Raw genomic sequence first — 222,081 nt, forward strand, 5'->3', positions numbered from 1 at the left:
CCGGAGATCAATCGGTTGCGGCGGGGAAAATCGCGGGCGCGCGGTTCCCAGCCAAAGGGCATTTCGCTGATCGTCGCGCCGCCCTGATCGTATATCTCCTGCAAAAGCCCGAAATTTTCCTGCGGATAGGGGCGGTCGAGGCCGCCGGCCAGCATGGCGACCGTGCCGGTTGCAAGGCTTGCCCGGTGTGCGGCCGCATCGATGCCACGCGCCAGCCCCGAAGCGATGCTATAGCCGGCGCGGCCGCAATCGCGCGCCAGCATGGCGGCGAATTTCGCGCCGTTGATGGAGGCGTTGCGCGAGCCGACGATGCCGACGCTCGGTCTTGTCGCGGTCGCTGCCGATCCTTTCATGGCGATCAGCGGCGGCGCGCCATCCAGCTGCCGCAGGGCAGGCGGGTAATCCGGCTCGCCGATGCCGACGAAACGCGCGCCGAATTTCTCCGCGGTCTCGATTTCGTCTTCCGCCTCCGCCTGTGTGGCGATGCGTGGGCTGCGCGACGAGCCGCCGCGCCTTGAAAGCTCGGGCAGGGCATCGAGCGCCTTTTCGGCGCTGCCGAAATGATTGATGAGTTCGCGAAAGGTAACGGGGCCGATATTGTCGCTGCGGATCAGCCTCAGCCACGCGACCCGTTGCCGCGCGGAAAGCTCTATGCCCTGCCGTGTCGTTTCCTCATGCGGCATGGCATATCCTTAAATGGGTCTCAGCCCTTTTGCCCGATCCTGCTTTCAGTGCCCGCCAGCAGGCGCGCGATATTCTCGCGGTGCTTCCACCATGAAATCGCACTCAACAGCGTCACCAGCAACGCCGTCTTTTCAGGTCCGAGTACCCAGAGAGCCACGGGAATGACCAGCATGGCCAAAAGCGCCGACAGCGAGGAATAACGGGTGATGAAGGCGGTCGCGAGCCAGATGAGCGCAAAGGCCAGCATCATCAGCGGTGCGGCACCCAAGAGCACGCCGATATAGGTCGCCACACCCTTGCCGCCCTTGAAGCCGAGCCACACCGGAAACAGGTGGCCCAGAAAGGCGAAGAAACCGGCAACCAGCGATGCTTCGTAACCCCAGAGCGCATTGGCGACCAGTACCGCCGCCGTGCCCTTCAGCGCGTCGAGCAGCAGGGTTGCGGCGGCGAGCTTCTTGTTGCCGGTGCGCAGCACATTGGTCGCGCCGATATTGCCGGAGCCGATCTTGCGCACGTCGCCCAGCCCCGCCATGCGGGTAAGAATGAGGCCGAAAGGAATGGAACCGAACAGATAGCCGATCAGCGCTGAAAGCGCGAGAAGGGCAGGCGCCGTCTGCCAGTCAGTCAAAGCACTCATTCAAACGTCCCCTCTGTCGCGCTGGCCGCGTGATCTCTGTCGGTGATCTTATGCCAAGGAATGAACGGCTTTGCCAGCCACATAAGTGGCAACCGCGCGGCCGCTGAAACGGGCATCCTCGAACGGGGTGTTCTTGGATTTCGAGACCAGCTGTTCCTTTGCCACGAGCCACGGCTCGTCGAGGTCGATCAGCGTGATATCGGCCTTTGCGCCCGCCTTCAGCGTTCCGGCATCCAGTCCGAAAATCTTCGCAGGGCGGGTGGAGAGCGCATCGATCAGCCGCATCAGCGGAACCTCGCCGCTATGGTGCAGGCGCAGCGCCGCCGCCAGCAGGGTTTCAAGCCCGACCGCGCCGCTCGCCGCATCCGAAAACGGCAGCCGCTTGGTGTCGACATCCTGCGGGTCGTGCGAGGAGACAATAATGTCGATGGTGCCGTCCTTCAGTGCCTCCACCATGGCCTTGCGGTCGTCTTCGGCGCGCAGCGGCGGGGAGAGCTTGAAGAAGGTGCGATATTCGCCGATATCGTTCTCGTTGAGCGTCAGATGGTTAATCGAGATGCCGCAGGTGGCTTTGACGCCCCGCTGCCGCGCAACGCGGATCGCTTCCGCCGATTCGGGCACGGAAATCTTGGCGGCGTGGTAGATCGCCTGCGTCAGCCCGGCAATGCGCAGGTCGCGCTCCAGCGGAATGATCTCGGCTTCCTTCGGAACGCCCGACAGCCCGAGCCAGCTCGCGAAAAGCCCCTCGTTCATGTCACCGCCGCCGATATATTTGTCGCGCGTCTCGAGCGCGATGACAGCGCCCAGTTCGCGCGCATAGGTCATGGCGCGACGCAGCACCAGCGTGTCGGAGAGCGCCTTGCGGCCATTGGTGAAGGCCACCGCGCCGGCTTCCTTCAGCATGCCGAATTCGGTCATTTCCTCGCCGTTCAGACCCTTGGTGAGTGCTGCTGCGGGATGCACATTGACGAGCGCCTTGTCGCGCGCCGTCTTTTTCACATATTCGACGAGTGCGATGTCATCGATAACAGGATCGGTATCGGGCATGACGATGATGCTGGTGACACCGCCGGCCGCTGCCGCGCGCGAGGCGGATTCAATGGTTTCGCGGTGTTCGGCACCCGGCTCACCCACGAAAACACGGGCGTCCACCAGACCGGGAACAGCCAGCAGACCCTTGCAGTCGCGAACGGTCGCCCCTTCGGGAGCGCCCTGATTATGGGCGTCCTTGCCTGCCGCCAGAATGGTGCCGTCGGCGCCGATGATCACACTGCCGGTCTCGTCAAGATTACGGGACGGATCGACGATGCGGAGATTGTTGAGAACGGTAACGGCACTCATACGCGCTCACCCTGATTTTGCGAGACAAGCAGGGTTTCCATGACCGCCATGCGCACGGCAACCCCCATTTCAACCTGACTCTCGATCACGCTCTGCGGACCGTCGGCCACGTCGGAGGCGATTTCCACGCCGCGGTTCATCGGGCCGGGATGCATGACCAGCGCATCCTCCTTCGCCGCTTTCAGCTTTTCGGCATCGAGGCCGTAATAATGGAAATATTCGCGCACCGAAGGCACGAAGGAGCCGGACATGCGCTCGCGCTGCAGGCGCAGCATCATCACCACATCGGCGTTCTTCAGCCCTTCCTTCATGTCGTGGAAGACTTCGACGCTCATGTCGCGGATACCGGAGGGCAGCAGCGTGGCGGGGGCGACGACGCGAACGCGCGCCCCCATCTGGTTGAGCAGGATGATATTGGAGCGGGCGACGCGCGAATGCAGCACGTCGCCGCAGATCGCCACCGTAATGCCGGACAGTTCGCCCTTGGCGCGGCGGATGGTCAGCGCGTCGAGCAGCGCCTGCGTTGGGTGCTCATGCTGGCCGTCGCCGGCATTGACGACGGAGCAGGCAACCTTCTGCGCGAGAAGCGCTGCCGCACCGGCGGAGGAGTGGCGAACCACCAGCACATCCGGGCGCATGGCGTTCAGCGTCATCGCCGTATCGATCAGCGTTTCGCCCTTCTTCACCGAGGAATTGCCGACCGACATGTTCATCACGTCTGCACCAAGGCGCTTTCCGGCAAGCTCGAAGGAGGACTGCGTGCGCGTCGAGGCTTCGAAGAACAGGTTGATCTGCGTCAGGCCCCGCAGCGTCGAGGTCTTTTTCTCGCGCTGGCGGCTGATTTTCACCGCCTCGTCGGCTTTGTCGAGAAGCAGGGTAATATCCTGGTGGGAAAGCCCCTTGATGCCGAGGAGATGGCGATGGGGGAAGAAGACCATGCGGTTTGCCTCCTGACGGGCGCCGCATTTTCCCGTGAAAATGCCCGGAACGCCCGAATGCTGATCCGCGCGCTCCCATTCGCTGTGAACACGCCTCAGGAGTGCGGCGGAATTCGGTCCTGCGCTCTATAGAGACTGCATGGTCGCGGGGCAAGCGCCCGCAACTCCTGAAATGAAAACATGGCGATGTTTCCCCAACCCTCGAGGCAAACGGCCCGACGATGGAAGGCGCAGGCATCAGACGATGCCATGCTCCTTCAAAAGCGCCTGTTCGTCGCCTGACGCCCAGCCGAAAACTTTCGGCGCCCCATCCAGCCTCTGGACGAAGTAATGAACATCGAAATCGATTGCGACATCCGGTTGCCGCTTGCGATCAAAGGTCGCCGTCCAGGCAACATGGGCAAGGCAATGATGGTCGTCGATGGGCGAGATACGGATGTCGCGTATCCGCATCTCTTTCGTTCCGATCGTCCGGTAGCGCTCGTAACCCTTCATCATGACCTGCTTCAAGTGGTCATCGTTCTTTCCGGTCATCACCCCGGCGGGGGAGGCGGCGATGAAGTCGGAGGCGTAGAGGGAGGCGACCTCCTCCATATCCATGTCACCCTTGAGAGACTTGTTGAAAAATCGCTCATATCGCTCGAAGAGCTTTCTTACGCTGGCCTCCATGGTCTCCTCCCTGTGCAGCCGTTCAGCAAAGTCGCCAACCGAAAAAGCCTGCCGCAGGTTCCACATCCGGCCGCAGATTATGGAGAATGCGTTTATCCGCATGCCCGCCGGTTGTTGCTGCAACTTCTGCGCGGCTTTTTTGGGGACTGTCGTTGATCTTGCCGGAAACGTGTTTGGTATTCTGCGGGCCGGATACCTAAATCAGGATCACTCCCGAAAAATGCTGAAAGCGGCGGTTTAATCGTCTCAATCGCTTCCTGCGGGTGGAATTATGCAATATCACCCCACTATGCAACGCCAGTACAAAACAGCTAGAAGCAGCGGATGACCCAGAATTCCCGGACAGAAGAAACGCTCGCCGAACTGAACCAGCCAAGCCTCTGGTCCGGTATCAACGCCTATCGTTCCGATCCGCTGATCGTCGACCTCACTTCCGGACTGTCGCGCAATCTAAGGGATGAGTTCGACCAGCTCGGCCGCTACGTCACGTCGCATGAGGCGCAGGAGCTGGCGCGCATGGCCAATCAGGGCGTGCCGCAGCTGCATACCCACGGCCCGCGCGGCGAGCGTCTGGATCAGGTGGAATTCCATCCCGCCTGGCATGCGCTGATGCGTCGTTCCATGTCGTCAGGCCTGCATTCCAGCGTCTGGGAGAATTCTCCCGATACGCGCGGCAATGAGCACAAGGCTCGCGCCACGAAATTCTACCTGACCTCGCAGCTGGAGGCCGGGCATCTTTGCCCGCTGACCATGACCAGCGCCTCCGTTGCCGCCATCATGGCTTCGCCGCGCGTGCAGAAGGAATGGGCGCCGAAGATTCTCTCGCGCAAATATGATTCTTCGCAGAAACCGGCCCTGCAGAAAACCGCCGTCACCATTGGCATGGGCATGACGGAAAAGCAGGGCGGCACGGATGTGCGCGCCAACCGCACGACGGCCGAGCGGGTGGGCGAGGGCATCTATCGCCTGTCCGGCCACAAATGGTTCCTCTCCGCGCCGATGAGCGACGGTTTCGTCATGCTCGCCCAGATGGGCGACGGCATGGGCTGCTTCCTCGTGCCGCGTTATCTGGAGGACGGTTCGAAGAACGGCCTGCATTTCCAGCGCCTGAAGGACAAGCTCGGCAACCGCTCCAACGCATCCGCCGAAGTCGAATTCACCGATGCCTTCGGTTATCTGCTCGGCGATCCCGGCAGCGGCATCCGCACCATTCTCGACATGGTGACGCTGACGCGGCTCGATTGCGCGCTTGCCTCCGCCGGCATGATGCGCGCCTCGCTTGCCGAAGCCGTGCATTATGCCCGTGGCCGTTCGGTTTTTGGCAAGATGCTGGTCACGCAACCGATCATGACGCGCGTTCTCGCCGACATGGCGCTGGATGTGGCGGCGGCCACTGCGCTCTCCTTCCGGCTGGCGACGGCATTCGACGCTGCCCGCAACAATCCGGCCGAGGCCGCCTATGCGCGGGTGATGACGCCCATCGTGAAATACTGGTGCTGCAAGATCGCGCCGGCGCTCATCTATGAGGCCATGGAGTGCCTTGGCGGCAACGGTTACGTGGAAGAGCGGCCGATTGCCCGCCACTATCGGGAAGCGCCCGTCAACGCCATCTGGGAAGGCTCCGGCAACGTCATGGCGCTGGATGTGCTGCGGGTTCTTCAGCGCGGCAAGGATCTGTTCGATCTCGTCTTCCAGACGCTGGAGCGTGATCTCGGGGCAGCCGGTAAAAAGACCACCGACGTGCTGCGCGCCGCAATCGCCCTTGCCGAGCGTGACGAGGGAGCGGCCCGCCTGCTGGTGGAGCAGTTCGCGCTTGCGGCCGCTGCCGCCGAGCTTTGCCGTCTCGGCGCCGGCAAGATCGCCGATGCCTTCCTCGAGACCCGTCTCGCAGGCGGCTGGCGGCATACTTACGGCATGCTCGATTCCCGCTTCGATCCGAATTATATAATCGATCTTCTTTATCCGCCTGCATCTTGACCGATGCATGCGGATGAAGGTTTTGCAGTCCCGGCGGGAGGGGTCTCGGATTTGAAAAACAGCAATGGCGTAAAGCGTGTTCTGATCTGTCGTGACACTTTCGTGCATCGATGCGCGACAAGGGAAGGCGGCTGCCAATGCTGACCTTCCGTTCCGCCCGCGCCGAGGATGAAGACGCGCTCTACGCCATAAGCCTTGCCACCGGCGATGCCGGGCAGGACGCCACCGTCCTTTACAATGATGGCCGCATGGTCGGGCATATCTATTCCGTGCCCTATCTGCATCTCTGGCCCGATGCCGTTTTCGTGGCGGAAGATGAGGAAGGTGTGTGCGGTTATATCGTCGGCGCACTCGATACGGCGGTCCACGAAGAGCGGCTGGAGCGGGAATGGTGGCCGCATCTGCGCAGCCTTTATCCCGATCCCGGCGGCGACCAGCAGGCATGGGACGCCGACCAGCGCCGCGCCCAGTTCATCCACCATCCGCGCCGCACGCCCGTTTGGCTCACCGATCCGTTTCCGGCGCATATCCACATGAACCTCTTGCCGCGCACGCAGGGCAAGGGCGGCGGCACCCGGCTTCTGTCGCGCTGGCTCGATATGGCGAGACAGAACAACGTCTTCGGCATCCACCTCGGCGCCAGCGAACGCAACCATGCGGGCATGCGTTTCTGGGAAACCCGCGGGTTCAAACGCCTCGAAAGCCACGAAACGCCAGGCAGCGTGTGGTTCGGCATGGCGCTGGAGTAATTCAGGTTCTAATGACCCGCGCTGCCCCCGCCGCCAGAAACGGTGCAAAGGCAGTGCGAATGTCTTCAAGAAATGTCTCGCTGAAACGCCCGATGGGCTGTTGAAGAGCGTTGAAATGGTAGGATCGTTCGATCACGTCGTAATTACATTCGCTGACGGTGATCCAGCCGCGATCATAGCCGGTTAGTTTTGCGCGCCGAAGCTCGAGCTTCGGTATTTCGATTGCCCGCTGCTGGCTGTCCTGCGGCGGTTTCGATGAAATGGGCAGCAGCAATATATGCGACAAGCCCTGCGCGTCCGTAATCGTCAGGATCATGCAGACGGGGCGATCTTTTTCCCCATGGTCACGCGTTGGATTAGCCGTAGACTGCCATCGCCACAAATAGGGATAGGAAACGATATCACCGCGTCTGAACTTGGACATTATCTGTCCTGCTCATCGCGGGATGTCCGATGTTCTTCGGAGTCTTTCTCCAGCTGGGTGTTGAACATGGCGGCCAATTCATCGGGCATTTCGCCGGCTGCGTAAGACCTTCGCGGATCGTCGCTTCCCAGCATTTTTTCGAAAAGTTCGACCGGCACCACCACGACAGAAGGTCGCCCATGCTTCGTCAGCAAAATGGGCGATTTCTGCGCTTCGTCATGGTAGCGACCGAAATGTCGTATAAACTCCGCCGTGGAAATAGATTTTCTTTTCATGAGGAATCCTCAAATCTGTATTTCCTGAATAATACAGAAAATACAGAAAATTTAAAGCCGTCGATTTTGGTCTGGCGGCCGGCTCATCCACAAAAACCTTCTCCTCATCCGCCCCGCCACGTTGTTCTTCCCTTCATGCTTTGTTAACCCGTTGAGAGAGGCCTTTCAAAACACGGGTAGGGAATCATGCTGGCGACCGCAGAGGCGATTTCAGCCGACAGACCGGAAAAGCGCATCAAGGATCGCGCTCAGACCGAGAAGGCGATTTTTAATGCGGCGCGGTCGCTGCTTGCCGAAGAGGGATTTCAGGGTTTTGGCATCAATGCCGTTGCCCGCCGCGCCGGCTGCGACAAGCAGCTTATCTACCGTTATTTCGGCGGCCTCGATGGCCTGATCGAGGCGATCGGCGAGGACCTCGGTTCCTGGGTGAAGGATCGCATTCCGGAAGATACCGGCGGCATGTTCCTTTTGACCTATGGCGACCTCATGGAAAAGCTGGCGCTTTATTTCATGGATGCGCTGCGCAGCGATCCTCTCGTCTGCAAGATCATCGCCTGGGAAGTGTCTGACGGTTCACCGCAGGTGCGTCAGCTGGCCGAAGCCCGCGCCAAGTCGCTCGGCAAATGGCTGGAGCGGATGCGCGGTTCGCTGGCGGCGCCGAAGGGTGTGGATACAGCGGCGGTCAATGCCGTATTGTTCGCCGCCATTCAGCACCTCGTCATTTCCGCTGCCACCAGCGGTCAGTTCGCTGGCGTACCGCTCAAATCGGACCGGGACTGGGACAAGATCGCCACTGCCGTCAAAAGGCTGGTGCGCGGCGTTTACGGCTGAACCGGTTTCGCAGGCGGAATACAGTCGCGCCTGGACCTGCGCATTAAAGAAAAATCAGTCATGTTTTCACCGGGCCGGCAACAGCCCGACGCATCCGGCCGTTCACGCGATCACGTTCTTTTCCACATGCCGGCCGCCCGTCGTTAACCATAATGACAGCTTTCATTTGCCTCGTCATGGCTGCCGGTCCAGTGTAGATTAACGAAATGTTAACCATGCGCAATGACTGCGCATAAGGGAGCCGCAAGTGAGCCGCTGGACAGCTTTAGGCGTCATGATGACGTTTTTTGTGATGCTGCCGTTGGATATCGACGCGCCGGCGCTGAACCTCTGCCTTATGGCCGTGATGCGCTGGGCGGTGCTTGCCGGCGTTCCCGATATGATGTTTGTGCGGGGGCAGGCGGCATGAAGTGGTTTCTGATCCTCTGGGCCGGTCCCGTCGCGCTGTTGGGCAGCTGGTACTGGCTTTCCTATTACGACATGAGCTTCGGTTTCTACATGCTCACACGCCAGACCCATGATCTGGTGTTCGAGATTTACGGCAATATTCTCGGCCTGCCGCCGGAAAGCCTGCCGCCCCTGGTGGCGCGCGCCATTGCCGTCGACAGCCTGATCGTTTTTGCGATTCTCGCCTTCCGCAAGAGAAAGCAGATTGCCGCGTGGTGGCAGGGCCGTCAGTCGGCCGCGCGGGTGAGTGCGGAAAGCCTGTCCAGCGCGCCCTGAAGAATGAAGCACGCGGCGGCCGAATCGATGCGTTCGGCGCGCTTTGCGCGTGAGACGTCCATTTCCAGCAATGCGCGCTCGGCCGCGACCGTCGAAAGCCGCTCATCCCAGAAAATGAAGGGCAGGGCAGTTTTTTCGCCCATCGTCCGCACGAAGGCGCGCGTCGCCTGCACGCGGGGACCGGCCGAACCATCCATGTTCATCGGCAGGCCGATGATGAAGGCGAAAACTTTTTCCTTTTCGGCAAAGGCCAGCAGCACTTCCGCATCCTGCGTGAATTTCACCCGTTTGATGACGGGGCGCGGCGTTGCGAAACGCCGCGACAGGTCCGACATGGCAAGCCCGATCGTCTTCGTGCCGAGGTCGAGGCCGGCAATCGCCTGCCCCGGCTGAAGCGCCTGCGCCAGTTCCTCAATGGTGAGTGTTGCCATGTCGCATGTTGTCCTTATCGTTTGCGGACGAATTCGGTGCGCAGCACCAGACCCTTCACCGCATCATGTTTGCAATCGATCTCTTCCGGATTATCGGTCAGGCGGATCGACTTGATGACGGTACCCTGCTTGATGACCGTGCTGGTGCCCTTGACCTTCAAATCCTTGATGAGGGTGACGGAATCGCCATCCGCCAGCACATTGCCCGCCGCATCGCGTACTTCATTCGCACGCGCCGCTTCTGCAGCCAGTTCGGAGGCCGGTCGCCATTCACCGGTCGCCTCGTCATACAGGTACTCGTCATCATTTGCGGCCATGGTCGCCTCTCTTAAATATTGGTAGTGCGGTTGTTCAGGCCGTCCTATGTCATAATATACCGGTAATACAAAGGAGAACTTCCCATGAAAATCACCTGGCTCGGCCATTCCGCCTTCCGCCTTGAAAACGGTAGCGCGAAGATCCTCATCGATCCGTTCTTCACCGGTAACCCCGGTTTTGCCGGACAGGATGGAAAGTCGGCAGCCGAAGGTATCACCCATATTCTCCTGACTCACGGCCATGGCGACCATGTCGGCGATACCGTTCAGCTTGCCCGCGAAACGGGTGCCACCGTGCTGGCCAATGCCGATCTTGCCGCCTGGCTTTCCGCCAAGGGCGTCGCGAAGGTCGATATGGGCAATACCGGCGGCACGGTGCATTTCGACGATTTTTCCGTCACCTTCACCAATGCCCTGCATTCCTCCGCCCAGATCACCGAAGACGGTGTTTCCCATTCGCTCGGCAATGCCAACGGCCTGATGCTGCATTTCGAAGACGGCCCGGCCGTCTATCACATGGGTGATACCGACATCTTTTCCGACATGAAACTCATCAATGAACTGCATCAGCCGGATATCGGCCTTGTGCCGATCGGTGACCGCTTCACCATGGGCGGAGCCGTCGCCGCGCTCGCCTGCCAGCGTTTCTTCAATTTCGGCAATGTCATTCCCTGCCATTACGGTTCCTTCCCGATCATCGACCAGACGCCGGAGAAGTTCGTGGCCGGCATGGAAGGGGCGCAAGCGCGCGTCCACACGCCGAAGGCCGGCGATACGCTGTCCTTCTGACATTTTGCCCGGGCATGTCGTGAGCGTAAAACAACGTCACTCTTTTGCACGACATGCTTTCTACCGTTGCGAATGGCGGACATGGTGATTATAGCGGGTAGGAAAATTCTGACCGGAGTAGAACCATGTCCGTCGATCTCGCCACCGTAAAGCGCGTTGCGCGCCTTGCCCGTATCGCAGTCAGCGAAGAAGAAGCACAGAATATGCTTGGCCAGCTGAACGGCATACTCGGTTTCGTGGAGCAGCTTTCGGAAGTGAATGTCGACGGCGTCGAGCCGATGACCTCGGTGACCCCGGTGGAGATGAAAAAACGCGCCGACGTGGTGACCGACGGCAACAAGGCGGAAGACATTGTCGCCAATGCGCCTGCGACCGACCGGGACTTCTTCATGGTCCCGAAAGTGGTCGAATAAGCGACCGCCTCCGCCGCCCGATTTTCCAAGATTTCGAAAGCCGTTGCCGACCATGACCGACCTGACGAGCCTGACCATTGCCGAAGCCCGCGAAAAGCTGAAGGCCAAAGAATTTTCCGCCCTCGAGCTGACCGACGCCTATCTCTCCGCCATCGATGCGGCGAACGGCGCGCTGAACGCCTATGTCGCCTTGACGCCTGAAAAGGCGCGCGACATGGCGAAAGCCTCCGACGACCGCATCGCCGCCGGCAAGGCTGGCGAGCTGGAAGGCGTTCCGCTTGGCGTGAAGGACCTTTTCGCCACCCGTGACGTGCACACGCAGGCGTGTTCGCACGTTCTCGACGGCTTCAAGCCGAAATATGAATCCACCGTCACCCAGAACCTCTGGGATCAGGGCGCCGTCATGCTCGGCAAGCTCAACATGGACGAATTCGCCATGGGCTCGTCCAATGAAAACTCCTGGTACGGCCCGGCCATCAACCCGTGGCGCGCCAATGGCTCCGACCAGAAGCTGGTGCCAGGCGGCTCCTCCGGCGGTTCGGCCGCAGCCGTTGCCGCGCATCTCTGCGCCGGCGCCACCGCGACCGATACCGGCGGCTCCATCCGCCAGCCAGCCGCCTTTACCGGTACCGTCGGCATCAAGCCGACCTATGGCCGCTGCTCGCGCTTCGGCATCGTCGCTTATGCTTCCTCGCTCGATCAGGCAGGCCCGATTGCCCGTGACGTGCGTGATGCCGCGATCCTGCTGAAGACCATGGCGAGCGTCGACGCCAAGGATACGACTTCCGTCGATCTGCCGGTGCCGGACTACGAAAAGGCCATTGGCCAGTCGCTGAAGGGTCTGAAGATCGGTATTCCGAAGGAATATCGCGTCGACGGCATGCCGGAAGAAATCGAAAAGCTCTGGGCCAAGGGCGTCGAGTGGCTGCGCGATGCCGGTGCCGAGGTCGTCGATATCTCGCTGCCGCATACCAAATACGCACTGCCTGCTTACTACATCGTCGCACCGGCGGAAGCCTCGTCCAACCTTGCCCGTTATGACGGCGTCCGTTACGGCCTGCGCGTCGACGGCAAGGACATTGCCGACATGTACGAAAAGAGCCGCGCCGCCGGTTTCGGCAAGGAAGTGCAGCGCCGCATCATGGTCGGCACCTATGTGCTGTCGGCCGGTTATTACGACGCCTATTACCTGAAGGCGCAGAAGGTCCGCACCCTCATCAAGCGCGACTTCGAAAACGTCTTCCACGAAGGCGTCGACGCCATCCTCGCGCCGATCACCCCGTCTTCCGCCTTCGCAGTCGGTGACGAGGAACTCGCTTCCGATCCGGTGAAGATGTATCTTCAGGACGTCTTTACGATCACGGTCAACATGGCAGGTCTTCCCGGCCTTTCAGTTCCGGCCGGCCTTGACGGCAAGGGCCTGCCGCTCGGCCTCCAGCTTATCGGCAAGCCTTTCGAGGAAGAAACGCTGTTCAAGACGGCGCATGCCATCGAGCAGGCAGCCGGCAAGTTCACGCCCGCCAAGTGGTGGTAAGCGGATTCACCAAGCTCTCTACACGAACGGGCGGCATCAAATGCCGCCCGTTTGTTTTTCATCGATTGTCCAGCTCACCCCGCACGAGTTCCAGCCCGCGCGTCGTGATGCGGTAAGGCTTGCCGCCGGAAGAGGCGATGGCTCTCTTCCGTTTCAGTTTGCGGAAGGTGAGGAGATCGAGGCCGCTGAAAATCCAACCGTCACGCGTGTAGAGCGCGAGTTTTTCGATTTTGTGGGCGTCGTCTCGAACGAGTTCAATTCTGCCGCCCTGGGCGAGCAGGTGAAGAATGCGCTGTTCGGCGCGGGAAATGTCCATTTTTGGAAGTCCGGTCGGCGTCATATAGACGCGTGAAAGCAAATCCGGGTGCCGTTAAGGCATCCGGCTCGGTTTCAGCATGGCCCGGCGCGCAATAAACTTGCGGGCAGGGCCTTTACCGGGACTCCGATTGAGCGAACATAAAAACTCCGTTCTTGCTCCTTTTGGGTAGCGGGCAAAGCCGAGGCGGTCAAGTCCCGCCAGGTGCGAGAAAACCATGCTGGTCGAATCGCCCTGGCAATGGTTTAATTTCAACGGCCATGGAGGGCGCGGCTTGATCGTCATTCGCAATGCGCATGAGCAGGAAGCGGAGGTTCTGGCGGCCATCGGCCTCAGGGCATGGCGACAGGCTACCGCGGCTCTCGGCATCACCCCGACCCTTTATGACAATGCGGCCAGCGCCTTTTCCAATTTTACCCGCTCGTCATGGCTGGCGATCAGGGTGGCGGAGTTTGGCGGCTCGGTTGCCGGATGGGCGGCGCGGGAGCATTTTGACGAGACGATTTCCGATTTCTGGATCGATCCTGATTTTCACCGCAGAGGTGTCGGCAGTCACCTGCTGGGCGATGTCGAAAGGCTGATAGAGGACAGGGGGTTCGAGACCATTCGGCTTGAAACCCATGCCCAGAATGAGCCGGCCGTCGCCTTTTTCCGCCACCATGGCTATAGCGTCCGCTGGCTCTCCGTCTCCTATGCGCCGAAACTCGACCGCGAAGTGCAGTCGGTAGGCCTGCAGAAGCAATTGGCCGAGGTCGAGAGCGGTCTTTATGGGCCGGCTTTCTGAGACAGAGTTTGCAGAGCGTCCACCAGCCGCATCGGCCAGTCCGGCGTGATGGCGAGCGATGCGACAAGGCCAATCTGCAATATTACGATCGATATCAGGATGCTGCGGAACGGTTCCTTGCGCGTTTTATGCCGCAGCAGACGTTGTGCCAAGATTGCGCCCAGGCTGCCGCCGATGAGCGCAAGCGATAACAGCGTGCTTTCCCGGATACGCCATCCGCCATTTCTCGCCGCTTCCTTGTCCCACCAATAGACGAGAAAGACGAAAAGATTGAAGGCGATATAGGTTATGAAACAGAGAGCGACCGTCACCATGACGTGAATTGAAACCGGGAAGCGTAAAAAACGCGTATCCTGTATCGGCGAAAATCCCGGGCCTGGCGTGAGAGGGTGCAAGATGTCTTGCGCCCGCGCTCCATTTGTTCTACCCACCAAGGCCAAAGAACCCGTATATCGTGAGCTTCAGATGACCCTTGTAGACGTGCGCACCCCCGACCCGAAACGCTTCATTCCCGGCGCCACCGGCGATTGGGAAATCGTGATCGGCATGGAGGTGCATGCGCAGGTTCTCTCCAATTCCAAGCTGTTTTCCGGTGCATCGACCACCTTCGGCAATGCGCCGAATTCCAACGTGTCGCTGGTGGATGCCGCCATGCCCGGCATGCTGCCCGTCATCAACGAGGAATGCGTGAAGCAGGCGGTGCGCACCGGTCTTGGCCTGAAGGCCAAGATCAACCATCGCTCGATCTTCGACCGCAAGAACTACTTCTATCCGGACCTGCCGCAGGGTTACCAGATTTCGCAGTTCAAGGACCCGATCGTCGGTGAGGGCACCATCACCATTTCGCTCGGTCCGGACCGTCAGGGCAATTTCGAAGATATCGAAATCGGCATCGAGCGTCTGCATCTGGAGCAGGACGCCGGCAAGTCCATGCATGACCAGCACCCGACCATGTCCTTCGTGGACCTGAACCGTTCGGGCGTGGCGCTGATGGAAATCGTCTCCAAGCCGGACATGCGCTCGTCGGACGAAGCCAAGGCCTATCTCACCAAGCTGCGTTCCATCGTGCGTTACCTCGGCACCTGCGACGGCAACATGGATGAAGGCTCGATGCGCGCCGACGTCAACGTCTCCGTGCGCCGTCCGGGCGAAGGTTTCGGCACGCGCTGCGAAATCAAGAACGTCAACTCCATCCGCTTCGTCGGTCAGGCCATCGAATATGAGGCGCGCCGCCAGGTCGCCATTCTGGAAGATGGCGGCGTCATCGATCAGGAAACCCGCCTGTTCGATCCCGGCAAGGGCGAAACGCGTTCCATGCGCTCCAAGGAAGATGCGCATGATTATCGTTATTTCCCCGACCCGGACCTGCTGCCGCTCGAATTTGACGATGCCTTCGTGGAAGCGCTGAAGGTCGATCTGCCGGAACTGCCTGATGACAAAAAAGCCCGTTTCGTCGCCGATCTCGGCCTGTCGGTCTATGACGCCTCGATCCTCGTGTCGGAAAAAGCGATTGCTGACTATTACGAAGCCGTTGCCGCCGGTCGCGATGCGAAGGCTGCCGCCAACTGGGTCATCAACGACCTGCTCGGCGCGCTGAACAAATCGGGCAAGGATATCGAGACGACGCCGGTTTCGCCGGAACAGCTCGGCGGTATCATCGATCTCATCAAGGCCGAGACCATTTCCGGCAAGATCGCCAAGGACCTGTTCGAGATCGTCTGGAACGAGGGCGGCAACCCGGCTGAGATCGTTGAAGCCCGCGGCATGAAGCAGGTGACCGATACCGGCGCCATCGAAAAGGCCGTCGACGAGATCATCGCCGCCAACCCGGATCAGGTCGAGAAGGTGAAGGCAAAGCCGACGCTCGCCGGCTGGTTCGTCGGTCAGGTCATGAAAGCGACGGGCGGCAAGGCCAACCCGCAGGCGGTGCAGGCGCTGGTGAAGGCCAAGCTCGGTATCGAGGAAGAGTAAGCGGACGCTGTATCGTGCCCGAGAGAGGCAGCGAGGCAGAAAGCTCTCATCCGTCATCCTCGGGCTTGTCCCGAGGATCTAACGATCCACAAGGTCCAACGTGCTCAGATCCTCGGGACAGACCCGAGGATGACGTCGGGTACGAGGGACTGACATCACTTCTGCCGGGATCAACGCCCGGCATTTCTGTTTCAAGACGGAGCCAAATCATGTTCTTCATCCGCACGGCAAGCCTGCGTGACATCGAGCCGGTGCGCACCCTGCTCGCCACGACGTGGCACGCGACCTATGATGCGATCTATGGCGTGGACAAGGTGAATCAGTTGATTCTCGCATGGCATTCGCCGCAGGCCATGAAGGACCGCATCGAGAAAAAGGGCGGCGAGTTTCTGGTGGCTGACGACGGCAAGCGGATCGGCGGCATGGCCTATGGCTCCATGTCCACCAAGATGGCGAAGACTGCCCTGCTGCACCAGCTCTACGTGGCGCCCGACCTTCAGCGGCAAGGTGTCGGCCGCGATCTCTTCGCCGAACTGGAAACCTGTTTTCCGGATGCGGAAATCATGCGGTTGGAAGTCGAGCCTAAAAATACTGTCGCAATCGCCTTTTATGAAGGCGTCGGATTTGTCGAGGTCGACCGAATCGAGCGCATGGCGGGCATCGAGGGTCTGCCCGGCGTCGTTATGGAAAAGAGCCTGACCCGATGAATGAGACACTTCAACAACTGATCATCCGCACGGCGCGCGAAGACGATCTTCCGGCACTCGCCGCCATTTTTGCCGCCGACGAGATCGGCGGCCACGGCGATACGGCGGAAGAATCGGCACAGCCGGATTATCTCGCCGCTTTCCGCGCCATCGAAGCATCGCCGAGCGAAACGCTCTATGTGGCGGAGCTGGATGGCGAGGTGGTCGGCACCTTCCAGACGGCGATCCTGACCAAGCTCGTCGGGCGAGGGGCGAAGTCCATGGTGATCGAGGCGGTGCAGACCCGTGCCGACATGCGCGGTCGCGGCATCGGCGCGGTGATGATCAATCATTGCCTGGAAGAGGCCTGCCGTCAGGGCCTGAACGCCGCGCAGCTGACGTCCAACATGGCGCGGCTGGATGCGCATCGCTTTTATGAGCGGCTGGGTTTCGAGAAGCGGCATTTAGGCTTCAGGATGAAGCTGAAATAGCGCGGATATATCTCGAAATGCTGGACAATTGCCGTGAGGGGCGGCATAAGCATGTCTTGTGCCGTGCACGGAAAATCGCTGCGGCGCATTCAAGCCCGAGGAACGTAGAATGAAGACTCTCCTGACGCAAATCTTCACCTGGTGGAACGGCCAGACGATCGGAACGCGGTTTCATACCTGGCGTTTCGGCAAGAAGGTAGGACAGGACGAGTTGGGCAACACCTATTACGAAGGCGGCACCACCTCCTGGGGCATGCCGCGCCGCTGGGTGATCTACAACGGTTATGCCGAAGCGTCGGCCATTCCGCCCGGCTGGCATGGCTGGATGCATTACCGCACCGATGTGCCGCCGAGCCAGGAAAGCTACGTTGCGCGCGACTGGCAGAAGCCGCACCAGCCGAACCTCACCGGTTCCTCCAAGGCCTATCGCCCGCAGGGATCGCTGGCCGTGGCCGGCGAGCGCCCGCGCGTGACCGGCGACTACGACGCCTGGACCCCCGGCAACTAAGCATCTTGCGATGCGCGGTGTGTGCAAAACACCGCGCTTGCATCCGGCCTCACCGGTTTTTGCCACATTCCGCCCTTAGGCGTTGATCCGGTCGGCAGTTCGACACAGGCAAATATTTGGAGACATATCGTATGAGGAAATTCACGCGGGATCGTTCTTTGCGTGCGCTGACAGTCTCGCTGTTTGCAGCGATCTCTGCTGTCATCCTCATTTCGCCCGTTTCTGCTGCTCGTCTTGAAAACCGCGTGGCGGTGTTTTCCGGCATCGACAAGATCACCGGCCGCATCACTTCCTTCGATGTTTATATCGATGAGACCGTGCAGTTCGGCGCGCTTCAGGTGACGCCGAAAGTTTGCTATTCCCGCGACCAGACGGAAGCGCAGAAGATCGATGCCTTCATCGAGGTGGATGAAATCACCCTCGACCGCAAGATCAAGCGGATTTTCACGGGCTGGATGTTCGCCGACAGCCCCGGCCTCAACGCCGTGGAACACCCCATCTACGACGTGTGGCTGACGGGCTGCAAGCAGGACTCGGAAGTTCCCGCTCCCTCAACGGCAAGCAAGTAATTAACCCACGACCGCGCCTATTTCTGGCGTCTGAGCTTCTCGGCCAAATCGGCCAGGGCTTTGCTTTTGCTTTCCAGTTGTTCGATCATTTCCTCCCGCGTCAGTACGGGCTCGATCACGATCGGAACGGTGAACTTATTGGGCTGATCGCCGGCGGGAGGTGAGGGGAACCTGATTTCAGAAAATGCCCTCTTTACGGCCGTTCTTGTCTGATAGGTGCTATCCCTTATGTTTTTGACCTGAACAGCCTGCATCTTTCCCGCCGGGTCAACGCGGAAAGTAACAAGGAGCACCTGCTTCTTGTTCGTCCGCACGACCTTGAATTCCGGGCGGCCGGTTACGCCCGTCAAGGCTCGGGAAATTTCGCTTCGCCAGACGGCCTGCGGGTTCGGGCGCTGTTCGGCAGCGGTGACATTCGCCGCCGGCGTTAACATCAGTAACAAGGCCGCAATCCAGCGCATGACAATCCCCCGGTGAACCATATATCATGATCGGATAAGTCATGTTTTTGAGGGTTGCAAGCAAAATCTCAGGTTGTTTTCAGCGTGGATTTTCTTGCGCAGACAATTTTTCGAAGGGCACATCCGGCCTGTCGACAGCCGCTTCAAGTATCGTGGCATATTCCGACTTTGGAATATCAATTGCCCCGAATGTCTTCAGATGTTCGGTCGTAAATTGCGTGTCGAGCAGCGTAAATCCCTGCTGCCGCAAACGCTCGACCAGATGCACAAGGCAAATCTTCGATGCATTGGTGCGGCGGGAAAACATGCTCTCGCCGAAGAAAGCGGCGCCCAGCGAGACGCCGTAGAGCCCACCGACAAGCTCTTCGCCCTCCCACGCCTCGACGCTGTGTGCATGGCCGATCTGGTGCAACTCGTTATAGAGCCTGCGGATGGTGGCATTGATCCAGGTGCTTGGTCTGTCCGGCGCTTCCGCCGCACATCCGGCCATCACCGCTTCGAACGCGGTGTTGAAGCGAATCTCGAACGGTTTCCTGCGCATCGCCTTGGCGAGGCTTTTGGAAACGTGAAAACCATTGAGCGGGATGATTCCCCGAATTTCCGGCTCGACCCAGAAAAGCTCGGGATCGTCAGCCGAATCGGCCATTGGGAACAGGCCGGCTGAATAGGCGCGCAGCAGGATATCGACCGTTATGCCGTTATTTCTGCTGCGCCGCCCAACCATATCGTCTTAGTGAGACGCGTCACCGGCCAGATATTTTTCCAGCCAGTGAATGTCGTAATCGCCGTTCAGGATATCCTCGTTCTGGAGGAGGTCCTGGAAAAGCGGCAGCGTGGTCTTGATGCCGTCGACGACAAACTCATCCAGCGCCCGACGCAGACGGCGGATGCACTCGTCACGGTCGCGGCCGTGAACGATCAGCTTGCCGATCATGCTGTCGTAATAGGGCGGGATCTTGTAGCCCTGATAGGCGCCCGAATCGACGCGCACGCCAAGGCCGCCCGGCGTATGGAAATAGGTCAGCGTGCCAGGCGAGGGAACGAAGGTACGCGGGTCCTCGGCATTGATACGGCATTCGATGGCATGGCCATGGAATTCGATATCGTCCTGCGTGACCGACAGGCCCTGGCCGGAAGCAACCCGGATCTGTTCCTGCACGAGATCCATGCCGGTGATGGCTTCCGTCACCGGATGCTCCACCTGCAGACGGGTGTTCATTTCGATGAAATAGAACTCGCCGTTTTCATAAAGGAACTCGATGGTGCCCGCGCCGCGATATTTCAGCTTGCGCATGGCGCTCGCGCAGATTTCGCCGATCTTCATGCGCTGTTCGACGGTCAGAGCCGGCGAATTGGCTTCTTCCAGCACCTTCTGGTGACGGCGCTGGAGCGAGCAATCGCGTTCGCCGAGGTGAACGGCATTGCCTTCGCCATCGCCGAAAACCTGCACTTCGATATGGCGCGGCTTGCCGAGGTATTTTTCCATGTAGACGGCGTCGTTGCCGAAGGCTGCTGCCGCTTCGGAGCGGGCCGTCGCAACCGCCTCTTCCAGATCGGCTTCGGTCTTCGCCACCTTCATACCGCGACCACCGCCGCCCGCCGTCGCCTTGATGAGGACCGGGAAGCCGATCGTCCGGGCGATTTCGAGCGCGTTTTCAGGCTTCACTTCGCCATCGGAACCGGGAACCACGGGAATGCCGAGTTCCTGCGCCGTCTGCTTGGCGGTGATCTTGTCGCCCATGATGCGGATATGTTCGGCGGTCGGCCCGATGAAGGTGATGCCGTGCGCGTCGAGAATATCGGCGAACTTGGCGTTTTCCGACAGGAAGCCGTAGCCGGGGTGAACGGCGTCCGCACCGGTGATTTCGCAGGCCGCAACGATCTGGTGGATGTTGAGGTAGCTGTCACGCGAGGGCGGCGGGCCGATGCACACGCTTTCGTCGGCAAGGCGCACATGCATGGCGTCCGCGTCGGCCGTGGAATGCACGGCCACCGTCGGAATGCCAAGCTCCTTGGCGGCGCGCAGGACGCGTAGCGCAATCTCGCCGCGGTTGGCTATGAGGATCTTCGAAACCATGCTGAACCGCCTTTATTCGATGACCACGAGGGCTTCGCCATACTCCACGGGCTGAGCGTCGTTGACGACGATTTCCACGACCTTGCCGGACTTGGGAGCCGGGATCTGGTTCATGGTCTTCATGGCTTCGACGATGAGGATGGTCTGGCCTTCCTTGACGGTCGCGCCCACTTCGATGAAGGGACGTGCGCCCGGGGCAGGCGAAAGATAGACCGTGCCGACCATTGGCGAGGACACGGTGTTGGCCGGGTTGCGGGCAGGCGCTGCGGCGGCTGCGGGCGCGGCCGGTGCTGCGATTGTCGGTGCGGCAGCGGGCGCTGCCGGCGCGGGCGCATAAGCGGCGGGTGCTGCGGCATAGACCGTGGCGGGAGCGGGAGCCGCGCGGGAGACGCGGATACGCAGGTCTTCCTGCTCCACTTCGATTTCCGAAAGGTCGGTGTCGTTGAGGATATTCGCGAGTTCGCGGATCAATTCCTTGTCGATACCCTGTTTCTTTTCAGACATGACAAACCCTATTCTTTGTTTCTTTTTATGCCGTGATGTTCTTCAGCGCGTGAAGCGCCATGATGTATCCATATGGTCCGAAACCGCAGACCATGCCCTTTGCCGCGGGTGATACCATCGATTTGTGACGGAACTCTTCGCGGGCGTGGATGTTGGAAATGTGCACTTCCACGACGGGCGTGGAAATCGCGCGAATGGCGTCATGCAACGCGATGGATGTGTGGCTGTAGGCGCCGGGATTGATGACGACGCCTGCCGCCCGCTCGCCCGCCTCCTGCAACCAGTCCACCAGCACGCCTTCGTGGTTGGACTGGCGGAATTCCACTGCGAAACCGAGATCGGCACCGGCTTGAAGGCAATCATTCTCGATGTCCTTCAGCGTCTTGCCACCATAGATACCCGGTTCCCTTTTTCCCAGCATGTTGAGATTGGGGCCGTTGATGACGATGATGATGTTGCTCATTCACGTTTCCATAAGAAAATCAGCGACACCTATAGACTGCGCAGCCGTCAAGGAAAAGCCCCCGCAAGCCCTAAACCGGCCGCTTGGCAGGCATCTCACAGGGAATGCAGTGGCTTTTTTAGCAATCAGGAGCAGGTGGCTTTTCCACAGCTGCGCATATTGGCGATTTTTTCCTTCAGCGGGTCGGCGCCGACCGCACCGAAAACCGCCTCGTCGCCGACGATATAGGACGGCGTTCCGGTAATGCCGAGGCTGGTTGCCAGCTTGTAAGTCTCCTGCACCTGCTCGTCATTGGGGTTTTCCGCCATCGACTTGCGGATATCGGCTTCCTTGAGGCCGAGCGAAGTCGCGACTTCCATGGCACTGTCCTCATTCGCCCGTCCGCGGCCGCCGAGCAGGGTGCGCTGGAATTCGGGATACTTGGCCGGCGCAAGCAGCTTCACGGCATTGGAAACGCGGTGCGCGGCAACCGATTCCGGTCCGAGGATCGGGAATTCCTTGAGGACGACGCGCACCTTCTTGTCGCTCTTCAGGATATTGTCCATGTCGCCCATGGCGCGTTTGCAATAACCGCAATTGTAATCGAAGAACTCGACCAGCGTGACATCGCCATCCGGATTGCCGAGCGCCAGATCGAATTTCGATTCGAAGATGGCCTTCTTGTTGTCGGCGACGGCTTCCGCCGCCTTGGCGTTGCGCGCCGCATATTGCTTGCGCTCAAGCGCATCCTGAACCTCGAGCATGATTTCCGGGTTCTCGATCAGATATTGCTTGATGAACTCGCCCATTTCCTTCTTCTGCTGCTCGTCGAGCGCATGGGCGGGCAGGGAGGCGAATACCGTCGAAAGGGCCGTCACGCTGGCGAGAAGGGTGGAACGGAGAAAATGCGCCATATCGGTCCTCATTCTGTGCGGCCGGAGCCTCTTCAAATCTTATGAAGGCAATTACCTTACTTTAAGCCAAATGCCATACGGCAAAAATACTTGTCCGCATTATGATCGCATGATTGTGAAGATTGTGATTCTGCGGCAAGTCTCTGAAATACGGTTCAGGAAAGAGCATGCCCTTGATTACGATGTCGAAGCGGAGCGCAGTCGAACCCTTTCACGCCATGGATATTCTGGCGGAAGCGAATCGGCGCAGGCAGGCGGGCCGCCCCGTCATTTCCATGGCGGTCGGCCAGCCCTCCCATCCCGCGCCGAAAGCCTCGCTTGCGGCGGCTGAGGCGGCGCTGAAGCATGGGCGGATCGGCTATACCGACGCGCTGGGTCTGCGTGAGCTGCGGGAGGCGATCGCCGGCCATTATCGGCTGCGCCATCAGGTCGCCATCGATCCGGCCCGCATCGCCGTGACCACGGGCTCATCTGCCGCCTTCAATCTCGCTTTCCTCAGCCTTTTCGACGCGGGCGATTATGTCGCCATCGCAAGGCCCGGCTATCCGGCCTATCGCAATATTCTGAAGGCTCTCGGCCTCAATGTCGTGGAAGTGCCGGTCACCGCCGAAACCGGCTATACGCTGACGCCGGCAAGTCTGGAGCGGGCAGAGACGAAAGCCGGCTGCAAGCTGAAGGGCGTGCTTCTGGCAAGCCCGGCCAATCCAACCGGCACGGTTACCGGCCGCGAGGCGCTGAAGCGGCTTGCGAGCTATTGCGAAAGCCGCGACATGGCTTTCATTTCCGACGAGATCTATCACGGCCTTACCTTTGTCGGCGAAGAGACGAGCGCGCTCGAAATCACCGACAATGCCGTGATCATTAACTCCTTCTCCAAATATTATTGCATGACCGGCTGGCGCATCGGCTGGATGGTGCTGCCCGAAAATCTGGTCCGTCCGGTCGAGTGTCTGGCCCAGAGCCTTTATATTTCCGCGCCCGAACTGTCGCAGCTTGCGGCGACAGCGGCTTTTTCGGCAGCGGAAGAACTGGATGTTTACCGGGAAAGCTATCGCACCAACCGCGATTTCCTGATGGCGCGCCTGCCGGAGATCGGCCTGCCGCTGGCATCCCCGATGGATGGCGCTTTTTACGCCTATGTCGATACCAGCCGCTTTTCCAATGACAGCATGGATTTCGCCAAACGCATGCTGGCGGAAATCGATGTGGCGGCGACGCCCGGCATGGATTTTGATCCCGAGGAAGGCCACAGGGCGCTGCGCATTTCCTATGCGGGTTCCGTGTCGGATATAGCCGAGGCTGTGGGACGTATCGCCGGCTGGCTGAAATAAGCCGTCGGCTCTCCTGTTCAAATAAAGGATCAGGCGGGTGCGCAGCTGAAAGTGCTGCTAAACGCCTTTTCGCCCTTGGCAGTGAAGGTCAGCACACGGCCGTTTCCGCGCCGCAGCCAGTCGCGCTGCTGCATCGCTTCAAGCAGCGATGCGCCAAGCCCGCCGCCGAGGTGATGGCGGCGTTCGCTCCAGTCCAGGCAATGCAGGCAGACCGGGCGACGGGCCTTTTCGAGCGGCGAAAGGTCGATGCCGAAGTTCGAGAAGAAGTCGCGTCCGCTCTCCGTAAGGGCAGGATCATCACCTAACGTCACGAGCCCTTTTGCGGTGATGGCGGCAAGCAGCGCCACGCCGCTCTCCCCGGCCAGATGATCGTAGCAGATGCGCGCTTCCCGCAGCGCCTTGTCCTTCGGTCCCGTGCGGACGCGGACTGCGCCCGTGCGCTGGGCAAGACCCATCAACGCTTCCAGAACATGCGCCACATCCTCATCGGAAAGACGGAAATAGCGGTGACGTCCCTGTTTTTCCGCTTTCAGGAGTTGCGCCTCGGAGAGCTTCGACAGATGCCCGCTGGCGGTCTGCAACGTCACGCCGGCGGCTTCGGCAAGCTCGCTTGCGGTCAGCGCACGTCCGTCCATCAGCGCCGTAAGGATGTTGGCGCGGGCAGGGTCGCCGATCAGCGCGGCGACATTGGCGATCAGAGGTCCGTCTTTCATGCTTCGATGATAGCCGAAGCATTGATGCAAGGCAATGGCGTAGAAGGGAGAGGCAAACCACGAGGAGACAAACGATGCTGACCTGTTTCATCCGCTACGAGATCGATCCTTTCAAGGTCGACGCCTTTGAGCGATATGCCCGCACATGGGGTGAGGCGATACCGCGCTGCGGGGCCGATCTGATCGGTTATTATGCGCCGAAGGAGGGATCGAGCACCATTGCCTACGGTGTCTACAACATCGAAAATCTCGCCGCCTACGAAGCTTACAGGGCAAGGCTCGCCGTCGATCCTGCGGGGCGGGAAAATTACGAATTCGCCCGCCGCGAACAGTTCATCCGCCGAGAGGACCGGCTTTTCCTGCGTCTCGCCTCCGCTCCGCACGCCGGAGGCGGACAATGATCGCCGTCATCTTCGAGGTCTGGCCGTCTGAAGGCGAGAAGCAGCATTATCTCGACATCGCGGCAGGCCTGCGGGCTGAGCTGGAAACCATCAACGGCTTTCTGTCCGTCGAGCGGTTTCAAAGCATCGGCAATCCGGACAAGATGCTCTCTCTGTCCTTCTTCCGGGATGAGGAGGCGGTGAGGGCATGGCGCAACACCATGCCGCATCGCGCCGCACAGTCGCTGGGCCGGTCCGGTGTTTTTTCCGATTACCGGCTGCGTATCGCGCAGGTGATCCGCGACTACGGCCTGGAGGAGAGGGAGGAAGCGCCAGCCGACAGCCGGAAAGCCCATCCGGGAGAGGGAACAGCTTAGGCTGATGTTTCCAGCATCAGTTTTTCTGCATGCCGTTGCAAGGTTTTCTGGTTCGAACTCGCCTTTGAAACCCGTTATAGATGGGCCAATGTGGTGCGGGACACCCTTAAGGTTAGGACAAGGAGAAAAGCGATGTCGGCAGAAAAAGTAGCGATTGTAACGGCAGGCGGCAGCGGCATGGGGGCAGCCGTGGCGAAACGTCTGGCCGCGGATGGCTACAAACTCGCGATCCTGTCCTCTTCCGGCAAGGGAGAAGCGCTGGCGCAGGAGCTGGGCGGCATCGGCGTCACCGGCTCCAACCAGTCCAATGACGATCTCCAGCGGCTCACGGATCTGACGCTCGAAAAATTCGGCCGCATCGATGTGCTGGTCAACAGCGCCGGCCATGGCCCGCGCGCCTCCATTCTCGATATTACCGATGAGCAATGGCACACCGGCCTCGATGTCTACCTCATGAACGTCATCCGCCCGACGCGGATCGTCGCCCCCGTCATGGTGAAACAGAAGGCGGGCGCCATCGTCAACATCTCGACCGCCTGGGCTTTCGAACCGAGCAGCATGTTCCCGACATCCGCCGTGTTCCGTGCCGGCCTTGCCTCCTACACCAAGATTTTTGCCGATACCTATGCGGCCGACAATGTGCGCATGAACAATGTTCTGCCCGGCTGGATCGACAGTCTGCCGGCGACGGAGGAACGCCGCGAGAGCGTGCCGATGCAGCGTTACGGCAAGAGCGAGGAAATCGCCGCCACCGTGGCATTCCTTGCCTCTGATGGGGCCGGATATATTACCGGTCAGAATATCCGCGTTGATGGCGGGCTGACGCGGTCTGTTTGACGGGTTGGCATTTCCCACTCTTCATTCCCGTGACAAGCACAGGAATGAGGAAATGTCAGCGGCTCGAAAAAAAACGCCATTTCTTTGCGCCGATAAAAGAAAACGCCCGCAACATCGTTGCGGGCGTCTTTTATTCAGGATGTGGCTTCTCTCAGAAGAAGCCCTTGCGCTGCCACCAGCCGCCCTTGCGGGGCTTCGGCTCGTCGCCATCGGCGGGCGTGGAGGAACCGGAAGAGGTGACCACCGGCTCCGAGCTCGAGACATTGCTGCCCCGGTTCGCGCGGACCTTTTCTTCCGTGGCCGGTGCTTCCGCTTCCGAAGCCAGATCGGCCGAAGCCTCACCCACTTCTTCAATCGCGACGTCCACGACGGTTTCCTCGACGATCACCGGCTCCACCGTTTCAACGGCTTCGGCCTTCGGCGCTTCCTCGGTTTCAGTCTTGGCCTTTGCCTTGCGGGTGCGGCGCGGCTTTTTCGGCACGTCCTCTTCCGCGACCTCGGCAACCGCACCTTCCACCACCTCGGCGGCGGTCGGCTCTTCGGTTACGGATGCTTCGGCGGAAGCCTCTTCGCTTTCACCTTCGGCTTCCGAGCCGGCGGCATCGAGAGCCTCGTCTTCCGCACGGTTGCGACGTCCGCCGCGCTTGCCGCGACGGCGGCGCTTGCGCTTGCCGTCCTCTTCGGAGGTTAGCGCTTCGGCTGCACCGTTTTCGGTTTCAGCATCGGCTTCATCGGTTTCGACGCCATCGTCATCACCTTCGGCATCATCGCCTTCCGCATCGCCGGACTGGGCGTCGAGCGCGCCGTTCTGCTCGCCCTGACCGCCCTTGCCGCGACGGCGGCGGCGACGCTTGCGCTTGCGCTTGCCTTCCTCGCCATTGTCGCCCTGCTGCTGCTGGCGTGGCTCGGAGGTCTGCGCCTTTACGATTTCTTCCTCGTCTTCGTCCTCTTCTACCTCGGCGACGAAATCGTCTTCCTCTTCCACGAAGTTCGGCAGCATCTGGATGAGGCTTTCGATCTTCACCGGATTTTCGACGGCTTCCCCGCGATCGATGGCGAAATGCTGCGCACCGACGCCGGAATCGGCGGCGATGATGATCGACACGCCGAAGCGGCCTTCATAATCGACAATCGTGCCGCGCTTGTGGTTGAGCAGGTAGAGCGCCGTTTCCGGCGTGCTGCGCACCGTAATGTTATGCGTGGTGTTCCGCAGCAGATATTCCTCGATGCCGCGCAGAACATGCAGGGCGATGGAGGATTCAGAACGAACATGGCCCGTGCCGCCGCAATGCTGGCAGACCTGCGTGGTCGATTCCAGCACCGAGGCGCGGATGCGCTGGCGCGACATTTCCAGGAGGCCGAAATGCGAGATACGGCCTACCTGAATGCGGGCGCGGTCGTTCTTCAGGCAATCCTTGAGCTTCTTCTCGACAGCGCGGTTGTTGCGCTTTTCTTCCATGTCGATGAAGTCGATGACGACAAGGCCGGCAAGGTCGCGCAGGCGAAGCTGGCGTGCCACTTCTTCCGCCGCCTCGAGGTTCGTCGTCAGCGCAGTTTCCTCGATGGAATGCTCGCGCGTCGAACGGCCGGAGTTGACGTCGATGGAAACCAGCGCTTCCGTCTGGTTGATGATGAGGTAACCGCCCGACTTCAGCGTAACCTGCGGCTGCAGCATCCGGTCAAGCTGCGCTTCGATACCGGAGCGCGAGAAGATCGGGTGAATGTCGCGGTAAGGCTGAACCACCTTGGCGTGGCTCGGCATCAGCATCTTCATGAAGTCTTTGGCTTCACGATAGCCGTCTTCGCCCGAAACGATGATCTCGCCGATATCCTTGTTATAGAGATCGCGGATCGAACGCTTGATGAGCGAGCCCTCCTCGTAAACGAGGCAGGGGGCGGTGGAATTCAGCGTCAGCGTGCGGACATTTTCCCACAGGCGCATCAGATATTCGAAGTCGCGCTTGATTTCGACGCGGGTGCGGTTGGCGCCGGCGGTGCGCAGAATAACGCCCATGCCCTGCGGCACTTCCAGATCGCGCGCGATTTCCTTCAGGCGCTTGCGGTCGGCCGGCTGGGTGATCTTGCGGGAAATACCGCCGCCACGCGCCGTATTCGGCATCAGAACGGAATAACGGCCGGCGAGCGACAGGTAAGTGGTCAGCGCCGCACCCTTGTTGCCGCGCTCTTCCTTGGCCACCTGCACCAGAAGGATCTGACGGCGCTTGATGACTTCCTGAATGCGATACTGCTTGCGCGGCTTGCGGGCGACGCGGTCCGGAACCTCTTCCATCGCGTCTTCCGCGCCGACGGATTCGATCACTTCCTTTTCGTGGTGATCGTCATCGTCGTCGTCATCATCGTCATTGCCGCGGCGAAGACCCTCGACTTCCTCGGAAATCGTGTCGGTATCGACCATGGCGGCCATTTCACCGCCGGCGCTGCCGTCGTCTTCGGAGGAAGCTTCGGCGGCCTCGGCCGCTGCGGCTTCTTCTTCGGCCGTCTTCTTCTTGGCGCGGGGGCGGCGGGTGCGCTTCTTCGGCTTTTCTTCTTCGGCGGGCGCTTCTTCGGCTACGGCCTCGACGGCCGCTTCTCCGGAAACCTCTTCCGCGGCAGGCGCAGTCTCTTCGACGACAACTGTTTCAGTGGTTTCGCTGGCGGAAACAATGCCGACATCCGGCTGATCCACCTGCGAAAGGTCGATCATGGGGGCGCCGGGCTCGGGTGCGTCAGCGGATTCGAAATCGTCGCTACGGCGATGATCCTCGGCTTCCGCTTTCAGGAGGGCCTGACGGTCGGCGAGCGGAATCTGGTAATAGTCCGGATGGATTTCCGCAAAAGCGAGAAAGCCGTGGCGATTTCCACCGTAATCGACGAAGGCCGCCTGAAGCGAGGGTTCAACCCGCGTGACCTTGGCAAGGTAGATATTGCCGCGGATCTGTTTCTTGTGCTCCGATTCGAAATCGAATTCTTCGATCCGGTTCCCACGGACAACGACTACGCGTGTCTCCTCTTCGTGGGAGGCGTCGATAAGCATTTTGTCTGCCATGTAAGCTGTGCTCCTCGGCGCAGCCTTGTTTTATACGAGAACAGGCCCGCCACACGGACGAGCCTTTCATATGAGTGCAAGGATGTGCCGGAAATGAAGTCTCCTGCCGGGCGTCTGTAAACTGGCAGCATCCGGACCGACGGCGAGGCGCTTGGCCTGCTCCTGGTATCCGGTTCATGTGAAAACTGCTGCGACATCATTGGCCAGGCGGAACGACAATAATATATAGACCCCTTGGGATCCGATGAATTTGCTCTCCTCAGAGCGGCGGTGGCAGCGCCACCGGGTAGGTCTCCGGCCACGGCCGGAATTGATCGAGTTTCAGGATAAATGTAACGACGGCAGATGATTGCCCGATTTGCAGCGCCAGCGTCTTTTTCGATTGGCAGCCGGCGGGCATCTATCCCGTCAACACTTTTAACCCTCATCCGTGTTGTATGTTTTCTCTGTCATAATAGCAATAGGCTGGCTAAATATGCCATATTATTGGTGGAATTTCCGGGTTAACAATTGGTTCACCAAGGCCTGCGATTGTGGGGCGCAAACGCGCAAACTATCGTACGGCGTGGTCGAAACGGCACTGTTGCCGGCGTTTTTCCTCGCCGTTTATCGAAAATGACTGAAATACGGAATTTCTTGAAGACCATGAATTTCACGCGCAACGCAGCGATATTCGGTGGGAGAGGGCGGCTTGGCGCGCGAATCGCGCGGCTTGCGGCGGCTCTGGCATTTTCCGTCGTCGCCTCTGTTTCCGCCGCGCCTGCAGCCCATGCGGTGGAGCCGCTCGTCGTTCATCAGGCGCGGATCATCGGCGATGAGGCGCGCACGCGCATCGTTCTCGACTTCGCCGAAGAGCCGGAATTCGACGTTCACTATCTCGATTCGCCCGCCCGCATCGTTGTGGACTTTCCGGCGGTGAATTTCAGCTTCCCCGCATCCGACCTGAAGCCGACCGGTCTTTTTTCGGATATCCGTTTCGGCAGCATGGGGCAGAACAGCGCCCGCATCGTGCTGACGGCGAAAAAGCCGGTTCAGGTGGCGGTTGCCGAAACCAAAAAGACCGATAACGGTCAATCTTTCCATTTCGTGCTCGATACGGAAATCACCACCAAGGGCAAGTTCGCGGAACTGGTGAAGGATCAGCAGTGGCAGGCGCCGGCCCCGGTGACGACTGCCGCGATCACGCCGGATGACAAGACATCACGTCCTGCGGAATTCGTCATCGCTGTCGATGCCGGCCATGGCGGCATCGATGCCGGCGCCACCGGCGGCAATACCGGCACCGAGGAAAAGGTCATTACGCTGACTTTCGCCAAGGAACTTGCCGAGCGGCTGAACCGCGAACCTGGCATCAAGGCTTTCCTGACGCGCGATTCCGATACCTTTCTCGCCTTGTCGGAACGGGTGACCGTCGCCCGCCAGAACAATGCCAACCTCTTTATTTCTCTTCATGCGGATACGTTGAAGCAAAAGGGCATCCGGGGCGCGACCGTCTATACCTTGTCGGACCGGGCATCGGACCGGCAGGCGCAGGAACTGGCGGAGCGCGAAAACAAGTCCGATCAGATCGCGGGCGTTGCCGCCTCCAGCGAGCCGCCGGAAGTCGCCGATATTCTTCTCGATTTCACCCGCCGTGAAACGCAGGCCTTTTCGGTGACGCTGGCTGAAAACATCGTCTCCTCCTTCGAGGGGCAGGTGGGACTCATCAACAATCCGCACCGTTACGCAGGTTTCATGGTGCTGCGCGCCCATGATGTGCCGTCGGTGTTGCTGGAACTTGGTTTCCTCTCCAATCCGGAAGACGAAAAGCTGCTTCTCGATGGGGAATGGCGCAAGAAGGTGGCCGATACGCTGGCAACCGCCGTTGGGCGATACCGCGCCAAGGCCATGGCAAATGGCGGCTGAGAGGCCAGCCGGCGGAGCGGCAATGCCGTTGCCGCCCTGCCATTGACCGCCAAAAAGCTGTTCAATTCTTGGGTCTTGCAGACGATTACGAAGGCGAAGCCCTATTTTACTCACATTCGCCGCGTTACTCGGAAAGCGGATTCGGTGGCGATCCGCAAAGCGTCCGCAGCGCGATTGCGGGCCTGCCGCCCGGTAACATATCAGCGAATGCTGCCGTATCCGGCTTGTCATCGAAGGTATGGTGTGCAAAACGGCACGCGATATGCAAGGATGCGCCCGTATATCGTCGGGCGTTGATGGTTACGATTCGAATTATCGGTAGCTTGGTATGATCAGACTGATTGGATATTTTTTCGGCTTGGCCAGCGTGCTCTTCCTGTGCGCCGCCGCCGCCGGTGCGATTTATTTGCACGGCGTGACGAAGGACCTGCCGGATTACGCAGTTTTGAGCACCTATGAGCCGCCGGTGACGACCCGCGTGCATGCCGGCAACGGCGCGTTGATGGCGGAATATGCGCATGAAAAACGCCTGTTCCTGCCGATCCAGGCCATTCCCGACCGGGTGAAGGCGGCCTTCCTTTCGGCGGAAGACAAGAATTTCTACAACCATCCGGGTGTGGATGTCTTCGGCCTCGGCCGCGCCATTCTCGTCAATATCCAGAATCTCGGCTCTGGCCGCCGTCCGGTCGGCGCCTCCACCATCACCCAGCAGGTGGCGAAGAACTTCCTTCTGACCAACGACCAGACCATCGACCGCAAGCTCAAGGAAGCCATTCTCTCCTTCCGCATCGAGCAGACCTATTCCAAGGACAAGATTCTCGAGCTTTATCTCAACGAGATTTTCTTCGGCCTGAATTCCTACGGCATTGCCGGCGCGGCGCTCACCTATTTCAACAAATCGGTGACGGAACTGACGATTGCCGAGACCGCCTATCTCGCATCGCTGCCGAAGGGGCCGGCCAATTACCATCCGATCCGTCGCGAAAAGGCAGCTCTCGAGCGCCGCGACTGGGTAATCGACCGCATGGCCGAAAACGGCTACATCACGGTCGCCGACGCCACGGACGCCAAAAAACAGCCGCTTGGCGTCAATCTGCGTCGCGGTGGCGCGCATATTTTCGCGTCCGATTATTTCGCCGAAGAAGTCCGCCGCCAGATCGTCGAGAAATACGGCGAGGAAGCGCTTCTCGAAGGCGGACTCTCGGTCCGCACATCTTTCGATCCGCAGATCCAGATGGAAGCACGCAAGGCGCTTCAGGACGGTCTGGTGCAATATGATGAGCGTCGCGGTTTCCGCGGACCCGTCGAAAAGATCGAGACTGCGGGTGACTGGACGGCGGCGCTAGCCAAGGTCAAGGGCCTGCGCGACGTTCCGGAATGGAAAGTCGCTGTGGTGCTTGCCGTCGCTGCCGATGGCGTCGATATCGGCGTGCAGCCGGACACGGAAACGGAAGATGGCGACAAGCGCACGCGCGGCCATATCTCCGCTGAAAACATGCGCTGGGCTTTCCGCGATGCTACCGGCAAGAAGGCGACCGCCAAGTCGCCGGTTGGCGTCCTCTCGGCCGGCGACGTCGTTTATGCACAGCCGCTTTCCAACTCTGGTAACGAATATCGTCTGCGCCAGCCGCCGAAAGTGCAGGGCGGCATGGTGGTGATGGACCCGCATACCGGCCGTGTTCTGGCCATGGTCGGCGGTTTCTCCTATGCGCAGTCGGAATTCAACCGCTCGACACAGGCGATGCGCCAGCCGGGCTCCTCCTTCAAGCCGTTCATCTACGCGGCCGCGCTCGATAACGGCTATACGCCGGCGTCGGTCATTCTCGATGCGCCGATCGAGGTTGTTTCCGGCAATCAGGTGTGGAAGCCGCAGAATTACGGCGGCGGTTCCGCCGGCCCGTCGACCCTGCGTCTCGGTATCGAGAAATCCCGTAACCTCATGACGGTGCGTCTGGCGCAGGATATGGGCATGAATCTGGTCGCGGAATATGCCGAACGCTTCGGCATCTACGACAAGATGCCGCCGCTTCTGTCCATGTCGCTCGGTTCGGGTGAAACGACCGTGATGCGTATGGTCTCGGCCTATTCGGTCATCGCCAATGGCGGCAAGCAGATCAAGCCGACGCTGATCGACCGCATTCAGGACCGTTACGGCAAGACGATCTTCCGGCATGAGGAGCGCGCCTGCGAAGGCTGCAACGCGACAAGCTGGCAGAACCAGGACGAGCCTGTCATCGTCGACAATCGCGAACAGGTTCTCGACCCGATGACCGCCTATCAGACGACCTCGATGCTGGAAGGCGTCGTGCAGCGCGGCACGGCGGCGGGCAAGATCAAGGTCGATCTGCCGGTTGCCGGCAAGACGGGCACGACAAACGATGAAAAGGATGCCTGGTTCGTCGGTTACACGCCGGACATGGTCGCCGGCCTCTATATCGGTTTCGATTCGCCGGCGCCTCTCGGCCGTGGCGGCACGGGTGGCTCGCTGTCCGCGCCGATATTCGGTGAGTTCATCTCCGATGCGGCCAAGCACATGGAGCCGAGCAAGTTCATCGTACCTGCCGGCATGAATTTCGTCGCCGTCAACCGCAAGACCGGCATGGCGGCGGTCGAGGGCGAGCCCGACACCATCATGGAAGCCTTCAAGCCCGGCACGGGTCCTGCTTCCACCTTCTCTGTCATCGGCGATGACGGATACATGTCGCAGGAAGACATTCTGAAGACCTCACCGCAGGCGCAGCAGGCCATCACCGGCGGTGGCGGCGGTCTTTATTGATATCACTCCTGACGTTTGGCGGGGGCGTGGGTCTTTACATCCGCGCCCCCCGCATTTATTTGAGCAACGAGTTTCAATGAAGGTGAAGAACCAGCGAAATGCGCAATGAAATCGTGAACGTAGTCGACGAAATCAAGCAGGCCATAAGCCTGCTGAGGAGGCATCTTTGACTGGGACCAGGCGATAAGACGACTGGACTGGTTGAATAACAAGGCAGAGGACCCGACCCTCTGGAACGATGCCACCGAAGCCCAGAAGCTGATGCGCGAACGCCAGCAGCTGGATGACAGCATCAATGGCGTCAAGGCGCTCGAGCAGCAGATCAAGGACAATATCGAGCTGATCGAACTCGGCGAGATGGAAGGTGATGACGAGATAGTCAAGGACGCCGAAGACGCATTGAAAGCGTTGAAGAGCGAGGCGAATCGCCGTCAGGTGGAAGCCATGCTGTCAGGCGAAGCCGATACCAACGATACCTATCTCGAAGTGCATTCGGGTGCCGGCGGCACCGAAAGCCAGGACTGGGCGAACATGCTTCTGCGCATGTATACCCGCTGGGCCGACCGCGAAGGTTTCAAGGTCGAGGTGCTCGAAGTTCACGACGGCGAAGAAGCCGGTATCAAGTCCGCGACGATCCTCGTCAAGGGCCACAATGCCTTCGGCTGGCTGAAGACGGAATCGGGCGTGCATCGCCTCGTTCGTATTTCGCCCTATGACAGCAATGCGCGTCGCCACACATCGTTCTCTTCCGTCTGGGTTTACCCCGTCGTCGACGATTCGATCCAGATCGACATCAACGAGAGCGATTGCCGCATCGATACCTATCGTTCGTCCGGCGCGGGCGGCCAGCACGTCAACACCACCGACTCGGCCGTGCGTATCACGCATATTCCGACCGGTATTGCCGTTGCCTGCCAGCAGGAGCGTTCCCAGCACAAAAACCGCGCCAAGGCGTGGGACATGCTGCGCGCCCGCCTTTACGAGGTAGAGCTGCAGAAGCGGGAAGAGGCGGCCAATGCACAGGCCGCATCCAAGACCGATATCGGCTGGGGCCACCAGATCCGTTCCTATGTTCTGCAGCCTTACCAGCTGGTCAAGGATCTGCGCACCGGCGTGGAAAGCACCGCACCCGGCAACGTGCTGGACGGCGATCTGAACGAGTTCATGGAAGCGGCCCTCGCGCATCGCATCAGCGGCGGCGCGGATGTGGAAGTCGCGGATATCGACTGACGCGCCAAGTGCGTCGATTGAAAAAGATTACCCCTCGCAAACCCATTGCGAGGGGTTTTTCGTTGGAGGACAAGCATGAAACAGGCGCTTTATATCGTCGACGTCCAGCCAAGCTTCAATCCGCCGGCTGCGCTGGTGGCGGAAATATCCGCTCTCGCCCTGACAATGCCCAGCATCGCCACCGTCGAGCGCCATGACGAAAGCGTAACACCCTTTGAGGGGCAACTCGGCTGGAAACCGGGCAGGGACGACGAGTCGCTTGTTGCGGCAGATCGCGTTTTCATCAAACACGGTTATGCGCCACCCCGGGAGGTCATCGACCATCTTCTGTCGCTGAAACTCGACAGGGTGCTGGTCTGCGGCATTCAGGCCGATACCTGCGTGCTGGCCGCCGGTTTTGCCCTCTTCGATGCGGGGCTGCATCCCACGCTATTGCCGTGGCTTACGGTGGGCTCCAGTCTCGACCGCAGCGGTGAACTCGGTGCGAGATTGTGGAAACATCATTTCGGTGCGGTTCTTGCCGGGCCGGAGGCACTGCAAGCGTAACCTTGTCCGGCCCGCGCATCGGGCCGATCAGTTGGACGCTTTCTCGATCTTCATCTCGCCCAGCTCGTCGATCAGGATCGTCCAGCTTTCCGCTTCCTTGGCTATCGGGTCCGTCTTCAGATAAACGGTCACGAACAGGCCGGGCGAGGCGGGCGCGCCATTCGAGCTTTCAGGACGAATATCCGTGACATAGGATTTCATCTGGCTGAATTCTTCCAGCTCGATATTTTCGAGGAGATTAGGCCCATCGGCGGTAAAGACGATGCGCTGCAGGTAGATCTTCGCCGTGCCGTCGCCCTGGCGGATGGCGATGACCTTGTAATAGCCGCGTGTGGGCGAGGCAGGCGGCGGCCGCAGCTGTCCGTCTGGGCCTTTCACCGGTTCAAGATTGCGATCTTCCCACATGCCGCTGCTGACGACGAAGATTGCCGAAACCGGCAGCGCGTCAATCGCTTCCGTCTGCGCCCGCGCGGGAAGCGCGGCGGCGGCGAAAAGAAAGGCAGCGAGGATAGGTCTTGTCAGTTGCATGGCCATTGTCGATTGTGGGCGTCAATTGTTGAACTGTTCGGCGAGAACCCGGTCCGACCATGAACGATCCGGATCCGAGAGAATTCTGGCCGTCCTGTCCTGCGATTGTGCGATCCGAACGTGACGAACGGATTTCACCTCGGTGTGGTCGGCCACCGCATTCACAGGGCGCTTGTCGCGTTCGAGAACATGAATATCGACCGTTACCTTATTCGGCAAAAGCGCGCCGCGCCAGCGCCGCGGCCGGAAAGCACTGACCGGGGTGAGCGCAAGCAGCGGCGATTCCAGCGGCAGGATGGGGCCATGGGCGGAGAAATTGTAGGCTGTCGACCCTGCCGGCGTCGCCACCATCATGCCGTCGCAGATCAATTCTTCCAGCCGCACCTTGCCGTCCACCTCCACACGAAGCTTGGCGGCCTGATGCGACTGGCGAAACAGGCTGACCTCGTTCATGGCAAGTGCCGTAAACTCGTCGCCGTCGGAATCCGTCGTCGTCATGCGCAGGGGATGGAAATCATTGCCGCTCGCCACCGCGATGCGCTCCAGCAGGCCGTCCACCCGGTAGTCATTCATCAGGAAGCCGACGGATCCCCGGTTCATGCCATAGACACGCTTGCCGGAATTCATCGTCTCGTTGAGAATCTGCAGCATGAAGCCATCGCCGCCGAGCGCGACGATCACCTCCGCCTCTTCGAACGGCGTATCGCCGTACATGCCTTTCAGCTCTTTCAGCGCCGTCTGCGCCTCCTCGGTTGCGGAGGCGACGAAGGACAGTGAATAGGTAGAATGCGACATCCGCTTCCCTCGACAACGGCGCAGACCGGAACCCGTCCACGCAAGGCGCTGTAACCCGTTGAAGCGGCTCGAAATCTTTAAACCTCGACAGGAAGGTCGATAACAAGCCGCCAGACGCACCCTTGGTACATGAAGACGGCGGCTGGCGACAAGGCCTTTCGGAGACGCAGGCGTTCCCCGGCGGCGGACCGCACCGCTCCGGTCCACAGCTTCTTGATTTGCGCCCGCCGACAAGGGTTGCGATGCGGGACGGCCTGATGCAGTTTGCCAGGGCAGTCGGAATGACGAGTGGCAGGAGACGGATGTGGCGCTGAACTACGATATCTACGATGTCTTTACCGAGACGAAAATGGCGGGAAACCCGCTGGCGGTCATGTATGACGCCGATGATCTTCCCCAGGCCACGATGCAGGCGATCGCGCGGGAAATGAACCTCTCCGAGACGGTTTTCGTCAACCGGTCCAGCAATCCGGCCCATGCGGCTTCGCTGCGCATCTTCACGCCATCGGGTGAATTGCCCTTCGCAGGCCATCCGACAGTCGGCGCGGCGGTGGCCATCGCCGAGCGAAATCGCGGCGATGGCGATGACGATATCGATATGGTCTGCGTGCTGGAAGAGCAGGTGGGTCCGGTGCGTTGCGCGGTGAAGATGCGCGCCGGCGCGGTCAGCTTCGCGGAATTCGACCTGCCGCGCAAATCGTCCCGCGTGGAGCTGCCGCTCGATCACACCGCGCTTGCCGATGCATTGGGCGTCAGCGAGGCGCATCTCGGCTTTGAAAACCATGTGCCGTCGATCTGGACGGCCGGGGTGCCGTTCCTCATCGTACCGCTGCACAATATCGCCGCCATCAGGGACATGGATTTCGATGCCAATCTGTGGCTGCGCACGGCGCCGCTGGTCGAAGGACGCCTGACGGCGGCCTATATCTACTGTCGCGGCGGCGTCAATCACGCGGCGAAGTTCCACGCCCGCATGTTCTCTCCGGATATGGGCATTTCGGAAGACCCCGCCACCGGTTCCGCCGCCGCTGCCCTTTCCGGCGCCATCCACCATTTCGATGGCCTGACTGATGGCCATTATCCGCTGCTGATCGAGCAGGGCGTGGAGATGGAACGACCGTCCCATATCCACCTGCGCATGGACATCAAGGACGGCGAAATCGCCCGCGCCCGCATCGGCGGCCACGCGGTGCGCGTTGCTTCGGGCACGTTCGAGATTTGATTTCAGCATCACCCGCTCAGTTCGATGTCTTCGAGGAGCGATGAAACAGCGAGCAGAGCCAAAAGAAAAACCCCGGTCTTGACCGGGGTTTTGTCATTTCAGCGTCAATCGGCTCAGTTGAACCGGCCCGCCGCATGGGCAAGCATCGTATAGACCTTGCCGGTATCGGAGGTGAGGTAGGACTGTGTCACGGTCCGGTCGCGGTCGGTGCGGGCCACGTCGGCAAGCAGCTTCTCAAAATCGGTGATGTAACGGTCCACGGCGGTGCGGAATTCCGCTTCCCGCTCATATTTGCGCTTGATTTCGTCGAAGGTCGTCTGACCCTTCAGCGTATAGAGGCGACGGGTGAAGACGTCGCGCTCGCCGCGCTGGTAGCGCCGCCACAGCTCCACGGAGGCGTCGTGATCGATGGCGCGGGCGATGTCGACCGAGAGCGAGTTCAGCGATTCCACCATGTGGCGCGGATTGCGGGTGTCGGCCGCACGGGTCGGCTGCTGTTCCGCGCCGGCGCGTGGTGCGGACGCCGCTGGCGTTTCCTGTGACGCGCCGCGCAGCAAATCGCTGATCCAGCCGCCGCCTTCTTCGCGGCGTCCGGCCGGAGCACCCGGCTGGGCCGGGGCAGGCGCCTGACGGTTCTCGACCTGACGGTTTTCAAGCGGCAGGGCGCCGCGCAATGCGGCCGGTGCGGGAGCAGGCTGCGGCTGGGCCGGGCGCTGCTGCTGAACCGGAGCCGGGGCTGCCGGCTGCGGACGCGTCTCGACACGGCGCTCGGCCGCCGGTTGAGTTGCGGCGATGGCGCGGGCAACCGGCTCGGAGACTTCCATCTGGTGGGTCGAACGACCGACGAGCTGGGAAATATCCTGCAGGGCCTTGATCTGTTCGGAAACGGCGCGACGCATGGCGGCAGCGCTTTCCTTGGCTTCTTCCGGCAGATCGAAGGCGCCGCGCTTCAGTTCCGCACGGGTCGCATCCAGTTCGCGGCGGATATCGTGGCTGGAGCGGCGGATTTCGTCCGTCGCGCCGGCGAAGCGGCTGACCGCTTCTTCCACGGCCTGACGCAGCGTCTCCTTGAGGCTGGCTGCGGCGGCATTCGATTTTTCCGAGGCGCTGCCGAGAAGATTGTCGACTTCCGAAAGCGAGGATTCGACACCGCCGCGCAGGCGGTTGACCAGCTCGTCGGAATATTTCTGCGCGTTGGACAGCGTGCTTTCAATCGAGCGGCTGGCATCCTGACCGGCCGACAGCAGGGCGCCCCGCATGGTCTGTGCCGCCGAGCGGGCGCGCTGTTCGGTCTCATCGAGCGAACGGCCGATATCGGAGAAGGAGGCCTGCAGATTGTCGCGCAGATTGCCGGCGACGTTCTGCGAACGCTCCTCGGCCTCGTTGAGCGTGGTTTCCACCACGCCGATGACATTGCGCATGGCGCTTTCGATTTCCTCGGAGCGCTTGACGAGGCCGACGGACAGGCTGCGCAGCGCGTCCTGGCGCTCCTCCAGCGTGCCGACGAGGCTCGACTGTGCGGCATTGAGGAGCTCGGAAGCCTGGCTCAGCACCTTCGAATGTTCCTCGAAACGGCCGACGATGCCGGCAACCTGCGCCAGCGTCTGGCCGGAAATATTCGACAGGCGGTCGATCTTTCCTTCGAGCAGACGGCTGGAGCTGGACACCATGTCGGCGGCCTGCGAGGCGGATTCGGAGAAGCGGGTCGCCGAGGCGTTCAATGCCTCGTCTGCCGCGCCGAAGCCCTGTGTGGCGCGCTCGACAGCGGAGTTGAAGTTGGTTGCCGACTGTTCGACGATTTCCGCCATGCTGTTATGGGTCTGCGACAGCATATCGGTGCTCTGGCGGGTGGCGGCCACCAGCTTGTTGGCCGCATCGCTGCCGGCGCGGGCATATTTGTCGATGCCCTGTTCGACGGCGTCCGCCATGGCCGTATGCGTCTCCGACAGCATGTCGGTGCTCTGGCGGGTGGCTGCGACGAGCTTGCTTGCCGCATCCGTACCGGCAGCGGCATAATCGCTGATCGCCTGTTCCACCATCCCGACCATGCCGCTGTTGCTCTGCGACAGAAGGTCTGCGCTCTGCTGGGCTGCGGAAACGATCTTCTCGGCGGCTTCGCGGCCGATGGTGGCATATTCGTCGACGACAGGCTTGGCTTTCTCCTCGATCAGGCGCGAAAGCTCGGCGGAGCGGCTGGCCAGCATCGAGTTGAGTTCGCGGGTGCGGTTGTCCAGCGCCGAGCGGATGGATTCGCCGCGGGCGTCGAGGGCGGATTCGACACCCGTGAGCGTCTCGGAAATGACGCCGACCTGAGAGCGGACGACGGCTTCAGCCTCGGCAACCTTGTTGACGATGATGTTGCCTGCCTCGGAGAAGGTCTGAGCCACGGCGGCGGCCTGACCGGAAAGGCGGGTCTGGGCATCCGAAATGCGGTTGACGATCTCGCCGGAGCGTTCCTCGATGGCCTTGGTGAAGGCCTCGTTCTGCGCCTGCACCTGTTCTGCGAATTCCGAACCGGACTTGGCGAGAAGGGAGGTGGAGCGCACGGCTTCTTCGCCGATGCTCTGGGTGGCAGAGGTGACCGCGCCGCGCAGGCTGACGGCGAGATCGCTCGCCTTACCTTCAATGGTGCGGTTGACGTTTTCAAGACCGATGGTCAACGCCCGGTCCATGGTGCCGAGGCGTTCATCGATACGGGCAGTGCCGGTATCAAAGGTCTCTGCCAGGCGGCTGGTCCGGTTTTCGAACGTGTCTGCGACACGCGTGGTCTGTTCGTCCAGAATGCCCGTGATACGCTCGGCCGCCTCGTCGCTGGCGCGGGCGAAGACGGCAGTCTTGTCTTCCAGCGCTTCGGCAAAGCGGCGGCCGGCATCCTCGATAGAGGTGTTTACATTGGCGAGATCGCCGCCGACGCGTGCCTGCAGCGTATCGAGCGAGGTCTCGATACGGGCACCGGTCTCGTCGAGACGGGTGGTGACGTTGCCGATGGAGGTCTCGATTTTCGAGGACAGGGCATCCGTCGCGCCGCCGATTTCGCGGGCAGCCTCGCCGATCTTGACGGCGATGTCACCGGCGCTGTTGCGCAGGCGCTCTTCCAGCGTCTGCGCGCTGCCGTCGATCGCCTTCTGCAGCGTTTCCTGCTGGGTTTCGAGCGACAGTTCGAGCATGCTGGCGCTGGACGCGACCGTGGTGCCGATCATCATCGCCTGTTCGGAGAGCATGTCGCCCATCTGGGTCGTGGCGGAGCTGAGCGTCGCGGCGAGATCCGCCTGGCGCTGATCGAGCGCGGTGCGAATATCCTCATGCGATTGCAACAGATTGCTTTCGAGGCGGGACACACCTTCTTCCACCGTCTGGGCAAAACGGGTGCTGCCGTCTTCAACGACGCTTTCGATGCGGTTGGCCGCACCCGAGACGCTCTGCTCGATCAGGCCGCTATTGCGCTCCAGCGATCCGGCAATGCGTTCAGCCTGCGAACCGAGCATGGTTTCGAGCCGCTCGTGACCGCTGGAAAGGGCATTTTCAAGCGTAAAGGCTGTTGCTTCTAGGCGCTGGCCGACGCCGGCGGCGGCAAGCGAAAGCGACGACGCCCGCGCATCCATGGCTTCGGCGATACGTTCCTCGACACCCGAAATCGTCATGTCGAGCGCGATTGTTCGGCTGTCCAGCGCATCCGCGATGCGTTCTTCCGCGCCTGCCACGATGCCGGAAAGGGCAGCTGTGCGGCTGTCGAGCGCGCCGGCAATGCGATCTTCGACGCCGGAAACGGCATTCTGCAGGGCTGTGGTGCGACCATCGAGAATATCGGCGATTTTTTCTTCGACACCGGAGAAGCTCATATCGAGCGCCATGGTGCGGCTGTCGAGCACATCGGTGATCCGCTCTTCCGCGCCGGAAACGACGGTCTTAAGTGACTCGGTTCGACTGTCGAGCGCCCCGGCAATACGGGTCTCGGCGCCGGCCACCAGTTCGCCAAGGGCTGCGGTACGGGTGTCGAGCGCTTCGGTGATTTTTTCTTCCGCGCCGGAGAATGCCATGTCGAGCGCCATGGTACGGCTGTCGAGCGCATCGGCGATGCGTTCTTCGGCACCGGAGACCACGGCGTTGAGGGCTGCGGTGCGGCCATCCAGCGTTTCCGCGATACGGGTTTCAGCACCGGCGACCACGTCTCCGAAGGTGGCCGTGCGGCTGTCGAGCGCGCCGGCAATCTTTTCCTCAGCACTTGCGACAATGCCGGTAAGGGCAGAGGTGCGGTTGTCAAGCGTTTCGGAAAGTCTTTCCTCGACATTGGCAAAGGTCATGTCGAGCGACAGCGTGCGGCTGTCCATCGTGTCGGCAATACGTTCCTCGACGCCGGAAATGGCGCTGGAAAGCGCGGCAGTGCGGCCATCAAGCGTATCGGCGATACGGCTCTCCGCGCCGGAGACGACGTCATGCAGGGCAGCCGTGCGGCTTTCCAGCGTGTCGGAAATGCGGTCCTCGATGCCGGAAACCGCGCCGGTGATGGCCGCCGCCCGGGTTTCGAGCGTTTCGGCAAGACGGCGCTCGACATCGGCGACGACGTTGTTAATCGCGGCGGCACGTTCGTCGAGCATGGCGGCGAGACGTTCGGCCGTGCCGGAGACGGAGCCGGTAATTGCCATCGAACGGCTGGCGAGCGCTTCATCGAAACGGTTCTGGCTGGCCGAAAGCGCGCCGAACAGGGCATTGCTGCGCTCCGCGAGCACGGCATCGATCTTCTCGTGCGAACTGGTGAAGGCATCGGTGATTTCGGCGGTACGCTGGCCGATTGCGTCGCTGAAGGCCTGCGTCCGGCTTTCAAGGGCGCTTTCCAGCATTTCCTGACCCGTGCCGAGCGCGGTTGCGAGCGCCAGCGATTGATCGGTCATGGTGGTGCCGATGCGCTCCAGACCGGCGCTCAGCATGGTGTCGAGCGCTTCGGAGCCGCCGGCAACGGTTTCGTTGATGCGGGCGAGGCTTTCCATCAGCTTGCTGTCGAGGCTGCCGGCGCGCTGGTCGAAGGCGCTGGCGAACTGCGCGACATGCTCGTCGAAGGCAGAGTTGACCTGGCCGACCGTCGCCTGCATCCGCTCTTCGTAGAGGCCGGAGCGAAGATCGAGATCCATGATCGCATCGTCCGCCGTGCTCTGCAGGCTCTGGCGGAAGGAGAGACCCTTTTCTTCAAGCGTCGTGGACAGCTTGTCGAGCACGGTATCCAGCGAACCGCCGATGATCTGCTGGCCGCGGTCGATATTGCGGTTGAGTTCGAGCGTGCGCGTGGACAGCGTGTCGTTGAGCTGGCGGGTGCGCTCTTCAAGCGCGCTGTTGAGGCTTTCCGCACCGCTATCCAGCGTCGAGGCATGGATCGCGAAACGCTCGAGCAGGACTTCACCGCGCTCATCCAGCGTCGAAGTGAGGTTGTGCAGGCGCATGTCGAATTCGTTGGACAGCGTCGCGCCGGAGGAATTCAGCGCCTGAAGCAGATTTTCGGTCTTGGCGGCGATCAGGCTGCCCATCGCTTCGGTCGAGGCGCGCGATTTTTCCAAAAGCGCGGCCGAGCGGGTGTCGATCATCGAGGCGAAAGCCTCGCCGGTCGTGGCGATCCGCATCGAAAGCTCTTCACCGACGATGGAAAGCTCTTCCTTGATCTGTTCCTGGGCGCCGACGATGGAAGAGCGGATACGCTCGGCGTGATTGACGATGGCGTCACGCTCGGCGGTCAGTTCCTGCACGAGGCTGCGCACGCGCAATTCGTTGTCGGCATAGCTACGCTCAAGCGCGTTGACCTCGGAATGCACGAGGGTTTCGAGTTCCGTCGCGCGGGCGATTGTGCGCTCGATACCGTCATTCATGGCCGAGACTTCACGGCGAACCGCCTGGCCGACGGACATGATGCGGTCGGACGCGACCGTTTCCGGCTCGGCAAGGCGAAGGGCGACTTCGGCCATGGAGCGGGCGGCGTTGCGCAGATCGCGGGCACGCGCCATCATGATCGCAAAGGCGAAGAACAGCATGATGGGAACGAGGATGCCGACGACTATCGCCATCAGGCCGGGGATCGCGGTGAGATCGGCCAGCGAGGCGATGTTCCACAGCGCGTTGCCATAAAGAAGATGTGCGATGCCAAGACCGCCGAGCGCCCAGATGACCGACATGATCGTGGCGTTACGCAGCGCGCCGCCGATGGAGCCGCCTTCCAGCGATTTCAGGATCATGGCCGGGCTGCGCTTGGAGCCGTCATTGGCCGCTTCGAGATTGGGCGATCTGGGCGTCTGTTCGGCGGGCGCGCGGGCGGCCTCGGGAGCAGGGGTCTGTCTGCTTGCTTCCTTCAATCTGGCCTCCGGCTGCTTCGGCGCTGCAGTTTTCCGCGTCTCCGGCTTTTCTTCGAAAGCACCAAGCTGCAGGGCGTTTTCCAACGCCTGAAATGCAGTCTCGTCGACAGAGTCGCTGATCTTGTTATTCGCCATGCGGTTACGCCTCGTTACACATACGCCCGGCTTCATGCCGTTGACCACTTGCGTTCCGCAAGTGGACTGCCGCCATCATGCCAGCGGAACATTATCCCTTGAAGAGAGAACAATTCCGCCATTTACCAAATCCCGAATTGCTGGTGGTCCAGCTTTCGGGCGAAATTACATCACTGTGCCGCAATAACAAAGCTTGAGCTTAAGCCTCGTGGGAACGGCAGTACCGTAGTGACACATTTAGGTGTTCGAAACAATTAATGCGGATTTGCGGCGGTGGCGAAGTGTCGGCTTTTTAACAGTTTTTAAACCTGAGTTTCACGCTGAACGCCTTGTTTCGCATAAGTTTAACATAAATTAACCATAGCAGAAGATTTTCGCCCGCGTCACGCCGTAATTTAAGCCGATAGCAGCGGCCCGGATGCGTGAATACGACACAGATGTGACACGAAACAGGAAACGGCGAGACAGGAATTTCAGCCATGGCAGCGGTCAGTATTGCTTTCGAAGCTCCCGACAATTGCGGCGGTGCGCCCGCCGCCGGTAAAAAACCGATCGATTTCGATCATCTCGCCCGGCAGACGATGGGCGACAAGGATCTGGAGATCGACGTGCTGCAACTCTTCAGCCGCAACGCCCGCGCCGCCCTGCATGAAATGGCGGGCGCCGACGACAAGGCGGTCATAGCGACGGCCCATCGTTTGAAGGGGTCTGCGCAGGCCGTCGGCGCCTCGGCCGTTTCTGCGGCCGCAGCCGTGGTGGAGGATAAGGGCAATGACAGCGCGGCGATCGCAAAACTCGCGGCGACCATTGTCGAGGCCGAAAATTTCATCCTCAAGCTCTGCCGCTGAGGCGTAACACATCAAATTTGTCATTTTGCAAGGCCGGTTGCGTCTGCGCGCCCTTGAAGCGGGTTGCCAAGGCGGACCGGCCTTTCTATGTGTTTAGAACAGTTCTTAGATCACATTTTGGATTTCCGGCATGACAAAACTGACCATCGTTGCCTTTGACGGCACGCCCCATGAACTCGACGTGAGCAATGGCTCCACCGTCATGGAGAATGCGGTGCGCAACTCCATTCCCGGCATCGATGCGGAATGCGGCGGCGCCTGTGCCTGTGCGACCTGTCATGTCTATGTCGACGACGCCTGGGCGGAGCGTGTCGGCGGACCGGAGCCGATGGAAGAGGACATGCTGGACTTCGCTTTCGACGTGCGCCCCACCTCGCGCCTTTCCTGTCAGATCAAGATGAACGACGAGCTCGATGGTCTCGTCGTTCATGTTCCCGAACGTCAGGGCTGAAATCTTTCGTCATTGCTAAACGCAGAAAAAGCCCCGCTCACCTGGTAGCGGGGAGCGGGGCGAGGCGGGTACGCAGCATGCAGGCGAGGGAGGAAACACCTGCGAGCCCTCAAGTGCGCACCGGGAGAACCGGAGACGGTTGCAACCGTCGGACCCGCCGTGGGCCGCAACCATTTCAAACCGTATGAACAAGCTACAATGAGTCTTGCCGGCGGCACCACGGCGAGAATTCACGGGTGATATAGGACATGACGTTACGTCATGTCCGTGATTTTCCCCGGGATTCTGGAAGATATGGCTAACGGCCGTCAGCGGCGATTCTGGCCCTGCTCGAGCCGGTTTTTCAAAAGTCGGGTCATGCGGGCGTCGAAATTTTTCGATTCCACGACGTCGAAGCGCATCTGGTCCTTGTCATGCTCATCCATCACCGTCTGGGTGATCTTGCCGACCATTTCCTGCAGCGTCTCGCAGCTTTTCTGCGGGCGAAGCGACGTCAGCTGTCTTTCAAGCGAGCGGGCGTGGGTGCGGGCGATTTCCGCGTGGCGCTCCTCGTGGCGCTTGATATCGGCAAGCAGCGTATCCCAGATGAAGGCCAGTTCCGCCGTGGTGCGGCGGCGATTTTTCCATTGCGGCAGGAGAATTCGGGTATTCAGCACCACTTTGGCCGTTCCGACACTGCAAAGGCCGTTTTTCTCGACATAGGTGAGTTCGCCGCCGAATTTGATTTCGGTAGCGCCGGGATGGCGCGCGCCGGTATTGCGTGTCAGCGGGCCGTGCCTGGAAAGCTGCTGGTCGAGGTCGGCGGCGGTTTTGCCGCTGATCGAAAAATAGGAATAGGTCTTGCGGACGATGGTTTCGGAAAAAGCCGATCCGGGTAGGGAAAGTGCCACTGCGGCCGCTAAAGCGGCGCAAAGAGCACGCGATGATTTGGTCATGACCCGGCCTTCCGGTTGAACTTGAAAAAGGTTTGCTGCATAGGCGGAGCGGAACTTATAAGAATTGGCATAACACTCCGTTATTCCCGAAAGGCGCGTGTTACGTGATAACAGCCGGCAGCAACGCGTGGCAAGCGGCCCATGGCCGCTCCCTGAAACTTGATGGGCGTGGCCGTATTATGGCCATCGTCAATGCTACGCCCGATTCCTTTTCCGATGGCGGCCGTTATCTCGCCGTCGATGCGGCTTTTTCCCATGCGCTGACCTGTGTGGAGGAGGGCGCTGACATCATCGATATCGGCGGCGAATCCACCCGGCCGGGTGCGGTCGCAGTAACGGAAGCCGAGGAACAGGACCGGGTGCTTCCCGTCATCGAAAAATTGCGCCGCGAGACGGATGTGCTGATTTCCGTCGATACCTATCGCGCCTCGACAGCGCGGCTGGCGGTCGGGGCGGGCGCCCATATCGTCAATGATGTCTGCGGCCTGCAGAAAGACGCGGAGATGGCCGGTGTGGTCGCCGCCACCCGCGCCGGCGTGTGCATCATGCATACCGGCCGCGACCGGCAGAAGCTTGCCGATGTCATCGCCGACCAGTTCGAATTTCTCAATCGTTCGCTTGAGATCGCCGAGGATGCGGGTATTGCCCGTGACGCCGTCGTGCTCGATCCCGGTTTCGGTTTCGCAAAGGACGAGAGCGAAAATGTCGCGCTGATGGCGCGTTTCGGCGAACTTGCCGCTTTCGACCTGCCGGTTCTGGCCGGTACGTCGCGCAAGCGTTTCATCGGGTCGCTGACGGGCCGGGATGCGGCCCATGAACGGGATATCGGAACGGCTGCGACCACCGCGATCCTGCGGCTTGCCGGCGCTTCGATTTTTCGCGTGCATAACGTTGCCGCAACCCGCGATGCGCTGGCAATCGCCGATGCGGTTCTTGCCAAAACGTCGGCAAAGGCCGATGCGTAGATCAACGAGTGCCCGAATGCCGTGTCCTGAAGGTGGCGCGGCTTTCTGGCGAAACAGTCCTGCCATGGAGGCGACGCGATGAGCCGCTATACCATCATTCTGAAAAACTGTTCCTTTTTCGCCCGTCATGGCCTTCTCGAGCAGGAGGAGGTGCTGGGCCAGCGCTTTTTCGTCGATGCCGAGATGGAAGTTGAGGCGGGTGATGCGCTGGAAACCGACGATATCGAAAACACCGTCGATTATGGCGTAGCTTTCGCCGTCATCGAAAAAATCGTCGTCGGCCAGCGCCGTTATCTCATCGAGGCGCTGGCGAACGACATCGCCAAGGCGCTTCGCGCCCGTTATCCGCAGATCGTCTGGCTCAGGATCACGGTACGCAAACCCTCGGCGCCGGTTCCTGGTATTCTCGATTATGCGCAGGTGAGCGTTGAACACCGTGCCTGAAAAATTGACCGTCGCCGCATTGGGGCTCGGCGGCAATATCGGCGATCCCGCCGCAGCCATGGCAAGGGCTCTGCGCGAACTCGATGCGCGTGACGATTGCCGACTGCTGGTCGTGTCCGGCCTTTACCGCACGCCGCCCTGGGGCAGGACGGATCAGGCGGATTTCTTCAATTGCTGCGCCTTGGTCGAAACCTCGCTTTCAGCGCCCGCGCTGCTGCAAACATGCCTCGAGATCGAAAAGAGCATGAAGCGGGTGCGCACGGAGCGTTGGGGCCCACGCACCATCGATATCGATGTGCTCACCTATGGGAATGATTCTCTCGTAACGGAAACCATTGAAGTACCGCATCCGCGCATGACGGAGCGCGCTTTCGTGCTGATGCCGCTCGCCGATATCGCGCCTGACCTTGAAGTAAAAGGCAAGCCCGTGCGGCAATGGCTTCAGCAGACGGACAAGACGGGCATTGTCAGCGCAAACGAAAAACGGGAGTGGTGGACACTCCCGCTTGGTGATGGCTGAAAAGATTGTAATCGTTACGGCTTGATCGAACCGACGGCCAGCTGGTCGATATCGCGCGCCAGCGTCACACCGATGACCGGGATCATCTGGTCGGCGACCTTGACCGAAATGGTGATGTTCATCGAATTGTCGTTCGAGACGCGGGCGACCATCGCACCGTTGAGCTTGGCGCGGTTGATGCCGACGACGACCTTGTCGCCGCTGACCTGTCCGGAGGTGATGTCCAGTCCCTTGCCTTCGGCGCCGTCGAGGAATTTGCCCTCGTAAGAGTTGCCCTTCTGGCTGATGACGGCCGACATGGGTTGGCTGAAGACGCCGACGCGGCAGGTGCCGCCGAGCTTGATGCCGGTCTGCTTGTCATCGAGCGGCTCGCCCGTCAGATCGCAGGTGAACTTCGTGCCCTTGTATTTGCCGGCGACGATTTCGCCCGGGCCTTTCCAGACACCGGCCACGGAGCGGAAGAACACGTCGTCGCGATCGCGCGATGCCGCATGGACGTCAGACATGCCAAAACCGCCGCTGACGGACAATATGGCGGCAAGCCCGCCCACAAGCGAAAAGAAGCGCGAATACATGATACTTTCCCCGGCGAAGATGCCTGTTCGATAGGCTGCAATCTACCGGCGGAATGGTTAATGCTTGGTTTATTTCGCTCTCATTTGCGGCGTCGTTCGTAACCTTTTGAACCGCTCAAGCCCGAGCAATCAGGCTTTTTCACCGGTTTTTCCACCGCTTAAATCGGGTGTGAGGTCGGACATGAAATCGCCGATCCCCGGCCGCTTCACCGCCCTGAACGGCAGCGGACGGCACAGATCCATCGCGGCAATGCCGATTCGCGCCGTCATCAGGCCGTTGATGACGCCTTCGCCGAGTCGCGCCGAGAGTTTCGAGGCAAGACCGTGGCCAAGAACCTGCTGGGCGAGCCCGTCGCCAACGGCGATCGAGCCCGTGACGGCAAGATGGGCGACGACATCGCGCAGGAGCTTCAGCATGCCGAGCGTACCGGGACGGCCGCCATAAAGCTCCGCCATGGCGCGCACCAGACGCGTCACTTCAAACAGCACATAAGCGAGATCGACCACCGCGCGCGGGCTGACGGCGGTGACGACGGAGACGCGCTTGGACGAATTGAGAATGAGGGCGCGGGCCTGCCTGTCGAGCGGAACGAGCAACTCGCGTTCGGCAAGCTCGATCAGATGCGGGCCGTCGATCACATCGTTTTCCGTTTCCTTCAGCGCCGCACGCCCCTTGGCCGTTTCGGCCCGGTGGGAGAGAACGGCATTCAGGCGGGTGACGATGGCGCGTGCGGGTTTCGGGCTCTTGTCGAGGCTCGCCGTCTCGGCATCGGCCTTCAAGGATTGCACGGCGTTAAGCCGCATGATGCCGAAGACTTCCCGGCCGACGAGAACGAGAACGGCGAAAAGCGCCACAATAAGAGCGGTAGTGGCCGTGTAACCCAGCCAGTCGGAACGGGAGAACAGGTTGCGGATGAGCTGATCCGCCCAGAGCCCGAAGGCGAGCGAGAACAAGACGCCAAGCGCGCCGAGCGCAAGCTTGCCGAAGGAGAAGCGGCTTTTCTTCGGAGACGTCACCGGCAAGGCGGCGGCATCGATCTCCTCAGGCGCCAGAAACGGATCGTCCTCGTCGGGCGTCAGCGAAATCTCGGCGTCGAAGCTGCGCGGCGCGCGTTTCTGTGCGGCGGACGGTCGCGCCGTCTCTTCGGTTTCGAGCGTGAAAGCGGCCGGACGGCGCGCCTGCGGATCGTTTTGTGTGGGAAGCTTCATGCGAGCTTGTCTCCGAACAGGAACTGCATGGCGCGGTCGAGCCTGATATGGGGAACGGAAAGCCTGATGCCGCCGCTGCCCGGCTCATCGATATTCGGCGGGCGGAAGCGCACGACATTGAGGTCCGGCAGCGACGCCTTGTCGCCATCCCTGTCGATGCTGCGGAAAAGCGGCTCGGGATCTTCAGGTAGATCGCCGGGAAAGATCGCGGTCTTGCGATTGCCGTCGAAGGTCTCGCCATTGATGGTTTCACCGGCCATGGGCGTGCCGACGATAACGGGCAGCTCGTGGCCATCCTGTCGCACGCTTGCCTCTCTGGTAGCGCGCACGGAAGCGAGCGCCATGACCTCTATGCCGGCGCCATTCATGCCGATGGTAGTGATGGCGCGGTCCACCAGACGGCGGGTCAGGCGCTCCAGCCGGTCGTGGCTTTCGTGATGCAGATGATCGGCCTTGGTGGCGGCGATCAGCACCTTGTCTATGCGCCGGCCGATCAGCGACGACAGCAGGCTGTTGGTGCCGGGGCGGAAACAGGCAAGCACGTCGCCCAGCGCCCGCTCCAGATCCTGCACGGCTTCCGGGCCGCGATTGACCGCCTGCAACGTGTCGATCAGAACGATCTGCCGGTCGAGGCGGGCGAAATGCTCGCGGAAGAAGGGTTTGACCACAATCGACTTGTAGGCGTCATAGCGCCGTTCCATCATGGCGCGCAGCGAGCCCTTGGGCGCTTTCTCATCCGTCAGGCCGGGAAGCGGTGCGAAGGTGAGCGCGGGCGATCCTTCCAGATCGCCGGGCATCAGGAAACGGCCGGGCGGCAGGGTCGAGAGTGATCTTTCGTCGGATTTGCAGGCCTTCAGATAGGCCGCGAAACTTTCGGCCAGACGGCGGGCCGTCATTTCGTCGGCCGGTGCGTTGATATCGAGCGAAGAGGCGATCGCCAGCCATTCCTGCGCCAGTTCGGCGCGGATGCCGCTTCCGGCAAGGGCGACGGTCGCGTCGCTGAATTGTTTATAGTCCTGCGACAGAAGCGGTAGGTCGAGCAGCCATTCGCCGGGATAATCGACAATATCGATGGAAAGCTTGCCGGCCGAAAACCATCGGCCCCATCCGCTGGCGCTCTGATAATCCAGTGTTATCCTGAGTTCCGAGATCGCCCGTGTCGAATCCGGCCACAGCCGGTCGCGCACCAGCGCCTGAATATGATCCTCATATTGAAAACGGGGAATGGCGTCATCCGGCTGCGGCTCCAGCCGCACATTCGAGACTCGCCCGGAGCGCATGGCCTCGAACAGCGGCAGCCGGCCGCCATTCAGAAGATTGTGGACGAGGGAAGAGATGAAAACCGTCTTGCCCGCCCGCGAAAGGCCGGTGACGCCAAGCCGCAATGTCGGGTGGGTGAGGTTGCTCGCACGGTCGGCCAGATTATCGAATGCGATAAGCGCGCTGTCTGTCAGGGACGTAAGAGAAGGCGGCAATGGCAGTTTCCTGGCTGTGTTTAACGGTCACGGCTGCAATATAGGAAGGTATGGCTGCCCAAAAAAGAAGCGCTCCAGCGGATTTTCAGCAGGGCGGCTTTGCAAAATTCTTACGAAGGGCCGTAGCGATTATTTGCCCGGCGCGAGAAAATCGACCAGCCGCCAGCTATTTTTACCGTTTGCGGCGCTGTCATCATGGTCGAGTACGGCAAGACCAGAGGTGGGAAAACCCGAGGGCAGGGCGGCATGCAGCAAATCTTCGCCGATCATCGCTTCCAGCGTCGCCTCCATGGTGGGGTTGTGGCCCACCAGCATTACCGATTGCGCCTGCGCCTGCGCGGCGATGAGGGAGAGGTAGGTTTCGCTGCGCGCATTATACATCTCATCGACGTAGAAGATGTCTATGCCTTCGTTGAAGGCACGCTGCCAGGCCTGCGTGGTCTGCCGGCAACGCGCAGCCGTGGATGACAGAAGCAGATCGGGGCGGTAATGCCGGTCGGCGGCAAGGTCGGCGATGACCTCCGCCTCGGCGAAACCCGCTTCGTTCAATCCCCGGTCGAAATCCCGTTCTCCCGGCGCCGCCCAGGCGGCCTTGGCGTGGCGCAGAAGATAAACTCGGCTCGGGGAAGATGCTGTCAAGGGCGGGGACCGGCGTTCGAATGTCAGGGCACGGGTTGAATGCTACAGGATAGGGTTGCAGGACCGCAAGTCCTCTTTCCTGTTGGTAAGTCGCGTTGAAGTGATTGAAGAAGAGTTCGCTTCAATACGAATAAAGGATAAAAATTAGTCATTTAGATGATTTTTGTGTCAGTTTTAAAAATGCCTGAAAACTGATCTGCAGACTTGAATCGGCCACTATCATTGGAGTATACACCGCCGCATTGAGATGTTCTTCGAGGAGAATCGCGTTGAGTGAGAAGATCGATCTTAGCAAATATGTGCTCTCGGAAGACGATGAGTTCATGAATGCCAGCCAGCGGGCTTACTTCCGCGCGAAGCTGGTCGCCTGGAAAAATGACATCCTGAGAGAAGCGCGCGAGACCCTCGGACATCTCGCCGAAGAAAGCGCCAACCACCCCGATCTCGCCGATCGGGCTTCTTCCGAAACGGACCGGGCGATCGAACTTCGCGCCCGCGACCGTCAGCGCAAGCTGATTTCCAAGATCGATGCGGCTCTTCAGCGGATCGAAGACGGCACTTACGGTTACTGTGAGGAAACGGGCGAGCCTATCGGCCTCAAGCGTCTGGACGCCCGCCCGATTGCAACGCTTTCCATCGAGGCGCAGGAGCGTCACGAGCGTCGCGAAAAAGTCTATCGCGACGAATAAGGCGCTGCGGCCGAGAGGCAGGCAAATCGCATGACAAATAATGAGGGCACGGAAATCGCTTCCGTGCCCTTTTTCAATTTCGAATTTCTGGTCGGAAGACCCGCGCCCGTCAGCGGTCGCGGGTCACGGAAAGCTCTCCGAAGATACGCGCCATTTCCTTCTGCATGTCTCCATCCGGTGAAGCGCCGGTGACAGGCGGGGAAGCTGGCTGCGGCTTGATCTGCTTTTCCGCGACAGGGGCGATGGACGGTTCGTTATCCGCCTCCTTGCTCTTGGCGATCTCCGCCTCAAGGAAGCTTTCGAAATCGCTGGCGAGCTCATCGGAAAATTTCGGCTCGGCGTCGTTCGAAGCCACAGCCGGATTTTCGGGCTTGGGCGGGAAAGGTGCGGGCGGCGTTGTCTGTCCCGGCTTCAGGTCGGGAAGGACGCGCTCCCGTGCGGCGTCGAGAAAATCGGCGGCGATGGACTGGTCGATCACCGGTTCGCGCGCGGCAAAGATCGGCGGGGCGAATTCCGCAGTCCGTTCTTCCGCCTTTGCCTCGACGGGCGTCTGTGCAGCGATCGGCGGTGCGACCGGTGCCGGAGCCGGCACAACGGGCTCGGCACGCCTGGGTTCCGTTCGGGCCGCAGCCATGTCGAGCGACGCAGCCGCCATCGGCAAGACGGCAGCGACCGGAGCCGTTGCAACCGGTATTGGCGGCGGCGTGGGGCGTGCTGTCTCCCGCTCGGGTGCCGCCTGTCTTGTCGGCGGCGCGGTTTCGCGCGCCGTTACAGGCGTGGGTACGGGTTGCGGCGGGGTCGATGGGCGTGGCGGAACCTGAGCGGCGGCTGTCGCAACGGGTGCTGGACGCGGGGACGGCACAGGTGCCGGCGGCTCCGGCCGCTGTGCTTGCTTCACGGGTTCTTCAGGCACGGAAACGGGAGCCGCAGCTGCAACGGGCTGCTGTTGCGGCAGGGCGGGGCGACGTTCCTGCTGGATCGCCGGCTCGGCTCTCTTCTGCTCGCTTTCCTGGCGCGGCAGCGCCTTCAATTCCGGCTCCTGCACGTCCCTGACAATGGGGATCGCGCCTATACCGCTTTCGATGACGATATCCGTCGGGCCGCCGATCATGACGAGATGCTCGACATTGTCACGGCGCACCAGCACCAGACGGCGGCGTGCGTCCACGGCCGTCGCATCGAGGACCTGCAGGCGCGGCTGCCGGTTGCGCCCGCCCCGGATGAAAGGGGCAGAACCGCTGCGCCTGCGCAGAAGCCACAGCGCAATCGCCAGAACAAGCAGGGCCACACCCACACCGACGACCGCGACGATGAGACGGTTTCCATAAGCGCCGATAAAATCTTCCATCATGGAGATCATCCCTTCAGATTTTTTGGCTTTTTCGTTTCTTGGGCAATTAATATTGCCGTGGTTCTTATAAAGTGAACGTCAAGCAGGAAAAGACGATTTTTTTGGGCGCGATACAAGGTTTATTCCTTTCGCCCCACAGGATTGCCGCCTCAACCGTAACGACGCCACCAAAGCGCCATATCTCGTCCTTCAATGCTGAAAGACGGTGAAAGTTGCAATTCTTTTGCCGAAGGAGCGTTCCGGAATGTCCCAGTCATTGCGCATTGACGGCTTCCTCGCACGGCATGTGATGCGTGTTGTTTTGCTGTTGCCACCGTTTTTCGCGCTTCCACATTCACTCGCGTGGGCCGAAGACAAGGTGCCGGATAACGCGGCGACCATGGCGGAATTCGTGCGCGACCGTCCTTCCTGCATCGACTTCACGGACGGATGCTCGGTTTGTACCGTGGCTGACGGCAAGATCGTCTGTTCCGCGCCGCGCATTCAATGTCAGGTGAAGAAGCTGACTTGTACCAGGCCATAGTCTTTTAAGGCTTTTATACACCTTTCAGGCCGTTTTCGCTGTGCGTTTTTAAGCCTTTGTGTCCTGGCGGAGCTTTTTGCCGGTCAAGCGAGTTGCTACAAGAAATTTTACTGCCCGATTCCGTCAGGGAAATGGGGCTGACCGAATGACGACCTGCACGACTGCGAGGCCAAGATGACACGGGTGCGCGAGACAAGCGACAACGACCTTCCGCTGGTGGACAGGCGCGCCCGTTCCGGCACGGTCCTGCGCATTCTGCTTCTGGCGCTGGTGCTGATCGCGGCGGCGGCCGCCTTCGTCTATTTCAAGGATTCGCTCGAAAACGAAATCGTGCTCGGCATTCTCGGCGTGCTGGCCATGATGGGCATCTTCTTTCTGGTCTCGTCGATCATCGGTTTCATCGAGGTCATGCCGCAGTCGCAATCCGACGGGCTTGCCCGCCGGTTTCTCTCTGCTCACCCTGAAGGCACGCTGATCACCGACGCCAAGGGGCATATGGTCTATGCCAATGCCACCTATTGCCGGATGAGCGGCACCACCAAGGCGAGCGATATCCAGAGTCTCGAAACGCTCCTGTCGCGCAGCCGGGAATCGACCGAAGCGCTTTACCGGCTCATCAACGTGTTGCGCGAAGGCCGCGACGGTTACGAAGAGTTCCGGCTGCTGAAGCCGCTGGGTGAGGATTCCAATGCAGGCCCGCACTGGTACAGGCTGAAGGGCCGGGTGCTGAAAGATGCGGGCGGCGAGGGGCTGCACGTCTTCCAGATCGCCGACATCACGCCGGAGCGCGAGGATCAGGAGCGCTTCTTCCGCGAATTGCAGAATGCCATCGATTACCTCGATCACGCCCCGGCCGGTTTCTTTTCAGCCGGGCGCAAGGGCGAGATCGTTTATCTGAACGCTACCCTGTCCGAATGGCTCGGCATCGATCTGGCGCAGTTCTCACCCGGTTCTATGACCGTTTCCGATATCGTCGCCGGCGAGGGCATGGCGCTGATCGAATCGGTGCATCCGCAGGGCACGGCAAAGCGCACTGAAATCCTCGATCTCGACATGCGACGGGTGAACGGCCAGAGCATGCCGGCCCGCCTCGTGCATCAGGTCACTTCGAAAGATGGCGCGCCCGGCGAGAGCCGCACCATCGTCCTGATGCGCCCAAAGGGGCAGGAGGATACGGAATCCTCTTCCGCCATGCGTTTCACCCGCTTTTTCAACAACACGCCGATGGCGATTGCCTCGCTTGATGGCGAAGGCCGCATCCTGCGGATCAACGCGCCCTTCCTGAAATTGTTCTCCGGCGTCGTCGGACGCGACGATATCGATCGCGGCGTGCCGCTTGAAACCGTGATCCATGACAATGAGAAGCCGCGGCTCGAGCAGGCGCTGGCCGAGGCTAAGGACCGTCAGGGCGATATCGCGCCTTTCGATTCCCGCCACCCGAGCGACGAGGGCCGGCATTTCCGTTTCTACGTCAATGCCGTCATCGATCAGGATGATGAAGCCCCGGAAGAGGTGGCTATCGTCTATGCCATAGAGGTGACCGAGCAGAAGGCGCTCGAGACCCAGATGGCGCAGACGCAGAAGATGAATGCCGTTGGTACGCTTGCAGGCGGCATCGCCCACGATTTCAACAACGTGTTGACCGCCATCCTGCTGTCGTCGGACCATCTTCTGCTACAGGCGCGGCCTGCCGATCCGAGCTTCGCCGATCTCATGGAGATCAAGCGCAACGCCAACCGCGCGGCGGTGCTGGTGCGCCAGCTTCTGGCGTTCTCGCGCAAGCAGACCATGCGTCCGGCCATCCTCAACCTGACGGATGTGATCGGCGATCTGCGCATGCTGGTGGACAGGCTTATTTCCGGCACCAATGTCAAGCTGGAGGTCGATTATGGCCGCGATCTGTGGCCGGTGAAGACGGATCTGTCGCAATTCGAGCAGGTGCTCATCAATCTCTGCGTCAATGCACGCGACGCCATGCCCGACGGCGGCAAGATCACCATCAGGACGCGCAATGTCGACGCGAAGGAAATCGCAGCGCTTGGCCGTCCGGAATTCCCGGCCGAGGACATGGTGATGGTGGAAGTTGCCGATAACGGCACGGGTATTCCGCCGGAGATCATGGACAAGATTTTCGAGCCCTTCTTCACCACCAAGGAAGTCGGCAAGGGCACCGGCCTTGGCCTGTCGATGGTCTATGGCATCGTCAAACAGTCGGGCGGTTATATCTATCCCGAATCGGAAGTGGGCAAGGGAACCGCCTTCCGCATCTACCTGCCGCGCCATGTGGTGGAGGCCCCTCAGAGCAACGGGCAGCCCGGCGAGGCGGCGCTTGCTCCGGTCATCGCAGCCGAGCCGGTGAAGGAAGAGCCGCTGGACCTGACCGGCAAATCCGCCGTCGTGCTTCTGGTGGAGGACGAGGAAGCGGTGCGGCGCGGCGGTAAGCGCATGCTGGAAACCCGAGGCTACACCGTGCACGAGGCCGGCTCCGGCACCGAAGCCCTGGAGGTGATGGAGGAACTGGAAGGCAAGGTCGACATCGTCGTTTCCGACGTCGTGATGCCGGAAATGGACGGTCCGTCGCTGCTGAGAGAACTGCGAAAGTCCTATCCGGACCTGAAATTCATCTTCGTTTCGGGTTATGCCGAGGATGCTTTCGCAAAGAACCTGCCGGCGGATGCCAAGTTCGGTTTCCTGCCCAAACCCTTCTCGCTGAAGCAGCTCGCCATCGCCGTTCGCGAAATGCTCGACGACAAGGAATAAGGCCGGCGGCGGCGAACCGGATTCGGCTGCGCCGCGACCTGTCGCATCCATTGCATCCGGCCTGAAAAATGCGCCGCTACTGCGGGTCCCTGTCTTCCTGCGCCCCGGTTGCCCCCATATCCGCACTTTTCCCGAGGTTTGCCTCTTCGCAAACGCAATAGTGATTGCACCGTTTCGCAAGGGGCTTAAAATCGCGTCTTAACGACCTAGATATGAAGAGGCGAAGTTCTCCCTCCTGGCAAAGAACTGTCGGTTTGAGAACGGTTTGGAGAATGATGAAAGATGATCGCTAGGCCGATCTACATGCAGGGCGAGGGCGAAGGGGAAGACGGCGGCGGCACCAACCGCGGAACGTCTGTTATCACCCGCGTCAAGCCAAAAACAAAAAGACCGAATTTGTACCGTGTTCTTTTACTGAATGACGACTACACTCCCATGGAATTCGTCATCCACATTCTGGAGCGTTTTTTCCAGAAGGATCGCGAAGCGGCAACTCGCATCATGCTGCACGTGCACCAGCACGGCGTGGGCGAATGCGGGGTGTTTACATATGAGGTCGCAGAGACGAAAGTAAGCCAGGTCATGGATTTCGCCCGACAGCACCAGCATCCGCTGCAATGCGTCATGGAAAAGAAATGAGGATCGCAACGTGCCAACTTTTTCCCCAAGTCTCGAGAAGGCGCTGCACCAGGCACTGACCTTTGCAAATGAGCGTCACCACGAATATGCGACGCTGGAACATCTCCTTCTGGCGCTGATCGACGACGCGGATGCCGCAGCCGTGATGGGCGCCTGCAATGTCGATCTCGATGCGCTTCGCAAGACTGTCAGCGATTACGTCGACAATGAACTGACGAACCTCGTCACGGGTTACGACGAGGATTCCAAACCCACATCCGGCTTCCAGCGGGTCATCCAGCGCGCCGTCATCCATGTTCAATCGTCCGGCCGCGAGGAAGTGACCGGCGCGAACGTGCTTGTGGCCATTTTCGCCGAGCGCGAAAGCCACGCTGCCTATTTCCTGCAGGAGCAGGAGATGACCCGTTACGACGCGGTCAACTACATCTCCCACGGCATCGGTAAGCGCCCGGGCACGTCGCAGACGCGCACGCCGCGCGGTGCCGATGAACCGGAAAGCGAAAACAAGGCGAGCCGCAGCAATCCCGAGGAAGACGGATCCTCCGCCAAGAAGCAGCAGGATGCGCTGAAGGCCTATTGCATCAACCTCAATGAAAAGGCGAAAAACGGCAAGATCGATCCGCTGATCGGCCGCCACGACGAGGTCAACCGCACGATCCAGATCCTCTGCCGCCGCTCCAAGAACAACCCGCTTTATGTGGGCGATCCGGGCGTGGGTAAGACGGCGATTGCTGAAGGTCTCGCCAAGCGCATCGTCGAAGGCAAGGTGCCGGAAGCGCTCGCCAATGACACCATCTTCTCGCTCGACATGGGCACGCTGCTGGCGGGAACCCGCTATCGCGGCGATTTCGAAGAGCGGCTGAAGCAGGTCGTCAAGGAGCTTGAGGAATATCCGGGCGCGGTTCTGTTCATCGATGAAATCCACACCGTCATCGGTGCGGGCGCGACCTCCGGCGGCGCGATGGATGCATCGAACCTCTTGAAGCCTGCCCTGTCTTCGGGTGCGATCCGCTGCATCGGCTCAACGACCTATAAGGAATATCGGCAATTCTTCGAAAAGGATCGCGCGCTCGTCCGCCGTTTCCAGAAGATCGACGTCAACGAGCCGTCCATCGATGACGCCATCGCGATCATGAAGGGCCTGAAGCCTTATTTCGAGGATTATCATCACCTCAGATATTCCAATGAGGCGATCAAGGCTGCCGTGGAGCTGTCGGCCCGCTACATTTCCGACCGCAAGCTGCCGGATAAGGCGATCGATGTGATCGACGAGACCGGTGCGGCGCAGATGCTGCTGCCGGCCTCCAAGCGCCGCAAGCTGATCACCGAGCGGGAAATCGAGGCCACCATCGCGACCATGGCCCGCATTCCGCCGAAGACGGTCTCCAAGGATGACGAGATGGTTCTCGCCAACCTTGAAAAGGAACTGCGTTCCGTCGTTTACGGTCAGGATATCGCCATCGAAGCGCTTGCCACGGCCATCAAGCTGGCACGCGCCGGCCTGCGTGAACCGAACAAGCCGATCGGCTCCTATGTCTTCTCCGGCCCGACGGGCGTGGGCAAGACGGAAGTGGCCAAGCAGCTTGCCGCCTCGCTCGGCGTGGAGATGCTGCGCTTCGACATGTCGGAATACATGGAACGTCATACCGTGTCGCGCCTGCTTGGTGCACCTCCCGGCTATGTCGGCTTCGACCAGGGCGGTCTCCTGACCGACGGCGTCGATCAGCATCCGCATTCCGTGGTGCTGCTGGACGAAATCGAAAAGGCGCATCCTGACATCTACAACATCCTGTTGCAGGTGATGGACCACGGCTCGCTGACTGACCATAATGGCAAGAAAATCGACTTCCGCAACGTCATCCTCATCATGACGACCAATGCGGGCGCATCCGAAATGGCGAAATCCGCCATCGGTTTCGGTTCTTCGCGGCGCACGGGCGAGGATGAAGAGGCGATCAACCGTCTGTTCACCCCGGAATTCCGCAACCGTCTGGATGCGATCATTCCGTTCTCGCCGCTGCCGACCGCTGTCATCCACAAGGTCGTGCAGAAGTTCGTCATGCAGCTGGAAACCCAGCTCTCCGAACGCAACGTCACCTTCGATCTGCATGAAGATGCGATCTCCTGGCTGGCGGAGAAGGGTTACGACGAGAAGATGGGCGCCCGCCCGCTGTCGCGCGTGATCCAGGAAAACATCAAGAAGCCGCTCGCCAACGAAATCCTCTTCGGCAAGCTCAAGAAGGGCGGCGTCGTCAGCGTCACCGTCGGCAAGAAGGATGACGGCTCCGATGGTCTCATGCTCGAGGTCCTGCCGGAGACAGCGCCCGTGAAGCCGCAGCCGGAGGCCGAACTGAAGGCGGCCAAATCGCCCGGCAAGGCAAAGGCCAAGACGAAACCCGCTTCCAAGGCGGCGAAGGCCAATGAAGAGGCGGATGTCCTTGTTGCCGAGGCCGACAAGTCGGACGAGGACAGCAAGCCACGGCGCAAGACCAATGCGGTGCCGAAAGTGCCGAAGAAGAAATGATCAAGGTCTTCGACCGATAAACCGATGCCGGGCGAAAGCCCGGCATTTTCATGTATGAAGCGTGTCGCGTTTTCCCTGATACCTCCGGCGCGTTTCATTTTTTGTTTTATGCATGACGTTACCCCGAAGCTGCGGCACAGTTTCGGGTGACATGCACAAGTGGGTCAGCAATGCAGACTGCCGACAGCGATACCATCCCCCTGAGCGGCTGGTTTTTCCGGGGAATGCGGGGCATATTTTCGCTGCCCTCGCTCATTCTGATGACATCTTTCGTCGGTTTCAGCGCTTTCGCGCTGGAATCCGGTGTCGCGCGCGGTGAAGCCGTGTTCATGACGCTGATGATCTGGGCCCTGCCGGCCAAGATGATCCTGATCGGCTCGATGGTCGGCGGCGCCAATCTTGCCGCCTGCTTTCTGGCGGTGACGCTGTCCTCGGTCCGGATGATGCCGATGGTCGCCTCCATCGTTCCGGAAATGCGCGGCGCGAAGACGCCGACATGGATTTTGCTGTTTCTCTCGCATTTCGTTGCAATCACGGCCTGGGTCTTTGCCACACAGAATCTTTCCAGGGTACCGCGCGAAGCACGCGCCGCCTGGTTCGCCGGTTTCGGCATGACGCTCACCGTGGTCAATGCCATCATCGTCGGCCTGTGTTACGGCGTCGTCGCCGCCTTTCCGCCACTCGTCGCCGGCGTGCTGTTTTTTCTGACGCCGGTCTATTTCGTGGCATCGATCTGGGCTTCGGCCCGCCATTCCGTCGTCAAGGTCGCCTTCGTCATCGGCGTCATCGCCGGGCCTGCCTTCGCGGTCATCGCCCCCGAATTCGACATTCTCTATGCCGGGATCGGCGGGGGCACTCTAGCATATGTGATTGACCGCCTCGTGTTCCGCCGCCGGATAAAACCCGTTTCACCGGAGAGCGAACCATGATGACCGAAAACTGGTGGGCGCCCTATCTCTTCATAGCGATTGCCGGCTGGCTGGCGACCGATCTCTGGCGCTGGCTCGGCGTTCTCGCCGGTAACCGCCTGAAGGAGGATTCCGAAGCGCTGCACTGGGTAAGGGCAGTCGCCACTGCACTCGTCATGGCCGTCACCGCCAAGCTGATCGTCTTTCCAACCGGAACGCTGGAAGCATCCCCCCTGTGGCTGCGAATCGGCGCTGCCGCACTCGGTTTCATCGCTTTTCTGATGGCAGGTCAGCGGGTCATCGTCGGTGTGGCGGTGCCGATCCTGCTTCTGGCGGGTGGTTTGTTCGCGCTCGGTTTCTGAGACTGGTATATTCGACCTCAGAGACCGTTCTCTCGGGCTTCCGCAACAAGCCAATCCGCAAGAAGTCTAGCCGGTGCGGTCATCTCTTCGGCTTCCGTCAGCCAGTAATATTTCTCCGTATCGGCCGCCCGGTCGAAGAGCACGGTCAGTTGACCAGCGGCGATCTCGTCGTGAAAAAGCGCCGTCGGGCAGAGGCCGATGCCTTGACTGGCTTTGAGAGCGGTTACGAGCAAATTGAAATCCGCGAAAACCGGACCGGCGTTATCGGGCAGGGATATTCCCCCGGCTGCAAACCAGTTCTGCCAGGCCGCCTCGGTGTCGTCATGCAGCAATTCCGCTCGTAACAGGCTGTCAACATTGTCGAAAGGACCGAATTTAGCGACATAGACCGGCGCGCATGTCGGCCGCGTCTCCGCGCTGAAAAGCGCGACCGCATTTTCCCCGGAGGCGATGCCATGTCCTATTGTGAGATCGGCCGGTATTGCGTGATGCGCGCCGGAATAGCTGATGGATACCTGTATATCAGGGTAAAGCGCCCGAAAGCGGGGCAGGCGCGGCGTCAGAAAATGCGCCACGACAGAGGGCAGGCTGGCAAGGCGGACGGCCATGCGGTCATGGCCCTGACGAATCCGGGCGGCACCTGAGGCAATCTGCCGTAAGGCAGTCGAAACCGTCGTGCCGAATTCCTTTCCGGCCGGGGTAAGCCTCACACCCCTCGCATGCCGCTCGAACAGGGCAACGCCAAGCCAGGCCTCCAGATTGCGCACATGCTGGCTGACGGCAGTTGCCGTCATGCCGAGTTCCTGCGCAGCCAGAGAAAAACTCGTTCTTCTGGCTGCGGCTTCGAATGCGCGGAGGGTGGTGAGCGGCGGTAATTTCATGGTGTCTCAAGGGTAAGTAAGACTTGGCCTGAGCGCAAGAAAAACCCGTCTTGTCAGGCGAGCAAGCATGGCGCAATTTCGCCTCGAGATTTTGATTGCCCGAGGATTTCATGACCGCCATGCCCGCCGCCGAACCCGTCGACGCCGCTGAACGCCGCGCCATCCGTCCTGTTGTCGTTTATCCGAACGGGACGCTTGAAATGCCAGACCTCGCGCGTCTGGAAGAAGCCAAACGAAGCATGGAAAAGATCGATGAGGTCATCGTGCCGCCGCGTGACGGCCGCACCTTTCATGTGCCGAAGGGGCATTTCTTTCGCATCGTAAGCGTTGAAGGTCCGCAGGTCGGAGACCTGAACCTCTGGAACGCCCATGATCTGACCGAGCGGTTTTTTAGCGGCAAGACCCGCGCCCTGCACGCCACCCATGTTTCGGTCGGCAACCGACTGTGGAGCAACCTGCCGTCCCTGCGGCCGATGGCGACGATCACGCATGATACGCTATCATGGTATGGCTTCGACGAAGACGGCGGCGGTGTGCATGACGTGATCGGCACACGCTGCGATCCCTATACCAACAAATTGTTGAGCGGCGGCGACTACCACCATTGCTGCCATTCCAATCTGACCAATGCGCTGGCCTCCGCCAAGGGCCTGTCATTCCGGCAGGCGGAGCCGCATGTGCATGACGTCCTCAACGTCTTTATGTGCACGGGTTTCACCCGCGACACACACCAATATTTCATGAAAGCGAGCCCGGTGCGGCCGGGTGATTATCTGGAGCTTTTTGCCGAGATCGATCTTGTCGGCGCGCTTTCCGCCTGCCCGGGCGGCGATTGCAGCGCCACGCATTCGAGCGATACGGCGGCGTGTTATCCGCTGAAGGTGGAAATATTCCGGCCGGATATGGCGGTGCTTGAAGGCTGGCCTTGGCCGGAACGGAATGCCTATCGGCCTGTGGAGTGAGAAAAAACACCACTGTCGCCATGCCGGATTAAATCCAACATCCAGCCACGGCGCGTCTGCGCCGTGAGAACGAGGCTTTCACGATCAAGGACTTGATCGTACTGGACCCCGGACCAAGTCCGGGGTGACGGCGCGGAGATGTGCTGCGGCTTTGCAGGATACTCACCTGCTAGGCAACCATCACGAAGCAAGCGCAGCCTTTATCTTCTCCGCATGGGCCTTCAATACGTCGCCATCGGCCATCACGCCGGAATGCGGCTTCAGCGGCTCACCTTCCTTGCGCGGAATGACGTGGAAATGCAGGTGGAAAACGGTCTGGCCAGCCGCCGGTTCGTTGAACTGCGCGATGAATACGCCATCGGCATCGAAGGCTTCCTTGGCCGCCACGGCGAGTTTCTGCACGACGGGAATGGTCCTCGCCAGCACTTCCGGGTCGGCATCGAGCAGGTTGCGGGAGCCGGTCTTTGGAACCACGAGCAGATGGCCGGGGGCCTGCGGCATCACATCCATGAAAGCAAGCGTATGCTCGTCTTCATAAAGCTTGTGGCTCGGAATCTCGCCGCGCAGGATTTTTGCGAAGATATTGTTGTCGTCATAGGCGCTGGCCGTCATCGTGATCTCTCCTCATGGCGGACTATACGTCCGGTTCCTGTCTCTCGCCCTTGCGGAAGGGCGTGTGTTCATCAAGATAATCGCCGATATGCTCGACTTCCTCGCGCTCGCGCTGAAGATAGTCGGCAATGGCGCGGCGCAGGCCCGGATGGACAATGAAATGCGCCGAGTGGGTGGTGACGGGCATGTAACCACGCGCCAGCTTGTGTTCGCCCTGAGCGCCGGCTTCCACCCGTTTCAGTCCCCTGGAAAGCGCGAAATCGATCGCCTGATGGTAACAGACCTCGAAATGCAGAAAGGGATGATCCTCGATGCAGCCCCAGTGGCGGCCATAAAGCGCATCCGAGCCGATGAAATTGATCGCTCCGGCAATATAGCGCCCCTCGCGTTTCGCCATCACCAGCAGCACATCATCGGCCATACGCTCGCCGATCAGCGAATAAAATTCACGCGTCAGATAGGGCCGGCCCCATTTGCGGCCGCCGGTATCCATATAGAAGGCGAAAAACTGGTCCCAGATATCCTCGGTCAGGTCGCTTCCGGTCAGCCAGTCGATCTCGATGCCGTTTTCCAGCGCCGCGCGCCGTTCCTTTTTCAGGACCTTGCGCTTGCGCGAGGAAAGGGCGTCGAGAAAATCACCGTGGTCGCGATAACCGTCATTGATGAAGTGGAACTGCTGGTCGGTCCTGTGCAGGAAATCGCGGGGCAGAAGGGCGGAGAGATCGTTCTCTTCCAGAAATGTGACATGTGCCGAGGAGACGCCGATCTTTGCTGTCACCTGCGCAAGACCGGAGGCCAGGAGCGCTTTGAAACGTGTCTCGTCCTCGTTTTCGCAGACGAGTAACCGTGGTCCGGTTGCCGGCGTGAAAGGGACCGAGCATTGCAGTTTCGGATAATAATGACCGCCGGCCCGTTCGAAAGCATCCGCCCAGCCGTGGTCGAAGACATATTCGCCCTTGCTGTGGTTCTTCAGATAGGCCGGCACCGCGCCGATGAGAGCACCGGAGGCGTTTTCGAGAAGCAGATGGTGCCCGAGCCACCCGGTTTTGGCTGTCGCCGACCCCGATTCTTCCATTGATGATAAAAATTCATGGGAAATAAAGGGGTTGTAGGTTTTTCCTGACGTATTGCGCGAGGTTCCGGAAAGCCGTTTCCAGCTTTCCGGATCGATATCCCTGAAGGATTGCGCAATGCTGATGGAATAGTCTTCTGTCATGCCGTGGCGGATGGGTTCTCTCTCGGGTCGAAACCTTCGAATGTCATCTGGTCCGCATATTTATAGGTAGTCTCGCGCGCATTTTCATCCCTGACTGTCCAGGTAATCACCGGAAGGCCAAGTTTTCTTTGCGCCTCGATGAAGCTGTTGGGCAGATGACCCCAATGATAGGAGATAAAATCGAGCCCGAGCTGCATCGCTTCGTCATGTTTGAAGAAGTCTTCCGGCTTGTCGCCTTCGGCCGTCAGACCCAGCGGCCAGGGCGAGCCGGCCGCCTTCAGATCCTTCAGCAGATGGTGGTCGAAGCTCATCAGCGCCACATGGCCCTTATAGCCCTCGAGGTCTTCCAGCACCGCCTCGGCAAAACCGTCGTCGACGCCTTCACCGGCGCGGCCTTTCAGCTCGATGACCAGCGGCACCTTGCCGGCGCAGAGCGTGAGAAGCTGTTTGAGGGTAGGGACCCGGTCCCCGGTCTGGCCAACGGCAAGAAGCGACAGCTCGGCCGATGTGCGTTCGCGCACATCGCCCTTGATGCCGGTCAGGCGGGCCATGTCGTCGTCGTGAAAAATCATCGGCACACTGTCGGCCGCCAGCTGCACGTCGCATTCGATGGCGAAACCGGCTTCGATGGCGCGGGAAAAGGCGGAAAGCGTGTTTTCCCAGACCGCTTTATTGAGATCATGATAACCGCGATGGGCGACGGGCTGAGCCGTCAGCCAGGAGAGTTTCAGCGTCATACGTCGATTTCCACTATGGCGTCTATTTCGACGGCGGCATTGAAGGGCAGGCAGGCCATGCCGACGGCAGCGCGGGCATGTTTGCCGGGCTCACCGAGAACATTGGCAATGAGATTGGAAGCACCGTTGATGACGAGGTGCTGTTCCACGAACTCTGGAACCGACGCAACAAAGCCATTCAGCTTGATGACACGGCGGATTTTCGAGAGATCGCCATTCAAAGCGGCCTTGACCTGTGCGAGAATGTTGACGGCGCAAAGTTCCGCCGCGCGCTGGGCGCCTGGCACGTCGACATCGCGGCCAACGAGGCCCGTCACCGCAATCTTGCCCGATTCCATCGGCAGTTGACCCGATACATAAAGCAGATTGCCGCTGATGGTGAATGGAACGTAGTTTGCGGCTGGTGCTGCAGCTACGGGGAGCGTAAAGCCAAGTTCCTTGAGGCGGCCTTCGATGACGTCCGACATTTTCGTCTCCGGTTTTGTTGTAAATCCTTCAAGAATCCGGCATTCAGAAGATGTTGATCCAAAAGCCGGGCGGTTGCTTGTACAATATGAGCGGCGAGTCCAACAGGAGATATTGCATGTTTGTCAGGACGCTTGGTTTCGTTGCCGCAACAGGGCTTATGACCGGCCTGTCAAACGCCGCCAATGCCTTGCCGGTCACGGTTCCCGATCTCGTCGCCCACCGCGCCGTCTATGATCTCGAACTCAAGGATGCGTCCGATCGATCCGGCATCGAGGGCATGACGGGCCGCATGGTCTATGAGTTCACCGGCTCGGCCTGTCAGGGCTACAAGACGGATTTCCGTTTCGTAACGCAGATCAACACCGGCGATGCCGTGCGCATGACCGACCAGCAGACCACGACCTTCGAGGATCTCACGGCCAAGAAATTCATCTTCGAAACCAAGTCCTACACCGACGACAAGCTGGACAAGGAAGTGCAGGGCGCTGCGACCGACGGCACCGATGGCGTGAAGGTCGATCTGACCCGCCCGGATGCCCGCCAGGTCAGTCTCGTCGCCAGCGAATTCCCGACGCAGCATATGTTTCAGGTCATAGAACATGCCAAACAGGGAAAGCGCATCTTCGAATCCCGGATATTCGACGGTTCTGATGACGGCGATGAAAGCCTGATCACCTCCACCCTCGTCGGCAAGTCGCAGATGCCGAAGGATGGCGATGCCGACGCCGGCAAGGCGGGTGATTTCGCCAAGGCAGCATTCTGGCCGGTAACGATCGCCTATTACAACGACAAGACCGGCACGGACGCGCTGCCGATCTACCGCATGTCGTTCAAGCTTTACGAAAACGGAATCACCCGCGATCTGACGATGGATTACGGCGATTTCGTTCTGACGGGAAAGCTTGCGAAGCTCGATATTCTCAAGCCCGAAACCTGCGAAAACAAGCCGGTTCGCTGAAACGCGGCTGTTTCTGCGGTTTTTTCGCATAAATGCTTGCATTTTCATGCAGGCGACTGTATGCGGCTCACCATTCCACACGCGAAGCTTGGGATGTTCCGGGAGAAATCCGGTCCGTTCCGCCCGGTGGTATCGATGAAAATCGGTGCTGTTCGCTTCGCGGGGGTTAAACCGGAAAAGGAGTAACAAGGCATGGCATTGCCCGATTTTTCTATGCGCCAGCTTCTGGAAGCTGGTGTTCACTTCGGCCACCAGACGCACCGCTGGAACCCGAAGATGAAGCCGTACATCTTCGGCGACCGTAACAACATCCACATCATCGACCTGGCCCAGACCGTTCCGATGCTGTCGCGCGCCCTTCAGGTCGTGTCCGACACCGTTGCTCGCGGCGGCCGCGTTCTGTTCGTCGGCACCAAGCGCCAGGCGTCCGAAATCATCGCCGACAGCGCAAAGCGTTCGGCCCAGTACTACGTCAACTCCCGCTGGCTCGGCGGCATGATGACCAACTGGAAGACCATCTCCAACTCGATCCAGCGCCTGCGCAAGGTCGATGAGATTCTGAACTCGGAAGCTTCCGGCTACTCCAAGAAGGAACGCCTGAATCTCGAGCGCGAGCGCGAAAAGCTTGAAAAGGCTCTCGGCGGTATCCGCGATATGGGCGGCGTTCCGGATCTGATGTTCATCATCGACACCAACAAGGAAAAGATCGCGATCGAAGAAGCCAAGCGTCTTGGCATTCCGGTCGTTGCGATCATCGACAGCAACTGCGACCCGGATCACATCGACTACCCGATCCCGGGTAACGACGATGCTTCGCGCGCCATCTCGCTCTATTGCGACCTGATCGCCCGCGCTGCCATCGACGGTATTGCCCGTCAGCAGGGCGCTTCCGGCCGCGACATCGGCGCTTCGGAAGAAGCTCCGATCGAGCCCGCTCTCGAAGACGAGGCTGGCGCCTGATATAGGCCCTGTCTGGCGGCGATTTCTTGTCGCCGTCTCCTCGACCAGGATATGACAAGGCCGTCAAAGACCTTCAATGGGTTGACGGCCTTGTTCGTTTCAAGCGCTCCGCCACGTTTTTATGAAATCGCTGGCGTCCGATGCGGTTGAAACGGAAGGCAGTCTTCATAACGCTGTCATACTTCAGCGGCACCCATCATCTCGATGCATGGAGACGCCGCAGCACTTGGGAATGCGCATGCCCCTTTCCTGAAATCCTCTCCGGTTTCAAAGGGTGTGCGGCCGGGTACAGTCATCACCCAGAACTTCGGCACGGCAAATTCCGCCGGCTGACCGATCGAACCGATAAGAGGCAAACAATGACCGAAATCACAGCCGCAATGGTGAAGGAACTGCGCGAAAAGTCTGGCGCAGGCATGATGGACTGCAAGAAGGCTCTTGCTGAGACCAATGGCGACATGGAAGCGGCGATCGACTGGCTGCGCGCCAAGGGCATCGCAAAGGCCGACAAGAAGTCCGGCCGTACGGCTGCCGAAGGTCTGGTCGGCGTTGCCACCATGGGTCACAAGGCTGTCGTCGTTGAGCTGAACTCCGAAACCGACTTCGTTGCCCGTAACGATGCGTTCCAGGACCTCATCCGCGGTATCGCCCAGGTTGCCCTCACCACCAACGGCACCGTTGACGCTGTTTCCGCTGCCACCTATCCGGCAACCGGCAAGTCCGTTGCCGACAGCATCAAGGACGCGATTGCCACCATCGGTGAGAACATGACGCTGCGCCGCTCGGCAGCGCTCGAAGTTCCGCACGGTGTTGTTGCGACCTACATCCACAATGCTGCCGGCGACGGCATCGGCAAGCTCGGCGTTCTCGTTGCCCTGAAGTCGGAAGGCGACAAGGCCGTTCTGAACTCCATCGGCCGCCAGGTTGCGATGCACATCGCTGCGACCAACCCGCTCGCCATCCGCGCTGAAGAAGTCGACGCCGCCGTTGCCGAGCGCGAGCGCAACGTCTTCATCGAACAGGCCCGCGAATCCGGCAAGCCGGAAGCCATCATCGAAAAGATGGTCGATGGCCGTATGCGCAAGTTCTTCGAAGAAGTCGCCCTTCTGTCGCAGGCTTTCGTCATCAACCCGGACCTGACCGTCGGCGCTGCCGTCAAGGAAGCCGAAAAGGAAGCCGGCGCTTCCATCGAAGTGACGGGCATGGTTCGCCTGCTGCTCGGCGATGGCGTCGAGAAGGAAGAAAGCGATTTCGCAGCCGAAGTCGCAGCCGTCGCCAAGGGCTGATTATATTTACCCAATCTTGGGAAAACGGGAGGGCATCGCGTGACAACGCGGTGCCCTTCGTGTATCCGCGTTTCGGTTACATTTCCGAGGAGTCATGATGTCTTCCAAGCCGATCTACAAACGCGTTCTTCTCAAGGCTTCCGGCGAAGCCCTCATGGGCGATCAGGGTTTCGGTATCGATGTGGCGGTGGCCGACCGGATCGCCTCCGATATCGCCGAGGCGAGGGCGATGGGCGTCGAAGTCGGCGTTGTCGTCGGCGGCGGCAATATTTTCCGCGGCGTTGCCGTGGCCTCCAAGGGCGGCGACCGCGTGACCGGCGACCATATGGGCATGCTGGCGACCGTCATCAACGCGCTGGCGCTCGCAACCTCGCTGCGCAAGCTCAGCATCGATACCGTCGTTCTCTCCGCAATCGCCATGCCTGAAATCTGTGAGAGCTTCTCGCAGCGTGCGGCGCTCCATCATCTCGCGCAGGGGCGTGTGGTTATTTTCGCTGGCGGTACGGGCAACCCATTCTTCACCACTGATTCTGCCGCGGCCTTGCGCGCTGCGGAAATGGGCGCAGAAGCGATCTTCAAGGGCACGCAGGTGGACGGTATCTATTCCGCCGACCCGAAGAAAGACCCGACGGCGACCCGTTTCGACGAATTGACCCATAGCGAAGTGCTCGGCAAGGGACTGGCGGTCATGGATATCGCCGCCGTTGCGCTTGCCCGCGAAAACCACATTCCGATCATTGTTTTCTCGATCCATGAGAAGGGCGGTTTCGCGCAGATATTGACCGGCGGCGGCCGCAAGACCATCGTGCACGACAAATAATCAAAACGATGCCGCCTCAAGGGGCGATTACGGCCGGCTTGGCCGACAAGATGGAGTATCAAGATGAGTGGTGTTGACCTCAACGATATCAAGCGCCGTATGGACGGCGCCATCAATGCATTCAAGAGCGATATCGCATCGCTTCGTACCGGCCGAGCTTCGGCCAATATTCTCGATCCGGTCACCATCGAGGCCTACGGCTCGCGCGTACCGCTCAATCAGGTTGCAAACATCACCGTTCCGGAGCCGCGCATGCTCGGCGTCAACATCTGGGACAAGTCGATGGTCAACGCCGTCGACCGTGCGATCCGCGAATCCAATCTCGGCCTCAACCCCATCGTCGACGGCCAGAACCTGCGTATCCCGCTGCCTGAACTCAACGAGGAGCGCCGCAAATCGCTCGTCAAGGTCGCCCATGATTATGCCGAAAAGTCCAAGGTGGCGATTCGCCATGTGCGTCGCGATGGCATGGATGGTCTGAAAAAAGCCGAAAAGGACGGTGACATCGGTCAGGACGAAAGCCGTGGACAGTCGGAAAAGGTTCAGAAAATGACCGACGACACGATTTCGGAAATTGACCGCTTGCTTGCCGAGAAGGAAAAGGAAATCATGCAGGTCTGATATCGTTCGCGATAGACCTGTATTTTATTCGTTTTAATTCCGCGCTGCCCTGTTACTGGATCGATATGCCGACGACGACACGTTCCTCCATACCCGAGCACGTCGCCATCATCATGGATGGCAATGGACGCTGGGCAAAGCAGCGCAGTCTTCCGCGCGTGATGGGGCATCGCCGCGGTGTGGAGGCCGTGCGCGAGACCGTGCGCGCGGCCGGCGATTGCGGAATACGCTATCTCACGCTGTTTGCCTTCTCGTCGGAAAACTGGCGCAGGCCCGAATCCGAGGTGAGCGATCTGATGGGGCTTTTGAAAGCCTTCATCCGGCGTGACCTTGCGGAACTGCACCGCGAAAATGTCCGCGTGCGGATCATCGGCGACCGGCAGGGGCTGAAGCACGACATCCGTTCTCTCCTCGAAGAGGCGGAACAGATGACAGCGGACAATACCAAGCTGACGCTGGTGATCGCCTTCAACTACGGAAGCCGCGACGAGATTGCGCGTGCGACGGCGGCGATTGCGCGCGATGTCGCCGAAGGCCGGCTTAATGCCGAATCCATTACGCCGGAGATGATTTCGGCCAGACTCGACACGTCGGGTATGCCCGATCCGGATCTCATCATCCGCACCAGCGGCGAAGAGCGCCTGTCGAACTTCCTGCTCTGGCAGGCCGCTTATTCCGAGTTCCTGTTCGTTCCCGAATATTGGCCGGACTTCGACCGCCAGCGATTCTTCTCCGCAATCGAGCAATATGCAACGCGTGACCGCCGCTTCGGTGCACTCACCGAGCAGGTTGCCGTGGCAGGCGCCTGATGAGCCGTGAACTCAGACTGCGGATCGTGTCCGCAATCGTCATGGCGGCGGTCATTCTGGCCGCCACCTGGTATGGCGGCATTCTGTTCCGCATCGTCGCGGGCCTTCTGGCGATCCTCATCTATTATGAATGGTCGACGATTACCCGGCTGTCTGAGACCAATTCGACCGGCAATGCCTGGGGCTGGTTCGCGGTCGCCGTCATCGCCGGCAATACGATATTCGGCGAATCCTCGCTCGATCTGCCGCTCTTATCCGGCTTCACGCTGACGGCGGCGCTGTTTCCAATTTTGCGCGGCAAAAACTGGTGGCTGGTAGGCGGCATTTTTTATGCGGGTCTGAGCGGCATATCGCTGGCAGCCATCCGTGGTGACGAGCTGGCCGGCTTCGTGTCCATCCTGTTTATCTTCGCCGTTGTCTGGTCGACGGATATTCTCGCCTATTTCGTCGGACGCGCCATTGGCGGGCCGAAGCTTGCGCCTTCGATGTCGCCCGGCAAGACCTGGTCCGGCGCGATCGGCGGGGCGGTGGCGGCCGTGATCGGCGGCGGTGTGGTGTCCATGGCCTATCACGGCAGGATCAGCGTGCTGGTGCTTGGGCTCGCCCTTATCCTCTCGGTGTTCAGCCAGATCGGCGATCTCTTCGAATCCTTCGTGAAACGGCGTTTCCAGGTCAAGGATTCCAGTCATCTCATTCCGGGCCATGGCGGCTTCATGGACCGTGTCGACGGTCTTGTTTTCGCCTGCTTTACGGTATTCCTCATTGCTTTCGTGCATGCGGCGGCAACCGGCGACGTGCCCGGATCGGGCGGCGGTCTGTTGCCGGGTTTCTGAGCGGCGCGAAAGGTCACGACACAAAGGGCAGATTGTCATGAACACAGTAATGGCGGCGACCGGCTTTCTGACCGGCTATATCGTGCCCTTCATCCTGGTGCTGTCGCTGCTCGTTTTTGTCCATGAAATGGGCCATTATCTGGTCGGTCGCTGGTGCGGCATCCGTTCCACGGCATTCTCCATCGGTTTCGGCCCGGAGCTGATCGGCTTCACTGACAAGCGCGGCACGCGATGGAAGATTTCGGCGATTCCGCTCGGCGGTTACGTCAAGTTCTTCGGCGATGAGGATGCGGCGAGCAAGCCGGATAGTTCCGGCCTGTCGCATATGTCGCTGGAGGAGAGGGCGCAGACGCTTTCCGGCGCAAAGCTGTGGAAAAGAGCGGCCACGGTTGCCGCGGGCCCGATCGCCAATTTCATTCTCGCCATTCTCATCTTCGCGCTGCTCTTCGGCATCTACGGCCGGATGATCGCCGATCCGGTCGTGGCGGAAGTCCGTGAGAACAGTGCAGCTGCCGCCGCGGGCGTGCAGCCCGGCGACCGGCTGGTGGCGATCGATGGCGAAAAAGTGATGACCTTCGAGGATGTCCGCCGTTACGTCGGCATCCGGCCGGGCACCCCGATCACGGTGACGGTCGAAAGGGCGGGCGAGGAGCTGAAGCTGCCGATGGTCCCGACCCGCACCGAAACCACCGACCAGTTCGGCAACAAGCTGGAAATGGGCATTATCGGCATCGTCACCGACCAGACCAGCGGCAATTTCCGCCATATCGAATATTCGCCGTCCGAGGCGCTGGTCGAAGGCGTTCGCGAAACGGGTCATGTCATCACCGGTACATTCAACTATATCGGCAATCTCGTGACAGGGCGCATGAATGCCGATCAGCTTGGCGGTCCGGTGCGTGTGGCGCAGGCCTCCGGCCAGATGGCGACGCTCGGCATTTCTGCCGTTATCCAGCTTGCCGCCGTTCTTTCCGTCTCCATCGGTCTTTTGAACCTGATGCCTGTGCCGGTTCTGGACGGCGGGCATCTGGTGTTCTACGCCATCGAGGCCATTCGCGGCAGGCCGCTCGGCGCGGGCGCGCAGGAAGTCGCGTTCCGTATCGGGATGATGATGATTTTGGGTCTTATGGTTTTTGCAACATGGAATGATATCAGCAGCTTGATCGGCTGAGGATTGTGTTTTAACTGTTTTGTTAGTTATTTGTTTACCTTGTTTTTATGCCGAAGTGGCGAATGAGCCACTCTGGAGCACGAAGTAAACAGAATTTAACGTTCGCGCTTGCTTGTAGGGGAAAAGCAGGTAAAACGACGCACATGGCCGGAGTCGGGTTCCGCCCGCTGAGGGACAACGTAAAAAGGTAAGAATTGAAATGAAGGCTGGTTCAAGATTTTTGAACGCTGTGTCGGCGGTTGCTCTGTCTGCCGGTGTTGCTTCGGTTGCGGGCCTTGGCGTGCTTGCCTCTGCTGGCGCTGCAAATGCGGCCGTCATCAGCAGGATCGATGTTCGCGGGGCCGACCGGTCCGGTGCGGACTCCGTGCGTTCCAACATCACCATTGCGCCGGGTAAGAACTTTTCCAATTCGGACATCGATGAATCGGTGAAGCGTCTTTACGCCACCGGTTACTTCTCGAATGTTTCCATGCGTGTTTCCGGCAGCACGCTGGTCGTGACCGTCAATGAGAACCAGCTCGTCAACCAGGTGGTCTTCAACGGTAACCGCAAGATCAAGGACGACAAGCTCGCCGGCGTTGTGCAGACCCAGTCCCTCGGCCCGTTCAATCAGGCCATCGTGACGGCGGATATTGCCCGCATCAAGGAAGCCTACGCCGCCATCGGCCGTAGCGACGTCGAAGTCACCACGCAGACCGTTTCCGTCGGTCAGGGCCGTGTGAACATTGCTTTCGTCATCAATGAAGGCGAGCGCACGAAGATCGGCCGCATCGATTTCGTCGGCAACAATGCCTATAGCGATGGCCGTCTGGCCGCCGTCATCAATACCAAGAAGTCCAACATGCTGTCGTTCCTGACGCGTAAGGACGTCTATAACGAGGACAAGCTGCGCGCCGACGAAGAGGCGCTGCGCCAGTTCTACTACAACCGCGGTTATGCCGACTTCCGTGTCGTGTCCTCCGAGGCTGTGCTGGACGAGTCCAAGAACGAATACACGATCTCCATCACGGTCGATGAAGGTCAGCGTTACAACTTCGGCAACGTCGCGGTCGAATCGACCGTTCCGGGCGTCGACGGTTCGGAGCTTCAGGGCCTCGTGGAAACCCACCAGGGCGGAAGCTACAGCGCCAAGGAAGTTCAGCAGAGCATGGAAGCGATTTCCAAGCGCGTGGCCGGCGAAGGTTATCCCTTTGCCCGCGTAACGCCGCGCGGCGACCGCGACATGGCTGGCAACACCATCGGTGTGACCTATATCGTCGACCAGGGCGAGCGCGCCTATGTCGAGCGTATCGAAATCCGCGGCAACACCCGTACGCGTGACTATGTCATTCGTCGCGAGTTCGATATTTCCGAAGGCGATGCGTTCAACCAGACGGTGATCACGGCAGCAAAGCGCCGTCTCGAAGCGCTCGGCTATTTCTCGAAGGTCAATATTTCGACCGCCGGCGGCAGCGCGCCTGACCGCGTCGTCATCGTTGTCGACGTAGAAGATCAGTCGACGGGTTCGTTCGGTATCGGCGCCGGCTATTCGCAGAACGACGGTGTGCTGCTCGAAGCATCCATCGAAGAAAAGAACTTCCTCGGTCGCGGCCAGTACATCCGTCTCGCCGCCGGTGCGGGTGAAGACGATGCGCGCAGCTATACGCTGTCCTTCACGGAACCCTATTTCCTCGGCTACCGTCTTGCCGCGGGTTTCGACCTGTTCAAGAGCCAGAGCCGCAGCGAAGACTATTATGATTACGACGAGCAGGGCTTCTCGCTGCGCGTGACCGCGCCGATCACCGAAGACCTCTCGACGACGTTCAAGTACACCTACAAGCAGATCAATTATGACGGTGAGGGCGACTGGGAAACCGGCAGCAACCTTGCCGAGCCCTACAAGGACTTGATCCGTGGCGGTGACTGGACACAGTCCATCATTTCGAACACGCTGAACTACAATACGCTCGACGACCGCAACATGCCGCGCGAAGGCTGGCAGGCTGCTCTGACGAACGAATTTGCAGGTCTCGGCGGCGATTCCGAATATTACAAGATTTACGCCAAGGCTCGCTTCTTCTACACGCTGTCTGACGAGTACGATGTCATTGGTTCGATCACGGGTCAGGCGGGCCACGTCATGCCGACGGGTGACAACCTGCTGGTATTCGATCAGTTCAAGTTTGGCGGTCGTCAGGTTCGCGGATTCAAGAATGATGGTATCGGTCCGCGCATCGGTTCCGACTCCATCGGCGGCACGACCTATTTCGCCGCTTCTGCTGAAGTCACGGCTCCGATGCCTGGCGTTCCGGAAGATTTCGGCCTGCGTCTCGCTGGTTTCGTGGATGCCGGCACGCTGTATGGCAACAAGGTCGCCAACAGTGCAGGTGTGAAGGACGACAACTCCATCCGTGCATCCGCCGGTGTCGGTGTGATGTGGGCGTCGCCCTTCGGTCCGATCCGCGTCGACTACGCCGTGCCGATTGCCAAGGAAGACTACGACGAGGAACAGCGTTTCCGGTTTGGCATGTCCAACACTTTCTGATATCGGCAGTCCAGAACTGCAACTTTGAACGTTCTGGAGTTTCCGGCTGATGGAATACAACGCCTTTTTTCCGCCCCACGAGGGACTGCGATTGAAAGATATCGCGGACCGTTTTGGGGCGGAACTGTCTGATGACGCGGCGGGAGAGCGGATCATTCGGTCCGTTGCGCCGGTCTACCGGGCAAAACCCGATCAGCTCTGCTATATTCTTTCGCGCAAGAACCGCGATGAGCTGCAGACCTGCGACGCTGGCGCCGTCATTTGTGACGCCGCCCTTGTAGACATGCTTCCGTCTCACACCCCTGCGCTGATATCGAAAAACCCGCACACGCTTTTTGCGCAGGTGGGTGCCTTGCTGCATCCCTCCGCCATGCGTCCGGGTCCGATCGCGCGGATGGAAGCTGAAATTTCCCATGCTGCGCATGTCGATCCATCCGCGAAGCTGGAGGCGGGCGTTATCGTCGAGTCTCTCGCAGTGATTGGCGCCGGCGCCCATATCGGCGCGGGCACGCGCATCGGTCCCGGCGTCATCATCGGGCAGGATGTGCAGATCGGGCGCGATTGCACCATTGCCGGCGGCGCAAGCGTTCTTGCGGCCCTCATCGGTAATAATGTGATTATCCATAACGGCGCGCGCATCGGTCAGGACGGTTTCGGTTATGCTCCCGGTCCGCGCGGCATGTTGAAGATCGTGCAGATTGGCCGGGTCATCATTCAGGACAATGTCGAGATTGGCGCGAACACCACGATCGATCGCGGCACCATGGATGACACGGTCATCGGCGAAGGCACCAAGATCGACAATCAGGTCCAGATCGGCCACAACGTGCGCATCGGCCGCCATTGCGGCATCGTCAGCAAGGTCGGGATTGCGGGCAGCACCCGCATCGGCGACGGTGTGATGATTGGCGGCGCGGCCGGCATCAATGGCCATATCAACATTGGCGACGGCGTACAGATCGCGGCGATGAGCGGTGTTGTGGCGGACGTGCCGGCAGGCGCCCGTTATGGCGGCACGCCCGCGCGTCCAATGAAATATTTCCTGCGCGACATGGCCGAAATTCTGGCGCGCGCTGAAGGGCGTGAAAAAAAAACAGGAGAGAAAAACAATGACTGAAGAAACGAAGACGGCGCTCGGCGCGGCTGACATTCTGGAAGTCATGAAGCTTCTGCCGCATCGTTACCCATTCCTGCTGATCGACAAGATCATCGAGATCGACGGTAACAACTCGGCGATTGGCATCAAGAACGTGACGGTCAATGAACCGCATTTCACCGGTCACTTCCCGGACCGGCCGATCATGCCGGGCGTTCTGATCGTCGAAGCCATGGCCCAGACGGCAGGTGCGATCTGCGCTCGCAGCCAGGGTGAGGGCGGTCACCTGGTCTACTTCATGACAATCGACAATGCGCGTTTCCGCAAACCCGTGATCCCTGGCGATCGTCTGGAAATCCATGTCGTCAAGCAGCGCCAGCGCGGCAATGTCTTCAAATTCCATTGCGAAGCGAAGGTGGACGGCGCGCTGGTGGCGGAGGCCGATGTCGGCGCCATGATGATCCCCGAGGATCAGCAATGAGCACGATTGCCGCCTCGGCCAGAATTCACCCGAGCGCCGTGATCGAAGACGGTGCGGTGATCGGTGAAAATGTCGTCATCGGTGCGCTGAGTTATGTCGGCGCGAAAGTCACGCTGCATGACGATGTTCAGCTGCACAATCACGCCGTTGTTTCCGGCCTGACCGTGATCGGCCGTGGTTCGGTTGTACATCCCATGGCGGTCATCGGCGGGACGCCGCAGGCAATTCGCCACGACGGTTCGGAAACGACCCTCGAGATCGGTGAGCGCTGCATCATGCGTGAAGGCGTGACGATGAACGCCGGCAGTTCCGATGGCAGCAGCAAGACCATTATCGGTGACGATAATCTCTTCCTCGCCAATTCGCATGTGGCGCATGATTGCCGCCTCGGCAGCCACATCGTGCTTTCCAACAATGTCATGCTGGCGGGCCATGTCACCATTGAGGACCGCGCTATTCTCGGCGGTGGCTGTGCCGTGCACCAGTTCACCCGCATCGGCCGCCAGGCCTTCATCGGTGGACTTTCGGCGGTCAATTACGATGTCATTCCCTATGGCATGCTGAATGGCAATCCCGGCATCCTCGGTGGACTGAACGTCGTCGGGATGACCCGTGCCGGCATCGAGCGTGCCGATATCCATAAGGTCAGACGCGTCTACAAGGCGATTTTCGAGGCCGAAGGCACGATCCGCGGCAATGCGGCGGCCATCGACCGTAACGACTATCTGGATTGCCCGCAGGCGCTTGAAGTCATCGATTTCATCGGTGCGGACAGCGACCGCGCGATCTCTTCGCCCAACCGGGGCAAGTGAGCCGTGACAGGCGGCGGGCGTCTCGCCATTGTGGCCGGCAGCGGTCAGCTGCCGCTTTATGTGGCGGCCGCAGCCCGTGAGATGGGCGAGAACCCTTTCATCGTGCGCCTGCGCGATGATTCCCGTTTCGACTGGAGCGGTTTCGACAATGCCGTCATCAGTGTCGGCGATGTCGCCGGGCTTGGCCGTCTGCTGCGCGAAAACCGGGTAGACCGTGTCGTGCTGTCCGGCGCCGTGGCGCGGCGGCCGGAATGGCGCGAGATCCGCCCCACAGTCGGCATCCTGCTCAAACTGCCGTCCATTGTGAGGACGCTGCTGTCGAGCGGCGATGACGCCGTTCTGCAGATGGTCATCAAAATCATCGGCACGCTCGGCGCAAAAGTCATCGGCGCTCACGAGATCGCGCCCGGCCTGCTGGCCGCGATAGGTCCTTTCGGTGCGCAAAAACCTGCCGAGGATGATCTGCGCGATATACGCAAGGCGGCTGAGGCCGCGCTTGCACTCGGCAAGCTCGATGTGGGGCAGGGCGCGGTCGCCGTCGGCGGCCGCATCGTCGCGCTGGAAGGCGTTGAGGGCACGGATGCCATGCTGGCGCGCGTTGCGGCATTGCGCGCGGAAGGACGGATATCCCCGCGCCGCAGGGGGGTGCTCGTAAAGCTGTGCAAGCCGCAGCAGGATGTGCGCGCCGACCTGCCGACAATCGGTGTGGAAACGGTGGAGAATGCGCGAAGGGCCGGGCTGGCGGGCATCGCCGTCGAAGCCGGGCGGGCGCTGGTGCTCGATCGCGAGGCGATGTTGAAAGCGGCCGATGAGGCGGGCATATTCGTCTGCGGCATCGATACGTCACTTGGCGGAGATATGATCGGATGACGGCGGCATTAAAAGTGGCGGTCATAGCCGGGGAAGTATCCGGCGATCTTTTAGGCGCGGATCTGATCCGCTCGCTCAAGGCCCAATATACGGGACCTGTAGAACTGGTGGGTGTCGGAGGCGAAGCGCTGGAAGCGCAGGGACTGGTTTCCCTGTTCGACTATTCCGAACTCTCCATCATGGGCTTCACGCAGGTTCTGAAAAAACTGCCGAAGCTCATTGCGCGGATCAACCAGACCGTTCAGGCAATCGCCGCCGCAAAGCCCGATATTCTGCTGATTATCGACAGCCCGGATTTCACCCATCGCGTTGCGAAAAAAGTCCGCAAACAATTGCCGCGTCTGCCGGTCGTCAATTACGTCTGCCCCAGCGTCTGGGCCTGGAAGGAATATCGCGCCACCGCGATGCTCTCCTATGTCGATCACGTGCTGGCTCTGCTGCCCTTCGAGCCGGAAGCCATGCGCCGTCTCGGCGGTCCGCCGACAACTTTTGTCGGTCATCGCCTCAGCGTCGATCCCGATGTGCTGGCAGTGCGCCAGAAGCGGGCGGAACGTTCTCTGCCGGCGAATGGCGAACCGAAGACCATTCTTCTCCTGCCAGGGTCGCGTTCCACTGAAACGACGCGGCTGATGGAGCCTTTTCAGGCGGCGGCGAAAGCTTTTGTCGAGCGCAACGGTCCGACGCGGTTTCTGTTGCCCACCGTGCCGCGTCAGGAAAAACGCATCCGCGAACTGGCGGCCTCGTGGCCGGAGGATATCAGGCCCGAAATCGGTATCGATTCCGCTTTCAAATGGAACGCGTTTGCTGAAGCCGATGCGGCGATTGCCGCTTCCGGCACGGTCATTCTGGAACTCGCACTCGCGGGCGTGCCGACGATCTCGGTCTACAAGACGGACTGGATTTTCACCATGCTGAGCAAGCGGGTGAAGACCTGGACAGGGGCTCTGCCGAACCTGATTGCCGATTACGCCGTCGTGCCGGAATATTTCAACGAGGTGGTAAGGGCAGGTTCGATGCTGCGCTGGGCAGAGCGTCTGTCTTCCGACACCACTGAACGGCAGGCGATGCTCGAAGGTTATGCACTCGTGCAGCAGCGTTTGCATACGGATGTGCCTCCGGGCGAAACCGGTGCGCGCATTCTTCTGGATGTCCTGAAGAGCAAAGCTCGTCCCTCACAATAATCAAATAAGCACTCTCTCCCACGGGCTGCCGTCCTGCTGCCGATGCAGGCAGGCGAGGGCGCGATTTTACTGCATTTGATCGTTAGTGCGGCAAACGGCTGACCATCGGATGGCTCCCGGCCCATAAATTTCCGTCTGGCACACCTCTTGCCTTCAATCTTGTATGCAAGATAGCCATACATCAGAAAGCGCTCAGAGCGCGGTAGAAGACGCCATCATCTCCGGCATTCTTTCCGCGCGCATCCGTCCGGGCACCCGCCTCAGCGAGAACCAGCTCGCCAGCCTCTTCAGCGTGTCGCGCACGCGCATCCGTGAGGCCATGATGCGGCTGGAGACGCGCGGCATCGTCACCGTCAGCCCGCGCCGGGGCTGGTTCGTGGTGGAGCCTTCCGCCGAAGAATCCATCAAGGTCTATGAGGCGCGGCGCATTATCGAATATGGGCTCTTGCGCAATCTTTCCGGCGTCAGCGCCGAAGGCATCGCCATCCTCGCCGATCATCTCGATGAGGAGAAGGCGGCGATTGCCAAAGGCGACCGCCAGCGCCTGACCTGCCTGATGGGCGATTTCCACATTCGCATCGCTGAAATCGCCGGCAACGACATCATCGTCGAAACGCTGCGCGACCTGACGGCGAGAACCATCCTCATCTCCATGCTCTATCAGTCCGATTTCCATGCACAGCAGTCGCATGACGGACATTGCCGTATCTTCGAAGCGATCAAGGCTGCCGATTTTCATGGCGCCGCAGAACTCGCCATCCGCCATCTCGACGAAGTCGAAACCGGTCTCGATCTCACCCGCAGGCCGGACCCGCTCTACGAGCTTCGCAATTCCCTTTCACTTCAGCCTCTTTCCTCAAGCCCCAAGGAGTAATTCCCAATGATTTCCAGACGTTCATTGCTTGCCATTGCCGCGATTTCCGCAACGCTCGGCTTTTCGCCCGCAGCCTTTGCCGATGCGCTCGGTGATATCACCTCCCGCGGCACGATCCGCGTTGCCGTCCCGCAGGATTTCCCGCCCTTCGGCAGTGTCGGCACGGATATGGCCCCGCAGGGTTATGATATCGACGTCGCCAATCTGATCGGCGAGAAGCTGGGCGTGAAGGTCGAACTGGTGCCGGTAACCAGCGCCAACCGCGTTCCCTATCTGCAGACCAACAAGGTCGATCTCGTCATCTCGAGCCTCGGCAAGAACCCGGACCGTGAAAAGGTCATCGACTTCTCCACCGCCTATGCGCCCTTCTTCAATGGCGTGTTCGCTCCGGATTCGGTTGCCGTCACCAAGGCGGAAGATTTGTCCGGCAAAACCATTGGCGTCACCCGTGGCGCGGTCGAGGATCTGGAACTGACGAAGGTGGCGCCTGCCGATACGACCATCAAGCGTTATGAGGACAATAACGGCACGATCTCCGCCTTCCTCGCCGGCCAGGTGGAAGCCGTGGCCACGGGCAACGTGGTAGCCGCCGCCATTCTCGCCAAGAACCCGCCGAAGCGCCCCGAGCTGAAGTTCCTGATCAAGAATTCGCCCTGCTATATCGGCCTGAACAAGGAACAGCCGGCGCTGCTTGAAAAGGTCAACGCCATCATCGCCACCGCAAAGACCGATGGTTCGCTGAAAACGATCGCGCAGAAGTGGCTGAAAACCGACCTGCCCAAGGATCTCTGAGCAACCCGGCAAAATGCATGCGCCGGCCTTGCCTTAAGGCGGGACCGGCGCGTGGTTTGTCCTCGCCGAAAGGAAGCATCGGGTGAAATACACATTCGATTTTGGATGGCTTCTCGACTATTATCCGCAGATCGCCAAGGGCATCGCCGTTACGCTGGAATTGATTGCCATCGGCGGCGTTCTCGGCATCGCACTCGGCATTGTCTGCGCCTGGGTGCGCGCGCTGGGGCCCAAATGGCTGCGGCCGCCGGTCGCGACCTATGTGGAGCTCATTCGCAACACGCCATTCCTCATACAGTTGTTTTTTATCTTTTTCGGCCTGCCATCGCTTGGCCTGCAATTGTCGGAACTGACCGCCGCCAATATCGCCATGGTGGTCAATCTCGGGGCCTATAGCTGCGAAATCATCCGCGCCGGCATTCAGGCGACGCCAAAGGGGCAGTTTGAGGCAGGGGCAAGCCTTGCCATGACCCGCTTCGAAACCTTCCGGCATGTGGTTCTGGTTCCCTCACTGCAACGCATCTGGCCCGCTCTTTCATCGCAGGTGGTGATCGTCATGCTCGGCTCGTCGGTCGTCTCGCAGATCGCCGCCGAGGATTTGACCTTCGCCGCCAATTTCATCCAGTCGCGCACCTTCCGCGCCTTCGAAGCCTATATGGTCTCCACCGTCATTTATCTCGTGCTGGCCATCCTTCTCCGGCAGGTGCTTGTCATGGGCGGCAACCTCATCTTTCCGCGCAGGAGTGTCCGATGATCGAATTCTCCACCTGGGATATTCTCAGAAACCTGCTGCTCGCCACGCGCTGGACGGTGTTGCTCTCGCTCGTTTCCTTCGTCGGCGGCGGCATGGTGGCGCTGCTTCTGCTGTTCATGCGCATTTCCCGAAAAAAATCGATGCGGGTTTTCGCACGCTATTATGTCGAGCTTTTTCAGGGCACGCCGCTTTTGATGCAGCTCTTCATCGCCTTTTTCGGCCTCGGCCTGTTCGGCATCGATGTGCCGGCCTGGCTGGCGGCAGGCCTGACGCTGATCCTGTGGGCAGCAGCCTTCCTCACCGAAATCTGGCGCGGCTGCGTTGAATCCGTCGCCAAGGGCCAATGGGAGGCATCGGCAAGCCTTGCCATGGGACGCCTGCAGCAGATGCGTTATGTCATCCTGCCGCAGGCCATGCGGGTCGCCATTCCGCCAACCGTCGGTTTCTTCGTGCAGGTCATCAAGGGAACGGCCGTGACCTCGATCATCGGTTTCGTGGAACTGTCCAAGGCTGGCACTGTCGTCACCAACGCCACCTTCCAGCCCTTCACCGTTTATGGCCTCGTCGCCCTCATCTATTTCGCGCTGTGCTGGCCTCTGTCGAAGAGCAGCCAGATCCTCGAAAGGAAGCTCAATGTCGCTCATCGAAATCACTGAAGTCCGCAAAAGCTATGGCAGCAACGAGGTTCTGAAGGGCATCAACCTCGATGTGGAGCCGGGCGAGGTCATCGCCATCATCGGCAAGAGCGGATCGGGAAAATCGACCCTGCTTCGCTGCATCAACGGGCTGGAGACGATTTCGGCCGGTTCCATATCGGTCGCCGGCGCGCAGCTTCTCGAAGACGATCTGCATCTGAAAGCCCTGCGGCTGAAGGTCGGCATGATCTTCCAGCAGTTCAATCTCTTCCCGCACCAGACCGTCGGCGGCAACGTCATGCTGTCGCAGACCGTGGTGAAGAAGACGCCGAAACCGGAAGCGGAAGCCGTTGCCCGCAAGATGCTGGAACGGGTCGGGCTGGCGCATAAATTCGAGGCCTATCCCGATGAATTGTCCGGCGGCCAGCAGCAGCGCGTCGCCATTGCCCGCGCGCTCGCCATGCAGCCAATAGCTCTGCTGTGCGATGAAATCACCTCGGCGCTCGATCCCGAACTGGTGGCTGAAGTGCTGGCCGTCGTGCGCGAACTTGCTGCTGAAGGCATGACGCTCCTGATGGTGACGCATGAAATGAAATTTGCGCGCGACGTCTGCTCCCGCGTCGTTTTCATGCATGAGGGCCGGGTTCATGAAATTGGCCCGCCGGAAGAAGTGTTTTCCAATCCCGCAACACCCGAACTCAAGCAGTTCCTGGGCGTTGCGGCACGCCACTGAGAACTATTCCGACGCCCAACAAAAAAGGCCGGCGGGTGAAAACCTGCCGGCCTTTGATTTATGGGGTTTCGCGGCTTAGCGCTTGGAAACCGGAACGTAGTCGCGCTTGCCGGCGCCCGTGTAGAGCTGGCGCGGACGACCGATGCGCTGCTGCGGATCTTCGATCATTTCGTTCCACTGTGCGATCCAGCCGACGGTACGGGCAAGAGCGAAGAGAACGGTGAACATGGTCGTGGGGAAGCCGAGCGCCTTCAGCGTGATGCCGGAATAGAAGTCGACATTCGGGTAGAGCTTCTTTTCGACGAAGTAGGGGTCGGAAAGGGCGATCTTTTCCAGTTCCAGCGCGACCTGCATGATCGGATCGTCCGAGTTGCCGGTGGCTTCCAGCACTTCGTACATCGTCTTCTGCATGATCTTGGCGCGCGGGTCGTAGTTCTTGTAAACGCGGTGACCGAAGCCCATCAGGCGGAACGGATCGTTCTTGTCCTTGGCGCGGGCGATATATTCCGGAATGCGGTCAACCGTGCCGATTTCGTTGAGCATGTTGAGCGCCGCTTCGTTGGCGCCGCCGTGAGCCGGGCCCCAGAGGCAGGCGATGCCAGCCGCGATACAGGCGAACGGGTTCGCACCCGACGAACCGGCAAGACGCACCGTGGAGGTGGAGGCGTTCTGCTCGTGATCGGCATGCAGGATGAAGATGCGATCCATGGCCCGGGCCAGAACCGGATCGACCTTGTAATCCTCGCAGGGCACGGCAAAGCACATGTGCAGGAAATTGGAGGCGTAATCCAGATCGTTCTTCGGGTAAACGAAGGGCTGGCCGATATGGTACTTGTAAGCCATGGCGGCGATCGTCGGCATCTTGGCGATCATGCGCAGCGAAGCGACCATGCGCTGGTGCGGATCGGTGATGTCGGTCGAGTCATGGTAGAAGGCAGAGAGCGCGCCGACCGTGCCGCACATGACGGCCATTGGATGCGCATCGCGGCGGTAGCCGGTGAAGAAGCGGCTCATCTGCTCATGCACCATGGTGTGGCGCGTGACGCGGGTGTCGAAATCCTTCTTCTGAGCCGCGGTCGGCAGTTCGCCGTAAAGCAGAAGGTAGCAGGTTTCCAGGAAGTCACCCTGTTCGGCGAGCTGCTCGATGGGGAAGCCACGATGCAGTAGAACGCCCTCGTCACCGTCAATATAGGTGATCTTGGATTCGCAGGAGGCCGTCGACGTGAAACCCGGGTCGTAGGTGAAAGAGCCCGTGTGCTTGTACAGCGTGGCGATATCGACGACGCTTGGTCCGATCGTGCCTTCCCTGACCGGGAGTTCGACCTGCTTTTCGCCAAGTGTCACTGTAGCGCTTTTTTCCGTCATACTGATCCTCCGAAAACATGCGGGTGGGGGCGTTGAGACACGCCCCGCGGTTAAGCGTCTACCGATTAGCTATATGATCCTTGCGCAGATGCCAAGCTATCCAAAGGTCAAATTGTGCATTGCGGCAAACGCAATTGCCTTGCTTTCGTCTTTCCCGGCGATGGCAATTCAATCTCAGTCAACGCAGGGTTAAAGGAAAGGATTGCAATCCCTCGCATCCGCCTGCAAACCTGTTTCCGGTGCGGCAGGGGCGCGGCGCGGATTGCTCGGTCAAGGGGAAAAACAGCATTTCAGATATGCCGGAACGATGCAGGGCGATTTGCCCGGCACGGCGGAAATCCTTTATCCGCTTCGCAGAACCGGCGATGTCGCGACATATGATACGCCCGCCCTTGCCGGCAAGCCGAACCTGCGGACTGTCGCCTCTCAAAAAATCGCCGCATACGTCGCCGAGGAGCGCGCATTCGGCCACGATTTTCTTTTCGTTCCGGTTCTCATCGGGGGCGGTGCGATCCTTTGGTTTTCCCTCGACACCTCGCCTTCATTCTCCGTTCTGGCGATCACATGTCTCATCGCCGCCGGTCTGGCTTTATTCGCGAAATATCGCTCGGGCTTCGCAGCGACGGCCTGCGGCCTTTTCGCGCTGCTTTTGCTGGGCATGCTTTTCGCCGGGGTCGAAACATGGCGTGCGGGAACGGTGGTGCTGGATACGCCCGTTACCACCACCATTACCGGCACGGTGACCCGAAGGGAGGTGGATGCGCGCGGGGACTGGCGATATGTGGTGCAACTCACCGCAACGGAGGCGCCGGCATTGTCACGCCCGCCGGGCAAGATCTCGCTCCTGTCACGCGGGGGAGGCGAGCCCGCCGCACTCGGCGCGACCATTCGTGGCAAGGCGCGGCTCTCGCCGCCATCCGGCCCGGCCTTGCCGGGGCTCAATGATTTCGCCTTCGCCTCCTATTTCAGGGGCATAGGCGCGACCGGATTCTTCTACAAGCCGCCACAGACGCTCACTTCACCCGGCATCGACGCGAAGACGGGCTGGCAGGAATGGGCCGACATGCGGCTCTATGGCCTTCGCACCGCCATTGCCGAACGCATCCGCAACACCATCGGTGGCGATGCGGGAGCCTTCGCCGCCTCCATCGTCACCGATGAGAGACAGGCCATATCCGCCGAAACGATGGAAGCGTTACGGCTCTCCGGCCTTGCCCATATCGTCGCCATATCCGGGCTCAACATGGCGCTGGCGTCGGGCATATTCTTCGTAGGACTCAGGCTTGCCTTCAGCCTTTTTCCGGCATTCGCGCAGCGCTGGCCCGTGAAGAAGATTTCGGCTTTCGCCGCGCTCTTGATGACGCTTGCCTATTACCTGATTTCAGGTTTCGCCGTTTCCGCCGAACGCGCCTGGCTGATGATGTCGGTGATGCTGATCGCTGTGCTGTTCGATCAACCCTCGCTCAGCCTCAGGAATGTTGCGCTTTCCGCTTTGGTCATTCTCGCTTTTTCGCCCTCGGAAATCATGGGTCCGAGCTTCCAGATGTCTTTTGCCGCGACCATCGCGCTCGTCGCGTCCTATGCCGCCTGGAGCCGCTGGCGTATTGATCGCGAGCGTCTGTTCATCGGGCGCAAACCGGCATGGATGACGGTGGCGCAAACGGCGGGCGCCATCGTTGGCGGTGTCATCACGACGTCGCTGATCGGCGGTCTTTCGACGGCAATCTATTCGGTCGAGCATTTTCAGCGTGTCACCACCTATGGACTTTTCGCCAATCTGGCCGCCATGCCGCTGATGTCGCTGATTGTCATGCCTTTCGGCCTCGTCGCCATGCTGTTGATGCCTTTCGGGCTCGACGCTCCATTTCTGAAGGTCATGGGTTACGGCATGGCCCTCGTCATCGAGGTTGCACAGGAAGTGGCGTCCTGGGGCGGAAGCGCTGCGACGGGCCGGCCTCACGGGTGGTTTCTGGGACTTGCCTCGGCTGGTTTTCTGCTGCTGACATTGCTGCGCAGCCGGCTTGCGCTTCTGGGCATGCCGCTTCTGCTCCTCGCCTTCGGCCTGTCATCCGCCATGGCCTATCGCGATCTGCCCGACCTGCTTGTTCATGAGGATGGCGAGCTGGTGGCGCTGCTGGAGGACGGCAAAGCCTACACGACGAAGGCTCAGCCGCAGGGTTTCGTTTATGGCCAATGGCAAAGGGCGCTGCTTTTACCGGAACAGCCTGTGCCGCCGGTCTTTCTAAAGACCGAGGCCACGGCAAACACCGTGGCTTTGGCCCCGAAGGCGAAGCTTGATCCGCAAGAGATGAGCGCGGTTGCACGGCAGATGACGGCGGCCCTGAGAGACGCCGAGCCCGGTGTTTTCACCTGCAGCAAAGGCACATGGTGCGTTGCGCGCGCGGGAAGCGGCGAATGGATCATCGTTCTGGAAGATGGCCGCTTTGCCGGAAAGGCTTGCGATATCGCCGATATCGTTATCGTCTCCCGCAGAACGTCCTTCTCGCAATGCCGCTCGGGCGCACTTCTGCTGAACCGCGATATCCTGCGGCGGATCGGTTCGCTGGAAATGGACTTCGCCGGCAGCGATCAGGCAGGGGTAGTCGGCAGGCTGCGCGCCGCAATCGCCGGCATGGACAGGCCCTGGAGCGAACATCGCTATTACGACTGGAAAAGCGGCCGGTTCGATCGCGACGTGCCCGATGCCGTCATGCGGTTGCTGGCGGCATCGCAATAGAGCGCCGCCAGCATGGGTCGTCAGGCCTTGATGCGCAGATCCGCGGTCAATTCGCCGATCCCGCTAATTTCCTCTTCATGCGCCACATCGCGCCAGACTTCCTTCAGCCCGGCCTCGTACCATTCGCGCATGGCGGGAAGGGCGAGCAGCCGGTCGCAATAGGCTTTCGCTGCGGGGGAAAGTTCCGCGCCATAAGTCTGGAAACGAAATGCCACCGGGCAGAAGAAGGCATCGACCGCCGTGAATTTCTGGCCGGCAAGAAAGGGCCCGCCGAATTTCGCGAGTCCTTCGCTCCACAGCGTATCGATGCGCTTTATATCGGCCGCAAGCCCGGTATCGCCACCCTTCGGTTTTACGCGAATGCCGACCGACATGGGGTAGAGATTGCGCAGCGAGGAAAAGCCCGCATGCATTTCGCTCGCCGCCGACCGTGACCAGGCCCTTGCCTGCTTGTCGCTCGCCCAGACGCCCTGATGTCTTTCCGCCAGATATTCGGCGATCGACAGCGTTTCCCAAATTGTCACGCCCTCATCGACAAGGCAGGGCACCTTGCCGGTCGGCGAGAAGGTGGAGAAGGAAACGCCTTCGCCGAAGGGAACGAGTTTTTCATCGAAGGCGATGCCGAGCGTGCGCATCAACACCCACGGCCGCAGCGACCATGAGGAATAGTTCTTGTTGGCGATATAAAGATCATACATGACGTGTTTCCCCGATATGACGCGCATTTCTATACCGGCGGATGGCCCTTGGAATATTGCAAATAATCCATGGCTCCCATAAGCCGCGTTGATGAATGGCAAGGTGAGGGCAGGGAGAAGGAGGCATATCTACGTCACCGCCCGGAGATGAGGGCGAAAAACCCCCTCTCTTTACTTCCGCAGAGCCGCTCTGTTCCAGAGAACAAGCCAAGATGCCTCAAAGGGAGCGCCATCGTCTCGATGACGCCCTTAGCGAAAAAAGCGGGCTGCCAATTAATGGTAGCGCCGGATCAGCCCAACCAGCTTGCCCTGGATTTTCACCCGATCCGGCCCGAAAATACGGGTCTCATAGGCGGGGTTGGCGGCTTCCAGTGCGATGGAGGCTCCCTTGCGACGGAAACGCTTCAGGGTCGCTTCTTCATCATCCACCAGTGCTACGACGATATCGCCAGGATTGGCCGTGTTGCCGTTGCGGATGATGACGGTATCGCCATCAAAAATGCCGGCTTCGATCATCGAGTCGCCCTTGACCTCAAGAGCGTAATGTTCGCCCGAGCCGAGCATGTCGACCGGCACGGCCACATCATGGGTGTTGTTCTGGATGGCGGAAATCGGCACACCGGCGGCGATACGGCCCATGACCGGCACGGTGACGGCGCCACCGAGATCATTGGCCGGCGCCTTGGGGGCAGGGGCCGGCTCCGGCGTCTTTGGCTTGCCGAGGCTGCCTTCGATGACGCTCGGCGAGAAGCCGCGCTGCGGCCTTGCACCCGGAGCATAGGCCTCAGGCAATTTGATCACTTCCAGCGCCCGCGCCCTGTTAGGTAGCCGGCGAATAAAGCCGCGCTCCTCGAGTGCGGTGATCAGCCGGTGGATGCCGGATTTGGATGCAAGATCGAGAGCGTCCTTCATTTCATCGAAGGAGGGCGGCACGCCGGACTCTTTCATTCTTTCATGAATGAAGAGAAGCAATTCCTGCTGTTTGCGCGTGAGCATGAGGAAAACACCCTTGAGAATCGTCGTTGAAGTCGCGAAACAAATACAGAACGAACACTATATGTTCCATATGTGTTCCGCAATCCCCTAAAATTTCGTGAAGGGTGCATCGCAGATCGTGATTTGATCGTCGAAACCATGAACAAAGCAGATTTAACGACGTAGGCGGCACGTCTTGAATACTAAAACCACCGACCGTGGAGACCGACCGGTGGTTTCTGGCTGCCGATTTGCTACGGGCCGAACGTCAGTAGATCGTGAGCGCAGGAATGAAGCTGACTGCGATGAGAAGCAGCATCGCCATGGTGAAGAACGGCCACAATTCCCTCGTCGTCGCGCCGAGCGGCGCTCTGGCTATGGAGGACGAGATGAAGAGCGTGGTGCCGATCGGTGGCGTATAGAGCCCGATACCGAGATTGATCACCATCATCATGCCGAGCTGCACCCGGTCGAGCCCGATCATATCCGCAAGCGGCACGAAGATCGGTCCGAGCAGCAGGATCGACGGCGGCAGATCGAGCGGCATGCCGATGATCAGCATCAGGACGTTCATCATCAGAATGATCAGGATCGGGTTGGAGATATTCTCCGCCACCCAGGTGGCGAAATGCTGGGGCGCCTGATCGAAGGTGAGCACCCAGCCCACCGCCGCACTGCCCATGATGACCAGCATGACGACGCCGGTTGCAGAGCCTGCCTCGACGAAATTGTCGCAGAAACGCTTCCACGTCAGATCGCGATAAAAGAAGATGCTGAGCACGAGCGAATAGACGACGGAAAGAACGGCCACTTCGGTCGGCGTTGCAAAGCCGAAGCGCAGGCCGAGGATGATCAGGATCGGCAGGAGGATCGCCGGCAGGCTGCGGAATGCAAGTAGCGCCAGATCGCGCTTGCGGATGCTTTCGTCACGCACCGCATAGCCCCGCCGCACGGCAATGGCCCAGCAGACGAAGATGAAACCGACCGCCATGAGCAGGCCCGGCAGAATGCCGGCGATGAACAGATTGGCGATGCTGACGCCGCTGACCAGCGAATAGAGGATCATCGGGATCGACGGCGGAATGAGCACATCGATGACGGCCGAGGTGGCATTGTTGGCCGCACAGAGGGGAGCGGGGTAGCCCTGGCGCTTTTGCCATGGAATGAGCACCGAGCCGAGTGCGCTCGCATTGGCGACCGCCGAGCCGGAAACGCCGCCGAACACGACCGAGGAAATGACGGTGGTGGAAAGCGGGCCGCCGCGCCAGCGCTGCATGGCCTTGGAGGCCAGCTCCAGAAGCTGGGTTCCAAGTTTGCCGCCGAGCATCAGCGTGCCCGCAAGCATGAAGAACGGCAGCGCCAGCATCGGGAAAGACTGCGTCTGGTCGTAAACCTGCTGCGCCACGATCGAGAGCGGCACATAACCGTTCCACAGCACGGCGACGCCCGCAGAGATGATCAGCGCATAACCGACCGGAACCGCAATCATCATGAGAATACAAAATGCGATGATCATCACGATGGTCATAGCGGCATCTCCTCGGTTGCACCGTGCGGGCGGGCATGCCAGCCGCCGGAGAGAATGCGTAGACTTGCCGTTGCGGTGGTGATCGAGACCAGTGCCGCGCCGAAGGCGATGGAATAATATCCGATGCTGTTGGGCAGTTGCAGCACAGGGCTGATTTCCGCGCCGGCGATCTCGGCGACGACAAGCGCCTGCTGCGCGAGAATGACGAAGCTTGCGACCGTCACGAGATTGGCGAACAGCAGAACCGCCACCTTGCCGCGTTCGTCGAACTTGTCATAGATCCATTCAACCGCCATATGCGCGCCGCTCTGCGCGGCAAGGGTAATGCCGGCAACGATGAACCATGGAAACAGCATGGTCGGCAGTTCTTCCGCAAAATCCAGCCCGCCGGATGTCGATAGATAGCGGACGATGACGTTTGCCGTCATGATGACCGTGAGCAGAATGCCGGTTGCCACGATGACGATGCGGCAGAGGATGGCGATGAAACTGTCAACGCGATTGGCGGCGGACAAGGCTCCTTCGAGCATTGGCGCATCTCCTGAAAACTGAAACCGTATGAATGTCGGCGTGAGCGAGGCTCCCGCCGATCCTGTCGGTGGACATGAAGGCGACGCCGGGCGGCATGAACCGGCCCGGCATCCTGATCGTCAGCCCTTGGCGGCCTTTTCCAGCTCAGCGACGAAATCGCCGAAGGGCTTCTGCTTCCATGTCTCCAGCACCTGCGCGGTCGCTTTCGCGAAAGCGGCGTGGTCGATGTCTTCCACCACCTCGATGGCGGCATTGGCCTTGAAGGCGGCCAGAGACGCGCTTGCCTTTTCCGCCGAGAGTTTGCGCTGAAGCGCGCCTGCCTCCTTCGCAGCCGCCTTGACCGCCTCGAAATCCTTGCCCAGCCGCCCCTCGGCGAATTTGGACATCAGGAACGGGGTGGACTCCCACTTATGGGCGGTGAGGCTGATATGCTTGTTGACCTCGTAAAGCTTGGAGCTTTCGATATTCACCAGCGGATTTTCCTGCCCGTCGACGACGCCCTGCTGAAGCGCGATGTAGAGTTCGCCAAACGCGATCTGAACCGTCGCCGCATCCAGCGCCTTGAAAATATCCATGGTCATCGGGTCGGCCGGCGTGCGGATTTTCAGGCCCGCGACGTCCTGCGGCTTGGTGATGGCGTGTTTGGAGTTGGAGACATGGCGGATGCCGTTGTCCCACCAGTCGAGCGGCACGATGCCGACCTTCTGGAAACGCGCATCGAGCGATGCGCCGACATCGCCCTCGAGCACCTTGATAGCCTGATCGGCGTTGCTGAACAGAAAGGGTAGGCCGAGCGCCGCAAGTTCTGGAACAACGCTCGAAACCGGACCCTGGCTGTTGGCGGTGAAATCCAGCGCCCCGGTGCGCAGGCTGGTCAGCATGGCGGCGTCGCTGCCAAGCGTTTCCGAACCGGCGACATTGATCGCCACGCGGCCTTCGGTTTTCTGGGCAACAAGTTCCGCGAATTTCGCGGCCGCCAGCGTGCGCGGATTGCCCGGCGCAGCCCCATGGCCGAGCGTCAGCGTCGTGGCGGCCCGGGCGTTGCGGGCCGTCGTCAGAATGGCCGGCGCAGCCAGCGCCAGTCCGGTACCGGTCAGGAACATACGCCTGTTGATGGAAATACTCATTTTTCTCCTCCCTGGATTTAAACACCCTCGGCGTTGTCCGACCACGCGGATAACGCGCTCCACTCCCTTGAAACCGCCGGCTCCCCCCGGCTGATTCCGCACCATGTTTCAGCTTCAGCCTTTAGACCGAACCGTGCGGTACTTCAAAACTTTCATTCTCCAGCCACGCCCTTGCGCGCGCCACGATCATCGCCGTCGAGATGCCGTAGCGGTCATGCAGGGTGGGCAGAGCGCCTGCATCCAGAAAGGCATCGGGCAGGGCGATGTGTTGCAGGCGCGGCGCCCGGCCGCTTTTCATCAGCGCCATCGCCACGGCCTCTCCAAGCCCGCCGATTTCGCTGTGGTTTTCCGCCACGATGACCAGACGATCCGCCCGGTCCACTTCCGCGAAGATCGAGGCGGTATCGAGCGGCTTGATTGTGGGGGAATGCAACACGGCGCAGCCGACACCCTCTTTTTCAAGCAGGGCAGCCGCTTCGAGAACCCGCATCGTCAATATGCCGGACGATATGAAAAGGACCTGCGCACCATCGCGGATAAGCTTCGCCTTGCCGAGTTCGAACCGATAGCCATATTCTTCGAGCACCACCGGCACCTGGCCGCGCAGCAGGCGCATATAAACGGGGCCGTTGTAATCCGTAATGGCCGGCACCGCGCCTTCTATGTCGGTCGCATCGCACGGGTCGATGATCGTCATGTTCGGCAGCGCGCGAAAGATCGCCAGATCGTCGGTCGCCTGATGGCTGGGGCCGTAACCCGTCGTCAGGCCGGGCAGGGCGCAGACGATCTTCACCGGCAGGTTTTCCTCGGCAATCGCCATCGCGATGAAATCATAGGCGCGGCGGGCGGCGAAGACCGCATAGGTGGTCGCGAAGGGCACGAAGCCTTCGCGCGCCAGACCGGCGGCGGCGCTCATCAGCAATTGTTCGGCCATGCCCATCTGATAAAAGCGCTCGGGAAAGGCTTTGGCGAAAATATGCAGGTCGGTATATTGGCCGAGATCGGCGGTGAGGCCGACAATATCCTCGCGTTCCTTCGCCAGCTGAACAAGGGCGCGACCGAAGGGAGCAGGCCGTGTCGGCTGGCCTTCGGCGGCGATGGAGGCGATCATCGCCGATGTGGTCAGGCGCTTCTGCGGGGCTGCTGCACTCATTGCGGCCGTCCTTCCTCAAGGGCGTTAAGCGCCAGCTTCCATTCATGCGCCTCCACGCGAATGAAATGGGTGATTTCGCGGTTTTCGAGAAAAGGCACGCCGCGGCCCATCCGGGTATCGAAAATGATGGCGCGCGGCCTGTCATCGGAAAGTGACATGGCGATATCGAAGGCCTCGCGAACCTTGTCGATATCGTTACCGTCCACGCGCTGCACGTGCCAGCCGAAGGCCGCGAATTTGGCGTCCACAGGTTCAGAGGACAGCATCTCGCGGGAAGGGCCGTCCGCCTGTTGATTGTTGAAATCCACGAGATTGATGAGATTGCCGAGCCTGTGATGGGATGCGCCCATGGCGGCCTCCCAGGTCGAACCTTCGCCCAACTCGCCATCCGACATCAGGTTGATGATGAACCGGTCGGAATTCTTGCGCTTGAGGCCGAGAGCCATGCCCACCGCAATGCCAAGCCCATGGCCGAGCGATCCGCCGGTGATTTCCATGCCCGGCGTATAGGAGGCCATGCCGGACATGGGCAGGCGCGAGCCGTCGCAGCCATAGGTCTCCAGCTCGTCTTCCGGGATGACGCCCGCCTCGATGAGCGCTGCGTAAAGCGCAATCGCATAATGGCCGATGGAAAGCAGAAACCGGTCGCGGCCTTCCCAGTGCGGATCGTTCGCCTGGTAACGCATGGTGTGAAACCAGGCCACCGCCAGAACATCGGCAATGCCGAGCGCCTGGCCGACATAACCCTGTCCTTGCACCTCACCCATCAAAAGGGCGTTGCGCCGGATGCGCCAGGCGCGTTCCGCCAGCGATACATTCGCCAGAGCCGCTTCCTTCGTTGCATCTGTGTCCGAATACGCCTGAGCCATGGTTTCCTCCTCCCGGTCAGAAAAATCGAAGCCGGTTTCTCGGCTTCGAAAGGGCTTTGTCAGTGAATGAGCATTCCGCCATTCACGTCGATCACCGCGCCGGTGACGTACGAGGAGAGGTCCGAGGCGAGGAAAAGATAGATATTGGCGACATCGATGGCGTCGCCGAGACGGTTGAGCGGAATGCCCTTGAGAATGTCGCGGCGCATGTCGTCGGTCAGCTTGCCGCCGGTAATGTCGGTCTGGATCAGGCCGGGAGTGACGGAGTTGACGCGAATGCCGTCAGGTCCGAATTCACGCGCCATGGCCTTTGCGAGACCGAGAACGCCGGCCTTTGCCGCCGAATAATGCGGTCCGCCGAAAATGCCGCCGCCACGCTGTGCGGAGACCGACGACATGCAGGCAATCGAGCCGCCGCCATTGTCGCGCATATTGGGAATGAAGGCCTGGCTGAAATTCAGCACTCCGGTCATGTTGACATCGACGATGCGCTGCCAGTCTGCGCCGGTAATGTCGAGCGTCTTCACCGGCTGGGTAATGCCGGCATTATTGATGAGGATATCGATCTTGCCGAAGGCGGCGATGACTTTTTGCGCGGCCGCCTCGCAGGAGGCGCGGTCCGCCACATTGCCGCCGACGCCGAGATGCTCGCCGCCATCCACTTTCTCAAGCGAGGCCGCGGCTTCGATGCTGCCGGCTTCATCCAGATCCACGATGGCGACGCGGGCGCCGTGGCGGGCGAAAAGTTCCGCCGTGGCGCGGCCGATGCCGCGTTTGCTGGCGGCGCCTGAAATAACCGCGGTCTTTCCATTCAACAACATAAGCAATCCTCCCAAGCCGGGCGGGCCGGCTCCATACGCTTGACGGCGGTGCTCCCGACCTGCCGCCGCATCCCGTCCTGCGACGAATGCAGCCTCGATATTGCAGATGGGCAGAGGGCGCTTCAAACGCGAAGTTTACATCATCTCATGAATCTGCTTCAGTAATCGAATGTTGAACGGCATTTCACTCACCTCCATCCGCGCCTTCGAATCCGCCGCCCGGCTCGGCTCTTTCCGCGCCGCTGCCGATGAGCTCAACCTTTCGGCGAGCGCCGTCAGCCATGCCATCGTCAAGCTCGAAAGGGTGCTCGGTACGCCGCTTTTCGAGCGCACCACACGAACCGTGCGCCTGACGGCGGCGGGGCAGACGCTTTTGGCACATGCATCGAACGCCTTCGAGGAGTTGCGGCAGGGCATTGAGGTGGTGTCCTCCAACCGCTCCCATCTTCTGCGCCTGCATTGCGCGCCGAGCTATGCGGCGCAGGTATTGTCTCCGCGCCTGCCGCAATTCTTGAACGCCAATCCGGGGATCGAGGTGCGGCTGGCGGCCAGCACGGCCTACGTGCGTTTCGTCGATGGTGAATTCGATGCCGATATCATCTATGGCGAACCGCAGGGGGACGATCTCATCATCATTCCGCTGGGCAGCGAGCGTGTCACGCCGCTGTGCTCGCCGGCGCTCGCGGACGAGATCAGGACACCCCGGGATTTGAACCGGCAATTGCTTATTCGAAGCGACAACAAACGTCTGCAATGGCCGGACTGGTTCGAGGCCAATGGGCTCGGCAAGCCGCCCATTCAGGCCATGAGTTTCGACCGCAGTTTCCTGGCGATCGATGCCGCCGCCAATGGCGTCGGCGTGGCGCTGGAATCCACACGCCTTGCCCATCGCGAGATAAAATCCGGGCGGCTGGTCGCGCCCCTGAGCGGCGCGACGCAGGACCTTCACTATGTCGGCCATTATCTCGCCTATCCCAAATCCGGCAGCCAGCGCAGGCTGGCGAGACGGTTTGCCGACTGGCTGATCGAAGATCTTCAGGATCCCGCATTTGAATAGGAATGTGGTTGTTACGTGAATTGAATTCACTGGCGCGTTAATTTTTTCCGCTTGCTCACGAGCGGACCTCTCCGTCATTTTCCGGTCGGAATAATGAGGTTGCAGCGTGATCGGCATCGTCCCTTCGGCTGCGGCTCAAGGGGAGGATTGCATGAAAGATCGCATCATATCGGCGTCCGGCGCGCCATATGACGGCTATGGGCGCGAGGAGATGCTGGAGAGCATCGCCAGGATCGGTTTTCGCCATGTGGAGCCTGCCTTTATCGTCGGTTACACCGAACCATTCGACGAAAGCGCGTTCCTGCCGGCTGAAATGGCCTCATGGCGCCGCTCGCTTGATGATGCCGGGCTCGGCTGCCATGCCATGTCGTCGCATATCGATCTTGGACTGGACGATTCCGTTGAAATTTTCACCGGTAGAATGGCTTTTGCGGCGGGAATCGGCGCGAGGGTTATCGCCACCAATGCATCGGCCCGGCAGCGCGAAGACCGGTTCCTGCGCAATATCGAGGTGCTTCTGCGCCGTGCCGAGGCCTTCGGCATCGTGATCGGGCTGGAAAATCCCGGCGATGGCAGCGACAACCTTTTTAACATCGCGCAGGAGGGCATCGCGCTCACGCGGCGTTTCGGCTCCCCATGGCTGGGGCTGAATTATGACGCGGCCAATACCGCGTCCCATCGTCCGCAACTCAACGATTTTGCCGATGACGCGGTGGCGGCGCTGCCCGCCTCGGTCCACGCGCATATCAAGGACGTGAAACGGACGCCGGAAGGCTGGTTTTTCGTGCCGGTGGGCGAGGGCGATATCGATTGCCGCAAGCTGCTCGGTGAGATTGCCAAAAAGCCGGAGATGCCGATCAGCATCGAGTTTCCAGCGCGCCTTCACCGTCGCGCGGATGCCCAGCCGGTAAGGCGTATCAGCCCCGCATCGCTTCGGGAAATAGAGCAGGCGCTAGCGGCCTCGCTTGACGCGGTCAAAAGAGGATTGGCCGGGGGTGGAGCGGCAAGCTCGGCCGCTGTCGCCTGAGAGGCGGCCTGAGAAGCGGCCCGAGAAGCGATAGGGACTGACGCGTAGACGGCATAAAGGAGGAAAGTAATGCAGAGATTTGTGAATAACCCCGACGAGGTGGTCGAGGATACGGTGAAGGGCTTCATCAAGGCCCATCGCGACATCGCGCGCCTTGCGGAAAATCCGCGTGTCGTCGTTGCCAGAGGCGCGCCGGTCGCCGGCAAGGTCGGTGTGGTCACGGGCGGCGGCTCCGGGCATGAGCCGGCCTTTATCGGTTACACCGGCCGCAACATGCTCGATGCCGTCGCCGTCGGCGAATTGTTTTCATCGCCCACGGCCAAGAGCTTTCACGACGCGATCCGCGAAGCCAATGGCGGCAGGGGCGTGATCGTGCTCTACGGCAATTATGCCGGCGACAATATGAATGTGAAGATGGCGACAAAGCTCGCCGCCAAAGACGGAATCGAGATCGCCACCGTCGTCGCCAATGACGATGTGTGTTCCGCAGCCCCGGAGGAGCGTGAGAAACGCCGTGGCGTCGCTGGCGAAATATTCATGTGGAAGATCGGCGGCGCCAAGGCGGCAAGCGGCGCTTCGCTGGAGGAGGTGCGGGCCACCGCCCAGAAGGCCATCGACAATTGCCGTTCGATCGGCGTCGGTCTCGGCCCCTGCACCCTGCCGGCGGTCGGCCATCCCAACTTCCAGATCGAACCGGGCGCGATGGAAGTGGGAATAGGCCACCATGGCGAACCCGGCGTCCGCGTCGAGAAGCTGAAATCCGCTGCTGAGGTGGCGAAGGACATGTGCAAGATCGTGCTCGACGATCACAACCTGCCGGCCGGCAGCGAGGTGGCGGTGCTGGTCTCCGGCCTTGGCGCGACGCCCGTCAACGAACTCTACATCCTCAACGACACGATAGAATCCGAGATTTCGGCGCGTGGCCTGAAAATCCACAAGACCTATATCGGCAACTATTTCACGTCGCTTGAGATGGTGGGCGCGACTTTGACCGTGATGGCGCTGGATGACGAACTGAAACCGCTGCTCGATGCCGAAGCGCTTTGCACCGTTATGCTGTGAGGAGAAAATTCATGCAGTCTTTTCAGAACGCCAGGGCCGGCGACATCGTTCTTTCCATGGCCGAAAGGATCATCGAAAACCGCGCCTATCTCAGCGAGATCGACGGTAAAATCGGCGATGGCGACCATGGCGTGAACATGGCCAAGGGATTCGGCGTGGCCGCAGACCGGCTGAGAGGGCAGGACGCCTCGCTTGCCAAGGCGCTCGATACGCTCGGCACGATCCTGATGACGGAAATCGGCGGCTCCATGGGGCCTCTTTATGGGGTGATGTTTACGGAATTCGCCGAGAAAATCGAAAATGCCGAGGTTATCGATGCGCCGTCCTTCAGCAGAATGCTGCATGCCGGCCTCGAAGGTGTCAGTTCCATCGGCTCGGCCAAGGTGGGCGACAAGACGCTGCTGGATACGCTGGTGCCGGCCGTTACGGCATTCGACACCGCCACCGCCTCGGGCGCGTCATTCCACGATGCCGCCGCAGCCCTTGTGGCCGCCGCCGAAACCGGCAGGGATTCGACCATCAATCTCGTGGCGAAGATCGGCCGCGCCAGCCGTCTCGGCGCTCGCTCGCTCGGTGTTCTCGATGCCGGCGCCACCTCCTGCGCGCTCATCCTGCGCAGTCTTGCCGAAGGCGCACAGGCCAGATTGCAATCGTGAAAACAGAAGATAGCGGCTGCAGCCCGTCGGGGCTCGCGCGCGACTAACGGGAGACATCGAAATGAGAATTGTCGCAGGCGCCGACAGTGCCGGAAAACCCCTGCTGGATGCGGTGCTCGCCCATCTTTCCGGCAGGCAAGGGCTGACGGTCGTGGATCGAAGCCAGGACGGATTTTATGCCGATCTGGCCGAGGCCGTGGCCGGCAGCATCATCGCCGGCGAATTCGATCGCGGCCTCTTGTTTTGCGGAACCGGCATCGGCGTCTGCATTTCCGCCAATAAGGTGCCCGGCATCCGCGCCGCCTTGACCCACGACACCTATTCCGCCGAACGGGCGGCGAAATCCAACAACGCCCAGATCATCACCATGGGCGCCCGCGTGATCGGACCGGAGCTGGCGAAAGCCATCGTCGACACCTGGCTGGCATCGGATTTCGATCCGAAAGGATCTTCGGCGAAAAACGTGGAGGCGATCAACCGTCTCGACGCCTGCCGGTGAGCCATAGGTGCTTGACCGGGCCGGCCCGGCGAAGCTGATCGTTTGCATTGCTGGCGTCATCTGTGCTTTTGTCACGCACAAACCCGCAGCACAGGGGCTCGAAAATGGCGAACCGAAATAGTGTCGATCATCTCGTTTTGCCGGTACAGTCTCTTGCCGTGGCGAAAGACCGCCTTGAGCTTCTCGGCTTCACCGTCGCGCCGGAGGCCCTCCATCCCTTCGGTACGCAGAATGCCTGCGTTTTCTTCACGGACGGCACCTATCTGGAACCGCTCGCGATTGCTAACCCGGCTAAATATAATGAATCGGTGAACAGGGGCGACGTGTTCACCGGTAGGGATCGGGCCTTTCGGCAGCGTCATGGCGAGGACGGTTTTTCGGCCCTGGTGGCAAGAAGCGAAAGCGCCGTTGCCGATCATGACAGGTTTTCCGCATCCGGCTTCTCGGCAGGCGATATATTTGAATTTTCACGGCCCGTGCGGATGCCGGACGGCTCACAGAGTGAGGCGGCATTCCGGCTGGCTTTCGCAGCGAGCGGCGCGGCTTCGGATTTCTTTCTGTTCAGCTGCCAGCGATTGCAGGCTTTGCCGAACGACCGGGCGGTGCTGGAGCGCCACGCCAATGGTGCTTCCGGCCTCAGCGAGATCGTTCTGTTTTCCGGCGGCGATCCCAACGCGGTCCGTCTGATCGAAACGGTATTTGCCTGTGAGGAGGAGATGTCTCCAGATGGAGATATTATTTTTGCGACAGGCAATGTGCGCATCAGGCTGAACCAAAAACCGGCCTTCAGCGAAAGCCTGCCCAATTCTCCGAATGGCCTGCACGGCGCAGGCATCGTTTTTTCCGTTGACGATCTTGCCGTGACAGAAGCGGTGCTTGCTGCTAATGGCGTCTCCAGCGCAGAAGCGGGCGGCCGTCTGGTGGTGTCCGCCGCGCCCGGTCAGGGCGTTGCATTCGCCTTCGAGGAAAAATGATGAGCGTTACGAACAATCTCAAAGTCACCGCCGGCGACGGCGCCAATTCGGTTTCCTTTTCCAATAGCGAGCGATTTTCCCTGATCGCCGGCCCCTGCCAGATGGAAAGCCGGGAACATGCTTTCATGATCGCTGGCGTCCTGAAGGAGCTTTGCGACAAGCTGGGGATCGGGCTCGTTTATAAGTCGTCCTTCGACAAGGCGAACCGCACCTCGCTTTCCGGCAAGCGCGGCATCGGCCTTGAGAGCGCCATGCAGGTTTTCGCCGATCTCAAGAAGGAATTCGGCTTTCCTGTTCTGACCGACATTCACACCGAAGAACAATGCGCCATCGTGTCCGAAGTGGTGGATGTGCTGCAAATCCCGGCCTTTCTCAGCCGCCAGACCGATCTTCTCGTCGCCGCCGCGAAAACCGGTCGCGTCATCAACGTCAAGAAGGGCCAGTTCCTCGCCCCCTGGGACATGAAGAACGTGCTGGCCAAGCTGAATGAGAGCGGCAATCCGAATGTGCTTCTGTGCGAGCGCGGCGCCTCCTTCGGTTACAACACGCTTGTTTCCGACATGCGCTCGCTGCCGATCATGGCATCGCTTGGCGCGCCCGTTGTCTTTGACGCCACCCATTCGGTTCAGCAGCCGGGCGGGCAGGGCGGCTCCACGGGCGGCCAGCGTGAATTCGTCGAGACTCTGGCGCGGGCGGCGGTTGCTGTCGGCGTCGCCGGGCTTTTCATCGAGACCCATGAGGACCCGGACAATGCACCGTCCGACGGCCCCAACATGGTTCATCTGAAGGACATGCCGAAACTGCTGGAAAAGCTGCTCGCCTTCGACGCCATTACCAAAGCCTGAGGGGCGGGGCGGGCACTGTCTGTGCCAATCGATTTTAATGGCGGGCGGGCCGTTTCTGCCGTCCGTCGTCATTGTAATTTCTTCGCCATCGTCTAAGACAGGCGACGGAAAATATCTGTTCCATTCCCAAGGGAGAGACCATGACTGCCATTACCGATATCATCGCGCGCGAAATCCTCGACAGCCGCGGCAACCCGACCGTTGAAGTCGATGTTTACCTGGAAGACGGCTCCATGGGCCGTGCCGCCGTCCCTTCGGGCGCCTCCACCGGCGCGCATGAGGCGGTTGAGCTGCGCGATGGCGGCAAGCGTTATCTCGGCAAGGGCGTGGAAAAGGCGGTCGAAGCCGTCAATACCGAAATCTTCGACGCCATCGGCGGTTTCGACGCTGAAAACCAGATCCAGATCGACCAGACGATGATCGTGCTCGATGGCACGCCGAACAAGTCGCGCATCGGCGCCAACGCCATCCTCGGCGTATCGCTTGCCGTCGCCAAGGCTGCCGCTGAAGCCTCCGGCCTGCCCCTTTACCGTTATGTCGGCGGCCCGAACGCGCATCTGCTGCCGGTTCCGATGATGAACATCATCAATGGCGGCGCGCATGCCGATAATCCCATCGACTTCCAGGAATTCATGATCCTGCCGGTCGGCGCGGAAAACATCCGCGAAGCCGTGCGCATGGGTTCTGAAGTGTTCCATACGCTGAAGAAAGAACTGGCGGCACAGGGTCACAACACCAATGTCGGCGACGAGGGCGGTTTCGCACCGGGGCTCGAAAGCGCACCGGCCGCGCTCGATTTCATCATGAAGTCGATTGAAAAGGCCGGCTACCGTCCGGGTGACGACATGTTCGTCGGTCTTGACTGTGCATCGACCGAATTCTTCAAGGACGGAAAATACGTTCTCGAAGGCGAAGGCCGCACGCTGGAATCGGGCGCAATGGCGGAATATCTGGCGGAACTCGTTGCCAAGTACCCGATCATTTCCATCGAAGACGGCATGGCCGAAGACGACTGGGAAGGCTGGAAGACGCTGACCGATCTCATCGGCAACAAGTGCCAGCTCGTCGGCGACGATCTCTTCGTCACCAACTCCGCGCGTCTTCGCGACGGCATCAAGATGGGCGTTGCAAACTCCATCCTCGTCAAGGTCAACCAGATCGGTTCGCTCTCCGAGACGCTGGATGCGGTTGAGACCGCACACAAGGCCGGTTACACCGCCGTCATGTCGCACCGCTCGGGTGAGACGGAAGACTCCACCATCGCCGATCTCGCTGTTGCGACGAACTGCGGTCAGATCAAGACCGGCTCGCTTGCCCGCTCCGACCGGCTCGCAAAGTACAACCAGCTGATCCGCATCGAAGAAATGCTCGGCCCACAGGCGGCTTACGCCGGCCGTTCGATCCTGCGCGGGTAACGTGTGTTCGCGGGGCGGTAGAGCCCCGCTGACCGGCTGACCGAAGTTGACAACAGGTCTGGCAACACATTCGACGTCATCCTCGGCCTTGTGCCGAGGATCTGCCAATGTCCCACCAACTTGAGACGTTGCAGATGCTCGGGACAGGCCCGAGCATGACGGAGGAGAGATTGAAGGACTTCGTCAGCAGTTTGAGCCCGCCCTCCGGCGGGCTTTTTTGCGTCCATCTGCCGATTGGAATTTAAGGTCAACGGATAGTTAAACAATCCGCCTTAGTCTCGAGACTCACGTTATGCGTTTTAAGGCTTCTCTCCGGCATGTGGACCAGACATCATAAAAAGAGACGATTCGGCCGTTTGATCGTTCCGGCCATCACGATCGCTTTTCTTTCCTATTTCGGGTATCATTCGATCCATGGCGACTTCGGCCTTCAGGCAACGGAGCGGCTGGAGCGGCAGCGTATCACCCGTACTGCGGAGCTTGCAAAGCTGACGCAGGCGCGTGTGGCGCTGGAACGGCAGGTGGAATTGATGAGCGATGGCTCGCTGGAGCGGGACATGATCGACGAGATTTCCCGTTACCAGCTGAATATGTCCCGCACGGACGAAATCGTCATCATGAACACATATTTCTAATTAACCGAAATCGAGTTAATTTAACATTTCTGATTTATTCACAGCATCTTAGCGTGAATATGTGCCATGCGTTTAAAGCATTGCTGCATGGCATTTTCTTGCATATGGTACGCGCCACTCTATCCATTCAAACGGCAACTCAGGGAGGGATGAATGGCGCCGCGAAAACCAGCGACCGTATCCGGCCGCAAGACCACGGCAAAGGCCGCAACCGAATTCACCGGCAAGAACAGCCCGGACTTCTCGAAGGAAGAAGAGCTTCACGCTTATCGTGAAATGCTGCTTATCCGCCGTTTCGAGGAAAAGGCTGGCCAGCTCTATGGCATGGGCTTCATCGGTGGTTTCTGTCACCTCTACATCGGTCAGGAAGCTGTCGTCGTCGGCATGCAGATGTCGCAGAAGGAAGGCGATCAGGTCATCACCGCTTACCGCGACCACGGCCACATGCTGGCGCTCGGTATGAGCGCGCGTGGCGTCATGGCCGAGCTGACCGGCCGCAGGGGCGGCCTGTCGAAGGGCAAGGGCGGCTCGATGCACATGTTCTCCAAGGAGAAACATTTCTACGGCGGCCACGGCATCGTCGGTGCGCAGGTTTCGCTCGGAACCGGTCTCGCTTTCGCCAACCGCTATCGCGGCAACGACAATGTCTCCGTAACCTATTTCGGTGACGGCGCCGCCAACCAGGGCCAGGTCTATGAGAGCTTCAACATGGCTGCTCTCTGGAAACTGCCGATCATCTATATCGTTGAAAACAACCGTTACGCCATGGGCACCTCGACCGCCCGCGCCACCGCCCAGTCGAACTATTCGCTGCGCGGCCAGTCCTTCGGCATCCCCGGTGTTCAGGTGGACGGCATGGACGTGCGCGCCGTCAAGGCCGCCGCCGATCAGGCGCTGGAACATTGCCGTTCGGGCAAGGGTCCGATCATTCTGGAAATGCTGACCTACCGTTACCGTGGTCACTCCATGTCCGACCCGGCGAAATACCGTTCGAAAGACGAAGTGCAGAAGATGCGCTCCGAACATGACCCGATCGAGCAGGTCAAGGCACGGCTTCTGGAGCAGGGCTGGGCAAGCGAAGACGAACTCAAGGCCATCGACAAGGATGTCCGTGATATCGTCGCCGACAGCGCCGACTTCGCCCAGAACGACCCAGAGCCGGATGTCTCCGAGCTCTACACCGACATTCTGCTCTGATCGGGAAAGGGAAACCCATGCCAGTAGAAATTCTTATGCCCGCCCTTTCCCCGACCATGGAGGAAGGCACGCTTTCCAAATGGCTTAAAAAGGAAGGCGACAAGGTCACCTCCGGCGACGTGATCGCCGAGATCGAGACCGACAAGGCAACCATGGAAGTGGAAGCCGTCGATGAAGGCGTGATCGGCAAGCTGCTGATCGAGGCCGGCACTGAAGGCGTCAAGGTCAACACGGCAATCGCCGTTCTCCTTCAGGATGGCGAAAGCGCCGACGCCATTTCTTCATCCGCCAAGAAAGAAGAGCCGAAGGCGGAAGCTGCCAATTCCGGTTCTGACGCCGCTGGCGGCAAGACCCGCGAAGCTGCCGAAGAGCCGAGCGTTGCCAAGGAAGCCGCCAAGGTTCCGGCGGCCCCGAAGATCGAAGCTGCAGCCGATCCGGACATTCCGGAAGGCACGGAAATGGTGATGACGACGGTGCGTGAAGCACTGCGCGACGCCATGGCCGAAGAAATGCGCGCCGACGAAAAAGTCTTCGTCATGGGTGAAGAAGTCGCCGAATATCAGGGCGCCTACAAGATCACCCAAGGCCTGTTGCAGGAATTCGGCGAGCGCCGCGTCATCGACACCCCGATCACCGAGCATGGCTTTGCCGGTATCGGCGTCGGCGCTGCGATGACGGGCCTGCGACCCATCGTCGAATTCATGACCTTCAACTTCGCCATGCAGGCGATCGACCAGATCGTCAACTCGGCGGCCAAGACGCTTTATATGTCGGGTGGCCAGATGGGCGCACCGATGGTGTTCCGCGGTCCTTCGGGTGCTGCCGCCCGCGTTGGCGCTCAGCATTCGCAATGTTATGCCGCCTGGTACAGCCATATTCCGGGTCTCAAGGTCGTCATGCCTTACACGGCTGCCGACGCCAAGGGTCTGCTCAAGGCCGCCATCCGCGATCCGAACCCGGTCATCTTCCTTGAGAACGAAATTCTCTACGGCCAGAGCTTCGAAGTACCGAAGCTCGATGATTTCGTGCTGCCGATCGGCAAGGCGCGCATTCACCGCAAGGGCAAGGATGCGACCATCGTTTCCTTCGGTATTGGCATGACCTATGCCATCAAGGCGGTAGCGGAACTCGAAAAGCTCGGCATCGACGTCGAACTGATCGATCTGCGCACCATCCGTCCGATGGATCTGCCCACCGTCATCGAATCGGTCAAGAAGACCGGTCGTCTGGTCACGGTCGAGGAAGGATTCCCGCAGTCATCGGTTGGTGACTTCATTGCCAACCAGGTCATGCGCGCCGCTTTCGATTATCTCGATGCGCCGATCCTGACGATTGCCGGCAAGGACGTTCCGATGCCTTATGCGGCTAACCTCGAAAAGCTGGCTCTGCCCAACGTCGATGAAGTCGTCCAGGCCGTCAAAACCGTCTGCTACAAGTAAGGGGAGGCGTTTCGATGCCGATAAACATCACCATGCCTGCCCTTTCTCCGACGATGGAAGAGGGCAATCTGGCCAAGTGGCTGGTCAAGGAAGGCGACAAGGTCGCTCCCGGTGACGTGATCGCCGAGATCGAGACCGACAAGGCGACCATGGAAGTGGAAGCCGTCGACGAAGGCACGGTTGCCAAGCTGGTCGTTCCGGCAGGCACTGAAGCCGTCAAGGTCAATGCCCTCATCGCAATCCTCGCTGCCGATGGCGAGGATGTGGCCGAGGCGGCAAAGGGCGGCGATGCCGCTCCTGCCAAGGCGGAAGCCCCGAAGCAGGAAGCCGCAAAGGCTGAAGCGCCGAAGGAAGAAAAATCCGAAGCTGCTCCTGGCAAGGATGAAAAGCCGGCCGCCGATCAGGCACCTGCTTCTTCCACACCGGCCCCGGTTGCAAAGTCCGGCGAGCGCATCTTCGCTTCGCCGTTGGCTCGTCGTCTCGCCAAGGAAGCTGGTCTTGACCTGTCGGCCGTTTCCGGTTCCGGCCCGCATGGCCGCATCGTGAAGACAGACGTCGAAAAGGCTGCCGCTTCCGGCGGTGCAAAGGCTGCGCCTAGCGCGGCTGCTGCATCCGCAGGGGCACCGGCCCCCGCACTCGCCAAGGGTCAGTCGGACGAAGCGGTTCTCAAGCTGTTCGAAGAAGGCTCCTACGAGCTCGTGCCGCATGATGGCATGCGCAAGGTCATTGCCAAGCGTCTGGTGGAATCCAAGCAGACCGTTCCGCATTTCTACGTTTCGGTCGATTGCGAACTGGATACGCTTCTGGCGCTGCGCGCCCAGCTTAACGCCGCTGCCCCTGAAAAGGACGGCAAGCCGGCCTACAAGCTGTCGGTCAACGATATGGTCATCAAGGCGCTGGCGCTGGCGCTTCGTGACGTGCCTGACGCCAACGTCTCCTGGACGGAAAGCGCCATGGTCAAGCACAAGCATTCGGATGTCGGCGTCGCCGTTTCCATTCCGGGTGGCCTGATCACGCCGATCATCCGCAAGGCCGAGCAGAAGTCGCTCTCCACAATCTCCAACGAGATGAAGGACTACGGTAAGCGCGCGAAAGAGCGCAAGCTGAAGCCCGAGGAGTATCAGGGCGGAACGACCGCCGTGTCCAACATGGGCATGATGGGCGTGAAAAGCTTCTCCGCCGTCATCAACCCGCCGCATGCCACCATTCTGGCGGTCGGCGCGGGTGAAGAACGCGCTGTCGTGAAGAATGGCGAGATCAAGATCGCCAACGTCATGACGGTGACGCTCTCCACCGACCACCGCTGCGTCGATGGCGCGCTCGGAGCCGAACTGATCGGCGCCTTCAAGCGCTACATCGAAAACCCGATGGGCATGCTGGTTTGATCGGAGCGTGACATGGTGAAATCGGTCCTCTGCTTTGGCGATTCCCTGACCTGGGGATCAAATGCGGAAACGGGTGGCCGTCACAGCCATGACGATCTTTGGCCGAGCGTCTTGCAAAAGGCGCTCGGTACCGACGTGCACGTGATCCACGAAGGGTTGGGCGGCCGCACCACCGCCTATGACGATTTGACGGCCGATTGCGACCGCAATGGCGCGCGGCTTCTGCCGACGCTGCTGCACAGCCATGCGCCGCTTGATCTCGTCATCATCATGCTCGGCACCAACGACATGAAACCGTCGATCCACGGATCGGCCATTGTCGCCATGAAGGGTATCGAGCGATTGGTGAAACTCACGCGCAATCACGTCTGGCAAGTGGCTGACTGGGAAGCGCCGGATGTTCTGATCGTCGCGCCGCCGCAGCTTTGCGAAACGGCAAACCCCGTAATGGGGGCGATCTATCGCGATGCGATCGATGAATCGGCCATGCTGGCTTCGGTTTACCGGGACCTTGCCGACGACCTTGATTGCGGTTTTTTCGATGCCGGCTCCGTTGCCCGCACGACGCCGGTGGACGGCGTTCATCTCGATGCTGAAAACACGCGGGCCATCGGCCGCGGGCTGGAGCCCGTCGTCCGCATGATGCTCGGACTTTGACACTCATTCTCGTTTCGGGGCGGTTTGCCGTTTTCCGAATAAGACAAGGCAGGATTTCCAATGGCTCAATCTTATGACGTCATCATCATCGGTTCGGGACCGGGCGGTTATATTGCCGCGATCCGCGCAGCCCAGCTCGGCATGAAGGTTGCCGTCGTGGAGCGCGAGCATCTGGCTGGCATCTGCTCCAACTGGGGTTGCATTCCCACCAAGGCGCTGCTGCGCACTGCCGATGTCATGCACACCGCCACCCATGCCAAGGATTACGGCCTGACGCTGGAAGGCTCGATCAAGCCGGACGTCAAGGCAATCGTCGCGCGTTCGCGCGGCATTGCCGCGCGCATGAACAATGGCGTCGGTTTCCTGTTCAAGAAGAACAAGGTCGATATCATCTGGGGTGAAGCAAAAATCACCAAGCCGGGTGAAATCGTCGTCGGCAAATCCACCAAGCCGGTGGTTCAGCCGCAGGGTCCCGTGCCGAAGAACACGCTGGGTGAGGGCACCTATACCGCCAAGCACATCATCGTCGCCACAGGCGCCCGCCCGCGCGCGCTGCCCGGCATTGAGCCCGATGGCAAGCTGATCTGGACCTATTTCGAGGCGATGAAGCCGGAAGAACTGCCCAAGTCGCTGCTCGTCATGGGTTCGGGCGCCATCGGCATCGAATTCGCCAGCTTCTACCGCACCATGGGCGTCGACGTCACCGTCGTCGAGATCATGAGCCAGGTCATGCCGGTCGAGGATGCGGAAATCTCCACCTTCGCCAAGAAGCAGCTCGAAAAGCAAGGCATGAAAATTCACCTTGAAACCAAGGTTTCCAAGGTTGAGAAGGGCGCGAACTCCATCACCGCGACGCTGGAGAAGAAGGACGGTTCTTCCGAGAAGATCACCGCCGATCGGATGATTTCGGCCGTCGGCGTCGTCGCCAATATCGAAGGCATCGGGCTTGAGGCTGCCGGCGTGAAGACGGATCGCGGCTTCATCGTCATCGACGGTTACGGCAAGACCAATGTGCCTGGCATCTACGCCATCGGCGATGTCGCCGGCCCGCCGCTGCTCGCCCACAAGGCCGAGCATGAGGCCGTCATCTGCGTGGAAAAGATCGCCGGTCTGCCGAATGTCCATCCGATGGACAAGCTCAAGATTCCGGGCTGCACCTATTGCAATCCGCAGGTCGCCTCTGTGGGTCTCACCGAAGCCAAGGCCAAGGAGCAGGGCCGCGACATCCGCGTCGGCCGCTTCTCCTTTGCGGCGAACGGCAAGGCCGTGGCGCTCGGCGAAGATCAGGGCATGGTCAAGACCATCTTCGACAAGAAGACGGGTGAGCTGCTTGGCGCGCATATGGTCGGTGCGGAAGTCACCGAACTCATTCAGGGCTTCGTTGTTGCGATGAACCTCGAGACCACTGAAGAAGACCTGATGCACACGATCTTCCCGCATCCGACCATTTCGGAATCGATGAAGGAAAGCGTGCTCGACGCCTATGGGCGTGTGCTGAACGCATAAGTGCTCCGTGATACCCGGCATTGTCTAACCATGCCGGGTGTCCCATATGTCTCGATGCAGGCTCCTTAAAAGGGGCTGGTTCTTTCAGGGAGCGTGGGAATGGAAAGTGTAGGCTGGATTGCAGCAATCATCATCGGCGGTCTCGCCGGCTGGCTTGCGGGCAAGCTCATGGATATGCGCTTCGGCATTTTCATGAACATCGTTCTTGGCATTGTCGGTTCGGTGGTTGCGGTTGCGGTGCTTCGAACCTTCGATGTTTTCGTGCAGGACAGCAGGCTCGGCTATTTCGTCACGTCGTTCATCGGCGCCAGCCTTTTGCTGTTTCTGGCGAAGCTGGTACGGCGCTGAAAGTCTTCATGACCGGAAGGGGCTTACGCTTTTTCTGGAATTGTTCTAAAGCATCGGGCCAACAGATGTTTAGGTCGCCAGGGGCGATGGAAGCAGGTTTTTAATGGTCACTATTCTCGACAGGACGTCGTCCGACGAAAAGCGCATTCGCCACCCGGAAAAGGCGCATAAGCCCGATACCGAGGTCATGCGCAAGCCGGAATGGATCCGCGTCAAGGCGCCGACATCCAAGGGCTATCACGAGACGCGTGAACTGGTGCGTTCGCACAAGCTGGTGACGGTGTGCGAGGAAGCCGGCTGTCCGAATATCGGCGAATGCTGGGACAAGAAACACGCGACCTTCATGATCATGGGTGAAATCTGCACCCGCGCCTGCGCTTTCTGCAATGTCGCGACCGGCAAGCCTAACCCGCTGGATATGGCCGAGCCCGAGAACGTCGCCAAGGCCGTCAAGCAGATGGGCCTTTCCCACGTCGTCATCACTTCGGTCGACCGAGACGATCTCGCCGATGGCGGTGCTGAACATTTCGAGAAGGTCATCTGGGCGATCCGTGCTGCGTCTCCGACGACGACCATCGAAATCCTCACCCCCGACTTCCTGAAGAAGCCCGGCGCGCTGGAGCGTGTCGTCGCCGCCAAGCCCGATGTCTTCAACCACAATATGGAAACCGTTCCGGGCAATTACCTCACGGTTCGCCCCGGTGCGCGCTATTTCCACTCCGTGCGCCTTCTGCAGCGGGTGAAGGAACTCGATCCCACCATGTTCACCAAGTCGGGCATCATGGTCGGCCTCGGCGAAGAACGCAACGAAGTGCTTCAGCTGATGGACGACCTGCGCAGCGCCGATGTGGACTTCCTGACCATCGGCCAATATCTGCAGCCGACCCGCAAGCACCACAAGGTCGAGGCCTTCGTGACGCCGGAAGAGTTCAAGTCCTACGAGACCGTAGCTTATACCAAGGGCTTCCTGATGGTCTCTTCCAGCCCGCTGACCCGCTCCTCGCACCATGCCGGCGACGATTTCGAACGCCTGCGTGCGGCGCGCGAAAAGAAGTTGCTGGCGGCGGCTGAGTAAGGAACGGAAAGGGTCAGTAATATAGGCGCTGGATCTGGCGATGTGCGCTCTTTCCACGTCATGCTCGGGCTTGTCCCGAGCATCTACGACCTATCGATTGTACGATCTGTGATTGGATCCTCGGGACAGGCCCGAGGATGACGGGGAGTGGGAGGCGAGGCTTGTGAAATGGTTCAGCCGCCAGTAACGCCCCTCAATCCAATCATGCCGTGATTCTCTCCGGCCGGTGCGCCCGCATGCACAGCACGACGCTCAGCACCACCGAACATATTGCCACGACCTCAATCAGTGTCGGGCCACGCCCTTCCCAGAGAAAACCGTAAAGCAGCGCAAACAGCGTTTCGAACAGGATCATCTGCCCGACCATGGTGAGCGGCAGAAGGCGGCTCATGCGGTTCCATAAGGCATTGCCGAGAATGGAGGCGGTGAAACCCAGCCCGGCTGCAACAGCCACAAAGTGCAGCCAGTCGCCCGAACTATGGCTTTCGCCGCCAAAGCCAAAGGCCGGAATGGCGAGCGCGAGCGCAAGCCCACCGGTCACCACACCCGTCATCATGTTCCAGTCATCGGCGCTGACATCGTGAAGACGGGAGAGCCAGCGGGCATTGCCGACCGCAAAGGCCGTCCATGACGCCAGCGCACCGAGCGCACAGGCAAGCCCGATGACCCGAGAGACATCGAGCCCCGCATCGTTTTCCGTTAGTGACTGCCATGAAATGCCGATAATCCCCATCGCGCCGAAGGCGAGCGACGGCCATAGCTTCTTCAGCGACACCGCGCCGTGATCGCGGCTGCCGATGATGGTGACGGCGACCGGCAAGAAGCCGATGATGATGGAGGTGAAGGCGACGCCGCTCAGCTTCACCGCCGTCGATATGAAGACATAATAGGCGATGTTGCCGATCATGCTCAGCCAGCCGAGTGCTATCCACTCCCGCGCGCCAAAATGGGCCGACACGCGTTTCAGGCGCGGCCCGATGATGATGAGGGAAATCAGCCCATAGGTGAGATAACGCGCCGTCGACAGTTGCAGGGCGGAAAAATCCGGCACGAGTTTGGGGGCGAGAAAAATCCCACCCCAGAGCGCACCCGCCAGCATGCCGTAAAAAACACCGAGACCTGTTCTGTTCATGTCATGTCACATCCGCATTCGTATTTGCCTGCGATGTGCCACAGCCCTCTGCGGCTGTCTTGACAAAAACTCCTGACCGGATGTGCTGGCGGTTTTAATGAATCCCGTAGGTCCGACGGTAGGCTGCGGGCGTTTCACCCACTGCACTGCGCATGGCCCGCGTCAGTGCAGTCTGGTCTGAAAAACCGGCCCGCAAGGCGATCTCGGCAATCGGCAGGGTGGAATTGCTGAGCAATGCGCAGACCTTGTCCATGCGCAGCCCGGCCAGCCAGCGGTGAGGCGGGAGGCCGAATTCTTCGAGAAACAGCGCATGCAGGCGGCTGTCGCTGATCGTCACGCAGGAGGCGAGCATCTCGATGGTCCAGGGGAAGAACGGCTCCGCCCTGACAAGTGCAACGAGCCTGTGCAGGCGGCGGCGGATATCGGCTTTCTCATTGGCAAGGCTGTCGACCAGGAGTGGCGCCCACAGGCCGGCAATATCGTCGCGTCGTCCCTCTGTTCCGATGACGCCGCGCATATAGGCGATCAATTGCCGCGTATCCTGCGCTATGTCGAGAAACGGCGAGCGGACGAATCTCTCGAGCGTTTGCTCGGGAAGGGCGCTTTCATCGATATCGACCACCAGCGAGTGGTTGCTTGCCGTCGCTTCCTGGGTGTGCGGCGCATCGCGATGGATGAACACGCCGCGTCCGGTCGACAATTCGTCCTGCCGTCCGGCCACATCGATCAGAAGACGCCCGGAGACAGGAAGAACGATCTGGACGAAGCCATGCCGTTCCTTTGGTCTTTCTTCCCTGTAGGTTCTGATATCGGCGGATGCGGCTGTCATGACGCTGTCGTTTCCATTCTGCAAAGAAATGGCCGCCTCGAAAAAAGCGGCCAGTTTCATCGTTTGATTATGACATCGTCTTGAAGATTGGGCCAGTCGGCTTTATCGGTCGGCTCTGCGCGCCGGCAATTAACAGTCTTCCTTGGCGGTCGATTCGCCGCGTTTGCGCTTGCGCAGAACCGGCTTGTTCTCTCTCGCCTCGCATTTCGCGACGTCGATCAGATAGGCAAGCACCGGCATGCCATTCATCGATGCGAGTTGCTTGGCGGATTCGAGAAGGTTGATGATGTTGGAAAAATCGTCCATCGGCTCACTCAGTGGCTCAAAGCGGTTATATGTCGGGTCTGAACCCAAGGATGAATACGCTGGGTGAAATCGGGAGCTTCCAGCGCCGTTGCATCCAATGGGTGTAATATTAGTCGCAAATAAATAGCAATCCCTGCGACGGAGTTACAATAGTCAATTTTCCGTAACTGTCATGCGCGGCGAAGATATCGCTGCGGGGCGATGGCAGAAAAATCCAGCAGTCAGATGAGGTTTCTGAAATGCCAAACTATCTTCACAGGGTGGAAGATGCTGCTGCGATCATCGCCGGGGCGCAGCGAATCATGGTCGTGGGCTGCTCCGGCGGCGGCAAGTCGACGCTTTCGCAGAAGCTCGCGCGCAATTTCGGGCTTCGCTACATCTCCATGGATCGAGATGTTTTCTGGCTGCCTGGCTGGCAGGTGCGCCCGCGCGACGAACAGCGAGAGAGTATAGCCACCATCATTACCGAGGAGCGCTGGCTGATGGACGGCAGCAATCCGTCGTCTTTCGATATACGGCTGCCGCGATCCCACATCGTTTTGTGGGTGCGCATGCCGCGCTGGCTCTGCCTGTGGGGCGCCGTCAGCCGGGCGATCAAGGGTTATGGCAAGGCCCGCCCGGAAATGGCGGAGGGGTGCCCCGAAAGAATAGACATCGAATTCCTGCGCTATATCTGGAATTTCGAGCGCCGCCATACGCCGATCTTCGAGCAGAATTTCGCGCTTTATGGTCCTGACGTGCCGGTATTCCAGCTGAAAAGCCGAAAACAGTTTCGCCGCCTTCTTGATCTTCTGCGTATCGAGGATTAACTGCCGCTCATGCCACAGTTCGAAACGCATCGCCACGTCAAACACTCGCCCGACCGCATGTACGACCTTGTCGCCGATGTGGAGAAATATCCGCAGTTTCTGCCCCTTTGCGAGGCGCTCACCGTCCGTTCGCGCAAGGAGCGCGATGGCAAGGTGCTGCTGGTGGCGGATATGACGGTGGGCTACAAGGCCATTCGCGAAACCTTCACCACGCAGGTGCTGCTGAATCCGGCTGAACGTGCCATCGACGTGAAATATATCGACGGCCCGTTCAAATATCTCGACAATCGCTGGCGTTTCGAGGCCTCGGACGAGGGCGGATCGGCCATCCATTTCTTCATCGACTATGAATTCAAGAACCGTCTGCTCGGAGCGGTGATGGGGTCGATGTTCGACCGGGCCTTCCGCATGTTCGCGGAAGCCTTCGAAACGCGTGCCGATAAAATTTATACGGACCCGGCCTGATTGAGGGCTATCAGCATCTCGAGCGACGTCCTCATCGTCGCAAGCCGGATTTCTGTGCGGCCGATCTCGCCATAACGCATTTCCCGATGCAGGATTTTACCGCTGCGCGCTTTCGCTGCCAGATGCACCAGCCCAACCGGCTTGTCCGCGGAACCACCGCCCGGACCGGCAATACCGGTTACCGCCACGGCGAAATCGGCGCGGGAACGGAAGAGGGCGCCATGCGCCATCTGCAGCGCCGTCTGCCGGGAGACCGCGCCGAAATTCGCCAGCGTCTCGGCGCCAACGCCCAGCATGTCCATTTTGGCTTCATTGGTATAGGTGACAAAACCACGATCAACGACAGCGGAGGAGCCGGCAATCTCCGTCAGAGCACCGGCGATCAGGCCGCCTGTGCAGCTTTCCGCGGTCGAGACCATGAAACCATGCGCGGTGAAATCGGCAATGATCCGCCGCGCCAGCTCTTCTATGTCAGCGGGAAAAAGGCTCATAAAGGTCTGCCCCTGTAGACGACGGTAGCGGTGGCGATTGCAGCGATGCCTTCCCGGCGGCCGACGAAACCGATGGTCTCATTGGTCGTCGCCTTCACCGAGCAGCGCTCCAACGCGATGCCCAGCATGTCTGAGAGCGCTTCGCGCATGGCCTGGCGGTGCGGGCCGATGCGCGGAGCTTCCGCAATCAGCGAGACATCGGCATTCATGATCGTGCCGCCATTGTCGCGCACCACTTTGGCCGCATGTTCGAGGAAGATGCGCGAGGCGGCACCCTTCCATTGCGGATCGGAAGGCGGAAAGTGATCGCCGATATCGCCAGCACCGCAGGTGGCGAGCAGCGCATCCGTCAGCGCATGCAAAGCCACATCCGCATCCGAATGACCTTTGAGTTTCTGGTCGTGTTCGATGAAGACGCCACACAACGTCACGCCGTCGCCGGCCTCCAGCTGATGCACGTCGTAACCATTGCCGGTGCGCACGTCCGGCAATCCGTGGGAGAGCTTTTCATCGGCCATGGCGATATCCCGCTTGAGAGTGAGTTTTACATTGTCGACCGAACCTTCGGTCAGCGTCACCGTCAGTCCCGCCCATTCGGCAATCGAAGCATCATCGGTAAAATCGGACTTTCCGGAGGCGGCAGCGGCGCGGTGCGCGGCGAGAATATCGCCGTAGCCGAAACTCTGCGGTGTCTGCGCGGCATAAAGCCCCTGCCGGGAAACCGTCTCCACGACGCGACCTTCCGAACCGCGTTTCAGGGTGTCGGTGACGGAGAGGGCAGGCAGAACGCCGCTGGCGCCGGCCCGGTGCAGGGCGACAATGCGTTCCAGCATGTCCACGGGAACGAAAGGCCGCACGGCATCATGGATCATCACATGCGTCAGCTCTTCCGAGGCGAGCGCTTCCAGCCCGGCAAGCACCGATTGCTGGCGTGTTGCGCCGCCCGTGACGGTAACGATCCGCTCGCCGGCATCAAGCCGCTGGAGGATTGGCGACAGCAGTGCCGCATCGTCTGCATGGCTGACGATCACGATGGGGGAGGCATGATCCCAGTCGAGGAAGGTCGACAATGTATGCTCGATCACGGCCCTGCCGCCGATAGGGCGATATTGTTTCGGCCCTTCCTCGGGAGAGCCCGCTCTTTCTCCGCGTCCGGCGGCGACGATGACGATGCCGAGTTTCATAGTACTTTCCTGCATTGGTCTTATGCTTTGCGCGCAACCCTTAGCGGTTGACAGTCCTGCTCTAGCGTTTCAAAACCCGGATGGCCAGCCCGATAAGACGCGCATTCGCCCCTGCATGCCGCAGGATCAGCCACCATTGCGTGTTCGAACCTGCACAAATTGCTGCCGACAGCAAAACAGGCAGGCAGTCGCCCAGCAAATAAAAGGTGCAACCCTCTAAAAGTGCTTGGCAACTGCGCAAACACTGTCTAAAAATAATGCAAATAACCCTTCTGCATGAAAGATCATCAATTGCATCTTCCGGAGTTGTCAGAACCGTTCCGCATCGGCTCAGTCACGATCCGTAATCGTGCCGTGCTGGCGCCCATGTCGGGCGTGACGGATCTGCCGTTCCGGCAGCTTGCCTGGCGTTATGGCGCGGGCCTTGTTGTCACGGAAATGGTGGCAAGCCGTGAGCTCGTCGCCAACCGAGGCGAATCCTGGGCGCGGCTGAAAAATGCCGGCATGGTTCCGCATATGGTGCAGCTCGCAGGACGCGAGGCGCATTTCATGGCCGAGGCGGCCAAGATCGCGGCCGATAATGGCGCCGGCGTCATCGATATCAATATGGGCTGTCCAGCCAAGAAGGTGACGGGTGGTTATTCCGGCTCGGCTTTGATGCGCGATCCCGATCATGCACTCTCGCTCATCGAGGCGACGGTCGGCGCGGTTGATGTGCCCGTGACGCTGAAGATGCGGCTCGGCTGGGATGAAAACACCATCAATGCGCCGGAGATCGCCCGCCGTGCCGAAGCCGCAGGCGTTCAGCTCATCACCATTCACGGCCGCACCCGCATGCAGTTTTACGAGGGACGGGCGGACTGGGATGCCATCCGCGCCGTGCGCGAGGTGATTTCCGTGCCGCTGATCGCCAATGGCGATGTGGAAACAGCCGGGGATGCGCGCGAAATCCTGCGCCGTTCGGGTGCGGATGCCGTCATGGTCGGTCGCGGCGCGCAGGGGCAGCCCTGGCTGCCGGCGGTGCTTGCCGGACATTCAGCGCCGCACCGCGACGATATTCCCGCCATCGCCATCGAACATTACGAGATGATGCTGGAATTTTACGGAAGGGAAGCCGGTCTCCGGCATGCCCGCAAACATCTCGGCTGGTATCTCGACCGTTTCGCGCCGGAGATCGCCACGACCGACAAGGCTGAAATCATGACATCGCGTGACACGGCGGAAGTGGCGGATCTGCTGCGCTCCGCCCTTAGCGAAAATGCGGGCGAAGACGCCGCAAGGAAGGCCGCATGAGCGCTGACAAACACAGCCCGGCAGATGGAAACCCGCTTGCCATGGCGGTTCTGAATGCGGTGCAGAACCCCGTCATCCTGGTGGATGCCGAAGGTTTCATCGCCTTTGCCAACTGGGAAGCCGAAGCCTTTTTCGGGGCGAGCGCCTCCCATCTCGCGCGCTACCGCGTTTCCACCTTCATCCCCTTCGGCAGCCCGTTGCTGGCACTGATCGATCAGGTACGGGAGCGCCGCGCGCCGGTCAACGAATATCGCGTCGATCTGAGTTCGCCGCGTCTTGGTCAGGACAAGCTGGTCGATCTTTATGTCGCGCCCGTTGTCAGCGAACCGGGATCGGTGGTCGTCGTCTTCCAGGAAAGGTCGATGGCCGACAAGATCGACCGGCAACTGACGCATCGCGCTGCGGCGCGCTCTGTCACAGGCCTTGCCTCCATGCTCGCGCATGAGATCAAGAATCCGCTGTCCGGCATTCGCGGCGCTGCCCAGTTGCTGGAGACCTCGGTTGCCGATGAAGACCGGGCACTGACGCGACTGATCTGCGACGAGACCGACCGCATCGTCTCGCTGGTCGACCGTATGGAGGTATTTTCCGACGAGCGGCCGGTGGATCGCGTGCCGGTCAACATCCATTCCGTGCTCGATCATGTGAAGGCCATCGCCAAGGCCGGCTTTGCCCGCAATATCAAGATTTCGGAGAATTACGACCCGTCGCTGCCGCCGGTTTATGCCAATCGCGACCAGCTGGTGCAGGTCTTCCTCAATCTGGTGAAGAATGCGGCGGAAGCCGTGGGCAACCAGCCGGATGGCGAGATCATCCTCACCACCGCCTATCGCCCCGGCATGCGGCTTTCGGTCGCCGGCAGCCGCGAGCGCATCTCTCTGCCGCTTGAATTCTGCGTGCATGACAATGGCCCGGGCGTTCCGGCCGATCTGCTGCCGCATCTTTTCGATCCCTTCATCACCACCAAGACGAATGGTTCGGGCCTAGGGCTGGCGCTTGTCGCCAAGCTGATCGGCGCCCATGGCGGCATTGTCGAATGCGACAGCCAGAACCACCGCACGACTTTCCGCGTATTGATGCCCGTCTCGCCGGAAGTGGCGCTCGACGATCGCTCTTTGCCGAACACGACAGGAAATGACCAATGACAGCTACGATCCTCGTCGCCGATGATGATGCCGCAATCCGCACGGTGCTGAACCAGGCGCTGAGCCGCGCCGGTTACGACGTGCGCATCACCTCCAATGCCGCCACGCTCTGGCGCTGGGTTTCGGCGGGTGAGGGCGATCTTGTCGTGACCGATGTCGTGATGCCCGATGAAAACGCCTTTGACCTGCTGCCGCGCATCAAGAAGGCCCGCCCGGACCTGCCGGTTCTGGTCATGAGTGCGCAGAACACCTTCATGACGGCTATCAAGGCCTCGGAAAAAGGCGCTTACGATTACCTGCCGAAGCCCTTCGACCTGACGGAGCTGATCGCCATTATCGGCCGCGCTTTGTCTGAGCCGAAGCGCAAGCCGGCGAAGCTCGATGACGACATGCAGGACGGCATGCCGCTCGTCGGCCGCTCGGCGGCGATGCAGGAAATCTACCGCGTTCTCGCCCGCCTGATGCAGACCGACCTGACGCTGATGATCACCGGTGAATCCGGCACCGGCAAGGAGCTGGTGGCGCGCGCGCTGCATGATTACGGCAAGCGTCGCAACGGTCCCTTCGTTGCCATCAACATGGCCGCAATCCCGCGCGACCTGATCGAATCCGAACTCTTCGGCCATGAGAAGGGCGCCTTCACCGGCGCACAGAACCGCTCCACCGGCCGTTTCGAACAGGCCGAGGGCGGCACGCTGTTCCTCGATGAAATCGGTGACATGCCGATGGATGCTCAGACACGGCTGCTGCGCGTGTTGCAGCAGGGCGAATATACGACGGTGGGCGGTCGCACGCCGATCCGCACCGATGTCCGCATCGTCGCCGCCACCAACAAGGACCTGAAGCAGTCGATCAATCAGGGCCTTTTCCGCGAAGACCTTTATTACCGCCTGAACGTCGTGCCGCTGCGGCTGCCGCCGCTACGTGACCGCGCCGAGGATATTCCCGATCTGGTTCGCCATTTCATCCAGCAGGGTGAAAAGGAAGGTCTGGAAGGCAAGCGTTTCGAGAGCGAGGCGCTGGAGGTCATGAAGGCCTATGCCTGGCCCGGCAACGTGCGCGAGCTGGAAAACCTGATCCGCCGCCTGATGGCGCTTTACCCGCAGGAAGTCATCACCCGCGAGATCATCGAGCAGGAACTGCAATCGGATGTTCCCGACAGCCCGCTCGACAAGATGGCGGTTCGCACCGGTTCGCTCACGATTTCGCAGGCGGTCGAGGAAAATATGCGGGATTATTTCGCCAGTTTCGGCGATGGCCTGCCGCCGCCCGGCCTTTACGACCGCGTTCTGCGCGAACTCGAATATCCGCTGATTCTCGCGGCTTTGACGGCGACGCGCGGCAACCAGATCAAGGCCGCCGATCTTCTCGGCCTGAACCGCAATACGCTGCGCAAGAAAATCCGTGAGCTTGGTGTTTCCGTTTATCGCAGCTCCCGCCCAACCTGAGAATGTTGACAAGGTCGCATTTGTCGTTGCACTTTCGCCACATTGTGTTGCTTGAAAAACACTAGGAAGGAAAGAGATTCGCCGGTCTGATGCGCGTCTCGCCTGACTTCAGAAATGTGGTGCTGGCTGGCCAGCGATTGGGAGTAGTGCATGCGGAAACCCGCCGCCGAAAACGCCGTTGCCGATGAAGCAGCGGGCATGGTGGTTGCCGATCGCAGGATGTCTTTCGCTTTGCCGGGGCTGGTGCTCGCCGGCGTCGCTCTCGTTTGCGCCATCCTCACCCTGTTCGTACTTCTGGGCGTCACGCCAATCGCGCCGACATCGAACGTCGTCATCGCCTCCGTCGTCATCAATTCGATCTTCGTGATCGGCCTGATCTTCCTCATCGGGCGCGAAATCAACCGGCTGCTGAAAGCGCGTAAAAAGGGCAGGGCGGCGGCGCGTCTGCACGTGCGCATCGTCGTGCTTTTCTCCATCGTGGCGATTACGCCCGCGGTGCTCGTCGCCATCTTCGCCAGTCTGACGCTGAATGTAGGCCTCGACCGCTGGTTTTCGCTGCGCACGCAGTCGATCGTCGATTCATCGAGCAATATCGCCCAGGCCTATATGATGGAGAATGCCGGTTATCTTCAGGGTCAGACCCTGTCGATGGCAACCGACCTCGACCGCAACCGTGCGCTTTTTTATCTGGATCGCACCGGCTTCGTTGACCTGATGACCCGTCAGGCCAAGGGACGCGGCCTTCTCGGCGCGTTTCTGGTGCAGGAGGACGGCGACGCCGTTGCTCAGGCCGACATCAAGACCGAAAAACCGCTTCCCGCCATACCGCATGACGCGCTTGAAAAGGCGGCCGCCGGCCAGCCGACGCTGATACCGCCCGGTATCACCAACCTCGTCGGCGCCATTATCAAGCTCGAAGGCATCAGCGGCACCTTCCTCTACACGGTGCGCGCCGTCGATCCCAAGGTGATGAGCGCGATGCGGCTGATGGAAGAGAACCGCGCCGAATACAAGGCGATGGAGGCGGGCCGCGCGCCGCTGCAGATCGCCTTTGCGATCCTCTATCTCGGTTTCGCGCTGATCGTGCTTCTCGCCGCCATCTGGACGGCGATTGCGGTGGCCGACCGTATCGTGCGGCCGATCCGTCTCCTCATCAGTGCGGCAGACAGTGTTGCCACCGGCAACATGCATGTGCTGGTTCCCGTCCGCGCGGTCGATGGCGACGTCGGGCGACTGTCGCGCACCTTCAACAAGATGGTCTCGGAACTGCGCAGCCAGCAGGAACAGATCATCGAGGCCAAGGACGATATCGACGACCGCCGCCGCTTCATCGAGGCCGTGCTGTCAGGCGTTACCGCCGCCGTCATCGGTGTCGATGAGAACCGTAGGATCACCATCGTCAATCCGTCGGGCGAAGAATTCCTGGCGCAGACATCCGAGCAGCTTATCGGCGCGCAACTGTCGGAGATCGCGCCCGAAATCGAACAGGTGGTCAACGAGGCCAATACCTGGTCACGCGGCAATTTCCGCAAGCAGATCAACATCATGCGGCGCGGCAAGGAACGGACGCTGAATGTGCAGGTGACCCGTGAGGACGCCCGCGACAGCCGTGACAGCTACGTCATCACCCTCGACGACATCACCGATCTCGTCATCGCCCAGCGTTCGACCGCATGGTCGGATGTGGCGCGCCGCATCGCGCATGAAATCAAGAACCCGCTGACGCCGATCCAGCTTTCCGCTGAGCGCATCAAGCGCCGTTTCGGCAAGCAGATCGACGAGAGCGACCGCGCCGTCTTCGACCAGTGTACGGACACCATCGTCCGGCAGGTCGGCGATATCGGCCGGATGGTGGATGAATTCTCCGCTTTTGCGCGCATGCCGAAGCCGACGAAGGAAAAGTCGGATCTGCGGGCGATCCTTAAGGATGCGGCGTTCCTGAGGGAAATCAGCGCCGCCGATACGAAGTTTGCGACGGAGCTGGGCGATATCCCGCTCGAGGGCATGTTCGATGCCCGCATGCTGGGTCAGGCCTTCGGCAATCTCATCAAGAATGCGACGGAAGCCATCGAGGCGGTGGAAGGCGAAAAGCGGCCGGGCAAAATCCTGGTGCGTGCCTCCTTCGACGAAGCCAATTCGCGTTTCGTGGCTGACATCATCGACAATGGCCGCGGCCTGCCCGTCGAGAACCGTCACCGCATTCTCGAACCCTATATGACGATGCGGGACAAGGGCACGGGCCTCGGTCTCGCCATCGTCAAGAAAATCATTGAAGAGCATGGCGGGTATCTGGAACTCCACGATGCCCCGCCGGAGTTCGATCACGGCCACGGCGCCATGATCAGAGTGCTGCTGCCCTATATCGAGGCGGTCGGCGGCGAAAATAACAAGGAATCAGCATATGGCGTCTGATATTCTGGTCGTGGATGACGAGGCGGACATTCGCGAAATCGTAGCGGGCATTCTTTCCGACGAGGGCCACGAGACCCGCATGGCGTTCGACAGCGACAGCGCGCTGGCCGCCATTTCGGAGCGCGTGCCGCGTCTGATCTTTCTCGACATCTGGATGCAAGGCTCGAAGCTCGACGGTCTGGCGCTGCTGGATGAGATCAAGAGCCGTCACCCAGAAATCCCGGTGGTCATGATTTCCGGTCACGGCAATATCGAAACCGCCGTCAACGCCATCAAACGCGGCGCTTTCGACTTTATCGAGAAGCCGTTCAAGGCCGACCGCCTCATTCTGATCGCTGAGCGGGCGCTGGAAAACTCCAAGCTGAAGCGCGAGGTTCAGGAACTCAAGAAGCGTACCGGTGACGCGGTAGAACTCGTTGGCGCATCGCTTGCGGTGTCGCAGCTTCGCCAGACCATCGACCGGGTTGCGCCCACCAACAGCCGCATCATGATCCTCGGCCCCTCCGGTTCCGGCAAGGAACTTGTGGCGCGCATGGTGCACAAGAAGTCCTCGCGTGCGAGCGGGCCCTTCGTGGCGCTGAATGCCGCGACGATCACACCTGACCGCATGGAAATCGCACTTTTCGGCACAGAGGGCCTTCCCGGGCAGCCGCGCAAGGTGGGCGCTCTGGAAGAAGCCCATCGCGGCGTGCTTTATCTCGATGAAGTCGGCGAAATGCCGCGCGAGACGCAGAACAAGATCCTGCGCGTGCTGGTCGATCAGCAGTTCGAGCGCGTCGGCGGCGGCAAGCGGGTGAAGGTGGATGTGCGCATCATTTCCTCGACCGCCCATCACCTCGAAAGCCTGATCGCCGAAGGCCAGTTCCGCGAAGACCTCTATCATCGCCTCGCCGTGGTGCCGGTGAAGGTGCCGGCGCTCTCCGAACGGCGCGAGGATATTCCTTTCCTCGTCGATATGTTCATGCGCCAGATTTCCGAGCAGGCCGGCATCCGTCCGCGCAAGATCGGCGACGACGCCATGGCCGTTCTCCAGACACATGACTGGCCGGGCAATATCCGCCAGCTGCGCAACAATATCGAGCGGCTGATGATTCTCGCCCGTCCCGAGGGCGGCGAAGCGCCGATCTCGGCCGACATGCTGCCGTCGGATATTGGCGACATGCTGCCGAAGATTTCGGCGCAGGGCGATCAGCACATCATGACCCTGCCGCTGCGCGAAGCCCGCGAAATGTTCGAGCGCGACTATCTCATGGCGCAGATCAACCGTTTCGGCGGCAATATTTCGCGAACGGCGGAATTTGTCGGCATGGAACGGTCTGCACTGCATCGCAAACTGAAATCTCTCGGCGTATAAGGAAAGAAGGCGCTTCGCCGTAACCGATTATTCCGTCAGAGAGACAGCATGAAAGTCATCATTTGCGGCGCAGGGCAGGTGGGTTACGGCATCGCCGAACAATTGTCGCGGGAAGATAATGAAGTATCGGTGATCGATACGGCCGCGCCGCTCATCACCGCCATTACCGAGACGCTGGATGTGCGCGGTTATGTCGGCCATGGCGCCCATCCCGACATGCTGGCCAAGGCCGGCGCCGACCAGGCCGACATGATCATCGCCGTGACCTTGCATGACGAGATCAATATCGTCGCCTGTGAGGTGGCGCATGCGCTCTTCAGCGTGCCGACCAAGATTGCCCGCATTCGCGACCAGAGCTATCTGAAGCCGGAATATGCCGATCTCTTCAGCCGCGAGAACATGTCCATCGACGTGACGATTTCGCCTGAAGTCGAAGTCGGCAAGATGGTGCTCCGGCGCATCGCCTTTCCGGGCGCAACGGATGTGGTGCGTTTCGCCGACGACACGATCTATATGCTGGCGATCGAATGCATGGAGGATTGCCCGGTCATCAACACGCCGCTGCAGCAGCTCTCCAGCCTCTTTCCAGACCTCATCGCCACGGTGGTGGGTGTGTATCGGGAAGGTATCCTCAAGGTGGCGCATTCTTCGGAACAGTTGCGGGTGGGCGACCTCGCCTATGTTATCTGCCAGCGTCAGCACGCCCGTCGCACCTTAAGCCTTTTCGGCCATGAGGAGCAGGAAGCGCAGCGCATCGTGATTGCCGGCGCCGGCAATATCGGCCACTTCGTCGCCCGCAAGATCGAGGAACTGCAGCCGAAAACGCGGGTGAAGATCATCGAGGCGGACCGCGACAGGGCGGTCGCCGCATCCGAACAGCTCAGCAATACCATCGTCATGCACGGCTCGGCGCTCGACCAGAAAATCCTGATGCAGGCCGATATTCAGGATGCCGATCTTATCGTGACGCTCACCAATAACGATCAGACCAATATTCTGGCGGCGGTCATTGCCAAGCAGCTCGGCTGCAAATCGAATCTGGCGCTTTTGAACAGTACGTCGTTTCACGACGTCGCCCGCTCTCTGGGGCTCGATGCCTATATCAACCCGCGGGCCGTGACGATCTCCCGCGTGCTTCAGCATGTGCGCAAGGGCCGCATCCGCTCAGTCTATGCCGTCCAGCGCGGCTCGGCTGAGGTGATCGAGGCGGAAGCGCTGGAGACGTCGCCGCTGGTCGGCCAGTCCTTCCGCGACATCGATATGCCGGAGGGTGTGCGCATCGGGGCGATCTATCGCGACGGCGTGGTGATCCGCCCGGATGGCAGCACGAAAATCAAGGCGAAGGACCGGGTCGTTCTGTTTGCATCCGCCGATGCCGTGCGCGACGTGGAACAACTTTTCCGTGTTTCGATACAATATTTTTGACTGTCCCGAATTGAAAATGTGGGTCAATACTCGTACTCATTCGGCTGTTTTGACCGTTGCGGAACGGAACACGATTTGATACCAGAGTTTGAGGTCGGCCAAGCGGGGGACAAGACTCGGCCGGCTTATTATTGATTGATTATTTTCCGGTATCCCTGCCGGCAAAAAAGAAAGAAGCGGCGCCATGGCGGAACGTTCTCAAAACCTTCAGGATCTCTTCCTCAATACCGTTCGTAAGCAAAAGATTTCGCTCACGATTTTTCTGATCAACGGCGTCAAGCTGACGGGCGTTGTCACCTCCTTCGACAATTTCTGCGTGCTTCTGCGCCGTGACGGTCATTCGCAGCTAGTCTACAAGCATGCGATCTCCACCATCATGCCCGGCCAGCCGATGCAGATGTTCGAAAGCGAAGAAGGCGCTGCCTGATCGGGCTCCCTCGACGGATATTCGATATAGACTGACCCGGACCGGGAACATTTCCCGTGCCGTCAGGTTAATCCCCATGGCCGCCCGCGCGGATGCGGTCGGCCGCAATCCTCTTTCTGGACAAGGCTGAACCCATTTCAACGCGCGACACCTCGAACGAATCGATTATTCCGGAGCAGGAAAAGCGCCGCGACGACATGCGTGCGGTCGTCCTCGTGCCGGTCCTCAAGCAGCGCGAAACCCGCGACGCGGCTGCCGGCCCGGCTGCTCCCGGTCGTTCGGTGGAAGCCAAGCTTGAGGAAGCAAAGGGACTGGCGCTCGCCATCGATCTGGAAGTGACGCAGGGTCTCATCGTTTCGGTGAACCAGCCGCGCCCGGCCACGCTGTTCGGAACCGGCAAGATCGAAGAAATCGGCCATCTTCTCGACGAGACCGATTCCGGCCTGGTGATCGTCGATCATCCGCTGACCCCGGTGCAGCAGCGCAATCTCGAAAAGCAGTGGAATTGCAAGGTCATCGATCGCACGGGCCTGATCCTTGAAATCTTCGGCCGCCGCGCCTCCACAAAGGAAGGCACGCTGCAGGTCGATCTTGCGCATCTGAACTACCAGAAGGGCCGCCTCGTCCGAAGCTGGACCCACCTTGAACGCCAGCGCGGCGGTGCGGGCTTCATGGGTGGTCCGGGTGAAACCCAGATCGAAGCCGACCGCCGGCTTTTGCAGGAACGCATCGTGAAGCTGGAGCGCGAGCTGGAGCAGGTGGTGCGCACGCGCCAGCTTCACCGCGCCAAGCGCCGCAAGGTGCCGCATCCGATCGTCGCTCTCGTCGGTTACACCAATGCCGGCAAATCCACACTGTTCAATCGCATCACCGGCGCCGGCGTTCTGGCGGAGGATATGCTGTTCGCCACGCTCGACCCGACCTTGCGCCGCATGAAGTTGCCGCATGGCCGCACCGTGATCCTGTCCGATACGGTCGGTTTCATTTCCGATCTTCCGACGCATCTGGTCGCCGCTTTCCGTGCCACTCTGGAAGAGGTGCTGGAAGCCGATCTCGTTCTGCATGTGCGCGATATGTCCGATCCGGACAATGCCGCCCAGTCTGCGGATGTGCTCCGTATTCTCGGCGACCTCGGCATTGACGAGAAGGAAGCGGAAAAGCGCATCATCGAGGTCTGGAACAAGGTCGACCGTCTCGAGCCGGAAGCGCATGACGCCATCATGCAGCGCGCCGAAGGTCGTTCGGATATCCGCGCTGTTTCGGCCATTACGGGCGAGGGCGTCGATGCCCTGATGGACGAGATTTCAAAGCGCCTTTCCGGTGTGTTGACGGAGACGACCGTGTTGCTTTCCGTCGAACAATTGCCGTTGATTTCGTGGGTCTATAGCAATTCCATTGTCGACGGTCGTGAAGACCATGAGGATGGATCGGTTGCGCTCGATGTGCGCCTGTCGGAAGCACAGGCGGCCGAACTGGAACGGAAGCTTGGTAAAGCGACTGTCCGCGAACGCGAGGACTGGGAGCGCTAAGCGCTCCGAAAAGGGTGACAAACTCCGAAAATCTCTCTTTCGTCATGCCGGACTTGATCCGGCATCCGGCCACGACGCGTCTGCGTCGTGAAAAACGAGTCTTTTGCGATCAAGGACTTGATCGCACTGGACCCGGACTAAATCCGGGGTGACGGTGGGCTAAGACGAAACCGTATCAAGCGAACGTTCGATGCGTTTCGCCGCCTGCCAGAGATCTTCCATTCTCTCGAGGCTCGCTTCTTCCAGCGTTTCGCCATTTTGGGTGAGCGACGTTTCGATGTGATTGAAACGCCTGCGGAATTTCGTATTCGTACCGCGCAGCGCATCTTCCGGATCGGCTTTGACATGCCGGCCGATATTGACGAGGGCAAAAATGAGATCGCCGAGTTCGTCCGACACCTTCTCCGGTTTTCCCTCCGCCAGCGCCTCACGCAATTCAGCGATTTCCTCCTCAATCTTGTCGAGAATGGGAGCGGGGTTCGACCAGTCGAAACCGGCACGTGCTGCCTGTTCCTGCAGCTTCAGGGCCTCGGTCAGCGCCGGCTGGCTGCGCTGTACGCCGCCCAGAAAGCCGGCCTTGAAATCCTCGGTGATACCACGTCGCGCGCGTCGCTCTGCACGCTCGCGTTTTTCTTCCGCCTTGATACGATCCCATTGCAGTTTGACGCCGTCCGGCGTGTCGGCGTCGGATACGGCGAAGACATGGGGATGACGACGGATCATCTTCGAGGTCACGGCGTGCACCACGTCGCCGAAGGTGAATTCGCCCATCTCTTCGGCAATGCGGGCATGGAAAACCACCTGCAGCAGAAGGTCGCCCAGCTCCTCGCAAAGATCGTCCATATCCTTGCGCTCGATAGCGTCGGCGACTTCATAAGCCTCTTCAATGGTATAGGGCTTGATCGTCTCGAAGGTCTGCACGACATCCCAAGGGCAACCGGTTTCCGGCTGCCGCAGAGCTTCCATGATCTCGATCAGGCGGGAAATATCCTTCGAGGCTTCCATAGTGTCTCAAACCTTCGTTATCTGTTTCTGCGCATCGCCCGGACGGAAAACCGCTACGCACGTCCTCCGGAAATGCTCTAGTTCAATGGAATATCGTTGCCGCTCTTGGACGACTGGTAGCTGGTGGAAAGATCGTCATAGGCGGCCTTGATGCGGGCCGTCTGCGCCTTCAACGTGGTCTTCAGCGGGTCTTCTTCACCCTCCACCAGATCGGCGATGAAATATGAATTCCAGAAGGCATTGTTGCGGCGATAGCCGCCCGGTTCCAGTCCGAAAACTTCCTTGAGGATTTTCAGGTCGTGAGGAATCGCGAAAGCGTCGCGGGAATCCTCGTGGCTGAAGAAGGAGTAGAAATTATCGAAGCCGGCCCAGGTGATGGCGGACATGCACATGGTGCAGGGTTCGTGGGTGGAGAGAAAAATCAGCTCCTTCGTGTTCGGCTTTTCGCCCAGCTCGTAAAACCGCTTCAGCGTGTGCACTTCGCCATGCCAGAGCGGATTTTCCAGCTCGTTATTGGTCTCGGCAATTACCAGCGACAGGTCCGATTTGCGCAGGATCGCCGCACCGAAAACCTTGTTGCCAAGGCTGACACCACGTGCCGTCAAGGGCAGAATATCGTGTTCGATGACATCGAGAAGGCGGGCGGCGAGGGTGGAGCTGGTCAAGGGTCTGGTCCTTCGTGCCGCTTTAAGAAAAAGCGGTCTTCGCATGGGGAAATCGACAGTCGATGGTCGCTCCTTGTTCGGCGCGAGGACCCGCTTTGTCAAGGGATTGCAAGGGGATTCTCAGGGCTTGCGCGGGTGTGGAAAAGCATCGCCGGTTTGTTTTCCTCCAAAACCGGGGTCTTCGAGAAATAAAAATCCAGGTGCCGGAAAGGCTTGAATTTCTGTTTCTTCAATCTTGCACCGCAATGCGGGATATATGTCCGATGCACAACGAACACGATTTTTCTGCTGCTGGCGACCGCCTTTCAACCTTCCCCGCTTTCTTCCGGGTTGAGGGGCGGCGGGTCGCTGTTTTCGGAAATGGCGATGAAGCTTTCGCGAAGGTAAGGCTTCTCGCCAACACCAACGCGCATATCATCGCCTATGCCGACCAGCCGGAAGCCGATTTTGCCCGTTATATCAGCGAAAACGGCATTGATCATCGGGCTTTGGCTTTCGCCGGCGAATTGATCGAAGGCGCCACGCTGGTCTTCGCCGCTACCGGCGATGAGGCGCTGGACCGTGAGATCGTCACCGTCGCGCGCGCCGCGAAAATTCCCGCCAATGCGGTGGATCAGCCGGAATTCTGCGATTTCTTTACCCCCGCACTCGTCGCCCGCGCGCCCGTCGCCGTGGCTATCGGCACGGAAGGGGCAGGGCCGGTTCTTGCCCAGATGATCCGCGCCCGCATCGATCAGATGCTGTCGCCGTCGCTTGGCAAGCTTGCGCGCCTTGCCGTGCAGTATCGTGACGCAGCCGAAGAGAACGTGCCGAAGGGCGCCTTGCGGCGCAATTTCTGGCGACGGTTCTTTTCAGGTGTAGTGGCGGATGCCGTCGCCGTTGGCGACACGCTCTCCGCCCGTCAGGCCGTCGACCGCCTGCTGCAATCGCCCGAACGCAGCGAAGGCCGTATCTGGCTCGTCGGCGCAGGGCCGGGCGCTGAAGATCTGCTGACACTGCGCGCGCAGCGCGTGCTGATGGAAGCCGATGTGATCGTTTACGACGCGCTTGTGCCGCAGGCGATTGTCGATATGGGCCGCCGCGATGCAGAGCGGCTCTCCGTCGGCAAGCGCAAGGGCTGCCACAGCAAATCGCAGGACGAGATTAACCGCCTGCTGGTGCGCCTCGGCAAAGATGGCAAGCGCGTCGTGCGCCTCAAATCCGGCGATCCGCTGGTCTATGGCCGGGCGGGCGAAGAAATGGCGGCGCTGCGCGAGGCCGGTATTGCCTATGAGATCGTGCCCGGCATCACGTCGGCCTTCGCCGCGGCTGCGGATTTCGAATTGCCGCTGACGCTGCGCGGTGTCGCTTCATCGCTGATTTTCACCACCGGCCACGATCTGGCCGGCGATGTCCTGCCCGATTGGGCCCGGCTTGCAGTTTCCGGCGCCACCATCGCCGTCTATATGGGCCGCAGTGTTGCTGCTTCGGTCGCGAAGCGGCTGATCGACGCGGGATTGGGTGTGGAAACCACCGTCGCCGTCATCGAAAACGCCAGCCGCGCGGATCGCCGCCTGCTGCATGGCACACTGAACGATCTGCCCGAGCTCGGACATCGCGACGAACTGACCGGCCCGGTCATGGTCATCATCGGCGATGCGGTGGCGGGCGCCAATTTTGACAGGTCCGAGGCCCTTGCATCGTCAGTGCGGCCGGCGGATTTCAAACGGGAGTATGTAAATGGCTGACAAGGTTTTGACCGCCAACCGCCTGAGCGATGGCATCGCCGTCTGGCTCGATGCCAACGGGGAGTGGACGGAGAACCTGCAGGGCGCAATCGTTGCCCGCCATGCGGAGGCCGTCGCCTCGTTCGAGGAAATCGGCAAGCGGGATTTTTCCGCCAACAAGGTCGTCGATGTGGCCGTCATCGATGTCATCGAGGAGAACGGCAAGCTTTGGCCGACGCGTCTTCGCGAACGCATTCGCGCCGCTGGCCCCACCGTGCACTATGCCACCGGCTTCAAGCCGGCCGATGCAGCATTTATCGCAGTCTGAGGAAGAATATGTACCGTTACGACGAGTTCGATCACGCATTTGTTGAAGGCCGCGTGGCGCAGTTTCGCGATCAGGTCGAGCGCCGCCTTTCCGGCGAACTGGCCGAGGATGCGTTCAAGCCGCTGCGCCTGATGAACGGCGTCTATCTTCAGCTGCATGCCTATATGTTGCGCGTCGCCATTCCTTACGGCACGCTGAATTCGAAGCAGATGCGGATGCTGGCCCACATCGCCCGCAAATATGACCGGGGTTACGGCCACTTCACCACCCGCCAGAACATCCAGTACAACTGGCCGCGCCTTTCCGATACGCCGGATATCTTGTCCGAACTGGCGAGCGTGGAAATGCACGCGCTTCAGACCTCGGGTAACTGCATTCGCAACGTCACCGCCGATCATTTCGCTGGCGCGGCCGCCGATGAGGTCGCCGATCCGCGTCCCTATGCGGAAATCCTGCGTCAGTGGTCTTCAGTACACCCGGAATTCTCCTTCTTGCCGCGCAAGTTCAAGATCGCCGTCACCGGCGCCGAGCGCGACCGTGCCGCCATTCAGGTGCACGATATCGGCCTGCATCTGAAAAAGAACGACAAGGGTGAAATCGGGTTCGCCGTCTATGTCGGCGGCGGACAGGGCCGCACGCCGATGATTGCCAAGAAAATCCGCGACTTCCTGCCGGAAGAGGACTTGCTTTCCTACACCACGGCGATCATGCGCGTTTATAACCTGCACGGCCGTCGCGACAATAAATACAAGGCGCGCATCAAGATTCTCGTACACGAGACCGGTGCGGAAGAACTGGCCCGCCAGGTCGAGGTCGAATTCGCTGAACTCAAGAACACCGAGTTGAAGCTTCCGGATGCCGATATTGCGGCAATCACCGCTTACTTCGCGCCGCCGGCGCTGAAGGACCGTCCGGAAGGCTGGGAAAGCCTGGCGCGCTGGAAGCGGGCCGATGAAGGCTTTGCCCGTTTTGTCGAGCAGAACGTCGCACCGCACAAGCATCCCGACTACGGCATGGTGACGATTTCGCTAAAGCCCATCGGCGGCATTCCGGGCGATGCGACGGACGAGCAGATGGAACTCGTCGCCGATATCGCCGCGGAATACGCCTTCGACGAAATCCGTATCAGCCATGAGCAGAACATCATCCTGCCTCATGTGGCCCTGGCCGATCTCGAACCGGTTTATCGCGCGCTGGTAGGCGCTGGCCTCGCGACCGCCAATGCCGGGCTGATCACCGATATCATTGCCTGTCCCGGGCTGGACTATTGCGCGCTCGCCAATGCGCGCTCCATTCCGGTGGCGCAGGAAATTTCCACCCGCTTCGGTTCGCCGGAGCGTCAGGCGGAAATCGGTGAGTTGAAGATCAAGATTTCCGGCTGCATCAATGCCTGCGGCCACCACCATGTCGGCCATATCGGCCTGCTGGGTGTGGAAAAGAAGGGCGCGGAACTCTACCAGATCACGCTTGGCGGATCGGGCGATGAGAACACCTCGATCGGTGAAATCATCGGCCGTGGCTTCGAGCCGGAAAAAGTCACCGACGCCATCGAAACCATCGTCGACACCTATCTCGGGCTTCGCCTTTCGAAGGAAGAAATTTTCCTCGAAGCCTATCGCCGCGTTGGACCGCAGCCATTCAAGGATGCGCTCTACGGTTCCGCTGCAGAAGCCGCCTGAGGAGAATGCCATGACGAAAATCTGGAACCGCGACGGCTTCGTGGAAAACGATCCCTGGCTGATCGAAACGGAAGAAGTGAAAGCGACGGCGGAGCAGAAGCCGGTGCTGCCGCTTGCCGATTTTCTGGTTCGTGCCGCCGAAAGCAACGATATCGGCCTCGGCGTTCTGATCACGCCCGCCGACGATGTGACGCGGCTCGGACCCTATCTCGACCGTATCGACCTTGTCGCCGTAAGCTTCCCCGCCTTCAATGACGGTCGCGGGTTCAGCCACGCCTCGCTGCTGCGCAGCCGTCTCGGTTTTGCGGGCGAGGTGAGGGCGGTTGGCGACGTGCTGATCGACCAGGTGCCGCTGATGATTCGTACCGGCTTCACCAGCTTTGCAGTGACGAACGGCACGGCCATCCGCCGCCTGTCCGAAAATCGCCTGCCGGAAATTCCGGTTTATTACCAGCCGACAGCCAAGCCGGCGAGCGGCGGTGAGGCCTATAGCTGGCGTCGCCGTGCGTCTCTATGACACGTTGCGTGGAAATATGAGTTTTTGATACATATTTCCTACGCACATGGCAGTATTGACATTCTCATGCCTTCAAACCGGAGCAAAAATGGTATAATTGCCCGGTCGGAGAATGTCGCATCGAATAAGAATGGACGGAACCTGAAATGAACGCGCCAGCCAAGACGGAAGATTTCGCGATCAAGATACCTGACGGTGTTTACGCCGAGACGGTTTTATCGGTGGAGCACTATACCGACCACCTGTTCCGTTTCCGCATGACGCGCCCGGCCGGCTTCCGTTTCCGTTCCGGCGAATTCGCCATGATCGGCCTGATGGTCGGCGACAAGCCGATCTACCGCGCTTATTCCATCGCCAGCCCCGCCTGGGACGAGGAACTGGAATTCTTCTCGATCAAGGTTCCGAACGGCCCGCTGACATCGCATCTTCAGGCGATCAAGCCCGGCGATACCGTCCTGATGCGCAAGAAGCCGACAGGCACGCTGGTTCTGGATGCGCTGACGCCCGGCAGACGGCTTTACATGTTCTCCACCGGCACCGGCATCGCGCCTTTCGCGAGCCTTATCCGTGACCCGGAAACCTATGAGAAGTTCGAGGAAGTCATCCTCACCCATACCTGCCGCGACGTGGCCGAGCTGAAATATGGCTTCGATCTGGTCGAGGAAATCCGTAACCACGAATTCCTCAACGAGATTGTCGGCGACAAGCTGAAGCATTATGCGACCGTCACCCGCGAAGATTACCCCTTCAAGGGCCGTATCACCACGCTGATCGAAAACGGCAAGCTGTTTGCGGATCTCGGCGTTCCAGCGCTCGATCCCGAAATGGATCGCGGCATGATCTGCGGCTCCTCGGCAATGCTGAAGGACACCAAGGAGCTTCTGGAAAAGGCAGGCCTCAACGAAGGCGCCAACAACAAGCCTGCCGAATTCGTGATCGAACGCGCTTTCGTCGGCTGACGCCGAATCTCCGATGCAACCGAACAGGACAGGAGGCCGCAAGGCCTCCTTTTTGTTTTTAAGACGGGTTGAGCACTCCGGAACGGCAGAGCTGGAACATCCGGAGGCGATGGTGCGTTAGCGTTCGAACGAAACCAAATCGGCGAAATCGTCCAATGGAAAACAGAGAAACAATTCGCATGGCAATGATCGCCGTCACGGCAGGTTTTTTCGCGGCGATGCCCGCAGCAGCCGACGAAAGCATCTTTCTGTCGTCGCTGGAAGGTACGTGGACCGGTAAAGGAACGGTCATCACCCGGATCGGCATGCCGCCGATCAACGTGAATTGCACGCTCAACTCCGATGCGCAGGCGACGGCCTTACGCATGTCCGGCACATGCCGCGGACTTGTCGTGGTAAAACGCGCTATCGCCGCCGATCTCGCCGCCAGCGGCGCGCGGTACAGCGGCACCTATACCGGCCCTTCCGGCCGCCCTTCGGCGCTGGCGGGGAATCGCCGGGGAAACGCGATCAACCTCACGGTCCGTTGGAACCGTGAAATCAATGGTGACCGCGTCGCCGCGATGACCATTGAAAAAGTCGGCGATAACGGCTTGCGGCTGCGCACCACCGACAAGGACGGCAAAACCGGCAAGACGGTGGTGACGAGCGATATCCGGCTGGTGCGCTGACGGGTGGCGATCATACGGCGGCGGCGCTTCAGCTGAATTCAAGCAGCAATGGGCAATGATCCGAGACTTCTGGCTGTCTCACGACGTCGAAGCGATCGACCTTCACAGCCGGATTGACCAGCAGGTAATCCGCATATCTGTTAGGTTTGGCATAATGCGACGTCCGGGTATCAGTGAAACCGCGAGACGTGACGAGCTCAGCAAGATTGAGCTCCTTCAACACGGCGAAAGTCCTGCTGTCAGGCAGAACATTGAAATCGCCGCAGACGATGACCCGGTCGCCATCCTCCGCAATGTTTTTGACCAGTTGCACAAGACGTTTTGCCTGTTCCAGCCGGGCAGGCGTATCATGCTTGCCGTCGAGGTCGCGCAGCCCATGCATATGGGCAATGACGACAGGCTGACCGGCCGTGAAGTCGAAAACCCTGATGGCGTGGCCCGTGCGTGATCGCGGATGGTCGCCATATCCGTCAGCCGAAAAGACGCCGTGTACGAAACCCTGCGCCTGCGCAATGACGGGAATGGATTTGCGAACGAAGGTGGCGAGCCCAAATTGGGAAGAATGTCGTGTCTCGCCCTGCCAGAGGTCGCCCCGCGCCGCGGGGCAAAATATCGCCACATGATCCGGCAAGGCCTCCGTGACATCGCGGAAAAAGTTCGCCCGCTGCGGCAGCTCTATGCCGTGATCGCGATAGCTCAGCCAATCCTGCGTGGCGGCCGGTGTGTGCACCACCTCCTGAAGGCATAAAATATCGGGGTCGGATGAGGCAATATAAGGAACGAGCTCGTCATGAAGCTTTCCGCCCCAACCATTCAGGCAAATCAGACGCATTCCCACTCCACCCTCTTAACCGCCTCACCCTGTTTAGCATGGAGCGTGTGCGGATCAATCCTGTGGTGGAGGCGACCGCTCGGTTGCAAAGCTGACCGTAACGAAAAAGGCCCGGATCGCTCCGGGCCTTCGTATGTCGGTTTGCGCCGATGTCTTACTCCGCCGCTTCGGCGTAAGCCTCCATCGGCGGGCAGGTGCAGATGAGGTTGCGGTCACCATAGACATTGTCGATGCGGTTGACCGGCGACCAATATTTGTCGATGCGGAAGGCGCCGGGCGGGAAGCAGCCCTTTTCGCGGCTATAGGGACGATCCCATTCGCCGACGAGGTCTTCCACCGTGTGCGGCGCGTTCTTCAACGGATTGTTGGTCTTGTCCGCGCGGCCTTCCTCGATGTCGCGGGCTTCCTCGCGGATCGCCAGCATGGCATCGCAGAAACGGTCGATTTCCGCCTTGGTTTCGGATTCCGTCGGCTCGATCATCAGCGTGCCGGCCACCGGCCAGCTCATGGTCGGCGCGTGGAAACCGCAATCGACGAGGCGCTTCGCCACATCGTCCACCGTCACACCGCAGCTGTCTGCAAGCGGGCGGGTGTCGATGATGCATTCATGCGCCACGCGACCGGTCTCGGACTTGTAGAGCACGTCGTAGGCACCCTTCAGCCGTTCGGCGATATAGTTGGCGTTGAGGATCGCCACCTTGGTCGCCTGCGTCAGCCCTTCACCGCCCATCATCAGGCAGTAGCTCCAGGAAATCGGCAGGATCGACGGCGAACCGAAAGGAGCCGCCGAAACGGCACCTTCACGACCGTCCGTTGCCGGATGGCCAGGCAGGTGAGGCGCAAGATGCGCCTTGACGCCGATCGGGCCCATGCCCGGACCGCCGCCGCCATGTGGAATGCAGAAGGTTTTGTGCAGGTTGAGGTGCGAAACGTCAGAGCCGATATCGCCCGGACGGGCGAGACCGACCATGGCGTTCATGTTGGCGCCGTCGAGATAAACCTGACCACCATGCTTGTGGGTGATCTCGCAGATATCACGAACCGTCTCCTCGAACACGCCATGGGTGGACGGATAGGTGATCATGCAGCACGAGAGGTTTTCTGCATACTGCTCTGCTTTTGTACGGAAATCATCGATATCGACGTCGCCGTTGTCGCGTGCCTTCACCGGCACTACCTTCATGCCTGCCATCTGCGCCGAGGCCGGGTTGGTGCCATGCGCAGACGTCGGAATGAGGCAGATATCGCGATGCGTATCGCCATTGGCGAGGTGGTAGTTGCGGATGGTCAGAAGGCCTGCATATTCCCCCTGCGCACCGGAATTCGGCTGCATGGAAAACGCGTCGTAACCGGTGACCGAGCACAGCTTTTCAGAAAGATCGTCGATCATTTCCTTGTAGCCAAGTGCCTGATTGGCCGGTACGAAGGGGTGGATGTCGGAAAATTCCGGCCAGGTGATCGGCAGCATTTCCGCCGTGGCGTTCAGTTTCATGGTGCAGGAACCGAGCGGGATCATCGAGCGGTCGAGCGCCAGATCGCGGTCCGAAAGACGGCGGATGTAACGGGTCATCTCGCTTTCGGCACGGTTCATGTGGAAGATCGGATGCGTCATGTACTGGCTGGTGCGCAGCAGTTCTTTCGGCAGACGATATTCCGGCTTGAAATCCGAGATGGAGAAATTGCCGCCGAAGGCGCGCCACACAGCTTCCAGCGTTGCCGGGCGCGTGCGCTCGTCAAGGCTCATGCCGATTTTGGTGGCGCCTACCTTGCGCAGGTTCACGCCTTCCGCCACGGCCGAGCGCAGGATAACACCCTGCATATGGCCGACTTCGACGGTGATGGTGTCGAAGAAGGTCTCCGGCTCGATGGTGTAGCCGAGTTTCTCCAGACCCTTGGCCATCAGCACGGCCTTCTGGTGGGTCTGCTGGGCAATCGCCTTGATGCCCTGCGGGCCGTGGAAGACGCCATACATCGAAGCCATGACGGCAAGTAGCACCTGCGCGGTGCAGATGTTCGACGTCGCCTTTTCGCGGCGGATATGCTGTTCGCGGGTCTGCAGCGACAGGCGATAGGCGCGGTTGCCGCGCGCATCGACCGATACGCCCACCAGACGGCCGGGCATGGAACGCTTATGCGCATCCTTGACGGCCATGTAGGCCGCATGCGGGCCACCATAACCGACCGGAACGCCGAAGCGCTGCGAGGTACCGATGGCGATATCCGCACCCATTTCACCGGGCGACTTCAGAAGCGTCAGCGCCAGAAGATCGGCGGCGACGGCGGCAATCGCGCCCGTCTGGTGCAGGCGGGAAATCAGGCCGGAGAAATCGCTAACGTGGCCGTGGGTGCCGGGATACTGGAAGATCGCGCCGAACACGTCGACCGGATCGAGATCGGTGAAGGGATTGCCGATGATCACCTTCCAGCCGAGCGGGGCTGCACGGGTCTCGATCAGCGCGATGGTCTGCGGGTGGCAATTGGCATCAACGAAGAAGGCGGTGGCCTTGGACTTGGCGACGCGCTGGCACATGGCCATGGCTTCGGCCGCTGCAGTCGCTTCATCGAGCAGCGAGGCGTTGGCGACGTCGAGGCCGGTCAGATCGCACACCATGGTCTGGTAGTTCAGCAGCGCCTCGAGGCGGCCCTGGCTGATTTCCGGCTGATAGGGCGTATAGGCCGTGTACCAGGCCGGGTTTTCCAGAATATTGCGCTGGATGACCGGCGGCGTGATGGTGCCGTAATAGCCCTGACCTATCAGCGAGGTCAGAACCTGGTTCTTGTTGGCCGTCTCGCGAAGACGGTCGAGCGCCTCGCGTTCGGTCAAGGCTGCGCCCCAGGTCAGCGGCACCTTCTGGCGGATGGAAGAGGGAACGGTGGCGTCGATGAGCGCGTCGAGGCTCTTATAGCCAACGACCTTCAGCATCTCGGCCATTTCCGACGGCGACGGCCCGATGTGACGCCGGTTGGCGAAATCATAGGGCTGATAGTCGGTGAAATGGAATTCGGTGGGCGTCGTCATTACGCGATCAGCTCCTTGTAGGCTGCTTCATCGAGCAGTGTATCGGCATCTGCGGCGTTGGAAAGCTTGAGCTTGAAGAACCAGCCGGCGCCCTGCGGGTCGGAATTGACCAGCGAAGGGTCGTCGACGATGGCCTGGTTGATTTCCACCACTTCGCCGTCCAGCGGACAATAGACGTCCGAAGCCGCCTTGACGGATTCAACGGTCGCCGCGTCGCCATCCTTGGAGAAGGTGGCGCCCACTTCCGGCAATTCGACGAAAACGAGATCGCCAAGCTGTTCAGCGGCGTGGCTGGTGATGCCAACGGTGGCGATATCGCCTTCGAACTTCAGCCATTCGTGTTCTGCGGTAAATTTCAGCATCGTATTCTCTCCGGAGATGGGATGAAGATTATCGTTTATAGGTGGGCTTGATGAAGGGCAGGGCGGCGACGGTGACGGGCAGATATTTGCCGCGCACTTCCGCGAAGATCGCCGTGCCGGGAGCGGCGTGGGAAACAGGCACGTAACCCATGGCGACGGGACCTTCGACCGAGGGACCGAAACCGCCCGAGGTCACTTCACCGATCTCCGTCTTGCCTTCGGCATCCGCAAACAGCTTCGAATGGCCGCGCACCGGCGCCTTGCCCTCGGGCTTCAGGCCGACGCGGCGGCGCGAGGTACCGTCTTTCAGTTCGCCGAGAATACGCTCTGCGCCGGGAAAACCGCCCTCTCGGTCGCCGCCAGCGCGGCGCGCTTTCTGGATCGCCCATTCGAGCGAGGCTTCGATGGGGGAGGTCGTGGTGTCGATATCGTTGCCGTAGAGACAAAGGCCGGCTTCGAGGCGCAGGCTGTCGCGCGCACCAAGTCCGATCGGATCGCAATCGGGATGTTCGAGCAGGGCTTTGGCAATTTCTTCGGCCTTGTCGGCCGGCACGGAGATTTCAAAGCCGTCTTCACCGGAATAACCGGAGCGGGAGACGATGCAGGGCACGTCATGCAGCGGCACTTCCTGCACATCCATGAATTTCATTTCCGAGACGCCGGCCCAGAGTTCAGCCAGAACGGCCTCCGCGCGCGGTCCCTGAAGCGCGATGAGCGCCCGGTCATCGAGAAGCGTTATCTCGCAGCTGTCTGAAAGATGCGCCTTCATATGGGCGACGTCGGCATCCTTGCAGGCGGCGTTGACGACGACAAAAAGATGATCGCCGCGATTGGTGATCATCAGGTCGTCGAGAATGCCGCCGTTTTCGTCGGTGAAGAAACCGTAACGCTGGCGGCCTTCCTTCAGGCCGAGAATATCCACCGGCACCAGCTTTTCCAGAGCGATCGCGGCATCTTCATTGTTGCCGGACTTCGCCTTCACGATCACCTGACCCATATGGGACACGTCGAAGAGGCCGGCGGAGGTGCGGGTCTGGAGATGTTCCTTCAGAACGCCGGCGGGATATTGCACCGGCATGTCGTAACCGGCAAAGGGCACCATGCGGGCGCCAAGCGAAATGTGCAGGGAATTGAGCGGCGTGATTTGAAGCTCGGCGGTATCGTCCAAGGACGCCTCCAGGGTTGCGCGAAATATCGCGCGGGCTCAGGTCATGACGCAAAAAAAAGCGCCGGGTTCAAGAGCCCCCTCTGTCCTTGTCGCCTGAGATTGTTATCCCTTCGGCGAGCCGTCCTAATGAAAGGTGGCTTCTCTCCAGAGTTCCGTCGTCACCGCTGGTCCTTTTGCCTGAGAGTTTCCGGGGCGGTTGCTCCTTCGGCACCGCAATGAAGCGGTTTCTCCCAACGATGATGCGACGCTCATTATCTTCGAAGACCCGTTATTGGCAAGGACCAAATGACGCATCTGAACAGATTCTTGCTCCATCTGCGCCATCGGCTTAGCGATCCGGGGCGACAGATGGCCTCAGCAGCTTTCCTCAGTCGGATTTTTTCTCTGGCAGGCCCTTGCGTTTTGTCGATGCGAAATCCTCAAGTTCCTTTTCCGTCATGGACTTATCCATGCTTTTTGAAGCACCTTTTAAACTGGATTTTTTCATTTCTCCGCGTTTGGCCGCCAGTGCGGCGCCCGCCGCTTTCTGCTGGGCCTTCGATTTGGCTGGCATTATCGTGCCTCCCTTGAACGATGGTTGCGGCAGGAAAATGCCCCCTCGCATCTATTGTTCCCTTGCGACGGTCTGGCCTGCGGCAAAATTCCCCTTTGAAATCGGAGAGAAACAGGGATATCGCCTAGAACATGGATGCAAATCGAAAAAGACGGCCGATGGGGATGGAGAAAATGCTTCGCATTTTCTGCGCGACCCTGATGTTGTCCCTCGGTTTCGCCCACAAGCCGGCGCTTGCCGCAGCCCCCGCCGTTGCGCTGGATGAGAGTTACCGGCTGCCGGACGGCAGCTTCGCAGAAATCTGCCTTGGCCATGGCAACGGCGTCAATGCTTCCCATACCAAGGAAGGTCCCGCCCATTCCGGCGACGCCATCCTGTTTTGCGAGGCCTGCCTCCTCGCCTCGTCAATTCTTCTGCCGATGCCCGATACGGCTGGCTGGCTGAAGACTGAATTTGCCTGGCTCGACAATCGCCTGTCTGCGGAATGGAGCTTCCGCTCCGTGCTGACGATCCAGAAGCCCGCCGCGCGCGGCCCGCCATCCCTGTCCGCCTGATTTTTCGTTTTACGGGATCATCGCCGCCTTTGGCGGCACGGAGCGGCTGCGCGGACCCAGAGGGATAGCAGTCGCAGGGACAAGCAAATGAAAACCACCAAGATCATCGCCTGCAGCCTTTTCGTCGCCTCGGTTTCGACCGCGCAGGCTTTCGCCCACGCCACATTCGTTGACGGTTCCGCCGAACAGGAAAGCACCGTCGTTGCCGCCCTCCAGGTGCCGCATGGCTGCGAAGGCGGGCTCGCCACCACCGAAGTTCAGATCAAGCTGCCGGAAGGATTCATTTCCGCCAAGCCCCAGCCCAAGGTTGGCTGGGAGCTGGAGGTCATCAAGGGAGACTACCAGAAGGCCTACAAGAACCACGGCAAGGAGATTAAAAGCGGACCGGTCGAAATCCGCTGGAAGGGCGGCAACCTGCCGGATGAATTCTACGACACCTTCGCCGTGCAGGGAAAAATCTCCGGTATAGAGGCGGGGCAGGACCTGCCATTCAAGGTAACGCAGCTCTGCGGCGACAAGGGCAAGGTTTCCTGGGACGAAGTGGCAGCGGCCGGCGTCGATCCGCATTCCCTGAAAAGTCCCGCTCCCACCATTCGCGTTGCCACAAAGTCCGCACATGCCGGCGGCCATGATCACTCGGCCATGGATATGGATGTCGTAAAAGCCGGCAGCCTCGAAGTGTCGGACGGAACGACAAAGGCCATGCTGCCGGGCCAGCCCGTGGGCGGTGGATACGTGACGATCAAGAATGCCGGCGATAGCGACGACAAGCTGATCGGCGTTGAATCGTCATCCGCCGGACGTGCTGAAATCCATGAGATGGCCATGGTCAACGACGTCATGAAAATGCGCAAGCTGGATGACGGCATCGTCATTCCCGCCGGCCAGACGGTGGAGCTGAAGCCCGGCGGCCTGCATATGATGTTCTTCGATGTGAAGAAGCCCTTTGCCGAAGGCGACAAGGTGCCGGTAACGCTCATCTTCGAAAAGGCCGGCAAGGTGGAGATCGTGCTGTCCGCAGGCGCAGCCAAGGGCGGCGGCGACCACCAGCATAATTGACCGATGAAAAACGGCTACCGGAACGCGTGACAGGTCCGGTAGCCGCAAATTTTCATCTATCGTGTTGTTCTTCAGCGCCGTGGCGGAAAAGCAGGATGGCATTCGCCCACGTGATTTTCCGGAACTCGGTCGCAAATCTCTAGACGATCAGTCTGACACCAGGCTGAATGCGGGGATTCCGCCTATATGGCGAGAAACTGAAGAACGACATTAAAATATCTATATATCCACCTGATCTATAAATTACTTTCAGATTTTGATGTGAAGCTGTTTTCCTCGTAAGCCTCCACGGCCTGCTCCAGTGTCGCCTGTGGCTCCTGGCGCTGGCTGCTTGCTATCAGGAAATAGAGGGTGAGGGCCGGCGGCTTGATCGTCGTCATCAGGCCCCTGAGCTGGAAGTCATCCCCGTGTTCGGCCTTGCGCGCCAGTTCGTGAATGGCCTCTTCAACCTCGCTCTTGCGCGGCACGCGTTGCGGCGGCTTCATGGCCTCCAGCGCATAGGCCGCTGTATTCGCGGAAACGGAAAGAACCTGTGTCATCGAACCTCCGGCCATCTTCGCCGACCCTGAAAAACCGGAGATTAACAGCTGCCCATTGTTGGAAGGCTAAATCGCACAGCTGCAATTTAATCGTATTTTAACAGCCGAAAGCGCCGGGCAAAGGGGTTTCGCCGGCGGTTCCCATGGTCTAAAAATGTCCTGGACCGTCCGGTCCGACGATTTCTTCCGGAGACACATTCCCCATGATCAATATCGCCCTTGTCGCTGCAGGCGGCGCAATCGGTTCCGTGTTCCGTTATCTGGTCGGGGTCTGGAGCATGCGGTTGGCCGGACCGAATTTTCCCTGGGGAACCCTTGCCGTCAATGTGGTCGGATCTTTCCTGATCGGTCTGCTGGTCGAGCTTGTGGCGCGGAGGCTGAACGCCTCGATGGAAATGCGCCTGTTTCTCGTCACCGGCGTGCTCGGCGGGTTCACCACATTCTCGTCCTTCTCGCTCGACGCGGTCGCGCTGTTCGAACGCGGCGCGCTCGGGCTATCGGCCGTTTACGTGCTTGCAAGCCTTGCGGTTTCCATTGCCGCGGTTTTCGCCGGGCTGGCCTTGGGCCGCAGTTTGTTCTAAAGGCTTGGTCCAAACGGCGCGCCGACGAGTAGGGCGCGCGATCAGGACAGAAAGACTGGAAATTTCATGGCAGGTATCGAGCATATCAAGGTCGGGGCCGACGAGGCCGGTATGCGCCTCGATCGCTGGTTCAAGATTCATTATCCGGGACTTGGTTTCGGGCAGTTGCAGAAGCTTCTGCGCTCCGGCCAGGTGCGTGTGGATGGCGGCCGGGTGAAGACGGATGCACGCGTGCAGCCGGGACAGATGGTGCGCGTTCCGCCGGTCGATTCCGATCTCAAGGTCAAGAGCGGCCCGATCGGATCGAAAGACCTCAAACATTCCGAAGACGGCGAGCTTCTGGCGCGCATGCTCCTGCATGAAGACGACAAGGTCTTCGTTTTCAACAAGCCGGCCGGCATTGCCGTGCAGGGCGGCTCCGGCGTCACCCGTCATATTGACGGCCTGCTGGAAGCCTGGACCAATCAGAAAGGCGAAAAGCCGCGTCTGGTGCACCGCCTCGACCGCGATACGTCGGGCGTACTTGTGGTTGCCCGCACCCGCGGCGCTGCGCAGAAGCTGACCGCCGCCTTCCGCGAACGCGATACCAAGAAGACCTATTGGGCGCTGGTCAAGGGCGTGCCGCGCAAGCATCAGGACAAGATTTCCACCTGGCTGGTCAAGGAACAGACCATGGATGGCGATCGCATGCGTATCGCCAAGCATGGCGAGGAGGGGGCCGATCACGCCGTTTCCTATTACCGCGTCATCGATACCGCCGCGCAGAACCTCGCCTGGCTGGAGATGGAACCCTATACCGGCCGCACCCATCAGCTTCGCGTTCACGCGCTGCATATGGGCCACCCGATCATCGGCGATCCGAAATATTATATCGACGATCCGAACTGGGATTTCCCGGGCGGCATCCAGAAGCGCCTGCATCTCCACGCACGCCATATCGACATTCCGCATCCGAATGGCGGCCGGCTTCGGGTCAGCGCACCCCTGCCGCCGCATATGGTGCAGACCTGGAACCTGCTCGGTCTCGACGTGGCCGATGGCGATAGGGAAGACTGAGAGCCCATGAAACTGGTTCTTTTCGATTGCGACGGCACGCTGGTGGATAGCGCCGGCCTGATCCATGCCGTCATGTCCGATACCTTCGCTGATTTCGGCAAACCGCGCCCCGATATCTCCGAAACCAAGGCGATCATCGGTCTGACGCTGGATATCGCCATCGCCCGCATGCTGGGCAAGGCGCATGTGGATGATGAAGCGAAGGCGATGACGGAACGTTACAGGGAAATCTATCATCCCCTGCGGGAGCGGCCGGAAATGACCGTGCCGCTTTTCGACGGTATCGCCACGCTGATCGATACGCTTTCGAAACGCGACGATGTGCTGATCGGCGCAGTGACAGGCAAGGGCCGGCGCGGGCTTATCCATATCCTGCAGACCCACGGCCTTGCCGATCACTTCATCGTTTCGCGCACGGCGGATGATTGCCCCTCCAAGCCGCATCCGGCCATGGTGATGGAATGCTGCCATGAAACCGGCATGGTTCCGGCCGATACTGCCGTTATCGGCGATGCGATCTACGACATGCAGATGGCCAAGGCTGCGGGCGCGAAAGCAATCGGCGTCGCCTGGGGTTATGCCTCGGTCGACGATCTCTGGAAGGCGGGCGCGGATGCGGTTGTCAGCCACCCGCGCGAAATTCCGGCCTATGTTCCGGCCGATATTCTTGAATAACCTTTTCTATCGACTGACGAGGACGTGCCATGCGTGATCTCCTGAACGACCTTTCGGAGGGTCTGAGCCATCCCGACCCGATCCTGCGCGCGCAGATCCAGATGCAGAAACCCCTGCCGAAGCGGTTCTACAAGGATGTCAACGTCGGCGAGGCGGAAGAGGGCGGTTTCACCATCCTTCTCGATGGCAAGCCGCTGCGCACCCCCGCCAAGAAGCCGCTGACCGTCCCGACGCGCGCGCTCGCGGAACTGCTTCGCGACGAGTGGGATGCCCAGAAAGAAGTGGTCAATCCGGTGGTCATGCCCGTTTCCCGGCATGTGAACACGGCCATTGATGGCGTCGCCAACGACACTCAGGCGGTTTTCGAAGACATACTGCGTTTTTCCTCTTCCGATCTCCTCTGCTATCGCGCCGGCGATCCGGAAGCGCTGGTTGCGCGGCAGACGGACCATTGGGATCCGGTTCTGGACTGGGCGGCCAATGTGCTCGGAGCGCGCTTCATTCTCGTCGAAGGCGTGATGCATCAGGACCAGCCGCGCGAAGCCATCGCGGCTTTTGCGGTAACGCTGAAGAAATACGATACACCGATTGCGCTTGCCGCTCTTCACACCATGACGTCGCTGACCGGCTCCGCCATTTTGGCGCTGGCGCTGGCGGAAGGGGAGCTGACGCTGGAGGAAGCCTGGGCGCTTGCCCATCTGGACGAGGACTGGACCGCCGAGCAATGGGGCGAGGACGAGGAGGCGCTGGAGCGCCGCGCCGTCAGGCTTGTCGACATGCGCGCGGCACTCAATGTTCTGGAGTCCCTGAAGAGCGCGCCTTAACGCTTTTCTAACCCTGATGATCGAATATGCGGTTACCTCACGTTAGGGGAGCCGCTGATCATGACCACCTCGTTGAAACGCCTTGGCATTCTTGTGCTGGCGTGTTTCACGCTGATGTCTTTCAGGCTGGAACCGGAAGCGACCAATACCGACCGCCTGCTTTACGATGTGCGCGGCGCATTCGTCGCCGCACGCCCGGATGTCGCTCCGGCGCTGATGCAGTCCATTCATGCGCAGGTGCAGAATGCGATCAAGACCACGGCGCGTGGAGAAACCCGGCCGCGCGTGGTACTGACCATTCGCCTCGCATCCGTTACACGCGGCCCGTTCCTGTTCGGGGAAAGGGCGTCGGCCAAAGTCATCGTCCGCGCCGCAGCCGTCGCGACGGGAGAGGTGATCGCGGAAGCCAAATTCACCGCCACCGTCGTCAGCTTCGATAATCAGTCGATAGAGCAGGAACTTGCCTATGGTGTCGCCGAACGCGTGATCCGCGAATTCAGGCTGAACCGGCCCGGCCCGACGACGCTGGCGACGGCTCTGTTTCCATAAGCAGGACACAAAAGGCGACGCGTGACGCCTATTTGTCCGCATTTCAGGCGCATCCTCGGTGCTCTAAAATTCACATACGTTGCGTATATGTAATTGAAATGCGGCGCGTATGTAACTATCTGGCATACGTAACGTATGTAAATGGGCGTCCGAAGCCTTCTTTTAGAAAGAGCAACGCTTCTCGCGTCCATGACCACTCAGCCAAAAGAGAGATGCACAATGACCGCACGCGAAGCAATTTTCCCCGCTAACAGGCATGCCCTTTACGAGGAGCATGGCTATTCCGCAGCTATCCGATCCGGTGACCTTCTTTTCGTTTCCGGCCAGGTCGGCAGCCGTGCCGATGGAACGCCTGAACCTGATTTTGAACGTCAGGTCCGGCTGGCCTTTGAAAACCTCAAGGCCACACTTGCGGCGGCGCGCTGCACCTTCGACGATATCGTGGATATAACGACGTTCCATACGGATCCGGAAAACCAGTTCGGAACGATTATGGCAGTGAAACAGGAGATTTTCAGCCAAAAGCCTTACCCGAACTGGACCGCTGTCGGCGTCAACTGGCTTGCCGGTTTCGATTTCGAGATCAAGGTCATTGCCCGCATCCCGTAATGTCAGGTTAAATCCGAAACGGCGGCGCTTACAGGGCGCCGCCAGCCTGCTTCTCCATCCTTATCCCAGCCGCTCCGCATGCCACTTCAAATGGTCATCCATGAAGGTGGAAATGAAATAATAGGAGTGGTCGTAGCGCTCATGCATGCGCAGCGTCAGGCCGATATCCGTGCCCTTGATCGCTTCTTCGAACAACCAGGGGCGCAGGCCCTTTTCAAGGAAACTATCGGCTTTGCCCTGATCGATCAGGAACTCGGGAAAACGCGCGCCGTCCTCGACCAGCGCACAGGCGTCGCATTGACGCCATGCGGCCTTATCCGTACCGAGGTATTTTTCCAGCGCCTGCTCGGACCAGTCGGCCGAAGAGGGAGCTACTATCGGCGCAAAGGCGGAGCAGCTCTTGAAACGCTCGGGGTTCTTCAGCGCAATGGTCATCGCGCCATGGCCGCCCATCGAATGGCCGAAAATGCCCTGGCGGCTCATATCCGCACGGAAATGCTGGCCGATGAGGGCGGGCAGTTCTTCCGTCACATAGCTGTACATCCGATAGTGCTCGGACCAGGGCTCCTCCGTGGCATCGAGATAAAATCCGGCGCCCTTGCCCATCTGCCAGTTGGTCAGCTCATCCGGCACATCATTGCCGCGCGGACTGGTATCCGGGCAGACGATGATCAGCCCGAGTTCGGAGGCCATGCGGCGATACTCGCCCTTCTCCATGACATTGGCATGGGTGCAGGTAAGGCCGGAAAGATACCACAGGACGGGGCAGGGCTCATGGATCGCCTTCGGCGGCACATAAACCGCAAAGCTCATCTCAGATTTCAGGGTTTCGGATGTGTGCGAAAATACGCCCTGCATGCCGCCAAAGGCCGTATTTTGCGAAATAATGTTCATGAAGCCATTCCTTGTGAAATTTCCCGGTTCAGCCCGCAAGCGAGACGGCTGCATTGACTGCCGCCGCCACCAGAACCGTATTGAAGAAGAAAGAAACGATGGAGTGCAGCAGCGTGACCTTGCGCATGGCGGTCGTGGTTATCCCCACATCCGACGTCTGCGCCGTCATGCCGATCACTACGGCGAAATAGAGAAAGTCGTAACCGCAGGGTTCCTTCGTGCCCGGAAAATCCATGCCGCCGCGATGCTGGCGTTTGCCGTCCACCATGGCCGGCCGCCAGTAAAGATGGGCGTAATGCAGGGCGGTCATGGTGTGGATGGTGAGCCAGCCGAAGATCACCGAGGCGAAGGCGATGAGCAGCGCCCAGACCGTCTCGCCCGTATGGTTGAGGGCCTGAAATAGCGATACCACCGCGACGGCAACGGCAAGCAGCGTAACGGCGATGATGGCGACCGCAGGCAGATCGTCGCTATCGGCATGGGCCTTAAGGTGCTGCGCCGTCAGGCCCGACAGGCGAAAGGCAATCAGGGTGAGATAGGTCAGGAAGAACAGAACGGCCGCGATCTCTATCGCCAGCGGCGGCGCAAAAACCAGCGCCAGGCCAAGGCTCACGGCGCCGACCAAAAAAGCAATGACGAAAGGTTGGTGGCGGCGATAGCTGTTGCTTTTCATATTGGCCGGGGTCATGGGCGGCACCTTTCCGTTGGCGCCGTCATTTTTTGACACGGCGGCAGAAACGGTCAAGCGTCTCCAGAAAAGCCGAGCGGTCACGCGGTGAAAAAGCCGCATTATATCCCTTGCTTTCACCGGTTTCGCGCAGATGCGCGCCAAGATCGCGCATTGCTGTCGCCATCCCGATATTCGACTGGTCGAAAACGCGGCCCGTCGGCCCGGTCACCAGCGCACCCTTGGCGACGCAGCGGCCGGCCAACGGCACGTCGGCGGTGATGACGATATCGTTCTCACCGGCATGATCGGCGATCCAGTCGTCCGCCGCGTCGAAACCGGCCGATACGATGACGTTTTTCACCATGGGATCGCGCGATGGCCGCAGACCGGAATTGGCAACGAAGGTCACTTCCAGCCCATGCCGCTCCGCCACCTTGAGAATCTCCGGCTTCACGGGGCAGGCATCGGCATCGACATAGATTTGCGGGTTTTGCGGCATGGGCACTCTTTTTGAGATAATTCCTGTCACGCTTCTAAGCGCAAACGCCGCGATTACCAAGCCCGCCATTGCTGAAATGCGGGGTCGATGCCGGGTAGGGGCGGCACTTGCGACCACCCTGAAAATCGCCTATGTTCACTTTATGTTCTTATCCCGAAAGGTTTCCCATGCTGGAAGAGTTCATCGTGCAGGCGAAGTCCGCCACCTATGTCGGCGGCGGCAACAAATCCGCGACGCCCACCCGCAAGGGATCGCACGATCTCGGTTATCAGAGCGGCGACTGGCACTATATCGACAGCTATTTCGGGGGAACCGATTTCATCGGCCAGGAGGTCGTCTGGCATCAGGGAACGGCGGTGTGGGCGATGAGTTATTACGGCCGCATCCTCCGGCCCGACATGATCGACGGCGCCACGGCCGGCATGGTCATTCAGCGGTCGCTTTCCACGCTCTATCGTCAGGGCCGGTTCCTTGGCGGCTTCACCCACCCGGTGGAAAATCTGGTCTATGTCGATACGAATGAAGGTGAATTCCGGTCCTTCACCGGGATCGAGCGCATTTACCGGGGCCATGTCGAGACGTACCGGCTTGACTATCATGGCGGGATCATAAAGCCATGAGAGATGCGGCTGGATGGGACGATGATGTTTCACCGCCCCATCACAGGCTTCAAATCAGCCGGGCTGCTTGGTCTTGCGCAGATAGGGAAGAACCGTGTCGTAGGAGCCGAAACGGGCGATCGCATCTTCGTTGGAGACGGCCGCGGTGATGATGACATCCTCGCCCTGCTTCCAGTTGGCCGGGGTCGCCACCTGATGTTTGGATGTGAGCTGGATGGAATCGATCGCGCGAAGAATTTCCTCGAAGTTGCGGCCGGTGGTCATGGGGTAGGTGAGAACCAGCTTGATCTTCTTGTCGGGACCGATGACGAAGACGGAGCGCACGGTGGCGTTGTCGGCAGGCGTGCGGCCTTCAGAACTGTCGCCAGCGCCAGCGGGCAGCATGTCATAGAGCTTGGCGACCTTCAGGTCCTTGTCGCCGATCAGCGGATAATCGACGTTGAAACCGGTCGCGGTGCGAATATCGTTCTTCCATTTTTCATGGCTTTCGACCGGATCGACGGAAATACCGATGATCTTGACGCCACGCTTTTCGAACTCCGGCTGCAGGCCGCCCATCGCGCCGAGTTCCGTCGTGCAGACCGGCGTGAAGTTCTTCGGATGCGAAAACAGGACCGCCCAGCCGTCGCCGATCCAGTCGTGGAAGCTCACCGGACCATGGGTGGTCTCGGCGGTGAAGTCGGGTGCTATGTCGTTGATACGCAGGCTCATCTGATGTTTTCTCCCTAATGATTTGAACTGAAAACTGATGGTTCTCGGCAATCCGTGTCCGGCGCTGGAGCTTAGAGTTTTTGCATGAAATGGCCAGCCCTTTCATCGGGCTTCGGCGGTATTTGCTTCAGCCCCACAGAGATTTGATTGCCCTGATTTTCCCTGTTTGTCGCGGTTGCACGATATCCGCACGGTTGATTGTTTCAGGGGGACATGATTATTCCAGAGACGATCGGGGGGCATCATGACGACTTCTTCTGCGCCTGTTTCCGCGACGGTTCGGGCACGCATTCCAGCGACGGTCTGGGTGCTCGGCATCGTTAGCCTTCTGATGGATATTTCTTCGGAAATGGTGCAGACGCTGCTGCCCTATTATCTCGTTTCCGGTCTCGGCGCTTCCGCGGTCACTGTCGGTTTCATCGAGGGCATGTCGGTTGCCATCGCCACCACGACCAAGCTGTTTTCCGGGATTATCGCGGACTGGACGAGGCGGCGGAAAATGCTCGCCGTGCTTGGATACGGTCTCGGCGCAATCTCGAAACTCGCCTTTCCCTTCGCCACCTCGCTTGGCTGGATCGTCGCTGCCAAGGCGGTGGACCGGGTCGGAAAGGGCATTCGTGGAACGCCGCGCGACGCCCTTATTGCCGATGTGACGCCGCCTGAAATTCGTGGCGCCGCATTCGGGCTCAGAAAGTCGCTCGATACGGTCGGCGGCTTCATCGGGCCGCTGGCGGCCATCGGGCTGATGTTCGCGCTCAGCGAAAATGTGCTCGCCATTTTCTGGATCGCGGTCATTCCCGCTTTCCTTGCGGTGTTCATCCTCATCGCCGGTGTGAAGGAGCCGGATGCGCCCGCAAGACCGAAAGCCGAAAAGCCATTCCGGCTTGCCGATTTTGCGAAACTCAATCGGGCGGTCTGGATCGTCATCATCGCGGCGTCGCTCCTGACCTTCGCGCGTTTCAGCGAAGCATTCCTGTTGCTGAAATCCGAAGAGGCAGGATTCCGGCCGGCATGGATACCGATCACGATGGTCATCATGCATGCCGTCTATGGCCTGACAGCCTATCCCGCCGGCCGGCTTTCGGACAGGATCGGCCGCTCAGGGATTATCGCGGCGAGCGTGGCCGTGCTGGTGGCCTCTTATCTGGCGCTCGCTTTTGCCAATTCCATTCCGCTGTTCCTGTTCGGCATTCTTCTGTGGGGCCTGCATATGGGCCTGTCGCAGGGTCTGCTCGCAGCCCTGATTGCGGAAACGGCGCCGCCACATCTCAAGGGAACGGCCTTCGGCATCTTCAATCTGATGACAGGTCTGGCGGTACTGGTCGGCAACGTCATCGCCGGCTTGCTGTGGGACCTCCATGGTTCCTTCGGCACCTTCCTGGCGGGCGCCGCACTGTCTTTTACCGCATTACCGGTGTTGATCTGGGTGTCCCGTCGAAAGCGCGCCGCCGCCTGAGCCTGTGCCGAAAACACGACGACGTTGTTTTCGCTCATCCCAGCGCATAGTGTGACGCAACGTCAGGCGACAGCATTCCGGGGTGGGGAGTGATGGAGAACAGCAATGACAATCACCATTACCGCTTTTGAACGCTCGCCCGATGGCGGCAAGGGTCTCGCCCGCGACATGCGCGTCCGCTGGGCACTCGAAGAAGTGGGCCAGCCCTATGACGTCCGCCTTCTTTCCTTCAAGGCGATGCGGGAACCGGCGCATCTGGCGCTTCAACCCTTCGGGCAGATCCCGACCTATGAGGAGGGCGATCTCGTCCTCTTCGAATCCGGTGCGATCATATTCCATATAGCCGAACACCATGCCGGCCTGTTACCACAGGATGCGGATGCGCGGGCGCGCGCAATCATGTGGATGTTCGCCGCGCTCAGCACCATGGAACCGCCCATCGTCGAGCATTTTGTCACCGGTTTTCTCGAAAGGGACAAAAGCTGGCACGGAGAGCGCCTGCAGATCGTCGATGAACGTATCCGCAAGCGGCTTGGCGAATTGTCCAGCCGACTGGGGAAGGCCGAGTGGCTCGACGGCGCATTCAGCGCCGGCGATCTGTTGATGATATCGGTGCTGCAACGGATAAAGAGTTCGGGAATTCTCGATGAATACGCAAATCTCGCGGCCTATGTCGCCCGCGGCGAGGCGCGTCCCGCCTATAAACGCGCCTTTGCCGATCAGTTGGCGATTTTCAAAGCTGCATCGAACGGCTGAACCGCATCGACCGGAGGGACCCTCGCTGCGGACTGCCTGCGATCAAGCCGAGGTGCTGACGCGATAGGCCATTCCGAGCGACCTCGGCGCGGTCTCCTTGAAACCGAATTTTTCGTATAGCCTGTTTGCCGGCACATCGGCGATCAGGCTGACATAGGCCGAAGCGGGAAGCTCGCTCTTCACATGGCTCATCAGCGCATCCATGACCGCCTTGCCCAAGCCCCGGCCCTGATGGGCGGGATCGACGGCAATGTCCACGACCTGAAAAAAGCAGCCGCCATCACCGATCAGCCGGCCCATGCCGATGGCGGAACCCGCATGCAGAACCAGCACGGAGAAGACCGTGCCCTGCAAACCCTTCTCCGCCGCCTCTCGTGAGAAGGGGCTTAGCCCGGCCACGGCGCGAAGGCGCAGATAGTCCTCGACAGACGGGATTTGCGCAACGACGGAATATTCGGGGGAATAATCGGGGTGGTTCATTCAACTCTCCTCTTGGCCGCGCTCTGAAAGCGCCGCCCAATATGTGGAGAAGAGTTCTACAGGAGCTTTACCGATTCTGAGGCGCAATTTTCAGCACCTGAAGACCGTGCTGCGCGCCGACGCCCATGAAGGCGACCGTTTCTGCCTGTTAGCGGCGGCCTTCCACGGCGGAACGGATATGTGAGCGGCTGACGCCGATATCGGAAAGGCTTCTGTCATCGAGCGCGCTCAGTTCGGCCACGGCGCGACGGTTGCGGAAATAGTTTCGAACGGTTTCGTGAAGTTTCATTTTCATGGTTTCCAGTGATGAAGTTGCATAAAATATGCCCATTCTGACGCGAAAAATACAGGCATTTGCCTGCATGGAAGACATGCAAAAATCGAAACCCGACGTCTGGATAGGGGGAAACAACTGCCGGCATAAGGAAACGCTATAGCGGCAGAAAGGACTTGTGTTGGCAAAATATCCGGCGATGAACCTACTCTGCCTGAAAGATTAGCATGAAAAGCTCGCCCGGCCAAAGCCGGAACAGATAAATCCGAAAAGGAGTGGGAACATGAAAAACGGTATTACTCGCAGACTTCTACTGGTTTCCGCAGCGGTCGCTCCGATCCTGAGCCTGTCGCCGGCGCTCTCCGCCGCAGCTTATGCGGCCGACACGATAAGGCTCGGCCTCGTCGCGCCGATGAGCGGCCCGAATGCGCGCTACGGCGCCTTCTCCATGCATGGCGCAGAACTCGCGGTAAAGGACATCAACGCGGCCGGCGGTATCAACGGCCAGCAGATCGAACTTTTCAACGCCGACAGCCAGGGCACGCCGGTCGAAGGTGTTTCGGCCACCCGCCGCCTGATCGATCAGGACGAGGTGGATTTCGTCATCGGCGATGTCTCCAGCTCCGTGACGCTCGCCATGCAGCCTGTCGCCGAAGATGCCGAGGTTCTGCTGCTGAACGCCGCGTCCTCCAACCCGAAGATCACCTATCAGGCGGGTGTGGGCGGTTTCAAATGGACATTCCGCAACTATCCGACGGATGAGAACCGTGCGCTTGTCGTGGCGAAATACGCCGCCGAACAGCGTGGTTTCACGAAGTTCGCCGTCCTGTCGGTCGATAGCGACTACGGCCGCTCCGCCATCACCTTCACCAAGAAATACCTGCCGGACTTCAAGGGCGAAATTCTGAGCGAGGATTATTACAAGGAGGGCGAGGTCGACTTCCGCAGCGTGCTGGCAAAGATCCGCGATAACGGCGCGCAGGCGATCATCATGTATGGTCTCGCCGATACCACGCCGATCGTTGCCCGCCAGATGCTGGAACTCGGCCTTGCCGGCAAGGTCGTGCTGATCGGCAACGGTGAATTCAACACCGAAAAGACGATCAAATCCGCGCCGAAAGCCATGGAAGGCGCCGTGGAAGCCGCCGCCTGGCTGCCGCAGTTCGATAGTCCGGCCAGCAAGGCCTTCGTCGAGAAATTCACCGCCACCTACAAGGAAGCGCCGAACAATCACGCCTATGTGCATTGGGATACCGTCAACCTGCTCGCCCAGGCGATCAAGGAAGCCGGAAGCGCTGATCGCAATGCGGTGCGCGAGGCGCTCTCCAGGATCAAGTACAAGAGCCCGGTCGGCGAAGTGACCTTCGACGATCACAATCAGGCGCGCCTTCCGATGATCCTTCTCCAGATCGAGAACGGCAAGCCCAGCATTAAGGGCGCTTATACGGCGGAAATCCAGTACCCTGTGAACTGACAGACCGGGAGGGGTACAGCCATGTTCTCGACAATTCTCGAGCAAGTCGTAAACGGGATCGTCACCGGTTCCGTCTACGCGATCGTCGCCGTCGGCATGACCATGATTTTCGGGGTGCTGAGAGCCATCAACTTCGCTCATGGCGAATATTACATGCTCGGAACCTTCGGGGCGTGGTTCGCCATCGATTATCTCGGCCTTTCCTATGAGGCTTCGATCGTCGTCGGCGTGCTTTCCACCGTGGTCGTGGCCTATGTGGTCGGCCAGCTGGTGATGCGCAGAATGGTGGGAGCGCCGGCGGAGTCCGGCGTTCTCGCCACCCTCGGCATCGCGCTGATCCTGCAAAACACGATCATTTTCGTCTTCGGCGGCGGCTACAAGTTTTTCGCCGGCGGTTATATCGAGCCGATTTCCATTCTCGGCTTCACGCTGGCGCAGCAGCGCGTGCTCATCCTCGTCGTCTGCCTCATCGTCTTCGTCGGTCTGGAACTCATGGTCACCTATAGCCGTCTCGGCATGGCGATGCGGGCGGTCTCGCAGAATGTCGAATGCTGCGGCGTGGTCGGCATCGATGTGTCGCAGGTCGTGTTGCGCACCTTCATCCTGGGCGCCGCGCTCGCCGCACTTTCGGGCGTTCTGACCGCGCCGGTCAATGTCAGCGTCTATGGCGGCATGGGGGAACTCATCACCTTCAAGACCCTGCCGATCATCATCATGGGCGGGCTTGGAAATGTGCGGGGAACCTTCTTCGCGGCCATGATCCTCGGCATCGCCGAAAGCCTCGTCGCCACATATGTCGGGCTGCAATTCCGCGACACGGTGGGTTTCGCAACGCTGATCCTGATGCTGATGTGGCGTCCGCACGGCCTGTTTTCGACGCAGGCGCGCTTTTAGAAGCCGCGCTAGCCGAATTTTCTCGAATTTTGAGGACTAGACATGTCTCTCACAGACACCGTTCCCCAGGCACGCCGCCGCGATCTGCGCATTCCGCTCGCCGCCGTCCTGATTATCGTTGCACTTGCCGCGCCCTTCATCGGCACGCGTTACGTAACCCATTCGCTGATCATCGCACTCATCTTCATGCTGCCGGCGCATGGGCTCAATCTGCTCGTCGGCTATACCGGCCTGCTCTCGCTGGCGCAGGCTGCTTTCTTCGGCATCGGCGCCTATACGGCCGGCCTGCTGGCGGTTCACTATGAAACGCCGTTTTATGTGAACCTTATTGCCGCCGGCCTCGTCTCCGGCGCGCTTGCCCTGCCGCTCGGCATTCCGGCGTTGCGACTTCGCTCGACATCCTTCGTCATGTGTACGCTCGGTTTCGTCATCATCGGCCAGGCAATCGCCAAGAACTGGATTTCACTGACCCGCGGTGACATGGGCCTTTCCGGCATCCCGAAACCCTATTTCGAGCTTGGCCCGCTCTCCTTCACGGTCAGCGGAACCACCAGTTTCTATTATCTGGCTCTGGCCATCTGCGTGCTGGGAACGCTTGCCGCATGGGCAATCGTCCGCTCGCCGGCCGGCCGCAACATGGTGGCCATTCGCGAAAACGAGACGCTGGCGGAGTCTCTCGGCGTTCCGACCTGGCGCTACAAGCTGATCGTTTTCATGCTGAGCGCCGTCTTTGCCGGGGTGGGGGGCAGCCTCTATGCCCATTATCTCACGGTGGTCAGCCCGCTGACCTTCCAGATGTATTATTCGACGACGATGCTGATCATCGTTCTTGGCGGTGGTGCTGGCATGATTTCGGGAACCGTGTTCGGTAGCCTGCTTTTCGTCGGTCTGACCGAGGCGCTGCGCGTCGCGCCAGAAGTGCGGATGATCGCCTATGGTTTCTGCCTTCTCGTTCTCGTCTTCTGGTTCAAAAAGGGCTTTGCTCCCCTGATCAATCGCTTCTGGAACGCGATCGGAGGTTCGAAATGACGGCTCATCTTCCCATCCTCGAGATAAAGAACCTCAGCAAGTCCTACGGTGCGGTGAAGGCGGTCAACGATGTCAGCATGCACATCAATCGCGGCGAAATCGCCGGGTTGATCGGGCCTAACGGCTCCGGAAAGTCCACCTTCTTCGATTGCAGCACCGGGCTTGCCCGGCCGGACACCGGCAAGGTGATCCTTGACGGGCAGGACATCACCGGCTGGTCGCTCAACCGCATCGCCCGCGAAGGCCGCATGCTGCGGTCTTTCCAGAAGACAGTCACCTTCAAGGCGCTCGATGTGGAGGAAAACCTTGTCATCGCCGGCCAGATGTTCACCTTTCCCTCGCTATTGTCGACCTTCGGTCTCGGCGGCATGTCGCGCCGCCGCGTGGGCGGGTTGAGAGAGCGGGCGCGCGAGTTGATCAAGATGGCGGGGCTGTGGGACGTTCGCCATCAGCCCGCCGGCAACCTCTCCGGCGGTCAGCAGAAACTCATCCAGTTCGCTTCCATGCTGATGCCGGAGCCGAAGCTCATCCTGCTCGACGAGCCGATGGCGGGCATCAATCCGAAGATCATCGAGCGTGTGGTGGAGACGATCCAATATGCGAATAAATCGCTTGGCGTGAGCTTCCTCGTCATCGAACACAACATCGATGTCGTCACCAGCATCTGCCAGCGCGTCGTCGTGCTGGATCAGGGAACGAAACTGGTCGAGGGACTGCCGCATGACATCATTCAGGACCAGCGTGTGAGGGAGGCCTATCTTGGCGGCTGACAGCAATCTTTCCATCAAGGGCCTGCGCGCGGGTTACGGCAATCTCGATATCCTGAACGGCGTCGATCTGGATGTGCCGGCCGGGCAATTCGTGGCCCTCATGGGGCCGAACGGTGCGGGCAAATCCACCCTGCTCAAAACGCTCTATGGCATGACAACCATCAAGGAAGGCGGCATCGACTGGCGTGGCAAAAATATCGCCGGATTGTCGTCGCGCGCCATTCTGGGCGAGGGCATATCCTTCGTGCCGCAGGGCCGTTGCAACTTCCCGGTGATGACGGTCGATGAAAACCTGCAAATGGCCGCCTATACCATTCGCGATGCAAAGGTGAAGGCGGACCGGGATTATGTCTACGATCTTTTCCCGATCCTGAAGACACGGCGTTCGACGCTCGCAGGCAATATGTCGGGCGGCGAGCAGCAATTGCTCGAAGTGGCGATGGCGGTTCTGCAGCGGCCGAAGGTGCTGCTGGTGGATGAGCCCTCGGTCGGCCTGTCGCCGGCCGCAATCGGCATCGTATTCGATGAACTCCTGCGCCTGCATGCGAATGGCATGACCATCCTGCTTGTTGAGCAGAACACCAAAAAGGCCATGGAGGTGGCGCAGCGCGCCGTCATTCTCCGTCTCGGCAAGGTGATCTGGGATGGCACGCCGGCGGAGATCACCCATGATGAACTTGGCGAATTGTTCCTGACCGGAAAGATGCGCGGCGAACTCGAAGCCGCGCACTGACTGGTCCAAAGCTTTATATCAGACGAGGAAAGACCATGAGCACTTTCGTGCCAGCATCACGCGTGTCGAAAATTAGGGTTTCGCCAAGCACGGCGGCGGCGGCCCGCGCCCGCGAATTGAAAGCCGCAGGCCGCGATATCGCCGACCTGACGGTGGGCGAGCCGGATTTCGATACGCCGCAAGCCGTCAAGGCTGCGGCGCATGCCGCCATCGACCGGGGAGAGACCAAATATACCGCTGTCAACGGCACGCCGGCGCTTCGCAAGGCGATCATCGGCGACTTCCAGAAACGTCTTGGCATCGCCTATGGCGATAGCGAAATCTGCGTCGGCGGCGGCGCCAAGCAGATCCTGTTCCTGGCGCTGATGGCCAGCGTGGAAAACGGTGCGGAAGTCATCATTCCGGCTCCTTACTGGGTGTCTTATCCTGATATGGTCATCGCCAATGACGGCACGCCCGTCATCGTCGCGTGCCCGGAGGAAACGGGGTTCAAACTGACGGCCGAAGCGCTGGAAGCGGCGATCACCCCGAAGACGCTGTGGCTGATCCTCAACGCCCCCTCGAACCCGACGGGTGCTGCCTATAGCGAAGCGGAACTGAAGGCGCTGGGCGACGTATTGCTGCGCCATCCGCACGTCATGGTCCTATCCGATGATATTTACGATCAGGTCTGGTTCAGGGACGAGCCGATGAAAACCCTCGTTGCCGTCGTTCCGGAACTGAAAAACCGCGTGCTTCTGACCAACGGCGTTTCAAAATCCTATGCCATGACGGGATGGCGGATCGGTTACGGGGCAGGGCCGGCAGCACTCGTCGCCGCCATCAACAAGTTGCAATCGCAAATGTCATCCTGCCCGTCCTCGGTCAGCCAGGCCGCCGCCGCCCATGCGCTTTCCGGCGACCAGACATTCGTGACGGAAAGCGTCGCAGTCTATAAACAGCGGCGCGACTACGCTTGCGCACGTCTGAACGCGATCCCCGGCCTCTCCTGCATGGTTCCGGATGGGGCTTTCTACCTCTATCCGAGCTGCGCCGGGGTGATCGGCAAAACGACGGCGGATGGCAAGGTGATCGAAAACGATCTCGATTTCGTCCTCTATCTCCTCGACAGCGTCGGCGTGGCGGCTCTTCAGGGTGCGGCCTACGGGCTTTCGCCCTATTTCCGCATTTCCTTCGCCACCTCCATGGAGGTGCTGGAGGATGCATGCGACCGCATCGAACGGGCGGTGGCTGCGCTGCGGTAAGACAGACCGCTTGGCCCAAAGGAGGCTTTTTTTGTGGTCCGCTCACCGTCCCTCATCCCTATGCTTGTCACAGGGATCCAGCCAGCCCAAGTCCTTGGGCTGAAAGGACTGTTCCGGCCGCGCGAGAGCCGCGTCGGCTGGATTCCTGTGACGGGCACAGGAATGAGGGTGAGGAAATGTCCGATTACATAAAGCACTTGTGTCGTCTACCGCGTGCGGGCGTGTAAAACTCTCTATCCCATTGAAATTACGCATCGTCCTTGCAGAAATCCATTCCTGTTTCCGCATCGATGCGCTAGGATTTCCCCAAAAAAGTGGGGACCGATGAGCGTCGATTTCAAAAAACTCAAGAGCTTCGTCAAGATCGTCGATACCGGCAGCGTTTCGCGTGCCGCCGGCATTCTTCGTGTGGCGCAGCCGGCGCTGTCGCAGCAGATCGCGTCGCTGGAACAGCATTTCAAACACCAGCTCCTGCTACGCAGCAATGTCGGTATCACGCCAACCGAAGCGGGGTTGATCCTCTATCGCCATGCGCAGATCATGCTGAAGCAGATCGAGCAGGCGCAGACCGATATCGACCGCTCGGCCCGCTCGGTCTCCGGCCGCGTCTCCATCGGGCTTGCGACCTATTCATCGTCCAGCGCACTGTCGCTGCCGCTTATCAAGGAGATGAGGGCGCGGTTTCCCGCCATTACGGTCCATATCAACGACAGTTTCGGCCATATCCTCAGCGAGCTGATCATGACCGGCAAGATGGACATGGCGCTGATCTACACCTCCGATCCGATCAAGGGCGTAACGCTGGAACCTTTGTTCCGCGAAGAAATGTTCCTTGTCTCGCCCGCCGATATGAAGTTGCCGGCCGACCCCGGTCAGCCGCTTCCGCTCTCGGCGCTGGATGGCCACGCGATGTTGCTACCGAGCAAGGCGCATTTCCTTCGCCGGCTCATCGATGAAGGGCTGGCGCGGGCGCGCGCAAAGCCGGAGGTCATTTCCGAACTGGAATCCGTGCCTGCTTTGGGCGCTGCGGTGCTGGACGGTCTCGGCTCGACTATCCTTCCAGCCTCCGTTGTTCTGGAAACCCCGAGCTTCAGCGGCGCGCAGCTGCACCCGCTGACAACCCCCGTCATAGACGCCACGGTTTCGCTCTGCGTTTCCGATCATATGCCGCTTTCCGAGCCGGCTCTGGCGGCGCGTTCCGTGCTTCTCGAGATCGTCACCAAGCTCAAGAGCGGCCACCACCCCGGCATTCGCGCCATCTGAATTCGCTATAAGCAAACCCTATGGCGGCAGACCGAGGTTGTGTTGGTAAAGGCCGGCTGAAGGCTTCAATTTTCCATCAGTGAACGGATTCAAATTTGGGTCCACAAGGCAGCCAAAGAGGCTGCATGGTCGCTCGAGGGAAACAATGGCAAAACTGGCTTTCGATACTGGCGGTACCTTTACCGATTTCGCGCTTCTGGATGACAGCGGCGAACTTCACCTCCATAAAGTCCTGAGCACGCCGAAAAATCCGGCGGAAGCTGTTGTCCAGGGCGTATCGGAACTGCTCGAAAAACATGGCGATGCGATTGCCATCGAGAACCTGCAGGTGCTTGGCGCAACCACCGTCGTCACCAATGCCGTTCTGGAGCGCAAGGGCGTGGAAACCGGCTTCGTCACCACCGACGGTTTTCAGGACATGCTGCGGATCCGCAACGAGGGGCGTTACGATCTCTACGATCTGAACATCAAATATCCCGATCCGCTGGTCACCCGCGCCAACAGCTTTGGCGCAGAGGAACGCATCGCCGCCGATGGTGAGGTGATGACGGAGCTCAAGGAAGAAACCGTCCGCGAGATTGCCGGACGGCTGAAGGAAAAGGGCATCCGCTCGGTGGCGGTCTGCCTGCTGCACGCTTACAAATATCCGCAGCATGAGCAGCGCGTCGCCGCACTTCTGCGTGAGGAAGACCCGGATATCTTCGTGTCCTTGTCTTCCGAGGTCTGCCCGGAAATGCGCGAATTCGACCGCGCCTCGACGACGGTGGTCAATGCCTATACCCGCCCGCAAATGTCCGGCCACGTCGCCCATCTGCAGCGGGAGTTTGCTGAGAAGGGAATCGACCGGCAGGTGCTGTGGATGACCTCTTCGGGCGGTCTTGTGCCGAGCCGCCGTGCCGCCGAACTTCCCGTGCGCCTTATCGAATCCGGCCCCGCCGCAGGTGCTGTCGCCGCCGCCGAATTCGGCCGCACGGCGGGTGAGGCGAGCGTGCTTTCCTTCGACATGGGCGGCACCACCGCCAAGCTCTGCCTCATTCCCGATGGCGAGCCGAATGTCGGGACCGATCTCGAAGTCGCGCATTACCAGCGTTTCCGCAAGGGATCCGGTTTTCCGCTGAAAATTCAGTCGATCCAGATGATCGAGATCGGCGCCGGCGGTGGTTCCATCGCCGCGAAGAACCCTCTCGGCCTGCTCGATGTCGGCCCGCATTCCGCCGGCGCCATGCCGGGACCGGCCGCCTACCAGCGCGGCGGAACAGAACCGACGGTAACCGATGCCGATATTCTGCTCGGTTACATGGGAACGGAATCCTTCGTCGGCGGCTCGTTCAAGGTGTCGAAGGACGCCGCCCACGGGGCGATGTCGAAATTGGCCACTTCTCTCGATGTGTCCGTCGAGCGCTGCGCCTGGGGCATCCACGATCTCGTCAATGAATCCATGAGCAAGGCAGCGGCCATGCATGCGACCGATCTCGGCGTCGATCCGCGTTCGCTGCCGATGGTGGCCTTCGGAGGGGCAGGCCCGGTCCATGCCTACGGCATCGCCCGCAAGCTAGGCATTTCACGCATCATCTGCCCGACCGGCGCGGGCGTCAGCTCCGCCATCGGCCTGTTGATCGCGCCGGTCGCCGTCGATCTCTCCGCAAGCCATCCGATGGCGCTCGACGCCTGGGATATCAATGCCATGAACCGCCTGCTCGATGATCTTTCCGCTCAAGGGGCGGAAGTCGTTTCGGCCGCCGGCGTTCCGAAGGAGACGATCAGCAATCGCTATACCGTGGATATGCGCCATGTGGGTCAGGGACACGAGATCACGGTGGTACTGCCCGACCGCAACCTGCCGAAAGACCTTTTCCTTGAAGAATTGCGCAGCAGTTTCTTCAAGCTCTATCGCGAATTGTTCGGCCGCACGGTGGCCGCACCGCTGGAAGTCATCACCTGGCGTCTCCGCGCCAGCGGCGAGAAGGATCAGGTCACCCGGCCGCATGAAACCGTCGTTGCCGAAGCCCGCAAGGGCAGCCGGCAGGTCTATTTCCTTGAGGCGGGCGGTTATGTCGAAACCTCGGTTTACGACCACTACAAGCTGCCGGTCGGCCACGAGGTGAAGGGGCCTGCCATTGTGGAACAGCGGGAATCGACGGCCGTTGTCGGGCCGAGCGGCACCTTCCATGTCGATGCCCACGGCAATCTCGTGATCAACATTCTCTAAGGGGGCAGTCAGATGTCGAAACCCGCAACCGATTTCAACGATCCGATCAACCTTCAGGTCATGTGGAACCGCCTGATCTTCATCGCGGATCAGGCCGATAACGTGCTCGGCAAGACGGCGTTTTCGCCGATCGTGCGAGAGAACCATGATTACGTTACGGTTCTTCTCGACAGTAAGGGCAGGGCGCTGGCGCAATGCACCTGGTCGATCCCGGTTTTCATCACCTCGCTGCCCGCAGCGGCGCAGAAATATTTCCTGCCGAAGTTTCCGGTCGAGATGCTGGAAGAGGGCGATGTTTTGGCCACCAACGATCCGGAAATCGGAACCGGCCATCTGCCTGACGTGACGATGATCACGCCGATCTTCAAGAATGGCAAGGTCGTCGCCTATGCGGGGTCCATCGCCCATCTTCCCGATATCGGCGGCGCGCCGCTGCATTCGGAAGCCAGCGACATTTTCGCGGAGGGCATCCGTTTTCCCATCGTCAAGCTGCTCAAGGCCGGCGTGCCGAACGAGGACGTATTCGATATCATCGCAGCCTCCGTGCGCCTTCCCACGGAAGTGCGCGGCGATCTGGAATCGATGATAGCCGCCAACAATGTCATGGGCCGCGAACTGGTGAAATTCCTCGACGAATACGGGCTGGACGATGTCGATGGACTGGCGGACGCCATCCATACCCGTTCCGAAGCGCAGACGCGCAAGGCAATCCGCGAATGGCCGAACGGCACCTATTCCGCCGAAGTCCTGCTGGACGGGTACGATGTCGACGTCAAGCTGAAAGCCTCGGTGATCGTCAGGGACGATTCCATTCATGTGGATTATACCGGCACGTCGGATCAGGTCCTGCACTCGATCAACTGCCGCACCAATTATCGTTACGCCCATTCGGTATACGCGCTGAAATGCCTGCTCGATGCCGAAACACCCAATAATGAGGGCTGCATCGTCCCGATCACCGACGAGGCGCCGCTCGGCTGCATTCTCAATCCGCAGGAGTGGACGGCGGGCAATTCACGCAACCTGATCGGCCACGTCATTCCTTCGCTCATCTTCAAGGCGCTGGAAGGCATCGTGCCGGAAAAGGTTCTGGGCGATAGCGGCGGCGCGCCGATCTGGGCGGCCAATTGCGTCGGCCAGCGTAACGATGGCACGCAATACGGTTCCGTGCAGAATTTCCATGGCGGGCAGGGCGCACGCGCTGAATTCGACGGGTTGGATACGCTGAGCTTCCCATCCAACTGCAAGGTCACGGCCATCGAAATGTTCGAGGTCGCCGTTCCGGTGCTGACGGAACGCAAGGAACTCATCGCCGATTCCGGTGGCGCCGGCAAACATCGTGGCGGCCTTGGCCAGCGTGTCGTTCTGCGCAATCTCGGCAAGAACCCGATGAATATCTATCTGGCATCGGAACGTGTCCGCCATCCCTGCTTCGGCGTGGTAGAAGGCCAGAGCGGGTCCGCCGGCAAGGTAATGAAGCAGGGCAAGTCGCATTTCCCCAAGGGCAAGGTCGTTCTTCAGACCGGCGAACGTCTGGAAGTTCAGACACCCGGCGGTGGCGGCTGGGGCAGGGCCAGCGAGCGTTCGCACGCGCTGATCGAACAGGATATTTCCGAAGGTCTGGTAACCGCGAAGGCGGCGAAAGAAATCTTCGGCTATTCTGGCGCCATTGCTGCCGCAGCCGAATAGGAGATGAGAATGGGACTGCTGAACGGAAAAATTGCGCTGGTAACCGGCGCCGGTTCAGGCATCGGCCGCGAAACCGCAATTCTGCTGGCGAAAGAAGGGGCGACGGTCGTTCTGACCGGACGCCGTCTGGATCCGCTGCGCGAGGTTGCGGAACTGATCGAGAAGAAAAAGGGCAAGGCCATTGCCCGCACGCTCGATATCGCTTCGCGCGAGGCGATCTTCGACACGGTCAAGTCTATCGGCGAGGCCGTCGGTCCCATCGATATTCTGGTGAACAATGCCGGTTCCGCCAGCAAGGTGCTCAACGCCCGCTTCATCGGCGAGGAGGAGTGGAACGCCACCATCAACGTCAATTTGACGGCCGTGTTCAATCTGACACAGGCGGTGCTGCCAGAGATGATCGAAAAAGGTGAGGGCACAATCATTACCGTCTCCTCGCTCGCCGCCCTCAATCCCAATCTTCTGGGCGGCGTGGCCTATGGTGCGGCGAAGGCGGGCGTGAAGAATTTCATGACCTTCCTGCACAATACCTATCGCAACCAGGGTATCCGCGCGACGACCATCCTGCCGGGCGAGACGGATACGCCGATCATGAACAACCGCGCGCGTCCGCCTCTCAAGGAAGAACGCGCCGTGATGATGGATCCGCATGACGTGGCCCGCGCCATTCTGCTTTGCGCCAGCCTGAACAAAAGCGCTGTCATTCCGGAACTGCACATCTGCCCGACCCATATGCGTGACACATCGAAGGATATCGAAGTCGCGCGCTGGGTGGGCGCGCCGGACGACACGCCGGATATGCCGAAAAAGAACTAGGGAGAGACGTCCATGAATGGAGCAAAGCTGCGCGCCCGTCTTGCGGCGGGTGAGGCTATCAGCATGTTCACCCCGCACCATACGTCGTCGGGCCTTTCCGCCCGGCTGGTGGAACTGGGCGCGGACGCGGTCTTCCTCGATTGCGAGCACGGCACATGGAGCTTCGAGGATGTGCGGGCGACCGGGCAGGTGGTGCGCTCCGTCGGTGGCGCTGCCATCGTGCGCCCGCATTCGCACGAGCGGCCGCTCATCATTCGCTATCTAAATGCCGGTGCGGACGGTATCATGGTGCCCATGGTCGGCAATGCCGCCGAGGCCCGCGCGATTGTCGATGCGGTGCGTTACGCCCTGCCGTCGGATTATGAAAAGCGGCTGGTCATCGCCATGATCGAGACCGTCGATGCGATCGATGTTCTGAATGAGATGTTGAAGGTCGAGGGCATCGACGTCTTCTTCATCGGTCCCGGCGATCTTTCGCAGGATATGGGCTATCCGCCCGCGCCGCCATTCGGTGAGCCGCGCCCGGATGTGGTGATGGAAAAAGTCGCCATCGCTGTCGACAAGATACGCGCAGCCGGAAAGATCGCGGGAACGCTCGCGACATTGGAAGAAGTGCCGCACTGGCGGGAGCGCGGCGTGCAATTCTTCTACGTCCATTCCGATCCGTTCCTGCGCCGCGGTCTCGCCGCGGTGAAGAAGGCACTCGCCTGAGGCGAAGCAGGGGGTCTTCGGTTGAACGATGCCGCAAGCGAGGGCCTGAACCTTCAGGCCCTCGCCATGCCGTTAGAAATCCGCCGTCACGGGTTTCCATAAATGCTCCGGATCGAAGCCGTCGCAGCGCGCGATCACGATCCGGGTGCCGTTTTTAACCCGCCGCCGCAAAAGATCGGAACGGTCGGACTGCGCCCGAAGCGAACCGTCATCCTGAAGCTTCTGCAGCATCGACCGCGAAAGCCCGAGTTCAGACGCTAGCAGTCGGTCAAGGCGTATGCCGGCCTGAAACGGAACCATGAGATCGATCTCCGCCATGGCCCAGTCGGGAGGTTCATCCCGGATCTGTTTCGCGATATCGAATTCGGGAAACTCGTCGACGCGCTGCGATTTACGTCTCAAGGCTTCGAGGTTGAAGGTCTCCGCCCTTATCCATTGCGGATCGTTGGACTGCAGCGCTTCGAGAACCGCAGGGCTGATGTCCCGGACATTCTGGCGCTCGAAAATCGGCCTGTTCCAGCTCTTGTCGCAGATTATGCATCTATAGATAAGCCAGGCATCCAGCTTGCGGCCATTGGCATTGAGCCGGATCTTGCCACTGGCCTGAAACGCCCTCAGGCCGCCGCATCCGCTGCATGCAAGCCAGGGCTGGGGCGCCGTTCGTGGCGTAATGGTCCATTGGACCCGAAGTAAATTGCACATAGTCTCTTGGTCTTCCATTTGGAAGTCCACCGAGATGGTGCAGGAGAAAACCCTTACGGGAACGGCATGGCGGTGTTCTGGGGCGGTGAAGAGCTGAGACAGCGGCGCTGCGCAGGGCACATTGTAACAATGCCAGACCGGTCTCTTGCCACCACCCGATGAACATGATCATTCGCCGACAGCCTGCGGCTATCCGGCAATACGGGTGAAACTGGATTGAGACCGGTATTTACTTAGGCAAAGTCTACCTCGATGCGCCAATGCTCTTCGGCGGCGACAATAACAAACGATCGTTCCGAAGCAGAGTCATCCAGTGCGGAGAAAAGGCCGAAAGCCGTTGCGATGCGACTTTTATGCAACGTCAGGTGACCCGCCCATTCTTCCCAGACCGAACGACGTCACCGGTCGGATTTTATTTCTCACAAAAAAATAATGTAAAAACATATACTTAAATAAAAACGGCTTGTGCGTTTATTTCCGGGAGGAGGAGGTTTTACCCCTGCTATCTGCGGCTGTCGGAAACAGAAGCATACGTCGGAGAGTCGCGTCCTTGCGGATGAAATGGTGCCACAACGCCGCCGCTACATGAAGAAATACGATGGCCGCAGCAAGGTAGGCGAGGGTGGCGTGAACCTCGCTCCAGAAGGCCTCCGCCTTGTCGGAAATCACCAGAGGCAATCCCGGCACGACCACGAGGTCGAAGACGTAACTGGGGATTTGCAGAGGCGAGGTCGACGCGACTGCCCAGCCGGCGAGGGGAACGGCGAGCGTCAGGAACAGCAATGCGGCGTGAGCGGCCCGCGCGGCAAACCTCAATGCCAGCCCTTCGCCTTCAGGAGCCTGCGGCTTTCTGCTGAAAACCGACCACAGGAAACGCGGCGCGGCGAGGGCCAGCACCAGAAATCCTATCGACTTGTGATATTGGAACAGGTCGAACTGAAGAACCGGGTCGATATTGTCGCGGCTCATCAGATATCCCAGCGCAAGCTGCGCCAGGAAAAGCACCGCGATTGTCCAGTGGAACGCGATTGCCACCAATCCGTAGGATATGGGCGTATTACGCCACAGCCGTTCCCGCATCGATGCGCTATCGGAATGATCCTCGAAATATCTCATCGGCTAGCTCAATTGTTGATAGGTGTCTTTCGCGATGGCGTCCATGCGGTCGGAAGGCAGGTTGCCGACCAAAGCACAGCGGATGGTTTCGTCGTCCCAGGAGATGGCCTCCAGTGAACCGACGCTGGAGCGCCGCATGGCGGTGTCGCTCGAGTCGACCGCAGCCACAATATAAAGAGTGACGCGCTGCCCGCTTTTATCCTCATACATCAGCTGGGCGGCGGCGCCTTCGGAACTGGGGAGCAACCGGCCGCCGACAAGGGACAGACCGTGGCGGGTGAGGTCGGGAATGTTCAGTTTGCGGTCCAGCCGTTTCGAAAGCCATTTCGGCAGGCTGGAAGCATTCTCCGCATCGGCCCGAATTTCGACGGGATGCAGAACCTCGCTCGCAAACAGCTTATGCGCCTGTGCTGCATCCGCCACGATGGAATGGGCCGGTTCCATGACCTGAGACACCAGCCCGCGCCCGAACCAGCCGCCTGTCAAGCCAACGGCCAGAATGAGGACGGATGCCGCCGCCATGTTACGCCAATCGGCGCGCTGTGACCGCAGACGCCGCTCGATGCGGTAAACATCGAGGCGCTCGGGCAGGACGTCGGTATCAAGCGGGCCGTAGAGAGCCGTAAGCGTCGCATTCTGCTGTTGCCACATCGCAACCTTGCGTGCATCGGCCGGATTGGAGGCGAGGTGGGCACGAACGGCGTCCCGCCGCCGGTCTTCGAGTTGCCCGTCGACATAAGAGATCAGATCGGCTTCGGTTATCTGCTGTTCGCTGCCGGTCATTTTATCACCTTGAGATTTGGTTGGTCTTCCTGGGTCATCCGGGCGAGGGCCGTTCGGGCCCGCCCCAGACGGGACATCAGCGTGCCCAGCGGAATTTCAAGAACATCTGCCGCCTCCGCATAACTGAGGCCCTCGACGACGACGAGGAGCAGGGCCTCGCGATGTTCGCTGGACAGTTTTTCAATGGCGTGGGCCATTTCGGCAAGCGCAATCCGGCCCGTCTGCGCCGCCGGCACAAACAGTTGCTCCGCAACATCGTCGATCGGCACTTGCGAGGGCCGGCGATTGCGTCCGCGCAGATTGTTGCGGTAGACGTTGACGAGCACCCGGTACAACCATGGACGCAACGGTCCCTGCGGTTTCCACAGCGCCTTTTTACGGATGGCTCTTTCCAGACAGTCCTGGACGAGATCGTCAGCCGTGTCACGGTCATGCGTGAGCGCATTCGCGTAGCGGCGAAGCGCTGGTATGCAACTCGTCATCTCGTCCAGAAAATCCGGCATGGACACTATTCCTTGGCAATGTGCCAGACGCCGCCGACACCATCGCCCGTGACATCGCCGGGCTTGCTGTCCATCTGCCAGCGATAGAGCGGCTTCCCGTCATGCGACCATTGCATCGTACCATCTTTGCGGGAGATTGGTTTATAGTCGCCATCCGCCTTGTCGGTTTTCGAGGCGGCGAGGGGCGGCCATTTCTTTGCGCAGCCGTCGTAGCAGACCGATGCGCCATGGGTATCATTGTCGAATGTATAGAGGGTCATGCCCTTGGCGTCGGTCAGGATCGTGCCTTTGGCCGTTGCCTTTTCAACCACGGCGCCACCGGCATATGGTTCGGCAAGGGCAGCCGTGGCGGCAAGCGTTACTATGCCGGCCAGAACGAAATGATGTGCACGCATGAAGATTGTCCTCTGAAGGGTAATGGATCGGACGATATGCCCGATATTAGAAAAACACCCGCCAGCGGCACTTAATCCCACCGCCGCTCGATTTTTTTCTGCCCCAGCGCCTTTATCTGACGCCCTTCAAATCGATGTCGAATGCGACCGTATTCGAATAGAGCGGCACTCCGACACCCATGCCATAGGGCAGGCGTGCGACATTGCCGGTGACGTGGAAGGTGACGGATCCCTTCTGTTGTTCAACGAATGTCGCGTGAAACGTTTCGGGTCTGGATATGCCTCTGGCTGTCAATGTGCCTTCAACCACGGCGCTGCGCGGTCCGTCCTGCGTAACGCGGCTGGAGCGAAACACGATCTGCGGATAAACGGCGATATTAAAAACCGCGCTGGATCGCAGGAAGTTTTCCACCCGTTCTTGCCCGGTCTGGACACTGGAAGGGTTGAGACTGATTTCCACGTAAGATCTGGCCGGCTGGTCCGGGTCGATATCAAAGCGGCCGGAAATATCAGGAATTGTGCCCTTGATCCCGGGGCCGGCAACCTGTGCAATTGAAAAGCGGATGTGAGAGGCAGGATCGATACGATAGCGCCCGGCCGCAGACGAGAATGGATTGGCAGAGACCGGCGTGCAAACCAATGTCGCGATAAGGAGAGTGATGGGGTGGAAATATTTCACGACGCAAGCTCCTTCATGAGTAGTCGCACTCAGGAGAACACCACAGGAAGAGGTTTAATCCACACCACGCCGGCAGATCATCAAAATCCCGCCCATAGGGGAAGACCAACTTTGACTGTGTATCGGAAAACACCCGTCAGGGAGATGGCTTCAATGGGAGAAGCTACTCCAAGTGCAACGTGCCGGTTTTCAGGGTAGGGGATCAGGCCTCCTCATGCAAATGGGCCATGAACGCTTCGGCCGGCGTCCTGTAGCCCAGGCACTTTCTCGGCTGGTTGTTGAGGATACGTGCGACCTGGTTCAACGTTGCCTGCGACATCTGGCTGAGGTCCGTGTTCGACGGCAGGAAGCGGCGGATGCGCTTGTTGGCGTTTTCCACCGCACCTTTTTGCCAGGGCGCGCTTGGATCACAGAACCAGCTTCGTGCGCCGATACCATCTTCCAAAGCCCGGAATGCCGCAAACTCTGTGCCGCGATCGAACGTAAAGCTTTGACGTGCGCAGGCGGGCAGGCTGGAGAATGCACGCACGATCTTGTCCATGATCGGTCGCGAATGTCGGCTCGGGTTCTTGATCAGAACAGTATAGCGGCTTTTGCGTTCGACAAGTGACGTCACATTGGCATGGCCAAACGGACGCTCGAATATGATGAGGTCACCCTCCCAGTGCCCGAACCGCGATCTGTCTCCAATAAAATCAGGCCTTTGCGATATGCGATGGCTTGCTGGAAAAGCACCATCGCGCGGTTTTCTGGAGCGGAGAGGACGACGCTTGCGGCGCGCTTCCGGCAGGTATTGATAGAGGCCGAGCGCATAATCTTCCTTGCTGTAAATGAACCGGTAGATCGTTTCGGCGGACACGCGAACAGGGCTTATTCCCTCCGACAGCAGACGCCCGGCGATCTGCTCGGGAGACCATCGAGCCTTGAGTTGACGGATGACGTCGGCTCGCAGATCCGGATGGCGTCGCAGCTTGCGCAAGCGTCTTCGTCGCTCGCGGGTCAGTTGATCAGCGATCATCCCGAAGTAACCGGTGTACTGGGGAAGCTCACGGTCATGGAAGGTGTTGCGACGGATTTCGCGATAGATGGTTGACCTATGGCGTCCGAGCCGGCGGGCCATCTCGTTGATAGTGACTTTCTGATCAACGAGACGATGAAGAAGGCGACGATCGGCGAGGGTCAATTGCGAATAGCATCCGGACATGCGAAAATCTCCAAAGTGAAGCCATTGAAATCACTGGCATGTCGCACTTGGAAATAGAATGTACCAATCCACAAACAATGTGGCAGCAAGGTTGGAATGTCGCGCATTGCGCAAAGTTAAAATGTCCCCTGTCGCTCTTTCAGCCCGTGAGAAGTGCGACACTGGCTCAAACAATCAGCCCCCGACCGGACCGGCTGGGCCGGGTTGCAAGGGTAGGGAGGGGGCGGGTGATGGAACTCCCCCTTCGGCTTTAGCTTCCTTCGATCGTCACCCCAGAGGGAGACGATCGAGGAAGTAACCACGCTGCCGTATAAGGCATAGACTTGCGCGATCTTTTTGACAAACCGTGCTTTTCTATCTGAGAACCCGCACCGCCATTTAACGGTCCACGACCGCTCGGAACGTGATCTCAACGAGCTGTTGGGGAAAGGCGAGGCGCGTCACACCAATGATGTTGCTAGCCAGCTGAGGGAGATCGGAACCGTAGACTTTTTTCCGGATTTCCGAGGCGGGGCCGAAGGCTGCATCGACGTCCAGTGCGTAAAGTGTCTCTTCAACCACGTCATCGAAGGTTGCGCCGAATTGTTGTAGGAGGACGCGGGCGTTCTCATAAGTTTGGCGAATCTGAGCTTCCATGGTGTCGAACGAAACTGGCTTTCCAGCGGCATCGATTTCGGCAGGTGCGACCAAATTCCCTTGGCTATCGTGGCTCAGCTGACCGGAAACATAGATCGTATCCTTAACCTTGACCGCTTGTGCGTAGCCAAATGCTTTTTCCCAGGCAACGCCGTGGTTTGCAGATTCAACGCGGGGTCTGTTTGCTTTGTTCGTCATCGTTGGCTCCTTCGAGAAATGTTTAGAACCCGAAACTGAACGAGTTTGACTGTCTCGTAAATTGCAATAAATCTGACGAGTGTATTGCGTTTGACGCAATGAACGGAGTCTTCTTTGTTGACCACGCGATATGGTGGGCGATGCGCTATTTCTGCGGATTGCTCGTCCGGCCAGATATGATGGTCTCTCCAACAATCTTGATTACGACGTCTTATGACAGCAATGGGCCAGCTGCAGTCTTCCGCTTTTGGCCGGAAGTGGATCATTCAGCCGCATCTATTTGAGCAAGAGCCTTTTGCCGTCTCGCAATGACGTCCGGATCATTCATGAAATCCGTGCGCGGACCGGGTTTGCGGCCTCTCGGCTTGTAGCCGATCTTCTCACTGTTGGTCTTTGGCGCAGGTGCGTGGTCTCGATCTTGCTGCTCTTTGATGTAGGCCAGCACTTCGCCGAGACGCTTGTTCTCGACCACAGCCGCATGGGTCACGCGCTGGTCCTTGTCGAAAATCTTGTAAGGCAACGAGTGACCTTTCCATCGAATATCCAGTCGTCCATCAGCGTATGCGTATGTCTCGACATACTTTCCAACTAGGCCGCGCGTGACGTTGTTCTCTTCAAGCATGATGCGTTTGCGCTCATAGGAGAATGAAAGCTGTGCGCCGACGTGTCTTTGCTCGCGTTTGCAAAGCACGTCATTCAGCCTGCTTGGCGCCAGATTGACAGGCCGATGGAGGTTGTCGGGGCGGGTAGGGGTCACCGCAAAGCGGTCATTGTATCGCTCGATGAAGGCTGGCAGAAACGCATTGCCGGTCTCCATGTCACTGATATTGGCAAGCCTCAATTCCTTGACCAGCCGATCCTGCAATGTCCTGTTCATACGCTCGACGCGTCCCTTGGCCTGGCTGGAATTGGCGCAAAGGATCTCGATGTGCAGTTCCGATAGCGCGCGACCAAACTGCGTCATGCCTTGCCCGCCCTTGGCGTCTTTCCGGGCGACACGAAAAACGGAATGTTTGTCGGAGTAAAAGGCGATAGGTGCGCCATGCTCTTCAAGGTAAAGCGAAAGCGCCTCGAAATAGGTGAAAGCGCTCTCCGACCGAACAAACCGCAGCTGCATCAGCTTTCCGGTCGCATCGTCGACGAAGACCAATAGCGAGCAGGCGGGCCCACGATCCTCAAACCAACGATGCTCGGAGCCGTCTATCTGGACCAGTTCACCATAGGCCTCTCGTCGCAACCGCGGCTGATGAAACGTCCGCCGCTGCTTCCTCGAAAGCCATAGACCGGCATCCTGCATCCACTTGCGCAAGGTCTCGCGTGAAACCGTCACGCCGTGCTCTTCCTGGAGCTTCTCGGCCGCCAGCGTTGGCCCGAAATCAAGGTAGCGTTCTCGCACCAGCATCAAAACATAATCACGGACGCCGGTGGCTATTTTATTGTTTGACGGCCGACCGATCGCTTTATGCCTTATCGAGGCAGCGCCGGCAGCCTCAATACGACCAATCAATCTCTGAATATGCCGGACGCTGATTGCCAGTACATGCGCCGCTGCGACAATGGTCATGCGGCCTTCAACGACTTTCGACAAAACCTCGATCCGCTGCAAATCGCGCTCGCTCATGGTGATCAATCCCATCTGCATCTCCCAGACGTCAATCAGATCCGGGGAGTGTGACATTCCAACTTTGCAGAAACAGGACATTCTAACTTTGCGGGGGAGAAGCTACTCCAAGTGCAACGTGCCGGTTTTCAGGGTAGGGGATCAGGCCTCCTCATGCAAATGGGCCATGAACGCTTCGGCCGGCGTCCTGTAGCCCAGGCACTTTCTCGGCTGGTTGTTGAGGATACGTGCGACCTGGTTCAACGTTGCCTGCGACATCTGGCTGAGGTCCGTGTTCGACGGCAGGAAGCGGCGGATGCGCTTGTTGGCGTTTTCCACCGCACCTTTTTGCCAGGGCGCGCTTGGATCACAGAACCAGCTTCGTGCGCCGATACCATCTTCCAAAGCCCGGAATGCCGCAAACTCTGTGCCGCGATCGAACGTAAAGCTTTGACGTGCGCAGGCGGGCAGGCTGGAGAATGCACGCACGATCTTGTCCATGATCGGTCGCGAATGTCGGCTCGGGTTCTTGATCAGAACAGTATAGCGGCTTTTGCGTTCGACAAGTGACGTCACATTGGCATGGCCAAACGGACGCTCGAATATGATGAGGTCACCCTCCCAGTGCCCGAACCGCGATCTGTCTCCAATAAAATCAGGCCTTTGCGATATGCGATGGCTTGCTGGAAAAGCACCATCGCGCGGTTTTCTGGAGCGGAGAGGACGACGCTTGCGGCGCGCTTCCGGCAGGTATTGATAGAGGCCGAGCGCATAATCTTCCTTGCTGTAAATGAACCGGTAGATCGTTTCGGCGGACACGCGAACAGGGCTTATTCCCTCCGACAGCAGACGCCCGGCGATCTGCTCGGGAGACCATCGAGCCTTGAGTTGACGGATGACGTCGGCTCGCAGATCCGGATGGCGTCGCAGCTTGCGCAAGCGTCTTCGTCGCTCGCGGGTCAGTTGATCAGCGATCATCCCGAAGTAACCGGTGTACTGGGGAAGCTCACGGTCATGGAAGGTGTTGCGACGGATTTCGCGATAGATGGTTGACCTATGGCGTCCGAGCCGGCGGGCCATCTCGTTGATAGTGACTTTCTGATCAACGAGACGATGAAGAAGGCGACGATCGGCGAGGGTCAATTGCGAATAGCATCCGGACATGCGAAAATCTCCAAAGTGAAGCCATTGAAATCACTGGCATGTCGCACTTGGAAATAGAATGTACCCGGCTACAAACAATAATCGCATAAGATAGATTATGGAACTTATTCGATGATGTGATTCCAGATTTATGCGGCTATTGCTCGTGAAAATGTCGCCGAAAGATCGAGCCATGGCTGGTGCAACGCCTCGAAAGCCCGTGAATATCTTCTCCCGCCGCAGCAGATGTGATCATATGGTTCCGAGATTGAAAAGCACGAAGCGTTGAACAGAACTCACCCTGTCAGATTGATTTTAGCGAAACACGTTTCTCAAGTTCATCTGCCAACTCTTTGCGTTCGCTATATCGATCTGTGAGATAGCTGGAAGCGTCACGCGTCAGCAGCGTGAATTTCACCAGTTCTTCGCAGACATCCACGACCCGGTCATAATAGGATGACGGCTTCATCCGGCCTTCCGCGTCGAATTCCTGATACGCCCTTGCCACCGAGGACTGGTTGGGAATGGTGATCATCCGCATCCATCGGCCGAGAATTCGCATCTGGTTCACGGCGTTGAAGGACTGGCTGCCGCCGGACACTTCCATGACGGCGAGCGTCTTGCCCTGTGTCGGCCGTAAAGAACCGATAGCAAGAGGAATCCAGTCGATCTGCGACTTCATGATGCCGGTCATTGCGCCATGACGTTCCGGGCTTACCCAGACCTGTCCTTCCGACCATTCGGAAAGTTCACGCAGTTCCTGCACCTTGGCATGGCTGGCCGGCGCTTCATCGGGCAAAGGCAGGCCCTTCGGATCGAATATCAGAACCTCGCAACCGAGCCGTTCGAGCAGCCGCCCAGCCTCGAATGCCAGCAGACGGCTATAGGACACCTCGCGCAGCGAGCCGTAAAGGATCAGAATGCGCGGTTTGTGGGTCGAAAACGCTGGACGCAGAGCCTCCGGGTCAATGCCGTGCAGGTGATGCGCCTGCAACGCGGGAAACGTATCAGACAACGCGCTTTCCTTCACTATCGAGGACCCGCTCGCCGTCCTCCTTGAAGAACGGTCCTTTGAAAGCGTCCGGCAGAATATCCAGCACGACCTCTGAAGGACGGGCGAGCCTGGTGCCGAGCGGTGTCACGACGAAGGGGCGATTGATGAGGATCGGCGTTTCCATCATCGCATCGAGCAACTGGTCGTCAGTCAGGTCCGGATTGTCGAGACCGAGCTCGGCATAGGGCGCCCCCTTCTCGCGCATGGCCTCGCGCACCGTCAGGCCCGCATCCGCAATCATTCTTGCGAGATTCTCGCGTGTCGGCGGTTCCCGCAGATATTCGATCACGGTCGGCTCGATCCCTGCCGCGCGGATCAGCGCCAGCGTGTTGCGCGACGTCCCGCAGGACGGGTTGTGATAGATGGTGGCGTCCATGGTCACTGCCTTTCGGTCATTGTGGTTCGGGAAACGGCGGGCGCAGCCTCATACCAGCCCTTCGAGCGGTTCACGATCCAGACGACCGAAAGCATGACCGGAACTTCGATGAGGACGCCGACAACGGTTGCCAGCGCAGCACCTGACTGAAAGCCAAACAGGCTGATGGCGGCCGCGACCGCAAGTTCGAAGAAGTTGCTGGCGCCAATGAGTGCAGAAGGCCCGGCGACGCTATGGCGCTCCCCCATCATGCGGTTCAGGAGGTAGGCAAGCCCCGAATTCAGATAGACCTGAATGAGGATGGGAATGGCGAGCAGGCCGATGATGGCGGGCTGGGCGATGATTTGCTCGCCCTGAAAGGCAAAGAGAAGAATGAGTGTCGCGAGCAGCGCCGCCAGAGAAACCGGCTGCAGCTTTGCGAGAACGCAATCCAGCATCCGTGAGGTTCCGTCAGTCATGAGCCGATGCCTGATCAGCTGCGCAAGGATGACCGGAACGACAATATAGAGCGCAACGGAGAGAACAAGCGTATCCCAGGGCACGGTAATGGCGGAAAGGCCAAGCAGCAGGCCGACCACGGGAGCAAAGGCCACGACCATGATCGCATCGTTGAGCGCGACCTGCGACAGCGTAAACAGCGGCTCACCCCATGTAAGGTTGCTCCAGACGAAGACCATGGCGGTGCATGGAGCAGCGGCGAGGATGATCAACCCGGCGACATAGGAATCGATCTCACCAGCCGGAAGATAAGGCCGGAACAGCCAGCCGATGAAAAACCAGCCGAGCAGCGCCATCGAGAACGGCTTGACGGCCCAGTTGATGAACAACGTCACGCCAATGCCGCGCCAGAACATGCCGACCTGCGAAAGAGACCGGAAATCGATCTTGAGCAGCATCGGAATGATCATCAGCCAGATCAGGATCGCGACCGGAATGTTCACTTTGGCGATCTCGGCCGCAGCGATGAGCTGAAAGACGCCGGGCATCAAATGGCCGAGCGCAACACCGGCGACGATGCACAGAAACACCCAGACAGTCAGATATCGTTCGAAGGCAGACATCAGGCCGACTTTTCTTCAGGATTGGTGGTTCCATCCAATGCACCGATCTGCCGAAGCTGCGTTTCCAGCGCCATTCGATCGATGGATTGCAGGGGCAGGCTGACGAAAGCCGCGATCCTGTTCTTGAGAAAACGCGCGGCCTGCGCGAAGGCGCGCTGAACCTCGATCTCCGAGCCGACCGCAGCGGCGGGATCCTCTATCCCCCAATGGGCCGTCATCGGATGGCCGATCCAGACCGGGCAGGCTTCGCCGGCGGCGCTGTCGCACACAGTGAAGATGAAATCCATCCGTGGCGCATCCGGCCCGGCAAACACGTCCCAGCTTTTCGAGGTGAAGCCGCTGGTAGGATACCCCAGTACCGCCAGTTCCTTCAGGGCGTGAGGATTTACCTCTCCCTTCGGCTGGCTGCCGGCCGAATAGGCATTGAACCTCCCCTCACCTTCCTTGGCGAGAATGGATTCGGCAAGAATGGAGCGGGCGGAATTGCCCGTGCACAGAAAGAGCACGTTATAGATCTTGTCGGTCATGGTTTCGGTCCGTGGTTAGATCGGTGGTCTCGCAAGCCCCGCGATCGAAGCAGAAGAAATGGTGGACACCAGCCCGGCGGCGTTCATGACGGCTTTACCTGCGGGCTGCAGCAGGGTGTCAGCTCGGCAATCAACGGCGCGCAAAGCTCGGTCGAGCCACCGCAGCAATCCTTCAGCAGAAACAGGGTCAGCAGGCGCAACCCGTCAAGATCGGCGCGATAGATGATAGACCGGCTCTGCCGTTCACTCTTGACCAGACCGGCCCGGGAAAGCGTGGCGAGATGCGCCGACATCGTGTTCTGGGGAACGTCGACAAGACGCGCAAGCTCACCGGCCGGAATGCCATCCGGCTCGTGGCGCACGAGAAGCCGGAAGGTCTCCAGTCGGGTAGATTGGGCGAGCGCGCCGAGCGCGGTTATTGCACTACTGTTATCCATACATCCAGAATAATGGATATATTGGGCGTGTCAAGCGCCGGATATCGTCATGGTCGGCTGGGCATAGGTCGGATCGGTCGCAAGCTCCAGCGAGGCGTCGACGAAACACAAAATCGCACCGAACTGATCGTTCGCTGCGCCGAGTTCGGCGAAACAGTCGGCTGTTTCCCGCCGCTCTTCGGCAACGATCGTTTCGATGAACGCTTGCTTGCTATCGAAATATGGAGGAGATTGCCGGAACGCCTGCCCACCGCCGCGCAAATCTGCGCCGTCGTGGTCTGGTGAAAGCCGTTTTGCGCGAAGCGGGTGATGGCGGCTTCTTTTATGAGGAATTGGAGCGACAATAAATTTAATAATGTAGTTATATCAATAATTAAAATCGAAAATCTAATGTAATTTCAAAACTCACCTGACGCCTCCCGGCGTCTCAAATCCAGTTCTTCGCTATAGCGTCTCAGCGTATGGCTTTCAGTCAGCAATCCGACAGGACGATTTTCGATCTTGTCATTGACCACAACCAGCGCTTCGCTCTCCGCCGCATCGAAGGCTGCCGCCGCCTGGCGGGCATTCATGGTCGGCAGCAACACATCGTTCTTGTATTGCAGATAGGTTTCGAGGCTGATCTTGCTGGGGTCGCGATCCATCGGGTCGGCGTAGATTTCGGGCACGAGGACGATGCCGGCATAACGTCCGTCATCATGGGTCATGATTACCCGTTGCGTCGAACCGAGCGGGAACTTCTCCTTGAAGGCTGGAAGACCCATGCTGACATTGGCCTTGCGGATATCGGCGCGCATCATCCTGCCGACCGTCAGATCGCGGATCCAGCCGATATCATGGGCGCTGCGAATGCTCTCGCCACGCAGGTGAAAACGCCAGGTGGCGAAGGAGTAACCGAAGGTCGTGCGCACCACGAGCGAAGTGGTGATGACGGCGGCAAGCACCAGCGCCGTGATCTGGAAGTCGCCGGTCAGTTCCAGCGCCAGAAACGTCATCGTCAGTGGGCCGCCGATGATGGCAGCGGCAAAGGCGCTCATGCCGATCACGGCATAGACGATAGGCGCCGTCGAGCCATAACCGATATAGGGTGCGCAGAGCGCGAAAATCTTGCCGAGCAGCGAGCCCATGAACAGCGACGCGAAAAACAGGCCGCCGCGGAAATTCGAGCCGATGGAAATGGCGCTGGCCGCCGCCTTCAGCAGGAACAGCCCGGCCACCCCGTATATCGTCAGTTCGGCATCGATATTGAGATGCAGCGCGCCATGGCCGCTCGACAGCACCTGCGGTGAAATCAGCGCGAGCCCGCCCACCGCCACGCCGCCGATGGCAGGACGCAGCCAGCCCGGAATGGCGCTTTTGCGTGCGGTTTCTTCGATGAAGGACACCGCCTGCATCAACACGATGCCGATGGCCGCACATACGACGCCGAGAAAGATGGCGGGCACATAATCCGCCGGTGTTACACGGCTGGCATCGACAATATCGATCGAGATGCCATGGCCGCCGATAATCCCCATGACCGTCGTCGCCACCAGCGCCGAGACGATGAGCGGCGCAAGCGTCACCACTGTATAGGTGCCGATGATGAGTTCGATGGCGTAGAATGCCCCGGTCAGAGGCGCGTTGAAGGCGGCCGCAATCGCGCCCGCCGCACCACAGCCGACGAGGATACGCATATCCCCTCGCCGCAGTTTCAGCTTGATGCCGATCTTCGAGGCGACGCCGCTGGCGATCTGGGTGTAACCGGCCTCCAGCCCAACGGACGCGCCAAAACCGTTGGAGACGATATTTTGCACGCAAACGATGATGCTGTCCGTCAACGACAGCCGGCCGCCATGCAGCGCATTCGCCTCGATGGGGTCGACCATGGGTTTCTTGCGGGTCTTCGAAAGGATGAAGATGATCAGCCCGAGCACGATGCCGCCGATGATCGGGCCGGCAAGCACGATCCGTCCGGAAAGATCGCTGCTGCTCAGCCGCTCGACGCCGAAAACCAGCAGATGCAACGCCGTGCTCAAGGCGCCGATCAGCGCCACCAGAAGGCCTGCCGCAATGCCGATGAAGACGGCAAGGAGCACCAGTCCCAGTTCGCCGCGCCGGAACATCGCCCGCAGCCGACTGGCGCGCAGATTGTCGAAAAAGCTCGCCATACTGGGTGCACGGAAAGGCTTGGTCGACATGCTGTTCCTTTTCAGGCGGCGTCAGGCTGCTTCGATCTCGATCTCGAAACGCATCTGGTCATAGGCCGGTTCGACATGATCAGGCGTTTCCCGCATCACCGTTTCATAATCGAGCGGAATATGCATGTGGGTCAAGATCGCCCTTTTGGGTGCGAATCTTTCGATCCAGCCAAGCGCCTGTTCCAGCGAAAGGTGGCTGGGGTGATAACGGTGCTGCAGCGCGTCGATGACGAGGACATCGAGACCGGCAAGCTTCAGCAGGCTTTCTGCCGGAAAATCGCTGACATCGGTGCAATAGGCGACGTCACCGATGCGGAATCCCAGCGAATGCACATCGCCATGCTGCTGCATATGCACGTTGAACGGGATCGGCCCGCCTGCCCCATCGATAATCAGCGCCGCGTCGATATCGGCGATGATCCGCGGTTCGACGATGGGCGGATAGCTGCTGCCCGGCGGGGTCTCCAGGCAATAGGCGAAACCGTCCTTTATGCGCGCCATGGTAATGGGATCGGCATAGATCGGAATGCGGTTTTGCTGAAGGGCGAAATAGATGCGCAGATCGTCGATACCGTGCAGATGGTCGGCATGGGCGTGGGTGTAAAGCACCGCATCGACCGCCTCCACCTTCGCCGCGATCATCTGTTCGCGAAAATCCGGACCGGTGTCGATGACAACAGTCGTCCTGCCGCCATCCGGGCCGATCTGCTCCACCATGAAGGCCGTTCGCGTGCGCCGGTTCTTCGGGTTTTCGGGATCGCACGCGCCCCAGTCGCCGTTGATGCGCGGCACGCCGGGCGACGACGCGCATCCGAGAACCGTGAAGCGACGACGGTAGATTGCCACACCTACACCCTTGTCATCTTGGAAAAGCAGCGGAAGGCGTTTTCGGTGGTGATTTCGGCCATGCGCTCATAGGAAACACCATGCACCTCGGCCAGAACCTCAGCGGTATTGACCACGTAGGACGGCTCGTTGCGCTTTCCCCGCCAGCGCTTCGGCGCAAGATAGGGCGCATCCGTCTCCACCAGCAGCCGGTCCAGCGGCACGGTGGCGGCGATATCGCGGATATCCTGCGATTTAGGGAAGGTCAGAATGCCGGAAAAGGACACATAACCGCCAAGCTCGACACCGGTTTTCGCCAGCTCGGGACCAGCGGAAAAGCAGTGCAGAATGAAGGGGAATGGACCCTTCCCGCTTTCGGCGCGCAAAATAGCGGCCATGTCGTCATCGGCGTTTCGGCTATGAATAACGAGCGGCAGCTTCGTTCGTCTTGCGGCCTCGATGTGGCGAATGAGGCCGGTCTTCTGGTCTTCCGGCTTCTGCGTATCGTAGAAATAATCCAGACCCGCCTCGCCGATCGCCACGATCTTGTCATGGCTCTCGGCCAGCCGCACCAGTTCGTCGGCGGTGATATCCAGTTCCTCGTCGGCATTGTTCGGATGCGTACCGACCGAACAGAAGACTGACGGGTATTTTTCCGTGATCTTCAAAAGTTCCGGCAGACGACGCACCCGGGTAGAGATCGTCACCATCTGGCTGACGCCCGAAGCATGGGCGCGGGCGATGATATCGTCGCGCTCAGCCTCGAAATCGGGAAAATCCAGATGGCAATGGGTATCGATCAGCATGGGTCTCGCCTTCACGCTTCCGGTGCGACGTAACGCGGGAAAACCGGCTTCGGTGCTTCCAGCGGCGTGCCCGGAACCAGACGACCCGCCTCGCCCAAAGTCGCAAAATCACGTTTGTCGGCAGGCGCCGCGACGAGATCCAGCAGCTTTTCACAGGAACCCGGCATGATCGGCTGCAAGAGAATGCCGATCTGGCGCACCACCTCCGCCGTAACGTAAAGCACGGTGCCCATGCGCTCGGGATCGGTCTTCTTCAGCGCCCACGGCTCCTGCGACGCGAAATAGCGGTCGGTTTCCGAGACGACGGCGATGATGGCCGCAAGCGCGCGGTGGATGAGCTGCTTGCCCATTTCCTCGCGGCAAAGCGCCAGCAGCCCGTCGGCGGAAGCCAGCATCGCCTTGTCTTCTTCGGTGAACTCACCGGGCGTCGGGATCTGGCCTTCGCAATTCTTGACGATCATCGACAGCGAACGGCTGGCGAGATTGCCGATGCCATTGGCGAGATCGGCATTGATCCGGGTGGCGATGCCCTCTTCGCTATAGCTGCCGTCCTGGCCGAAGGAGACTTCGCGCAGGAAGAAGTAACGGACCTGATCGAGACCGAAATGGTTCACCAGATTGGCCGGATCGACGACATTGCCGAGCGACTTCGACATCTTCTCGCCCTTGTTGAGCAGGAAGCCATGCGCATAGACCCGCTTGGGCAGCGGCAGCTTCGCGCTCATCAGGAAAGCGGGCCAATAGACCGCGTGGAAGCGGATGATGTCCTTGCCGATGATATGCACGTCGGCAGGCCAATATTTGGCGCGCGGGCCGTTCTTGTCTTCGATGTATCCGGTGGCGGTAATGTAGTTCGTCAGCGCATCGACCCATACATACATGACATGCTTCGGATCGTTTGGAACCTTGATGCCCCAGTCGAAGGTGGTGCGGGAAATCGACAGGTCCTTGAGGCCGGATTTGACGAAGGAGATGATTTCGTTGCGACGTTCTGCCGGGCCGATGAACTCCGGGTTCTCCTCATAGAGCTTCAGCAGCTTGTCCTGATACTCGGAGAGCTTGAAGAAATAGCTTTCCTCCTCCACCCATTCCACTGGCGTGCCCTGCGGCCCGTAACGAACGCCGTCAGCGCGCACTTCCGTTTCGTCCTCGGCGTAATAGGCCTCGTCGCGCACGGAATACCAGCCGGCATAGCTGTCCTTGTAGATGTCGCCGCTGTCAGCCATCAGGTTCCAGATATTGCGCGAGGTCTCGTGGTGACGTTCTTCCGTGGTGCGGATGAAATCGTCGTTCGAGGCGTTGAGCAGCTTGCCCATCGCGCGGAACTGGTCGGAATTGCGCTCAGCCAGTTCTTCCGGCGAAATGCCTTCCGCCCGCGCCGTCTGCTGCATCTTCTGGCCGTGTTCGTCGGTGCCTGTCAGGAAGAACACATCCATTCCATCCAGGCGCTGAAAGCGTGCCATGGCGTCCGTCGCAATCAACTCATAGGCATGGCCGATATGCGGCTTGCCGTTAGGATAGGAGATCGCGGTGGTGATGTAGAATGGTGTCTTGTCTGTCATGACGGTCTATCGACTTTACAGGCTGTTTTTTGGATAGACCGCTCTTAAACCATTGTTCGCAGCAGCGAAACAACAACTTCCCCATTTCGGGTATGATTCCTGATCCCCGCACCTAAACCGAGCGGATATCTTCCAGAATGGAAAGCACCATCTGCTTCTTGTCGAGATTATAGGCCTGCGCCACGGTGATGCGTTCCGAGAGCGTCGAGGAAAGCCGTGCATGTTTCTCCGCCGCCGCGATATCGCCCGCCATCGCCGCCGCCCTTGCGCGCTCCATCAGTTCTTCCGTCACATGCTCCATGAAGAAGCCGAGAACGATGTCGCCATCCTTCTGTGCCAGAACCTCGGCAAGCTTGTGCATCTGCTTGCGCACACCAGGTCCCTCAGCCGCCATGACCTGCGCAAAGGCTTCGACAATGTCGGAGCCGCCGTAATTCATCAGCTTCAACGCCTGCGCCACACTGCCCTTGGAGGCGGCAAGCAGGGCGTCGCGCTTTTCGCCTTCCGGGCTGATGCCGAGATGATCGAGAGATTGCACCATGGCCGTATCGGAAAGCGGCAGGAGCCTCAACGGCATGCAGCGCGAACGGATGGTCGGCAGCAATTTTCCCGGCGCATGGGAGAGAACGAGGAACATCGCCCGTTTCGGTGGCTCCTCCAGTATTTTGAGGATCGCATTCGCGGCGTTGCGGTTGAGATCGTCGGCGGGATCGATGATGACGATGCGCCAGTTGCCGGTGCCGGAGGTCTGCGAAAAGAAGTGCCCTGCCCGCCGCACCTCGTCCACCGTAATGGCGGATTTCAAACGGCCGGTCTTTTCATCCACCGGACGGGTCAGATGCAGCAGATTATGCGAGGCGCCTGCGGTGATCTGCCGGCTGACCAGCGATTGCGGATCGGGATCGGCGAGAAAATCCGGCGCCAGCGACGGATCGGGATGGCTGAGCACATGATTGGCGAAACGGAACGCAAGTGTCGCCTTGCCGATCCCCTCCGGCCCTTCGATCAGAATGGCATGATGGCCCTTGCCGGAGCGATAGGACTGCGCGAGGAAGGCTTCCACTTCCTCATGTCCGAAAAGCTTCGTGTTCTGCTGCGGCGCAATCGCACCGTCGAGAACGCCCTGGACCTCACTCATGCGCCGCGCCCGCTGCTGTTTTCAGCTGTTCGAGCAAAGGCTCGACGAAGGACATGACATCCTCCGCCACTTTTTCTTCCGGCTGGTCGGCGTTGACGATCCGGCAACGGCGCGGCTCGGCGAGCGCAATATCCAGATAGGCCTCACGCCGCTTCTCGTGGGTCTCGATTTCCTCTTTTTCGAAGCGGTCCGGCGCAGCGCCTTCATCCGCGCGCTTCCTGGCCCGGGCGAGGCCCTTTTCGGCGGCAATATCGAAAATCAGCGTCAGTTCCGGCACGACACCGTCGATCGCGATGCGTTGCAACGTCTCGATGAAATCCGGCTCCAGATTGCCGGTCGTGCCCTGATAGACGCGGGACGAATCGAGGAACCGGTCACAGAGCACGATCTGACCGCGCGCAAGCGCCGGGCGAATGACCTCTTCGACATGGTCGTTGCGCGCCGCCGCAAACAGGATCGCTTCCATGCGCACCCCGAAGGATTCGGCCGCACCCGAGAGGAGAACATGCCGAACGGCCTCCGCACCCGGCGAGCCGCCCGGCTCACGCGTCACGACCACCTCGAAACCACGGCCGCGAAGCGCCCCGGCAAGCGTGCGAATCTGCGTCGACTTGCCGGCGCCTTCGCCGCCTTCGAAGCTGATGAACAATCCGGTCTTTTCGGCCAATGTCACGTCCTGCACGGGTTTCCTCGAATTCGAAATGCCTGTTTACAGCATCGAACCGAAATCTGTGAAGCGCTTTTCAGAAAATCCGATGCCTGAACAAAAGCATAGGAACAAGGCCGCCCGTGGAACAGGCTTTCAGAGCCAGAACAGCAGCAGTTCCTTCAGCGCGCCTGTCGCATTCTGGGTGAGCGACCCCTTGCCGACCGCCGCCTTCGTATAAAGCGGCACTTCCCGCAACAGGCGCTCGCCCGAAAAAATCTTAAGCGTTCCGGCATTTGCCCCGACGTCCAGCGGCGCATTCAGGGGCCAGCGATAGACGATACGGCCGGAAATACGATCCGGATTATTGACCGGCACAAGCACGCTGACATCTTCCTTCGACGAAAGATCGATATGCGAAACATCGCCGCCATAAACGCTGACAGACCCGACCGCTTCATCCTTGCTGAAGAGATGGCGTTTTTCAAAGGCGGTCAGGCCCCAGTCCACCACCCGGCGGGCCTCTTCCTGCCGCGTCTTGTCGTCCACGATGCCGGCAAGCGCCAGATAGACCCGGCGGCCTTCCCGCTCGGCCGAGACGACGGCCGCAAAACCGCTACCTTCCGCAAAACCGAGACCGAGACCGTCGATACCGCTGCCGGGCATCAGGAGCGTATTCTTGTTGCGCTGGAAAATCCGGTTCCATTCGAAATCCGGTTTAGTGAAAAGCCCGTAACGCTCGGGATAGGTGTCACGCAGATGTTGCGCAAGACGCACCATGTCCCTCGCGGTCGTGCGGTTGCCGGGGTCGGGAAGCCCGGTCGAATTGGTGAAGGTGCTGCTGCTCATGCCCAGTTCGCTCGCACGCACCGTCATGCGCTTGGCGAAGGCGGAATCGGAACCCGCCATGCCTTCGGCAACGACGATGCAGCCGTCATTGGCGTTCTGCACGATGATGCCGGTCAAAAGATCGTTGATGCTGACGGAGGATTTCAGCGCCGCGAACATGGTCGAGGTGCGCGAGGGCGCGCCGCCCGTGCGCCAGGCATATTCGGAGACGGGGTAAGCCGTCTCTGACGTCACCTGCCCCTTTGACAGCGCATCCAGCACCACCTCAATCGTCATCAGCTTGGCAAGCGACGCGGGCGGAAAGGGCTGATTCTCGTTTTGCGAAAGAAGCACCGTGCCTGTTTCGGCATCGATCATATAGGCCTGTTCGGCCTTTGCAATGAAGGGGCCGGTCTGCGATTGCACCGGACCTGCACTGAAAAACGCAAACGCTGCCGCTGCGACGACCGAACGATAGGAGCGATGAATGGCCTTGCGCATGAAACCGCCCAGTCCTGCCTGCCGTAACCGGCTGCCCGCGTCAAAGGCGAGAGGCCGGCCGTATCCTTCAATCCGTCAGCGCGACTTCGCCTGCTGACGCTTCACATGGGCGAGTATCGATTGCTCGTTGAGTGCCCCACGGTCGACGAGAACGCTATCGAAGGCGCTCGCGGTCCTGGAGACCGTAGCCGATTCTTCGGAATAGGCCGCCGCAAATTTGGAGGAAGGCGTCGGCACGCGCAGATAATTGCCGCCAGGCGCCGCCGGCTCACGCATGAAATTGCCTTCCGGACGCTCCGCCAGGATAGGACCGATTTCCGGCAGTATCGCGAACTGCTCGAAAGCCGGCGCCGGGCCGTTCACCAGCGGCATGGCCTGAAGCGCCGCATTCTTCTTGGAACCGACGAGCGCCGTCTGTGCGGAGCCGCCATAATTCGGGTTGGATACGGGAGCCGGAACGAAATTCGGCGAGGCCGAAGCCACCATCACGCCCGTCGCGATCTGCCCTTCGGGTGCTACACCCGGCGAACGCGAACCCTTCGGAATATAGGATGCCATCAGATAAGGCATGTCGTGACCATCGAGCGGTGCGCGGCCGGCATATTGTACCCGCACATTGGCCGTGCCGGTGGCCTTCATGTCGAGAAGATCGGCCGTCTTGCTTGAAACGTCGATCAGGCGGCCTTCGTGGAACGGTCCACGATCGTTGACGCGCACCAGAACCGAAGCGCCATTTTCCATATTGGTGATGCGCGCGTAGCTCGGCAGGGGAAATGTCGGATGTGCGGCAGAAAGATGTTCTTTGTCGTAGACTTCGCCATTGGCGGTCAGGCGGCCATGGAAGGCGGAACCGTACCAGGAAGCAAGGCCGGTCTTGTTGTAACCCGGCTCTTCCTTCGGGAAATAACGGCGGCCCTTGACGGTATAGGCGTTGCCGATCAGCTCGCGCCCGCCGCCCTTGGGAATGGCTTTGCCATCTGCCACGCGCGGGCTGGCTTTGACGCCATATTCGGATTCGGAAAAATATTCCTTGCTGCGCTTGGGCTTAGGCTTGGTCTCGGATGTCGTGGAACACGATGCGGTTGCGGCGCAAAGCACGGAAATTGCAAGCCACTTCACGCCAGACCTGGCGTTGATGCCGAGTTTCTTGACCGTAGAATTCAAATCGTCTGCCCCACGCTGCTATTGGCTCGGAGAACCGCACCCTCACTTGCCTCGATAATTGCCCCTGCCATCGAAGCACCTAACAGTCGCTTAATCTTGTGCATAACGTGGCGAAAATGCGAACGACTTCTGCAAATTCGATAAAATTGTAACGAACGTGGTTAATGATTTCTATCTTTTGAGCCCGCCCATCGGGCCGGATTTACCCGCCTCACCATCTTCCGTTCACCGCATCCGCAAGGAACAAACGGACGGCAACCGCGTTCTCTCCCCGCAAACAAACGAGCTTTCCGCCGGTTTCGGCTGAGGGAGGAAACATGATCAAGCTTATGAAAACCACAGCTCTGGCGATGGGCATCGCCCTGGTATCCTTCGCCGCGCCGATCCCCGCAGGTGCGCAGGACATGGAACTCAGAATCGGCCCCGACGGCGTTCGCCCCGTCATCCGCGATCGTGATCGGGACGTAGACCGCCGCGGCCCGCCCCGCATGCGCGGCTGCAGCGAACGCGAAGCCCGCGCCGCCGCCCGTGAAGCAGGCCTGCGCGATCCCGAGGTCGTGCGCGTCACCCCTGGCCGTGTCGTCGTCGAAGGCTTCACGCGCCGGGGACCGGATCGCATCACCTTCGCCAATGAACGGGGCTGCCCGGAAATTTGATTGGATAAACAGCATGGAACCCGCCGCAAGGCGGGTTTCTCATTCGCGCTGAATTCGAGCCATTCCAAAGCTGATTAACGCGATCGAGGCATCCCTCGTCGCAGCGTTGTTCGAATGATTTTTGCGCTTTATGGCAGATGGGGTGGGATTCGAACCCACGGTACGCTCTCACGCACGCCGGTTTTCAAGACCGGTTCCTTAAACCACTCGGACACCCATCCATCGGTGGTGAGGCTTTATAGCGGTTTGAAAAAGGCCGTCAATCCCGCCCGGGCGAGCTGTGTCGCCCTTCTCTTATGGTTGGCAGATCATTGCCCCGGGGTCGTTGCCGGCGGCAGCAGGGATCCGTCACCTGAAGGTATCGAGGGCACCTGCTGAGCCGTATCGAACAGCGTCAGGCTTAAAACGATTGCGACAAGCACCAGCAAAAGCGCCACGAAGAGGATTCCCGATTTATCCATGCGTCTGCTCATGTCGCGTTATGTTAAAGGCGAATATGTGCAATTCGAGGCAATGCGAAGAATAAAGCGAAAGTCTGTCAAGTTGTCTTACAGATTTTCCGAACTCATCGTTTAAAAATCTGCTGATTGAGCGAAATTTATGCATAGGCGTACTGTTTGGGACGGAAATGGCCTATCGCGTCAGCACTATTGTCACTTATATCAACCCATCGCTCCCGGGCATTGCCCAACTTTCCCCGAGCGATCAACCTGCCCCGCCTCTTTGCGGGGCTTTTTTCTTTTATGGCCCAGAAGACGAAGCGCGGCCAAAAAGGCCAGCGTTTCTCCATACCGCCCTCGCCTCAGACGCCGATGCTCGGCCCGCCATTGCCATGCCGGCCGTCACCCCGGAGAATATCTTCGAACAGGTTCAGCAGCGCCGGCGGCAAGGTATCGGAAAATTCCGCGATGATTTCGTTGGCGCGATTATAGGAATAAATGGCTGAAAGCGTGAGCACCAGCAGCACGATCCACGGCCAGATCGGCTTGCGCCTTTGCGGCACTCCGTTCGGTTGTTGCGGTAAAGTCATGCCGATACCTTCCCTTCAGGCCTTCACGCGCGGCTCGCCTCCGGGCGCATAGGCGGTTTTCTGCAGGAAACGGAATATGTTGCCGCACTGGGCACAGCGGATCATGAAATCCGTTGGATCGCCCGAGGCGCGCTCCGCGCGAAATCCACGCGGCATTTCATCGATGCGAAAATCGACGTCCCGGCGGCTCTTGTCATCCGATTCCGATGCTTCGGCAAACCCCTGATGACCACATCTGGAACATTCGAGCTTCCGGGAATATCTGTCGCGCGCTGCCATATGCCGTCCTTTGCTTGGTCGTTATCAGGTAGCAGCGGCAAAACATCATTTCAATGCCGATCGCCTCGGGTTAAAGCTTTGCACGGCTATTTCCCGGACGGAAACCCATCCGGCGGCCGGAACGAATATGGAAGCCCATGAACGACCAGAAACCCCTGCTTTCATCGTCACTCATGCTCCGGGCCGCTCTCATCGCCGGAATTCTTCTCGTCTTTCTCGGCACCCTCAATGTCGGCATCAAATGGTATGGTGAGCGGATTCTCCGGGCGGGCCATACGACGGCCACCGAGGAGGTAGAGATCGTCATCGGCAACGACCGCCTGAAGCTTGCCAAAAACACCCTGCGAGCGCCTTCCGAGCGCCTTGGCGGAGAACGCGAGCGCGTCGACCTTTATCTGAGCTGGCCTGATCTCAAGGGTTATGAGGAAGCGAATCGCGCCGTCTTCGACGATCCGGCGCAGGCGGCAGGGCTGATCTTCATCCAGCTTTCGCAAAGCACCATGTCCGAGGACATGTCCGGTCGTTTCGGGCCGATCTATTCACGGCTGACGGAAGGAGAGCCCGTGCCGCTGAAGCACGGCCTGCTGCTGCACCGCCTGCGCGCTGATTCCGGTTACGGCAAAGAAGTCATATTGACCGGCGAGCGCGAGGACGAGAACGCCTATGTGGTGCGCTGCCTGCTGCCGCAAACGCCGCAGGCGGCCACTGGCAGCGATTGTCAGAGGGATATTCACGCCGGACAGGACCTCAGCCTGTTCTACCGTTTCTCCTCCGCCCTGCTGCCGCAATGGCAAAAGCTGGACGCGGATGTGAAAAACTATATCGAGCGCCGCCTCGTAAAAGACGGAAATCGGTGAAACAGCACGGCACAGATTGCGTGCGAAAAGTCGCATTTTATGGAAGGCAGATACCTTTCATAAACCACTTGGTAACGCCATCCCGATAAAGTTTCTTCCCGGAGCATCGGGCGGGGCGTGTCCGAGCGGAACAGAAATATGCGATTGAAGAGTTCAGCAGTGTTGAAAAGTCTATCTGGGGCACATTCGCGCAAAGCGGGTGCGACGTCTTTCGTAAGGTTTATTGCGTTAACCCTTGCTGCGGCGTTCATAACCGCAACATCCGTTCAAACCGCAAAGGCCGATCCGAAATATGCGGGCATCGTCATCGATGCCAAGACCGGCAAGGTCCTCTATGGCGAGGATCCGGACGGGCTGCGTTATCCGGCTTCGCTGACGAAGATGATGACGCTTTATCTGACATTCGAGGCGCTCAATACCGGACGTATATCGCTCGATTCCAAGGTGCCGGTGTCAGCCAACGCCGCCAAGGAGCCGCCATCCAAGCTCGGCGTGCGCGCTGGCGGCAGCATCACCGTGGAACAGGCTATCCTTGCACTCGTCACCCGGTCCGCAAATGACATGGCAACCGCGCTCGGCGAATATCTCGGCGGCTCGGAAGACCGTTTCGCAAGAATGATGACCGCCAAGGCCCGCGCACTCGGCATGACCCGCACGACCTATCGCAACGCCAACGGCCTGCCCAACACGGCGCAGATGACGACGGCACGCGACCAGGCCCGTCTCGGCGTCGCGCTTCGCCAGCATTTCCCGCAATATTACGGCTATTTCTCCACCCGCACTTTCAATTTCGGCAAGCAGGTTATCGGCAACCATAACCGCCTCGTCGGAACCGTGAAGGGCGTGGATGGCATCAAGACCGGTTACACCCGCGCAGCCGGCAGCAACCTTGCCACATCGGCGCAGCTCGATGGCCGCTCCATCGTCGCGGTCGTTCTCGGCGGCCGTTCGAGTGCCGCCCGTGACGCCACCATGCGCAAGCTTGTCGCCACTTACCTGCCGCAGGCATCGCGCGGCGGCAACAGCAACCTGATTGCACAGACACGCTCTGCTCCGGTCGAAGAACCCGTCGCCGTGGCTGCTGCGGTTCCGTCCGTTGCTGTCGCCGCGACCGATTCCGGCCTGCCGCATGCCGGTCCCGTACCGCAGACCCGGTACGAGGAAGCACCTGTCACCGCCTTTGCTGGCTCCTCTTCCAATGCCGCCGTCAAGGCCATGGAAGCCGCAACCTGGCAGAAGGGCAAAGACCCCATCAATCAGGCGCCCACTACACCGGACCGTAAATTGATCACCAACTCCACCAAGGTGGACAATATCGTCACCGCGTCCACCACGGCACCTGTTGTCTCCGCCCCTTCGGTTTCGGCCAGGTCAGAAGCTCCGCAGGGTGGCTGGGTAATCCAGATCGGCGCATCGCCGGACGAAAATTCCGCTCGCGGCCTGCTGCAGAACGCGCAGGAAAAAGGCGGCGCGGCACTTCGCTCCGCAAAACCCTTCACCGTCGCCTTCAGCAAGGACGGCTCCCAGATCTATCGCGCCCGTTTCGGCGGCTTTGATGGCCAGAACGCCGCGGTAAATGCATGCAATGCATTGAAAAAGAAAGGCGTCAGCTGCTGGGCGTCACTCCAGTGACAGACGTTTCCGCAGGCGGTGCTTCATTGTCGAAACATCGCCTGTCTCCTCGAATTGTGTAATGAGTAGCGAGGCTTTCCAAGATGGCAGTCAACGAGAATTATTCGGACATTGCGTCTGGCAGCGGGCATGGCAGCCTGTCGGTTCTGCATCCCATTCACGAAGCGGCGATGCGTATCGCCGATCTCGGTCTTAATCGTTCCAAGGCGAAGACACGCGATCTCGTAGCGCTGCTTCTGTCGCACGGCGCCCGCGCCTGGCGCTCCAATCAGCCGGAAGCGAAGATCCACCTTCATGTCGCGAGCCGCTCGGGTCGCGCTCCGATCCATATTCGGATCCGCTGAAAATCAAACGCAGTCGATAAGACACAAACAAAAACCCCGCGGAGCCTGAGCGCCGCGGGGTTTTTGTTGATTGGTAACCGCAGATAACGAGGCGGCTTACGCCTCGCTCTCCGGCGTATCCGGCAGATCGGCGGCGGCGACATCTTCGCCATTGCCGTTCTCTGCCTCGTCGTCGCCTTCCGGCTCGTTGATGCGCTCTACGGAAACCACCTTCTCATCTTTCGCGGTCGAGAAGATCGTCACACCCTTGGTGGCGCGGCTGGCAATGCGGATGCCGTTGACCGGGACGCGGATGAGCTGACCGCCATCGGAAACCAGCATGATCTGGTCGCCTTCGTCCACGGGGAAGGCCGCAACCAGCTCGCCGATCTCGTTGGTCTTTGCGGTATCGGTGGCGCGGATGCCCTTGCCGCCGCGACCAGAGGTGCGGAAGTCGTAAGACGAGGAACGCTTGCCGAAGCCCTTCACGGAAACCGTCAGCACGAATTCTTCGCGTGCCTTCAGCTCCTGATAACGCTCTTCGCTCAGTTCACCCTCCTCCGTCACTTCCTCGCCAACGAGAGCAATATCCTCTTCATCGACACCGGCAGCACGCCGCTCGGCGGCTGAACGCTTGAGGTAAGCCGCACGCTCCCACGGTTCAGCTTCCACATGGCCGACAATGGTCATGGAGATGATACGGTCACCTTCGGCCATGTTGATGCCACGCACGCCGACGGAGTTGCGGCCGGCAAAGACGCGGACGTCATCCACGGGGAAGCGGATGCACTGGCCGAGCGCGGTCGTCAGCAGCACGTCGTCGCGGTCCGTACAGGTTTCGACGGAGAGGATTTCATCGCCCTCCTCGTCCAGCTTCATGGCGATCTTGCCATTGCGGTTGACCTGCACGAAATCGCCGAGCTTGTTGCGGCGCACCGTACCGCGCGTCGTCGAGAACATCACGTCCAGCGTTTCCCAGGTCGTTTCGTCCTCGGGCAACGGCATGATGGTGGTGATGCGCTCGCCGGGCTCCAGCGGCAGCATGTTGATAAGGGCCTTGCCCTTGGACTGCGGCGTGCCGATCGGCAGACGCCAGACCTTTTCCTTGTAGACGATGCCACGCGAGGAGAAGAACAGCACCGGCGTATGGGTATTGGCAACGAAGAGACGGTTGACGAAATCCTCGTCACGCGTCGCCATACCGGAACGACCCTTGCCGCCGCGACGCTGCGCCCGGTACGTGGTCAGCGGCACGCGCTTGATGTAACCGAGATGCGAAACGGTGACGACCATGTCCTCGCGGGCGATGAGATCTTCATCGTCCATGTCAGGGCCGCCCTCGACAATCTCGGACCGGCGCGGCGTGCCAAACTCGTCACGGACGGCGGTGAGCTCATCCTTGACGATCTGCATGATGCGCAGGCGCGATGACAGGATTTCAAGATATTCGCTGATCTCCGCGCCGATCTTGTTCAGCTCGTCGCCAATTTCATCGCGGCCGAGCGCCGTCAGGCGGGCGAGACGCAATTCAAGAATGGCGCGTGCCTGTTCCTCGGAGAGGTTGTAAGTCCCGTCTTCGTTGATGCGGTGGCGCGGATCATCGATGAGACGGATCAGGCTTTCCACATCCTGTGCAGGCCAGCGCCGGGTCATCAGTTCCTCTCGGGCCGAAGCCGGATCGGGAGCATGGCGGATGACGCGGATGACCTCGTCGATATTGGCGACGGAAATCGCCAGACCGACCAACACATGCGCACGCTCGCGCGCCTTGCGCAGCAGGTATTTCGTGCGACGGCTGACGACATCCTCGCGGAAGGAGACGAAAGCACGCAACATGTCGAGTAGCGTCATCTGCTCGGGTTTGCCGCCGTTCAGCGCCACCATGTTGCAGCCAAACGAGGTCTGCAGTGGCGTGTAGCGGTAAAGCTGGTTCAGGATGACGTCTGCATTGGCGTCGCGCTTTAATTCGATGACGACGCGGTAACCCTGGCGGTCGGATTCGTCGCGCAGGTCGGAAATGCCCTCGATGCGCTTTTCCTTGACGAGCTCCGCCATTTTTTCGATCATCGACGCCTTGTTCACCTGGTAGGGAACTTCGGTGATGATGATCTGCTCACGGTCGCCACGCATCGGCTCGATCGTCGCGCGGCCACGCATGATAACCGATCCACGGCCAGTTTCATAAGCCGAGCGGATGCCGGAGCGGCCCATGATCAAGGCGCCGGTCGGGAAGTCGGGACCCGGAATGATCTGCATCAGTTCCGGCAGCTCGATCGCCGGATTGTCGATCATGGCGATACAGCCGTCGATCACCTCGGAGAGATTGTGCGGCGGAATATTGGTGGCCATGCCAACGGCGATGCCGCCTGCGCCGTTGACCAGAAGGTTCGGGAACTTGGCCGGAATGACGACTGGCTCCTGCAAGGTGCCGTCATAATTGTCGCGGAAGTCGACCGTTTCCTTGTCGAGATCGTCAAGCAGCGAATGCGCAGCTTTATCCAGACGGCATTCGGTATAACGTTCTGCCGCCGGCGGATCGCCGTCGATCGAGCCGAAATTGCCCTGCCCGTCGATCAGCGGCAGGCGGAGCGACCAGTCCTGCGCCATACGCGCCAGCGCGTCATAGATTGCCGAGTTGCCGTGCGGATGGAATTTACCCATCACGTCACCGGTAACGCGGGCGCATTTGACGTATTTCTTGTTCCAGTCGATGCCGAGTTCGGACATGCCGTAAAGAATACGGCGATGAACCGGCTTCAGGCCGTCTCGCACATCGGGAAGCGCGCGGGATACGATGACGCTCATGGCGTAATCGAGATACGACCGCTGCATTTCCTCCATGATGGAAATCGGTTCAATGCCTGGCGGAAGTTTTCCGCCGCCGGGGGGGCTCTGGTCAGTCAAAACGGATCACATTCTCTGTTAAGAATCGGATGGATTTTTATAGCGGAAACAGCCACGTTAAGCCAATTTCCCGGCGAGTTTTGAACAGGCTTTTGCGTCATTTGCAAGACGAACGCCGCTTTTCACGATTTAGCCTAGCAAAAGCGCCGCCGCTCCCTTTCAAAGTGCCGGCGACTTGCGTAGGCTCCGCCCTAAAACAGATGAGACGGGGAAAGAATGGCCAGCAGCGAAACGCTCATCAACGCGCTTACCACACTTCTGGTCACGCTCGATCCGCCGGGCCTCGCCCCCGTCTTTCTGGCGCTGACCGCCGGCATGACGCGCGACCAGCGCAGCCAGGTGGCGCTGCGCGGCTCCATCATCGCCTTCGGCATTCTCGCCGTCTTCGCGCTATTCGGCCTTGCCATCCTCAATCTTCTCGGCATCTCGCTCGGTGCTTTCCGCATCGCCGGCGGCCTGTTGCTGTTCTGGATTTCCTTCGAGATGATTTTCGAAAAACGCCAGGAGCGCAAGGAAAAGACCTCCGAGATCGCCATCACCAAGGACCACCTTCACAATCTGGCGGTCTTTCCGCTGGCGCTGCCCCTGATCGCCGGGCCGGGCGCCATTTCCGCAACCGTACTTCTCGCCGGCTCGATGAAAACCACCGTCGAGATGCTGGTGCTCATCCTGATCCTCGCTTTCGCCATGGCCCTCGTTTATGCGGCCCTGATCGTCTCGGAGCGGATGGACCGTTTTCTCGGCAATACCGGCCGCGCGATCCTCACCCGACTGCTCGGCGTGCTGCTTGCCGCCCTTTCCGTGCAATTCGTGGTCGACGGCATAAAATCGGCCTTCGCTTTTTGAAAAGCCGCCCCTAGGCGGTGCCCGCGCAATAAATTCCCGCCAACCGCTAAAACGCCGGAAAATCCTCCCTTTAAATCCGACCGCAGCTTCGGCTAAAAGACGCATGTTTTTTCGGATTCGAAAGTTATCTCCATGCGTTCCACGCTGCGTCGCCTCATCCCGGATGCCGCACCCGTCAGCAACAGGGAAAGGCTGCGCTCGGCAACCGGCGCCTTTGTCGGCATTCTGCTGACCGGCCTTCTGGGAAGTCTCGCTCTCAGTTTCGATCCCACCCTGCCCACCATGATCGCGCCGATGGGCGCTTCGGCCGTGCTTCTGTTCGCCGTGCCCTCCAGCCCGCTGGCGCAGCCCTGGTCGATCCTCTGCGGCAACCTCGTTTCGGCCTTCGTGGGCGTAACAGTCGCGCTGCTGATACCGGATCTATTCCTTGCCAGCGCGCTCGCCATCAGCCTCGCCATTGCCGCAATGATGGCTTTGCGCTGCCTGCACCCGCCAAGCGGAGCGGTGGCGCTCACCGCCGTTCTCGGCGGCCCAGCCGTGCACAGCCTCGGTTATGGTTTCCTGCTCTGGCCCGTCGCCGGAAATTCGCTGATCCTTCTTGCCCTGGCCCTCGCGTATAACAATGCCACCGGCCGCGCCTACCCACACGGCCTGAAGCTCGGCAAGGCCGCCCATGGCACCACCGATCCGACCCCCATCCAGAAAATCGGCTTTTCCTCCAACGACCTCGACGAGGTGCTGAAGGAATATGACCAGGTCCTCGATATCGACCGCGACGAGCTCGAAACCATTTTACGCAAGACCGAACTGCGCTCCTGGCGTCGCCGTGCGCTGCATCTCGATTGCGCCAGCGTCATGTCGCGCGATGTCGTCGGTGTTGCGCCTGATGACAGTCTGCGCCATGCCCATGCGCTGATGCACAGCCACCATTTCAAGGCATTGCCGGTCACCAACGATAAGGCGGAGATCGTCGGCATCGTCACCCAGACGGATTTTCTGGAAAAGGCGAGTTGGAGAAACGGCCGTCCCTCCATCGGTTTCCTGCAGCGGCTGCGCCTCATCCTCTCCGGCGCAAGCGCCCCCAACGATACCGTCAAGGACATCATGACATCGCCGGTCAGAACCGTACGGCCGGAAACGGCAATCGAGGAAGCCATCATCCGCTTTGCCGAAGAAGGACTGCACTACCTGCCGGTGATCGACGCCAGAGGCAAGATGGTGGGCATCGTGTCGCAATCCGATGTCATGGTCGCGATGCTGGCGGACAAGGTCGCGGCATAGTCTGCCGCGACGCCGAAATAGCTTCTCCCCTATCGGAGAGCCGGCAAAGCCGGATGTTAGCGCCTCGCCTTCAGGAGACGCTGCCATAACGTGCCGCCAAAGAACCGGCCGAGCACGACAAAATATGCGATGATAAGCGCAAAGGCGATAAAGGCAGGCACACCGTTCAAGGCAAAACCCTGTGGTGTGTGCCCGCCTGCAACCGCCGCCACGAGAAATCCGGCGGCGAAAAACGCCGTCCAGAAATCGAGGAAGAAGGCAAGAACGATGCGCCAGGTCGCCGGCTGTTTCGGTGCGGGCGCATCACTCATGCCTGTCTCCCGTTACGCTTTCCCGAATTCGCCATCCGCTCAGAACGGAATATCGTCATCCATATCGTTGGAGAAGCCGCCGGAAGGCTGGCCGCCGCCACGGGAAGAGCCGCCGCGCGACGAGGACTGCTGGTCGTAACCGCCGCCATAGCTGGAGCCGCCGCCGCTGCCATAATCATTGCCGCCGCCGAAATCGCCGCCGCTACGGCCACCGCCCTCACCGCGACCATCGAGCATCGTCAGCGTGGAGTTGAAGCCCTGCAGCACGATTTCAGTGGAATAACGGTCGTTGCCGGTCTGGTCCTGCCATTTGCGCGTCTGCAGCTGGCCTTCAATATAGAGCTTGGCGCCCTTCTTGACATATTGCTCGACGACCTTGCACAGGCCTTCGTTGAAGACGACGACGGTGTGCCATTCGGTCTTTTCCTTGCGCTCGCCGCTGTTGCGGTCCCGCCAGGTCTCAGAGGTGGCGATACGCAGGTTGGCGATGGGGCGTCCATCCTGCGTCCGGCGGATTTCGGGATCTGCACCCACGTTCCCGATCAGAATTACCTTGTTTACGCTACCAGCCATCTCGTCATCCTGTCCGCCAGCCTTCATGACCGGCAATTGCATTTCAAAAAATTCGCCACACAATAGCTGCCGCTGCCGGCAAAGGGCACCGCAAGCAGGGAACTATCCACAAAGAATAATCTTAAGCTTTGAGAGCCGACATTCGCGCTTGCAATTCGTTCCTTTTTTGTTCTATTGAATCGCAGATTTCGAGTCAAGCATTCCGAAAAGCTGCGACCGATAGGAAATAGACCTCGACACCTCCGGCTGCGTCACTACATAAGGACGCGCTGCCATCAAGTGTGTTATTTTTGTCCGAGCCTTGTCATGAGTGAACTGAAGACGATTTCCATCCGCGGCGCCCGCGAGCACAACCTCAAGGGCATCGATCTGGACCTGCCGCGCAACAAGCTGATCGTCATGACCGGCCTTTCCGGTTCGGGCAAGTCCTCGCTTGCCTTCGATACGATCTATGCCGAGGGCCAGCGCCGTTATGTCGAAAGCCTCTCGGCCTATGCGCGCCAGTTCCTGGAAATGATGCAGAAGCCGGATGTCGACCAGATCGACGGCCTGTCGCCGGCAATCTCCATCGAACAGAAGACCACATCGCGCAATCCGCGTTCCACGGTCGGCACGGTCACCGAAATCTACGACTATATGCGCCTGCTGTTCGCGCGTGTCGGCGTGCCCTATTCGCCGGCCACGGGCCTGCCGATCGAAAGCCAGACGGTGAGCCAGATGGTCGACCGCATCCTCGCTTTCGAGGAAGGCACACGTCTTTATATTCTCGCGCCGATGGTGCGCGGCCGCAAAGGCGAATATAAAAAGGAACTCGCCGATCTGATGAAGAAGGGCTTCCAGCGCGTCAAGGTGGATGGCCAGTTCTACGAAATCGCCGACGTGCCCGCCCTCGACAAGAAATACAAGCACGATATCGACGTGGTGGTCGACCGTGCGGTGGTGCGCCCGGATATGGCCGCGCGCCTTGCCGACAGTCTCGAGACCTGCCTCAAGCTTGCCGACGGGTTGGCGGTCGCGGAATTCGCCGACAAGCCCCTGCCGCCGGAAGAAACCGCCGCCGGCGGTTCCGCAAACAAGTCGCTTAATGAAACCCATGAGCGTGTGCTGTTTTCGGAAAAATTCGCCTGCCCCGTTTCCGGCTTCACCATTCCGGAAATCGAGCCACGGCTGTTCTCCTTCAACAACCCCTTCGGCGCTTGCCCCAGCTGCGATGGCCTTGGCTCGCAGCAGAAGGTGGATGAAAACCTGATCGTACCGGAGCCAGCCCGCACCCTGCGCGACGGCGCCATTGCTCCCTGGGCAAAGTCTTCCTCGCCCTATTACAACCAGACGCTGGAAGCACTCGGCAAAGCTTTCGGTTTCAAGCTTTCAAGCAAATGGTCCGATCTTTCGAAGGAGGCGCAGCACGCCATCCTTCAGGGCACGGATGACAAGATCGAGTTCAACTATCAGGACGGCGCCCGCTCCTACAAGACGGTGAAGAACTTCGAAGGCATTGTGCCCAATCTGGAGCGTCGCTGGAAAGAGACCGACAGTGCCTGGGCGCGCGAGGAAATCGAGCGTTACATGTCGGCAGCCCCCTGCCCGGCCTGCGCTGGTTATCGCCTGAAGCCGGAAGCGCTCGCCGTCAAGATCAACAAGCTGCATATCGGTGAAGTCACCGAAATGTCGATCCGCACCGCGCGTGACTGGTTCGAGGTGCTGCCGGAAAGCCTAAACGCCAAGCAGAACGAAATCGCTGTCCGTATCCTCAAGGAAATCCGCGAAAGGCTGCGCTTCCTCAACGATGTCGGGCTGGATTATCTCAGCTTGTCGCGCAATTCCGGCACGCTTTCCGGCGGTGAAAGCCAGCGTATCCGTCTGGCCTCGCAGATCGGTTCGGGCCTGACAGGCGTTCTCTATGTTCTCGATGAGCCCTCCATCGGTCTGCACCAGCGCGACAATGCCCGGCTGCTCGATACGCTGAAACATCTGCGCGATATCGGTAATACCGTCATCGTGGTCGAACACGACGAAGATGCCATTCTGACGGCAGATTACGTCGTCGATATCGGCCCGGCGGCCGGCATTCACGGCGGTCAGGTGATTGCCGAAGGCTCGCCGCAGGAGGTGATGGCCAATCCAAAATCGCTGACCGGCAAATATCTCTCTGGCGAACTCGGCGTTGCCGTGCCGGCTGAGCGCCGCAAGCCCAAGAAGGGCCGCGAGATCAAGGTGTTCGGTGCACGCGGCAACAATCTGAAGAATGTCACCGCGGCTGTGCCGCTTGGCGTTTTCACCGCCGTAACCGGCGTATCGGGTGGCGGCAAGTCCACCTTCCTGATCGAGACTCTATACAAATCGGCGGCCCGCCGGGTGATGGGAGCGCGCGAAATCCCGGCCGAGCACGATCGCATCGATGGTTTCGAATTCATCGACAAGGTGATTGATATCGACCAGTCGCCGATCGGCCGAACGCCGCGCTCCAATCCGGCCACCTATACCGGCGCCTTTACGCCGATCCGTGACTGGTTCGCCGGCCTGCCGGAAGCCAAGGCGCGCGGTTATGCACCGGGCCGTTTCTCTTTCAACGTCAAGGGTGGCCGCTGTGAGGCCTGCCAGGGCGACGGTGTCATCAAGATCGAGATGCACTTCCTGCCTGACGTCTATGTCACCTGCGATGTCTGCCACGGCAAGCGTTACAATCGCGAGACGCTCGATGTCACCTTCAAGGGCAAATCCATTGCCGATGTGCTGGATATGACGGTGGAGGAAGGCGTGGAGTTCTTCGCCGCCGTCCCGGCCGTGCGCGACAAGCTGCAATCGCTTTTCGATGTCGGCCTCGGTTATATCAAGGTCGGCCAGCAGGCGAATACACTCTCCGGCGGCGAGGCGCAGCGCGTCAAGCTCGCCAAGGAACTGTCGAAACGCTCGACGGGCCGCACGCTCTATATTCTCGACGAGCCGACGACCGGCCTGCATTTCCACGATGTCAACAAGCTCCTGGAAATGCTGCATGCGCTGGTCGAACAGGGCAATTCCGTCGTGGTGATCGAGCATAATCTCGAAGTCATCAAGACGGCTGACTGGATCATCGATATCGGGCCTGAAGGCGGCACGGGCGGCGGCGAAGTGGTGGCGACCGGCACACCGGAGGACATCGTGAAGGTCGAGCGTTCCTATACCGGTCACTTCCTGAAGGAGCTTCTGGAGCGCCGACCGGCCGGAAAACGGGAGGCTGCGGAGTAATCCGCAGCTTTCGTCGCAAGGGTTCGATAGGCCGAAGGCCGGAGGAGGAACAGCATATGTCGACATCAGGCACGATCCGCACCGGTATCGGCGGCTGGACCTTCGAGCCATGGGAAGGCACGTTTTATCCCGAAAAATTGCCGAAGAAGCGCCAGCTGGAGCACGCCAGCCGGCAGCTCACGGCAATCGAGGTGAACGGCACCTATTATAGCAGCCAGAAGCCGGAAACTTTTGCAAAATGGGCTTCCGAAGTGCCCGAGGATTTCATCTTCTCGCTAAAGGCAAGCCGCTTCGTCACCAACCGCAGGGTTCTGGCCGAGGCCGGTGAATCGATGACGAAGTTCCTGACACAGGGGCTGACGGAACTCGGGTCCCACCTCGGCCCGATCCTCTGGCAATTCGCGCCGACGAAAAAATTCGACGCGGAGGATTTCGGCGCATTTCTGTCCCTGTTACCGGAGAAGCAGGACGGCATCCGTCTTCGCCATGTCGTCGAGGTACGCAACGAGACATTTCAGGTTCCGGAATTCATCGATCTTCTCGCCAAGCACAAGGTCGCCGTCGTCTGCGCCGACCATCATGACTATCCGATGCTGCCGGATGTGACGGCCGATTTCGTCTATTGCCGCCTGCAGAAGGGCGAGGACGATATCAAGACCTGTTACCCGAAAAAAGACATCGACCATTGGGCCGAGCGGGTAAAGACCTATGCGAAGGGCGCCGTGCCGGACGATCTGCCGCTGATAGCGCCGGATCGGAAGGTCGAAAAGACACCGCGCGATGTCTTCGCCTTCTTCATCACCGGCGGCAAGGTCAATGCGCCTGTTGGTGCGCAGGAACTGCAAAAGGCGGTCTGAACTCTTTCAGCCCGCCATTTCTTTCGTCGGGCTGAAATCGATGGTCGCGAAAGCGGCCTCGATCACCTCTGGTCCCGCGCCCGGCCGGGTCGCGTCGCTGGAGAGGATTTGCCGGAAACGGCGCGCGCCGGGCATGCCCTGAAACAGACCGACCATGTGGCGGGTGACGTGGTTGAGACGTCCGCCCGCGGCGATATAGTCGGCGGCATAGGCCATCATCGCGTCACGCAGCGCTATCCAGTCCGGCTGGCGAGCCTCTTCGCCATAGATGCGATGGTCGACATCGGCAAGAATGGACGTGTTGTGATAAGCGGCACGGCCGAGCATCACACCATCCATATGCTGGAGATGTTCGCTCGCCTGATCGAGATCGGCGATACCGCCATTGATGCCGATAAAGACATCAGGGTTTTCCCGCTTCATGCGATAGACGAGATCATAATCGAGCGGCGGCACTTCGCGGTTTTCCTTCGGCGAAAGCCCCTGCAGCCAGGCTTTTCGCGCATGAACCCAGACCGCGTCCGCGCCCGCCGCAACAACCCGCTTCAGAAAATCCGGCAGGACCGCTTCCGGCTGCTGATCGTCCACCCCGATCCGGCACTTCACCGTAACCGGCACGCGGGCGACAGCCTTCATTGCCGCGACACATTGCGCCACCACCTCCGGCTCGCGCATCAGGCAGGCGCCGAATGTGCCGGACTGCACCCGATCCGAGGGACAGCCGACATTGAGGTTGATCTCGTCATATCCGTAATCGCCGGCGATCCGCACCGCCTCGGCAAGCTTGGCCGGATCAGACCCGCCAAGCTGCAGCGCAACGGGATGTTCCTCAGCGTGGTAACCGAGCAGCCTGTCGCGCTGGCCATGGATGATGGCATCGGCGACGATCATTTCGGTATAAAGCAGCGCGCGCTTCGACAATTGCCGGTGCAGAAACCTGCAGCGGGTATCGGTCCAGTCGATCATGGGGGCCACGGCGAAGATTTTTTCGCCGCTTGCAAGCGCTTGTCTGTACATGGATTAACCTCTTTGCGCTGGCTTCTACAGCAAAGGACCGTAAAAAGCCAGTTTTGCAGGCAGGGTCATTTTGAACTGGAAATCGCCCTGGAATCGCGGGACAAGAATTGCACCGAAAAAGACGACAGGAAATCCACATGGCCGCCACCGTCATCCCCGCTCCGAAACCCGTTCTCCTGCCCGTGGAAGGCACGGACGATCTGTTCCCCGTACGGCGGGTCTATTGCGTCGGCCGCAATTATGCCGATCACGCTATTGAGATGGGCCACGATCCCTCGCGCGAGCCGCCCTTTTATTTCCAGAAAAACCCGGACAATCTGCTGCCCGCCGGTCAGGACTTCCCCTACCCGCCGCTGTCATCGAATGTGCACTACGAAGTCGAATGTGTCGTGGTTCTGAAAAGCGGCGGTGCCGATATCCCGGCGTCCGAGGCGCTGGGCCATGTCTGGGGTTACGCCGTCGGCATAGACATGACCCGTCGCGACCTTCAGGACGGCCTGAAGAAGATGGGCCGCTCCTGGGAAGGCGCGAAGGCCTTCGAATATTCCGCACCGGTGTCCCCCATCGTCCCGGCAGACAGGATCGGCCATCCCGCTACCGGCGCGATCTGGCTTGACGTCAATGGCGAACGCAAGCAGACGGGTGATCTTGCCCAGATGATCTGGAAGGTGCCGGAAGTGATTGCCGAGCTTTCCAAGCTGTTCACGCTTGCCGCCGGTGACGTCATCATGACCGGCACGCCGGCCGGCGTCGGCCCAATCGTGCGTGGCGACCGCATTGAATGCGGCGTCGAAGGTGTCGGCACGCTAAGCGTGACGGTTGCCTGAAAGCCATCGCCAAGACTAAAGGGAGGACACCACCATGCCGCTTTACCGCCTCGCCGACCGTGTGCCGCAGACCCCTGCGCCTGATCGCTACTGGGTGGCGCCCGACGCCAATGTCATCGGCTCGGTGACGCTCGGTGAGGATGTCGGCATCTGGTTCGGCGCAACGCTGCGCGGCGATAACGAGCCGATCAGCATCGGGCGCGGCACCAATATTCAGGAAGGCGTGATGGTGCATAGCGATCCCGGTTTTCCCGCCGTCATCGGCGAAATGTGCACCATCGGCCACCATGCCATCGTGCATGGCTGCACCATTGGCGACAATTCGCTTGTCGGCATGGGCGCGACGATCCTGAATGGCGCAAAGATCGGTCGCAACTGCCTCGTCGGCGCCAATGCGCTGGTGACGGAGGGCAAGGAATTTCCGGACAATTCCCTGATTGTCGGCTCGCCGGCGCGCGCCATCCGCACGCTGGATGATGAGGCCGCCGCGGGGCTTCGCCGCTCGGCCGAAAAATACATCGAAAACTGGAAGCGTTTTTCGAAAGATCTGGCGATCATCGAGGGATAGGAAACGGCGGGCATCCACGCCCGCCCTGCCATGAGATTAAGCCGAGCAGGCGGCGCAGAGGCCGCGAATTTCAATGGTGGTCTTTTCCGCCTTGAACTTGCTGTCCTTCACCCAGCGCTCCAGGCGGTGGTCGATTTCATGATCGTGGAATTCCGTCACCTGCCCGCAGGATTCGCAGATAGCGAAAGCCACCGTGCCATGGTGGTGAGAGCAGCACTCAGCCTGCGTGTGGGTGCAGGCGACAAAGGCGTTAAGGCTCTCGAGCCGGTGCACGAGACCAAACTCCACCAGTTTTTCCAGCGCCCGGTAAACCTGCAGCGGCGCACGAAAACCCTCATCCCGCAGCTTGTCGAGGATCATATAGGCGCTGAGCGGTTGATGCGCGTTTGAGAGGGCATTCATGACCAGCGACTGGTTCTTGGTGAGGTTCTGCTGGGTCTGCGCATTCATGATTTGCCTCCTTCATCCGCGGCGCGGGAAAAACCCGGCGCCGGTAACAGGCTTATAACGAAGAGGATCACCGCGGCAACCACGATGGATGGGCCGGACGGCGTATCGTAACTGAGCGAGCCGAACAGGCCGCCGACAACGGCGACCGCGCCGATCAACGAAGCCACCACCGCCATCACCTCAGGCGTGGCGGAAAAGCGTCTGGCAGTCGCCGCCGGTATGATGAGCAACGATGTGATGAGCATGATGCCGACCACCTTCATGGCAATGGCGATCACCAGCGCCATCAACAGCGTGAAGATCAGCTTTGCACGCTCCGGGTTCAACCCCTCGGCCTCGGCCAGCTCTGTATTGACGGTGGAGGCAAGCAGCGACCGCCACAGGAACACCATGGAGACGATGACCACCAGCCCACCGCCCCAGATCAGGGCGATATCGCTGCGGGTAACGGCGAGAATATCGCCGAACAGGAACGAGACGAGATCGATGCGCACCCAGCTCATGAAAGCGACGATGACGAGACCGATCGCCAGCGCCGAATGGGACAAGATGCCAAGCAATGCATCAGCGGAAAGCGCCTGACGCCGTTGCAAAAAGAGCAGCAGGATCGACACGGCCGACGCCACCAGAAAGACGCTGACGATGAGGTTGAGCTGCAACAGCAGCGACAGCGCGACGCCAAGCAGCGCCGAATGGGCCATCGTATCGCCGAAATAGGCCATGCGACGCCAGACGACGAAACAGCCGAGAGGACCGGCAGTGAGCGCAACGCCGATACCGGCGACCATGGCGCGAACGAAGAAATCGTCAAACATGGCGTTCTCCCTGTCCGTGGCTGGATGGCGTATGGCCCTCATGCTCATGGCCGCAGCCGCATTCGTCATGGCTGTCGTGATGGTGGCCGTGGTCATGCATATGATGGTGCCCATCCTCCGGGTGGCAATGATCGGTCACCGAACCATCCGCGTGCTGCACCCGGCCATCGGGCAGATGGGTATGATCGTGATGGTGGCTATAGACGGCAAGCGCCTTGGCAGCCGAGCCGCCGAACAGCCGCATATATTCCGGGCTCTGGCTCACCGCCTGCGGCGTGCCCCGGCAGCAAACATGGCCGTTCAGGCATATGACGGTGTCGGTTTCGGCCATCACCACATGCAGGTCATGCGAGATTAACAGAATTCCGCAATTATTTGAATTTCTGATATTTTTTATCAGATCATAGAGCGTGATCTCGCCGGAGAAATCGACACCCTGCACGGGCTCGTCAAGAACCAGCAGATCGGGTTTGCGGGCGATGGCGCGGGCCAGAAGCGCGCGCTGGAACTCGCCACCGGAAAGGTGCTGCACTTCCGCATTGGCGAGATGCGCAATGCCCGTCGCATTCAGCGCCGCGTCGATTTCACGGGCTGGCAGCGGCCCGGTCAGCGTCATCAGCCGGCGCACCGAAAGCGGCATGGTCCAGTCCACGGAAAGCTTCTGCGGCACATAACCGACCTTCAGACCGGCAATGCGCGAAACCTCGCCCTCGGTCGGCTTCACCACGCCGATTGCCATTTTCGCGCTGGTGGATTTGCCGGAACCGTTCGGCCCGATCAGCGTGACGATCTCGCCTTTGCTGACGGAAAACTCCACGCCGCGCACCAGCCAGCGGCCGTTGCGCTGCACGCCGGCATTGGCAAGGGAAACCAGTATCTCTTTGCCCCGATGGGCGGAATGAAGCATGGGATTGTCCGTTCGGCGATGTTGCTTACCGCTATTGCATACGTTATAGAGTTACGCAATAAATGTAATAACATAACTATACTTCTTCAAGTGGAGTGCATTTCATGAAATCGTTCCTGATCCCGCTCATGGCATCGGTGGCAATAGCGGCCGCCGCTTCCGGCGCCACCGCCGCGCCCGATGTCGTGGTCTCGATCAAGCCCGTCCATTCCCTCGTCGCCGCCATCATGCGGGGCGTCGGCGAACCGCAGCTCATCGTCGACGGCGCGGCTTCGCCGCATACCTATAATCTCAGACCGTCCAATGCCCGCAAACTGGAAAAGGCCGATGTGGTCTTCTGGGTTGGGCCGGGACTGGAAGCATTCCTGGAAAAGCCGCTCGAAGCGCTTGCCAGCAAGGCAACAGTGGTCGAACTGGAAGACGCAAAGGGTCTGGAAAAGCTGCCCTTCCGCGAAGGCGGCCCGTTTGAAGCACATGACCATGGCGATGAAGGCCAAGAGGCGCATGACGGCCACGCCGAAGAGGAAGGCGCGCACGATCATGGACACGACCATGCGGAGGGTCACGAAGGCCATGACCACGGCGCATACGATACCCATCTCTGGCTCGATCCCGCCAATGCCAAGGCCATGGCGCAGACGATAGAAACCGCGCTGATCGCCGCCGATGCCGGCAATGCCGCAACCTATCAGGCCAATACCAAAAAACTGATCGACGACCTCGATGCGCTCGATGCCGAACTCAAGGAAACGGTCAAGCCGGTGAAGGACAAGCCCTTCATCGTCTTCCACGATGCCTATCAATATTTCGAGCATCGTTACGGCGTGAAGACGGCGGGATCGATCACCGTCAGCCCCGAAACCCTGCCCGGTGCGGACCGCGTCAAGCAGATGCAGGAAAAGGTTCGCCAGCTCGGCGCAACCTGCGTTTTCGCTGAACCGCAATTCGAGCCGAAGCTGATTTCGGTCATCACCGAAGGCACCGCCGCAAAGTCGGCGACGCTCGATCCAGAGGCAGCGACACTGGAACCCGGCCCGGACCTCTATTTCAAGCTGATGCGCGGTATCGCAGGCTCGCTGAAGGATTGCCTGTCCTGATGCACATTGCCGCCCCTAACGCCACGGTTCCGTCATTCCGGTTTTGAACCGGAATGCGGCCGAAGCGCGAATGATCGGAATAATACATATTTCAAACCAGTTACTTGCGCTTGAAATATAAAGCACTGCATAAGGAACGGAGGCGCGACAATCGCTGGGTAGAGACGTCGCGCCATCAATCGCAAATCGGCTCGTTACGGCTTCGGCGCCATCGAAGACCAGACAGGGCTGCTGATGCTCTGCAGGGTTTCCGGCGGCGCGCCGTTGATGCGCGCCAGAAGGGCCTTTGCAAGCTCCCTGCCCGCCAGCTTGATATCCTCATTGACGGTGTGGATCTGCGGTTTGATCCAGTTCAGGAACTCGGCGGACTGTTTCGAGACGATATCGATATCTTCGCCGATCCTCACACCTGCCGCTTCGAAACCCGCCACCAGCGCAATGGTGCTGCTGCCGCTGATCGAAACGATGCCGTCGGGACGGTCATCGGATTGCATCAGTCGCTGGCCGAAATCGCGGATTTTCTCGAGCGGCGTTTCGATGGTGATGGCATCCAGCGGAAATTCGCTAAGGCCGAAATCCCTGATTGCCCTCAAGAACCCCTTACGGGCGTGATCGTGGAATGAAAACCGCGATGGCGGCACGACGACGGCGATCCTTTTACGCCCGCATTGCGCCAGCCGCTCGACCGCCTCATAGGCATAGGATTCGTTATCGAAATCATGAAAGGCATGGTCGATGCCCATATCGGACCGCCCATGGGTGACGAAGGGCATGTTGCGCTCGGTCATGAAACGAACGCGCGGATCGTTGGGCTCGATCTTCGAAATAATGACCCCATCCGCCGAACCGGTATCGAGAATATAGCGGATCGGCACCATCGAATCCTTGGCATGGATGTGGGGCGTCACGACCAGATGATATTGTGTCGTGGAAAGAACCTCGGTGATGCCGAATACCATCTGGCTGGTGAAACCCATCAGTTCTTCATCGACACTCAGCACAAGGGCAATCACATTGGTCTTGCCGGTGCGAAGGCGCACCCCGGCCCGGTTTGGCTGGTAACCGATCTGCCTTGCGATCAGCCGCACGCGCTCCTTGGTTTCAGCGCCGATATCGGGCGCATCCTTCAGCGCGCGCGAGACGGTGGTGATGCCGAGACCCGTCATATAGGCGATTGTCTTCAAGGTCGGACGCTCGCCCGTGGTCGCGGGTATGTCGTTCCTGCCGGATTTGCCAGTATCGTTCATGTCATTTCGCCACGCTTTACCGAACGGTAATCATAGATAGCTTTTGCTCCGTTGCAAAGGCAAAGGTCTGCGGTCAAAAGCCGGTCTTGTCCGGCTATCGGCCAATTCAGCTAAAACGATATAGGTCCGGAAAATATTTCCCGACTGCGATCCTTTTCTTCCAGCGCTAAGAGTCCGGATATAAATGAACTAAACTTCTTATTAGAAACATTAAAAAACATACATAAAACACCGATATTAAATGATAAAATTTACAAATTACTGATGGAGGCAACGTCATTGTCAAGACCCGGCGTTCCCCGGCATTTTTCGTGTGATTGATTCCCACTCAAAGGAATGACGGAACGATTGTTTTACGGTAACGTTGCCGAAGGGAGGAAATCGTAAAGCCGGATAAATGTGAGGCAGCGCTTTGCGGGCATCCATTCCCCCCAGATTCTGACACAAGCCTGCACCATGATGCAGGCCAGTCTTCTTCGAATTCATACTATGCAGGGTCCGATTATGATTTCTTCTTCCTCGCCCGAAACCGTCATCGATCTGGCCGGGTCCTGGCGCCTGACCTCGGTGGAAGGAGACCACGCCACCCAGCTTTCCGTACCGGGCGATATTCATACCGCGCTCAAAAATGCGGGCATCATTCCAGATCCCTATCACGGCGCCAATGAGAAGGCGGTGCAATGGGTCGCGCAGCAGGACTGGATCCTCGAGCGAACCTTCATTCTCGATGAGGCGGATGCCAGCTGGTATCTCGATATCGACTACCTCGACACCGTCGCCATCGTCTTCGTCAACGACATCCCGGTCCTGAGCGCCGACAATTGTTTCCGCCGTTACCGCCCGGATGTTTCGCGCGCTGTGCGGCCGGGTGAAAACACCATCCGCATCCATTTCCATTCCAACATCGCGGCCGGTGCGGAACGGCAGGCACGGCAGCCTTTCTATATTCCCTATCACCCCGGCAATTCGCCGATTGCCAATGGCAACATGCTGCGCAAGCCGCAATGCCATTTCGGCTGGGACTGGAATATCGCGATTGCGCCGCTCGGCCTCTACGGCAAAATCCTGCTGAAGCGCCTCGATACAGCCCGCATCGAACATGTCGTCACCTCGCAGCACCATGTCGAAGGCGGCGTGGAACTGCATGTGGCCGTCACGTTGTTTGCCGAAGGCCCGGCCAGCCTGCCGGTCTATCTGTCTCTCAACGATGAAAGGCTCAGGCTCGATTGCGGCGTCGGAGCCGGTGAAACGGTGGTGCGCCACGTCTTCTTCGTGGAAAATCCGGAGCTCTGGTGGCCAGCCGGCAGTGGCGAACAGACACTCTACGGGCTGACGGTGGAATTGCCCGATGAGACCGTCACCCGCCAGATCGGCTTCAGGACCATCGAGCTTCTGACGGACAAGGACGAGGCAGGCAGCCGCTTCGCTTTCCGCATCAACGGCCGGGAAATCTTCTGCCGCGGCGCCAACTGGATCCCCGCCGATGCGCTCTATTCGCTGACCAGCCGGGAAAAGACCGAAGACCTTCTCTGCTCCGCGGTCGAGGCCAATATGAACATGATCCGCGTCTGGGGCGGCGGCTTTTATGAGGAAGACTGGTTCTACGATCTCTGCGACCGCCTCGGCCTGCTGGTGTGGCAAGATTTCATGTTCGCCTGCAATCTCTATCCCTGCAGCGAGGACTTCCTCGACAATGTCGAACACGAGGTCGACTATCAGGTGAAACGCCTCTCCTCCCATCCGTCCATCGCGCTTTGGTGCGGCGATAACGAGCTGGTGGGTGCGCTGACCTGGTTCGATGAATCCCGCAACAATCGCGACCGTTATCTCGTGGCCTATGACCGCCTGAACCGCACCATCGAAAAAGCCCTGAAAAAAACGGCTCCCGAAGCGCACTGGTGGCCATCGAGCCCCGCGTCGGGTTATCTCGATTATGGCGATGCCTGGCACGCGGATGGTTCCGGCGACATGCATTACTGGTCCGTCTGGCACGAGAACAAGTCGTTCGACAATTATCGTTCGGTGAAACCGCGCTTCTGCTCCGAATTCGGTTTCCAGTCCTATACATCCATGCCCGTCATCCGCACCTACGCGGAAGACCGGGACATGAACATTGCCTCCCCGGTCATTGAGCTGCACCAGAAGAATGTCGGCGGCAATGAGCGGATTGCGGGCACCATGTTCCGTTACTTCCGCTTCCCGAAGGATTTCGAGAATTTCGTTTATCTCAGTCAGGTCCAGCAGGCGCTGGCGATCCGCACGGCCGTCGATTACTGGCGCTCGCTCAAGCCCCATTGCATGGGCACGCTTTATTGGCAGATCAACGATACATGGCCGGTCGCCTCTTGGTCGAGCCTTGATTATGGCGGCGGCTGGAAAGCGCTGCATTATGCCGCTCGCCGTTTCTTCCAGCCGGTTACAGTCTCGGCCATCCCGTCAGAAGATGGAGGCCGGGTGAGCTTCTCCATGGTCAACGACACGGCGGAGGATGTGGAAATCGACATGAACATCGTCGCCCTGACCATGGACGGCAACCGCGTGCCGCTGAAATCCGCCAACGGCACCTGCGCGACCGACAGGGCCGCCATGCTGACCGATATCGACATGGACAGCCTGCCTGATGGTGCCGTCCTTGCCTGGAGCTTCATCGCCTCGAACGGCATGACCGGCGAAGGCCATCATGTGCGCGACACTTACAAGGCGCTGGAACTTCAGCCTGCCGGCCTGACATTCACAACCAGCACATTGAAAAACGGCCAGCTCGAAATCGATGTCACGGCCACGGGTCTCGCCCTCTTCGTCATGCTGGAGGCAGATCAGCCCGGACGTTATTCCGACAATCTCTTCGATCTTGCCGCCGGCGAAACGCGCCGTATCATCTTCACCCCGAAGGCGGACGGCCCCCAGCCGCATTTCCGCACCTTCGATCTTCATACCTGCCAATCCTCGCCCAATCCCGGCATTGAAACCATGCGGAGAAAGGCATAACCATCCCTCTCGGGAATGACAGGTGAACCCACGCCTGTCTTCATCAGTTCAAAAGGTTGCCGGGTTCTCCGGCAGCCAGTCATCAGCAAGCGGAGGAAGACCCATGGTTTGGCAACCGGCCGAAAACCGATATGCATCCATGAAATATAATCACTGCGGCAAGACCGGCCTGAAGCTGCCGGCAATCTCGCTCGGGCTCTGGCACAATTTCGGCAACGACACGCCGCACCAGACGAAACAAGCTATCTGCCGCCGCGCTTTCGATCTCGGCATCACCCATTTCGATCTCGCCAACAATTACGGCCCGCCGCCCGGCAGCGCCGAAACCGCCTTCGGTGAAATCCTGAAAACGGATTTCAGGGGTTATCGCGACGAGATGATCATCTCCTCCAAGGCCGGTTACAACATGTGGCCCGGCCCCTATGGCGAATGGGGCAGCCGCAAATACGTAATCGCCTCCTGCGACCAGAGCCTGAAGCGCATGGGGCTGGATTACGTCGATATCTTCTATTCGCACCGTTTCGACCCCAATACGCCGCTTGAGGAAACCTGCGGTGCGCTGGACCAGATCGTGCGCTCGGGCAAGGCGCTTTATGTCGGCATCTCGTCCTACAATTCGAAGCGCACCCGCGAGGCCGCCGCGATCCTGAAGAACCTCGGCACGCCCTGCATCATCCATCAGCCGAGCTATTCGATGATCAACCGCTGGATCGAGGAAGACGGTCTCGTCGATACGCTGGAAGAACTGGGCATCGGCTCCATCGTCTTCTCGCCGCTGGCGCAGGGCATGTTGACGACGAAATATCTCGGCGGCGTGCCGCAGGGTAGCCGCGCATCGCAGAGCAAGTCGCTCAACCCGGCTTTCCTCAACGAACGCAATGTCGAGAACATCCGTGCACTCAACAGCATTGCCGAGCGGCGCGGCCAGACGCTGGCGCAGATGGCGATTGCCTGGGTTCTGCGCGGCGGCCGCATCACCTCGGCGCTGATCGGCGCAAGCCGTGTCGAACAGGTCGAGGATTGCGTGAAGGCGCTCGACAAGCCGGATTTCACGGCCGAAGAGCTTGCCGAAATCGACCGTTACGCCAAGGAAGCGGATATCAACCTCTGGGCAAAATCCGCCGAACGCGTCTGACTTAGGAGAGACCGCCTGGTTTCGCCGGGCGGTCTGCACACTGCAAAAGCCGGGCCAAAAACCTCAAAACAAAAGATTAACTCCCGCCCCTAACCGTTAATAACCATTACATAAATGTAATTTTAAATTCAGTTTCCGTTCATTCGTTTATTCGTAAGTTCTCCTCATCGAAACACGAGAGGAAACTTCCATGAAAAAGTTCGTCACCATTCTTCTGGCCGCTACCGTTCTCGCCGCTCCGATGGCTCAGGCCCAAAGCCGCCACGACGATCGCCATCGCGGCGTTACCGTCGAGCGTCAGGTCACCACCAAGAAGGTCATCGTCAAGAAGCACCGCTGGGATCGCGGCCAGCGCCTTTCGGCCCGTGAGCGCCGCAACATGGTAGACCGTCGTGACTACCGCCGTTACCACCTCGCAGAACCGCGCCGCGACCAGCGCTGGGTCCGCGTCGACAACCAGTTCCTGCTCATCAACGCCGTCAGCGGCCTGATCGTCGGCCTCGCCGCCGCCCGCTAATCCAGGCATCGATGAAATGAAAAAGGCCCGCTCGCGCGGGCCTTTTGTCGTTTGTCGTTTCAGCCGATCAAAAAATGTCGGCGCCGCTGCCCCACGGGCCGTGTGGCTTGTCCACACCGTCGGTGCGTTCGAAACCATGGGCGCCGAAGAAGTCGCGCTGCGCCTGAATGAGGTTGGCGCTGCCGCGGCCACGGCGATAGGCGTCGAAATAACCGAGCGCCGAAGCCAGCGCCGAAACCGGCAGGCCGGAGAGAACGGCATAGGAAACAACACGGCGCAGCGGTGCGTCGGTATCCTTGACGATGCCGGCAAAGGCAGGCGTCACGATGAGGTTGGCCACATGCGGGTCCTTGGTGAAGGCCGAAGTGATCTCATCGAGGAATTCCGAGCGGATGATGCAACCGGCGCGCCAGATGCGGGCAATCGTCGGCATCGGCAGGTTCCAGTTGAACTCCTTGGAAGCGGCCGACATGATGGCGAAGCCCTGCGCATAAGCACCGACCTTGGCAGCCAGAAGCGCGTTTTCCAGATCGGCGATGAAGGCCTTCTTGTCAGCAGGTGCCGCTGCGAGCGTCGGCAGGCCGAAGATTTTCTCGGCAGCTTCACGCTCGTCCTTCTGCGAAGAGAGAATACGGGCAGCCACGGCGGCTTCGATGGCGGTAGCGGCGACGCCCATGTTCTGCGCCTCGATGACCGACCACTTGCCGGTGCCCTTCTGGCCGGCCTTGTCGAGGATCAGATCGACCATCGGCTTGCCGGTGATCGGATCGGCGGCGCGCAGAACCTTCTCGGTGATTTCGATCAGGTAGGAATTCAGGCGGCCCTTGTTCCATTCTGCGAAAACATCGGCGATTTCGACGGCGCTCATCTTCAGGCCGTCCCGCAGGATGCCGTAGATTTCGGCGATCATCTGCATGTCGGCATATTCGATGCCGTTATGGATGGTCTTGACGAAATGGCCGGCGCCGTCATTGCCGAGCCATGCCACGCACGGATCGTTGTTGTACTTGGCGGAAATGGAAGTCAGCACCTTCTCGACGCGCTTCCAGCTGTCCTCGGTGCCACCGACCATGATCGACGGTCCATGGCGCGCACCTTCTTCACCGCCGGAAACGCCCATGCCGATAAAGGTCAGGCCGCTATCCTTCAGATTGTCGAAACGGCGGATCGTATCGCGGAAATTCGCATTGCCGGCATCGATCATGATGTCGCCGTTGGCGAGATGCGGTTTCAGGATTTCCATCTGCTGGTCGACCGGATCGCCGGCCTTGATCATGATGATGATCGGGCGCGGAGGGCGAATGGCGGCGACGAATTCCTCGATGGTTTCGCAGGGGATCAACTGTCCCTGCAAGTCCCCAGCCTCGGCGTAGAATTTTTTCGTCGCTTCAGGGGTTCGGTTGAATACGGCAATCTTGTTGCCCTTTTCCGCGATGTTCAACGCCAGGTTCGAGCCCATGACGCCGAGACCGATCAAACCGATTTCTGCCTGTTCCACGGATGTGCCTCCATCTTGCTTTTAGGTGGTCGTGTTGTGGCACTGTAATGAACAAACGGCAAGGCTGGGGGCGACTGAAACGATTAAATTTTGATGACGCAAATCAGCTTTGCATATTTGCGACAGGTCGAGGCCGGCTCAAAACGGCAAGCCCGCCTCGCCTTTTATGATCGTCGGGGCCGGTCGTCACCATCATCCAGCGCCCGCCAGGCGGCCCCGTCCATATCCTCATATTGGCCCGAGCGCACTGACCAGAGGAAGGCGAAAAGGCCAAGCGCGCCTAAAAACAGCGCGACGGGAATGAGATAGATCAGCATGTTCATGCCAGTTGCGCCCCCTCGCCTGCAAATCCGGTCTTCGCTTCATTCTGAGGACGGACGGTTTCAGCCGTACCGGCAAGCCGCAACGCATTGGCGACGACGATCAGCGAGGACGTCGACATGGCGATGGCCGCGATCATCGGCGTCGCATAACCGGCAATCGCAATCGGCACGGCGATGATATTATAGCCGATGGCAAGCGCGAAGTTCTGCCGGATCAGCCTTCCTGCCCGCTGCGATGTCTCGATTGCGAAGGGCACGGCATCGAGATCCTCCTGCATGAACACGAAATCGGCGGCCTGCCGGCCGATATCGGCGGCGGTGGCGGGTGCCATGGATACATGCGCGGCGGCAAGCGCCGGCGCGTCGTTGATACCGTCTCCCACCATCAGCACCCTGCGCCCCTCGCCTGCAAGCTCGGCGCAGCGCGCCGCCTTGTCCTTCGGCGACAGATCGGCACGCCAGTTGCCGATCCCCAGCCGCTGCGCCATGGCGCTGACGGCGGCGGCCCGGTCACCCGAAACGATTTCCTGTGTCAGGCCCCGCACCGACAGGCTGCGCAATGCCGCAACCGCACCCGCGCGCGCATTGTCCTCGAAACCGAAGCTCGCCAGATGCCGGCCATCGAGGGACAGCACAACTTCCGACCGCGCATCGCCATTATCGACGCTCACCTCATCCGGGCATGCGAAACGGCGATTGCCCAGCCGGTAGGTTCCGGCTTCCGTCTCCGCCTCGACGCCGGAGCCCGGAATTTCCCGCACCGCCTCATAGGCCGGCACAGCGCCGCTATAAGCCGCATGCAGGGCCTTCGACAGGGGGTGACGCGAATGGGCGGCAAGCCCGGCCGCAATCGCCATGGTGGCAGGCTTCATATCGCCGGTCTCAACCAATCTCGGTTTTCCGACGGTCAGGGTGCCGGTCTTGTCGAACAGCACGGTGTCGATTTCGGCCAGCCGCTCCATCGCCGAGCCTTCCTTGACCATGATGCCGTGCCGGAACAGCCTTCCGGCGGCCACCACCTGCACGACGGGAACGGCAAGGCCGAGCGCACAGGGGCAGGTGATGATGAGAACCGCGATGGCAATCAACATCGCCTGTTTCCAGTCGCCGCCGAAAATGCCCCAGCCGAGAAACGTGACCAGCGCCAGAAGATGCACCACGGGCGAATAATAGCTCGCGGCGCGGTCGGCAATGCGCCGGTAACGCGCCCGCCCGCCTTCGGCCGCCTCCATCAACCCGATCACTTCCGAAAGGAAGGAATCCTTCGCCGATGCCGTCACCCGCGCAGTGAGCGAACCGGTGAGATTGAGCGTGCCGGCCTGAAGGCTGTCGCCTGCCGTAACGCGGCGCGGCGCGCTTTCACCGTTGACGATGGACATGTCGAGATCGCTGCTGCCGGAGACGACCAGGGCGTCCACCGCCACCCGGTCCCCGGCCGCAATCGTGATCGACATTCCCGGCTGGATATCGGCAAGAGGCCGATACTCCCGCGTTCCATCCTCACCGATCACCGTTGCCCCGCGCGGTGATAGCCGGGCAAGCCCGGCAATGGCCGAGCGCGCTTTGTCGCGCATGATATGGTCAAGCGTCCGGCCGATCAGCAGGAAGAACAGCAGCGAGACGGTCGCATCGAACCAGGCATGTTCACCGTGATGGATCGTCTCCCACAGGGAAACGGCATAGGAAAGCGTGATGGCGAGCGCGATCGGCACATCCATATTGGTGCGGCCGTGTTTCAGCACGTTCCAGGCCGATTGATAGAAGAAACGCCCGCCATAAATCAGCGCCGGCGCGGCGATCATCGCCGAAATCCAGTGGAACATGTCGCGCGTCGCAGCATCCGCCCCCGACCAGACGGAGACGGACAGAAGCATGATATTGGCAGAAGCAAAGCCGCACAGCGCCACCGCCCTGATCAGCTGCGAACGCAAGGCGTCCGAGGCATCCTGCCCGCTGGCGAAAAGATGTGTGCGATATCCCGTCGCAAGAATGGCGCGGGCAATCTCGGCGGGATCGGTCCTGACGCCATCGACTTCTTCTTTCCAGACGACCGCCACGCGTTTGGACGACAGGTTCACACGCGCCCGCTCCACTTGGCGCAGACGGCCGAGCGCGGTCTCGATGGTGGCGATGCAGGCGCCGCAATACACATCCGGCACACTGAGATCGGTCTGGCGCAATCCCTGCCCCAGATCGCGGCTCGCCAGCAGCAACTCCTCCGACGATGGCGGATTGACCGGCTCGCCAAGCTGTAGCGAACCTTCCGTTCCCGGTGCGCAGCAGCTCATTTGCGCCCCCTGATGACGGCAATCCGCGTGCCCTCATGCACGATGATCCTGCCATCCTTGGCGGCAGTGACCTCGACTATCCATTGGCCCGGCAACATGTCATGCGGTCCGGTGAAGACGCCGGTGGAAACCGGGGTCAGTTCCATGTCGAAATTCTGGCGTTCCCCGACAGGCCGGCGAAAATGCGCCGTCACCTTATCGGTGTCGACCGGGCCGGTGTTGGGATGAAACACCTCGTAACGCACCGTCTTTTCATCCACGATAAGCTTGCCCTTGATACCGGTCGCAGCCCTTGCCTTGGCGGCTTCCGCCTTGGCGTTGAACTGCTGGCTGGCCACATAGGTATTGGGCACGACAAGCCCGCTCCAGCTGTTGACCGCGTTCCAGGCCATCACCATGTTGACGGTGATGACGGTGCCGAAAAACAGCAGCATGACACCCAGCATGTGCCAGCCGGTGAACGTGAAACCGGACGTCTGGCGATTGTTCACGGTCATTTTTTCACTCCCGGAGCGTTGAAGACAGCATCGTAGCGGGCCGTCTCATGGCCGCCCGTATCGCTGACGATGAATTCGAAATTTTCCGCCGCCCGCGCGACATCTTTGCCCGGCAGGGTGACGAAGACCTTCAGCGTCGTCGCCTCGTCCGGCTCCACCGTCACCTCGAAGGTGCGCGCGGCCGTATCCGCCATGCCATTGATCTTCATCACCGCATTCGGAATGCCCTCGATGGTCAGGCTCATTATGCGCGGTTGCGGCACCATGTTCAGAATGCGCACCGTATAGCCGTTGCGAATGGAGCCGTTCGATTCCAGCACATATTGCGGATTGCGGTCATGCAGGACATTGAGCGCCAGCCGCTCCCGCGTCACCAGCGCAAACAGCATGCCGATGCCGACCGCCGACCAGATGGCCGTGTAAAGCAGCGTGCGCGGCCGGAAGACGATGCGCCAGTTGAAGTGGCGGATGCTCTTCCTGAAGCTGCCGTCCTCCTCGCGCACATTGGCAGGGCGGATGGCATGCTCACCATTGCCGGTCGCCAGCGCCATGTTGGACTGGTATTCGGAAAGCGTCGCATAGGCGATCAGCCCGCGCGGCTTGCCGATCTTGTCCATCACCCC

At 59.9% G+C, this 222,081-nt stretch carries 225 protein-coding genes, 1 tRNA gene and 1 riboswitch (2 of these 227 cut by a window edge); of the genes, 124 read left to right on the top strand and 102 right to left on the bottom strand.

Going from position 1 to position 222,081, the window contains the following annotated elements; all coding sequences use genetic code 11:
- The 5 genes from dprA to ACQZ5K_RS06020 form a co-directional block, all read right to left on the bottom strand.
- Positions 1-683, bottom strand: the 5' portion of a protein-coding gene (gene dprA, locus ACQZ5K_RS06000; protein ID WP_448739875.1) for a DNA-processing protein DprA. 460 nt of this gene lie to the left of the window's left edge; 683 of the gene's 1,143 nt are visible here — the first part of the coding sequence; its start codon is at positions 681-683; the stop codon falls past the left edge of the window.
- A gap of 20 nt (positions 684-703) precedes the next feature.
- On the bottom strand, positions 704-1,321 hold the full coding sequence (gene plsY / locus ACQZ5K_RS06005; RefSeq protein WP_020808929.1) for a glycerol-3-phosphate 1-O-acyltransferase PlsY: 618 nt from the start codon (positions 1,319-1,321) through the stop codon (positions 704-706).
- Between the two features lie 48 nt (positions 1,322-1,369).
- Entirely contained in the window at positions 1,370-2,662 is a 1,293-nt protein-coding gene (locus ACQZ5K_RS06010) for a dihydroorotase (protein ID WP_003521488.1), read from the bottom strand.
- Positions 2,659-3,600, bottom strand: coding sequence for an aspartate carbamoyltransferase catalytic subunit (locus ACQZ5K_RS06015; RefSeq protein WP_003521487.1), 942 nt, complete (start codon positions 3,598-3,600; stop codon positions 2,659-2,661). The genes ACQZ5K_RS06010 and ACQZ5K_RS06015 overlap by 4 nt, the downstream gene beginning before the upstream one ends.
- 237 nt (positions 3,601-3,837) lie before the next feature.
- A complete protein-coding gene (locus tag ACQZ5K_RS06020; RefSeq protein ID WP_080853180.1) occupies positions 3,838-4,269 on the bottom strand; it encodes a hypothetical protein in 432 nt (143 codons plus the stop codon).
- Between the two features lie 324 nt (positions 4,270-4,593).
- Here ACQZ5K_RS06020 and ACQZ5K_RS06025 point away from each other — a divergent pair, with 324 nt between their 5' ends.
- On the top strand, positions 4,594-6,246 hold the full coding sequence (locus ACQZ5K_RS06025) for an acyl-CoA dehydrogenase family protein (RefSeq protein ID WP_020808932.1): 1,653 nt from the start codon (positions 4,594-4,596) through the stop codon (positions 6,244-6,246).
- 137 nt (positions 6,247-6,383) lie between these two features.
- Complete coding sequence (locus ACQZ5K_RS06030; protein ID WP_448739876.1) at positions 6,384-6,995, top strand: GNAT family N-acetyltransferase; 612 nt, start codon at positions 6,384-6,386, stop codon at positions 6,993-6,995.
- Between the two features lies 1 nt (position 6,996).
- Here the strand turns inward: ACQZ5K_RS06030 and ACQZ5K_RS06035 are convergent, their stop codons facing one another.
- Together ACQZ5K_RS06035 and ACQZ5K_RS06040 are read right to left on the bottom strand one after the other, a co-directional pair.
- The gene (locus ACQZ5K_RS06035) at positions 6,997-7,419 is read right to left on the bottom strand and encodes a hypothetical protein (protein WP_448739877.1); all 423 of its coding nucleotides are present in this window, start codon (positions 7,417-7,419) and stop codon (positions 6,997-6,999) included.
- Positions 7,419-7,694: a type II toxin-antitoxin system Phd/YefM family antitoxin gene (locus tag ACQZ5K_RS06040; RefSeq protein WP_448739878.1), complete on the bottom strand. Its 276-nt coding sequence runs from the start codon at positions 7,692-7,694 to the stop codon at positions 7,419-7,421. Before ACQZ5K_RS06040 ends, ACQZ5K_RS06035 begins: the two co-directional genes overlap by 1 nt.
- Positions 7,695-7,880: 186 nt before the next feature.
- Between ACQZ5K_RS06040 and ACQZ5K_RS06045 the strand changes: the two genes are divergently transcribed.
- The 3 genes from ACQZ5K_RS06045 (at position 7,881) to ACQZ5K_RS06055 (ending at position 9,248) form a co-directional block, all read left to right on the top strand.
- A complete protein-coding gene (locus tag ACQZ5K_RS06045) occupies positions 7,881-8,525 on the top strand; it encodes a TetR/AcrR family transcriptional regulator (protein WP_003521480.1) in 645 nt (214 codons plus the stop codon).
- A gap of 274 nt (positions 8,526-8,799) precedes the next feature.
- Positions 8,800-8,934, top strand: coding sequence for a hypothetical protein (locus ACQZ5K_RS06050; RefSeq protein WP_448739879.1), 135 nt, complete (start codon positions 8,800-8,802; stop codon positions 8,932-8,934).
- The gene (locus tag ACQZ5K_RS06055; RefSeq protein WP_003521478.1) at positions 8,931-9,248 is read left to right on the top strand and encodes a DUF6105 family protein; all 318 of its coding nucleotides are present in this window, start codon (positions 8,931-8,933) and stop codon (positions 9,246-9,248) included. Before ACQZ5K_RS06050 ends, ACQZ5K_RS06055 begins: the two co-directional genes overlap by 4 nt.
- On the opposite strand, the gene ruvX is transcribed toward ACQZ5K_RS06055, so the two are convergent.
- Together ruvX and ACQZ5K_RS06065 are read right to left on the bottom strand one after the other, a co-directional pair.
- Positions 9,200-9,679 (bottom strand): Holliday junction resolvase RuvX, encoded by a 480-nt coding sequence (ruvX, locus tag ACQZ5K_RS06060; protein ID WP_448739880.1) that lies wholly within the window; start codon positions 9,677-9,679, stop codon positions 9,200-9,202. The two genes, ACQZ5K_RS06055 and ruvX, sit on opposite strands and share 49 nt — an antisense overlap.
- A 14-nt stretch (positions 9,680-9,693) precedes the next feature.
- A complete protein-coding gene (locus ACQZ5K_RS06065) occupies positions 9,694-9,996 on the bottom strand; it encodes an alkylphosphonate utilization protein (protein WP_448739881.1) in 303 nt (100 codons plus the stop codon).
- An 84-nt stretch (positions 9,997-10,080) separates the two neighbouring features.
- On the opposite strand from ACQZ5K_RS06065, the gene ACQZ5K_RS06070 reads away from it, so the two are divergent.
- The 3 genes from ACQZ5K_RS06070 to gatA all read left to right on the top strand — a co-directional run bounded on the left by ACQZ5K_RS06070 (position 10,081) and on the right by gatA (position 12,732).
- Entirely contained in the window at positions 10,081-10,785 is a 705-nt protein-coding gene (locus tag ACQZ5K_RS06070) for a metal-dependent hydrolase (protein ID WP_003521473.1), read from the top strand.
- A gap of 125 nt (positions 10,786-10,910) precedes the next feature.
- On the top strand, positions 10,911-11,198 hold the full coding sequence (gatC, locus tag ACQZ5K_RS06075; protein WP_003496362.1) for an Asp-tRNA(Asn)/Glu-tRNA(Gln) amidotransferase subunit GatC: 288 nt from the start codon (positions 10,911-10,913) through the stop codon (positions 11,196-11,198).
- A 52-nt stretch (positions 11,199-11,250) separates the two neighbouring features.
- Positions 11,251-12,732, top strand: a complete 1,482-nt coding sequence (gatA, locus tag ACQZ5K_RS06080) for an Asp-tRNA(Asn)/Glu-tRNA(Gln) amidotransferase subunit GatA (RefSeq protein WP_448739882.1) — start codon at positions 11,251-11,253, stop codon at positions 12,730-12,732.
- A gap of 58 nt (positions 12,733-12,790) precedes the next feature.
- On the opposite strand, the gene ACQZ5K_RS06085 is transcribed toward gatA, so the two are convergent.
- Entirely contained in the window at positions 12,791-13,048 is a 258-nt protein-coding gene (locus ACQZ5K_RS06085) for a YjhX family toxin (protein WP_003521470.1), read from the bottom strand.
- 274 nt (positions 13,049-13,322) lie between these two features.
- Here ACQZ5K_RS06085 and ACQZ5K_RS06090 point away from each other — a divergent pair, with 274 nt between their 5' ends.
- The gene (locus ACQZ5K_RS06090) at positions 13,323-13,832 is read left to right on the top strand and encodes a GNAT family N-acetyltransferase (protein ID WP_035217587.1); all 510 of its coding nucleotides are present in this window, start codon (positions 13,323-13,325) and stop codon (positions 13,830-13,832) included.
- Here the strand turns inward: ACQZ5K_RS06090 and ACQZ5K_RS06095 are convergent.
- Positions 13,814-14,146, bottom strand: a complete 333-nt coding sequence (locus ACQZ5K_RS06095) for a DUF1294 domain-containing protein (protein WP_448739883.1) — start codon at positions 14,144-14,146, stop codon at positions 13,814-13,816. The genes ACQZ5K_RS06090 and ACQZ5K_RS06095 overlap by 19 nt on opposite strands.
- A 151-nt stretch (positions 14,147-14,297) precedes the next feature.
- On the opposite strand from ACQZ5K_RS06095, the gene gatB reads away from it, so the two are divergent.
- From gatB to ACQZ5K_RS06120, 5 genes are all read left to right on the top strand, one after another.
- Positions 14,298-15,803, top strand: a complete 1,506-nt coding sequence (gene gatB, locus ACQZ5K_RS06100) for an Asp-tRNA(Asn)/Glu-tRNA(Gln) amidotransferase subunit GatB (protein ID WP_003521466.1) — start codon at positions 14,298-14,300, stop codon at positions 15,801-15,803.
- 209 nt (positions 15,804-16,012) lie between these two features.
- A complete protein-coding gene (locus tag ACQZ5K_RS06105; RefSeq protein WP_065653959.1) occupies positions 16,013-16,510 on the top strand; it encodes a GNAT family N-acetyltransferase in 498 nt (165 codons plus the stop codon).
- A complete protein-coding gene (locus tag ACQZ5K_RS06110) occupies positions 16,507-16,980 on the top strand; it encodes an N-acetyltransferase family protein (protein WP_448739884.1) in 474 nt (157 codons plus the stop codon). The genes ACQZ5K_RS06105 and ACQZ5K_RS06110 overlap by 4 nt, the downstream gene beginning before the upstream one ends.
- Positions 16,981-17,089: 109 nt before the next feature.
- The gene (locus tag ACQZ5K_RS06115) at positions 17,090-17,488 is read left to right on the top strand and encodes an NADH:ubiquinone oxidoreductase subunit NDUFA12 (RefSeq protein ID WP_003521463.1); all 399 of its coding nucleotides are present in this window, start codon (positions 17,090-17,092) and stop codon (positions 17,486-17,488) included.
- A gap of 131 nt (positions 17,489-17,619) precedes the next feature.
- On the top strand, positions 17,620-18,057 hold the full coding sequence (locus tag ACQZ5K_RS06120) for a DUF2155 domain-containing protein (protein WP_448739885.1): 438 nt from the start codon (positions 17,620-17,622) through the stop codon (positions 18,055-18,057).
- A 17-nt stretch (positions 18,058-18,074) separates the two neighbouring features.
- On the opposite strand, the gene ACQZ5K_RS06125 is transcribed toward ACQZ5K_RS06120, so the two are convergent.
- From ACQZ5K_RS06125 to ACQZ5K_RS06150, 6 genes are all read right to left on the bottom strand, one after another.
- Positions 18,075-18,518 carry a hypothetical protein gene (locus ACQZ5K_RS06125; protein ID WP_142779093.1) on the bottom strand — a complete coding sequence of 148 codons (444 nt, stop codon included), beginning with the start codon at positions 18,516-18,518 and terminating at the stop codon, positions 18,075-18,077.
- A 79-nt stretch (positions 18,519-18,597) separates the two neighbouring features.
- Positions 18,598-19,242, bottom strand: a complete 645-nt coding sequence (aat, locus tag ACQZ5K_RS06130) for a leucyl/phenylalanyl-tRNA--protein transferase (protein ID WP_448736980.1) — start codon at positions 19,240-19,242, stop codon at positions 18,598-18,600.
- A 6-nt stretch (positions 19,243-19,248) separates the two neighbouring features.
- Positions 19,249-20,595, bottom strand: a complete 1,347-nt coding sequence (gene accC, locus ACQZ5K_RS06135; protein ID WP_003521459.1) for an acetyl-CoA carboxylase biotin carboxylase subunit — start codon at positions 20,593-20,595, stop codon at positions 19,249-19,251.
- Between the two features lie 12 nt (positions 20,596-20,607).
- Positions 20,608-21,099, bottom strand: a complete 492-nt coding sequence (accB, locus tag ACQZ5K_RS06140) for an acetyl-CoA carboxylase biotin carboxyl carrier protein (protein ID WP_448739886.1) — start codon at positions 21,097-21,099, stop codon at positions 20,608-20,610.
- Positions 21,100-21,124: 25 nt separating this feature from the next.
- Complete coding sequence (gene aroQ, locus ACQZ5K_RS06145; protein ID WP_077982408.1) at positions 21,125-21,562, bottom strand: type II 3-dehydroquinate dehydratase; 438 nt, start codon at positions 21,560-21,562, stop codon at positions 21,125-21,127.
- Between the two features lie 125 nt (positions 21,563-21,687).
- Positions 21,688-22,455 (bottom strand): DsbA family protein, encoded by a 768-nt coding sequence (locus ACQZ5K_RS06150; RefSeq protein ID WP_003521455.1) that lies wholly within the window; start codon positions 22,453-22,455, stop codon positions 21,688-21,690.
- Between the two features lie 173 nt (positions 22,456-22,628).
- Between ACQZ5K_RS06150 and ACQZ5K_RS06155 the strand changes: the two genes are divergently transcribed.
- Positions 22,629-23,786, top strand: coding sequence for a pyridoxal phosphate-dependent aminotransferase (locus ACQZ5K_RS06155; protein ID WP_003521454.1), 1,158 nt, complete (start codon positions 22,629-22,631; stop codon positions 23,784-23,786).
- Between the two features lie 29 nt (positions 23,787-23,815).
- On the opposite strand, the gene ACQZ5K_RS06160 is transcribed toward ACQZ5K_RS06155, so the two are convergent.
- On the bottom strand, positions 23,816-24,499 hold the full coding sequence (locus tag ACQZ5K_RS06160; RefSeq protein ID WP_448739887.1) for an ArsR/SmtB family transcription factor: 684 nt from the start codon (positions 24,497-24,499) through the stop codon (positions 23,816-23,818).
- Between the two features lie 74 nt (positions 24,500-24,573).
- Here ACQZ5K_RS06160 and ACQZ5K_RS06165 point away from each other — a divergent pair, with 74 nt between their 5' ends.
- The 3 genes from ACQZ5K_RS06165 (at position 24,574) to ACQZ5K_RS06175 (ending at position 26,093) form a co-directional block, all read left to right on the top strand.
- A complete protein-coding gene (locus ACQZ5K_RS06165; protein WP_142172018.1) occupies positions 24,574-24,900 on the top strand; it encodes an NIPSNAP family protein in 327 nt (108 codons plus the stop codon).
- A complete protein-coding gene (locus ACQZ5K_RS06170; RefSeq protein WP_448739888.1) occupies positions 24,897-25,256 on the top strand; it encodes an antibiotic biosynthesis monooxygenase family protein in 360 nt (119 codons plus the stop codon). Before ACQZ5K_RS06165 ends, ACQZ5K_RS06170 begins: the two co-directional genes overlap by 4 nt.
- A 132-nt stretch (positions 25,257-25,388) precedes the next feature.
- On the top strand, positions 25,389-26,093 hold the full coding sequence (locus ACQZ5K_RS06175; protein WP_078053990.1) for an SDR family oxidoreductase: 705 nt from the start codon (positions 25,389-25,391) through the stop codon (positions 26,091-26,093).
- 151 nt (positions 26,094-26,244) lie between these two features.
- Here ACQZ5K_RS06175 and ACQZ5K_RS06180 read toward each other — a convergent pair whose 3' ends face one another.
- Positions 26,245-29,139, bottom strand: a complete 2,895-nt coding sequence (locus tag ACQZ5K_RS06180) for an Rne/Rng family ribonuclease (RefSeq protein ID WP_448739889.1) — start codon at positions 29,137-29,139, stop codon at positions 26,245-26,247.
- A gap of 645 nt (positions 29,140-29,784) precedes the next feature.
- Here ACQZ5K_RS06180 and ACQZ5K_RS06185 point away from each other — a divergent pair.
- From ACQZ5K_RS06185 to ACQZ5K_RS06200, 4 genes are all read left to right on the top strand, one after another.
- Positions 29,785-31,044: an N-acetylmuramoyl-L-alanine amidase gene (locus ACQZ5K_RS06185; protein WP_448740079.1), complete on the top strand. Its 1,260-nt coding sequence runs from the start codon at positions 29,785-29,787 to the stop codon at positions 31,042-31,044.
- A gap of 328 nt (positions 31,045-31,372) precedes the next feature.
- On the top strand, positions 31,373-33,820 hold the full coding sequence (locus tag ACQZ5K_RS06190; RefSeq protein WP_448739890.1) for a penicillin-binding protein 1A: 2,448 nt from the start codon (positions 31,373-31,375) through the stop codon (positions 33,818-33,820).
- A gap of 98 nt (positions 33,821-33,918) precedes the next feature.
- Positions 33,919-35,050 (top strand): peptide chain release factor 2 gene (gene prfB / locus ACQZ5K_RS06195; RefSeq protein WP_448739891.1). Its coding sequence is split into 2 segments (ribosomal slippage): positions 33,919-33,987 and positions 33,989-35,050, totalling 1,131 coding nucleotides; the frame shifts between segments, so codons are not numbered across the junction.
- A gap of 75 nt (positions 35,051-35,125) precedes the next feature.
- Complete coding sequence (locus ACQZ5K_RS06200) at positions 35,126-35,596, top strand: hydrolase (protein WP_448739892.1); 471 nt, start codon at positions 35,126-35,128, stop codon at positions 35,594-35,596.
- Positions 35,597-35,623: 27 nt separating this feature from the next.
- Here ACQZ5K_RS06200 and ACQZ5K_RS06205 read toward each other — a convergent pair whose 3' ends face one another.
- Positions 35,624-36,124 (bottom strand): hypothetical protein, encoded by a 501-nt coding sequence (locus ACQZ5K_RS06205; protein ID WP_269830853.1) that lies wholly within the window; start codon positions 36,122-36,124, stop codon positions 35,624-35,626.
- A gap of 21 nt (positions 36,125-36,145) precedes the next feature.
- Positions 36,146-36,919, bottom strand: coding sequence for an NAD kinase (locus ACQZ5K_RS06210; RefSeq protein WP_003521437.1), 774 nt, complete (start codon positions 36,917-36,919; stop codon positions 36,146-36,148).
- Between the two features lie 304 nt (positions 36,920-37,223).
- Between ACQZ5K_RS06210 and ACQZ5K_RS06215 the strand changes: the two genes are divergently transcribed.
- Complete coding sequence (locus ACQZ5K_RS06215) at positions 37,224-38,141, top strand: PhzF family phenazine biosynthesis protein (RefSeq protein ID WP_448739893.1); 918 nt, start codon at positions 37,224-37,226, stop codon at positions 38,139-38,141.
- A 113-nt stretch (positions 38,142-38,254) separates the two neighbouring features.
- Here ACQZ5K_RS06215 and ACQZ5K_RS06220 read toward each other — a convergent pair whose 3' ends face one another.
- Positions 38,255-44,608 carry an apolipoprotein A-IV repeat region-like domain-containing protein gene (locus ACQZ5K_RS06220; RefSeq protein ID WP_448739894.1) on the bottom strand — a complete coding sequence of 2,118 codons (6,354 nt, stop codon included), beginning with the start codon at positions 44,606-44,608 and terminating at the stop codon, positions 38,255-38,257.
- Positions 44,609-45,087: 479 nt separating this feature from the next.
- On the opposite strand from ACQZ5K_RS06220, the gene ACQZ5K_RS06225 reads away from it, so the two are divergent.
- Both ACQZ5K_RS06225 and ACQZ5K_RS06230 read left to right on the top strand, forming a co-directional pair.
- Entirely contained in the window at positions 45,088-45,456 is a 369-nt protein-coding gene (locus tag ACQZ5K_RS06225; protein WP_448739895.1) for an Hpt domain-containing protein, read from the top strand.
- 130 nt (positions 45,457-45,586) lie between these two features.
- Entirely contained in the window at positions 45,587-45,907 is a 321-nt protein-coding gene (locus ACQZ5K_RS06230; RefSeq protein WP_003502527.1) for a 2Fe-2S iron-sulfur cluster-binding protein, read from the top strand.
- A gap of 308 nt (positions 45,908-46,215) precedes the next feature.
- On the opposite strand, the gene ACQZ5K_RS06235 is transcribed toward ACQZ5K_RS06230, so the two are convergent.
- Positions 46,216-46,842 carry a DUF922 domain-containing Zn-dependent protease gene (locus tag ACQZ5K_RS06235; protein WP_003521431.1) on the bottom strand — a complete coding sequence of 209 codons (627 nt, stop codon included), beginning with the start codon at positions 46,840-46,842 and terminating at the stop codon, positions 46,216-46,218.
- A 179-nt stretch (positions 46,843-47,021) separates the two neighbouring features.
- Here ACQZ5K_RS06235 and folP point away from each other — a divergent pair, with 179 nt between their 5' ends.
- The 3 genes from folP (at position 47,022) to folK (ending at position 48,771) form a co-directional block, all read left to right on the top strand.
- Positions 47,022-47,807 (top strand): dihydropteroate synthase, encoded by a 786-nt coding sequence (gene folP / locus ACQZ5K_RS06240; protein WP_448739896.1) that lies wholly within the window; start codon positions 47,022-47,024, stop codon positions 47,805-47,807.
- Positions 47,808-47,885: 78 nt separating this feature from the next.
- Entirely contained in the window at positions 47,886-48,251 is a 366-nt protein-coding gene (folB, locus tag ACQZ5K_RS06245) for a dihydroneopterin aldolase (protein ID WP_003502532.1), read from the top strand.
- A complete protein-coding gene (folK, locus tag ACQZ5K_RS06250; protein ID WP_448739897.1) occupies positions 48,235-48,771 on the top strand; it encodes a 2-amino-4-hydroxy-6-hydroxymethyldihydropteridine diphosphokinase in 537 nt (178 codons plus the stop codon). The genes folB and folK overlap by 17 nt, the downstream gene beginning before the upstream one ends.
- Positions 48,772-48,785: 14 nt before the next feature.
- On the opposite strand, the gene ACQZ5K_RS06255 is transcribed toward folK, so the two are convergent.
- The 4 genes from ACQZ5K_RS06255 to ACQZ5K_RS06270 form a co-directional block, all read right to left on the bottom strand.
- Positions 48,786-49,346 carry a hypothetical protein gene (locus ACQZ5K_RS06255; protein ID WP_003521427.1) on the bottom strand — a complete coding sequence of 187 codons (561 nt, stop codon included), beginning with the start codon at positions 49,344-49,346 and terminating at the stop codon, positions 48,786-48,788.
- A 129-nt stretch (positions 49,347-49,475) separates the two neighbouring features.
- Entirely contained in the window at positions 49,476-50,555 is a 1,080-nt protein-coding gene (locus ACQZ5K_RS06260; protein WP_448739898.1) for a TIGR01620 family protein, read from the bottom strand.
- Positions 50,552-52,030: a YcjX family protein gene (locus tag ACQZ5K_RS06265; RefSeq protein ID WP_448739899.1), complete on the bottom strand. Its 1,479-nt coding sequence runs from the start codon at positions 52,028-52,030 to the stop codon at positions 50,552-50,554. The genes ACQZ5K_RS06260 and ACQZ5K_RS06265 overlap by 4 nt, the downstream gene beginning before the upstream one ends.
- Before the next feature lie 129 nt (positions 52,031-52,159).
- The gene (locus tag ACQZ5K_RS06270; RefSeq protein ID WP_059753198.1) at positions 52,160-52,636 is read right to left on the bottom strand and encodes a SixA phosphatase family protein; all 477 of its coding nucleotides are present in this window, start codon (positions 52,634-52,636) and stop codon (positions 52,160-52,162) included.
- 302 nt (positions 52,637-52,938) lie between these two features.
- Here ACQZ5K_RS06270 and dksA point away from each other — a divergent pair, with 302 nt between their 5' ends.
- The gene (gene dksA / locus ACQZ5K_RS06275; protein WP_003496274.1) at positions 52,939-53,358 is read left to right on the top strand and encodes an RNA polymerase-binding protein DksA; all 420 of its coding nucleotides are present in this window, start codon (positions 52,939-52,941) and stop codon (positions 53,356-53,358) included.
- Between the two features lie 109 nt (positions 53,359-53,467).
- On the opposite strand, the gene ACQZ5K_RS06280 is transcribed toward dksA, so the two are convergent.
- Positions 53,468-54,718 carry a flagellar biosynthetic protein FliO gene (locus ACQZ5K_RS06280; protein WP_448739900.1) on the bottom strand — a complete coding sequence of 417 codons (1,251 nt, stop codon included), beginning with the start codon at positions 54,716-54,718 and terminating at the stop codon, positions 53,468-53,470.
- Between the two features lie 235 nt (positions 54,719-54,953).
- On the opposite strand from ACQZ5K_RS06280, the gene ACQZ5K_RS06285 reads away from it, so the two are divergent.
- The 6 genes from ACQZ5K_RS06285 to ACQZ5K_RS06310 all read left to right on the top strand — a co-directional run bounded on the left by ACQZ5K_RS06285 (position 54,954) and on the right by ACQZ5K_RS06310 (position 62,425).
- Positions 54,954-55,232, top strand: a complete 279-nt coding sequence (locus ACQZ5K_RS06285) for a hypothetical protein (RefSeq protein WP_448739901.1) — start codon at positions 54,954-54,956, stop codon at positions 55,230-55,232.
- A 174-nt stretch (positions 55,233-55,406) separates the two neighbouring features.
- Complete coding sequence (gene cckA, locus ACQZ5K_RS06290; protein ID WP_448739902.1) at positions 55,407-57,992, top strand: cell cycle histidine kinase CckA; 2,586 nt, start codon at positions 55,407-55,409, stop codon at positions 57,990-57,992.
- Between the two features lie 282 nt (positions 57,993-58,274).
- Positions 58,275-58,631 carry an ATP-dependent Clp protease adapter ClpS gene (gene clpS, locus ACQZ5K_RS06295; RefSeq protein WP_003521420.1) on the top strand — a complete coding sequence of 119 codons (357 nt, stop codon included), beginning with the start codon at positions 58,275-58,277 and terminating at the stop codon, positions 58,629-58,631.
- Between the two features lie 10 nt (positions 58,632-58,641).
- Complete coding sequence (clpA, locus tag ACQZ5K_RS06300; RefSeq protein WP_448736966.1) at positions 58,642-61,155, top strand: ATP-dependent Clp protease ATP-binding subunit ClpA; 2,514 nt, start codon at positions 58,642-58,644, stop codon at positions 61,153-61,155.
- A gap of 170 nt (positions 61,156-61,325) precedes the next feature.
- A complete protein-coding gene (locus ACQZ5K_RS06305; protein WP_003521418.1) occupies positions 61,326-62,084 on the top strand; it encodes an AzlC family ABC transporter permease in 759 nt (252 codons plus the stop codon).
- Positions 62,081-62,425 (top strand): AzlD domain-containing protein, encoded by a 345-nt coding sequence (locus tag ACQZ5K_RS06310; RefSeq protein WP_164865316.1) that lies wholly within the window; start codon positions 62,081-62,083, stop codon positions 62,423-62,425. Before ACQZ5K_RS06305 ends, ACQZ5K_RS06310 begins: the two co-directional genes overlap by 4 nt.
- A 17-nt stretch (positions 62,426-62,442) precedes the next feature.
- Here the strand turns inward: ACQZ5K_RS06310 and ACQZ5K_RS06315 are convergent, their stop codons facing one another.
- Positions 62,443-63,306 carry a LysR family transcriptional regulator gene (locus tag ACQZ5K_RS06315; protein ID WP_448739903.1) on the bottom strand — a complete coding sequence of 288 codons (864 nt, stop codon included), beginning with the start codon at positions 63,304-63,306 and terminating at the stop codon, positions 62,443-62,445.
- A gap of 110 nt (positions 63,307-63,416) precedes the next feature.
- Between ACQZ5K_RS06315 and ACQZ5K_RS06320 the strand changes: the two genes are divergently transcribed.
- Positions 63,417-64,268, top strand: a complete 852-nt coding sequence (locus ACQZ5K_RS06320; RefSeq protein ID WP_448739904.1) for an urea carboxylase-associated family protein — start codon at positions 63,417-63,419, stop codon at positions 64,266-64,268.
- Between the two features lie 180 nt (positions 64,269-64,448).
- Here ACQZ5K_RS06320 and ACQZ5K_RS06325 read toward each other — a convergent pair whose 3' ends face one another.
- From ACQZ5K_RS06325 to ACQZ5K_RS06340, 4 genes are read right to left on the bottom strand one after another with little or no spacing between them, the layout of a single operon-like run.
- The gene (locus tag ACQZ5K_RS06325) at positions 64,449-64,880 is read right to left on the bottom strand and encodes an HIT family protein (RefSeq protein ID WP_003521413.1); all 432 of its coding nucleotides are present in this window, start codon (positions 64,878-64,880) and stop codon (positions 64,449-64,451) included.
- 22 nt (positions 64,881-64,902) lie between these two features.
- Positions 64,903-66,096, bottom strand: a complete 1,194-nt coding sequence (locus ACQZ5K_RS06330; protein WP_448739905.1) for a GNAT family N-acetyltransferase — start codon at positions 66,094-66,096, stop codon at positions 64,903-64,905.
- Positions 66,093-66,833, bottom strand: a complete 741-nt coding sequence (locus tag ACQZ5K_RS06335) for a glycerophosphodiester phosphodiesterase (protein WP_448739906.1) — start codon at positions 66,831-66,833, stop codon at positions 66,093-66,095. The genes ACQZ5K_RS06330 and ACQZ5K_RS06335 overlap by 4 nt, the downstream gene beginning before the upstream one ends.
- Positions 66,830-67,300 (bottom strand): RidA family protein, encoded by a 471-nt coding sequence (locus ACQZ5K_RS06340; protein ID WP_003521410.1) that lies wholly within the window; start codon positions 67,298-67,300, stop codon positions 66,830-66,832. The genes ACQZ5K_RS06335 and ACQZ5K_RS06340 overlap by 4 nt, the downstream gene beginning before the upstream one ends.
- A gap of 116 nt (positions 67,301-67,416) precedes the next feature.
- Here ACQZ5K_RS06340 and ACQZ5K_RS06345 point away from each other — a divergent pair, with 116 nt between their 5' ends.
- The 19 genes from ACQZ5K_RS06345 to ACQZ5K_RS06435 all read left to right on the top strand — a co-directional run bounded on the left by ACQZ5K_RS06345 (position 67,417) and on the right by ACQZ5K_RS06435 (position 85,511).
- A complete protein-coding gene (locus ACQZ5K_RS06345) occupies positions 67,417-68,259 on the top strand; it encodes a cell envelope integrity EipB family protein (RefSeq protein WP_448739907.1) in 843 nt (280 codons plus the stop codon).
- Between the two features lie 192 nt (positions 68,260-68,451).
- On the top strand, positions 68,452-69,219 hold the full coding sequence (gene rpsB, locus ACQZ5K_RS06350; RefSeq protein WP_003496241.1) for a 30S ribosomal protein S2: 768 nt from the start codon (positions 68,452-68,454) through the stop codon (positions 69,217-69,219).
- Positions 69,220-69,578: 359 nt separating this feature from the next.
- Complete coding sequence (tsf, locus tag ACQZ5K_RS06355) at positions 69,579-70,505, top strand: translation elongation factor Ts (protein WP_003521408.1); 927 nt, start codon at positions 69,579-69,581, stop codon at positions 70,503-70,505.
- A gap of 97 nt (positions 70,506-70,602) precedes the next feature.
- On the top strand, positions 70,603-71,325 hold the full coding sequence (gene pyrH, locus ACQZ5K_RS06360; RefSeq protein WP_003502561.1) for a UMP kinase: 723 nt from the start codon (positions 70,603-70,605) through the stop codon (positions 71,323-71,325).
- Positions 71,326-71,388: 63 nt separating this feature from the next.
- Entirely contained in the window at positions 71,389-71,946 is a 558-nt protein-coding gene (frr, locus tag ACQZ5K_RS06365) for a ribosome recycling factor (protein WP_003521407.1), read from the top strand.
- 65 nt (positions 71,947-72,011) lie between these two features.
- Positions 72,012-72,755 (top strand): isoprenyl transferase, encoded by a 744-nt coding sequence (locus tag ACQZ5K_RS06370; protein ID WP_448739908.1) that lies wholly within the window; start codon positions 72,012-72,014, stop codon positions 72,753-72,755.
- A complete protein-coding gene (locus tag ACQZ5K_RS06375) occupies positions 72,755-73,588 on the top strand; it encodes a phosphatidate cytidylyltransferase (RefSeq protein ID WP_448739909.1) in 834 nt (277 codons plus the stop codon). The genes ACQZ5K_RS06370 and ACQZ5K_RS06375 overlap by 1 nt, the downstream gene beginning before the upstream one ends.
- Positions 73,589-73,637: 49 nt before the next feature.
- Entirely contained in the window at positions 73,638-74,759 is a 1,122-nt protein-coding gene (rseP, locus tag ACQZ5K_RS06380) for an RIP metalloprotease RseP (protein WP_448740080.1), read from the top strand.
- A 199-nt stretch (positions 74,760-74,958) separates the two neighbouring features.
- Positions 74,959-77,283: an outer membrane protein assembly factor BamA gene (bamA, locus tag ACQZ5K_RS06385; protein WP_003521403.1), complete on the top strand. Its 2,325-nt coding sequence runs from the start codon at positions 74,959-74,961 to the stop codon at positions 77,281-77,283.
- 49 nt (positions 77,284-77,332) lie between these two features.
- The gene (lpxD, locus tag ACQZ5K_RS06390) at positions 77,333-78,400 is read left to right on the top strand and encodes a UDP-3-O-(3-hydroxymyristoyl)glucosamine N-acyltransferase (RefSeq protein ID WP_448739910.1); all 1,068 of its coding nucleotides are present in this window, start codon (positions 77,333-77,335) and stop codon (positions 78,398-78,400) included.
- The gene (gene fabZ, locus ACQZ5K_RS06395) at positions 78,393-78,860 is read left to right on the top strand and encodes a 3-hydroxyacyl-ACP dehydratase FabZ (protein WP_003521400.1); all 468 of its coding nucleotides are present in this window, start codon (positions 78,393-78,395) and stop codon (positions 78,858-78,860) included. The genes lpxD and fabZ overlap by 8 nt, the downstream gene beginning before the upstream one ends.
- Positions 78,857-79,672: an acyl-ACP--UDP-N-acetylglucosamine O-acyltransferase gene (lpxA, locus tag ACQZ5K_RS06400; RefSeq protein WP_003521399.1), complete on the top strand. Its 816-nt coding sequence runs from the start codon at positions 78,857-78,859 to the stop codon at positions 79,670-79,672. The genes fabZ and lpxA overlap by 4 nt, the downstream gene beginning before the upstream one ends.
- Before the next feature lie 3 nt (positions 79,673-79,675).
- Positions 79,676-80,542 (top strand): LpxI family protein, encoded by an 867-nt coding sequence (locus tag ACQZ5K_RS06405; protein WP_448739911.1) that lies wholly within the window; start codon positions 79,676-79,678, stop codon positions 80,540-80,542.
- Entirely contained in the window at positions 80,539-81,723 is a 1,185-nt protein-coding gene (gene lpxB, locus ACQZ5K_RS06410; RefSeq protein ID WP_448739912.1) for a lipid-A-disaccharide synthase, read from the top strand. The genes ACQZ5K_RS06405 and lpxB overlap by 4 nt, the downstream gene beginning before the upstream one ends.
- Positions 81,724-81,886: 163 nt before the next feature.
- Positions 81,887-82,597, top strand: a complete 711-nt coding sequence (locus tag ACQZ5K_RS06415) for a GntR family transcriptional regulator (protein ID WP_137003439.1) — start codon at positions 81,887-81,889, stop codon at positions 82,595-82,597.
- A gap of 6 nt (positions 82,598-82,603) precedes the next feature.
- Positions 82,604-83,389 (top strand): transporter substrate-binding domain-containing protein, encoded by a 786-nt coding sequence (locus ACQZ5K_RS06420; protein ID WP_448739913.1) that lies wholly within the window; start codon positions 82,604-82,606, stop codon positions 83,387-83,389.
- A gap of 82 nt (positions 83,390-83,471) precedes the next feature.
- Positions 83,472-84,143 carry an amino acid ABC transporter permease gene (locus tag ACQZ5K_RS06425; RefSeq protein WP_035261720.1) on the top strand — a complete coding sequence of 224 codons (672 nt, stop codon included), beginning with the start codon at positions 83,472-83,474 and terminating at the stop codon, positions 84,141-84,143.
- Complete coding sequence (locus tag ACQZ5K_RS06430; RefSeq protein ID WP_059752809.1) at positions 84,140-84,799, top strand: amino acid ABC transporter permease; 660 nt, start codon at positions 84,140-84,142, stop codon at positions 84,797-84,799. The genes ACQZ5K_RS06425 and ACQZ5K_RS06430 overlap by 4 nt, the downstream gene beginning before the upstream one ends.
- A complete protein-coding gene (locus ACQZ5K_RS06435) occupies positions 84,777-85,511 on the top strand; it encodes an amino acid ABC transporter ATP-binding protein (protein WP_448736954.1) in 735 nt (244 codons plus the stop codon). Before ACQZ5K_RS06430 ends, ACQZ5K_RS06435 begins: the two co-directional genes overlap by 23 nt.
- A 75-nt stretch (positions 85,512-85,586) precedes the next feature.
- Here the strand turns inward: ACQZ5K_RS06435 and gltA are convergent, their stop codons facing one another.
- On the bottom strand, positions 85,587-86,876 hold the full coding sequence (gltA, locus tag ACQZ5K_RS06440; RefSeq protein WP_003502585.1) for a citrate synthase: 1,290 nt from the start codon (positions 86,874-86,876) through the stop codon (positions 85,587-85,589).
- Between the two features lie 307 nt (positions 86,877-87,183).
- On the opposite strand from gltA, the gene ACQZ5K_RS06445 reads away from it, so the two are divergent.
- Positions 87,184-89,613 (top strand): ComEC/Rec2 family competence protein, encoded by a 2,430-nt coding sequence (locus ACQZ5K_RS06445; RefSeq protein ID WP_448740081.1) that lies wholly within the window; start codon positions 87,184-87,186, stop codon positions 89,611-89,613.
- Between the two features lie 20 nt (positions 89,614-89,633).
- Here the strand turns inward: ACQZ5K_RS06445 and ACQZ5K_RS06450 are convergent, their stop codons facing one another.
- The 8 genes from ACQZ5K_RS06450 to ACQZ5K_RS06485 all read right to left on the bottom strand — a co-directional run bounded on the left by ACQZ5K_RS06450 (position 89,634) and on the right by ACQZ5K_RS06485 (position 97,315).
- A complete protein-coding gene (locus ACQZ5K_RS06450; RefSeq protein WP_448739914.1) occupies positions 89,634-90,311 on the bottom strand; it encodes a glutathione S-transferase family protein in 678 nt (225 codons plus the stop codon).
- A gap of 273 nt (positions 90,312-90,584) precedes the next feature.
- On the bottom strand, positions 90,585-91,307 hold the full coding sequence (gene lexA, locus ACQZ5K_RS06455) for a transcriptional repressor LexA (protein WP_035261730.1): 723 nt from the start codon (positions 91,305-91,307) through the stop codon (positions 90,585-90,587).
- Between the two features lie 247 nt (positions 91,308-91,554).
- Positions 91,555-92,814 carry a TRAP transporter large permease subunit gene (locus ACQZ5K_RS06460; RefSeq protein ID WP_448739915.1) on the bottom strand — a complete coding sequence of 420 codons (1,260 nt, stop codon included), beginning with the start codon at positions 92,812-92,814 and terminating at the stop codon, positions 91,555-91,557.
- Positions 92,811-93,344: a TRAP transporter small permease gene (locus ACQZ5K_RS06465; RefSeq protein ID WP_448739916.1), complete on the bottom strand. Its 534-nt coding sequence runs from the start codon at positions 93,342-93,344 to the stop codon at positions 92,811-92,813. Before ACQZ5K_RS06465 ends, ACQZ5K_RS06460 begins: the two co-directional genes overlap by 4 nt.
- A 120-nt stretch (positions 93,345-93,464) precedes the next feature.
- The gene (locus tag ACQZ5K_RS06470) at positions 93,465-94,472 is read right to left on the bottom strand and encodes a TRAP transporter substrate-binding protein (RefSeq protein ID WP_059752824.1); all 1,008 of its coding nucleotides are present in this window, start codon (positions 94,470-94,472) and stop codon (positions 93,465-93,467) included.
- A gap of 121 nt (positions 94,473-94,593) precedes the next feature.
- Positions 94,594-95,625 carry a transketolase family protein gene (locus ACQZ5K_RS06475; RefSeq protein ID WP_448739917.1) on the bottom strand — a complete coding sequence of 344 codons (1,032 nt, stop codon included), beginning with the start codon at positions 95,623-95,625 and terminating at the stop codon, positions 94,594-94,596.
- Positions 95,622-96,494, bottom strand: coding sequence for a transketolase (locus tag ACQZ5K_RS06480; protein WP_448739918.1), 873 nt, complete (start codon positions 96,492-96,494; stop codon positions 95,622-95,624). Before ACQZ5K_RS06480 ends, ACQZ5K_RS06475 begins: the two co-directional genes overlap by 4 nt.
- A gap of 59 nt (positions 96,495-96,553) precedes the next feature.
- Positions 96,554-97,315, bottom strand: a complete 762-nt coding sequence (locus tag ACQZ5K_RS06485) for an SDR family NAD(P)-dependent oxidoreductase (protein WP_065653911.1) — start codon at positions 97,313-97,315, stop codon at positions 96,554-96,556.
- Between the two features lie 169 nt (positions 97,316-97,484).
- On the opposite strand from ACQZ5K_RS06485, the gene ACQZ5K_RS06490 reads away from it, so the two are divergent.
- The 16 genes from ACQZ5K_RS06490 to lipA all read left to right on the top strand — a co-directional run bounded on the left by ACQZ5K_RS06490 (position 97,485) and on the right by lipA (position 113,092).
- Positions 97,485-98,372: a LysR substrate-binding domain-containing protein gene (locus ACQZ5K_RS06490; RefSeq protein WP_448739919.1), complete on the top strand. Its 888-nt coding sequence runs from the start codon at positions 97,485-97,487 to the stop codon at positions 98,370-98,372.
- A 151-nt stretch (positions 98,373-98,523) separates the two neighbouring features.
- Positions 98,524-99,399 (top strand): sugar phosphate isomerase/epimerase family protein, encoded by an 876-nt coding sequence (locus ACQZ5K_RS06495; RefSeq protein ID WP_448739920.1) that lies wholly within the window; start codon positions 98,524-98,526, stop codon positions 99,397-99,399.
- A 69-nt stretch (positions 99,400-99,468) separates the two neighbouring features.
- The gene (locus tag ACQZ5K_RS06500) at positions 99,469-100,461 is read left to right on the top strand and encodes a dihydroxyacetone kinase subunit DhaK (protein WP_448739921.1); all 993 of its coding nucleotides are present in this window, start codon (positions 99,469-99,471) and stop codon (positions 100,459-100,461) included.
- A gap of 11 nt (positions 100,462-100,472) precedes the next feature.
- Positions 100,473-101,117 (top strand): dihydroxyacetone kinase subunit DhaL, encoded by a 645-nt coding sequence (gene dhaL / locus ACQZ5K_RS06505; RefSeq protein WP_448739922.1) that lies wholly within the window; start codon positions 100,473-100,475, stop codon positions 101,115-101,117.
- A 61-nt stretch (positions 101,118-101,178) separates the two neighbouring features.
- Positions 101,179-101,616 (top strand): D-erythrulose-4-phosphate isomerase, encoded by a 438-nt coding sequence (gene derI / locus ACQZ5K_RS06510; protein WP_003521371.1) that lies wholly within the window; start codon positions 101,179-101,181, stop codon positions 101,614-101,616.
- Between the two features lie 104 nt (positions 101,617-101,720).
- Positions 101,721-102,590: a VOC family protein gene (locus ACQZ5K_RS06515; RefSeq protein WP_448739923.1), complete on the top strand. Its 870-nt coding sequence runs from the start codon at positions 101,721-101,723 to the stop codon at positions 102,588-102,590.
- Complete coding sequence (gene kdsA / locus ACQZ5K_RS06520; RefSeq protein ID WP_078053958.1) at positions 102,590-103,435, top strand: 3-deoxy-8-phosphooctulonate synthase; 846 nt, start codon at positions 102,590-102,592, stop codon at positions 103,433-103,435. Before ACQZ5K_RS06515 ends, kdsA begins: the two co-directional genes overlap by 1 nt.
- A 140-nt stretch (positions 103,436-103,575) precedes the next feature.
- A complete protein-coding gene (gene eno / locus ACQZ5K_RS06525; protein WP_003521367.1) occupies positions 103,576-104,850 on the top strand; it encodes a phosphopyruvate hydratase in 1,275 nt (424 codons plus the stop codon).
- A 317-nt stretch (positions 104,851-105,167) separates the two neighbouring features.
- Entirely contained in the window at positions 105,168-105,485 is a 318-nt protein-coding gene (locus ACQZ5K_RS06530) for an FtsB family cell division protein (protein WP_003502598.1), read from the top strand.
- Between the two features lie 153 nt (positions 105,486-105,638).
- On the top strand, positions 105,639-106,682 hold the full coding sequence (pdhA, locus tag ACQZ5K_RS06535; RefSeq protein WP_448739924.1) for a pyruvate dehydrogenase (acetyl-transferring) E1 component subunit alpha: 1,044 nt from the start codon (positions 105,639-105,641) through the stop codon (positions 106,680-106,682).
- Positions 106,683-106,699: 17 nt separating this feature from the next.
- The gene (locus ACQZ5K_RS06540) at positions 106,700-108,121 is read left to right on the top strand and encodes a pyruvate dehydrogenase complex E1 component subunit beta (protein ID WP_448739925.1); all 1,422 of its coding nucleotides are present in this window, start codon (positions 106,700-106,702) and stop codon (positions 108,119-108,121) included.
- A 14-nt stretch (positions 108,122-108,135) separates the two neighbouring features.
- Positions 108,136-109,506 carry a pyruvate dehydrogenase complex dihydrolipoamide acetyltransferase gene (locus tag ACQZ5K_RS06545; protein ID WP_448739926.1) on the top strand — a complete coding sequence of 457 codons (1,371 nt, stop codon included), beginning with the start codon at positions 108,136-108,138 and terminating at the stop codon, positions 109,504-109,506.
- Positions 109,507-109,518: 12 nt separating this feature from the next.
- Positions 109,519-110,163 (top strand): SGNH/GDSL hydrolase family protein, encoded by a 645-nt coding sequence (locus ACQZ5K_RS06550; protein WP_003521363.1) that lies wholly within the window; start codon positions 109,519-109,521, stop codon positions 110,161-110,163.
- A 60-nt stretch (positions 110,164-110,223) separates the two neighbouring features.
- Positions 110,224-111,669: a dihydrolipoyl dehydrogenase gene (lpdA, locus tag ACQZ5K_RS06555; RefSeq protein ID WP_003502607.1), complete on the top strand. Its 1,446-nt coding sequence runs from the start codon at positions 110,224-110,226 to the stop codon at positions 111,667-111,669.
- 99 nt (positions 111,670-111,768) lie between these two features.
- Entirely contained in the window at positions 111,769-112,017 is a 249-nt protein-coding gene (locus tag ACQZ5K_RS06560; protein ID WP_020012453.1) for a GlsB/YeaQ/YmgE family stress response membrane protein, read from the top strand.
- Positions 112,018-112,120: 103 nt separating this feature from the next.
- On the top strand, positions 112,121-113,092 hold the full coding sequence (gene lipA / locus ACQZ5K_RS06565; protein ID WP_003521361.1) for a lipoyl synthase: 972 nt from the start codon (positions 112,121-112,123) through the stop codon (positions 113,090-113,092).
- Positions 113,093-113,294: 202 nt separating this feature from the next.
- Here the strand turns inward: lipA and ACQZ5K_RS06570 are convergent, their stop codons facing one another.
- The 3 genes from ACQZ5K_RS06570 to ACQZ5K_RS06580 form a co-directional block, all read right to left on the bottom strand.
- Complete coding sequence (locus ACQZ5K_RS06570) at positions 113,295-114,224, bottom strand: DMT family transporter (RefSeq protein WP_035263990.1); 930 nt, start codon at positions 114,222-114,224, stop codon at positions 113,295-113,297.
- Between the two features lie 94 nt (positions 114,225-114,318).
- Positions 114,319-115,053 carry an AraC family transcriptional regulator gene (locus ACQZ5K_RS06575; RefSeq protein WP_448739927.1) on the bottom strand — a complete coding sequence of 245 codons (735 nt, stop codon included), beginning with the start codon at positions 115,051-115,053 and terminating at the stop codon, positions 114,319-114,321.
- Positions 115,054-115,182: 129 nt separating this feature from the next.
- Positions 115,183-115,359, bottom strand: a complete 177-nt coding sequence (locus ACQZ5K_RS06580; RefSeq protein ID WP_003496171.1) for a hypothetical protein — start codon at positions 115,357-115,359, stop codon at positions 115,183-115,185.
- Positions 115,360-115,598: 239 nt separating this feature from the next.
- Here ACQZ5K_RS06580 and ACQZ5K_RS06585 point away from each other — a divergent pair, with 239 nt between their 5' ends.
- Together ACQZ5K_RS06585 and ACQZ5K_RS06590 are read left to right on the top strand one after the other, a co-directional pair.
- Positions 115,599-116,168: an AAA family ATPase gene (locus ACQZ5K_RS06585; RefSeq protein ID WP_448739928.1), complete on the top strand. Its 570-nt coding sequence runs from the start codon at positions 115,599-115,601 to the stop codon at positions 116,166-116,168.
- Positions 116,169-116,177: 9 nt separating this feature from the next.
- Complete coding sequence (locus ACQZ5K_RS06590; RefSeq protein WP_035217445.1) at positions 116,178-116,633, top strand: type II toxin-antitoxin system RatA family toxin; 456 nt, start codon at positions 116,178-116,180, stop codon at positions 116,631-116,633.
- On the opposite strand, the gene ACQZ5K_RS06595 is transcribed toward ACQZ5K_RS06590, so the two are convergent.
- Together ACQZ5K_RS06595 and ACQZ5K_RS06600 are read right to left on the bottom strand one after the other, a co-directional pair.
- On the bottom strand, positions 116,615-117,124 hold the full coding sequence (locus ACQZ5K_RS06595; protein ID WP_448739929.1) for a CinA family protein: 510 nt from the start codon (positions 117,122-117,124) through the stop codon (positions 116,615-116,617). The genes ACQZ5K_RS06590 and ACQZ5K_RS06595 overlap by 19 nt on opposite strands.
- Positions 117,121-118,308 carry a bifunctional 2-C-methyl-D-erythritol 4-phosphate cytidylyltransferase/2-C-methyl-D-erythritol 2,4-cyclodiphosphate synthase gene (locus ACQZ5K_RS06600; RefSeq protein WP_448739930.1) on the bottom strand — a complete coding sequence of 396 codons (1,188 nt, stop codon included), beginning with the start codon at positions 118,306-118,308 and terminating at the stop codon, positions 117,121-117,123. The genes ACQZ5K_RS06595 and ACQZ5K_RS06600 overlap by 4 nt, the downstream gene beginning before the upstream one ends.
- Positions 118,309-118,584: 276 nt before the next feature.
- On the opposite strand from ACQZ5K_RS06600, the gene dusB reads away from it, so the two are divergent.
- The 8 genes from dusB to hflX all read left to right on the top strand — a co-directional run bounded on the left by dusB (position 118,585) and on the right by hflX (position 129,341).
- Positions 118,585-119,601, top strand: coding sequence for a tRNA dihydrouridine synthase DusB (dusB, locus tag ACQZ5K_RS06605; RefSeq protein WP_448739931.1), 1,017 nt, complete (start codon positions 118,585-118,587; stop codon positions 119,599-119,601).
- Positions 119,598-120,746, top strand: a complete 1,149-nt coding sequence (locus ACQZ5K_RS06610; RefSeq protein ID WP_127756073.1) for a two-component system sensor histidine kinase NtrB — start codon at positions 119,598-119,600, stop codon at positions 120,744-120,746. The genes dusB and ACQZ5K_RS06610 overlap by 4 nt, the downstream gene beginning before the upstream one ends.
- Entirely contained in the window at positions 120,743-122,194 is a 1,452-nt protein-coding gene (gene ntrC, locus ACQZ5K_RS06615) for a nitrogen regulation protein NR(I) (protein WP_003521350.1), read from the top strand. The genes ACQZ5K_RS06610 and ntrC overlap by 4 nt, the downstream gene beginning before the upstream one ends.
- A 150-nt stretch (positions 122,195-122,344) precedes the next feature.
- Positions 122,345-124,606, top strand: coding sequence for an ATP-binding protein (locus ACQZ5K_RS06620; RefSeq protein ID WP_448739932.1), 2,262 nt, complete (start codon positions 122,345-122,347; stop codon positions 124,604-124,606).
- Positions 124,596-125,960, top strand: a complete 1,365-nt coding sequence (ntrX, locus tag ACQZ5K_RS06625; RefSeq protein WP_003521348.1) for a nitrogen assimilation response regulator NtrX — start codon at positions 124,596-124,598, stop codon at positions 125,958-125,960. Before ACQZ5K_RS06620 ends, ntrX begins: the two co-directional genes overlap by 11 nt.
- Before the next feature lie 48 nt (positions 125,961-126,008).
- Positions 126,009-127,385, top strand: coding sequence for a Trk system potassium transporter TrkA (gene trkA / locus ACQZ5K_RS06630; RefSeq protein ID WP_448739933.1), 1,377 nt, complete (start codon positions 126,009-126,011; stop codon positions 127,383-127,385).
- A gap of 184 nt (positions 127,386-127,569) precedes the next feature.
- Complete coding sequence (hfq, locus tag ACQZ5K_RS06635; protein WP_003496145.1) at positions 127,570-127,812, top strand: RNA chaperone Hfq; 243 nt, start codon at positions 127,570-127,572, stop codon at positions 127,810-127,812.
- 92 nt (positions 127,813-127,904) lie between these two features.
- Entirely contained in the window at positions 127,905-129,341 is a 1,437-nt protein-coding gene (gene hflX, locus ACQZ5K_RS06640) for a GTPase HflX (protein WP_448739934.1), read from the top strand.
- Between the two features lie 159 nt (positions 129,342-129,500).
- Here hflX and mazG read toward each other — a convergent pair whose 3' ends face one another.
- Together mazG and ACQZ5K_RS06650 are read right to left on the bottom strand one after the other, a co-directional pair.
- The gene (gene mazG / locus ACQZ5K_RS06645) at positions 129,501-130,346 is read right to left on the bottom strand and encodes a nucleoside triphosphate pyrophosphohydrolase (RefSeq protein WP_003521344.1); all 846 of its coding nucleotides are present in this window, start codon (positions 130,344-130,346) and stop codon (positions 129,501-129,503) included.
- A gap of 77 nt (positions 130,347-130,423) precedes the next feature.
- Entirely contained in the window at positions 130,424-131,056 is a 633-nt protein-coding gene (locus ACQZ5K_RS06650; RefSeq protein ID WP_448739935.1) for a deaminase, read from the bottom strand.
- 218 nt (positions 131,057-131,274) lie between these two features.
- Here ACQZ5K_RS06650 and cysG point away from each other — a divergent pair, with 218 nt between their 5' ends.
- The 6 genes from cysG to ACQZ5K_RS06680 all read left to right on the top strand — a co-directional run bounded on the left by cysG (position 131,275) and on the right by ACQZ5K_RS06680 (position 136,871).
- Positions 131,275-132,738, top strand: a complete 1,464-nt coding sequence (cysG, locus tag ACQZ5K_RS06655; RefSeq protein ID WP_448739936.1) for a siroheme synthase CysG — start codon at positions 131,275-131,277, stop codon at positions 132,736-132,738.
- Complete coding sequence (locus ACQZ5K_RS06660; RefSeq protein ID WP_003521341.1) at positions 132,731-133,045, top strand: DUF2849 domain-containing protein; 315 nt, start codon at positions 132,731-132,733, stop codon at positions 133,043-133,045. The genes cysG and ACQZ5K_RS06660 overlap by 8 nt, the downstream gene beginning before the upstream one ends.
- Positions 133,046-133,053: 8 nt before the next feature.
- Positions 133,054-134,724: a nitrite/sulfite reductase gene (locus ACQZ5K_RS06665; RefSeq protein ID WP_003521340.1), complete on the top strand. Its 1,671-nt coding sequence runs from the start codon at positions 133,054-133,056 to the stop codon at positions 134,722-134,724.
- Between the two features lie 10 nt (positions 134,725-134,734).
- A complete protein-coding gene (locus tag ACQZ5K_RS06670; protein WP_448739937.1) occupies positions 134,735-135,241 on the top strand; it encodes a DUF934 domain-containing protein in 507 nt (168 codons plus the stop codon).
- A 146-nt stretch (positions 135,242-135,387) separates the two neighbouring features.
- On the top strand, positions 135,388-136,200 hold the full coding sequence (locus tag ACQZ5K_RS06675; RefSeq protein WP_448739938.1) for a ferredoxin--NADP reductase: 813 nt from the start codon (positions 135,388-135,390) through the stop codon (positions 136,198-136,200).
- A 179-nt stretch (positions 136,201-136,379) separates the two neighbouring features.
- Entirely contained in the window at positions 136,380-136,871 is a 492-nt protein-coding gene (locus tag ACQZ5K_RS06680; RefSeq protein ID WP_448739939.1) for a hypothetical protein, read from the top strand.
- Positions 136,872-136,899: 28 nt separating this feature from the next.
- On the opposite strand, the gene ACQZ5K_RS06685 is transcribed toward ACQZ5K_RS06680, so the two are convergent.
- From ACQZ5K_RS06685 to ACQZ5K_RS06705, 5 genes are all read right to left on the bottom strand, one after another.
- Positions 136,900-137,703, bottom strand: a complete 804-nt coding sequence (locus ACQZ5K_RS06685; protein ID WP_448739940.1) for an endonuclease/exonuclease/phosphatase family protein — start codon at positions 137,701-137,703, stop codon at positions 136,900-136,902.
- 154 nt (positions 137,704-137,857) lie between these two features.
- The gene (gene gcvP / locus ACQZ5K_RS06690; RefSeq protein ID WP_448739941.1) at positions 137,858-140,722 is read right to left on the bottom strand and encodes an aminomethyl-transferring glycine dehydrogenase; all 2,865 of its coding nucleotides are present in this window, start codon (positions 140,720-140,722) and stop codon (positions 137,858-137,860) included.
- Complete coding sequence (gene gcvH / locus ACQZ5K_RS06695) at positions 140,722-141,084, bottom strand: glycine cleavage system protein GcvH (protein WP_003502678.1); 363 nt, start codon at positions 141,082-141,084, stop codon at positions 140,722-140,724. Before gcvH ends, gcvP begins: the two co-directional genes overlap by 1 nt.
- 28 nt (positions 141,085-141,112) lie before the next feature.
- Positions 141,113-142,252: a glycine cleavage system aminomethyltransferase GcvT gene (gene gcvT / locus ACQZ5K_RS06700; RefSeq protein WP_448739942.1), complete on the bottom strand. Its 1,140-nt coding sequence runs from the start codon at positions 142,250-142,252 to the stop codon at positions 141,113-141,115.
- A 155-nt stretch (positions 142,253-142,407) separates the two neighbouring features.
- A riboswitch (glycine riboswitch) is annotated at positions 142,408-142,495 on the bottom strand.
- A gap of 124 nt (positions 142,496-142,619) precedes the next feature.
- Positions 142,620-142,805 carry a DUF3008 family protein gene (locus ACQZ5K_RS06705; RefSeq protein ID WP_448739943.1) on the bottom strand — a complete coding sequence of 62 codons (186 nt, stop codon included), beginning with the start codon at positions 142,803-142,805 and terminating at the stop codon, positions 142,620-142,622.
- Positions 142,806-142,978: 173 nt separating this feature from the next.
- On the opposite strand from ACQZ5K_RS06705, the gene ACQZ5K_RS06710 reads away from it, so the two are divergent.
- Both ACQZ5K_RS06710 and ACQZ5K_RS06715 read left to right on the top strand, forming a co-directional pair.
- Positions 142,979-143,359 (top strand): hypothetical protein, encoded by a 381-nt coding sequence (locus ACQZ5K_RS06710; protein ID WP_448739944.1) that lies wholly within the window; start codon positions 142,979-142,981, stop codon positions 143,357-143,359.
- An 87-nt stretch (positions 143,360-143,446) separates the two neighbouring features.
- Positions 143,447-144,418 (top strand): copper chaperone PCu(A)C, encoded by a 972-nt coding sequence (locus ACQZ5K_RS06715; RefSeq protein ID WP_448739945.1) that lies wholly within the window; start codon positions 143,447-143,449, stop codon positions 144,416-144,418.
- Positions 144,419-144,654: 236 nt separating this feature from the next.
- Here ACQZ5K_RS06715 and ACQZ5K_RS06720 read toward each other — a convergent pair whose 3' ends face one another.
- Positions 144,655-144,957 carry a hypothetical protein gene (locus ACQZ5K_RS06720; protein ID WP_035239747.1) on the bottom strand — a complete coding sequence of 101 codons (303 nt, stop codon included), beginning with the start codon at positions 144,955-144,957 and terminating at the stop codon, positions 144,655-144,657.
- Between the two features lie 203 nt (positions 144,958-145,160).
- On the opposite strand from ACQZ5K_RS06720, the gene crcB reads away from it, so the two are divergent.
- The 6 genes from crcB to ACQZ5K_RS06750 all read left to right on the top strand — a co-directional run bounded on the left by crcB (position 145,161) and on the right by ACQZ5K_RS06750 (position 149,251).
- Positions 145,161-145,538 (top strand): fluoride efflux transporter CrcB, encoded by a 378-nt coding sequence (gene crcB / locus ACQZ5K_RS06725; protein ID WP_003523608.1) that lies wholly within the window; start codon positions 145,161-145,163, stop codon positions 145,536-145,538.
- Positions 145,539-145,604: 66 nt separating this feature from the next.
- Positions 145,605-146,594: an RluA family pseudouridine synthase gene (locus ACQZ5K_RS06730; protein ID WP_035264040.1), complete on the top strand. Its 990-nt coding sequence runs from the start codon at positions 145,605-145,607 to the stop codon at positions 146,592-146,594.
- A 6-nt stretch (positions 146,595-146,600) separates the two neighbouring features.
- On the top strand, positions 146,601-147,269 hold the full coding sequence (locus ACQZ5K_RS06735; RefSeq protein WP_448739946.1) for an HAD family hydrolase: 669 nt from the start codon (positions 146,601-146,603) through the stop codon (positions 147,267-147,269).
- Positions 147,270-147,298: 29 nt separating this feature from the next.
- The gene (locus ACQZ5K_RS06740) at positions 147,299-148,093 is read left to right on the top strand and encodes an ATP12 family chaperone protein (protein WP_448739947.1); all 795 of its coding nucleotides are present in this window, start codon (positions 147,299-147,301) and stop codon (positions 148,091-148,093) included.
- Positions 148,094-148,153: 60 nt separating this feature from the next.
- A complete protein-coding gene (locus ACQZ5K_RS06745; RefSeq protein WP_035264048.1) occupies positions 148,154-148,642 on the top strand; it encodes a hypothetical protein in 489 nt (162 codons plus the stop codon).
- Between the two features lie 219 nt (positions 148,643-148,861).
- Positions 148,862-149,251, top strand: coding sequence for a RidA family protein (locus ACQZ5K_RS06750; RefSeq protein ID WP_448739948.1), 390 nt, complete (start codon positions 148,862-148,864; stop codon positions 149,249-149,251).
- Positions 149,252-149,311: 60 nt separating this feature from the next.
- On the opposite strand, the gene fghA is transcribed toward ACQZ5K_RS06750, so the two are convergent.
- From fghA to ACQZ5K_RS06765, 3 genes are read right to left on the bottom strand one after another with little or no spacing between them, the layout of a single operon-like run.
- Positions 149,312-150,145, bottom strand: coding sequence for an S-formylglutathione hydrolase (fghA, locus tag ACQZ5K_RS06755; protein WP_448739949.1), 834 nt, complete (start codon positions 150,143-150,145; stop codon positions 149,312-149,314).
- A 28-nt stretch (positions 150,146-150,173) separates the two neighbouring features.
- Positions 150,174-150,833 (bottom strand): DUF1345 domain-containing protein, encoded by a 660-nt coding sequence (locus tag ACQZ5K_RS06760; RefSeq protein WP_448739950.1) that lies wholly within the window; start codon positions 150,831-150,833, stop codon positions 150,174-150,176.
- 25 nt (positions 150,834-150,858) lie between these two features.
- Entirely contained in the window at positions 150,859-151,314 is a 456-nt protein-coding gene (locus ACQZ5K_RS06765; protein WP_003502698.1) for a YaiI/YqxD family protein, read from the bottom strand.
- A gap of 167 nt (positions 151,315-151,481) precedes the next feature.
- Here ACQZ5K_RS06765 and ACQZ5K_RS06770 point away from each other — a divergent pair, with 167 nt between their 5' ends.
- A complete protein-coding gene (locus ACQZ5K_RS06770) occupies positions 151,482-151,934 on the top strand; it encodes a DUF5680 domain-containing protein (RefSeq protein WP_448739951.1) in 453 nt (150 codons plus the stop codon).
- A gap of 54 nt (positions 151,935-151,988) precedes the next feature.
- On the opposite strand, the gene ACQZ5K_RS06775 is transcribed toward ACQZ5K_RS06770, so the two are convergent.
- A complete protein-coding gene (locus tag ACQZ5K_RS06775; protein WP_035217366.1) occupies positions 151,989-152,645 on the bottom strand; it encodes a peroxiredoxin in 657 nt (218 codons plus the stop codon).
- 244 nt (positions 152,646-152,889) lie between these two features.
- Between ACQZ5K_RS06775 and ACQZ5K_RS06780 the strand changes: the two genes are divergently transcribed.
- Both ACQZ5K_RS06780 and ACQZ5K_RS06785 read left to right on the top strand, forming a co-directional pair.
- A complete protein-coding gene (locus ACQZ5K_RS06780; protein ID WP_448739952.1) occupies positions 152,890-154,101 on the top strand; it encodes an MFS transporter in 1,212 nt (403 codons plus the stop codon).
- Positions 154,102-154,206: 105 nt separating this feature from the next.
- Positions 154,207-154,857: a glutathione S-transferase family protein gene (locus tag ACQZ5K_RS06785; protein ID WP_142779162.1), complete on the top strand. Its 651-nt coding sequence runs from the start codon at positions 154,207-154,209 to the stop codon at positions 154,855-154,857.
- A gap of 42 nt (positions 154,858-154,899) precedes the next feature.
- Here ACQZ5K_RS06785 and ACQZ5K_RS06790 read toward each other — a convergent pair whose 3' ends face one another.
- Both ACQZ5K_RS06790 and ACQZ5K_RS06795 read right to left on the bottom strand, forming a co-directional pair.
- The gene (locus ACQZ5K_RS06790; RefSeq protein WP_003523634.1) at positions 154,900-155,337 is read right to left on the bottom strand and encodes a GNAT family N-acetyltransferase; all 438 of its coding nucleotides are present in this window, start codon (positions 155,335-155,337) and stop codon (positions 154,900-154,902) included.
- Positions 155,338-155,485: 148 nt separating this feature from the next.
- A complete protein-coding gene (locus ACQZ5K_RS06795) occupies positions 155,486-155,626 on the bottom strand; it encodes a DUF1127 domain-containing protein (RefSeq protein WP_080853169.1) in 141 nt (46 codons plus the stop codon).
- Between the two features lie 268 nt (positions 155,627-155,894).
- On the opposite strand from ACQZ5K_RS06795, the gene ACQZ5K_RS06800 reads away from it, so the two are divergent.
- From ACQZ5K_RS06800 to ACQZ5K_RS06850, 11 genes are all read left to right on the top strand, one after another.
- Positions 155,895-157,085, top strand: a complete 1,191-nt coding sequence (locus ACQZ5K_RS06800) for an ABC transporter substrate-binding protein (protein WP_448739953.1) — start codon at positions 155,895-155,897, stop codon at positions 157,083-157,085.
- Between the two features lie 21 nt (positions 157,086-157,106).
- Positions 157,107-157,979: a branched-chain amino acid ABC transporter permease gene (locus tag ACQZ5K_RS06805; protein ID WP_035217353.1), complete on the top strand. Its 873-nt coding sequence runs from the start codon at positions 157,107-157,109 to the stop codon at positions 157,977-157,979.
- A 42-nt stretch (positions 157,980-158,021) separates the two neighbouring features.
- A complete protein-coding gene (locus ACQZ5K_RS06810; protein WP_448736907.1) occupies positions 158,022-159,008 on the top strand; it encodes a branched-chain amino acid ABC transporter permease in 987 nt (328 codons plus the stop codon).
- Entirely contained in the window at positions 159,005-159,778 is a 774-nt protein-coding gene (locus ACQZ5K_RS06815; protein ID WP_448739954.1) for an ABC transporter ATP-binding protein, read from the top strand. The genes ACQZ5K_RS06810 and ACQZ5K_RS06815 overlap by 4 nt, the downstream gene beginning before the upstream one ends.
- Positions 159,768-160,511: a branched-chain amino acid ABC transporter ATP-binding protein gene (locus ACQZ5K_RS06820; protein WP_080828768.1), complete on the top strand. Its 744-nt coding sequence runs from the start codon at positions 159,768-159,770 to the stop codon at positions 160,509-160,511. Before ACQZ5K_RS06815 ends, ACQZ5K_RS06820 begins: the two co-directional genes overlap by 11 nt.
- A gap of 35 nt (positions 160,512-160,546) precedes the next feature.
- On the top strand, positions 160,547-161,755 hold the full coding sequence (locus tag ACQZ5K_RS06825; RefSeq protein ID WP_448739955.1) for an aspartate transaminase: 1,209 nt from the start codon (positions 160,547-160,549) through the stop codon (positions 161,753-161,755).
- A gap of 324 nt (positions 161,756-162,079) precedes the next feature.
- Entirely contained in the window at positions 162,080-163,018 is a 939-nt protein-coding gene (gene nac / locus ACQZ5K_RS06830; RefSeq protein ID WP_448739956.1) for a nitrogen assimilation transcriptional regulator NAC, read from the top strand.
- A 145-nt stretch (positions 163,019-163,163) separates the two neighbouring features.
- Positions 163,164-165,227 (top strand): hydantoinase/oxoprolinase family protein, encoded by a 2,064-nt coding sequence (locus ACQZ5K_RS06835; RefSeq protein ID WP_448739957.1) that lies wholly within the window; start codon positions 163,164-163,166, stop codon positions 165,225-165,227.
- A gap of 12 nt (positions 165,228-165,239) precedes the next feature.
- Entirely contained in the window at positions 165,240-166,916 is a 1,677-nt protein-coding gene (locus ACQZ5K_RS06840; RefSeq protein WP_448739958.1) for a hydantoinase B/oxoprolinase family protein, read from the top strand.
- Positions 166,917-166,925: 9 nt separating this feature from the next.
- Positions 166,926-167,732 carry an SDR family oxidoreductase gene (locus ACQZ5K_RS06845; protein WP_448739959.1) on the top strand — a complete coding sequence of 269 codons (807 nt, stop codon included), beginning with the start codon at positions 166,926-166,928 and terminating at the stop codon, positions 167,730-167,732.
- Between the two features lie 12 nt (positions 167,733-167,744).
- A complete protein-coding gene (locus tag ACQZ5K_RS06850; RefSeq protein WP_448739960.1) occupies positions 167,745-168,443 on the top strand; it encodes an HpcH/HpaI aldolase family protein in 699 nt (232 codons plus the stop codon).
- Between the two features lie 72 nt (positions 168,444-168,515).
- Here ACQZ5K_RS06850 and ACQZ5K_RS06855 read toward each other — a convergent pair whose 3' ends face one another.
- The 24 genes from ACQZ5K_RS06855 to ACQZ5K_RS06970 form a co-directional block, all read right to left on the bottom strand.
- Entirely contained in the window at positions 168,516-169,145 is a 630-nt protein-coding gene (locus ACQZ5K_RS06855; RefSeq protein WP_448739961.1) for a DUF1062 domain-containing protein, read from the bottom strand.
- Between the two features lie 471 nt (positions 169,146-169,616).
- Positions 169,617-170,261, bottom strand: coding sequence for a cytochrome b (locus ACQZ5K_RS06860; protein ID WP_448739962.1), 645 nt, complete (start codon positions 170,259-170,261; stop codon positions 169,617-169,619).
- Positions 170,262-170,264: 3 nt separating this feature from the next.
- Complete coding sequence (locus ACQZ5K_RS06865; protein WP_448739963.1) at positions 170,265-171,044, bottom strand: anti-sigma factor family protein; 780 nt, start codon at positions 171,042-171,044, stop codon at positions 170,265-170,267.
- Positions 171,041-171,547 (bottom strand): sigma-70 family RNA polymerase sigma factor, encoded by a 507-nt coding sequence (locus ACQZ5K_RS06870; RefSeq protein WP_448739964.1) that lies wholly within the window; start codon positions 171,545-171,547, stop codon positions 171,041-171,043. Before ACQZ5K_RS06870 ends, ACQZ5K_RS06865 begins: the two co-directional genes overlap by 4 nt.
- Before the next feature lie 5 nt (positions 171,548-171,552).
- Positions 171,553-171,942, bottom strand: coding sequence for a COG4315 family predicted lipoprotein (locus ACQZ5K_RS06875; RefSeq protein ID WP_448739965.1), 390 nt, complete (start codon positions 171,940-171,942; stop codon positions 171,553-171,555).
- Positions 171,943-172,054: 112 nt separating this feature from the next.
- A complete protein-coding gene (locus ACQZ5K_RS06880) occupies positions 172,055-172,621 on the bottom strand; it encodes a YceI family protein (RefSeq protein WP_448739966.1) in 567 nt (188 codons plus the stop codon).
- 202 nt (positions 172,622-172,823) lie between these two features.
- Entirely contained in the window at positions 172,824-173,825 is a 1,002-nt protein-coding gene (locus ACQZ5K_RS06885; RefSeq protein ID WP_448739967.1) for an IS30 family transposase, read from the bottom strand.
- A 378-nt stretch (positions 173,826-174,203) separates the two neighbouring features.
- Positions 174,204-174,659: a Rid family hydrolase gene (locus ACQZ5K_RS06890; protein ID WP_448739968.1), complete on the bottom strand. Its 456-nt coding sequence runs from the start codon at positions 174,657-174,659 to the stop codon at positions 174,204-174,206.
- 262 nt (positions 174,660-174,921) lie between these two features.
- Positions 174,922-176,295 carry an ISNCY family transposase gene (locus tag ACQZ5K_RS06895; RefSeq protein ID WP_448739969.1) on the bottom strand — a complete coding sequence of 458 codons (1,374 nt, stop codon included), beginning with the start codon at positions 176,293-176,295 and terminating at the stop codon, positions 174,922-174,924.
- Between the two features lie 126 nt (positions 176,296-176,421).
- The gene (locus ACQZ5K_RS06900; RefSeq protein WP_448739967.1) at positions 176,422-177,423 is read right to left on the bottom strand and encodes an IS30 family transposase; all 1,002 of its coding nucleotides are present in this window, start codon (positions 177,421-177,423) and stop codon (positions 176,422-176,424) included.
- Between the two features lie 283 nt (positions 177,424-177,706).
- The gene (arsH, locus tag ACQZ5K_RS06905; RefSeq protein ID WP_448740082.1) at positions 177,707-178,435 is read right to left on the bottom strand and encodes an arsenical resistance protein ArsH; all 729 of its coding nucleotides are present in this window, start codon (positions 178,433-178,435) and stop codon (positions 177,707-177,709) included.
- Positions 178,410-178,832, bottom strand: coding sequence for an arsenate reductase (glutaredoxin) (gene arsC, locus ACQZ5K_RS06910; protein ID WP_448739970.1), 423 nt, complete (start codon positions 178,830-178,832; stop codon positions 178,410-178,412). The genes arsH and arsC overlap by 26 nt, the downstream gene beginning before the upstream one ends.
- Before the next feature lie 2 nt (positions 178,833-178,834).
- Positions 178,835-179,893, bottom strand: coding sequence for an ACR3 family arsenite efflux transporter (arsB, locus tag ACQZ5K_RS06915; protein WP_448739971.1), 1,059 nt, complete (start codon positions 179,891-179,893; stop codon positions 178,835-178,837).
- Positions 179,893-180,420, bottom strand: coding sequence for an arsenate reductase ArsC (locus tag ACQZ5K_RS06920; protein WP_448736895.1), 528 nt, complete (start codon positions 180,418-180,420; stop codon positions 179,893-179,895). The genes arsB and ACQZ5K_RS06920 overlap by 1 nt, the downstream gene beginning before the upstream one ends.
- Before the next feature lie 83 nt (positions 180,421-180,503).
- Complete coding sequence (locus tag ACQZ5K_RS06925; protein WP_078052967.1) at positions 180,504-180,857, bottom strand: ArsR/SmtB family transcription factor; 354 nt, start codon at positions 180,855-180,857, stop codon at positions 180,504-180,506.
- 30 nt (positions 180,858-180,887) lie between these two features.
- Positions 180,888-181,118, bottom strand: coding sequence for a hypothetical protein (locus ACQZ5K_RS06930; RefSeq protein ID WP_448739972.1), 231 nt, complete (start codon positions 181,116-181,118; stop codon positions 180,888-180,890).
- A 137-nt stretch (positions 181,119-181,255) separates the two neighbouring features.
- Positions 181,256-183,037, bottom strand: a complete 1,782-nt coding sequence (locus ACQZ5K_RS06935; protein ID WP_448739973.1) for a chloride channel protein — start codon at positions 183,035-183,037, stop codon at positions 181,256-181,258.
- Positions 183,038-183,058: 21 nt separating this feature from the next.
- The gene (locus ACQZ5K_RS06940; protein WP_448739974.1) at positions 183,059-183,883 is read right to left on the bottom strand and encodes an MBL fold metallo-hydrolase; all 825 of its coding nucleotides are present in this window, start codon (positions 183,881-183,883) and stop codon (positions 183,059-183,061) included.
- A 2-nt stretch (positions 183,884-183,885) separates the two neighbouring features.
- Positions 183,886-184,668, bottom strand: a complete 783-nt coding sequence (locus ACQZ5K_RS06945) for a TatD family hydrolase (RefSeq protein ID WP_448739975.1) — start codon at positions 184,666-184,668, stop codon at positions 183,886-183,888.
- An 11-nt stretch (positions 184,669-184,679) separates the two neighbouring features.
- Entirely contained in the window at positions 184,680-186,230 is a 1,551-nt protein-coding gene (gene metG, locus ACQZ5K_RS06950; RefSeq protein WP_448739976.1) for a methionine--tRNA ligase, read from the bottom strand.
- Between the two features lie 112 nt (positions 186,231-186,342).
- Positions 186,343-187,368, bottom strand: a complete 1,026-nt coding sequence (locus ACQZ5K_RS06955) for a DNA polymerase III subunit delta' (RefSeq protein ID WP_448739977.1) — start codon at positions 187,366-187,368, stop codon at positions 186,343-186,345.
- Positions 187,361-188,035, bottom strand: coding sequence for a dTMP kinase (tmk, locus tag ACQZ5K_RS06960; RefSeq protein WP_448739978.1), 675 nt, complete (start codon positions 188,033-188,035; stop codon positions 187,361-187,363). Before tmk ends, ACQZ5K_RS06955 begins: the two co-directional genes overlap by 8 nt.
- Positions 188,036-188,170: 135 nt before the next feature.
- The gene (locus ACQZ5K_RS06965; RefSeq protein WP_448739979.1) at positions 188,171-189,343 is read right to left on the bottom strand and encodes a D-alanyl-D-alanine carboxypeptidase family protein; all 1,173 of its coding nucleotides are present in this window, start codon (positions 189,341-189,343) and stop codon (positions 188,171-188,173) included.
- 75 nt (positions 189,344-189,418) lie between these two features.
- Positions 189,419-190,507 carry a septal ring lytic transglycosylase RlpA family protein gene (locus tag ACQZ5K_RS06970; RefSeq protein ID WP_003523698.1) on the bottom strand — a complete coding sequence of 363 codons (1,089 nt, stop codon included), beginning with the start codon at positions 190,505-190,507 and terminating at the stop codon, positions 189,419-189,421.
- Positions 190,508-190,824: 317 nt separating this feature from the next.
- Here ACQZ5K_RS06970 and ACQZ5K_RS06975 point away from each other — a divergent pair, with 317 nt between their 5' ends.
- Positions 190,825-191,163 (top strand): hypothetical protein, encoded by a 339-nt coding sequence (locus tag ACQZ5K_RS06975; protein ID WP_003523701.1) that lies wholly within the window; start codon positions 190,825-190,827, stop codon positions 191,161-191,163.
- Positions 191,164-191,294: 131 nt separating this feature from the next.
- On the opposite strand, the gene ACQZ5K_RS06980 is transcribed toward ACQZ5K_RS06975, so the two are convergent.
- The 4 genes from ACQZ5K_RS06980 to ACQZ5K_RS06995 all read right to left on the bottom strand — a co-directional run bounded on the left by ACQZ5K_RS06980 (position 191,295) and on the right by ACQZ5K_RS06995 (position 192,472).
- A tRNA-Ser gene (locus ACQZ5K_RS06980) sits at positions 191,295-191,384 on the bottom strand.
- 87 nt (positions 191,385-191,471) lie between these two features.
- On the bottom strand, positions 191,472-191,624 hold the full coding sequence (locus ACQZ5K_RS06985) for a hypothetical protein (protein WP_162856850.1): 153 nt from the start codon (positions 191,622-191,624) through the stop codon (positions 191,472-191,474).
- Positions 191,625-191,965: 341 nt separating this feature from the next.
- Positions 191,966-192,193: a hypothetical protein gene (locus tag ACQZ5K_RS06990; protein WP_448739980.1), complete on the bottom strand. Its 228-nt coding sequence runs from the start codon at positions 192,191-192,193 to the stop codon at positions 191,966-191,968.
- Positions 192,194-192,208: 15 nt separating this feature from the next.
- Positions 192,209-192,472: a hypothetical protein gene (locus ACQZ5K_RS06995; protein ID WP_035261275.1), complete on the bottom strand. Its 264-nt coding sequence runs from the start codon at positions 192,470-192,472 to the stop codon at positions 192,209-192,211.
- Positions 192,473-192,609: 137 nt separating this feature from the next.
- Between ACQZ5K_RS06995 and ACQZ5K_RS07000 the strand changes: the two genes are divergently transcribed.
- The 3 genes from ACQZ5K_RS07000 (at position 192,610) to ACQZ5K_RS07010 (ending at position 195,305) form a co-directional block, all read left to right on the top strand.
- Complete coding sequence (locus ACQZ5K_RS07000; RefSeq protein ID WP_448739981.1) at positions 192,610-193,329, top strand: hypothetical protein; 720 nt, start codon at positions 192,610-192,612, stop codon at positions 193,327-193,329.
- A gap of 138 nt (positions 193,330-193,467) precedes the next feature.
- Positions 193,468-194,961 (top strand): SPOR domain-containing protein, encoded by a 1,494-nt coding sequence (locus ACQZ5K_RS07005; RefSeq protein ID WP_448739982.1) that lies wholly within the window; start codon positions 193,468-193,470, stop codon positions 194,959-194,961.
- 83 nt (positions 194,962-195,044) lie between these two features.
- Positions 195,045-195,305, top strand: a complete 261-nt coding sequence (locus ACQZ5K_RS07010; RefSeq protein WP_448739983.1) for a hypothetical protein — start codon at positions 195,045-195,047, stop codon at positions 195,303-195,305.
- 96 nt (positions 195,306-195,401) lie between these two features.
- Here ACQZ5K_RS07010 and gyrA read toward each other — a convergent pair whose 3' ends face one another.
- Positions 195,402-198,188 (bottom strand): DNA gyrase subunit A, encoded by a 2,787-nt coding sequence (gene gyrA / locus ACQZ5K_RS07015; protein ID WP_448739984.1) that lies wholly within the window; start codon positions 198,186-198,188, stop codon positions 195,402-195,404.
- Positions 198,189-198,404: 216 nt separating this feature from the next.
- Here gyrA and ACQZ5K_RS07020 point away from each other — a divergent pair, with 216 nt between their 5' ends.
- Both ACQZ5K_RS07020 and ACQZ5K_RS07025 read left to right on the top strand, forming a co-directional pair.
- Positions 198,405-199,034 carry a MarC family protein gene (locus ACQZ5K_RS07020; RefSeq protein ID WP_003525062.1) on the top strand — a complete coding sequence of 210 codons (630 nt, stop codon included), beginning with the start codon at positions 198,405-198,407 and terminating at the stop codon, positions 199,032-199,034.
- Positions 199,035-199,166: 132 nt separating this feature from the next.
- The gene (locus ACQZ5K_RS07025; RefSeq protein ID WP_448739985.1) at positions 199,167-200,315 is read left to right on the top strand and encodes an HPP family protein; all 1,149 of its coding nucleotides are present in this window, start codon (positions 199,167-199,169) and stop codon (positions 200,313-200,315) included.
- A 56-nt stretch (positions 200,316-200,371) separates the two neighbouring features.
- Here ACQZ5K_RS07025 and ACQZ5K_RS07030 read toward each other — a convergent pair whose 3' ends face one another.
- Together ACQZ5K_RS07030 and ACQZ5K_RS07035 are read right to left on the bottom strand one after the other, a co-directional pair.
- The gene (locus tag ACQZ5K_RS07030; RefSeq protein WP_448739986.1) at positions 200,372-200,626 is read right to left on the bottom strand and encodes a hypothetical protein; all 255 of its coding nucleotides are present in this window, start codon (positions 200,624-200,626) and stop codon (positions 200,372-200,374) included.
- Between the two features lie 39 nt (positions 200,627-200,665).
- Entirely contained in the window at positions 200,666-201,241 is a 576-nt protein-coding gene (locus ACQZ5K_RS07035) for a single-stranded DNA-binding protein (RefSeq protein WP_448736879.1), read from the bottom strand.
- Between the two features lie 264 nt (positions 201,242-201,505).
- Between ACQZ5K_RS07035 and uvrA the strand changes: the two genes are divergently transcribed.
- Positions 201,506-204,427, top strand: a complete 2,922-nt coding sequence (gene uvrA / locus ACQZ5K_RS07040; RefSeq protein ID WP_065655442.1) for an excinuclease ABC subunit UvrA — start codon at positions 201,506-201,508, stop codon at positions 204,425-204,427.
- Between the two features lie 56 nt (positions 204,428-204,483).
- Complete coding sequence (locus tag ACQZ5K_RS07045) at positions 204,484-205,284, top strand: DUF72 domain-containing protein (RefSeq protein ID WP_448739987.1); 801 nt, start codon at positions 204,484-204,486, stop codon at positions 205,282-205,284.
- Between the two features lie 6 nt (positions 205,285-205,290).
- Here ACQZ5K_RS07045 and dusA read toward each other — a convergent pair whose 3' ends face one another.
- Entirely contained in the window at positions 205,291-206,301 is a 1,011-nt protein-coding gene (gene dusA / locus ACQZ5K_RS07050; RefSeq protein ID WP_448739988.1) for a tRNA dihydrouridine(20/20a) synthase DusA, read from the bottom strand.
- A gap of 137 nt (positions 206,302-206,438) precedes the next feature.
- Between dusA and ACQZ5K_RS07055 the strand changes: the two genes are divergently transcribed.
- The gene (locus ACQZ5K_RS07055; RefSeq protein WP_448739989.1) at positions 206,439-207,128 is read left to right on the top strand and encodes a fumarylacetoacetate hydrolase family protein; all 690 of its coding nucleotides are present in this window, start codon (positions 206,439-206,441) and stop codon (positions 207,126-207,128) included.
- 34 nt (positions 207,129-207,162) lie between these two features.
- Entirely contained in the window at positions 207,163-207,696 is a 534-nt protein-coding gene (locus ACQZ5K_RS07060; RefSeq protein ID WP_080816990.1) for a gamma carbonic anhydrase family protein, read from the top strand.
- Positions 207,697-207,732: 36 nt separating this feature from the next.
- Here ACQZ5K_RS07060 and zur read toward each other — a convergent pair whose 3' ends face one another.
- From zur to znuC, 3 genes are read right to left on the bottom strand one after another with little or no spacing between them, the layout of a single operon-like run.
- Positions 207,733-208,146 (bottom strand): zinc uptake transcriptional repressor Zur, encoded by a 414-nt coding sequence (gene zur / locus ACQZ5K_RS07065; protein ID WP_020809932.1) that lies wholly within the window; start codon positions 208,144-208,146, stop codon positions 207,733-207,735.
- Positions 208,143-208,961 carry a zinc ABC transporter permease subunit ZnuB gene (znuB, locus tag ACQZ5K_RS07070; protein ID WP_020809931.1) on the bottom strand — a complete coding sequence of 273 codons (819 nt, stop codon included), beginning with the start codon at positions 208,959-208,961 and terminating at the stop codon, positions 208,143-208,145. Before znuB ends, zur begins: the two co-directional genes overlap by 4 nt.
- Positions 208,954-209,868, bottom strand: coding sequence for a zinc ABC transporter ATP-binding protein ZnuC (znuC, locus tag ACQZ5K_RS07075; protein ID WP_448739990.1), 915 nt, complete (start codon positions 209,866-209,868; stop codon positions 208,954-208,956). The genes znuB and znuC overlap by 8 nt, the downstream gene beginning before the upstream one ends.
- 104 nt (positions 209,869-209,972) lie before the next feature.
- Between znuC and znuA the strand changes: the two genes are divergently transcribed.
- Positions 209,973-210,965 (top strand): zinc ABC transporter substrate-binding protein ZnuA, encoded by a 993-nt coding sequence (znuA, locus tag ACQZ5K_RS07080; RefSeq protein WP_448739991.1) that lies wholly within the window; start codon positions 209,973-209,975, stop codon positions 210,963-210,965.
- A gap of 194 nt (positions 210,966-211,159) precedes the next feature.
- On the opposite strand, the gene ACQZ5K_RS07085 is transcribed toward znuA, so the two are convergent.
- A complete protein-coding gene (locus ACQZ5K_RS07085) occupies positions 211,160-212,212 on the bottom strand; it encodes a LacI family transcriptional regulator (protein ID WP_448739992.1) in 1,053 nt (350 codons plus the stop codon).
- Between the two features lie 489 nt (positions 212,213-212,701).
- On the opposite strand from ACQZ5K_RS07085, the gene ACQZ5K_RS07090 reads away from it, so the two are divergent.
- The 3 genes from ACQZ5K_RS07090 (at position 212,702) to ACQZ5K_RS07100 (ending at position 216,852) form a co-directional block, all read left to right on the top strand.
- Positions 212,702-215,200, top strand: coding sequence for a beta-mannosidase (locus ACQZ5K_RS07090; protein ID WP_448739993.1), 2,499 nt, complete (start codon positions 212,702-212,704; stop codon positions 215,198-215,200).
- 103 nt (positions 215,201-215,303) lie between these two features.
- A complete protein-coding gene (mgrA, locus tag ACQZ5K_RS07095) occupies positions 215,304-216,335 on the top strand; it encodes an L-glyceraldehyde 3-phosphate reductase (RefSeq protein WP_448739994.1) in 1,032 nt (343 codons plus the stop codon).
- Between the two features lie 190 nt (positions 216,336-216,525).
- Positions 216,526-216,852 (top strand): RcnB family protein, encoded by a 327-nt coding sequence (locus ACQZ5K_RS07100; RefSeq protein ID WP_003525025.1) that lies wholly within the window; start codon positions 216,526-216,528, stop codon positions 216,850-216,852.
- A gap of 67 nt (positions 216,853-216,919) precedes the next feature.
- On the opposite strand, the gene gndA is transcribed toward ACQZ5K_RS07100, so the two are convergent.
- From gndA to ccoG, 5 genes are all read right to left on the bottom strand, one after another.
- Positions 216,920-218,350: an NADP-dependent phosphogluconate dehydrogenase gene (gndA, locus tag ACQZ5K_RS07105; protein WP_448739995.1), complete on the bottom strand. Its 1,431-nt coding sequence runs from the start codon at positions 218,348-218,350 to the stop codon at positions 216,920-216,922.
- Positions 218,351-218,514: 164 nt separating this feature from the next.
- Entirely contained in the window at positions 218,515-218,673 is a 159-nt protein-coding gene (gene ccoS / locus ACQZ5K_RS07110; RefSeq protein WP_003502794.1) for a cbb3-type cytochrome oxidase assembly protein CcoS, read from the bottom strand.
- The gene (locus tag ACQZ5K_RS07115; RefSeq protein ID WP_448739996.1) at positions 218,670-220,961 is read right to left on the bottom strand and encodes a cation-translocating P-type ATPase; all 2,292 of its coding nucleotides are present in this window, start codon (positions 220,959-220,961) and stop codon (positions 218,670-218,672) included. The genes ccoS and ACQZ5K_RS07115 overlap by 4 nt, the downstream gene beginning before the upstream one ends.
- Positions 220,958-221,458: a FixH family protein gene (locus ACQZ5K_RS07120; RefSeq protein ID WP_448739997.1), complete on the bottom strand. Its 501-nt coding sequence runs from the start codon at positions 221,456-221,458 to the stop codon at positions 220,958-220,960. Before ACQZ5K_RS07120 ends, ACQZ5K_RS07115 begins: the two co-directional genes overlap by 4 nt.
- Positions 221,455-222,081: the 3' portion of a cytochrome c oxidase accessory protein CcoG gene (gene ccoG / locus ACQZ5K_RS07125; RefSeq protein ID WP_448739998.1), read on the bottom strand. It continues 957 nt past the right edge of the window; 627 of the gene's 1,584 nt are visible here — the last part of the coding sequence; its start codon lies off the right edge, out of view; its stop codon occupies positions 221,455-221,457. Before ccoG ends, ACQZ5K_RS07120 begins: the two co-directional genes overlap by 4 nt.

The organism is Agrobacterium sp. 22-226-1 (genome assembly GCF_053522345.1).

What these genes read in the sequence shown, in the direction of transcription:
- plsY (WP_020808929.1), bottom strand. Translation starts at nt 1,321, where the DNA reads ATGAGTGCTTTGACTGACTGGCAGACGGCGCCTGCCCTTCTCGCGCTT.
- ACQZ5K_RS06010 (WP_003521488.1), bottom strand. Translation starts at nt 2,662, where the DNA reads ATGAGTGCCGTTACCGTTCTCAACAATCTCCGCATCGTCGATCCGTCC.
- ACQZ5K_RS06015 (WP_003521487.1), bottom strand. Translation starts at nt 3,600, where the DNA reads ATGGTCTTCTTCCCCCATCGCCATCTCCTCGGCATCAAGGGGCTTTCC.
- ACQZ5K_RS06020 (WP_080853180.1), bottom strand. Translation starts at nt 4,269, where the DNA reads ATGGAGGCCAGCGTAAGAAAGCTCTTCGAGCGATATGAGCGATTTTTC.
- ACQZ5K_RS06025 (WP_020808932.1), top strand. Translation starts at nt 4,594, where the DNA reads ATGACCCAGAATTCCCGGACAGAAGAAACGCTCGCCGAACTGAACCAG.
- ACQZ5K_RS06030 (WP_448739876.1), top strand. Translation starts at nt 6,384, where the DNA reads ATGCTGACCTTCCGTTCCGCCCGCGCCGAGGATGAAGACGCGCTCTAC.
- ACQZ5K_RS06035 (WP_448739877.1), bottom strand. Translation starts at nt 7,419, where the DNA reads ATGTCCAAGTTCAGACGCGGTGATATCGTTTCCTATCCCTATTTGTGG.
- ACQZ5K_RS06040 (WP_448739878.1), bottom strand. Translation starts at nt 7,694, where the DNA reads ATGAAAAGAAAATCTATTTCCACGGCGGAGTTTATACGACATTTCGGT.
- ACQZ5K_RS06045 (WP_003521480.1), top strand. Translation starts at nt 7,881, where the DNA reads ATGCTGGCGACCGCAGAGGCGATTTCAGCCGACAGACCGGAAAAGCGC.
- ACQZ5K_RS06050 (WP_448739879.1), top strand. Translation starts at nt 8,800, where the DNA reads ATGATGACGTTTTTTGTGATGCTGCCGTTGGATATCGACGCGCCGGCG.
- ACQZ5K_RS06055 (WP_003521478.1), top strand. Translation starts at nt 8,931, where the DNA reads ATGAAGTGGTTTCTGATCCTCTGGGCCGGTCCCGTCGCGCTGTTGGGC.
- ruvX (WP_448739880.1), bottom strand. Translation starts at nt 9,679, where the DNA reads ATGGCAACACTCACCATTGAGGAACTGGCGCAGGCGCTTCAGCCGGGG.
- ACQZ5K_RS06065 (WP_448739881.1), bottom strand. Translation starts at nt 9,996, where the DNA reads ATGGCCGCAAATGATGACGAGTACCTGTATGACGAGGCGACCGGTGAA.
- ACQZ5K_RS06070 (WP_003521473.1), top strand. Translation starts at nt 10,081, where the DNA reads ATGAAAATCACCTGGCTCGGCCATTCCGCCTTCCGCCTTGAAAACGGT.
- gatC (WP_003496362.1), top strand. Translation starts at nt 10,911, where the DNA reads ATGTCCGTCGATCTCGCCACCGTAAAGCGCGTTGCGCGCCTTGCCCGT.
- gatA (WP_448739882.1), top strand. Translation starts at nt 11,251, where the DNA reads ATGACCGACCTGACGAGCCTGACCATTGCCGAAGCCCGCGAAAAGCTG.
- ACQZ5K_RS06085 (WP_003521470.1), bottom strand. Translation starts at nt 13,048, where the DNA reads ATGGACATTTCCCGCGCCGAACAGCGCATTCTTCACCTGCTCGCCCAG.
- ACQZ5K_RS06095 (WP_448739883.1), bottom strand. Translation starts at nt 14,146, where the DNA reads ATGGTGACGGTCGCTCTCTGTTTCATAACCTATATCGCCTTCAATCTT.
- gatB (WP_003521466.1), top strand. Translation starts at nt 14,298, where the DNA reads ATGACCCTTGTAGACGTGCGCACCCCCGACCCGAAACGCTTCATTCCC.
- ACQZ5K_RS06105 (WP_065653959.1), top strand. Translation starts at nt 16,013, where the DNA reads ATGTTCTTCATCCGCACGGCAAGCCTGCGTGACATCGAGCCGGTGCGC.
- ACQZ5K_RS06110 (WP_448739884.1), top strand. Translation starts at nt 16,507, where the DNA reads ATGAATGAGACACTTCAACAACTGATCATCCGCACGGCGCGCGAAGAC.
- ACQZ5K_RS06115 (WP_003521463.1), top strand. Translation starts at nt 17,090, where the DNA reads ATGAAGACTCTCCTGACGCAAATCTTCACCTGGTGGAACGGCCAGACG.
- ACQZ5K_RS06120 (WP_448739885.1), top strand. Translation starts at nt 17,620, where the DNA reads ATGAGGAAATTCACGCGGGATCGTTCTTTGCGTGCGCTGACAGTCTCG.
- ACQZ5K_RS06125 (WP_142779093.1), bottom strand. Translation starts at nt 18,518, where the DNA reads ATGCGCTGGATTGCGGCCTTGTTACTGATGTTAACGCCGGCGGCGAAT.
- aat (WP_448736980.1), bottom strand. Translation starts at nt 19,242, where the DNA reads ATGGTTGGGCGGCGCAGCAGAAATAACGGCATAACGGTCGATATCCTG.
- accC (WP_003521459.1), bottom strand. Translation starts at nt 20,595, where the DNA reads ATGGTTTCGAAGATCCTCATAGCCAACCGCGGCGAGATTGCGCTACGC.
- accB (WP_448739886.1), bottom strand. Translation starts at nt 21,099, where the DNA reads ATGTCTGAAAAGAAACAGGGTATCGACAAGGAATTGATCCGCGAACTC.
- aroQ (WP_077982408.1), bottom strand. Translation starts at nt 21,562, where the DNA reads ATGAGCAACATCATCATCGTCATCAACGGCCCCAATCTCAACATGCTG.
- ACQZ5K_RS06150 (WP_003521455.1), bottom strand. Translation starts at nt 22,455, where the DNA reads ATGGCGCATTTTCTCCGTTCCACCCTTCTCGCCAGCGTGACGGCCCTT.
- ACQZ5K_RS06160 (WP_448739887.1), bottom strand. Translation starts at nt 24,499, where the DNA reads ATGAAAGACGGACCTCTGATCGCCAATGTCGCCGCGCTGATCGGCGAC.
- ACQZ5K_RS06165 (WP_142172018.1), top strand. Translation starts at nt 24,574, where the DNA reads ATGCTGACCTGTTTCATCCGCTACGAGATCGATCCTTTCAAGGTCGAC.
- ACQZ5K_RS06170 (WP_448739888.1), top strand. Translation starts at nt 24,897, where the DNA reads ATGATCGCCGTCATCTTCGAGGTCTGGCCGTCTGAAGGCGAGAAGCAG.
- ACQZ5K_RS06175 (WP_078053990.1), top strand. Translation starts at nt 25,389, where the DNA reads ATGTCGGCAGAAAAAGTAGCGATTGTAACGGCAGGCGGCAGCGGCATG.
- ACQZ5K_RS06180 (WP_448739889.1), bottom strand. Translation starts at nt 29,139, where the DNA reads ATGGCAGACAAAATGCTTATCGACGCCTCCCACGAAGAGGAGACACGC.
- ACQZ5K_RS06185 (WP_448740079.1), top strand. Translation starts at nt 29,785, where the DNA reads ATGAATTTCACGCGCAACGCAGCGATATTCGGTGGGAGAGGGCGGCTT.
- ACQZ5K_RS06190 (WP_448739890.1), top strand. Translation starts at nt 31,373, where the DNA reads ATGATCAGACTGATTGGATATTTTTTCGGCTTGGCCAGCGTGCTCTTC.
- ACQZ5K_RS06200 (WP_448739892.1), top strand. Translation starts at nt 35,126, where the DNA reads ATGAAACAGGCGCTTTATATCGTCGACGTCCAGCCAAGCTTCAATCCG.
- ACQZ5K_RS06205 (WP_269830853.1), bottom strand. Translation starts at nt 36,124, where the DNA reads ATGCAACTGACAAGACCTATCCTCGCTGCCTTTCTTTTCGCCGCCGCC.
- ACQZ5K_RS06210 (WP_003521437.1), bottom strand. Translation starts at nt 36,919, where the DNA reads ATGTCGCATTCTACCTATTCACTGTCCTTCGTCGCCTCCGCAACCGAG.
- ACQZ5K_RS06220 (WP_448739894.1), bottom strand. Translation starts at nt 44,608, where the DNA reads ATGGCGAATAACAAGATCAGCGACTCTGTCGACGAGACTGCATTTCAG.
- ACQZ5K_RS06225 (WP_448739895.1), top strand. Translation starts at nt 45,088, where the DNA reads ATGGCAGCGGTCAGTATTGCTTTCGAAGCTCCCGACAATTGCGGCGGT.
- ACQZ5K_RS06230 (WP_003502527.1), top strand. Translation starts at nt 45,587, where the DNA reads ATGACAAAACTGACCATCGTTGCCTTTGACGGCACGCCCCATGAACTC.
- ACQZ5K_RS06235 (WP_003521431.1), bottom strand. Translation starts at nt 46,842, where the DNA reads ATGACCAAATCATCGCGTGCTCTTTGCGCCGCTTTAGCGGCCGCAGTG.
- folP (WP_448739896.1), top strand. Translation starts at nt 47,022, where the DNA reads ATGGCCATCGTCAATGCTACGCCCGATTCCTTTTCCGATGGCGGCCGT.
- folB (WP_003502532.1), top strand. Translation starts at nt 47,886, where the DNA reads ATGAGCCGCTATACCATCATTCTGAAAAACTGTTCCTTTTTCGCCCGT.
- ACQZ5K_RS06255 (WP_003521427.1), bottom strand. Translation starts at nt 49,346, where the DNA reads ATGTATTCGCGCTTCTTTTCGCTTGTGGGCGGGCTTGCCGCCATATTG.
- ACQZ5K_RS06260 (WP_448739898.1), bottom strand. Translation starts at nt 50,555, where the DNA reads ATGAAGCTTCCCACACAAAACGATCCGCAGGCGCGCCGTCCGGCCGCT.
- ACQZ5K_RS06280 (WP_448739900.1), bottom strand. Translation starts at nt 54,718, where the DNA reads ATGATCTCCATGATGGAAGATTTTATCGGCGCTTATGGAAACCGTCTC.
- ACQZ5K_RS06285 (WP_448739901.1), top strand. Translation starts at nt 54,954, where the DNA reads ATGTCCCAGTCATTGCGCATTGACGGCTTCCTCGCACGGCATGTGATG.
- cckA (WP_448739902.1), top strand. Translation starts at nt 55,407, where the DNA reads ATGACACGGGTGCGCGAGACAAGCGACAACGACCTTCCGCTGGTGGAC.
- clpS (WP_003521420.1), top strand. Translation starts at nt 58,275, where the DNA reads ATGATCGCTAGGCCGATCTACATGCAGGGCGAGGGCGAAGGGGAAGAC.
- ACQZ5K_RS06305 (WP_003521418.1), top strand. Translation starts at nt 61,326, where the DNA reads ATGCAGACTGCCGACAGCGATACCATCCCCCTGAGCGGCTGGTTTTTC.
- ACQZ5K_RS06310 (WP_164865316.1), top strand. Translation starts at nt 62,081, where the DNA reads ATGATGACCGAAAACTGGTGGGCGCCCTATCTCTTCATAGCGATTGCC.
- ACQZ5K_RS06315 (WP_448739903.1), bottom strand. Translation starts at nt 63,306, where the DNA reads ATGAAATTACCGCCGCTCACCACCCTCCGCGCATTCGAAGCCGCAGCC.
- ACQZ5K_RS06320 (WP_448739904.1), top strand. Translation starts at nt 63,417, where the DNA reads ATGACCGCCATGCCCGCCGCCGAACCCGTCGACGCCGCTGAACGCCGC.
- ACQZ5K_RS06325 (WP_003521413.1), bottom strand. Translation starts at nt 64,880, where the DNA reads ATGACGGCCAGCGCCTATGACGACAACAATATCTTCGCAAAAATCCTG.
- ACQZ5K_RS06330 (WP_448739905.1), bottom strand. Translation starts at nt 66,096, where the DNA reads ATGACAGAAGACTATTCCATCAGCATTGCGCAATCCTTCAGGGATATC.
- ACQZ5K_RS06335 (WP_448739906.1), bottom strand. Translation starts at nt 66,833, where the DNA reads ATGACGCTGAAACTCTCCTGGCTGACGGCTCAGCCCGTCGCCCATCGC.
- ACQZ5K_RS06340 (WP_003521410.1), bottom strand. Translation starts at nt 67,300, where the DNA reads ATGTCGGACGTCATCGAAGGCCGCCTCAAGGAACTTGGCTTTACGCTC.
- ACQZ5K_RS06345 (WP_448739907.1), top strand. Translation starts at nt 67,417, where the DNA reads ATGTTTGTCAGGACGCTTGGTTTCGTTGCCGCAACAGGGCTTATGACC.
- rpsB (WP_003496241.1), top strand. Translation starts at nt 68,452, where the DNA reads ATGGCATTGCCCGATTTTTCTATGCGCCAGCTTCTGGAAGCTGGTGTT.
- tsf (WP_003521408.1), top strand. Translation starts at nt 69,579, where the DNA reads ATGACCGAAATCACAGCCGCAATGGTGAAGGAACTGCGCGAAAAGTCT.
- pyrH (WP_003502561.1), top strand. Translation starts at nt 70,603, where the DNA reads ATGTCTTCCAAGCCGATCTACAAACGCGTTCTTCTCAAGGCTTCCGGC.
- frr (WP_003521407.1), top strand. Translation starts at nt 71,389, where the DNA reads ATGAGTGGTGTTGACCTCAACGATATCAAGCGCCGTATGGACGGCGCC.
- ACQZ5K_RS06370 (WP_448739908.1), top strand. Translation starts at nt 72,012, where the DNA reads ATGCCGACGACGACACGTTCCTCCATACCCGAGCACGTCGCCATCATC.
- ACQZ5K_RS06375 (WP_448739909.1), top strand. Translation starts at nt 72,755, where the DNA reads ATGAGCCGTGAACTCAGACTGCGGATCGTGTCCGCAATCGTCATGGCG.
- rseP (WP_448740080.1), top strand. Translation starts at nt 73,638, where the DNA reads ATGGCGGCGACCGGCTTTCTGACCGGCTATATCGTGCCCTTCATCCTG.
- bamA (WP_003521403.1), top strand. Translation starts at nt 74,959, where the DNA reads ATGAAGGCTGGTTCAAGATTTTTGAACGCTGTGTCGGCGGTTGCTCTG.
- lpxD (WP_448739910.1), top strand. Translation starts at nt 77,333, where the DNA reads ATGGAATACAACGCCTTTTTTCCGCCCCACGAGGGACTGCGATTGAAA.
- fabZ (WP_003521400.1), top strand. Translation starts at nt 78,393, where the DNA reads ATGACTGAAGAAACGAAGACGGCGCTCGGCGCGGCTGACATTCTGGAA.
- lpxA (WP_003521399.1), top strand. Translation starts at nt 78,857, where the DNA reads ATGAGCACGATTGCCGCCTCGGCCAGAATTCACCCGAGCGCCGTGATC.
- lpxB (WP_448739912.1), top strand. Translation starts at nt 80,539, where the DNA reads ATGACGGCGGCATTAAAAGTGGCGGTCATAGCCGGGGAAGTATCCGGC.
- ACQZ5K_RS06415 (WP_137003439.1), top strand. Translation starts at nt 81,887, where the DNA reads ATGCAAGATAGCCATACATCAGAAAGCGCTCAGAGCGCGGTAGAAGAC.
- ACQZ5K_RS06420 (WP_448739913.1), top strand. Translation starts at nt 82,604, where the DNA reads ATGATTTCCAGACGTTCATTGCTTGCCATTGCCGCGATTTCCGCAACG.
- ACQZ5K_RS06430 (WP_059752809.1), top strand. Translation starts at nt 84,140, where the DNA reads ATGATCGAATTCTCCACCTGGGATATTCTCAGAAACCTGCTGCTCGCC.
- ACQZ5K_RS06435 (WP_448736954.1), top strand. Translation starts at nt 84,777, where the DNA reads ATGTCGCTCATCGAAATCACTGAAGTCCGCAAAAGCTATGGCAGCAAC.
- gltA (WP_003502585.1), bottom strand. Translation starts at nt 86,876, where the DNA reads ATGACGGAAAAAAGCGCTACAGTGACACTTGGCGAAAAGCAGGTCGAA.
- ACQZ5K_RS06445 (WP_448740081.1), top strand. Translation starts at nt 87,184, where the DNA reads ATGCAGGGCGATTTGCCCGGCACGGCGGAAATCCTTTATCCGCTTCGC.
- ACQZ5K_RS06450 (WP_448739914.1), bottom strand. Translation starts at nt 90,311, where the DNA reads ATGTATGATCTTTATATCGCCAACAAGAACTATTCCTCATGGTCGCTG.
- lexA (WP_035261730.1), bottom strand. Translation starts at nt 91,307, where the DNA reads ATGCTCACGCGCAAACAGCAGGAATTGCTTCTCTTCATTCATGAAAGA.
- ACQZ5K_RS06460 (WP_448739915.1), bottom strand. Translation starts at nt 92,814, where the DNA reads ATGACCATCGTGATGATCATCGCATTTTGTATTCTCATGATGATTGCG.
- ACQZ5K_RS06465 (WP_448739916.1), bottom strand. Translation starts at nt 93,344, where the DNA reads ATGCTCGAAGGAGCCTTGTCCGCCGCCAATCGCGTTGACAGTTTCATC.
- ACQZ5K_RS06470 (WP_059752824.1), bottom strand. Translation starts at nt 94,472, where the DNA reads ATGAGTATTTCCATCAACAGGCGTATGTTCCTGACCGGTACCGGACTG.
- ACQZ5K_RS06475 (WP_448739917.1), bottom strand. Translation starts at nt 95,625, where the DNA reads ATGAGTGCAGCAGCCCCGCAGAAGCGCCTGACCACATCGGCGATGATC.
- ACQZ5K_RS06480 (WP_448739918.1), bottom strand. Translation starts at nt 96,494, where the DNA reads ATGGCTCAGGCGTATTCGGACACAGATGCAACGAAGGAAGCGGCTCTG.
- ACQZ5K_RS06485 (WP_065653911.1), bottom strand. Translation starts at nt 97,315, where the DNA reads ATGTTGTTGAATGGAAAGACCGCGGTTATTTCAGGCGCCGCCAGCAAA.
- ACQZ5K_RS06490 (WP_448739919.1), top strand. Translation starts at nt 97,485, where the DNA reads ATGTTGAACGGCATTTCACTCACCTCCATCCGCGCCTTCGAATCCGCC.
- ACQZ5K_RS06495 (WP_448739920.1), top strand. Translation starts at nt 98,524, where the DNA reads ATGAAAGATCGCATCATATCGGCGTCCGGCGCGCCATATGACGGCTAT.
- ACQZ5K_RS06500 (WP_448739921.1), top strand. Translation starts at nt 99,469, where the DNA reads ATGCAGAGATTTGTGAATAACCCCGACGAGGTGGTCGAGGATACGGTG.
- dhaL (WP_448739922.1), top strand. Translation starts at nt 100,473, where the DNA reads ATGCAGTCTTTTCAGAACGCCAGGGCCGGCGACATCGTTCTTTCCATG.
- derI (WP_003521371.1), top strand. Translation starts at nt 101,179, where the DNA reads ATGAGAATTGTCGCAGGCGCCGACAGTGCCGGAAAACCCCTGCTGGAT.
- ACQZ5K_RS06515 (WP_448739923.1), top strand. Translation starts at nt 101,721, where the DNA reads ATGGCGAACCGAAATAGTGTCGATCATCTCGTTTTGCCGGTACAGTCT.
- kdsA (WP_078053958.1), top strand. Translation starts at nt 102,590, where the DNA reads ATGAGCGTTACGAACAATCTCAAAGTCACCGCCGGCGACGGCGCCAAT.
- eno (WP_003521367.1), top strand. Translation starts at nt 103,576, where the DNA reads ATGACTGCCATTACCGATATCATCGCGCGCGAAATCCTCGACAGCCGC.
- ACQZ5K_RS06530 (WP_003502598.1), top strand. Translation starts at nt 105,168, where the DNA reads ATGTGGACCAGACATCATAAAAAGAGACGATTCGGCCGTTTGATCGTT.
- pdhA (WP_448739924.1), top strand. Translation starts at nt 105,639, where the DNA reads ATGGCGCCGCGAAAACCAGCGACCGTATCCGGCCGCAAGACCACGGCA.
- ACQZ5K_RS06540 (WP_448739925.1), top strand. Translation starts at nt 106,700, where the DNA reads ATGCCAGTAGAAATTCTTATGCCCGCCCTTTCCCCGACCATGGAGGAA.
- ACQZ5K_RS06545 (WP_448739926.1), top strand. Translation starts at nt 108,136, where the DNA reads ATGCCGATAAACATCACCATGCCTGCCCTTTCTCCGACGATGGAAGAG.
- ACQZ5K_RS06550 (WP_003521363.1), top strand. Translation starts at nt 109,519, where the DNA reads ATGGTGAAATCGGTCCTCTGCTTTGGCGATTCCCTGACCTGGGGATCA.
- lpdA (WP_003502607.1), top strand. Translation starts at nt 110,224, where the DNA reads ATGGCTCAATCTTATGACGTCATCATCATCGGTTCGGGACCGGGCGGT.
- ACQZ5K_RS06560 (WP_020012453.1), top strand. Translation starts at nt 111,769, where the DNA reads ATGGAAAGTGTAGGCTGGATTGCAGCAATCATCATCGGCGGTCTCGCC.
- lipA (WP_003521361.1), top strand. Translation starts at nt 112,121, where the DNA reads ATGGTCACTATTCTCGACAGGACGTCGTCCGACGAAAAGCGCATTCGC.
- ACQZ5K_RS06570 (WP_035263990.1), bottom strand. Translation starts at nt 114,224, where the DNA reads ATGAACAGAACAGGTCTCGGTGTTTTTTACGGCATGCTGGCGGGTGCG.
- ACQZ5K_RS06575 (WP_448739927.1), bottom strand. Translation starts at nt 115,053, where the DNA reads ATGACAGCCGCATCCGCCGATATCAGAACCTACAGGGAAGAAAGACCA.
- ACQZ5K_RS06580 (WP_003496171.1), bottom strand. Translation starts at nt 115,359, where the DNA reads ATGGACGATTTTTCCAACATCATCAACCTTCTCGAATCCGCCAAGCAA.
- ACQZ5K_RS06585 (WP_448739928.1), top strand. Translation starts at nt 115,599, where the DNA reads ATGCCAAACTATCTTCACAGGGTGGAAGATGCTGCTGCGATCATCGCC.
- ACQZ5K_RS06590 (WP_035217445.1), top strand. Translation starts at nt 116,178, where the DNA reads ATGCCACAGTTCGAAACGCATCGCCACGTCAAACACTCGCCCGACCGC.
- ACQZ5K_RS06595 (WP_448739929.1), bottom strand. Translation starts at nt 117,124, where the DNA reads ATGAGCCTTTTTCCCGCTGACATAGAAGAGCTGGCGCGGCGGATCATT.
- ACQZ5K_RS06600 (WP_448739930.1), bottom strand. Translation starts at nt 118,308, where the DNA reads ATGAAACTCGGCATCGTCATCGTCGCCGCCGGACGCGGAGAAAGAGCG.
- dusB (WP_448739931.1), top strand. Translation starts at nt 118,585, where the DNA reads ATGAAAGATCATCAATTGCATCTTCCGGAGTTGTCAGAACCGTTCCGC.
- ACQZ5K_RS06610 (WP_127756073.1), top strand. Translation starts at nt 119,598, where the DNA reads ATGAGCGCTGACAAACACAGCCCGGCAGATGGAAACCCGCTTGCCATG.
- ntrC (WP_003521350.1), top strand. Translation starts at nt 120,743, where the DNA reads ATGACAGCTACGATCCTCGTCGCCGATGATGATGCCGCAATCCGCACG.
- ACQZ5K_RS06620 (WP_448739932.1), top strand. Translation starts at nt 122,345, where the DNA reads ATGCGGAAACCCGCCGCCGAAAACGCCGTTGCCGATGAAGCAGCGGGC.
- ntrX (WP_003521348.1), top strand. Translation starts at nt 124,596, where the DNA reads ATGGCGTCTGATATTCTGGTCGTGGATGACGAGGCGGACATTCGCGAA.
- trkA (WP_448739933.1), top strand. Translation starts at nt 126,009, where the DNA reads ATGAAAGTCATCATTTGCGGCGCAGGGCAGGTGGGTTACGGCATCGCC.
- hfq (WP_003496145.1), top strand. Translation starts at nt 127,570, where the DNA reads ATGGCGGAACGTTCTCAAAACCTTCAGGATCTCTTCCTCAATACCGTT.
- hflX (WP_448739934.1), top strand. Translation starts at nt 127,905, where the DNA reads ATGCGGTCGGCCGCAATCCTCTTTCTGGACAAGGCTGAACCCATTTCA.
- mazG (WP_003521344.1), bottom strand. Translation starts at nt 130,346, where the DNA reads ATGGAAGCCTCGAAGGATATTTCCCGCCTGATCGAGATCATGGAAGCT.
- ACQZ5K_RS06650 (WP_448739935.1), bottom strand. Translation starts at nt 131,056, where the DNA reads ATGCGAAGACCGCTTTTTCTTAAAGCGGCACGAAGGACCAGACCCTTG.
- cysG (WP_448739936.1), top strand. Translation starts at nt 131,275, where the DNA reads ATGCACAACGAACACGATTTTTCTGCTGCTGGCGACCGCCTTTCAACC.
- ACQZ5K_RS06660 (WP_003521341.1), top strand. Translation starts at nt 132,731, where the DNA reads ATGGCTGACAAGGTTTTGACCGCCAACCGCCTGAGCGATGGCATCGCC.
- ACQZ5K_RS06665 (WP_003521340.1), top strand. Translation starts at nt 133,054, where the DNA reads ATGTACCGTTACGACGAGTTCGATCACGCATTTGTTGAAGGCCGCGTG.
- ACQZ5K_RS06670 (WP_448739937.1), top strand. Translation starts at nt 134,735, where the DNA reads ATGACGAAAATCTGGAACCGCGACGGCTTCGTGGAAAACGATCCCTGG.
- ACQZ5K_RS06675 (WP_448739938.1), top strand. Translation starts at nt 135,388, where the DNA reads ATGAACGCGCCAGCCAAGACGGAAGATTTCGCGATCAAGATACCTGAC.
- ACQZ5K_RS06680 (WP_448739939.1), top strand. Translation starts at nt 136,380, where the DNA reads ATGGCAATGATCGCCGTCACGGCAGGTTTTTTCGCGGCGATGCCCGCA.
- ACQZ5K_RS06685 (WP_448739940.1), bottom strand. Translation starts at nt 137,703, where the DNA reads ATGCGTCTGATTTGCCTGAATGGTTGGGGCGGAAAGCTTCATGACGAG.
- gcvP (WP_448739941.1), bottom strand. Translation starts at nt 140,722, where the DNA reads ATGACGACGCCCACCGAATTCCATTTCACCGACTATCAGCCCTATGAT.
- gcvH (WP_003502678.1), bottom strand. Translation starts at nt 141,084, where the DNA reads ATGCTGAAATTTACCGCAGAACACGAATGGCTGAAGTTCGAAGGCGAT.
- ACQZ5K_RS06705 (WP_448739943.1), bottom strand. Translation starts at nt 142,805, where the DNA reads ATGCCAGCCAAATCGAAGGCCCAGCAGAAAGCGGCGGGCGCCGCACTG.
- ACQZ5K_RS06710 (WP_448739944.1), top strand. Translation starts at nt 142,979, where the DNA reads ATGCTTCGCATTTTCTGCGCGACCCTGATGTTGTCCCTCGGTTTCGCC.
- ACQZ5K_RS06715 (WP_448739945.1), top strand. Translation starts at nt 143,447, where the DNA reads ATGAAAACCACCAAGATCATCGCCTGCAGCCTTTTCGTCGCCTCGGTT.
- ACQZ5K_RS06720 (WP_035239747.1), bottom strand. Translation starts at nt 144,957, where the DNA reads ATGACACAGGTTCTTTCCGTTTCCGCGAATACAGCGGCCTATGCGCTG.
- crcB (WP_003523608.1), top strand. Translation starts at nt 145,161, where the DNA reads ATGATCAATATCGCCCTTGTCGCTGCAGGCGGCGCAATCGGTTCCGTG.
- ACQZ5K_RS06730 (WP_035264040.1), top strand. Translation starts at nt 145,605, where the DNA reads ATGGCAGGTATCGAGCATATCAAGGTCGGGGCCGACGAGGCCGGTATG.
- ACQZ5K_RS06735 (WP_448739946.1), top strand. Translation starts at nt 146,601, where the DNA reads ATGAAACTGGTTCTTTTCGATTGCGACGGCACGCTGGTGGATAGCGCC.
- ACQZ5K_RS06740 (WP_448739947.1), top strand. Translation starts at nt 147,299, where the DNA reads ATGCGTGATCTCCTGAACGACCTTTCGGAGGGTCTGAGCCATCCCGAC.
- ACQZ5K_RS06745 (WP_035264048.1), top strand. Translation starts at nt 148,154, where the DNA reads ATGACCACCTCGTTGAAACGCCTTGGCATTCTTGTGCTGGCGTGTTTC.
- ACQZ5K_RS06750 (WP_448739948.1), top strand. Translation starts at nt 148,862, where the DNA reads ATGACCGCACGCGAAGCAATTTTCCCCGCTAACAGGCATGCCCTTTAC.
- fghA (WP_448739949.1), bottom strand. Translation starts at nt 150,145, where the DNA reads ATGAACATTATTTCGCAAAATACGGCCTTTGGCGGCATGCAGGGCGTA.
- ACQZ5K_RS06760 (WP_448739950.1), bottom strand. Translation starts at nt 150,833, where the DNA reads ATGACCCCGGCCAATATGAAAAGCAACAGCTATCGCCGCCACCAACCT.
- ACQZ5K_RS06765 (WP_003502698.1), bottom strand. Translation starts at nt 151,314, where the DNA reads ATGCCGCAAAACCCGCAAATCTATGTCGATGCCGATGCCTGCCCCGTG.
- ACQZ5K_RS06770 (WP_448739951.1), top strand. Translation starts at nt 151,482, where the DNA reads ATGCTGGAAGAGTTCATCGTGCAGGCGAAGTCCGCCACCTATGTCGGC.
- ACQZ5K_RS06775 (WP_035217366.1), bottom strand. Translation starts at nt 152,645, where the DNA reads ATGAGCCTGCGTATCAACGACATAGCACCCGACTTCACCGCCGAGACC.
- ACQZ5K_RS06780 (WP_448739952.1), top strand. Translation starts at nt 152,890, where the DNA reads ATGACGACTTCTTCTGCGCCTGTTTCCGCGACGGTTCGGGCACGCATT.
- ACQZ5K_RS06785 (WP_142779162.1), top strand. Translation starts at nt 154,207, where the DNA reads ATGACAATCACCATTACCGCTTTTGAACGCTCGCCCGATGGCGGCAAG.
- ACQZ5K_RS06790 (WP_003523634.1), bottom strand. Translation starts at nt 155,337, where the DNA reads ATGAACCACCCCGATTATTCCCCCGAATATTCCGTCGTTGCGCAAATC.
- ACQZ5K_RS06795 (WP_080853169.1), bottom strand. Translation starts at nt 155,626, where the DNA reads ATGAAACTTCACGAAACCGTTCGAAACTATTTCCGCAACCGTCGCGCC.
- ACQZ5K_RS06800 (WP_448739953.1), top strand. Translation starts at nt 155,895, where the DNA reads ATGAAAAACGGTATTACTCGCAGACTTCTACTGGTTTCCGCAGCGGTC.
- ACQZ5K_RS06805 (WP_035217353.1), top strand. Translation starts at nt 157,107, where the DNA reads ATGTTCTCGACAATTCTCGAGCAAGTCGTAAACGGGATCGTCACCGGT.
- ACQZ5K_RS06810 (WP_448736907.1), top strand. Translation starts at nt 158,022, where the DNA reads ATGTCTCTCACAGACACCGTTCCCCAGGCACGCCGCCGCGATCTGCGC.
- ACQZ5K_RS06815 (WP_448739954.1), top strand. Translation starts at nt 159,005, where the DNA reads ATGACGGCTCATCTTCCCATCCTCGAGATAAAGAACCTCAGCAAGTCC.
- ACQZ5K_RS06825 (WP_448739955.1), top strand. Translation starts at nt 160,547, where the DNA reads ATGAGCACTTTCGTGCCAGCATCACGCGTGTCGAAAATTAGGGTTTCG.
- nac (WP_448739956.1), top strand. Translation starts at nt 162,080, where the DNA reads ATGAGCGTCGATTTCAAAAAACTCAAGAGCTTCGTCAAGATCGTCGAT.
- ACQZ5K_RS06835 (WP_448739957.1), top strand. Translation starts at nt 163,164, where the DNA reads ATGGCAAAACTGGCTTTCGATACTGGCGGTACCTTTACCGATTTCGCG.
- ACQZ5K_RS06840 (WP_448739958.1), top strand. Translation starts at nt 165,240, where the DNA reads ATGTCGAAACCCGCAACCGATTTCAACGATCCGATCAACCTTCAGGTC.
- ACQZ5K_RS06845 (WP_448739959.1), top strand. Translation starts at nt 166,926, where the DNA reads ATGGGACTGCTGAACGGAAAAATTGCGCTGGTAACCGGCGCCGGTTCA.
- ACQZ5K_RS06850 (WP_448739960.1), top strand. Translation starts at nt 167,745, where the DNA reads ATGAATGGAGCAAAGCTGCGCGCCCGTCTTGCGGCGGGTGAGGCTATC.
- ACQZ5K_RS06855 (WP_448739961.1), bottom strand. Translation starts at nt 169,145, where the DNA reads ATGTGCAATTTACTTCGGGTCCAATGGACCATTACGCCACGAACGGCG.
- ACQZ5K_RS06860 (WP_448739962.1), bottom strand. Translation starts at nt 170,261, where the DNA reads ATGAGATATTTCGAGGATCATTCCGATAGCGCATCGATGCGGGAACGG.
- ACQZ5K_RS06865 (WP_448739963.1), bottom strand. Translation starts at nt 171,044, where the DNA reads ATGACCGGCAGCGAACAGCAGATAACCGAAGCCGATCTGATCTCTTAT.
- ACQZ5K_RS06870 (WP_448739964.1), bottom strand. Translation starts at nt 171,547, where the DNA reads ATGCCGGATTTTCTGGACGAGATGACGAGTTGCATACCAGCGCTTCGC.
- ACQZ5K_RS06875 (WP_448739965.1), bottom strand. Translation starts at nt 171,942, where the DNA reads ATGCGTGCACATCATTTCGTTCTGGCCGGCATAGTAACGCTTGCCGCC.
- ACQZ5K_RS06885 (WP_448739967.1), bottom strand. Translation starts at nt 173,825, where the DNA reads ATGTCCGGATGCTATTCGCAATTGACCCTCGCCGATCGTCGCCTTCTT.
- ACQZ5K_RS06890 (WP_448739968.1), bottom strand. Translation starts at nt 174,659, where the DNA reads ATGACGAACAAAGCAAACAGACCCCGCGTTGAATCTGCAAACCACGGC.
- ACQZ5K_RS06895 (WP_448739969.1), bottom strand. Translation starts at nt 176,295, where the DNA reads ATGGGATTGATCACCATGAGCGAGCGCGATTTGCAGCGGATCGAGGTT.
- ACQZ5K_RS06900 (WP_448739967.1), bottom strand. Translation starts at nt 177,423, where the DNA reads ATGTCCGGATGCTATTCGCAATTGACCCTCGCCGATCGTCGCCTTCTT.
- arsC (WP_448739970.1), bottom strand. Translation starts at nt 178,832, where the DNA reads ATGGACGCCACCATCTATCACAACCCGTCCTGCGGGACGTCGCGCAAC.
- arsB (WP_448739971.1), bottom strand. Translation starts at nt 179,893, where the DNA reads ATGTCTGCCTTCGAACGATATCTGACTGTCTGGGTGTTTCTGTGCATC.
- ACQZ5K_RS06920 (WP_448736895.1), bottom strand. Translation starts at nt 180,420, where the DNA reads ATGACCGACAAGATCTATAACGTGCTCTTTCTGTGCACGGGCAATTCC.
- ACQZ5K_RS06925 (WP_078052967.1), bottom strand. Translation starts at nt 180,857, where the DNA reads ATGGATAACAGTAGTGCAATAACCGCGCTCGGCGCGCTCGCCCAATCT.
- ACQZ5K_RS06935 (WP_448739973.1), bottom strand. Translation starts at nt 183,037, where the DNA reads ATGTCGACCAAGCCTTTCCGTGCACCCAGTATGGCGAGCTTTTTCGAC.
- ACQZ5K_RS06945 (WP_448739975.1), bottom strand. Translation starts at nt 184,668, where the DNA reads ATGCTGATCGATACCCATTGCCATCTGGATTTTCCCGATTTCGAGGCT.
- metG (WP_448739976.1), bottom strand. Translation starts at nt 186,230, where the DNA reads ATGACAGACAAGACACCATTCTACATCACCACCGCGATCTCCTATCCT.
- ACQZ5K_RS06955 (WP_448739977.1), bottom strand. Translation starts at nt 187,368, where the DNA reads ATGAGTGAGGTCCAGGGCGTTCTCGACGGTGCGATTGCGCCGCAGCAG.
- ACQZ5K_RS06965 (WP_448739979.1), bottom strand. Translation starts at nt 189,343, where the DNA reads ATGCGCAAGGCCATTCATCGCTCCTATCGTTCGGTCGTCGCAGCGGCA.
- ACQZ5K_RS06975 (WP_003523701.1), top strand. Translation starts at nt 190,825, where the DNA reads ATGATCAAGCTTATGAAAACCACAGCTCTGGCGATGGGCATCGCCCTG.
- ACQZ5K_RS06985 (WP_162856850.1), bottom strand. Translation starts at nt 191,624, where the DNA reads ATGGATAAATCGGGAATCCTCTTCGTGGCGCTTTTGCTGGTGCTTGTC.
- ACQZ5K_RS06990 (WP_448739980.1), bottom strand. Translation starts at nt 192,193, where the DNA reads ATGACTTTACCGCAACAACCGAACGGAGTGCCGCAAAGGCGCAAGCCG.
- ACQZ5K_RS06995 (WP_035261275.1), bottom strand. Translation starts at nt 192,472, where the DNA reads ATGGCAGCGCGCGACAGATATTCCCGGAAGCTCGAATGTTCCAGATGT.
- ACQZ5K_RS07000 (WP_448739981.1), top strand. Translation starts at nt 192,610, where the DNA reads ATGAACGACCAGAAACCCCTGCTTTCATCGTCACTCATGCTCCGGGCC.
- ACQZ5K_RS07005 (WP_448739982.1), top strand. Translation starts at nt 193,468, where the DNA reads ATGCGATTGAAGAGTTCAGCAGTGTTGAAAAGTCTATCTGGGGCACAT.
- ACQZ5K_RS07010 (WP_448739983.1), top strand. Translation starts at nt 195,045, where the DNA reads ATGGCAGTCAACGAGAATTATTCGGACATTGCGTCTGGCAGCGGGCAT.
- ACQZ5K_RS07020 (WP_003525062.1), top strand. Translation starts at nt 198,405, where the DNA reads ATGGCCAGCAGCGAAACGCTCATCAACGCGCTTACCACACTTCTGGTC.
- ACQZ5K_RS07025 (WP_448739985.1), top strand. Translation starts at nt 199,167, where the DNA reads ATGCGTTCCACGCTGCGTCGCCTCATCCCGGATGCCGCACCCGTCAGC.
- ACQZ5K_RS07030 (WP_448739986.1), bottom strand. Translation starts at nt 200,626, where the DNA reads ATGAGTGATGCGCCCGCACCGAAACAGCCGGCGACCTGGCGCATCGTT.
- ACQZ5K_RS07035 (WP_448736879.1), bottom strand. Translation starts at nt 201,241, where the DNA reads ATGCAATTGCCGGTCATGAAGGCTGGCGGACAGGATGACGAGATGGCT.
- uvrA (WP_065655442.1), top strand. Translation starts at nt 201,506, where the DNA reads ATGAGTGAACTGAAGACGATTTCCATCCGCGGCGCCCGCGAGCACAAC.
- ACQZ5K_RS07045 (WP_448739987.1), top strand. Translation starts at nt 204,484, where the DNA reads ATGTCGACATCAGGCACGATCCGCACCGGTATCGGCGGCTGGACCTTC.
- dusA (WP_448739988.1), bottom strand. Translation starts at nt 206,301, where the DNA reads ATGTACAGACAAGCGCTTGCAAGCGGCGAAAAAATCTTCGCCGTGGCC.
- ACQZ5K_RS07055 (WP_448739989.1), top strand. Translation starts at nt 206,439, where the DNA reads ATGGCCGCCACCGTCATCCCCGCTCCGAAACCCGTTCTCCTGCCCGTG.
- ACQZ5K_RS07060 (WP_080816990.1), top strand. Translation starts at nt 207,163, where the DNA reads ATGCCGCTTTACCGCCTCGCCGACCGTGTGCCGCAGACCCCTGCGCCT.
- zur (WP_020809932.1), bottom strand. Translation starts at nt 208,146, where the DNA reads ATGAATGCGCAGACCCAGCAGAACCTCACCAAGAACCAGTCGCTGGTC.
- znuB (WP_020809931.1), bottom strand. Translation starts at nt 208,961, where the DNA reads ATGTTTGACGATTTCTTCGTTCGCGCCATGGTCGCCGGTATCGGCGTT.
- znuC (WP_448739990.1), bottom strand. Translation starts at nt 209,868, where the DNA reads ATGCTTCATTCCGCCCATCGGGGCAAAGAGATACTGGTTTCCCTTGCC.
- znuA (WP_448739991.1), top strand. Translation starts at nt 209,973, where the DNA reads ATGAAATCGTTCCTGATCCCGCTCATGGCATCGGTGGCAATAGCGGCC.
- ACQZ5K_RS07085 (WP_448739992.1), bottom strand. Translation starts at nt 212,212, where the DNA reads ATGAACGATACTGGCAAATCCGGCAGGAACGACATACCCGCGACCACG.
- ACQZ5K_RS07090 (WP_448739993.1), top strand. Translation starts at nt 212,702, where the DNA reads ATGCAGGGTCCGATTATGATTTCTTCTTCCTCGCCCGAAACCGTCATC.
- mgrA (WP_448739994.1), top strand. Translation starts at nt 215,304, where the DNA reads ATGGTTTGGCAACCGGCCGAAAACCGATATGCATCCATGAAATATAAT.
- ACQZ5K_RS07100 (WP_003525025.1), top strand. Translation starts at nt 216,526, where the DNA reads ATGAAAAAGTTCGTCACCATTCTTCTGGCCGCTACCGTTCTCGCCGCT.
- ccoS (WP_003502794.1), bottom strand. Translation starts at nt 218,673, where the DNA reads ATGAACATGCTGATCTATCTCATTCCCGTCGCGCTGTTTTTAGGCGCG.
- ACQZ5K_RS07115 (WP_448739996.1), bottom strand. Translation starts at nt 220,961, where the DNA reads ATGAGCTGCTGCGCACCGGGAACGGAAGGTTCGCTACAGCTTGGCGAG.
- ACQZ5K_RS07120 (WP_448739997.1), bottom strand. Translation starts at nt 221,458, where the DNA reads ATGACCGTGAACAATCGCCAGACGTCCGGTTTCACGTTCACCGGCTGG.